Source organism: Pseudomonas sp. 910_21 (assembly GCF_052850735.1).
This window is the reverse complement of record NZ_VXCY01000003.1, coordinates 1-227,105: the sequence shown is the minus strand read 5'-3', so window position 1 is coordinate 227,105 and position 227,105 is coordinate 1. Positions and strand designations below refer to the sequence as shown.

199 protein-coding genes, 1 tRNA gene and 1 riboswitch (1 of these 201 running past the window's edge) are annotated in these 227,105 nt (G+C 62.1%); of the genes, 101 read left to right on the top strand and 99 right to left on the bottom strand.

The genetic code is table 11. The annotated features are described in order from the left end of the window. Together madL and madM are read left to right on the top strand one after the other, a co-directional pair. On the top strand, positions 1-382 hold the 3' portion of the coding sequence (gene madL / locus FW796_RS10995) for a malonate transporter subunit MadL (RefSeq protein ID WP_123726637.1). Its footprint begins 35 nt before the window's first position; the window shows 382 of its 417 coding nt (coding positions 36-417); the start codon falls outside the window, past its left edge; it ends in the stop codon at positions 380-382. Position 383: 1 nt separating this feature from the next. Further along, positions 384-1,148 carry a malonate transporter subunit MadM gene (gene madM / locus FW796_RS10990; RefSeq protein WP_123726636.1) on the top strand — a complete coding sequence of 255 codons (765 nt, stop codon included), beginning with the start codon at positions 384-386 and terminating at the stop codon, positions 1,146-1,148. Positions 1,149-1,248: 100 nt separating this feature from the next. On the opposite strand, the gene FW796_RS10985 is transcribed toward madM, so the two are convergent. Beyond that, the gene (locus tag FW796_RS10985) at positions 1,249-2,169 is read right to left on the bottom strand and encodes a LysR family transcriptional regulator (RefSeq protein WP_346633218.1); all 921 of its coding nucleotides are present in this window, start codon (positions 2,167-2,169) and stop codon (positions 1,249-1,251) included. Positions 2,170-2,324: 155 nt separating this feature from the next. Between FW796_RS10985 and trhA the strand changes: the two genes are divergently transcribed. Continuing rightward, positions 2,325-2,942 (top strand): PAQR family membrane homeostasis protein TrhA, encoded by a 618-nt coding sequence (trhA, locus tag FW796_RS10980; RefSeq protein ID WP_346633217.1) that lies wholly within the window; start codon positions 2,325-2,327, stop codon positions 2,940-2,942. A 91-nt stretch (positions 2,943-3,033) separates the two neighbouring features. On the opposite strand, the gene FW796_RS10975 is transcribed toward trhA, so the two are convergent. Next, positions 3,034-3,939, bottom strand: coding sequence for a LysR family transcriptional regulator (locus FW796_RS10975; RefSeq protein ID WP_346633216.1), 906 nt, complete (start codon positions 3,937-3,939; stop codon positions 3,034-3,036). A 106-nt stretch (positions 3,940-4,045) separates the two neighbouring features. Between FW796_RS10975 and FW796_RS10970 the strand changes: the two genes are divergently transcribed. Genes FW796_RS10970 through FW796_RS10960 form a run of 3 tightly spaced genes read left to right on the top strand, consistent with a single transcriptional unit; the run spans position 4,046 to position 6,591 of the window. Further along, positions 4,046-5,287 carry a D-amino acid dehydrogenase gene (locus FW796_RS10970; protein ID WP_404937838.1) on the top strand — a complete coding sequence of 414 codons (1,242 nt, stop codon included), beginning with the start codon at positions 4,046-4,048 and terminating at the stop codon, positions 5,285-5,287. A gap of 21 nt (positions 5,288-5,308) precedes the next feature. Further along, positions 5,309-5,659 (top strand): RidA family protein, encoded by a 351-nt coding sequence (locus tag FW796_RS10965; protein ID WP_015637347.1) that lies wholly within the window; start codon positions 5,309-5,311, stop codon positions 5,657-5,659. A gap of 29 nt (positions 5,660-5,688) precedes the next feature. Next, the gene (locus tag FW796_RS10960; RefSeq protein WP_446439357.1) at positions 5,689-6,591 is read left to right on the top strand and encodes a transporter substrate-binding domain-containing protein; all 903 of its coding nucleotides are present in this window, start codon (positions 5,689-5,691) and stop codon (positions 6,589-6,591) included. An 87-nt stretch (positions 6,592-6,678) separates the two neighbouring features. Here the strand turns inward: FW796_RS10960 and FW796_RS10955 are convergent, their stop codons facing one another. Together FW796_RS10955 and FW796_RS10950 are read right to left on the bottom strand one after the other, a co-directional pair. Continuing rightward, positions 6,679-7,398: a 16S rRNA (uracil(1498)-N(3))-methyltransferase gene (locus FW796_RS10955; RefSeq protein ID WP_346633213.1), complete on the bottom strand. Its 720-nt coding sequence runs from the start codon at positions 7,396-7,398 to the stop codon at positions 6,679-6,681. An 83-nt stretch (positions 7,399-7,481) separates the two neighbouring features. Next, positions 7,482-8,888 carry an adenosylmethionine--8-amino-7-oxononanoate transaminase gene (locus FW796_RS10950; RefSeq protein ID WP_446439356.1) on the bottom strand — a complete coding sequence of 469 codons (1,407 nt, stop codon included), beginning with the start codon at positions 8,886-8,888 and terminating at the stop codon, positions 7,482-7,484. Between the two features lie 298 nt (positions 8,889-9,186). Between FW796_RS10950 and FW796_RS10945 the strand changes: the two genes are divergently transcribed. Next, the gene (locus FW796_RS10945; protein WP_404937837.1) at positions 9,187-9,738 is read left to right on the top strand and encodes a cytochrome b; all 552 of its coding nucleotides are present in this window, start codon (positions 9,187-9,189) and stop codon (positions 9,736-9,738) included. A gap of 32 nt (positions 9,739-9,770) precedes the next feature. Next, positions 9,771-10,367 (top strand): YceI family protein, encoded by a 597-nt coding sequence (locus FW796_RS10940; RefSeq protein ID WP_011063976.1) that lies wholly within the window; start codon positions 9,771-9,773, stop codon positions 10,365-10,367. A 159-nt stretch (positions 10,368-10,526) separates the two neighbouring features. Here the strand turns inward: FW796_RS10940 and FW796_RS10935 are convergent, their stop codons facing one another. From FW796_RS10935 to ahcY, 4 genes are all read right to left on the bottom strand, one after another. Beyond that, the gene (locus FW796_RS10935) at positions 10,527-12,413 is read right to left on the bottom strand and encodes a DEAD/DEAH box helicase (RefSeq protein ID WP_346633210.1); all 1,887 of its coding nucleotides are present in this window, start codon (positions 12,411-12,413) and stop codon (positions 10,527-10,529) included. Between the two features lie 223 nt (positions 12,414-12,636). After that, positions 12,637-13,452 (bottom strand): substrate-binding periplasmic protein, encoded by an 816-nt coding sequence (locus tag FW796_RS10930; RefSeq protein WP_346633209.1) that lies wholly within the window; start codon positions 13,450-13,452, stop codon positions 12,637-12,639. Positions 13,453-13,572: 120 nt separating this feature from the next. After that, the gene (gene metF, locus FW796_RS10925; protein WP_346633208.1) at positions 13,573-14,418 is read right to left on the bottom strand and encodes a methylenetetrahydrofolate reductase [NAD(P)H]; all 846 of its coding nucleotides are present in this window, start codon (positions 14,416-14,418) and stop codon (positions 13,573-13,575) included. Between the two features lie 189 nt (positions 14,419-14,607). Then, complete coding sequence (ahcY, locus tag FW796_RS10920) at positions 14,608-16,017, bottom strand: adenosylhomocysteinase (protein ID WP_123726624.1); 1,410 nt, start codon at positions 16,015-16,017, stop codon at positions 14,608-14,610. 21 nt (positions 16,018-16,038) lie between these two features. Continuing rightward, positions 16,039-16,145, bottom strand: a riboswitch (S-adenosyl-L-homocysteine riboswitch). A 199-nt stretch (positions 16,146-16,344) separates the two neighbouring features. On the opposite strand from ahcY, the gene FW796_RS10915 reads away from it, so the two are divergent. Next, positions 16,345-16,740 carry an acyl-CoA thioesterase gene (locus FW796_RS10915; RefSeq protein ID WP_060841501.1) on the top strand — a complete coding sequence of 132 codons (396 nt, stop codon included), beginning with the start codon at positions 16,345-16,347 and terminating at the stop codon, positions 16,738-16,740. A 104-nt stretch (positions 16,741-16,844) separates the two neighbouring features. Next, positions 16,845-17,732: a formate/nitrite transporter family protein gene (locus FW796_RS10910; protein WP_346633207.1), complete on the top strand. Its 888-nt coding sequence runs from the start codon at positions 16,845-16,847 to the stop codon at positions 17,730-17,732. On the opposite strand, the gene FW796_RS10905 is transcribed toward FW796_RS10910, so the two are convergent. Continuing rightward, positions 17,733-18,992, bottom strand: a complete 1,260-nt coding sequence (locus FW796_RS10905; RefSeq protein WP_446439355.1) for a cation:proton antiporter — start codon at positions 18,990-18,992, stop codon at positions 17,733-17,735. It lies immediately after the preceding gene. A 364-nt stretch (positions 18,993-19,356) separates the two neighbouring features. Here FW796_RS10905 and FW796_RS10900 point away from each other — a divergent pair, with 364 nt between their 5' ends. Further along, the gene (locus tag FW796_RS10900; protein WP_346633205.1) at positions 19,357-20,190 is read left to right on the top strand and encodes an EamA family transporter; all 834 of its coding nucleotides are present in this window, start codon (positions 19,357-19,359) and stop codon (positions 20,188-20,190) included. Between the two features lie 34 nt (positions 20,191-20,224). Then, entirely contained in the window at positions 20,225-20,608 is a 384-nt protein-coding gene (locus FW796_RS10895; RefSeq protein ID WP_102862043.1) for an MAPEG family protein, read from the top strand. Between the two features lie 80 nt (positions 20,609-20,688). Here FW796_RS10895 and mltA read toward each other — a convergent pair whose 3' ends face one another. After that, positions 20,689-21,864, bottom strand: coding sequence for a murein transglycosylase A (gene mltA / locus FW796_RS10890; protein WP_346633204.1), 1,176 nt, complete (start codon positions 21,862-21,864; stop codon positions 20,689-20,691). 132 nt (positions 21,865-21,996) lie between these two features. On the opposite strand from mltA, the gene FW796_RS10885 reads away from it, so the two are divergent. Further along, positions 21,997-22,446: a c-type cytochrome gene (locus FW796_RS10885; protein ID WP_025131121.1), complete on the top strand. Its 450-nt coding sequence runs from the start codon at positions 21,997-21,999 to the stop codon at positions 22,444-22,446. 67 nt (positions 22,447-22,513) lie between these two features. Here the strand turns inward: FW796_RS10885 and FW796_RS10880 are convergent, their stop codons facing one another. From FW796_RS10880 to FW796_RS10865, 4 genes are all read right to left on the bottom strand, one after another. Beyond that, positions 22,514-22,909 (bottom strand): DUF1090 domain-containing protein, encoded by a 396-nt coding sequence (locus tag FW796_RS10880; RefSeq protein WP_346633203.1) that lies wholly within the window; start codon positions 22,907-22,909, stop codon positions 22,514-22,516. Positions 22,910-23,033: 124 nt separating this feature from the next. Then, entirely contained in the window at positions 23,034-24,716 is a 1,683-nt protein-coding gene (gene ligB, locus FW796_RS10875) for an NAD-dependent DNA ligase LigB (protein ID WP_346633202.1), read from the bottom strand. 216 nt (positions 24,717-24,932) lie between these two features. Beyond that, a complete protein-coding gene (gene metK, locus FW796_RS10870) occupies positions 24,933-26,123 on the bottom strand; it encodes a methionine adenosyltransferase (protein ID WP_110594377.1) in 1,191 nt (396 codons plus the stop codon). 19 nt (positions 26,124-26,142) lie between these two features. Then, positions 26,143-27,138, bottom strand: a complete 996-nt coding sequence (locus FW796_RS10865; RefSeq protein WP_346633200.1) for an ArsR/SmtB family transcription factor — start codon at positions 27,136-27,138, stop codon at positions 26,143-26,145. A gap of 259 nt (positions 27,139-27,397) precedes the next feature. Between FW796_RS10865 and tkt the strand changes: the two genes are divergently transcribed. The 6 genes from tkt (at position 27,398) to fba (ending at position 33,732) form a co-directional block, all read left to right on the top strand. Further along, a complete protein-coding gene (gene tkt / locus FW796_RS10860; RefSeq protein ID WP_446439354.1) occupies positions 27,398-29,395 on the top strand; it encodes a transketolase in 1,998 nt (665 codons plus the stop codon). 157 nt (positions 29,396-29,552) lie between these two features. Further along, complete coding sequence (gene epd, locus FW796_RS10855) at positions 29,553-30,632, top strand: erythrose-4-phosphate dehydrogenase (RefSeq protein WP_346633198.1); 1,080 nt, start codon at positions 29,553-29,555, stop codon at positions 30,630-30,632. Between the two features lie 17 nt (positions 30,633-30,649). Then, entirely contained in the window at positions 30,650-31,813 is a 1,164-nt protein-coding gene (locus FW796_RS10850; RefSeq protein WP_265577614.1) for a phosphoglycerate kinase, read from the top strand. A 32-nt stretch (positions 31,814-31,845) separates the two neighbouring features. Continuing rightward, the gene (locus tag FW796_RS10845; RefSeq protein ID WP_346633196.1) at positions 31,846-32,067 is read left to right on the top strand and encodes a hypothetical protein; all 222 of its coding nucleotides are present in this window, start codon (positions 31,846-31,848) and stop codon (positions 32,065-32,067) included. A gap of 60 nt (positions 32,068-32,127) precedes the next feature. Continuing rightward, positions 32,128-32,457, top strand: coding sequence for an MliC family protein (locus FW796_RS10840; protein ID WP_011063956.1), 330 nt, complete (start codon positions 32,128-32,130; stop codon positions 32,455-32,457). Positions 32,458-32,667: 210 nt separating this feature from the next. Next, positions 32,668-33,732 (top strand): class II fructose-bisphosphate aldolase, encoded by a 1,065-nt coding sequence (fba, locus tag FW796_RS10835; RefSeq protein ID WP_003229012.1) that lies wholly within the window; start codon positions 32,668-32,670, stop codon positions 33,730-33,732. 286 nt (positions 33,733-34,018) lie between these two features. Here the strand turns inward: fba and FW796_RS10830 are convergent, their stop codons facing one another. Continuing rightward, on the bottom strand, positions 34,019-34,690 hold the full coding sequence (locus tag FW796_RS10830) for a polysaccharide lyase family 7 protein (RefSeq protein WP_346633195.1): 672 nt from the start codon (positions 34,688-34,690) through the stop codon (positions 34,019-34,021). 318 nt (positions 34,691-35,008) lie between these two features. Here FW796_RS10830 and FW796_RS10825 point away from each other — a divergent pair, with 318 nt between their 5' ends. Genes FW796_RS10825 through FW796_RS10815 form a run of 3 tightly spaced genes read left to right on the top strand, consistent with a single transcriptional unit; the run spans position 35,009 to position 38,007 of the window. Beyond that, positions 35,009-37,132, top strand: coding sequence for a putative bifunctional diguanylate cyclase/phosphodiesterase (locus FW796_RS10825; RefSeq protein ID WP_346633194.1), 2,124 nt, complete (start codon positions 35,009-35,011; stop codon positions 37,130-37,132). Positions 37,133-37,174: 42 nt separating this feature from the next. Beyond that, entirely contained in the window at positions 37,175-37,687 is a 513-nt protein-coding gene (locus FW796_RS10820) for a M48 family metallopeptidase (protein ID WP_346633193.1), read from the top strand. 23 nt (positions 37,688-37,710) lie between these two features. Beyond that, a complete protein-coding gene (locus FW796_RS10815; RefSeq protein ID WP_102862029.1) occupies positions 37,711-38,007 on the top strand; it encodes a winged helix-turn-helix domain-containing protein in 297 nt (98 codons plus the stop codon). Positions 38,008-38,010: 3 nt separating this feature from the next. Here FW796_RS10815 and FW796_RS10810 read toward each other — a convergent pair whose 3' ends face one another. Next, positions 38,011-38,463, bottom strand: coding sequence for a GNAT family N-acetyltransferase (locus tag FW796_RS10810; RefSeq protein WP_102862028.1), 453 nt, complete (start codon positions 38,461-38,463; stop codon positions 38,011-38,013). A gap of 277 nt (positions 38,464-38,740) precedes the next feature. Between FW796_RS10810 and FW796_RS10805 the strand changes: the two genes are divergently transcribed. Then, positions 38,741-39,478 carry a substrate-binding periplasmic protein gene (locus FW796_RS10805; protein WP_346633192.1) on the top strand — a complete coding sequence of 246 codons (738 nt, stop codon included), beginning with the start codon at positions 38,741-38,743 and terminating at the stop codon, positions 39,476-39,478. Between the two features lie 96 nt (positions 39,479-39,574). Here the strand turns inward: FW796_RS10805 and yccS are convergent, their stop codons facing one another. The 9 genes from yccS to betI form a co-directional block, all read right to left on the bottom strand. Beyond that, positions 39,575-41,767, bottom strand: coding sequence for a YccS family putative transporter (gene yccS / locus FW796_RS10800; protein ID WP_346633191.1), 2,193 nt, complete (start codon positions 41,765-41,767; stop codon positions 39,575-39,577). A gap of 152 nt (positions 41,768-41,919) precedes the next feature. After that, complete coding sequence (locus tag FW796_RS10795; protein WP_346633190.1) at positions 41,920-43,098, bottom strand: NAD(P)/FAD-dependent oxidoreductase; 1,179 nt, start codon at positions 43,096-43,098, stop codon at positions 41,920-41,922. A gap of 91 nt (positions 43,099-43,189) precedes the next feature. After that, entirely contained in the window at positions 43,190-44,527 is a 1,338-nt protein-coding gene (gene dbpA / locus FW796_RS10790; RefSeq protein ID WP_346633430.1) for an ATP-dependent RNA helicase DbpA, read from the bottom strand. A gap of 233 nt (positions 44,528-44,760) precedes the next feature. Continuing rightward, positions 44,761-46,191, bottom strand: coding sequence for a multidrug transporter subunit MdtD (gene mdtD, locus FW796_RS10785; RefSeq protein ID WP_404937833.1), 1,431 nt, complete (start codon positions 46,189-46,191; stop codon positions 44,761-44,763). Between the two features lie 118 nt (positions 46,192-46,309). Beyond that, positions 46,310-47,647 (bottom strand): TldD/PmbA family protein, encoded by a 1,338-nt coding sequence (locus FW796_RS10780; protein WP_446439353.1) that lies wholly within the window; start codon positions 47,645-47,647, stop codon positions 46,310-46,312. Then, complete coding sequence (locus FW796_RS10775; protein WP_404937831.1) at positions 47,647-49,089, bottom strand: TldD/PmbA family protein; 1,443 nt, start codon at positions 49,087-49,089, stop codon at positions 47,647-47,649. Before FW796_RS10775 ends, FW796_RS10780 begins: the two co-directional genes overlap by 1 nt. 215 nt (positions 49,090-49,304) lie before the next feature. Then, entirely contained in the window at positions 49,305-51,008 is a 1,704-nt protein-coding gene (gene betA / locus FW796_RS10770) for a choline dehydrogenase (RefSeq protein WP_346633186.1), read from the bottom strand. A 136-nt stretch (positions 51,009-51,144) separates the two neighbouring features. After that, positions 51,145-52,617 carry a betaine-aldehyde dehydrogenase gene (betB, locus tag FW796_RS10765; RefSeq protein ID WP_446439352.1) on the bottom strand — a complete coding sequence of 491 codons (1,473 nt, stop codon included), beginning with the start codon at positions 52,615-52,617 and terminating at the stop codon, positions 51,145-51,147. Between the two features lie 108 nt (positions 52,618-52,725). Continuing rightward, positions 52,726-53,319, bottom strand: a complete 594-nt coding sequence (betI, locus tag FW796_RS10760; RefSeq protein WP_123726597.1) for a transcriptional regulator BetI — start codon at positions 53,317-53,319, stop codon at positions 52,726-52,728. 486 nt (positions 53,320-53,805) lie between these two features. Between betI and FW796_RS10755 the strand changes: the two genes are divergently transcribed. After that, on the top strand, positions 53,806-55,758 hold the full coding sequence (locus FW796_RS10755; protein WP_346633429.1) for a BCCT family transporter: 1,953 nt from the start codon (positions 53,806-53,808) through the stop codon (positions 55,756-55,758). 188 nt (positions 55,759-55,946) lie between these two features. Here the strand turns inward: FW796_RS10755 and choV are convergent, their stop codons facing one another. The 3 genes from choV to FW796_RS10740 form a co-directional block, all read right to left on the bottom strand. Beyond that, the gene (gene choV, locus FW796_RS10750) at positions 55,947-57,125 is read right to left on the bottom strand and encodes a choline ABC transporter ATP-binding protein (protein ID WP_346633185.1); all 1,179 of its coding nucleotides are present in this window, start codon (positions 57,123-57,125) and stop codon (positions 55,947-55,949) included. Then, on the bottom strand, positions 57,122-57,967 hold the full coding sequence (gene choW / locus FW796_RS10745; RefSeq protein WP_060841472.1) for a choline ABC transporter permease subunit: 846 nt from the start codon (positions 57,965-57,967) through the stop codon (positions 57,122-57,124). Before choW ends, choV begins: the two co-directional genes overlap by 4 nt. 70 nt (positions 57,968-58,037) lie before the next feature. Beyond that, positions 58,038-58,994 carry a choline ABC transporter substrate-binding protein gene (locus FW796_RS10740; RefSeq protein ID WP_346633184.1) on the bottom strand — a complete coding sequence of 319 codons (957 nt, stop codon included), beginning with the start codon at positions 58,992-58,994 and terminating at the stop codon, positions 58,038-58,040. Between the two features lie 427 nt (positions 58,995-59,421). Here FW796_RS10740 and FW796_RS10735 point away from each other — a divergent pair, with 427 nt between their 5' ends. Both FW796_RS10735 and gbdR read left to right on the top strand, forming a co-directional pair. Further along, the gene (locus tag FW796_RS10735) at positions 59,422-60,798 is read left to right on the top strand and encodes an L-serine ammonia-lyase (protein WP_404937829.1); all 1,377 of its coding nucleotides are present in this window, start codon (positions 59,422-59,424) and stop codon (positions 60,796-60,798) included. A 447-nt stretch (positions 60,799-61,245) separates the two neighbouring features. Beyond that, complete coding sequence (gene gbdR, locus FW796_RS10730) at positions 61,246-62,349, top strand: choline metabolism transcriptional regulator GbdR (RefSeq protein ID WP_011063935.1); 1,104 nt, start codon at positions 61,246-61,248, stop codon at positions 62,347-62,349. On the opposite strand, the gene aac(6') is transcribed toward gbdR, so the two are convergent. Beyond that, positions 62,350-62,796, bottom strand: coding sequence for an aminoglycoside 6'-N-acetyltransferase (aac(6'), locus tag FW796_RS10725; RefSeq protein WP_346633182.1), 447 nt, complete (start codon positions 62,794-62,796; stop codon positions 62,350-62,352). It lies immediately after the preceding gene. Between the two features lie 65 nt (positions 62,797-62,861). Then, entirely contained in the window at positions 62,862-63,125 is a 264-nt protein-coding gene (locus FW796_RS10720; RefSeq protein ID WP_025131152.1) for a hypothetical protein, read from the bottom strand. A 311-nt stretch (positions 63,126-63,436) separates the two neighbouring features. On the opposite strand from FW796_RS10720, the gene FW796_RS10715 reads away from it, so the two are divergent. Further along, complete coding sequence (locus FW796_RS10715; protein ID WP_346633181.1) at positions 63,437-63,865, top strand: DUF4952 domain-containing protein; 429 nt, start codon at positions 63,437-63,439, stop codon at positions 63,863-63,865. Between the two features lie 238 nt (positions 63,866-64,103). On the opposite strand, the gene FW796_RS10710 is transcribed toward FW796_RS10715, so the two are convergent. From FW796_RS10710 to FW796_RS10690, 5 genes are all read right to left on the bottom strand, one after another. After that, positions 64,104-65,264 (bottom strand): gamma-butyrobetaine dioxygenase, encoded by a 1,161-nt coding sequence (locus FW796_RS10710; protein ID WP_446439351.1) that lies wholly within the window; start codon positions 65,262-65,264, stop codon positions 64,104-64,106. A 25-nt stretch (positions 65,265-65,289) separates the two neighbouring features. Continuing rightward, complete coding sequence (locus tag FW796_RS10705; protein WP_446439350.1) at positions 65,290-65,766, bottom strand: thioesterase family protein; 477 nt, start codon at positions 65,764-65,766, stop codon at positions 65,290-65,292. 110 nt (positions 65,767-65,876) lie between these two features. After that, positions 65,877-66,842: an L-carnitine dehydrogenase gene (locus FW796_RS10700; protein WP_346633178.1), complete on the bottom strand. Its 966-nt coding sequence runs from the start codon at positions 66,840-66,842 to the stop codon at positions 65,877-65,879. Positions 66,843-67,001: 159 nt separating this feature from the next. Next, positions 67,002-67,889 (bottom strand): 3-keto-5-aminohexanoate cleavage protein, encoded by an 888-nt coding sequence (locus tag FW796_RS10695; RefSeq protein ID WP_346633177.1) that lies wholly within the window; start codon positions 67,887-67,889, stop codon positions 67,002-67,004. Between the two features lie 87 nt (positions 67,890-67,976). After that, entirely contained in the window at positions 67,977-68,921 is a 945-nt protein-coding gene (locus FW796_RS10690; RefSeq protein WP_402892548.1) for a choline ABC transporter substrate-binding protein, read from the bottom strand. A gap of 194 nt (positions 68,922-69,115) precedes the next feature. Here FW796_RS10690 and FW796_RS10685 point away from each other — a divergent pair, with 194 nt between their 5' ends. Beyond that, positions 69,116-70,075, top strand: a complete 960-nt coding sequence (locus FW796_RS10685; RefSeq protein WP_404937825.1) for a GlxA family transcriptional regulator — start codon at positions 69,116-69,118, stop codon at positions 70,073-70,075. A gap of 68 nt (positions 70,076-70,143) precedes the next feature. Continuing rightward, positions 70,144-71,319 carry an AAA family ATPase gene (locus FW796_RS10680; protein WP_446439349.1) on the top strand — a complete coding sequence of 392 codons (1,176 nt, stop codon included), beginning with the start codon at positions 70,144-70,146 and terminating at the stop codon, positions 71,317-71,319. Positions 71,320-71,352: 33 nt separating this feature from the next. On the opposite strand, the gene FW796_RS10675 is transcribed toward FW796_RS10680, so the two are convergent. Then, positions 71,353-71,769 carry a DUF3010 family protein gene (locus tag FW796_RS10675; protein ID WP_446439348.1) on the bottom strand — a complete coding sequence of 139 codons (417 nt, stop codon included), beginning with the start codon at positions 71,767-71,769 and terminating at the stop codon, positions 71,353-71,355. Positions 71,770-71,916: 147 nt separating this feature from the next. Continuing rightward, on the bottom strand, positions 71,917-72,831 hold the full coding sequence (locus tag FW796_RS10670; protein ID WP_446439347.1) for a LysR family transcriptional regulator: 915 nt from the start codon (positions 72,829-72,831) through the stop codon (positions 71,917-71,919). 181 nt (positions 72,832-73,012) lie between these two features. Between FW796_RS10670 and FW796_RS10665 the strand changes: the two genes are divergently transcribed. From FW796_RS10665 to FW796_RS10655, 3 genes are read left to right on the top strand one after another with little or no spacing between them, the layout of a single operon-like run. Next, positions 73,013-74,350 (top strand): nucleobase:cation symporter-2 family protein, encoded by a 1,338-nt coding sequence (locus tag FW796_RS10665; RefSeq protein ID WP_346633171.1) that lies wholly within the window; start codon positions 73,013-73,015, stop codon positions 74,348-74,350. A 58-nt stretch (positions 74,351-74,408) separates the two neighbouring features. Then, on the top strand, positions 74,409-74,918 hold the full coding sequence (locus FW796_RS10660; protein ID WP_346633170.1) for a nucleoside deaminase: 510 nt from the start codon (positions 74,409-74,411) through the stop codon (positions 74,916-74,918). Positions 74,919-74,926: 8 nt separating this feature from the next. After that, positions 74,927-75,265, top strand: coding sequence for a hydroxyisourate hydrolase (locus tag FW796_RS10655; RefSeq protein ID WP_346633169.1), 339 nt, complete (start codon positions 74,927-74,929; stop codon positions 75,263-75,265). A 107-nt stretch (positions 75,266-75,372) separates the two neighbouring features. On the opposite strand, the gene FW796_RS10650 is transcribed toward FW796_RS10655, so the two are convergent. Then, positions 75,373-75,774: a lysozyme inhibitor LprI family protein gene (locus FW796_RS10650; RefSeq protein ID WP_346633168.1), complete on the bottom strand. Its 402-nt coding sequence runs from the start codon at positions 75,772-75,774 to the stop codon at positions 75,373-75,375. A 236-nt stretch (positions 75,775-76,010) separates the two neighbouring features. Between FW796_RS10650 and FW796_RS10645 the strand changes: the two genes are divergently transcribed. From FW796_RS10645 to FW796_RS10605, 9 genes are all read left to right on the top strand, one after another. Continuing rightward, positions 76,011-76,988 (top strand): dipeptidase, encoded by a 978-nt coding sequence (locus tag FW796_RS10645; RefSeq protein ID WP_123726579.1) that lies wholly within the window; start codon positions 76,011-76,013, stop codon positions 76,986-76,988. Positions 76,989-77,066: 78 nt separating this feature from the next. Further along, positions 77,067-77,597 (top strand): DUF5943 domain-containing protein, encoded by a 531-nt coding sequence (locus FW796_RS10640; RefSeq protein ID WP_346633167.1) that lies wholly within the window; start codon positions 77,067-77,069, stop codon positions 77,595-77,597. A gap of 15 nt (positions 77,598-77,612) precedes the next feature. Further along, on the top strand, positions 77,613-79,673 hold the full coding sequence (gene dgcA, locus FW796_RS10635; protein WP_346633166.1) for a dimethylglycine demethylation protein DgcA: 2,061 nt from the start codon (positions 77,613-77,615) through the stop codon (positions 79,671-79,673). 114 nt (positions 79,674-79,787) lie between these two features. Further along, on the top strand, positions 79,788-81,752 hold the full coding sequence (gene dgcB, locus FW796_RS10630; RefSeq protein ID WP_346633165.1) for a dimethylglycine demethylation protein DgcB: 1,965 nt from the start codon (positions 79,788-79,790) through the stop codon (positions 81,750-81,752). Continuing rightward, positions 81,752-82,972: an electron transfer flavoprotein subunit alpha gene (etfA, locus tag FW796_RS10625; RefSeq protein ID WP_346633164.1), complete on the top strand. Its 1,221-nt coding sequence runs from the start codon at positions 81,752-81,754 to the stop codon at positions 82,970-82,972. The genes dgcB and etfA overlap by 1 nt, the downstream gene beginning before the upstream one ends. 9 nt (positions 82,973-82,981) lie before the next feature. Beyond that, positions 82,982-83,752 (top strand): electron transfer flavoprotein subunit beta, encoded by a 771-nt coding sequence (gene etfB, locus FW796_RS10620; protein WP_346633163.1) that lies wholly within the window; start codon positions 82,982-82,984, stop codon positions 83,750-83,752. A gap of 1,403 nt (positions 83,753-85,155) precedes the next feature. After that, positions 85,156-88,608 (top strand): GMC oxidoreductase, encoded by a 3,453-nt coding sequence (locus FW796_RS10615; RefSeq protein ID WP_446439346.1) that lies wholly within the window; start codon positions 85,156-85,158, stop codon positions 88,606-88,608. 125 nt (positions 88,609-88,733) lie between these two features. Continuing rightward, positions 88,734-90,602, top strand: a complete 1,869-nt coding sequence (locus FW796_RS10610) for a c-type cytochrome (protein WP_446439345.1) — start codon at positions 88,734-88,736, stop codon at positions 90,600-90,602. Between the two features lie 47 nt (positions 90,603-90,649). Then, positions 90,650-91,906, top strand: a complete 1,257-nt coding sequence (locus FW796_RS10605; RefSeq protein WP_446439344.1) for a metallophosphoesterase family protein — start codon at positions 90,650-90,652, stop codon at positions 91,904-91,906. A gap of 93 nt (positions 91,907-91,999) precedes the next feature. Here FW796_RS10605 and gbcA read toward each other — a convergent pair whose 3' ends face one another. After that, positions 92,000-93,295: a glycine-betaine demethylase subunit GbcA gene (gene gbcA / locus FW796_RS10600; protein WP_346633159.1), complete on the bottom strand. Its 1,296-nt coding sequence runs from the start codon at positions 93,293-93,295 to the stop codon at positions 92,000-92,002. A 290-nt stretch (positions 93,296-93,585) separates the two neighbouring features. Between gbcA and gbcB the strand changes: the two genes are divergently transcribed. After that, a complete protein-coding gene (gene gbcB / locus FW796_RS10595; RefSeq protein WP_346633158.1) occupies positions 93,586-94,686 on the top strand; it encodes a glycine-betaine demethylase subunit GbcB in 1,101 nt (366 codons plus the stop codon). 70 nt (positions 94,687-94,756) lie between these two features. On the opposite strand, the gene FW796_RS10590 is transcribed toward gbcB, so the two are convergent. The 3 genes from FW796_RS10590 to FW796_RS10580 all read right to left on the bottom strand — a co-directional run bounded on the left by FW796_RS10590 (position 94,757) and on the right by FW796_RS10580 (position 98,437). Then, complete coding sequence (locus FW796_RS10590; protein ID WP_346633157.1) at positions 94,757-95,584, bottom strand: nitrilase-related carbon-nitrogen hydrolase; 828 nt, start codon at positions 95,582-95,584, stop codon at positions 94,757-94,759. Further along, on the bottom strand, positions 95,581-97,026 hold the full coding sequence (locus tag FW796_RS10585) for a purine-cytosine permease family protein (RefSeq protein WP_446439343.1): 1,446 nt from the start codon (positions 97,024-97,026) through the stop codon (positions 95,581-95,583). The genes FW796_RS10590 and FW796_RS10585 overlap by 4 nt, the downstream gene beginning before the upstream one ends. A gap of 370 nt (positions 97,027-97,396) precedes the next feature. Continuing rightward, positions 97,397-98,437: a threonine aldolase family protein gene (locus FW796_RS10580; RefSeq protein WP_346633155.1), complete on the bottom strand. Its 1,041-nt coding sequence runs from the start codon at positions 98,435-98,437 to the stop codon at positions 97,397-97,399. Positions 98,438-98,537: 100 nt separating this feature from the next. On the opposite strand from FW796_RS10580, the gene FW796_RS10575 reads away from it, so the two are divergent. From FW796_RS10575 to fdhA, 8 genes are all read left to right on the top strand, one after another. Continuing rightward, positions 98,538-99,278: a TraX family protein gene (locus FW796_RS10575; RefSeq protein WP_446439342.1), complete on the top strand. Its 741-nt coding sequence runs from the start codon at positions 98,538-98,540 to the stop codon at positions 99,276-99,278. A 415-nt stretch (positions 99,279-99,693) separates the two neighbouring features. Continuing rightward, entirely contained in the window at positions 99,694-100,947 is a 1,254-nt protein-coding gene (locus FW796_RS10570) for a serine hydroxymethyltransferase (RefSeq protein WP_346633153.1), read from the top strand. Between the two features lie 23 nt (positions 100,948-100,970). Next, positions 100,971-102,221, top strand: a complete 1,251-nt coding sequence (locus tag FW796_RS10565) for a sarcosine oxidase subunit beta family protein (protein ID WP_011063903.1) — start codon at positions 100,971-100,973, stop codon at positions 102,219-102,221. 14 nt (positions 102,222-102,235) lie between these two features. After that, positions 102,236-102,538 (top strand): sarcosine oxidase subunit delta, encoded by a 303-nt coding sequence (locus FW796_RS10560; protein ID WP_011063902.1) that lies wholly within the window; start codon positions 102,236-102,238, stop codon positions 102,536-102,538. After that, positions 102,535-105,552 carry a sarcosine oxidase subunit alpha gene (locus FW796_RS10555; RefSeq protein ID WP_346633152.1) on the top strand — a complete coding sequence of 1,006 codons (3,018 nt, stop codon included), beginning with the start codon at positions 102,535-102,537 and terminating at the stop codon, positions 105,550-105,552. The genes FW796_RS10560 and FW796_RS10555 overlap by 4 nt, the downstream gene beginning before the upstream one ends. 136 nt (positions 105,553-105,688) lie before the next feature. Continuing rightward, positions 105,689-106,321 carry a sarcosine oxidase subunit gamma gene (locus tag FW796_RS10550; protein ID WP_446439341.1) on the top strand — a complete coding sequence of 211 codons (633 nt, stop codon included), beginning with the start codon at positions 105,689-105,691 and terminating at the stop codon, positions 106,319-106,321. A 156-nt stretch (positions 106,322-106,477) separates the two neighbouring features. Next, the gene (purU, locus tag FW796_RS10545; RefSeq protein ID WP_041752650.1) at positions 106,478-107,335 is read left to right on the top strand and encodes a formyltetrahydrofolate deformylase; all 858 of its coding nucleotides are present in this window, start codon (positions 106,478-106,480) and stop codon (positions 107,333-107,335) included. 170 nt (positions 107,336-107,505) lie between these two features. Further along, complete coding sequence (gene fdhA, locus FW796_RS10540) at positions 107,506-108,705, top strand: formaldehyde dehydrogenase, glutathione-independent (RefSeq protein WP_015637296.1); 1,200 nt, start codon at positions 107,506-107,508, stop codon at positions 108,703-108,705. A 225-nt stretch (positions 108,706-108,930) separates the two neighbouring features. On the opposite strand, the gene FW796_RS10535 is transcribed toward fdhA, so the two are convergent. The 3 genes from FW796_RS10535 to FW796_RS10525 all read right to left on the bottom strand — a co-directional run bounded on the left by FW796_RS10535 (position 108,931) and on the right by FW796_RS10525 (position 110,960). Further along, positions 108,931-109,494, bottom strand: coding sequence for a hypothetical protein (locus FW796_RS10535; protein WP_446439340.1), 564 nt, complete (start codon positions 109,492-109,494; stop codon positions 108,931-108,933). A 150-nt stretch (positions 109,495-109,644) separates the two neighbouring features. Then, positions 109,645-110,319, bottom strand: a complete 675-nt coding sequence (locus FW796_RS10530) for an anti-sigma factor (protein WP_446439339.1) — start codon at positions 110,317-110,319, stop codon at positions 109,645-109,647. Then, complete coding sequence (locus FW796_RS10525) at positions 110,316-110,960, bottom strand: sigma-70 family RNA polymerase sigma factor (RefSeq protein ID WP_446439338.1); 645 nt, start codon at positions 110,958-110,960, stop codon at positions 110,316-110,318. Before FW796_RS10525 ends, FW796_RS10530 begins: the two co-directional genes overlap by 4 nt. A 184-nt stretch (positions 110,961-111,144) precedes the next feature. Between FW796_RS10525 and FW796_RS10520 the strand changes: the two genes are divergently transcribed. The 4 genes from FW796_RS10520 (at position 111,145) to FW796_RS10505 (ending at position 114,177) form a co-directional block, all read left to right on the top strand. Beyond that, the gene (locus FW796_RS10520; RefSeq protein ID WP_123726552.1) at positions 111,145-111,708 is read left to right on the top strand and encodes a DUF2780 domain-containing protein; all 564 of its coding nucleotides are present in this window, start codon (positions 111,145-111,147) and stop codon (positions 111,706-111,708) included. Between the two features lie 138 nt (positions 111,709-111,846). Further along, entirely contained in the window at positions 111,847-112,275 is a 429-nt protein-coding gene (locus FW796_RS10515) for a DUF350 domain-containing protein (protein ID WP_446439337.1), read from the top strand. Between the two features lie 10 nt (positions 112,276-112,285). Next, a complete protein-coding gene (locus FW796_RS10510; RefSeq protein WP_446439336.1) occupies positions 112,286-113,023 on the top strand; it encodes a DUF1190 domain-containing protein in 738 nt (245 codons plus the stop codon). Continuing rightward, complete coding sequence (locus tag FW796_RS10505) at positions 113,020-114,177, top strand: glutathionylspermidine synthase family protein (RefSeq protein ID WP_346633146.1); 1,158 nt, start codon at positions 113,020-113,022, stop codon at positions 114,175-114,177. The genes FW796_RS10510 and FW796_RS10505 overlap by 4 nt, the downstream gene beginning before the upstream one ends. Here the strand turns inward: FW796_RS10505 and FW796_RS10500 are convergent, their stop codons facing one another. Continuing rightward, positions 114,178-115,065: an acyltransferase gene (locus tag FW796_RS10500; protein WP_446439335.1), complete on the bottom strand. Its 888-nt coding sequence runs from the start codon at positions 115,063-115,065 to the stop codon at positions 114,178-114,180. Positions 115,066-115,284: 219 nt separating this feature from the next. On the opposite strand from FW796_RS10500, the gene rloA2 reads away from it, so the two are divergent. From rloA2 to FW796_RS10475, 5 genes are all read left to right on the top strand, one after another. Then, the gene (gene rloA2, locus FW796_RS10495) at positions 115,285-115,785 is read left to right on the top strand and encodes a retropepsin-like aspartic peptidase RloA2 (protein ID WP_346633144.1); all 501 of its coding nucleotides are present in this window, start codon (positions 115,285-115,287) and stop codon (positions 115,783-115,785) included. A gap of 59 nt (positions 115,786-115,844) precedes the next feature. Continuing rightward, the gene (gene creB / locus FW796_RS10490) at positions 115,845-116,525 is read left to right on the top strand and encodes a two-component system response regulator CreB (protein WP_446439334.1); all 681 of its coding nucleotides are present in this window, start codon (positions 115,845-115,847) and stop codon (positions 116,523-116,525) included. After that, positions 116,525-117,943: a two-component system sensor histidine kinase CreC gene (creC, locus tag FW796_RS10485; RefSeq protein ID WP_446439333.1), complete on the top strand. Its 1,419-nt coding sequence runs from the start codon at positions 116,525-116,527 to the stop codon at positions 117,941-117,943. Before creB ends, creC begins: the two co-directional genes overlap by 1 nt. A 149-nt stretch (positions 117,944-118,092) precedes the next feature. Continuing rightward, positions 118,093-119,469 (top strand): cell envelope integrity protein CreD, encoded by a 1,377-nt coding sequence (gene creD / locus FW796_RS10480; RefSeq protein WP_346633141.1) that lies wholly within the window; start codon positions 118,093-118,095, stop codon positions 119,467-119,469. Further along, a complete protein-coding gene (locus FW796_RS10475; RefSeq protein WP_404937805.1) occupies positions 119,462-119,632 on the top strand; it encodes a hypothetical protein in 171 nt (56 codons plus the stop codon). The genes creD and FW796_RS10475 overlap by 8 nt, the downstream gene beginning before the upstream one ends. Here the strand turns inward: FW796_RS10475 and FW796_RS10470 are convergent. After that, complete coding sequence (locus FW796_RS10470; RefSeq protein WP_404937804.1) at positions 119,629-120,258, bottom strand: glutathione S-transferase; 630 nt, start codon at positions 120,256-120,258, stop codon at positions 119,629-119,631. The two genes, FW796_RS10475 and FW796_RS10470, sit on opposite strands and share 4 nt — an antisense overlap. 110 nt (positions 120,259-120,368) lie before the next feature. Here FW796_RS10470 and FW796_RS10465 point away from each other — a divergent pair, with 110 nt between their 5' ends. Next, positions 120,369-120,791 carry a hypothetical protein gene (locus tag FW796_RS10465; RefSeq protein ID WP_346633138.1) on the top strand — a complete coding sequence of 141 codons (423 nt, stop codon included), beginning with the start codon at positions 120,369-120,371 and terminating at the stop codon, positions 120,789-120,791. Here FW796_RS10465 and FW796_RS10460 read toward each other — a convergent pair. The 7 genes from FW796_RS10460 to FW796_RS10430 all read right to left on the bottom strand — a co-directional run bounded on the left by FW796_RS10460 (position 120,769) and on the right by FW796_RS10430 (position 129,098). Beyond that, entirely contained in the window at positions 120,769-120,957 is a 189-nt protein-coding gene (locus FW796_RS10460; protein WP_346633137.1) for a hypothetical protein, read from the bottom strand. The two genes, FW796_RS10465 and FW796_RS10460, sit on opposite strands and share 23 nt — an antisense overlap. Next, positions 120,954-122,075, bottom strand: coding sequence for a PepSY-associated TM helix domain-containing protein (locus FW796_RS10455; RefSeq protein WP_446439332.1), 1,122 nt, complete (start codon positions 122,073-122,075; stop codon positions 120,954-120,956). Before FW796_RS10455 ends, FW796_RS10460 begins: the two co-directional genes overlap by 4 nt. A 62-nt stretch (positions 122,076-122,137) precedes the next feature. Next, positions 122,138-124,597 (bottom strand): TonB-dependent siderophore receptor, encoded by a 2,460-nt coding sequence (locus FW796_RS10450; protein WP_350403795.1) that lies wholly within the window; start codon positions 124,595-124,597, stop codon positions 122,138-122,140. A gap of 179 nt (positions 124,598-124,776) precedes the next feature. Beyond that, positions 124,777-125,754 carry a FecR family protein gene (locus FW796_RS10445; RefSeq protein WP_346633134.1) on the bottom strand — a complete coding sequence of 326 codons (978 nt, stop codon included), beginning with the start codon at positions 125,752-125,754 and terminating at the stop codon, positions 124,777-124,779. Next, positions 125,751-126,269 carry an RNA polymerase sigma factor gene (locus tag FW796_RS10440; RefSeq protein ID WP_346633133.1) on the bottom strand — a complete coding sequence of 173 codons (519 nt, stop codon included), beginning with the start codon at positions 126,267-126,269 and terminating at the stop codon, positions 125,751-125,753. Before FW796_RS10440 ends, FW796_RS10445 begins: the two co-directional genes overlap by 4 nt. A gap of 176 nt (positions 126,270-126,445) precedes the next feature. Further along, the gene (locus FW796_RS10435; RefSeq protein ID WP_346633132.1) at positions 126,446-127,153 is read right to left on the bottom strand and encodes a 3'-5' exonuclease; all 708 of its coding nucleotides are present in this window, start codon (positions 127,151-127,153) and stop codon (positions 126,446-126,448) included. A 10-nt stretch (positions 127,154-127,163) separates the two neighbouring features. Next, positions 127,164-129,098, bottom strand: a complete 1,935-nt coding sequence (locus FW796_RS10430) for a putative nucleotidyltransferase substrate binding domain-containing protein (RefSeq protein ID WP_446439331.1) — start codon at positions 129,096-129,098, stop codon at positions 127,164-127,166. 258 nt (positions 129,099-129,356) lie between these two features. Between FW796_RS10430 and FW796_RS10425 the strand changes: the two genes are divergently transcribed. After that, entirely contained in the window at positions 129,357-129,803 is a 447-nt protein-coding gene (locus FW796_RS10425; RefSeq protein WP_346633130.1) for a response regulator, read from the top strand. Positions 129,804-129,879: 76 nt separating this feature from the next. Here the strand turns inward: FW796_RS10425 and FW796_RS10420 are convergent, their stop codons facing one another. Then, a complete protein-coding gene (locus FW796_RS10420) occupies positions 129,880-132,057 on the bottom strand; it encodes a malate synthase G (protein WP_346633129.1) in 2,178 nt (725 codons plus the stop codon). Positions 132,058-132,611: 554 nt separating this feature from the next. Between FW796_RS10420 and FW796_RS10415 the strand changes: the two genes are divergently transcribed. After that, positions 132,612-133,130 (top strand): glycine cleavage system protein R, encoded by a 519-nt coding sequence (locus FW796_RS10415; RefSeq protein ID WP_060841413.1) that lies wholly within the window; start codon positions 132,612-132,614, stop codon positions 133,128-133,130. 225 nt (positions 133,131-133,355) lie between these two features. Here FW796_RS10415 and rarD read toward each other — a convergent pair whose 3' ends face one another. The 5 genes from rarD to FW796_RS10390 form a co-directional block, all read right to left on the bottom strand. Further along, positions 133,356-134,243 carry an EamA family transporter RarD gene (rarD, locus tag FW796_RS10410; protein ID WP_346633128.1) on the bottom strand — a complete coding sequence of 296 codons (888 nt, stop codon included), beginning with the start codon at positions 134,241-134,243 and terminating at the stop codon, positions 133,356-133,358. A gap of 250 nt (positions 134,244-134,493) precedes the next feature. Then, positions 134,494-135,468, bottom strand: a complete 975-nt coding sequence (locus FW796_RS10405) for a serine/threonine protein kinase (protein ID WP_346633127.1) — start codon at positions 135,466-135,468, stop codon at positions 134,494-134,496. Positions 135,469-135,627: 159 nt separating this feature from the next. Further along, complete coding sequence (locus FW796_RS10400; protein WP_346633126.1) at positions 135,628-137,529, bottom strand: PhoX family protein; 1,902 nt, start codon at positions 137,527-137,529, stop codon at positions 135,628-135,630. A gap of 83 nt (positions 137,530-137,612) precedes the next feature. Beyond that, a complete protein-coding gene (locus tag FW796_RS10395; protein ID WP_446439330.1) occupies positions 137,613-138,377 on the bottom strand; it encodes a TOBE domain-containing protein in 765 nt (254 codons plus the stop codon). Positions 138,378-138,441: 64 nt separating this feature from the next. Then, positions 138,442-139,182, bottom strand: a complete 741-nt coding sequence (locus FW796_RS10390) for a double zinc ribbon domain-containing protein (protein ID WP_446439329.1) — start codon at positions 139,180-139,182, stop codon at positions 138,442-138,444. A gap of 91 nt (positions 139,183-139,273) precedes the next feature. On the opposite strand from FW796_RS10390, the gene bioB reads away from it, so the two are divergent. From bioB to FW796_RS10340, 10 genes are all read left to right on the top strand, one after another. After that, complete coding sequence (bioB, locus tag FW796_RS10385) at positions 139,274-140,329, top strand: biotin synthase BioB (RefSeq protein ID WP_346633123.1); 1,056 nt, start codon at positions 139,274-139,276, stop codon at positions 140,327-140,329. Positions 140,330-140,461: 132 nt separating this feature from the next. Continuing rightward, positions 140,462-141,640 (top strand): 8-amino-7-oxononanoate synthase, encoded by a 1,179-nt coding sequence (bioF, locus tag FW796_RS10380; protein ID WP_346633122.1) that lies wholly within the window; start codon positions 140,462-140,464, stop codon positions 141,638-141,640. Then, positions 141,633-142,364, top strand: coding sequence for an alpha/beta fold hydrolase (locus tag FW796_RS10375; protein WP_346633121.1), 732 nt, complete (start codon positions 141,633-141,635; stop codon positions 142,362-142,364). The genes bioF and FW796_RS10375 overlap by 8 nt, the downstream gene beginning before the upstream one ends. Continuing rightward, positions 142,357-143,169 carry a malonyl-ACP O-methyltransferase BioC gene (gene bioC / locus FW796_RS10370; protein ID WP_446439328.1) on the top strand — a complete coding sequence of 271 codons (813 nt, stop codon included), beginning with the start codon at positions 142,357-142,359 and terminating at the stop codon, positions 143,167-143,169. Before FW796_RS10375 ends, bioC begins: the two co-directional genes overlap by 8 nt. Beyond that, positions 143,166-143,846, top strand: coding sequence for a dethiobiotin synthase (gene bioD / locus FW796_RS10365; RefSeq protein ID WP_346633119.1), 681 nt, complete (start codon positions 143,166-143,168; stop codon positions 143,844-143,846). The genes bioC and bioD overlap by 4 nt, the downstream gene beginning before the upstream one ends. Positions 143,847-143,953: 107 nt before the next feature. Continuing rightward, on the top strand, positions 143,954-144,250 hold the full coding sequence (locus FW796_RS10360; protein ID WP_346633118.1) for a pyrroloquinoline quinone biosynthesis protein PqqE: 297 nt from the start codon (positions 143,954-143,956) through the stop codon (positions 144,248-144,250). 295 nt (positions 144,251-144,545) lie between these two features. Further along, positions 144,546-146,351, top strand: coding sequence for a phenylacyl-CoA dehydrogenase (locus FW796_RS10355; protein ID WP_446439327.1), 1,806 nt, complete (start codon positions 144,546-144,548; stop codon positions 146,349-146,351). Positions 146,352-146,571: 220 nt separating this feature from the next. Then, the gene (locus FW796_RS10350) at positions 146,572-147,864 is read left to right on the top strand and encodes a GGDEF domain-containing protein (RefSeq protein ID WP_102861949.1); all 1,293 of its coding nucleotides are present in this window, start codon (positions 146,572-146,574) and stop codon (positions 147,862-147,864) included. A gap of 91 nt (positions 147,865-147,955) precedes the next feature. Further along, complete coding sequence (locus FW796_RS10345; protein ID WP_446439326.1) at positions 147,956-149,752, top strand: acyl-CoA dehydrogenase C-terminal domain-containing protein; 1,797 nt, start codon at positions 147,956-147,958, stop codon at positions 149,750-149,752. Between the two features lie 187 nt (positions 149,753-149,939). Further along, complete coding sequence (locus tag FW796_RS10340; protein WP_446439325.1) at positions 149,940-151,718, top strand: acyl-CoA dehydrogenase C-terminal domain-containing protein; 1,779 nt, start codon at positions 149,940-149,942, stop codon at positions 151,716-151,718. 237 nt (positions 151,719-151,955) lie between these two features. On the opposite strand, the gene FW796_RS10335 is transcribed toward FW796_RS10340, so the two are convergent. Next, complete coding sequence (locus tag FW796_RS10335; protein WP_346633114.1) at positions 151,956-152,885, bottom strand: LysR family transcriptional regulator; 930 nt, start codon at positions 152,883-152,885, stop codon at positions 151,956-151,958. Positions 152,886-152,987: 102 nt separating this feature from the next. On the opposite strand from FW796_RS10335, the gene FW796_RS10330 reads away from it, so the two are divergent. From FW796_RS10330 to FW796_RS10320, 3 genes are all read left to right on the top strand, one after another. Further along, complete coding sequence (locus FW796_RS10330) at positions 152,988-153,686, top strand: MOSC domain-containing protein (protein ID WP_446439324.1); 699 nt, start codon at positions 152,988-152,990, stop codon at positions 153,684-153,686. Then, a complete protein-coding gene (locus FW796_RS10325; RefSeq protein WP_346633112.1) occupies positions 153,683-154,966 on the top strand; it encodes an aspartate aminotransferase family protein in 1,284 nt (427 codons plus the stop codon). Before FW796_RS10330 ends, FW796_RS10325 begins: the two co-directional genes overlap by 4 nt. Before the next feature lie 243 nt (positions 154,967-155,209). Then, positions 155,210-155,368, top strand: a complete 159-nt coding sequence (locus tag FW796_RS10320; RefSeq protein ID WP_011063854.1) for a YqaE/Pmp3 family membrane protein — start codon at positions 155,210-155,212, stop codon at positions 155,366-155,368. A gap of 41 nt (positions 155,369-155,409) precedes the next feature. On the opposite strand, the gene FW796_RS10315 is transcribed toward FW796_RS10320, so the two are convergent. From FW796_RS10315 to FW796_RS10270, 10 genes are all read right to left on the bottom strand, one after another. Beyond that, entirely contained in the window at positions 155,410-157,242 is a 1,833-nt protein-coding gene (locus FW796_RS10315) for a S9 family peptidase (protein ID WP_446439323.1), read from the bottom strand. After that, positions 157,208-158,377: a pyrroloquinoline quinone biosynthesis protein PqqE gene (gene pqqE, locus FW796_RS10310; RefSeq protein ID WP_404937794.1), complete on the bottom strand. Its 1,170-nt coding sequence runs from the start codon at positions 158,375-158,377 to the stop codon at positions 157,208-157,210. Before pqqE ends, FW796_RS10315 begins: the two co-directional genes overlap by 35 nt. Then, on the bottom strand, positions 158,349-158,624 hold the full coding sequence (gene pqqD / locus FW796_RS10305) for a pyrroloquinoline quinone biosynthesis peptide chaperone PqqD (protein WP_346633109.1): 276 nt from the start codon (positions 158,622-158,624) through the stop codon (positions 158,349-158,351). The genes pqqE and pqqD overlap by 29 nt, the downstream gene beginning before the upstream one ends. After that, positions 158,621-159,373 carry a pyrroloquinoline-quinone synthase PqqC gene (gene pqqC, locus FW796_RS10300; RefSeq protein WP_404937793.1) on the bottom strand — a complete coding sequence of 251 codons (753 nt, stop codon included), beginning with the start codon at positions 159,371-159,373 and terminating at the stop codon, positions 158,621-158,623. Before pqqC ends, pqqD begins: the two co-directional genes overlap by 4 nt. Before the next feature lie 92 nt (positions 159,374-159,465). Continuing rightward, positions 159,466-160,377, bottom strand: coding sequence for a pyrroloquinoline quinone biosynthesis protein PqqB (gene pqqB, locus FW796_RS10295; protein WP_102881051.1), 912 nt, complete (start codon positions 160,375-160,377; stop codon positions 159,466-159,468). A gap of 104 nt (positions 160,378-160,481) precedes the next feature. Continuing rightward, entirely contained in the window at positions 160,482-160,556 is a 75-nt protein-coding gene (pqqA, locus tag FW796_RS10290) for a pyrroloquinoline quinone precursor peptide PqqA (RefSeq protein WP_003194766.1), read from the bottom strand. 156 nt (positions 160,557-160,712) lie between these two features. Then, entirely contained in the window at positions 160,713-163,175 is a 2,463-nt protein-coding gene (pqqF, locus tag FW796_RS10285; protein ID WP_446439322.1) for a pyrroloquinoline quinone biosynthesis protein PqqF, read from the bottom strand. A gap of 48 nt (positions 163,176-163,223) precedes the next feature. Next, complete coding sequence (locus FW796_RS10280; protein ID WP_346633105.1) at positions 163,224-164,018, bottom strand: carbon-nitrogen hydrolase family protein; 795 nt, start codon at positions 164,016-164,018, stop codon at positions 163,224-163,226. Between the two features lie 125 nt (positions 164,019-164,143). Continuing rightward, complete coding sequence (locus FW796_RS10275) at positions 164,144-165,826, bottom strand: flavin monoamine oxidase family protein (protein ID WP_346633104.1); 1,683 nt, start codon at positions 165,824-165,826, stop codon at positions 164,144-164,146. A gap of 176 nt (positions 165,827-166,002) precedes the next feature. Continuing rightward, a complete protein-coding gene (locus tag FW796_RS10270) occupies positions 166,003-166,464 on the bottom strand; it encodes an Lrp/AsnC family transcriptional regulator (protein ID WP_446439321.1) in 462 nt (153 codons plus the stop codon). Positions 166,465-166,668: 204 nt separating this feature from the next. Here FW796_RS10270 and FW796_RS10265 point away from each other — a divergent pair, with 204 nt between their 5' ends. Next, complete coding sequence (locus tag FW796_RS10265; RefSeq protein ID WP_446439320.1) at positions 166,669-169,035, top strand: glucose/quinate/shikimate family membrane-bound PQQ-dependent dehydrogenase; 2,367 nt, start codon at positions 166,669-166,671, stop codon at positions 169,033-169,035. Positions 169,036-169,104: 69 nt separating this feature from the next. Here the strand turns inward: FW796_RS10265 and ptaA are convergent, their stop codons facing one another. Then, a complete protein-coding gene (ptaA, locus tag FW796_RS10260) occupies positions 169,105-170,205 on the bottom strand; it encodes a pyoverdine biosynthesis transaminase PtaA (RefSeq protein ID WP_346633101.1) in 1,101 nt (366 codons plus the stop codon). A gap of 269 nt (positions 170,206-170,474) precedes the next feature. Between ptaA and FW796_RS10255 the strand changes: the two genes are divergently transcribed. Then, positions 170,475-170,762, top strand: a complete 288-nt coding sequence (locus FW796_RS10255; RefSeq protein ID WP_446439319.1) for a hypothetical protein — start codon at positions 170,475-170,477, stop codon at positions 170,760-170,762. Between the two features lie 61 nt (positions 170,763-170,823). Here the strand turns inward: FW796_RS10255 and FW796_RS10250 are convergent. From FW796_RS10250 to rpsU, 5 genes are all read right to left on the bottom strand, one after another. Then, positions 170,824-170,900 (bottom strand) — tRNA-Ile (locus tag FW796_RS10250). Positions 170,901-170,915: 15 nt separating this feature from the next. Next, positions 170,916-174,659 carry a bifunctional diguanylate cyclase/phosphodiesterase gene (locus tag FW796_RS10245; RefSeq protein ID WP_404937789.1) on the bottom strand — a complete coding sequence of 1,248 codons (3,744 nt, stop codon included), beginning with the start codon at positions 174,657-174,659 and terminating at the stop codon, positions 170,916-170,918. Positions 174,660-174,768: 109 nt separating this feature from the next. Next, entirely contained in the window at positions 174,769-176,616 is a 1,848-nt protein-coding gene (gene rpoD, locus FW796_RS10240) for an RNA polymerase sigma factor RpoD (RefSeq protein ID WP_123726509.1), read from the bottom strand. 67 nt (positions 176,617-176,683) lie between these two features. Then, a complete protein-coding gene (dnaG, locus tag FW796_RS10235) occupies positions 176,684-178,657 on the bottom strand; it encodes a DNA primase (RefSeq protein WP_346633099.1) in 1,974 nt (657 codons plus the stop codon). Positions 178,658-179,137: 480 nt separating this feature from the next. Then, positions 179,138-179,353, bottom strand: coding sequence for a 30S ribosomal protein S21 (gene rpsU, locus FW796_RS10230; RefSeq protein ID WP_002551877.1), 216 nt, complete (start codon positions 179,351-179,353; stop codon positions 179,138-179,140). A gap of 200 nt (positions 179,354-179,553) precedes the next feature. Here rpsU and tsaD point away from each other — a divergent pair, with 200 nt between their 5' ends. After that, positions 179,554-180,579 (top strand): tRNA (adenosine(37)-N6)-threonylcarbamoyltransferase complex transferase subunit TsaD, encoded by a 1,026-nt coding sequence (gene tsaD, locus FW796_RS10225; protein ID WP_404937787.1) that lies wholly within the window; start codon positions 179,554-179,556, stop codon positions 180,577-180,579. 47 nt (positions 180,580-180,626) lie between these two features. On the opposite strand, the gene plsY is transcribed toward tsaD, so the two are convergent. Continuing rightward, positions 180,627-181,196, bottom strand: a complete 570-nt coding sequence (gene plsY, locus FW796_RS10220; protein ID WP_346633097.1) for a glycerol-3-phosphate 1-O-acyltransferase PlsY — start codon at positions 181,194-181,196, stop codon at positions 180,627-180,629. A 74-nt stretch (positions 181,197-181,270) separates the two neighbouring features. Between plsY and folB the strand changes: the two genes are divergently transcribed. Then, positions 181,271-181,624, top strand: coding sequence for a dihydroneopterin aldolase (gene folB / locus FW796_RS10215; RefSeq protein ID WP_123726505.1), 354 nt, complete (start codon positions 181,271-181,273; stop codon positions 181,622-181,624). Further along, entirely contained in the window at positions 181,615-182,130 is a 516-nt protein-coding gene (folK, locus tag FW796_RS10210) for a 2-amino-4-hydroxy-6-hydroxymethyldihydropteridine diphosphokinase (protein WP_346633096.1), read from the top strand. The genes folB and folK overlap by 10 nt, the downstream gene beginning before the upstream one ends. 51 nt (positions 182,131-182,181) lie before the next feature. On the opposite strand, the gene FW796_RS10205 is transcribed toward folK, so the two are convergent. From FW796_RS10205 to FW796_RS10155, 11 genes are all read right to left on the bottom strand, one after another. Then, the gene (locus FW796_RS10205; RefSeq protein WP_346633095.1) at positions 182,182-183,411 is read right to left on the bottom strand and encodes a multifunctional CCA addition/repair protein; all 1,230 of its coding nucleotides are present in this window, start codon (positions 183,409-183,411) and stop codon (positions 182,182-182,184) included. Positions 183,412-183,476: 65 nt separating this feature from the next. Then, the gene (locus FW796_RS10200; RefSeq protein ID WP_346633094.1) at positions 183,477-185,039 is read right to left on the bottom strand and encodes a SpoVR family protein; all 1,563 of its coding nucleotides are present in this window, start codon (positions 185,037-185,039) and stop codon (positions 183,477-183,479) included. Next, positions 185,036-186,310 (bottom strand): YeaH/YhbH family protein, encoded by a 1,275-nt coding sequence (locus FW796_RS10195; protein ID WP_446439318.1) that lies wholly within the window; start codon positions 186,308-186,310, stop codon positions 185,036-185,038. Before FW796_RS10195 ends, FW796_RS10200 begins: the two co-directional genes overlap by 4 nt. A 118-nt stretch (positions 186,311-186,428) precedes the next feature. After that, a complete protein-coding gene (locus FW796_RS10190) occupies positions 186,429-188,351 on the bottom strand; it encodes a PrkA family serine protein kinase (protein ID WP_011063831.1) in 1,923 nt (640 codons plus the stop codon). 299 nt (positions 188,352-188,650) lie between these two features. Continuing rightward, positions 188,651-188,980 (bottom strand): thiosulfate sulfurtransferase GlpE, encoded by a 330-nt coding sequence (gene glpE / locus FW796_RS10185; protein ID WP_102861924.1) that lies wholly within the window; start codon positions 188,978-188,980, stop codon positions 188,651-188,653. A gap of 33 nt (positions 188,981-189,013) precedes the next feature. Beyond that, positions 189,014-189,883, bottom strand: a complete 870-nt coding sequence (locus FW796_RS10180; RefSeq protein WP_346633092.1) for a symmetrical bis(5'-nucleosyl)-tetraphosphatase — start codon at positions 189,881-189,883, stop codon at positions 189,014-189,016. Further along, positions 189,883-190,263, bottom strand: a complete 381-nt coding sequence (apaG, locus tag FW796_RS10175) for a Co2+/Mg2+ efflux protein ApaG (RefSeq protein WP_025131262.1) — start codon at positions 190,261-190,263, stop codon at positions 189,883-189,885. The genes FW796_RS10180 and apaG overlap by 1 nt, the downstream gene beginning before the upstream one ends. 126 nt (positions 190,264-190,389) lie before the next feature. Then, positions 190,390-191,202, bottom strand: a complete 813-nt coding sequence (rsmA, locus tag FW796_RS10170) for a 16S rRNA (adenine(1518)-N(6)/adenine(1519)-N(6))-dimethyltransferase RsmA (protein WP_346633091.1) — start codon at positions 191,200-191,202, stop codon at positions 190,390-190,392. Further along, positions 191,199-192,188 carry a 4-hydroxythreonine-4-phosphate dehydrogenase PdxA gene (gene pdxA / locus FW796_RS10165; RefSeq protein ID WP_346633090.1) on the bottom strand — a complete coding sequence of 330 codons (990 nt, stop codon included), beginning with the start codon at positions 192,186-192,188 and terminating at the stop codon, positions 191,199-191,201. Before pdxA ends, rsmA begins: the two co-directional genes overlap by 4 nt. Further along, a complete protein-coding gene (gene surA / locus FW796_RS10160) occupies positions 192,185-193,501 on the bottom strand; it encodes a peptidylprolyl isomerase SurA (protein WP_148059765.1) in 1,317 nt (438 codons plus the stop codon). Before surA ends, pdxA begins: the two co-directional genes overlap by 4 nt. Continuing rightward, positions 193,482-196,307 carry an LPS-assembly protein LptD gene (locus FW796_RS10155; protein WP_346633089.1) on the bottom strand — a complete coding sequence of 942 codons (2,826 nt, stop codon included), beginning with the start codon at positions 196,305-196,307 and terminating at the stop codon, positions 193,482-193,484. Before FW796_RS10155 ends, surA begins: the two co-directional genes overlap by 20 nt. Before the next feature lie 130 nt (positions 196,308-196,437). On the opposite strand from FW796_RS10155, the gene FW796_RS10150 reads away from it, so the two are divergent. Genes FW796_RS10150 through FW796_RS10140 form a run of 3 tightly spaced genes read left to right on the top strand, consistent with a single transcriptional unit; the run spans position 196,438 to position 198,903 of the window. Then, positions 196,438-197,463, top strand: a complete 1,026-nt coding sequence (locus FW796_RS10150) for an aminoglycoside phosphotransferase family protein (RefSeq protein WP_446439317.1) — start codon at positions 196,438-196,440, stop codon at positions 197,461-197,463. Further along, a complete protein-coding gene (gene murU, locus FW796_RS10145; RefSeq protein ID WP_404937785.1) occupies positions 197,460-198,134 on the top strand; it encodes an N-acetylmuramate alpha-1-phosphate uridylyltransferase MurU in 675 nt (224 codons plus the stop codon). Before FW796_RS10150 ends, murU begins: the two co-directional genes overlap by 4 nt. Before the next feature lies 1 nt (position 198,135). Continuing rightward, positions 198,136-198,903, top strand: a complete 768-nt coding sequence (locus FW796_RS10140; RefSeq protein ID WP_404937784.1) for a TerB family tellurite resistance protein — start codon at positions 198,136-198,138, stop codon at positions 198,901-198,903. 49 nt (positions 198,904-198,952) lie between these two features. On the opposite strand, the gene FW796_RS10135 is transcribed toward FW796_RS10140, so the two are convergent. After that, positions 198,953-199,942, bottom strand: a complete 990-nt coding sequence (locus FW796_RS10135; protein WP_346633085.1) for an alpha/beta hydrolase family protein — start codon at positions 199,940-199,942, stop codon at positions 198,953-198,955. Between the two features lie 74 nt (positions 199,943-200,016). On the opposite strand from FW796_RS10135, the gene FW796_RS10130 reads away from it, so the two are divergent. The 14 genes from FW796_RS10130 to FW796_RS10065 all read left to right on the top strand — a co-directional run bounded on the left by FW796_RS10130 (position 200,017) and on the right by FW796_RS10065 (position 215,454). Beyond that, positions 200,017-202,416, top strand: coding sequence for a PAS domain-containing sensor histidine kinase (locus FW796_RS10130; RefSeq protein ID WP_446439316.1), 2,400 nt, complete (start codon positions 200,017-200,019; stop codon positions 202,414-202,416). A 13-nt stretch (positions 202,417-202,429) separates the two neighbouring features. Then, positions 202,430-203,059 (top strand): response regulator transcription factor, encoded by a 630-nt coding sequence (locus tag FW796_RS10125; protein WP_346633083.1) that lies wholly within the window; start codon positions 202,430-202,432, stop codon positions 203,057-203,059. A gap of 248 nt (positions 203,060-203,307) precedes the next feature. Next, on the top strand, positions 203,308-204,432 hold the full coding sequence (locus FW796_RS10120; RefSeq protein WP_346633082.1) for an ABC transporter ATP-binding protein: 1,125 nt from the start codon (positions 203,308-203,310) through the stop codon (positions 204,430-204,432). Positions 204,433-204,475: 43 nt separating this feature from the next. After that, complete coding sequence (locus FW796_RS10115; RefSeq protein ID WP_346633081.1) at positions 204,476-205,537, top strand: ABC transporter substrate-binding protein; 1,062 nt, start codon at positions 204,476-204,478, stop codon at positions 205,535-205,537. Between the two features lie 145 nt (positions 205,538-205,682). Further along, positions 205,683-206,930: an ABC transporter permease gene (locus tag FW796_RS10110; protein WP_346633080.1), complete on the top strand. Its 1,248-nt coding sequence runs from the start codon at positions 205,683-205,685 to the stop codon at positions 206,928-206,930. 13 nt (positions 206,931-206,943) lie between these two features. Then, entirely contained in the window at positions 206,944-207,768 is an 825-nt protein-coding gene (locus FW796_RS10105) for an ABC transporter permease (protein ID WP_016963813.1), read from the top strand. A gap of 141 nt (positions 207,769-207,909) precedes the next feature. After that, a complete protein-coding gene (locus FW796_RS10100; protein ID WP_346633079.1) occupies positions 207,910-209,058 on the top strand; it encodes an iron-containing alcohol dehydrogenase in 1,149 nt (382 codons plus the stop codon). An 80-nt stretch (positions 209,059-209,138) separates the two neighbouring features. Further along, positions 209,139-209,813 (top strand): ribulose-phosphate 3-epimerase, encoded by a 675-nt coding sequence (rpe, locus tag FW796_RS10095; RefSeq protein WP_123726489.1) that lies wholly within the window; start codon positions 209,139-209,141, stop codon positions 209,811-209,813. Then, positions 209,810-210,628 carry a phosphoglycolate phosphatase gene (locus FW796_RS10090; protein WP_123726488.1) on the top strand — a complete coding sequence of 273 codons (819 nt, stop codon included), beginning with the start codon at positions 209,810-209,812 and terminating at the stop codon, positions 210,626-210,628. Before rpe ends, FW796_RS10090 begins: the two co-directional genes overlap by 4 nt. A 71-nt stretch (positions 210,629-210,699) precedes the next feature. Continuing rightward, positions 210,700-212,187, top strand: coding sequence for an anthranilate synthase component I (gene trpE, locus FW796_RS10085; protein WP_346633078.1), 1,488 nt, complete (start codon positions 210,700-210,702; stop codon positions 212,185-212,187). 12 nt (positions 212,188-212,199) lie between these two features. Beyond that, entirely contained in the window at positions 212,200-212,793 is a 594-nt protein-coding gene (locus FW796_RS10080) for an aminodeoxychorismate/anthranilate synthase component II (RefSeq protein WP_446439315.1), read from the top strand. 9 nt (positions 212,794-212,802) lie between these two features. Next, positions 212,803-213,852, top strand: coding sequence for an anthranilate phosphoribosyltransferase (gene trpD / locus FW796_RS10075; RefSeq protein WP_346633076.1), 1,050 nt, complete (start codon positions 212,803-212,805; stop codon positions 213,850-213,852). Continuing rightward, positions 213,849-214,685 carry an indole-3-glycerol phosphate synthase TrpC gene (gene trpC / locus FW796_RS10070; protein WP_346633075.1) on the top strand — a complete coding sequence of 279 codons (837 nt, stop codon included), beginning with the start codon at positions 213,849-213,851 and terminating at the stop codon, positions 214,683-214,685. The genes trpD and trpC overlap by 4 nt, the downstream gene beginning before the upstream one ends. 67 nt (positions 214,686-214,752) lie before the next feature. Next, a complete protein-coding gene (locus tag FW796_RS10065) occupies positions 214,753-215,454 on the top strand; it encodes a lipoate--protein ligase family protein (RefSeq protein ID WP_346633074.1) in 702 nt (233 codons plus the stop codon). On the opposite strand, the gene crp is transcribed toward FW796_RS10065, so the two are convergent. Beyond that, positions 215,451-216,095 (bottom strand): cAMP-activated global transcriptional regulator CRP, encoded by a 645-nt coding sequence (gene crp / locus FW796_RS10060; RefSeq protein ID WP_123389764.1) that lies wholly within the window; start codon positions 216,093-216,095, stop codon positions 215,451-215,453. The two genes, FW796_RS10065 and crp, sit on opposite strands and share 4 nt — an antisense overlap. Before the next feature lie 234 nt (positions 216,096-216,329). On the opposite strand from crp, the gene FW796_RS10055 reads away from it, so the two are divergent. Beyond that, entirely contained in the window at positions 216,330-216,752 is a 423-nt protein-coding gene (locus FW796_RS10055) for an OsmC family protein (protein WP_009045862.1), read from the top strand. Between the two features lie 75 nt (positions 216,753-216,827). Here FW796_RS10055 and coq7 read toward each other — a convergent pair whose 3' ends face one another. The 6 genes from coq7 to hemJ form a co-directional block, all read right to left on the bottom strand. Next, positions 216,828-217,475, bottom strand: coding sequence for a 2-polyprenyl-3-methyl-6-methoxy-1,4-benzoquinone monooxygenase (gene coq7, locus FW796_RS10050; RefSeq protein ID WP_011063796.1), 648 nt, complete (start codon positions 217,473-217,475; stop codon positions 216,828-216,830). 127 nt (positions 217,476-217,602) lie between these two features. Further along, positions 217,603-217,941, bottom strand: a complete 339-nt coding sequence (locus FW796_RS10045; RefSeq protein ID WP_011063795.1) for a histidine triad nucleotide-binding protein — start codon at positions 217,939-217,941, stop codon at positions 217,603-217,605. 69 nt (positions 217,942-218,010) lie between these two features. Next, entirely contained in the window at positions 218,011-218,799 is a 789-nt protein-coding gene (locus tag FW796_RS10040; protein WP_346633073.1) for an SDR family NAD(P)-dependent oxidoreductase, read from the bottom strand. Between the two features lie 61 nt (positions 218,800-218,860). Further along, the gene (locus FW796_RS10035; protein WP_346633072.1) at positions 218,861-219,778 is read right to left on the bottom strand and encodes a DUF805 domain-containing protein; all 918 of its coding nucleotides are present in this window, start codon (positions 219,776-219,778) and stop codon (positions 218,861-218,863) included. A gap of 95 nt (positions 219,779-219,873) precedes the next feature. After that, positions 219,874-220,842 carry an NAD(P)H-dependent flavin oxidoreductase gene (locus FW796_RS10030; protein ID WP_404937780.1) on the bottom strand — a complete coding sequence of 323 codons (969 nt, stop codon included), beginning with the start codon at positions 220,840-220,842 and terminating at the stop codon, positions 219,874-219,876. 33 nt (positions 220,843-220,875) lie between these two features. Then, positions 220,876-221,307: a protoporphyrinogen oxidase HemJ gene (hemJ, locus tag FW796_RS10025; protein ID WP_011063791.1), complete on the bottom strand. Its 432-nt coding sequence runs from the start codon at positions 221,305-221,307 to the stop codon at positions 220,876-220,878. A gap of 135 nt (positions 221,308-221,442) precedes the next feature. Here hemJ and argC point away from each other — a divergent pair, with 135 nt between their 5' ends. Both argC and erpA read left to right on the top strand, forming a co-directional pair. After that, the gene (gene argC / locus FW796_RS10020) at positions 221,443-222,477 is read left to right on the top strand and encodes an N-acetyl-gamma-glutamyl-phosphate reductase (RefSeq protein ID WP_346633070.1); all 1,035 of its coding nucleotides are present in this window, start codon (positions 221,443-221,445) and stop codon (positions 222,475-222,477) included. Between the two features lie 169 nt (positions 222,478-222,646). Further along, on the top strand, positions 222,647-222,997 hold the full coding sequence (gene erpA, locus FW796_RS10015) for an iron-sulfur cluster insertion protein ErpA (RefSeq protein ID WP_011063789.1): 351 nt from the start codon (positions 222,647-222,649) through the stop codon (positions 222,995-222,997). Positions 222,998-223,067: 70 nt separating this feature from the next. On the opposite strand, the gene FW796_RS10010 is transcribed toward erpA, so the two are convergent. Together FW796_RS10010 and FW796_RS10005 are read right to left on the bottom strand one after the other, a co-directional pair. Further along, on the bottom strand, positions 223,068-224,159 hold the full coding sequence (locus tag FW796_RS10010) for an anhydro-N-acetylmuramic acid kinase (protein WP_446439314.1): 1,092 nt from the start codon (positions 224,157-224,159) through the stop codon (positions 223,068-223,070). Between the two features lie 3 nt (positions 224,160-224,162). Then, complete coding sequence (locus FW796_RS10005; protein ID WP_404940114.1) at positions 224,163-225,584, bottom strand: peptidoglycan DD-metalloendopeptidase family protein; 1,422 nt, start codon at positions 225,582-225,584, stop codon at positions 224,163-224,165. A 209-nt stretch (positions 225,585-225,793) separates the two neighbouring features. Here FW796_RS10005 and tyrS point away from each other — a divergent pair, with 209 nt between their 5' ends. Beyond that, positions 225,794-226,993 carry a tyrosine--tRNA ligase gene (gene tyrS / locus FW796_RS10000; RefSeq protein WP_404937778.1) on the top strand — a complete coding sequence of 400 codons (1,200 nt, stop codon included), beginning with the start codon at positions 225,794-225,796 and terminating at the stop codon, positions 226,991-226,993. Positions 226,994-227,105: the final 112 nt, after the last annotated feature.

Sequence of the window (227,105 nt, the reverse complement as noted above, 5' to 3'; positions counted from 1 at the left end):
TACGCTGGCGGGCGTGATTATCGGTGACATGCTCGGCGTGTTGCTGGGAGTGAAGTCCAACGTCGGTGGGGTCGGTATCGCCATGATCCTGCTGATCTGCGCGCGCCTGTGGATGCAAAAGCGCGGCGGCATGACCAAGGATTGTGAGATGGGCGTCGGCTTCTGGGGTGCCATGTACATCCCGGTGGTGGTGGCCATGGCCGCCCAGCAGAACGTGGTCACCGCGTTGCACGGCGGGCCCGTCGCCGTGTTGGCCGCCATAGGTTCGGTGGTGCTCTGCGGTTGCACCATTGCCTTGATCAGCCGGACCCACAAAGGCGAGCCATTGCCGGCCGAGCCGTTGGAGCCGGGCGCTGACGCCGCTCCGGCAGGGGGGCGCTGACATGTGGGATCTGATCGAGAAAGGCCTGGAACACAATGGTCTGGTCACGGCCTTCGCTTTCGTCGGGGTGATCATGTGGATCTCGGTGCTGCTGTCCAAGCGCCTGACATTCGGCCGCATTCACGGCTCGGCGATCGCCATTGTCATCGGCCTGGTGCTGGCCTGGGTCGGCGGCACCGTGACCGGTGGACAGAAGGGCCTGGCGGATCTGGCATTGTTCTCCGGTATCGGCCTGATGGGCGGGGCTATGCTGCGGGACTTTGCCATCGTCGCCACGGCCTTTGAGGTGCAGGCCACCGAGGCTCGCAAGGCTGGGATGATCGGTGCAGTGGCGCTGCTCCTGGGCACGGTGCTGCCGTTCATTGTCGGTGCGAGCATTGCCTGGGCTTTCGGTTACCGTGATGCGGTGAGCATGACCACCATCGGCGCGGGGGCCGTGACCTACATCGTCGGCCCGGTGACTGGCGCGGCCATTGGTGCCAGCTCCGATGTGGTGGCTTTGTCGATTGCCACGGGCCTGATCAAGGCCATCCTGGTGATGGTGGGCACGCCGATGGCGGCGCGCTGGATGGGCCTGGACAATCCACGTTCGGCGATGGTCTTTGGCGGTCTGGCCGGCACGGTCAGCGGGGTGACAGCGGGGCTTGCGGCAACCGACCGGCGGCTGGTGCCTTACGGCGCCTTGACGGCAACCTTCCACACCGGCCTGGGTTGCCTGCTGGGGCCGTCGCTGCTGTTCTTCATCGTCCGCGGCCTGGTGGGATAACCCCCTGTAGGAGCCGGCTTGCCGGCGAACAGGCCCCTGAGACGTGCGCCGCTCTTGCGGACGCCTTCGCTGGCAAGCCAGCTCCTACGGGCGCGCGGTGTCAGGACGGGGCTTGGCGGTTGGCGTACATCCGGCATTCGGCCAGCAGTGCCAGCAGGTTCGGGTCGCGTTCCTTGGCCTTGAGAAACACCACGCCGATATGTTGCTGCAGGCGGTAGCGCGCCTGCAGCGGTATCAGTTTCACGCGGTTCTCGTAGACGGCCGCGATCCTCCCCGGCAGCAAGGCGTAACCCACCCCTGAGCTGACCATGCTCAGCAAGGTGAAGATGTCGTTGACCTGCATCGCTACCTTGGGTTCGAACCCCGCCTGCTTGAACACCCGCACCCCGTCCTGGTGGGTGGCAAAGCCCTGGGTCAGGGTGATGAAGGTGGCATCCCGTACGTCCGCCAGGTCCACTTCGTGCTGCTGGGCGAAGGGCGAATCGGCGGGGGTGGCAAGGAAAATATCGTCGGAAAACAGCGGCAGTTGTTCGCAGTCCGGGTCGTTGACGCTGTCGTCCAGGGAAATCAGGATGGCGTCCACTTCCATGTTCTTGAGCTTGTACAGCAGGTCGATGTTGGAGCCCAGGATCAGGTCGATGTTCAGTTCGCTGCGGCGCAGCTTCAGGCCCATGATCAACTGCGGCACGGTTTTCACCGTCAACGAGTAAAGCGCGCCGAGCTTGAAACGTTCTGCCGAGAAGCCCGCTGCTTCACGGGTCAGGCGCACGCTCTCGACCACGTCCTGGACCAGTTTCTGGGCCCGCTCTTCCAGTACGAAGGCGCTTTCCAGCGGCGTCAGATTGCGCCCCTCGTGCTTGAACAGCGGGCAGCGCAGAGCGCTTTCCAGGGAGTGGATGGCCCGGTGCACGCTGACATTGCTGGTCTGCAACTCGGCGGCGGCGCGGGCCAGATTGCCGGTGCGCATGAAGGCCAGAAACACTTCGAGCTTTTTCAGGGTCAACTCTTCGTCGATGAGCATGGTCCGGACTCTGATGATGAGGGGCTGATGATGCCCGATGAGTCAGGGCGTGGCCGCTGGTTTTTTATTGGCCGCGCCCCAATAGACATATTGCGCTTTCAAGCTGCAGGCCTGAGCCTTGCGTGTTTTTTCAATGTTTCAAGGGTGAGCGACAGATGTATCACGGAGAAAGATTCAACGCCTGGACCCACTTGCTGGGAGCGATCGCCGCATTCGTCGGCGGGATCTGGCTGGTGGTGATGGCCAGTCTCGATGGCGACCCGTGGAAGATCGTCGGTGTGGCGATCTATTCCTTCACCTTGCTGGTGCTCTACAGCGTGTCCACGGTCTACCACAGCGTGCGTGGGCGGGCCAAAGGCATCATGCAGAAGGTCGATCACTTTTCCATCTACCTGCTGATTGCCGGCAGTTACACGCCGTTCTGTCTGGTGACCCTGCGAGGGGTCTGGGGCTGGACCCTGTTCGGGATTGTCTGGGGGCTGGCGCTGATCGGCATCCTCCAGGAGATCAAGCCGCGTTCCGAGGCGCGGATTCTGTCCATCGTGATCTACGCGGTCATGGGCTGGATCGTGCTGGTGGCGGTCAAGCCGCTGCTGGCGGCTTTGGGCCTCGCCGGTTTTGCCTGGCTGGCCTCGGGTGGGGTGCTGTACACCGTGGGCATCATCTTCTTTGCCCTGGATAGCCGACTGCGCCATGCCCACGGGATCTGGCACCTGTTTGTGATCGCCGGCAGCCTGCTGCACTTCATCGCCATCCTGTTCTACGTCCTGTAGGAGCCGGGCGGTTGTAGGGGCCGGCTTGCCGGCGAAGGGGCCTTCGGGATTTGCGCCGGGCTTGTGGGCGCTTTCGCTGGCAAGCCAGCTCCTACAAGGGACGGTCGAGTTGGGCTTGGGCCTGGCGGGAGAATATCTCCAGCAGGCTGGCCAGGGTGTGGGGCGGCGGTTCGGCGGCGCGGGTCACGGCGTACAGGGTGATGGGCAGGGGCGGGCTCAGGGGACGGATGGCGGTGCTGGCCGGTGAAGCGCCCAGGGCGGTGAAGGGGTCGATCAAGGCCAGCCCGGCACCGGACTCCACCATGGCCCGGGCCAGGGAGTAGGTCTGTACGGCAATGCTCACCCGAGGCGGCGGTTCCACGGTCTTGAGGTAGCTGTCGAGCCGGGCCGACAGCGGATCGGTGCTGCTCAGGCCAATCAGCGGTGCATCCGCCAATTCCATCAGGGCCAGTGGCTGGCCCCGGGTTGGCTCAGGCCAGTAGTCCAGCGGTGCCAGGGCCACCAGTACGCCCTGGGCCAGGGCCTGCCCGTTCAAGCCGGGGTGATCCGGCCGCTGCAGGGTCAGGGCCACATCGATTTCCCGCATTAGCAGGTTCTGCACCAGTTCGCGACTATGGGCACTGGACAGTTCGCACAGGCTGTCCGGGTAGCGGCGGGTCCATTCGCTGATGGCCGGTGGCAGCAGCGCCAGGGCCAGGGCCGGGGTGGCGCCGATGCGCAGGCTCAGGCCCGGTGTCCGGCGCAGGTTCTGCGCCAGCCGCCGTACCCCTTGCAGGCTTTCGCTGACCTTGTCCACTTCCCGCTCCAGCTCCAGGGCTTCGGGCGTGGGCTGCAACTTGCCTCGTACCCGCAGGAACAACGGAAAACCCAGTTGCAGTTCGGCGTGCTGCAGGACCTTGCTCACTGCCGGCTGGGAGACGTGCAGCAGCTGCGCGGCGCCGCTGATGGAGCCGGTCTGGCGAATGGCCTGGAAGATTTCGATGTGACGCAGTCGCATGGGCAGTCCATAACCTTTGTTTATGGGTGGTCCATCTTTATTCATTGTTCGGCGCCTGTCACCTGCCCCTAACCTTGCGTCATTCAACAAGCGGTCGGGGACGGTCATGAGTCAGCGGGTTTGCATCATCGGCGGTGGAGTCATTGGCCTGGCCAGCGCCTATGCCCTGGTTCGTCAAGGCCTGGAAGTGACGCTGGTGGAAGCCCAGGACGCCCTCGGCAGCCAGACCAGCTTCGCCAATGGCGGACAGTTGTCCTATCGCTATGTCGCGCCCCTGGCTGATGCCGGTGTGCCTTGGCAGGCACTGGGCTGGATGCTCAAGGGCGACTCGCCGCTCAAGCTGCGCCCGCGCCTGGACCCGGCGCAATGGCGTTGGTTGGCGGGGTTTCTCGGTGCCTGCCGGCACTCGGTGAACCAGCGCAATGGCGCCCACCTGCTGCGTTTGGCATTGCTCAGCCAGAGCACCCTGCAACGCTGGCGCGAAGAGGATGGCCTGCAGGGCTTCGACTGGCGGCGCAACGGCAAGCTGGTGACCTTTCGTGAGCCCGGCAGCTTCGAGCATGCTCGGCACAACCTGGCGGACAGCCGCCAGCAGCAGGTGTTGTCCGCCGCCGAATGTTCCGCGCTGGAGCCGACGTTGGGCGACAGGTCTTTTGTGGGCGGCATCTACACCCCCGACGAGGAAGTGGCCGACTGTCACGCGTTCTGCCAGCAACTGGCGGCGCGGCTGCGGGCTTCCGGGCGTTGCGAGATGCTCCTGGGCCAGCGAGTCCGGGCCATTCATCACCAGGGCGACCGGGTTCAGGCCATCGATCTGGGCGACCGGCACTTACCTGTGGAGCACTTGGTGCTGGCGGCCGGTCACCGCAGCGCCGAGCTGCGCCTGCCCGGGCTCAAGCTGCCGCTGTATCCGCTCAAGGGCTACAGCCTCAGCGTGCCCATCGGCCCGCAGCACCGGGCGCCGGATATCAGCATCACCGACTACAACCGCAAGATCGTCTACGCCAGGATCGGCCAGCAATTGCGGGTGGCGGCCATGGTCGACATCGTCGGCTTCGACCCGTCCCCGGACCCGGCTCGGCTGGCCTTGATGCGGCGTCAGGCCGAGCAGACCTTCGCCGCCGCCGGTGATTATGCGGCAGCCATCGAATGGGCCGGTATGCGTCCCGCCACTCCCAGCGGCGTGCCGCTGATCGGAGCCACCGCCTATCGCAATCTGTGGCTCAACCTTGGCCACGGCGCGCTGGGATTTACCCTGGCCTGCGGCAGTGGCCAGCTGCTTGGCGAACTGATCGGCCAGCGTTCCACCAGCATCGACATGCAGGGCCTGGCGCCCCGCGTCGCCTGAATGTTCAACAGGAGTCTTCAGATGAGTATCCAGCGTATCCACAGCAACAATCGCCTCAGCGGCGCCGTCACCTTTGCCGAACTGGTGTTCCTTTCCGGCCAGGTGCCGGGCTCTAGCAGCGACATCGGCGGTCAGACCCGGGAGGTCCTGGAGAAGATCGACGCCTTGCTGGTCGAAGCCGGCAGTGACAAGGATCATCTGCTCAGCGCAACGCTCTACCTCAAGGACATCCAGGCGGACTTCGCGGCCATGAACGTGGTCTGGTCGGCCTGGCTGTCTCCGGGCCAGGCACCGGCTCGCACTACCTTGCAGGCGGCCCTGGCACGTCCGGAGATCCTCATCGAAATCAGCGTCATCGCTGTTCGCCGCTGAATCACTTCTACCCACAACGGAGAATAACAATGCATAAGATCACGTTGCTCGGCTGCACCCTGGGACTGTTGTTCAGCGCCATTTCCAACGCCAGCGAAGTGCCCCTGGACGGCACCCTGGCCAAGATCGCCAATAGCTCCACCATTACCTTGGGTTATCGCGATGCATCGGTGCCGTTCTCCTATGTCGGCGACAACAGTGGCCAGCCCATGGGGTATTCGGTGGAACTGGCGGGCAAGGTGGTGGAGCGCATCCAGCAACAGTTGCACCTGCCCAAACTCGCAGTGAAGTACAACCTGGTGACCTCCCAGACGCGCATTCCCCTGGTGCAGAACGGCACCGTGGACCTGGAGTGCGGTTCCACCGGCGTGACGGCCGAGCGGCAGAAGCAGGTGGCGTTTTCCTATGGCTTCATCTACGTCAAAGGTCAGTTGCTGACGGCCAAGGACAGCGGAATCAAAAGCTTCGCCGACCTGCGGGGCAAGAACGTGGTGACTACGGCGGGAACCACCAACGAGCGTTTTCTCAAGAGTTACAACGTCGAGCACAAGATCGACATGTTCGTGATCAGCGCCAAGGACCACGGCGAGGCGTTCCAGATGCTGCAGTCGGGGCGTGCGGCGGCGTTCTATATGGATGATGCGCTGCTTTACGGCGAGCGGGCCAAGGCGCGGGACCCACACAACTGGGTCGTGGTGGGGGAGGAGCAGTCGCGGGAGATCTACAGCTGCATGGTGCGCAAGGATGACCCGCAGTTCCTGGCCCTGGTCAACGGCGTCCTGGCGGATCTGTATCGCAGTGGAGAGATCAACGGCATCTATCAGCGCTGGTTCCAGCAGCCGATTCCGCCCAAGGGCCTGAATCTGGAGTTCCCCATGACTGCCGAGCTGAAGGCGATCATTGCCCAGCCCACCAGTGACCCGGTGCAATAACCGGCGAAGGTGACTTTGAGACGTGTACAGGACTGATGGGCGCCTTCGCTGGCAAGCCAGCTCCTACCCAAACCGGCCTTGCTGGGCTCAGAAATCGCCCCACAGTTGCTGGGCCACGGCCAGGGCGACCACGGGGGCGGTTTCGGTGCGCAGCACGCGAGGGCCAAGGCGGGCGGGCAGGAAGCCTGCGCCGTGGGCCTGCTCCACTTCGGCATCGGACAGGCCGCCTTCCGGACCAATCAGGAAGGCCAGGGTCTGCGGTTTGGCATGGCTTTCCAGGGGTTGGGCCACCGGATGCAGGACCAGTTTCAGGTCCGCCTGAGTCTGCTTGACCCAGTCCGCCAGCAATACCGGTGGATGAATCAGCGGAACGCGGGAACGACCGCATTGCTCACAGGCGCTGATGGCCACCTGGCGCCAATGCAGCAGGCGTTTGTCTGCGCGTTCGTCCTTGAGCCGTACTTCACAACGCTCACTGAAGATCGGGGTGATTTCACTGACCCCAAGCTCGGTGGCTTTCTGGATCGCCCAGTCCATGCGCTCGCCCCGGGACAGGCCCTGGCCCAGGTGAATCTGCAGTGGTGATTCGTCCTGGCCGGCAAAGCTTTCATCCAGCTGGACCCGTACCCGCTTCTTGCCCACTTCCACCAGCGTGCCGCGAAACTCCATGCCCGAGCCGTCGAACACCTGTAGCGCATCACCTTCGGCCATGCGCAGCACGCGTCCGATGTAATGGGCCTGGGCTTCCGGCAGTTCATGTTCGCCGAGGCTCAAGGGGGCATCGATAAAGAAGCGGGACAATCTCATCTGGTTTCTCTGTTGAATGTGAATCGGTAAACAGCATTCTATGGCGAGGGAGCTTGCTCCCTCGCCACAGTCAATGAACCGCTCTAGCCCGGATCGCGAAAGCCCGGGTGGAAGTCCTTGGGCACGGCCACGCTGACGGTGTCGCGGGTGGCGATGTCGATGCCTTCGCTGGCGACTTCGGTGAGGAAGTCGATCTGCTCCGGGGTGATCACGTAGGGCGGCAGGAAATACACCACGTTGCCCAGGGGGCGCAACAGGGCGCCGCGTTCCAGAGCGTGCTGGAAAACCTTCAAGCCGCGACGTTCCTGCCACGGGTAGGCGCTCTTGCTGGCCTTGTCCTGGACCATCTCGATGGCCAGGACCATGCCGGTCTGGCGCACTTCGGCCACGTGGGGGTGATCCACCAGATGCGCTGTGGCGCTGGCCATGCGCTGGGACAGGGCCCGGTTGTTCTCGATGACGTTGTCCTGTTCGAAGATGTCCAGGGTCGCCAGCGCCGCCGCACAGGCCAGCGGGTTGCCGGTGTAGCTGTGGGAGTGGAGGAAGGCGCGCAGGGTTGGATAGTCATCGTAGAAGGCGCTGTAGACCTCGTCGGTGGTCATGCATGCGGCCAGGGGCAGGTAGCCACCGGTCAGGGCCTTGGACAGGCACAGGAAATCCGGACGGATGCCGGCCTGTTCGCAGGCGAACATGCTCCCGGTACGGCCGAAGCCCACAGCGATCTCATCATGGATCAGGTGCACGCCGTAGCGGTCGCAGGCTTCGCGCAATAGCTTGAGGTACACCGGGTGGTACATGCGCATGCCGCCGGCGCCCTGGATCAATGGCTCGACGATGACCGCGGCTACCGTGTCGTGGTGTTCGGCCAGGGTCTGTTCCATGGCGGCGAACATGTTTCGCGAATGCTCTTCCCAGCTCATGCCTTCGGGACGCAGGTAGCAGTCCGGGCTGGGCACCTTGAGGGTGTCCAGCAGCAGGGCCTTGTAGGTCTCGGTGAACAGCGGTACGTCGCCCACCGACATGGCGGCGATGGTCTCGCCGTGGTAGCTGTTGCTCAGGGTGACGAAGCGCTTCTTGGCTGGCTGACCGCGGTTGAGCCAGTAGTGGAAGCTCATTTTCATCGCCACTTCGATGCACGACGAACCGTTGTCGGCGTAGAAGCAGCGGGTCAGGCCTTCGGGGGTGATCTTCACCAGGCGCTCGGACAGCTCGATCACCGGCTGGTGGCTGAAACCGGCGAGGATCACGTGCTCCAGCTGGTCCACCTGATCCTTGATGCGTTGGTTGATGCGCGGATTGGCGTGGCCAAACACATTGACCCACCAGGAGCTGACCGCGTCCAGGTAACGTTTGCCTTCGAAGTCTTCCAGCCAGACGCCTTCACCGCGCTTGATGGGGATCAAAGGCAGTTGTTCGTGGTCTTTCATCTGGGTGCAGGGATGCCACAGCACCGCGAGATCGCGTTGCATCCACTGATTATTCAGGCCCATGTAGAGTCTCCTGGAGGCGGAATCGGGCAAGCCTATGCAATGCATGGCCGCGGGACAACCTATTGTGTGGTGCGGCGGTCAGACAGCCGCACTCTGTACGCAAAGACGTGTCTGAGAGCTGCCAGGGCACCCGCCCTTGGTTATCCCTGATTCTTCTGAAAATCCCCTTAATCTTTTCTTAACGAGCCCAGTCCAGACTATCGATCGTATTTCTCGATATTTCAAAGCAAAAATTTCCGCTTTAATTCGATAGGTAAATCGCTAGTCTTGGTCAGCGTTTCTTACAGGATGCAACTAGATGCAGTTACGTAATTCTTCTTCGCGCTACGGCTGGGTAAGCATTGTTCTGCACTGGGGGGTGGCACTGGCAGTCTTCGGATTGTTCGCTCTGGGCCTGTGGATGGTCGGTCTCGACTACTACAGCACCTGGCGCAAGGACGCCCCGGACCTGCACAAGAGTATTGGCCTGACGCTGTTTGCGATCATGCTGCTGCGGGTGTTGTGGCGTTTTATCAGCCCACCACCACCGGCACCGGCCAATCATGGACGTCTGACCCGCCTGGGGGCCAAGTTGGGACATGGGTTCCTGTACCTTGGCCTGTTCGCGGTCATGATGGCCGGTTACCTGATCTCCACCGCAGACGGCGTCGGTATCCCGGTGTTTGGCTTGTTTGAAGTTCCTGCCCTGGTTTCCGGACTGCCGGACCAGGCAGATGTAGCAGGTGTGGTGCATTTGTACCTGGCCTGGGCGCTGGTGATCTTTGCCGGTATCCATGGCCTGGCTGCCTTGAAGCACCACTTTATCGATCGTGATGCGACCCTCACCCGAATGCTGGGTCGCAAAGCCTGATGTTCAACCTTGACTCAAAAGGAATAGAAAGCATGTTGAAAAAGACTCTCGCCGCTCTGGCAATCGGATCTGCTGTATTGGCGGCCGGTCAAGTGATGGCAGCGGACTACGTGATCGACAAGGAAGGCCAGCACGCCTTCGTCGACTTCAAGATCAGCCACCTGGGCTACAGCTTCATCACCGGTACCTTCAAGGACCTGGACGGCAAGTTCAGCTTCGACGCGGCCAAGCCTGAAGACGCCAAGATTGAAGTCAACGTGCGCACCGCCAGCGTGTTCACCAACCACGCCGAACGTGACAAGCACATCACCAGCAAGGACTTCCTCGACGCTGGCAAGTTTGCCGATGCCAAGTTTGTCTCCACCAGCGTCAAGCCTACCGGCAAGAATGCCGACGGTAAGCTGACCGCTGACGTGGCTGGCGACCTGACTCTGCACGGCGTGACCAAGCCGGTCGTGGTCAAGGCCACCTTCCTGGGTGAAGGCAAGGACCCATGGGGCGGCTACCGTGCCGGCTTCGAAGGCACCACCAGCATCAATCGCCAGGATTTCGGCAAGATGATGGACCTGGGCCCGGCGTCCAACAACGTCGACCTGTACATCAGCTTCGAAGGTGTGAAAGCGAAGTAAATCTCGCTGGTAGTCACGAAACGCCGACCTTGTGTCGGCGTTTTGCTTTGCTGGCGAAAGCGGCGCTGAGCGTTAGCGAGTGTTCGCCGGCAAGCTGGCCCCTACGAAAAACGCCCCGGGTCTTGCGACCCGGGGCGTTTTTCATTTCAACCTGCGGACTCAGCGATTGCGGGTCAGCAGTGCCGGCTTCTCGCCCCGTGGGCGGCTTGGCAACTGGTCCAGTTGCTCAGGCGTCGGGAAGCGATCGGCCTTAGACTCCTTGTGCATGATCTTTGGCTGATTGCCCCGAGGATTCTGCACTGCCGGTTCCTGGCGTGGCTGTTCGTCACGGTTCGGGCGACGATTGCGCGATTCGTCGCGACGGCCCTGGCTGTCACGAGGGGCGCCGTTGCGTGGGCCGCCGCTGCGCTTGGCCGGCGCGGTGCCAGTGGTGCTGCCGTTGCTGTTGCGTGGGTTGCCGGAACGACCCTGGCCACCACCAGCGCCACCACCAGCACCGCCGCGTGGCGGATTGCCGGCACCGGCGCCTGCGCCCTGGGCCGGAGCCCCTGGACGGCGACCACGGCCCTGGTTGTTCTTGTTCTGGTACGGGCTGACGTAGTCAGCGCGGTTACCGAAGTTATCCACGTCGTCGTCGAGGAACTCATCCGGTGCCCGGTCGGCACGTGGAGTCGGCTGGCGCTGTTCGCGGGCCGGAGTGCCTTCACGAGGTTTCTGCTCGCGGGCTGGGCGCTCGCCACGGGCCGGCTTGTCTTTGCCGCCCTTGTCCTTGCCCTTGTCCTTGCGACCACCGCCGCCACCGCCACCGTTCGGGCCATCGCCACGAGGGCCGCGGGAGTTGCGCGGGTTGCGCACATCCGGACGCTCGCGCACTTCCGGCTTCTCGGCTTCCACAGCGCTGGCATCGAAGCCCATCAGGTCGCCGTCGGCGATCTTCTGCTTGGTCATGCGCTCGATGCTTTTCAGCAGTTTTTCTTCGTCAGGGGCTACCAGGGAGATGGCCTCCCCCGAGCGGCCGGCGCGGCCGGTACGACCGATACGGTGCACGTAGTCTTCGTCGACGTTAGGCAGTTCGAAGTTGACCACGTGGGGCAGTTGGTCGATATCCAGGCCGCGGGCGGCGATATCGGTGGCGACCAGGATGCGTACGTCGCCGGCCTTGAAATCGGCCAGGGCCTTGGTACGGGCGTTCTGGCTCTTGTTACCGTGGATCGCCACAGCGCTCAGGCCGTGCTTGTCCAGGTACTCGGCCAAGCGGTTGGCGCCGTGCTTGGTACGGGTAAACACCAGCACCTGTTCCCAGGCACCGGCGGTGATCAGGTGCGCCAGCAGCGAGCGCTTGTGGCTGGCAGGCAGGCGGAACACCCGCTGCTCGATACGCTCCACCGTGGTGTTCGGCGGGGTGACTTCGATGCGCTCGGGGTTGTGCAGCAGCTTGCCGGCCAGGTCCGTGATGTCCTTGGAGAAGGTCGCGGAGAACAGCAGGTTCTGACGCTTGGCAGGCAGGCGGGCGAGGACCTTCTTGACGTCATGGACGAAGCCCATGTCGAGCATGCGGTCGGCTTCGTCGAGCACGAGGATTTCCACGTGGGACAGATCGACGCTGCCTTGGCCGGCCAGGTCCAGCAGACGGCCGGGGCATGCCACCAGCACATCGACGCCACGGGCCATGGCCTGGACCTGCGGGTTCATGCCGACGCCGCCGAAGATGCAGGCGCTGACGAACTTAAGGTCGCGGGCGTACAGCTTGAAGCTGTCATGCACTTGCGCGGCCAGTTCGCGAGTCGGGGTCAGGACCAATACGCGCGGTTGGCGCGGGCCGTGACGCTGGGATTTGTCCGGGTGACCGTTGGGAAACAACCGCTCCAGGATCGGAAGGGCGAAACCGCCGGTTTTACCAGTACCTGTCTGTGCCGCGACCATCAGATCGCGACCTTGCAACACGGCGGGAATGGCCCGCTGTTGCACCGGAGTAGGCTGGGTGTAGCCGGCGGCTTCAATGGCACCGACTAAAGCCTCGGAGAGACCGAGGGAAGCAAAGGACATGAGTAATCCTGTTTTAGTGAGGGCTTGGCCCAAAGGGATAATCTTGCCGAGCGTGAATCGCGTTTAAGAGGACGCAATCCCGTCCGGTCCTGCTGGCCTGAAGACTCATCCATCGCAGGCTCGCGCGGGCCGGTTGGCTGCGCCGTAGCGGGGTGGAGATGCCTTGAACAGGGTCCAGCGTCCGGGCGTAAGCCTGGCGGGAGGCCGGAGTATAACAGAGCAATCAGTGTGCGCTGCTTTCCTGCTGCTCAACGGTTTTTTCTGACTCCCGGGTGGAGGAGGACCTGACAGGGGGCAGCACAGGTTCTGCTCCGTACTTGGCGCTCAACTCGGCGTAAGCCGGTTCGCGCTTGAAGCGCTTGAGTTCGGCGCCGAAGCGTTGCACCAATAGGTCCATCCCGGCGTTGCGGCGTACCGCCAGGTACTGGCTTTGGCGGCTGATGACCGCGGGGTTCTGGCTGACCTGATCGCGAATGCCCAGGCTGTCCAGCAGATGCTGACCCACTCGCTTATCGGTAATCAGCAGGTCGATCCGCCCCAGTAGCAGCTTGCCGAAGTTGGCTTCATGGGTCGGTGCCGGCTCGCGGTTGAACAGGGTCGAGTTGCTGAAATCATCGCTATACAGATAGCCGGGAGAGGTACCGATGGTCAGCCCCTTGAGTTCATCCAGGTGCTTGAACGGATGGGGACGCTGCTTGGCGTAGAACATCACGAATTCCACGTCCGAGAGAGGCTCGCTGGGGTAGAGCAGGGTGCTGTCGCGCTGGTCGCTATGAAAGATATCCAGGGCTCCGTCGGCCTGGCCGGTTTCCAGCATGGCCAGGCAGCGTTTCCACGGCAGGAACTGCCACTCCACTTCTATCCCCAGGCGCTGAAAGACAATGGCCGTGGTTTCGTAGTCCAGCCCCCGGGCCTTGCCGTTTTCCTCATAGACATAAGGTGCCCAGGGTTCGGTGACAACGCGCAGCTTCTCGCCATGGGCGGCGAGGCTCAGGCAAGTGCAGAGAAGGGCTGTCAGCAGCTGGGCAATGACGGACATTGCTGGAGATTACGACGAGAGAACATGCAATTGCTAGGGGCAGTTCCAGCCGCTCTAGATCAAGGCTGAGGCAAATAAAAAGGCCCCGGTTTACGCCGGGGCCTGGTGAAGCGTTGCCGATCAGCGCGGCAGCTTCAGGTTGTTCCAGATTGCCAGGCTCGGGTCGGCCTGGTTCAGGGTGTAGAAGTGCAGTCCTGGTGCGCCGCCCTGCAGCAGGCGCTCGCACATCTCGCTGATGACCTGCTCGCCAAAAGCCTGGATGCTGGCGCTGTCGTCACCGTAGGCCTCCAGCTGCTTGCGGATCCAGCGAGGGATCTCGGCGCCGCAGGCGTCGGAGAAGCGCGCCAGCTTGCTGTAGTTGGTGATCGGCATGATGCCCGGCACGATCGGGATGTTCACACCCATCTTCTGCACGCGCTCGACGAAGTAGAAGTAGCTGTCGGCATTGAAGAAGTACTGGGTGATCGCACTGTCGGCACCGGCATTGGCCTTGCGTACGAAATGGGTGAGATCGTCTTCGAAGTTGCGTGCTTGCGGGTGCATCTCCGGGTAGGCGGCGACTTCTATATGGAAGTGGCTGCCGGTTTCTTCACGAATGAAGCTCACCAGATCATTGGCGTGGCGCAGCTCGCCGCTGGCCATGCCCATGCCCGAAGGCAGGTCGCCGCGCAGGGCTACGATGCGCTTGATGCCGGCTGCCTGGTATTGCTGCAGCAGGTCGCGCAGGTCGTCCTTGCTGTCGCCAACGCAAGACAGGTGCGGAGCGGCAGGGACTTTTACTTCGCTCTCCAGTTGCAGCACGGTGTTGACCGTACGATCACGGGTCGAGCCGCCGGCACCGTAGGTGCAGGAGAAGAAGTCGGGGTTGTAGCCAGCCAGCTGACGGGCAGTGGCGAGCAGTTTTTCATGCCCAGCATCGGTCTTGGTCGGAAAGAACTCGAAGCTGTAGCGACGATCTTGGGACATGGAAGCAACCTCCAGCTACAAGTCACAAGCTGCAAACGCCAAGAGAAGCGTGGGTGCGCTCATCTCCTGATTCTGGAGCCTGTTGCCTGACGCTGTTTAAGCAAATAGGGGCAAAGCTTGAGGCTTTGTGCGGCAAGCCTGGCTTGTGGCCCTGGCTTGCCGCTTGAAGCTCAACGCTTGCAACTGCTCTTAGTAGCGATAAGCGTCTGGCTTGAACGGACCTTCAACGGTCACGCCGATGTAGTCAGCCTGTTGCTTGGTCAGTTGAGTGACCACGCCGCCGAAGCCGCGCACCATTTCCAGGGCCACTTCTTCGTCGAGTTTCTTCGGCAGTACTTCAACGGTCAGGCGCTCGGCTTTCTGGGCCGGCGACAGGTCGGCGTACTTCTGGCCGAACAGGAAGATCTGCGCCAGAACCTGGTTGGCGAACGAACCGTCCATGATGCGGCTTGGGTGACCGGTGGCGTTGCCCAGGTTTACCAGGCGGCCTTCGGCCAGCAGGATCAGGTAGTCGTCGTTCTGTGGGTCGAAATCGCCATGGCCGGTACGGTGGATCTTGTGTACCTGTGGCTTCACTTCTTCCCATGCCCAGTGCTTGCGCATGAAAGCGGTGTCGATTTCGTTGTCGAAGTGGCCGATGTTGCAGACCACGGCGCGCTTTTTCAGAGCCTTGAGCATGTTTGCGTCGCAAACATTGACGTTACCGGTGGTGGTCACGATCAGGTCGATCTTGCCCAGCAGGGCCTTGTCGATGCTGGCTTCGGTGCCGTGGTTGATACCGTCGATGAACGGCGAAACCAGTTCGAAACCGTCCATGCAGGCTTGCATGGCGCAGATCGGGTCGACTTCCGAAACCTTGACGATCATGCCTTCCTGGCGCAGGGACTGGGCCGAGCCCTTGCCCACGTCACCGTAGCCGATGACCAGCGCTTGCTTGCCGGACAGCAGGTGGTCGGTGCCGCGCTTGATGGCGTCGTTGAGGCTGTGACGGCAGCCGTACTTGTTGTCGTTCTTGCTCTTGGTCACCGAGTCGTTGACGTTGATCGCAGGAACCTTCAGCTCACCCTTGGCCAGCATGTCCAGCAGGCGGTGTACGCCAGTGGTGGTTTCTTCGGTCACGCCGTGAACGCGCTCCAGCACCTGTGGATACTTGTCGTGCAGCAGTTGGGTCAGGTCGCCGCCGTCGTCGAGGATCATGTTGGCGTCCCAAGGCTGGCCATCCTTGAGGATGGTCTGCTCCAGGCACCACTCGTACTCTTGCTCGGTCTCACCTTTCCAGGCGAACACAGGGATGCCGGCGGCGGCGATGGAGGCGGCGGCCTGGTCCTGAGTCGAGAAGATGTTGCAGGACGACCAGCGAACTTCGGCACCCAGGGCAACCAGGGTTTCGATCAGCACGGCGGTCTGAATGGTCATGTGGATGCAACCGAGGATTTTCGCGCCCTTGAGCGGCTGTTCGGTCAGGTACTTGCGGCGCAGACCCATCAGGGCCGGCATTTCCGACTCGGCGATGATGGTTTCGCGGCGGCCCCAGGCGGCCAGGGAAATGTCGGCGACTTTGTAATCGGTAAAATCTGCAGGCGTGTTTACAGCGCTCATGAAGAGCCTCCATTCGTAATGTGCGAATGGGCGCCGTTGTGCGTTTAGTGTCCGTACAGGGAAGCCTGTACCGACAACGCCCCATCCGAGCCTGACAGGTCATGCCTGCTGCAGCGCCCCTCGGACAGGTGGCGGGAAAACGGTATCAAGTGCAGATGACCGTTTTGAAACGGTGGCGATTATAGCCGCCTGGGCCAGACTTCCAAAAGTGTTTCTGTTGCCTGGATGAAGATCGTTAATCGCGACCATAGTCGATGTTGCATAGAGCATGACTGCCCGGTCTGCCATTATGCCGGGCATCAATTGGCAGGACGGTCAGGAGTGCATATGAATTTCCACACCCGCAAGTGGGTAAAACCCGAAGACCTCAACCCCAACGGCACGCTGTTCGGCGGCAGCCTGTTGCGCTGGATCGACGAAGAAGCGGCGATCTACGCCATTGTCCAGCTGGGCAACCAGCGAGTGGTTACCAAGTACATCTCGGAAATCAACTTCGTCAGTGCCTCACGCCAGGGCGACATCATTGAGCTGGGCATCACCGCCACCGAGTTCGGTCGTACGTCTATTACCCTGACTTGCGAAGTGCGCAACAAGATCACCCGCAAATCCATTCTCACCGTAGAGAAGATGGTCTTCGTCAACCTCGGTGAAGATGGCCTGCCGGCGCCCCATGGCCGCACCGAGATCAAGTACGTCAAGGATCAGTTCAAGGACGAAGCCTGAAACCACTCGCCGGCGAGGGCCTTGGTCCCATTCGCCAGGCAGGACGGAACAGCCCTGAACCCCGCATGTCGTAATTCATACGGCCCACTTGGTTCAGGACTCTCATGGACACTCGAAACGACGGTAAAACCCCCGGTCTTTCGGCCGCGGAGCAGCAGGACGTCGACCGCAACCAGCCGCCCCGCGCGGCGGTCCTGCACGAAATCATCCGCACCCAGGGCGATCAGGAGCTGGAGCGTAGCGTCGCCGCCCTGTGGTGGTCGGCTCTGGCGGCCGGCCTGACCATGGGCCTGTCCCTGATGGGCATGGGCCTGCTCAACTCCCGTCTGCCGGATGGCGAAGCCTTCAAGGTGATCGCCAGCTTCGGCTACTGCGCGGGCTTTCTGGCGGTGATTCTCGCGCGCCAGCAACTGTTCACGGAAAACACCCTGACCGCGGTACTGCCGGTGATGAGCAAGCCGAGCCTGAGTAACTTCGGGCGGTTGCTGCGCTTATGGGGCGTGGTGCTGGTGGGTAATCTGTGCGGCACCCTGCTGGTGGCTTACGTCATGCTGCATCTGCCAATCTTCGACAGCCGGACCGACCAGGCCTTTCTGGAAATCGGCCGCAAGGTGATGGAGAACGACAGCTCGCAGATGTTCGCCAAGGGCATCATCTCCGGCTGGATGATCGCCACCATGGTCTGGATGATTCCGTCCATGGAGAGCGCCAAGATGTGGATCATCATCCTCATCACCTACCTGATGGCGCTGGGGGATTTCACCCACATCGTGGTGGGATCGGCCGAGGTCTCTTATCTGGTGTTTGCCGGCGAGCTGGGGTGGCGGGATTTCTGGCAGGTTTTCGCCGGGCCGACCCTGGCGGGGAACATCATCGGTGGCAGTTTCATCTTCGCCCTGATCAGCCATGCCCAGGTGCGCAGCGAGAGCGGCACAGCGAACAAAAACGCGGATCGGGCAGCGGCGCCCGATCCGCGACAGATCAAGAAGTGATCAGTGGACCTCGGTCTTGGCTGCCGGGGCATCCTGGGTAACGTGACGCACCAGCTTGCCGATGCTCAGGCCCTGCAGCAGGATCGAGGACAGCACCACGATGTAGGTGATGCTCAGTACCAGGTCGCGCTCCGGCCCCAGGGGCAGAGCCAGCGCCAACGCCACCGAGACGCCACCGCGCAGGCCGCCCCAGGTCAGTACGCGAATGGTGCCCCGGGGCACGCTGCGCCAGCGGCGCAGCAGGAGGATTGCCGGGGCCACGGTGAGCAGGCGCGACAGCAAGATGGCCATGGCCAGCAGGCTGGCGGCCGCCAGGTGCAGCCAGTTGAACGGCAGTAGCAACAGTTCCAGGCCGATCAGGGCGAACAACAGGGCGTTGAGCATGTCGTCCAGCAGCTCCCAGAAACCATCCAGGTAACGCCGGGTCATGTCGTTCATCGCCAGGTTGCGCCCCAGATTGCCGATGATCAGGCCGGCTACCACCATGGCGATCGGCGCCGATACGTGGATCTCGCTGGCCATGGCCGAACCGCCGATCACCAGAGCCAGGGTCAGCATCACTTCGATCTGGTGCTGCTCGATGCTCTTGATCATCAGGTACACCAGGTAGCCGATCAGGCCGCCGAACACTACGCCGCCAATGGCTTCATGCACGAACAGCCAGGCAGTGGCGCCCACCGTCGGGGTCTCACCCAGTTGGGCGATGCCCAGCAGTACAGTGAACACCACTACCGCTGTGCCGTCGTTGAACAGCGACTCGCCGACGATAGTGGTCTTCAGCGGCTTGGAGGCGTTGGCAGTCCGCAGTACGCCCAGCACTGCGATGGGGTCGGTGGGGGAGATCAGTGCGCCGAACAGCAGGCAGTAGAGGAAGCTCACATGCCAGCCGAACAGACCGAAGATCCAGTAGGCCAGGCTGCCGATGACGAAGGTGGCGATCAGCACGCCGACGGTGGCCAACAGGCCGATGGGCCAGCGGTAACTGCGCAGATCGTTGAGGTTGACGTGCAGGGCGCCAGCGAACAGCAGGAACGACAGCATCCAGTTCATCAGCAGGTCGCCGAAGTCGATCTTGCCGATCAGTTCCTCGACATGTTCCTCCAGGCCGGGGAAGCCGAGGTAGCTCAATCCCTGCAGCAGCAAGGAGAAGAGCAGGGCGGTGACCATCACGCCGATGGTCGGCGGCAGGCCGATAAAGCGGAAATTGACGTAGGTGAGCAGGGTGGTCAGGCAGATAAAGGCAGCGACAAGTTCAAGCATCCGGACTCCTTTGGATGATCACAGGAAAAGCAGCCTGAACTCTTTCAGGCCAAAGGTTTGATGTGCCGGCGGCGGGACGGGACACAGTTTGTTATGGCGCGGGCGTCTGCTCCCTTGCCATGGCAGTGCTATTCAGTCGCACCCATTGACCGCAGCGCGGGGGTGACGTTGCAGGTCTATCGGAAAAAAGCCCCGGGCAGGCCCATGCTGCCGAATTCGCTGCCGCCACTGCCAAAAATGCCGGCGGCCAGTGCAAGCCGGGCAGCTGCCATGCGAGGATTCCCCCTCTGTGGTTGGGCGCTCTGGCCAGGCATGGCTGTACCGCACGAGATTCGATGACCTTCAGGCAAACAGGGAGTGCGAGGTGCTAGCGACAAGTCTGGTTCTGGTGGCGGCGCTGCTGCATGCGGCATGGAACACCTTGATCAAGTTCAGCGGTGAACGATTGCTGGTGGTGGCCTGCATGGACAGCGTGGCGCTGCTGTTTGTGGCAATCATGCTGTTTTTCCTGCAATGGCCGCCGCTGGAAATCTGGCCCTGGATCATTGCCTCGGCGGCCTTCGAGCTCTTGTACCGCTATTTGCTGATCCAGGCGTATCGGGTAGGCGACCTGGGACTGGTCTATCCACTGATGCGCGGCTTGTCGCCCCTGGTGGTGCTGGCCCTGACCCTGATCTTTGCCGGCGAGGCCCTGAGCACTCAGCAAATCCTCGGTATCCTGCTGATTCCCTTCGGCATGCTTTGCCTGCTCTGGCAGGGCGGAGGTGGCGCGCGCCTGCCCTGGAGCATGCTGCCGGTGGTGGCGATGATCGGCCTGTGCATCGGTTGCTACACCTTTATCGATGGCCAGGCCCTGCGCCGCTGGTCGCACCCGCTGGACTACCTGACCTGGGTCACGCTGCTCAGCGCCTGGCCTTTTCCCCTGGTGGCCGTGGTGTGGAAACGGCCCGCGTTTGTGCAGTTCTGGCGTGAACAATGGCGCCTGGGGCTGAGCGTCGGCTTCTGTGTACTGTTCAGCTACGCTCTGGTGCTTTGGGCCATGCAGTTGGGCTCGATTGCAGAAGCGGCGGCGCTGCGTGAAATCAGTGTGATTCTGGTGGTGCTGTTCGGTATGCGCTACCTGAAAGAACCTTTCGGCCGGCCACGGCTCTTAGCCTGTGGATTAGTGCTGATTGGCATGTTGGTGATGAAGTTCTGAACACTCCCTAAAATTCTAAAAAAGGATTTGCTCCATGACTGTCGCTTTCTGGTGTGTGTTGATCGCAATTGTTCTGCCCTATCTGTGTACCGCCATCGCCAAGGGCGCCGGCAAATATGGGCTCCGCTACAACCATGACCCACGGGCGTTCCTGAGTACCCTGGAGGGTCTGCCCAAGCGTGCGCACAATGCGCAGCTCAACGGCTTCGAGGTGACCCCGGCATTCGCTGCGGCGGTGATCATCGCCCATGTGGCGGGTAACGCCGAACTTGTGACTATCAACGTGCTGGCGGTGTTGTTTGTCACCAGCCGCCTGCTGTACATGATCTGCTATCTGGCGGACTGGGCGATCCTGCGCTCCCTGGTGTGGTTCGTGGGCATGGGCCTGATCGCCAGTTTCTTCTTCGTTTCAGTCTGACCCTTGCCTTCGTAGGAGCCGGCTGCGGGCAGAGGCGCCCGCAAGATCGTCTTCGCCGGCAAGCCGGCTCCTACACGGGGTTAAGGGGTATTGGGAACTTCCGGCACTTTGGGCAGCGCCGCCCCCTTGGGCCAGAGCATCCAGATCTGGCCGGACTGCTTCATGTCGCCGGCCAGTTGTCCGGCGGCGTCGCCAGTGCCCCAGAACAGGTCGGCGCGCACTTCGCCGGTGATAGCGCCGCCCGTGTCCTGGGCGGCCACGGGACGTACCAGGCTGCTGCCGTCGGGACGGGTGGTGGACAGCCACAACAGGCTGCCCAGGGGGATGACCTTGCGATCCACTGCGACGCTGTAGCCAGAGGTCAGCGGTACGTTCAGCGAGCCCCTGGGGCCTTCGTTGCTGTCCGGGTTGCGATTGAAGAACACGTAGCTCGGATTGCTGCCCAGCAGTTCGGGAATCCGCGTCGGATGGGCCTTGGCCCAGGCGGCGATGGTGCCCATGGTCACGTCTTCTTTTTTCAGTTCCCCCTGCTCCACCAGCCAGCGGCCGATGGGCCGGTAGGGATGGCCGTTCTGGTCGGCATAGCCGATCCGCAGTTGGCGTCCGTCATCCAGCTGGATCCTTCCCGAGCCCTGGATCTGCAGGAATTGCAGGTCCATTGGATCGGTCAGCCAGGCCAGCACCGGAGCCTTCACCCCCTTGGTCTCGATGGTCGCGGCATCGTCATAGGGCTTGAGGACCCGGCCTTCGAGACGGCCCCTCAGGCGTTTGCCCTTGAGTTCCGGATAGATGCTGTCCAGAGCGACGATGATCATGTCGTCCGGCACGCCGTACACCGGCACATTGGCCGTCTGGGTCTGGGTCAGGCTGCCGGGATACACCGGTTCGTAATAGCCGGTGATCAAGCCGGTGCTGCTGCCGCTGCCCGAGCGCAGCCCATAGACCTCCAGGTGCTCCTTGAGAAAATCGCGGATAGCGGCCGGGGTCTGTGGCACGTTGGCCGCTGCAGCGCAGGTGGCGCCCCACACCGGGTCGGCTTTGAGGCGGGTGCAGGCGCTGCGCCAGGAGCCGAAACCGGCCAGCAGGTCGTTATCGGCAACACTGGGCAGAGAGTCCCACGGTGCACTGTTGTAGGTGGCCAAGGCGTGAGTTGGCGCAGGCTTGCCGTTGTCGCCGCCGTTGCAGCCGGCGAGCAGTGCCAGGGCCGGCAGGGTCCAGAGCAGGTGGCGACGCCAGCGGGGGAAGCTCGGGTTCATGCTGTATTTCCTTTAAGAGTTATCCACAGACTGCGTGGCTGCGAACAACCCCTATTATTAATAGGGCTATTGGTGTTTGCCGGGGAGGCGAGGATACTGGCCGCCGTTTCCGTGACCTGACCTGAAGCCACCATGACGCTAAAAAGACTTTCTGTTGTATTGCTGGCCTGCCTGACGCTTTCCGCCTGTGGCGGTGTCGACCCCAACTCTCCCCTGGGTCAGCGCAAGGCGATCTTCAAACAGATGCTCAAGACCGGCGAGGACCTGGGAGGCATGCTGCGTGGGCGGATTCCTTTCGACGGTGCACGTTTTGCCGAAGGTGCGGTCAAGCTCGACAGCCTGTCCCATGAACCCTGGAAGCACTTCCCTGAGGTCAAGGAAGAGGATCACACCAGCGCCACCGATGACGTCTGGCGCAAACAGGCGCGATTCCAGGAGCTGGCGCGCAACCTCGAGGCGGCCACCGGCGAACTGGTGACCATCAGCCAGGTTCAGCCTTACAAGGCCAGTAACCTGGGGCCGGCAGTGCAGAAGGTTGAAGACGTCTGCAGTGCGTGCCACAAAGAATTCCGCAATCACTGAGTGGCGCTTCTGACAAGCTGGTTTGCGCTGGCGAGGGAGCAAGTTCCCTCGCCACGACAAGCGCCGCTTACTTGTCCAGTTCGTCCAGGGCTTGCTGCAGTTCCTTGCGGGACTCGGCGAGCTTGTCCTTGCGCTTGTTGATCTTCTCCGAGTCGCCTTTTTTCATGGCCTTTTCCAGGTCGGCCTGGCGCCGGCTGACTTCGTGCTTGGCTTCCAGCACCTTGTTTTCCCGATCCTTCTTCAGCGAGGCATCAGTGCAGTGGGCGGTGACTTCGCTCAGGGCGCGCTCCAGGCCGGCTTGCTGATTGCTGTTGCCATGGGCCTTGGCCTGTTCGATCTGGGTCATGATGGCTTGGCGCTTGGCGGCGCAACCGGTCAGTTGCGGGGCTTGCTCGGCGGCCAGCAGGGGCGCGCTCATCAGGCTGCACAGGGTCAGGGCAGCGAGGGATGGAAACAGTTTCATGGAAGGCTCCAGGTGAAAAAAAGATCAAAAAATAACCAATTTAAATATTGACGCTGGTATCGGGAGTGGGTTGTTGGAACCCAATCGCGCCTGGGTGGTTCAACCTGCGCCCCAGGATGACGGATTAAAAACCATCGATACCCGCTTCACTCAAGGTGGCACGCAGGGCCAGTACCTGTGAATCACGAAAGAATGCCGTCAGTTGCGCAGCACGTTCCGCTCCTATTCCTGCTTCGTCCTGCCAGTCCTGGCTGCTTTTGCGCGCCAGGGTTTGCCATGGCCCGCTCAGGTCAGCTGAGCCACTGGGTGGCAATCCGAGGGATTTCAGCCAGCGAGGGAAGGGTTGCTGCCTTGCCCGGTGCAGGCTCTCGAGCAAACGAGAGCTGCTGCGTTTGCCGAAGCCGGCAATGTTAGCAAGCTCTGCCTGATCCAGGGTCAGCCAATCCAACAGGCCTTTGATACGTCCTGTTTCAACCAGCCTGGTCCAGGTTTGCTCGCCGATATTCTGCAGGTCCAGGCCCTGCCTGCTGCTGAGCCAGGTCAGTCGCGCGAGAAACTGACTCTCGCAACCGGGAGATGGCTGCCAGCAGCTCAAACCATGAAAGTCCTCCTGGGTCGGAGCCTGGATGGCCTGGCGTTGTGGGCTCCTGAGTACCACACCCTCCAGGCGCGGAATGGTCAGTCCGGCAAGGCTGATGGCCACTTGATCGCCGGGCACTATATCCAGTGCTCGCCAGCGTTGTAGCGAGCCGACGCTGACGCGACGGATCTGTCGGTCATCGAGGGTGACAGGCTCGACATCCAGCAAGGGGGTGATCCGTCCGGTGCGGCCGATCCGGAATCGCACCTGGCGCACATGGGCCAGGGCCTGGGCGTAGGGATATTTCCACGCGGCAATCCAATGCGGGGCTTTGGCCTGCCAGCGCTCGGCGGCCGGGCGCTGGCTCTGTCGCAGAATGATGCCGTCGCTGGCAAAGGGCAGGGGCGAACGGTACCAGTGCTCCCGCCATTGCCGGGCCTCGCTGAACCCGTTGATGGGCCGGCTGTATTCGCGGCCTTCGGCAAAGCCTAGTTGCGCCAGTTGCTCCAGGCGTTCACTCAAGTTAGCGGGGCCTTGGGGCCAGTCCCAGACAAACAGGCCGATCTGCTCTGCCTCCGCCATCGACAGGTGTTTGCGCGCCAGCCATCCGGCGACCCGGCTGCGAGCATTGAGACTGCCTGCGCGGGCCTGGATGTGTTGATCCAGTCGTTGATACAGCTCCCCTTGCAGCAGCAGATCCACGGGTTGTGGCAATTGTTTGGGAATGGCCGGGATCTGTCGGGCATTGGCGCTCCAGTCATGGCCCAGCACCCCGTCACCTCGGCTTAATGCCTGGCGGAAGCGGCCCTGGCGGTAGATCAGGGTCACGGCCACGCCGTCGATCTTGGGCTGCGCCCAAATACCTTCGCGGCCTTTTAGCCAGAGCTGTACGGCGTTGTCGTCGGGGAGTTTTTCCACTCCGGTGTGAGCAATGGGGTGAGGGATGCTGCCCCGGGCGTCAAGCAACGGCCGGTCAGCAGTCACGGGTATCTGTGGGAAGCAGCGCTGCAAGTTGGCCAGGCGCTGACGGGACTGGTCGTAGAGTTCGTCGGCTACAGGCGATTGGCCGTGCCGGTGGTAGCGGGTGTCCCAGTTCTTGAGCTGTTGTTGCAGGGCGCTGATTTCCAGGTCGGCCTGGGACGTTGGCCATTTGGGACATTGGGCCAGGGCGGGTAGGCCTGCGAGGGCCAGAAGCAGCAGGAAGAGTCTTGGCAGCATGGGGAGCATCCTTGCTCTGATGGGCATGCGCTAAAGGCTAGAGGGGATTGGCGGCGGGCTTGGACGAAGGTGTTTGCTGGGTGTTTCATCGGGCGCCAACACTCGTCGTCAATGGCCCGGAGCCCTGTATCGACGGTTGTCGGCTGGCTTTGGAAGGAAACCTTCAGCCACAAAAAAGCCCCGCCGGGCGAGCCGGGCGGGGCTTTGGATGTTGCCAGGTGAAGCTTACAGGCCGGCAGCAGCGCGCAAGGCGTCGGCGCGGTCGGTTTTTTCCCAAGTGAAGGTGGTGAAGGTGTCCTCACCCACGGTCTTGGTTTGTGGCGCACGGCCGAAGTGACCGTAGGCCGCGGTTTCCTGGTACATCGGGTGCAGCAGGTCGAGCATGGTGGTGATCGCGTAAGGACGCAGGTCGAAGTGCTCGCGGACCAGTTTGACGATCTTGTCGTCGCTGATCTTGCCGGTGCCGAAGGTGTTCAGCGAGATCGAAGTCGGTTGCGCCACGCCGATGGCGTAGGACACCTGGATCTCGCAACGCTCGGCCAAGCCAGCGGCGACGATATTCTTGGCGACATAGCGGCCGGCGTAGGCTGCCGAACGGTCGACCTTGGATGGATCCTTGCCGGAGAACGCGCCGCCGCCGTGACGGGCCATGCCGCCGTAGCTGTCGACGATGATCTTGCGGCCGGTCAGACCGCAGTCGCCCACTGGGCCACCGATGATGAACTGGCCGGTCGGGTTGATGTGGAATTGGGTGTCTTTGTGCAGCAGTTCAGCAGGCAGCACGTGCTTGACGATCAGTTCCATCACGCCTTCGCGCAGGTCGTTGTAGGACACTTCCGGGTTGTGCTGGGTCGACAGCACTACCGCGTCGATGCCGACCACGATGCCGTTTTCATAGCGGCAGGTGACCTGTGACTTGGCGTCCGGGCGCAGCCACGGCAGCAGACCCGATTTGCGCGCTTCAGCCTGGCGATGTACCAGCTGGTGCGAGAACGCGATCGGAGCCGGCATCAGCGCTGCGGTTTCGTTGCTGGCGTAGCCGAACATCAGACCCTGGTCGCCGGCGCCCTGATCTTCAGGCTTGGCACGGTCGACACCCTGGTTGATGTCAGGGGACTGCTTGCCGATGATGTTCATCACGCCGCAGGTCGCGCCATCGAAGCCGACGTCGGAGCTGGTGTAGCCGATGTCGCAGATCACGTCGCGGACGATCTGTTCCAGGTCGACCCAGGCGCTGGTGGTGACTTCGCCGGCGACGATGGCAACACCGGTCTTGACCAGGGTTTCCACCGCTACGCGGGCGTGCTTGTCCTGGGCAATGATGGCGTCCAGCACCGCATCGGAAATCTGGTCAGCGATTTTATCCGGATGCCCTTCAGACACGGACTCGGAGGTGAAAAGGGAGTATTCGCTCATCTCGACGGTTTCCTAAAATTTACCGATGGTGAGTGTCGCCAGCCGGTCGCTGAAAATGGCGGACCTGGATCTGGAAACCATTACGTAAGCCTACATAGAGACTTTCCCCGGGAGTCAGTCCCGCAGCGGTGGCCCAACGAGCCAAATCATCTTGTTCGAACCCTAGCCAGAGATCGCCGCAAGCCTCTTTGGCCCAACTCTGGTTGTGGCTGCACAAGTCTGTTACCAACAGGCTACCGCCTGGTTGCAGCAATTGGGCCATCTGCTTGAGGGCTTCGGCCGGTGCGGCGAAATGGTGCAGGACCATGTTCAGCACTACGCAATCGGCCGTCAGCTGTACGCCATCCAATGCATCGGCCAGTTGCAGGCTGACGTTAGCCAATGTTTCGCGCTCACACAGCTGGCGCGCCAGTTCAAGCATTGCCGGACTGTTGTCCAGCGCGGTTACCCGGGCAAAGCGTCGGGCCAGTTCAGGGAGAAATCCACCGTCACCGGGACCCACTTCAATGGCAGTGGCCATTGGGTTGAAACTCAGCTTGTCCAGCAGCGCGAGAACACTGTCGCGGTACTGGGGCAGTCCTGCGATCAGGTCCTGCTGGGCGCGGAATTTCTCCGCCACCCGGGAAAAGAAGTCTTGGCTGGCCGCGGCCCGTTGCCGGTGCACCAGGCCGATCCGGCCCTGGACATCCACCGGCAGCCGTACCTGGTCGACTTCGTCCAGCAGGGCTGCGTGGAGCTTGCCCCCCAGAAGTTCGGTATGGGGCAGGGCACGGCGATAGAAAATCGCATTGCCTTCACGGCGGGTCGCCACCAGGCCGGCCTGGGCCAGGACCTTCAAGTGGTGACTCATGCCGGACTGGCCGATCGCAAAGATCTGAGCCAGTTCCAGTACGCCGAACGAGTCGTTGCTCAGTGCGCGCAAGACATTGAGCCGTAGAGGATCGCCGCCGGCCTTGCACAGGGCTGCCAGTTCGTCGCAATCGTCATGCTCAATGGAGGGTGCGTGCAGGTTCATAGGGGCGCAGTCTAGAGGTGCCTGCAAAGGCCTGCAACACCAATATCAAAAAGTTTTGATATTGGTGTTGCAGGGGCCTTTGCCAGAGCTGTTCGTTGCCTTGTCAACGAACGGCAAGCGGGTTTCTCCAGTGGATTGAGTGCTTATCCATGGGAAAAACATGCCTGAGTGACTATCTGTCATTGCCCCCGCCAGACGCCTGAGGGAAAATGCAGGCCTTTTTTCCGTTTCGTTTTATTCAATCCTCAGGAGATCAGCGATGCCCAGCCGTCGTGAGCGTGCCAACGCCATTCGTGCCCTCAGCATGGATGCCGTGCAAAAAGCCAACAGCGGCCATCCAGGTGCCCCTATGGGTATGGCGGATATCGCCGAAGTACTTTGGCGTGACTACCTGAAGCACAACCCGAGCAATCCATCCTTCGCCGACCGTGACCGCTTCGTGCTGTCCAACGGTCACGGCTCGATGCTGATCTACTCGCTGCTGCACCTGACCGGCTACGACCTGTCGATCGATGACCTGAAAAGCTTCCGCCAACTGCACAGCCGCACTCCGGGTCACCCGGAATTCGGCTACACCCCAGGTGTGGAAACCACCACTGGCCCACTGGGCCAGGGCCTGGCCAATGCCGTGGGCTTCGCCCTGGCGGAAAAAGTCCTGGCGGCGCAGTTCAACCGTCCAGGGCACAACATCGTCGATCACCACACCTACGTGTTCCTGGGTGATGGCTGCATGATGGAAGGCATTTCCCATGAAGTCGCTTCCCTGGCCGGTACCCTGGACCTGGGCAAGCTGATCGCTTTCTACGATGACAACGGCATTTCCATCGACGGCGAAGTCGAAGGCTGGTTCACCGACGACACGCCGAAGCGTTTCGAAGCCTACAACTGGCAGGTGATCCGCAATGTCGACGGCCACGATCCGGAAGAGATCAAGACCGCCATCGACACCGCGCGCAAGAGCCCGCTGCCAACCCTGATCTGCTGCAAGACCACCATCGGTTTCGGTTCGCCGAACAAGCAAGGCAAGGAAGACTGCCACGGCGCGCCACTGGGTGCCGAGGAAATCGCCCTGACCCGCGCTGCGCTGAAGTGGAACCATGGCCCGTTCGAAATCCCGGCTGATATCTACGCCGAGTGGGACGCCAAGGAAGCCGGTCGCGCCGTGGAAGCCGAGTGGGATCAGCGCTTCGCTGCCTACTCTGCGGCCTTCCCAACCGAAGCCAATGAACTGGTACGTCGCCTTGCGGGTGACCTGCCGGCGGACTTCGCCGAGAAGGCCGACGCCTATATCGCTGAAGTCGCGGCCAAGGGCGAAACCATCGCCAGCCGTAAAGCCAGCCAGAACACCCTGAACGCCTTCGGCCCGCTGCTGCCTGAATTCCTCGGCGGTTCGGCTGACCTGGCCGGTTCCAACCTGACCCTGTGGAAAGGCTGCAAGGGCGTCAGCGCTGAAGACGCCAGCGGCAACTACATGTACTACGGCGTGCGCGAGTTCGGCATGACCGCCATCATGAACGGCGTTGCCCTGCACGGTGGCCTGGTGCCTTACGGCGCGACCTTCCTGATGTTCATGGAATACGCACGCAACGCAGTGCGCATGTCGGCGCTGATGAAGCAGCGAGTGATCCACGTCTACACCCACGACTCCATCGGTCTGGGCGAAGACGGCCCGACTCACCAGCCGATCGAGCAACTGACCAGCCTGCGCACCACCCCGAACCTCGACACCTGGCGTCCAGCCGATGCCGTGGAATCGGCGGTGTCCTGGAAGTACGCCCTGGAGCGCAAGGACGGCCCATCGGCGCTGATCTTCTCCCGCCAGAACCTGCAGCACCAAACCCGTGATGCCGGGCAGATCGCCGACATCAGCCGTGGTGGCTATGTGTTGAAAGACTGCGCAGGCGAGCCTGAGCTGATCCTGATCGCCACCGGTTCGGAAGTGGGCCTGGCGGTCCAGGCTTTCGACAAGCTGACTGAGCAAGGCCGCAAGGTGCGCGTGGTTTCCATGCCGTGCACCAGCGTGTTCGATGCCCAGGATGCGGGCTACAAGCAATCGGTTCTGCCGTTGCAGGTCAGCGCGCGGATCGCCATCGAAGCTGCTCACGCCGACTTCTGGTACAAGTACGTCGGTCTGGAAGGCCGTGTGATCGGCATGACCACCTACGGCGAGTCGGCGCCAGCGCCGGCCTTGTTCGAAGAGTTCGGCTTCACCCTGGACAACATCCTGGGCCAGGCTGAAGAGCTGCTGGAAGACTAAAAAAGCACGCGGTGGCCCAGCCACCGCGATCCCTTTGTAGGAGCTGGCTTGCCAGCGATTCGCGGTCTGCCTGGCACACCGCTGATCGCTGGCAAGCCAGCTCCTACGATGGGGTGCGTATAACAAGTTCGTCTGCCTGTGCCTGATCGAGAACCCCATGCCTCAACCGCGTCCCTATAAAGTTGCACTCAACGGCTACGGCCGGATTGGTCGTTGCGTCTTGCGTGCTCTGTTCGAGCGGGGGGCTGCGGCCGGATTCGAGATCGTTGCAATCAACGATCTGGCCGACATGGCCAGTGTCGAATACCTGACACGCTTCGACTCCACCCACGGCCGGTTTCCCGGCGAGGTGAAGGTCGATGGCGACTGTCTGCATATCAATGGCAACTGCGTGAAAGTGCTGCGCAGTGCCACCCCTGAAGGCATCGATTGGGCGTCCCTGGACGTCGATCTGGTGCTGGAATGCTCCGGCGCCTACCACACCCGTGAAGACGGCCAGCGTTTTCTCGACGCCGGCGCGCCGCGGGTGCTGTTCTCCCAGCCGATGGCCAGCGAGGCGGATGTCGACGCCACCATCGTTTATGGGGTGAATCAGGAGTGCCTGACCGGCGCCGAGCTGCTGGTTTCAAACGCCTCCTGCACTACCAACTGCGGTGTGCCGCTGTTGCGCCTGCTGGATCAGGCCATCGGCCTGGAATACGTGTCGATCACCACCATTCACTCGGCGATGAACGACCAGCCGGTGATCGATGCCTATCACCACGAGGACCTGCGCCGTACCCGTTCGGCGTTCCAGTCGGTGATCCCGGTGTCCACTGGTCTGGCGCGTGGTATCGAGCGCCTGTTGCCGGAACTTGCCGGGCGAATTCAGGCCAAAGCTGTGCGAGTGCCGACGGTCAACGTGTCCTGCCTGGATATCACCATGCAGACCGTGAGCGATACCGACGCCACCGAGGTCAACCGGATCCTTCGCGAGGCCGCCACCAGCGGTCCGCTCAAGGGCCTGCTGGCGTATACCGAGCTGCCTCACGCCAGCTGTGATTTCAATCATGATCCCCATTCGGCGATCGTCGATGCCAGTCAGACCCGCGTTTCCGGCCCCCGGCTGGTGAACATCCTGGCGTGGTTCGACAACGAATGGGGTTTTGCCAACCGGATGCTGGATGTTGCTGGGCACTACCTGCAGACAGCCACTCCACGCTCTGACTCTAAACTCTCTGTTTCTGAAGAACAGTAACCCAGGAATTGCGACCCATGACCGTGTTGAAGATGACCGACCTCGATCTGCAAGGTAAGCGCGTGCTGATCCGCGAAGACCTCAACGTCCCAGTCAAGGACGGTGTTGTCACCAGCGATGCGCGGATCCTGGCTTCGCTGCCGACCATCAAGCTGGCCCTGGAAAAAGGCGCGGCAGTGATGGTCTGCTCGCACCTGGGCCGCCCGACCGAAGGCGAGTTCTCCGCCGAGAACAGCCTCAAGCCGGTAGCTGACTACCTGAGCCGTGCCCTGGGCCGTGAAGTGCCGCTGGTGGCCGACTACCTGGGTGGTGTCGAGGTCAAGGCCGGCGACATCGTGCTGTTCGAGAACGTGCGCTTCAACAAGGGCGAGAAAAAGAACGCCGACGAGCTGGCTCAGCAATACGCTGCCCTGTGCGACGTGTTCGTGATGGACGCTTTCGGCACCGCGCACCGCGCCGAGGGTTCGACCCATGGCGTGGCCAAGTTCGCCAAAGTGGCCGCTGCAGGTCCCCTGCTGGCTGCTGAGCTGGACGCACTGGGCAAGGCCCTGGGCAACCCGGCCAAGCCGATGGCGGCCATCGTTGCCGGTTCCAAGGTGTCCACCAAGCTGGATGTGCTCAATAGCTTGAGCCAGATCTGCGACCAGTTGATCGTCGGCGGCGGCATTGCCAACACCTTCCTGGCCGCTGCCGGGCATCCGGTTGGCAAGTCGCTGTACGAGCCGGACCTGCTGGACACCGCCCGCGCCATCGCCGCCAAGGTCAGCGTACCGCTGCCGGTGGACGTGGTCGTGGCCAAGGAGTTCGCCGACAGCGCCGAAGCTACCGTCAAGCTGATTGCCGACGTGGCCGCTGACGACATGATCCTGGACATCGGCCCGCAAACCGCGGCCCAGTTCGCCGAACTGCTGAAAACCTCCAAGACCATCCTCTGGAACGGTCCTGTAGGTGTGTTCGAATTCGACCAGTTCGGCAACGGCACCAAGGTACTGGCCCAGGCCATCGCCGACAGCGCCGCGTTCTCCATTGCCGGCGGTGGCGACACTCTGGCGGCCATCGACAAGTATGGCGTTGCCCAGCAGATCTCCTACATTTCTACCGGTGGCGGCGCCTTCCTCGAGTTCGTCGAGGGCAAGGTGCTGCCGGCGGTTGAAGTCCTGGAAGCCCGGGCCAAGGCCTGAGATTCCCGTTGGCCGGGCAAAGGAGTGTTCTGATGGTCAAGACATTGCCACTGTTGATCGCCGTGGCTTTGCTGGCGGGGTGCTCCGGCACTCCACAGGCAAAGTCGGCCGATGAGGCCGGCGAGCCGGACAAGGGCTGCTACCAGGCCGATTGGCAGGCCGAGACGGCACCGGTGATTAACAAGCGCCTGGGCCCTGAGGGTCTGGAGAAGTACGAGACACCGTCAAAGACCAGGGAACAGGGTTGCCCTTGACGGGTCGGATTGGATAACGCAACGCGCTGGGGCCTGTGGGCTGCCGGCCGAGGAACATCGATGAAAGGTTTGATCGCCGTGGCGATGCTGGGCTTGCTGGCAGGTTGCGCCAACCTGAACCTGCTCAAGTCGCCGACCACTGACAACTGGACGACCTGGACCTGTGACAGCCAGGCCCAGGTGCTCTGGCGCTACACCGACGATAGCCGCAAGGCGGTCGATGTGCGCCTGGGGGGCGACGATCAGGTTCGGCGCCTGAAGCTTGAGCCCAGTGGTTCGGGTTCGCTGTACAGCGATGACATGCTGGCGTTTCACGTCAAGGGCGAGGAGGGCCTGGTCTACTGGGTCGCCACCAACGACCTGATCGGCCGCGGCTGCAAGGCCATGTAGGTGCTGGCTTGCCAGCGAAGGCGGCCTCCAGACCTGTGCAAGGTTCAAGGCCCCTTTCGCCGGCGAGCCGGCTCCTACAGGGCTGTAGAGATTTGGTTTTAACGGATAGAGCAGGGCGGGCTGACCCCCGATCTGCAATCACTTGAATAGCAGTCGCCGCTACGGCAGGCTTGCACGATTAACGACCCTCGACCGGGAGAGACACACACAATGGCACTCATCAGCATGCGCCAGATGCTGGACCACGCAGCCGAGTTCGGCTACGGCGTTCCAGCCTTCAACGTCAACAACCTTGAGCAGATGCGCGCCATCATGGAAGCCGCTGACAAGACTGACTCCCCGGTGATCGTTCAGGCGTCGGCCGGTGCGCGCAAGTACGCCGGTGCGCCGTTCCTGCGTCACCTGATCCTGGCGGCGATCGAAGAATTCCCGCATATCCCGGTGTGCATGCACCAGGACCACGGCACCAGCCCTGACGTCTGCCAGCGCTCGATCCAGCTGGGCTTCTCCTCGGTCATGATGGACGGCTCCCTGGGCGAAGACGGCAAGACCCCGACCGACTACGAATACAACGTGCGCGTCACCCAGCAGACCGTGGCCATGGCCCACGCCTGCGGCGTGTCAGTAGAAGGCGAGCTGGGCTGCCTGGGTTCCCTGGAAACCGGCATGGCCGGTGAAGAAGACGGCATCGGCGCCGAAGGCGTGCTGGATCACAGCCAGATGCTGACCGACCCGGAAGAGGCTGCGGACTTCGTCAAGAAGACCCAGGTCGACGCCCTGGCCATCGCCATCGGTACCAGCCACGGTGCCTACAAGTTCACCAAGCCGCCTACCGGCGACGTGCTGGCCATCGACCGCATCAAGGAAATCCACAAGCGCATCCCCAATACCCACTTGGTGATGCACGGTTCTTCGTCGGTTCCGCAAGAGTGGCTGGCGATCATCAACCAGTACGGCGGCGACATCAAAGAAACCTACGGCGTGCCGGTTGAAGAAATCGTCGAAGGCATCAAGTACGGCGTGCGCAAGGTCAACATCGACACCGACCTGCGCCTGGCGTCCACCGGTGCCATGCGTCGTCTGATGGCCACCAACCCGAGCGAGTTCGACCCGCGCAAGTTCTTCGGTGCCACCGTAACCGCCATGCGCGACGTGTGCATCGCGCGTTACGAAGCCTTCGGTACTGCCGGCAACGCTTCGAAGATCAAGCCGATCTCCCTGGAAGCGATGTTCCAGCGTTACCTCAAGGGTGAGCTGAACGCCAAGGTCAACTAAGCCTTAGCGTCATCCGGAAAGCCCGCAGCGATGCGGGCTTTTTTGTGCCCGCAATTCCCGCCTCCTACAGGTGGCCGAGGTGTTTTTTTGTAGGAGCTGGCTCGCCAGCGAAGAGGACCTTTGGGATTGCGCTGTGTTCAAGGGCGCCTTCGCCGGCAAGCCGGCTCCGACAGGTGGTCGAGGTGTTTTTTTGTAGGAGCTGGCTTGCCAGCGAAGAGGGCCTTTGGGCATGCGCTGGGCTCAAGGGCGCTTTCGCCGGCAAGCCGGCTCCTGCAGGAGAAGGGGGTCAGATTTTGTTGTGGTCGATATCCAGCTTGGAGAAGGTCACTTTGCCGCCCTCGCTGGTGTAGCCGCTGTTGTCCTGGACATAAACCCCTGCCTTGAAATACAGCGGCTTGTCGCGCCAGGTGGCGCTCAGCTGGCCATCCCATTGATAGCCTGCCGCACTGATCCCCAGGGCGCCACCGGGACTCAGATGAATCAGGTAGGAAAATTCACGATCCAACGGCACGTTCTTGGCGAGGGTAATGACCCGGCCTTCGTCGTCATCCGGACGCATGCGCACCTTGGCCACGATATTGCCGCTGCCTTTGCTGGCCTTGTACTGGTACTCCACTTTCACCAGGGGCTTGGTGCTGTTGTAGGCATGGATCTGGCCAACGACGATCTTGCCCGTCGAGGGCACCTGTTTCACCGCCAGGGTGGCGTACAGCAGGTTGTCGGCTTCGGGATAGGTCCAGTTGCGCAGGTTGCCGTTGGAATAGGTTTCCCGCAGCTCGGTGCGTGGGTAAATGGCGTTCTCGGTTTTCGAGCCGGTGACCGGTGACCAGAAGAACAGGGTGCCGCTGTCGGAGTGGAAGTACTGGTCCTTGAAGCCTTTGACCAGGGTTGGGGTGTCAATGGTTGCCGGTGGGCTGCCGACGGGAACGCTGAGGTTCCAGGTTGCCAGATCGATCATGGTGAGGGGTCCGCAAGGATAGGTCTGGAGCAGGTCGCCGAGGGCTTTAGCCTGCGCTTCTTCGGGCGTCTTTATAGCGCAGAACTGATGCCGGGCGAGGTCCGTACGGCGGATATATGACGTCAGCAAAATGTCGAAATGCCATCTTTCCCGGTTTTTATGAGGCAAAACTGTGACCGTTAGTCGGGAGCCGGTGCCATTGGTGGAGTGATGGCGTGATGGCAGCTTCTGCTTTTGAAGAACCGGGTCTAGAGTGAGTCCACAGTTTTAGTCAGGTTTTCTCACCCGTTCAGTCTTATTACAGACAAGAGAAGCAGCATGGAATGCGTGCACCCGGAGGTAGCCGAAGGCCACTCCACTCTCCTGATCGTTGATGACTATCCTGAAAATCTCCTAAGCATGCGCGCGTTGTTGCAGCGTCAGGACTGGCAGGTGATGACCGCTGCCTCCGGTGTCGAGGCCCTGGGCCTGTTGCTCGAGCATGAAGTGGATCTGGTGCTGCTGGATGTGCAGATGCCCGGGATGGATGGTTTTGAGGTGGCTCGCCTGATGCGCGGCAGCCAGCGTACCCGGCTGACACCAATCATCTTTCTCACCGCGAACGAACAGTCCCAGGACGCCGTGATCAAGGGCTATGCCAGTGGCGCGGTGGACTACCTGTTCAAACCCTTCGATCCGCAGATCCTCAAGCCCAAGGTCCAGGCCCTGCTGGAGCACCAGCGCAATCGCCGGGCCCTGCAGCACCTCAGCCATGACCTGGAGGTGGCGCGAGCGTTCAATGCCTCGGTGTTGGATAACGCCGCCGAAGGCATCCTGGTGGTGGACGAGGGCGGCCATGTGCGCTTCGCCAATCCAGCGGTTTCGCGCTTGCTCAATGCCCAGGTGAAAGATCTGGAAGGCTCGCCCTTCCTCGACTATCTGCAAAAGCCCCACGTCCCCGACTGGAACGAATCCGAACTCTATGCCTGCTACCGCCGGGGCGAGACCTATCGTCTGCATGATGCCCTGTTGCGTACCGTCCCCGGTCAGCAGCTCAGCGTGGCCCTGTCCTGCGCGCCCCTGCCCAGCGAGCAGAAGGCCATGGTGGTGACCTTGCTGGACATGTCCGAGGTACGACACCTGCATCAACAGCTGGAGTACCAGGCCGTTACCGATCCGCTGACGGGCCTGCTCAACCGGCGCGGTTTCTATCAGACGGTGGAGAACATCCTATTGCGCAGCGATCGCTCGGGAAAGTCTCTGGTCCTGCTCTATCTGGACCTGGATGGCTTCAAGCGGGTCAACGACTCCCTGGGGCACGATGCCGGCGACCGGGTGCTGCGCTGGGTCTCCGAACAGTTGAAGGAATGCCTGCATTCGTTCGACATTCTCGGGCGCATGGGCGGCGACGAGTTCACGGCCTTGCTGGAGCTAAGTTTCCCGGAGCAAGCGGCAAAGATCGCCGAGAAGCTGATCGAGCGCCTGTCCATCAGCCAGCAGATCGATGGCATGGAGGTGGTGCTGGGAGCCAGCATTGGCATCGCCATCTACCCTGACTGCGGTTCCAATCTGGAAGGCCTGTTGCGGGCAGCGGATATCGCCATGTACGAGGCCAAGCGTGCCGGCCGTCAGCAATACCGCTACTACGATCATGAAATGAACGGCCGTGCCCGTTCCCGGCTGATGCTTGAAGAAAGCGTGCGCAGCGCGGTGGAACGCAAGGAGTTCACCCTGGTGTATCAACCCCAGGTGGCCATTGCCGATGGCCGCTTGCGGGGATTCGAGGCGTTGCTGCGCTGGCGGCACCCGAGTGTCGGCGATGTACCGCCGGGGCTGTTTCTACCGTTGCTGGAAGAGGCGCGGTTGATCAGCCGCCTGGGCAGCTGGATCTATCAACAGGGGGCCGCTCAGCGCAAGGATTGGGAGCAGGTGTTCAGCCCGGACCTGGTGCTGGGGGTCAGCCTCAGCGCTACTCAGTTCGGCATGCCCAACCTGGTTACCGAACTGCGCCAAGTGCTGTTGCGCCATGGCCTGCAGCCTCGTCAGCTGGAGGTGGAGGTTACCGAGGCGGCACTGACCCAGAACCTGGACGAGACCCGCAAACAGTTGCAACAGCTGCATGAACTGGGGGTGCGGGTCGCCCTGGACGATTTCGGTTCAGGCAGTTGCTGTTTGGCGTACCTGCGCGACCTGCAGTTGGACACCCTTAAGCTTGACCGGCACCTGATCGCTCGCCTGCTCACTTCGCCGCGAGATGCCGCCATCGCCCGCAGCGTAATCGACCTGTGCAAACAGTTCGGCCTGCTGGTGATTGCCGAAGGCGTGGAAACCCTCGAACAATACGAGTGGCTCAAGGCCAACGGTTGTGAATACGTGCAGGGTTTCCTGGTGGCTCGCCCCCTGACTGCCAACAGTGCCAGCCAATTTGCCCAGCCTTTTGACTGGAGCGCGTTGCCGGCCTGAATTCGCTACACTGGCGCTCTTTGCACCTTGCGTTGCCCCTTCATGACTGCACTCAAATACCTCCAGGCCTACCCCGTCGCCCTGCAACAGCAGGTGCGCCAGCTGATCGACGAAGATCGCCTGGGGGACTACCTGAGTCGGCGTTATCCGAACAAGCACGCGGTGCAGAGCGACAAGGCGTTGTACAGCTACGCTCTGGAGCTGAAGCAGGAGTACCTGCGCAACGCCCCGGCCATCGACAAGGTGCTGTTCGATAACCGCCTGGACCTGACCCACCGCGCCCTGGGCCTGCACACCACGGTGTCCCGGGTGCAGGGCGGCAAGCTCAAGGCCAAGAAGGAGATCCGCATCGCCTCCCTGTTCAAGGAGGCGGCGCCGGAGTTCCTGCGGATGATCGTGGTGCACGAGCTGGCGCACTTCAAGGAGTCGGACCACAACAAGGCGTTCTACAAGCTCTGCGAGCATATGCTGCCGGGCTATCACCAGCTGGAGTTCGACCTGCGGGTCTACCTGACCTGGCGCGACCTGCATGCCAAGGCGGGAGCGGCGGATTAGTGCTTAGTGAAAGGGAGTAGGCGATGGATGTAAGCAAGACCAAGAGCAGTTTCTACCGCCGCCTGTATGTGGCGTATCTGATCGACAGCGGCCTGGCCAGCAGTGTGCCGGCGCTGACCGAAGTCACGGGCATGCCTCGACGCACGGCCCAGGACACCATCGCCGCCCTGGCGGACCTGGATATCCTCTGCGAGTTCGAGCAGCAGGACGGCGCCCGCAATCATGCCGGGCGCTACCGGATCCATAGTTGGGGTGCCATCGACAAGGGCTGGATCGAGCCCAATCTGCGGCAAATCAAGACGGTGCTGGGTTATCCCTGAGTCTCAGGCCCGGCGCATGCCGATATGGGGAATGCCGTCTTCCAGGTACTCCTCGCCCGCGACGATGAAGCCGTAGCGTCCGTAGTAATCCTGTAGATGGGCCTGGGCCGAGAGGTAGATCGGGGTTTCTGGCCAGTGTCGTTGTGCCTGTTTCAGCGCCTGCTCCATTAGGGCATGGCCCAGGCCCTGGCCACGGGCCTGTTCGGCGATCACTACGCGGCCGATCACTACGTCGCCGCCCTGGGAGATCGGGTCCAACAGGCGCAGATAGGCCAGCAGGCGGTCGTCGTCCCAGGCCATCAAGTGGCAGGTATCGCCTTCAAGATCGCGGCCGTCCACTTCCTGGTAGGGGCATTTCTGTTCCACAACAAAGACTTCGGTGCGCAGTTGCAGGATGGCGTACAACTGTTCCTTGCCCAGATCGGTGTGATGCTTGCAGACCCATTCGATGGTCATCTTCATATCCTGTAGAAAGTGCTGCGCGAAATACTAAGCACATCGCCGCGGGATGTCTTGTCGAGCATTACCAAGAGGCTGTTTCTGTGAGTTAGGTCAAAATGCCACCATTGTTGTTACTGGCATTTGTCTTCTTTGTGTAATCTGTTTTCAAGTCCTGTACAGCGGTATTGATGAGCTAATGTTAGGAGCTGGGCTGCCCTATCGAATACCGGTAGGGGCCCTCGAGTGTCGGCTGGAACGCGCTGGGCCCTGGGCCCGCTAAGGATCTTTTAGCATGCTGCGATTGCATCGAGCTTTGGCTTTGATCGGATTGCTGTTGCTGGGCCAGAGCGCTTCTGCAGAGAAGCTGCGACTGGTCGCTGACGCCTGGCCCCCCTTTACTGACGCGACCCTGGTCAACGGCGGGGTGGCCACCGATATCGTCAGCACTGCCCTGTCCCGTGCCGGCTATGCCAGCGAGTTCGAACAGGTGCCCTGGGCCCGAGCCCTGCTGGGTATTGGCGAGGGGCGCTACGACGTGCTGGTCAATGCCTGGTACAACGAAGAGCGCACCCAATTGGGGCAGTTCTCCTCGGAGTACATGCTCAACCGGGTGCGCTTCATCAAGCGCAAGGACGCTCCGCTGGAATACAGCAACCTCAAGCAACTGCATGAGTACCCGGTGGCGGTGGTACGTGGCTACGCCTACTCCCCTGAATTCGACAATGACCCGGACCTGCAGAAGGTGCCGGTGCACAACTTCGCCATGGCGGTGCGCATGCTGGCGGCGGATCGGGTCAAGCTGACCCTGGAAGATGAATACGTGGCGCGTTACTACCTGGCTCGGGAATCACCGCGGGTGCGCAATGCCGTGGAGTTCCTGCCCAAGCCTCTGAGCGAGAACAGCCTGCATATTCTGGTCAGCCTGAAGAACCCCGAGCACGCGCAGATCGTGGCCCGGTTCGACCAGGAAATCGCCGCCATGAAGGCCGACGGCAGCTACGACCGCCTGCTACGCCAGCACGGTATGTAACCGAACAGGGGCTGGCTTGCAGGAGCTGGCTTGCCAGCGAACGCGGCCCTGAATGTGGGGTAAGTCCTCAGGCCTCTTTCGCCGGCAAGCCGGCTCCTACGCTTCTGCGGTGTCGCTGGTGTCTTTGATCAGGTGTGCCGCCAGGGTCCGTAACGGGCCTAGCTGGCGGCAGATCAGCGCCAGCTGGGTCTGCACCAGGCGCTGGCCTTCGTCGATTTCATCCGGCATCTGCTCCAGTTCATTGGCCAGTGCTTCCTCTGCATCGCTCTGGATGGCGATCGGGGTCTTGTCGGCCAGGCCCTGGGCAATCTCGTCGATGCTCGCCGCCAGGCTGACCCCAGCACCGTTGATCAGGTGCTCGCGGACTTCCCCCGGCAGTTGGGTTTCCCGGTGCGCGCCCAATCCCGACAGGTAGCTGAGCAGGGTGTGGGACAGCACCAGGAAGCGGAACCCCACGTCTGCCTCCTTACGGAAGTGCCCCGGCTCCATGAGCATGTTGGCCAGGGTGGTGGACAGCGCCGCATCGGCGTTGTGGGCGTTGCGCCGGGCCAGGCGATAGGCCAGGTCGTCGCTCTTGCCGGCGGCGTACTGCTGCATGATCTGCCGCAGGTAGATGCTGTTGCAGGTCAGGGTATTGGCCAGCACCTTGTTCAGGCGCCGGCCCTGCCAGTCCGGCAGGAACAGGAACACCGCCAGCCCGGCGATCAGACTGCCCAGCAGGGTATCGAACAGCCGCGGCAGGAACAGCCCGTAGCCGTCGCCCACCTGGTTGAAGCAGAACAGCACCATCAGGGTGATGGCGGCCGTGGCCAGGGTGTAGCGGGTGGTGCGGTTGGTGAAGAACACCACCCCGGCGGCGATGGCGAACAGCGACTGCACCAAGGGGCTCGGGAACAGGTCGAACAGCGCCCAGGCGATGGTCAGGCCGATGGCGGTGCCGATGATCCGCTGCCCCAGCTTGCGCCGGGTGGCGCCGTAGTTGGGCTGGCAGACGAACAGCGTGGTGAGGATGATCCAGTAGCCCTGGGAAGGGTGGATCAGATGCACCATGCCGTAGCCGATACTCAGCGCCAGGGGCAGGCGCAGTGCATGGCGGAACAGCAGCGAGGTCGGCGTCAGCTGGGTGCGCAGCCGAGTCCAGACATCCTTGAGGTTGCGCGGCGAGCGGTCCAGCAGGCTGCTGTCGGTGGCATCGGCCAGGGCGTCGGGGTTGCTGGCGTCGCTGAGCAGTCGGTCGAGGGTGCCGAGGTTGGCCGCCAGGGCGCGTAGCGAGCGCAGCAGCCCGCGCCAGGCCGGATTGCTCTGGATGCGCAGGTGTTCCAGGGAGGCGTGCAGGTCACCCAGGGCTTGGGCAAAGCTGGCGTCATAGACGAACGGCTGGCGCAGCTGGATGGATTCCGCCAGGGCGCGGCAGGCCTTGCCCTGCTGGCGCAACAGGCGCTGGCAGCGGAACAGCACGTCGCTGTGGAAGAAGGCGTCGGTCAGGGCGTTATAGGGGTAGTGGGACGAACTGGCACGCTCGTGGATGTCCTGGGCAAGGAAGTACAGCTTCAGGTAGCGGCTGACTTTCGACCCCGGCCGGCCATTGCCCACCCGGTGCAGGATGATTTCCTTGGCGGCGTTGAGGGCGGCCACGACCTTGCCATTTTGCTGGGCCAGCTCCAGGCGCCGGGCTTCCACATCCAGCTGGCGGATCGGCTCGAACAGGGATGACTTGAGCTTGAGGTAGAAACCCAGCTCACGGAACAGCCGGGCCAGGCTCTGCTGCACCGGCTGGTTGGAGAACAGCGCTTGCCACAGCACCGAGAGCAGGCCATACCAGGCCGCGCCGGCTACCAGCAGCAGCGGCTCGTGCCAGAAGTCGAGCACCGCGCCACCGCGCTGGTCGACGCCGATCATGGTGTAGACCGAGAGAATCAGGGTCGCCGAGGCGATGGCGCCGTAGCGCTCCCCCAAGGCCCCGAGCATGGTCAGGCCGAAGCTGGCCAGGGCCAGGGCAATGGCAAAGATCCAGGGATAGGGGAACAGCAGTTCCACCGACAGCGCGGCGATGCTGAAGCACACCAGGGTCACGGCCAGGGCGTTGAGCCGGCCTTGCCAGCTGTCGTCGGTTTCCGCCAGGGCGCTGGCGATGATGCCGAGGAACAGCGGAATCAGCAGGCCCATTTCATCCTGGTACCAGCACAGCGCCATGCTGCCGGTCAGGGCGATGAACACCCGCACGCTGTAGCTGAATTTATCCAGCGCCCAGAGACGGCGCAGGGACTGACGAAAAGAGGTCGATGACATGGAGTGGGACAGGCCTTCCGGGGCGATGCAGCTAAATTGAGCCAGTATTGACGACGGCGCAATGCCGCCGTCACATCCGATAGCAAATTCTGTTCCCACCCAGAAACTGGAGAAGCGAGGACGCGCCCCTCGCTCCTACGTGCGCATCAGGCTCAGACGTACTGGGCCGCCGCGTAGCCCGAGGCCCAGGCCCACTGGAAATTGAAGCCGCCCAGGTGGCCGGTGACGTCCAGCACTTCACCGATGAAATACAGCCCCGGGCTTTTCAGGGACTCCATGGTCTTGGACGAGACCTCACGGGTGTCGACGCCGCCCAGGGTCACTTCCGCGGTGCGGTAGCCCTCGGTGCCCGCCGGTACCAACTGCCAGCTGCCGAGTTTTTGCGCTACGTCCGCCAGCTCGGCCGGGGTGTACTGCTTCATCGGTTTGGAGACGAACCAGTGATCGGCCAGCAGGCCCGCCATCTTCTTGGTGAAGATTTCCCCCAGGAGTGTCTTGAGCTCGCTGTTGGGGCGCTCGGCCTGCTGTTGTTGCAGCCAGCCCAGGGCGTCGTGGTCTGGCAGCAGGTTGATCTCGACGCTGTCGCCGGGCTGCCAGTAGGAGGAGATCTGCAGGATCGCCGGGCCGCTGAGGCCGCGGTGAGTGAACAGGATGTTCTCGCGGAAACTCTGGTCGTTGCAGCTCACCAGACAATCCACCGAAGTGCCCGACAGCTCGCCGCACAGCTCCTTGAGCTGGTCGGTGATGGTGAAGGGCACCAGGCCGGCGCGGGTCGGCAACAGTTCATGGCCGAACTGCCTGGCGACCTGATAACCGAAACCGGTGGCGCCCAGGGTCGGGATCGACAGGCCTCCGGTGGCGATCACCAGGGACTGGCACTGCACCTGGCCCAGGGTGGTCTGCAGCAGATAGCCCGACTCCAGCTTCTCGATCTGCTGGATCGAGGTGTCCAGGCGCAGGTCCACGCCCACTTGATCGCATTCATCGAGCAGCATGCCGAGGATGTCGCTGGACTTGTTATCGCAGAACAGCTGGCCGAGTTTCTTCTCGTGGTAGGGCACGCCGTGCTTGGCCACCAGGCCGATGAAATCCCACTGGGTGTAGCGAGCCAGGGCCGACTTGCAGAAGTGCGGGTTCTGCGAGAGGAAGTTGGCCGGTTCGGTGTACATGTTGGTGAAATTGCAGCGGCCACCGCCGGACATCAGGATCTTCTTGCCGGCCTTGTTGGCGTGGTCCAGCAACAGCACCTGGCGTCCGCGGCCGGCCGCGGTCAGCGCGCACATCAAGCCTGCGGCGCCAGCGCCAATGATCACGACTTCGGTAGAACGCAAAACGGTGTCCTCTTGGTGGGGCGCGACAAAACAAACTGTGGGAGCGAGCCGGCTCGCTCCCACAGGGGATCTCCTTTGGATGGAAGATCAGTTACAAAACACGCACGCGCAGCGAACGGCCCTTGATCTTGCCGTTGTTCAAACGCTGCAGCGCCTGCATGACCACGGTGCGCTCAACCGCCACATACGACTGGAAGTCGAAGATCGCAATCTTGCCGACCTGGGCGCCCGGGATGCCGGCGTCGCCAGTCAGTGCACCGAGAATATCGCCCGGACGCACTTTGTCCTTGCGCCCGCCAGCGATGCACAGTGTGCTCATCGGTGGCTGCAGCGGGGCGCCGCCCTGGGACTTGAGGTTGTCGACCTGATCCCAGTTCAGCGGGGCTTTCTGCAGCTGTTCGATGGCTTGCGCGCGATGGGCTTCGGACGGTGCGACGAGGCTGACCGCGATACCTTTTTCGCCAGCGCGACCGGTACGGCCAACGCGGTGAATGTGGATTTCCGAATCGCGGGCCAGCTCGACGTTGATCACCATGTCCAGCGCATCGATGTCCAGGCCACGGGCGGCCACGTCGGTGGCGACCAGTACCGAAGTACTGCGGTTGGCGAACATCGCCAGCACCTGATCGCGGTCACGCTGTTCCAGATCGCCGTGCAGGCCGACGGCGGAAATGCCTTTGGAGGTCAGGTGATCGACGGTTTCCTGCACTTGCTGCTTGGTGAAGCAGAAAGCGACGCAGGAAGCCGGGCGGAAGTGGTGCAGGACTTTGGTCACTGCGCTCATGCGTTCTTCCGGGGAGATCTCGTAGAAACGCTGTTCGATCTGCGTGTCGTCGTGGAACGCTTCGGCTTTCACCGTCTGCGGATCACGCATGAATTTCGACGCCAGTTGCTTGATGCCCACCGGGTACGTGGCGGAGAACAGCAGGGTCTGCCGGCGCGACGGGGTCTTCTCGATGATGTCTTCGATAGCGTCGTAGAAACCCATGTCGAGCATGCGGTCGGCTTCGTCGAGGATCAGCGTGTTCAGGCCATCAAGCACCAGCGAACCCTTGCGCAGGTGTTGCTGGATACGCCCCGGGGTGCCGACGATGATGTGCGCGCCGTGTTCCAGGGAAGCGATCTGCGGGCCGAAGGACACGCCGCCGCACAGGGTCAGGACCTTGATGTTGTCTTCGGCCCGGGCCAGGCGCCGGATTTCCTTGGCCACCTGATCGGCCAGCTCGCGAGTCGGACAGATCACCAGGGCCTGGCAGCCGAAGTAGCGCGGGTTGATCGGGTTCAGCAGGCCGATGCCGAAGGCGGCGGTCTTGCCGCTGCCGGTCTTGGCCTGGGCAATCAGGTCCATGCCCTTGAGGATCACCGGCAAGCTCTGCGCCTGGATCGGCGTCATCTGGGCATAACCGAGGGAGTCGAGGTTAGCCAGCATGGCGGCGGACAGGGGCAAAGTATTAAAAGCGGTGGCGATGGTGGTCACGGGACTGGCCTGCAAAACAAAATGTCGCGCAGTGTATCAGTCTCGCTCCCACAACCTGCAAATTCTGGACGAGCAACCGCGCAGGGGCGGTTCTGGGTAGGAGCTGGCTTACCAGCGAAGGCGGACGCAAGGCTCAAGGGCCTCTTCGCCGGCAAGCCGGCTCCTACGGGGAGAGGTGTGTGGGTTCAGTGTTCGATGTGCTGCTCCTGGACCTTGCGCGCTCGGCGGCCATCGGTGGGCGACAGCTGGAGGAAGATCGCCGCCGCCAGCATCGCCATGATTCCTACCGTGAGGAAGGTCAGCTGGAAGGCGCCGAGTACGGTGTCGACTCCGTCATTGCCCACTTCAGCAGTAAAACCGCCCAGCAGTGCCCCGGCACACGCCACTCCCAGGCTCAGGGACAGTTGCGCCACCACCGACAGCAGGCTGTTGCCGCTGCTGGCCGCGGCATCGTCGAGGTCGATCAGGGTCACGGTGTTCATCGCGGTGAACTGCAATGAGTTGATCGCCCCCAGCACCGCCAGCATGCCCAGCAGCAGCGGATAAGGCGTGTGCTCGCTGACCAGCCCCATGCTGGCCAGCATCAGCCCCAGGGCCAGGGTGTTGCCGGTGAGCACGATGCGGTAGCCCAGGCGCTCGATCAATGGCCGGGCAATGGACTTGGCCAGCATCGCCGCGGCCGCCAGGGGCAGCATGCTCATCCCGGCCTGGGAGGGGGAATAACCCAGGGCCACTTGCAACAGCAGGGGCACCAGAAAGGGCAGGGCACCGCTGCCCAGGCGGGCGAACAGGTTGCCGAGGATGCCCACGGCAAAGGTCCGCACTTTAAACAGCGAAGGGGCGAACAGCGGGTTGTCGATATGCCCGGCTCGCAGCCAGTAGGCCGCCAGGCAGGCCAGGCCGCCAAACAGCAGCAACATCACCCGCAGGTGCGGCAGGTGCAGTTCACCCAGGCCTTCCATGGCGATGGTGATCAGCACCATCGCCGCGCCGAACAGCACAAAGCCCAGGCCATCGAAACGGGTGCGCTCGCTGCCCCGCAGATCGGGAATGAAACGCCACACCGCGTAGCAACCCACCGCACCCACTGGCAGGTTGATCAGGAAGATCCAGTGCCAGGTCAGGTACTGCACCATCCAGCCGCCCATGGTCGGGCCGATCAGCGGGCCCAGCAGCCCGGGAATGGTGATGAAGCCCATGATCCGCACCAGCTCGGAGCGCGGGTACGCCCGCAACACCACCAGCCGCCCCACCGGCAGCATCAGCGCACCCCCCAGGCCCTGGATCACTCGGGCGCCGATCAGTTGGGACAGGGTGTTGGACATCGCGCACAGCAGGGAACCGATGCTGAACAGCAAGATGGCGCCGAAGAAAATCTTCTTGGTGCCAAAGCGGTCGGCGATCCAGCCAGACGCCGGGATCAGCAGGGCCACGGTGAGCATGTAGGCGATGATCACCCCCTGCATGCGCAGCGGGTCTTCCGCCAGGTCCTGGGCCATGGCCGGCAGCGCCGTGTTGAGGATGGTGCCGTCCAGGGATTGCATGAAGAAGGCGATGGCCACTACCCAGGGCACCCAGCGGGCGGTGGTAGCGTCGAGAGGCGGGCGTTCGGGCATGGGACCTCGATGTGAGTTCAGGTAGGAGCCGGCTTGCCGGCGAAGGGCGCGCTGCATTCGGGCCGGGGCGTCGCGTCGTTCGCTGGCAAGTCAGCTCCTACAGCGTTGCGGGCAGTTCCTATAGGGTCAGGGTCAGGCGGCTGACCAGTGCTCCTGGCAAATGCATCGAGGCGGTCTGGCGCTGGCCATAGGTGCTGGCCGAAAGCAGCAGTTCCCGTTGCTCGGTCAGGGCCTCCAATTGCGAACCCAGCAGGCTGTAGACGCTGTCGTCGAAACGCATGGTGCTCACCGGGGCCTGGATCTCGCCGTTCTCCACCCAGAAGGTGGCGAAGCGGGTCATGCCGGTCAGGCGCGCCGCCGGCAGGTCCGAGTAGTTCAGGTACCACAGGTTGCTGATGTACAGGCCGGTGCCCAGTTGCTTGAGGATTTCCTGCTGGGACAGCTGGCCCGCCGCCATGTTCAGTGCGCTGGGGTATTCGCCGCTGCCGGCGCCATTGCTGCTCAGGTCGTACTCGGCGGCGCTGCGGGAGTTGATCAACTGGGCATTGGCACTGCCCGCGGCAATCAGCGACAGGTCGCTGCGCGGGTAGCCCTCATCGGAAAACGCCGGGCTCAGGGAGCCGCTGACCTGTTCGTCCAGGGACACCAGGGAACTCAGGGTGGCATCGCCCGCGTAGAGTTTCTGCAGAGGGCTGTGTTTGCTGGCAATGGACTGGGCCGAGAACCCGCCCCAGGCCAGCATGCCCATGATCTCCTCCAGGGCCGCCGGCGCCAGGTAGGCGCGGTACTGCCCCGGCGCCAGGGTGCGCAGCGGTCGACCGAGGAACTCCAGTTGCTGGCGGGCCTGGTCGAAGCGCTGGGCGAAGGCTTCGTCGTCCCAGGCGTGTCCCGCGTAGCTGGCCTTCACCGCTTCGCCGTTTTCGTGGAACAGGCTGAAGTCGAAGTTGAAGCTGTTGGCCTGATGCCAGCCGAACGCTCCGCCGGAGCTGGCAAAACCTCGGCTGATGGGGCCGGCGGCATAGATGCCCACCAGATCCAGGCCGGCCCCGGCGCGGCCGATTTGTGCCACCACCTGCTCGCTGCTGGGCAGCGGATGGTCCTGCACGTGATGGGATTGCCATTGGGCATGATTGAGCATCAGGTACGGGTCCGCCGGCAGCAGCGGCAGGGTTTCCCGCAGCTGTTGCAGGGCTTCGACCAGGCGCTGACGGTCGACCTCGGGGTCGTTGCTCAAGGTGATGCTCAAGTCGGCGTGGCGTCCGTCGTCGATCAGCTTGAAATGCAGGCTGGCCTGCTGCACCTGCCCGGCCTGACGCACTTTGGCGTGGTTGAAGCGGATGAACTCCGAAGACTCCGCAGCGTAGCTCAGGGTGAACTGTTCCGATTCCCTGATCGCGTCCTGCAGCCACTGCGCCCATGCCTTGAACTGCTCGGCCTGATTCATCGTCCTGCTCATCAGGCATCTCCTCCAAATACGTCAATCTTGCTGAACACGCAGGCCGGCGAAGCGTGGCCGACGCGGATCACCTGGTTGGGCTCGCCCTTGCCGCAGTTGGGCGTGCCCAGGACCTGGAAGGTGCTGCGGTCGCCGACGGCGCTGAGGTTGCGCCAGAACTGTGCGGAAATACCCCGGTAGTTGGGGTTCTTGACCACGCCCTTGAGCTCGCCGTTTTCGATCAGCTGGCCCCATTCGCAGCCGAACTGGAACTTGTTGCGGGCGTCGTCGATGGACCATGAGCGGTTGGTGGACATCAGGATGCCGTGTTCGATCTGGCCGATCAGGCGTTCCAGTGGCTGGTCGCCGGGCTCGACGTTGAGGTTGGCCATGCGGTCGATGGGCGCGCGGTTCCAGCTGCTGGCGCGGCTGTTGGCAACGCCGTCGAGGCCGCTGCGGTACTGCGACAGGGCGCTGCCCAGGGGGCGCACCAGCAGTCCCTCGCGGATCAGGAACTGCTTGCTGGCGGCGCTGCCATCGTCGTCATGTCCGTAGCTGGCCAGCTCCTCGGGAATCTCCGGGTCGAAGGTCACGTTGAGCAGGGACGAGCCGTATTGCAGGCGGCCGAAGTCTTCCTGTTTGACGAAGCTGGTGCCGGCGTAGTTGCGCTCGTCGCCGAGGATGCGGTCCAGCTCCAGGGGATGGCCGATCGACTCGTGGATCTGCAGCATCATTTGGTCCGGCATCAGCAGCAGGTCCCGCTGGCCCTGCGGGGTGTTCGGCGCCAGCAGCAGTTGCAACGCCTGGTCGGCCACCCGTGGCGCCGCTCCCAGCAGGCCGCAACGGCTGATCACATCGCCAGCGCCCTGCTGGCCGAAATTCTCCCGGCCCAGGCTGCGGGTCTGACTGTCGCTACCGTCGTAGGCGGTGACATCCAGGCCCGGGTAGACGAAACGCTGAGCCTGGCGCAGCTCGGCGCCGGCACTGTTGAGGTAGATCTGCTCGACCTGGGTCACGCCGATGCCCACTTGCCAGTTCACCAGGCGCTCGTCCTTGGGCACCGAAGCCGATTCATCGCCCAGCAGCTGGTAGCAGTCGCTGAGGGACGGGAAGGGCTGGTCCAGGTTGGGCGAAAGGTAGTCCGCACGGTGGCTGGATACCGGTTGCTCGCGCAGGTCCAGCAGGGCGTGGGCGGCAATCACCCGAGCCTGTTGTTCGGCACGGTCGAGGGCGGCTTGCAGGCCGCCTTGCGAGAGGTCGTTGGTGGCGGCGTAGGCTTCCACACCGCGCACCCGTACGGTCAGCATCGCCCCTTCGTCACGGCCCAGGCTCGGTGGTTCGGCAATGTTCTTGCGCACTGACAGGTACTGGTCCGACTCGCGCACGTAGCGCAGGGAAAAGAATTCGGCGCCCGTGCGCAAGGCAGCAAAGCGCTGCTTGAGCTGGGGGTGAAAGTCGAACATGGAGGACCTCCTTGTGAGGCGCGATAGCGGGCCGGCGCGTTTCGCCAGCAAGCTGGCTCCTACAGGTTATAGGTGCTGATGGGCTCGGGGACGAAAGGGGATGTGCAAGTTGCAGAACTGTAGCCGCTGCCGAAGGCTGCGATCAAGGATGGAGTTCTGGGGGATACGGGGAACAGAGAAAGGGCGCCGACCGTTGCGGTCGGCGCCCGTGCTGCTTACTGCGCGGTTGGAGTGATATCGCGCATTGGCTTGCCACGCACCGGGGCGTCGCCCGCGACGTAGTAGTCGGCCTTGCTGCGAGGCAGCGGCTGACGGCCACGGATCTTGTCTGCGATTTTCTCGGCCATCATGATGGTCGGCGCGTTGAGGTTGCCGGTGGTGATGATCGGCATGATCGAGGCATCCACCACGCGGAGGCCTTGCATGCCGTGCACGCGACCCTGGCCATCCACTACTGCCATGTCGTCGGTGCCCATCTTGCACGAGCAGGATGGGTGGAAGGCGGTCTCGGCGTGCTCGCGGACAAACTTGTCCAATTGCTCGTCGGTCTGCACCTCGATGCCCGGGCTGATTTCGCGACCGCGGAAGGGGTCCAGGGCCGGCTGTTGCATGATTTCACGGGTCAGGCGGATGCCGTCGCGGAATTCCTGCCAGTCCTGATCGGTGGCCATGTAGTTGAAGAGGATGCTCGGGTGCTGGCGTGGGTCCTTGGACTTGAGCTGCACGCGACCACGGCTCGGCGAGCGCATGGAGCCCATATGAGCCTGGAAGCCATGCTCTTTCACACCGTTGCTGCCGTTGTAGTTAATCGCTACCGGCAGGAAGTGGTACTGGATGTTCGGCCATTCGAACTCTTCACGCGTACGGATGAAACCGCCGGCTTCGAACTGGTTGCTGGCGCCGATGCCGGTGCCGTTGAACAGCCACTCGGCACCGATGGCCGGCTGGTTCCACCACAGCAGCGATGGGTACAGGGACACGGGCTGGGTGCAGGCGTACTGCAGGTACAGCTCCAGGTGGTCCTGCAGGTTTTCACCAACGCCCGGCAGGTCGTGGACCACCGGGATGTCCAGGCTTTCCAGGAGGGCGCGGGGGCCGACGCCGGAGCGTTGCAGCAGTTGCGGCGAGGCGATGGCGCCGGAGCTGACGATGACTTCCTTGCGGGCGCGGGCTTCCACGCGCTCTTCGGTGCTGCCTTGCAGGTAACTCACGCCGATGGCGCGCTTGCCGTCAAACAGGATCTTGTCGGTCAGGGCGTGAGTGACGATGGTCAGGGTCGAGCGCTTTTTAGCGGTGTCCAGATAACCGCGCGCGGTGCTGGCGCGACGACCTTTAGGGGTGACGGTACGGTCCATCGGACCGAAGCCTTCCTGCTGGTAGCCGTTCAAGTCTTCGGTACGCGGGTAACCGGCTTGCACGCCGGCTTCGACCATGGCGTGGAACAGCGGGTTGTTGCCGGCTTTGGGCGTGGTCACGCTGACCGGGCCTTCGCCGCCGTGGTAGTCGTTGGGGCCGATGTCACGGGTCTCCGCCTTGCGGAAATACGGCAGGCAGTCCAGGTAGGTCCAGTCTTCCAGGCCTGGCAGCTTGGCCCAGCCGTCGTAGTCCATGGCGTTGCCGCGGATGTAGCACATGCCGTTGATCAGCGACGAGCCGCCCAGGCCCTTGCCGCGACCGCACTCCATGCGACGACCGTTCATGTGTGGCTCTGGATCGGTCTCGTAGGCCCAGTTGTAGCGACGGCCTTGCAGTGGAAAGGCCAGTGCCGCCGGCATCTGGGTACGGAAGTCGAAACGATAGTCCGGGCCGCCGGCTTCCAGCAGCAGGACGGTGACGCCTTCGTCTTCAGTCAGACGGGTCGCCAGGGTGTTACCGGCTGAGCCGGCACCGATGATGATGTAATCGAATTCTTGGGCCATTGGAGCCTCCGTGGAGAGCTGCAAGCCTCAAGCTTCAAGCTGCAAGAGAAGGCAGCGAAGCGGGCTTGGCATTGAATGAGGAGCAGGCGGCAAGCCAGGCTGTTGCCTTGGCTTGCCGCTTGTAGCTGGCTGCTGCTTAGAACACCGAGGCGTAGTCGCCCAGCTCGACCTGTACCGATTTGATGCGAGTGAAGTTGTTCAGCGAGCTGATGCCGTTCTCACGGCCAACACCCGATTGCTTGTAGCCGCCAACCGGCATCTTGGCGTCGGATTCGCCCCAGGCGTTGATCCAGCAGATACCGGCTTCGAGCTGGTGAATCACGCGGTGAGCGCGGTTCAGATCCTTGGTGACCAGGCCGGCAGCCAGACCGAAGTCGGTGTCGTTGGCGCGGCGGATCACTTCTTCTTCGGTCTCGTAAGTCAGGATCGCCATCACTGGGCCGAAGATTTCTTCACGGACGATGGTCATGTCGTCGGTGCAGTCGGTGAACACGGTCGGGGCAACGAAAGCACCCTTGGCGAATTCGCCGTCGGTCAGGCGCTCACCGCCGCACAGTACGCGGGCACCTTCTGCTTTGCCCTTGGCGATGTAGCCCAGCACGCTTTCCATGTGCGGGAAGCTCACCAGCGGACCGAAGTTGGTGTTTTCGTCTTCCGGGTTGCCGATGCGGATGCGCGCAACACGCTCGGCGATCTTGGCTTCGAAAGCGGCTTTCAGGTGGCTCGGTACGAACACGCGAGTACCGTTGGTGCAGACCTGACCGGAGCTGTAGAAGTTGGCCATCATCGCGGTGTCGGCGGCGCGATCCAGGTCGGCGTCGTCGAAGATGATCAGCGGCGACTTGCCACCCAGTTCCATGGTCACGTCTTTGAGCGAAGAGCTAGAAGCGCTGGCCATGACCTTCTTGCCGGTGTCGGTGCCGCCGGTGAAGGAGACTTTCTCGATGCGCGGGTGCTCGGTCAGCCAGGTGCCGACTTCACGGCCGCTGCCGGTCAGGACGTTGAACACGCCGTCCGGCAGGCCGGCTTCGGTGTAGATCTCGGCCAGTTTCAGGGTGGTCAGCGAGGTGACTTCGCTCGGCTTGAAGATCATCGCGTTACCGGCTGCCAGGGCTGGTGCGGATTTCCACAGGGCGATCTGGATCGGGTAGTTCCAGGCGCCGATGCCGGCGACCACGCCCAGGGGCTCGCGACGGGTGTAGACGAAGGAAGTGGTGCGCAGCGGAATCTGCTCGCCTTCGATGGCCGGTACCAGGCCAGCGTAGTATTCCAGCACGTCGGCGCCGGTGACGATGTCGACATACTTGGTTTCGGAGAACGCCTTGCCGGTGTCCAGGGTTTCCAGAGCGGCCAGTTCGTCATTGCGCTCGCGGAGGATTTCCACAGCGCGACGCAGGATGCGCGAACGCTCCATGGCGGTCATGGCGGCCCAGATCTTCTGGCCTTTTTCGGCGCTGACCACGGCGCGTTCCACGTCTTCCTTGGTCGCACGTTGCACTTGTGCGAGAACTTCACCGTTGGCCGGGTTGATGGCATCGAAAGTGGCATCGCTGCCGGCATCGGTGTAGCCGCCGTCGATGTAGAGTTTTTGCAGTTCGAAACGGGCCATAGTGTCCTCGCAAGTGCATTAAGTAGTGGGCTTGACCACCGGGCGTGTCCTGAAGTTCAGGGCACGTTGATCAGTGGCGGGTCAGGGGCCGAGCGTCTCTTTTGTGCTCTAGCGCTCCTGCTTAGCCAGTTGTAGATCCATGTATTCGTAAGCGATCCGTATCGCCTGGTCGGTGTCGAATTCATCACCCGACAAGGCACCACGCAGCCACAAACCGTCGATCAAAGCCGCCAGGCCGCGTGCTGCCTTGCGCGCATGGTAGAGCGGCAGGGCACGGCGGAACTGGCAACACAGGTTGGAATACAAGCGGTGGTCGTTGATCCGCTGCAACCTGTGCAAATCGGGCTGGTGCATGCTGGAAGCCCAGAAGGCCAACCAGGTTTTCATTGCCGGGCCGTTCACCTGGCTGGCATCGAAGTTGCCCTCGATGATCACTTTCAGGTGAGCGCGCGGGCTGTCGTCCGTCAGGGCCTGGCGGCGTGCTCTGACGCCTTCGTTGAGCATGCTCATGATGTAACCCATCGTCGCTGCGATCAGGCCGTTCTTGTCCCGAAAGTAGTGACTGATGATGCCGTTTGAAACACCGGCCAAACGGGCGATCAGCGCAATGCTGGCGTCCCCCATTCCGACCTGATCGACCGCCTGTAGCGTGGCTTCGATCAATTGCTGGCGGCGTATGGGTTGCATACCGACCTTGGGCATCTGATACCTCTCCTTAGGCCTGTCGACAGGCGTATTACGCCGGTCGACTTGTGGGCCAGTCTATTTTGTTTTGATTGAACGTTCAATCAACAAAGAATAAGATCTGCGACAAATCGTCGCTGCCTGAGGAGTTTCTCCTACTCGCAGATGGCGGAAAAACGACCTCCGAAAATGCCCGAAACTTACATGCGGCATGGCGTGGACCGGCAAGAGAACAAACGTGTTGAAGGGGCAGGACGCTCCGGGATTCAGGCGATGAACTGCAGGTTCATCACCGGCCCCGGATGCGGTTGCGCAACGCGGCTTTTGCGGTTTCGGGTGTTTTCGGGGTGTCTTTATATCACCCGACGATCGGCTGCCAACTAACCGATTGATCGGGTGCCGTGTTGCCTTGTGTCCTTCTCTCGCACTGCCCGGAGCATCTGCGCAATGAGTTCTGCCTCTCTTATAAAGACCCCACCGGAGAAGGTGCGGGTCAACGGTTGGGTGTTCTACACCTCCACCGCGTTGATCCTGTTGTTGACCGCGATTCTGATCATCGCCCCGCAAGAGGCCGGCCGACTGCTGGGCATTGCCCAGGCCTGGTTGTCTCGCAGCTTCGGCTGGTACTACATGGTGGTGATCGCCGCCTACCTGGTGTTCGTGGTGGGCCTGGCGTTCTCCTCCTACGGCAAGCTCAAGCTGGGGACCAAGCAAGACACCCCGGACTTCAGCTACGGTGCCTGGGCCGGGATGCTGTTCTCTTCCGGTATCGGTATCTCGCTTTTGTACTTCGGTGCTTCCGAGCCCCTGGATCACTACTTCAACCCGCCTGAAGGCGTACCCGGCAGCAACCTGGCCGCACGCCAGGCGCTGCAGCTGACCTTCCTGCACTGGGGTCTGCATGGCTGGGCGATCTATGCCCTGGTGGGCCTGGCGGTGGCGTACTTCGCCTATCGCCATAACCAGCCGCTGGCCCTGCGCTCGGCGTTGTATCCGCTGGTGGGCGAGCGCTGGGTCAAGGGTGCGGCCGGCCATGCGGTGGACGGTTTCGGCATGTTCGTGACCCTGCTGGGCCTGGTGACCAACCTCGGGATTGGTTCGATGCAGGTGTCTTCCGGCCTGGAAAACCTGTTCGGCATGGAGCACAGCAACACCAACCTGCTGATCGTGATCATCGTCATGAGCACGGTAGCCACCATCGCCGCGGTGTCCGGTGTGGAAAACGGCATCCGCCGCCTGTCCAACCTGAACATCGTGCTGTTCAGCGGCCTGTTGATTTTCGTCCTGCTGTTCGGCCCGACCCTGCACCTGCTCAACGGCTTCGTGCAGAACATCGGCGACTACCTCAACGGTGTGGTGCTCAAGACCTTCGATCTCTACGTGTATGAAGGCGACAGTGCCAAGTCCGATCGCTGGCTGGGCCTGTGGACCCTGTTCTACTGGGCCTGGTGGATTTCCTGGGCGCCATTCGTGGGCATGTTCATTGCGCGTATTTCCCGTGGTCGCACCGTGCGTGAACTGGTGGCCGGCGTGCTGCTGATTCCCCTGGGCTTCACCCTGGCCTGGCTGTCGATCTTCGGCAACTCGGCCCTGGACCTGGTGGTCAACCAGGGCGCGGTGGAGCTGGGCAAGACGGCGCTGGAACAGCCGTCCATGGCGATCTACCAGCTGCTTGAGCACTACCCGGCCTCGAAGATTGTCATCGGTGTATCGATCTTCGTCGGTTTCGTGCTGTTCCTGACCCCTGCCGACTCCGGCGCGGTGATGATGGCCAACCTGTCGTGCAAGGGCGGCAACGTCGACGAAGACGCCCCGCACTGGTTGCGGATCTTCTGGTCGGCGGTGATCACCCTGGTGACTATCGGCCTGTTGTTCGCCGGCAACTTCGAAGCCATGCAGACCATGGTGGTGCTGGCCGGCCTGCCGTTCTCGGTGGTGCTGATCTTCTTCATGTTCGGCTTGCACAAGGCCATGCGCCAGGACGTGCAGATCGAGCAGGAGCAGGCGCAACTGGCTGAGCGCGGTCGTCGTGGTTTCAGCGAGCGCCTGACCCAGCTGGACCTGCAACCGACCCAATCGGTGGTGCAGCGCTACATGGACAAGCACGTCAGTCCGGCCCTGCAGGAAGCGGCGGTGCAACTGCGCAACCTGAGCCTGGAAGTGCAGACCAACCTGGGCAAGTCGAAGAACCTGCTGGGCCTGCGCGTGGAAATGGATGAAGGCAATCCCTTCGTCTATGAAGTGAGCCTGGACGGCTACCTGGCGACGCCGAGCGAATCGACTCAGCCGGAAGGGGCGGACAGTGAAGTGCGCAGTCGTTTCTACCGCGCCGAGGTGTACCTGCACAACGGCAGCCAGGAATACGACTTGATGGGCTTTACCCAGGAGCAGATCACCCGTGATGTGCTCGATCAGTTCGAAAGCCATCGGCAGCTCCTTGGCCGTGTCTATAGCTGAGTGAAGTCAGGGGCCGCTCCCGAGGGGGCGGTTCCAGCCGCTGTAGGAAGCCGGCTTGCCGGCGAAGGCGTCCTCAAGGGCGCTGCAAGGCTTCAGGGCCTGTTCGCTGGCAAGCCAGCTCCTACAGAAGGTGGTGGGTGGTTAAAGCAAAACGCCGCGATTGCTCGCGGCGTTTTTGTGTCTGCGGCTTAACCCAGGTTCTTGCCGAGCAGGGCGTGGTAGAGCTCGCTGTCGCCGAGAATCCCCACCACCTGCTGGTTGTCGTGGAGCACCAGTTTGTTGCCGGTCTGGTAGCGGATCTGCAGGGCGTCGCGCATACCGATGTTGGAGTCCACCAGGGTCGGGCGCCGGCCCAGTTCTTCCACCGCTTGCCCCGGAACCCAGTTCTGCAGGTCCATCTGCGAGCCGTTGCGTCGGGCGCCCTTGATGGTGTTGCCCTCGGCCAGGTCGAGCCAGGAATCGCCGCCCGGGTCCAGGCACACCGAGCCGTTGACGCGTTTGCAGTTGTCCAGGCTGCGCATCAGGCTGCGACCGCAGAGCACGTTCAGCGGGTTGGTGTGGGCGACGAAGGTGCGCACATAGTCGTCCGCAGGATTGAGCACGATCTCTTCCGGCTTGCTGTACTGGATGATCCGCCCGTCTTTCATGATGGCGATGCGGCTACCCAGTTTCAGGGCTTCGTCCAGGTCGTGGCTGACGAAGACGATGGTCTTGCTCAGCTTGCGTTGCAGTTCCAGCAGTTCGTCCTGCAGGCCCTGACGGATCAGCGGGTCGAGGGCCGAGAAGGGTTCGTCCATCAGCAGGATATCGGCGTCCATGGCCAGGGCGCGGGCCAGGCCCACCCGCTGCTGCATGCCGCCGGACAGCTCGTCGGGCTTCTTGTTGCGCCACTGGGTCAGGCCCACCAGCTCAAGTTTCTCGTCCACCAGCTTGCGCCGCTCCTTCTCGGGGCGACCCTGCATCTCCAGGCCGAAGCTGATGTTTTCCCGCACCGTCAGCCAGGGCATCAGGGCGAATTTCTGGAACACCATGGCGATGCGCTGGGTGCGCATCATCTTCAGTTCGGCGGGGGTGCAGGAGGCAATGTCGATCTGCTTGCCTTCGTGTTCGACGAACAGCTTGCCGCGGCTCACGGTGTTGAGGCCATTGATGCAGCGCAACAGGCTGGATTTGCCGGAGCCGGAGAGGCCCATCAGCACGCAGATCTCGCCTTTCTGCACGTCCAGGCTGGCTTTTTCCACGCCCACGATCTGCCCGGTCTTCTTCAGGATTTCGTTGCGGGTCATGCCCTGGTCCAGCAGCTTGAGCGCCTCCCGTGGGTCCTTGGAGAAGATAACGTCGACGTTATCGAAGCGGATTATGCTCATGCGTCACCCCCTACTTTGGCTTCAGGTTGTTTGCAGATGCGGTCGAGCATGATCGCCAGCAGCACGATCGCCAGGCCAGCTTCGAAGCCCAGGGCAATGTCGGCGGTGTTGAGTGCGTTGACCACGGGTTTGCCCAGGCCGTCGGCGCCGACCAGGGCGGCGATCACCACCATCGACAGCGACAGCATGATGCATTGGGTAATACCGGCGGCGATGCTCGGCATGGCGTGGGGCAGCTCAATGCGCGACAACAACTGACGGCGCGAACAGCCAAAGGCCTTGCCTGCGTCCATCAACTCTTGTGGAACATCGCGAATGCCCAGGTAGGTCAGGCGGATCGGTGCGGCAATGGCGAACACCACCGTGGAGATCAGGCCGGGCACCACCCCGAGGCCGAACAGGGTCAGGGTCGGGATCAGGTAGACGAATGTGGGAACGGTCTGCATCAGGTCGAGGACCGGACGCATCATGGTGTAGAACAGCGGCTTGTGCGCGGCGACGATTCCCAGGGGCACGCCGATCAGCACGCAGACCAGGGTGGCGAACAGCACCTGGGCCAGGGTTTCCATGGTTTCCTGCCAGTACCCCAGATTGAGGATCAGCAGGAAGGACAGCACGACAAATACAGTCAGGCCCCATTTGCGCTGGATCAGGTGCGCCAGCAGGGCGATCAGGCCGATCAGGGCCAGGGGATTGAACCAGGTCAGCGCGAACGTCACGCCGTGGATCATGGTTTCCAGGGTGGTAGCGATCGCATCGAAGGTGCTGGCACCGTGTTTCGTCAACCACTCTACGAAAGCCGCGATGTACTGGCCCAGGGGGATTTTCTGATCAGTGAGCATGGTATTGAACGTCCGCATGCAAGGAAAAAACAGCCCGGGCAGGCGAACCCGCCCGGCGTAAGCGAGTTACTTAATTCGAAGCTTGTTCAAGCTTGGCTTTCACGGCTTCCAGGCCAGGTTTACCGTCAATGGTGGTGACGCCAGCGAGCCAGGTATCGAGCACCTGTGGATTCTTCTTCAGCCAGGCCTTGGCGGCCGCGTCAGGCTTCATCTTGTCGTCCAGAACGTTGCCCATCAGGGTGCTTTCCATGTTCAGGGTGAACGACAGGTTCTTCAGCAACTGGCCAACGTTGCTGCATTCGGTGGTATAGCCCTTGCGAGTGTTGGTGTAGATGGTGGCCTGGCCGAAGTTGGGACCGAAGAAGTCGTCGCCACCGGTCAGGTACTTCATCTTGAAGCGCGTGTTCATCGGGTGCGGTTCCCAGCCCAGGAACACCACCGCAGTGTCGCGACGCTGCGCGCGCTCGACCTGGGACAGCATGCCCGCCTCGCTGGACTCCACCACCTTGAACCCTGCGTCCTTGAGGCCAAAGGCGTTCTTGTCGATCATCGTCTGGATGGTGCGGTTGCCGTCGTTGCCTGGCTCGATGCCGTAGATCTTGCCGTCCAGCTCCTTCTTGAACTTGACGATGTCGGCGAAGTCTTTCAGGCCCTTGTCATACAGCGACTCGGGTACTGCCAGGGTGTACTTGGCGTTTTCCAAGTTGGCGCGCACGGTTTCCACGGTGCCGGCATCACGGTAGGGCTTGATGTCGTTTTCCATGGTGGGCATCCAGTTGCCGAGGAACACGTCCATGTTCTTGCCGTCGGCCAGGGACTTGTAGGTCACCGGCACGGAAATCATCGTGGTCTTGGTCTTGTAGCCCAGGGCGTTGAGCACGACGCTGGTGGTGGCGGTGGTCACGGTGATATCGGTCCAGCCGACATCGGAGAAGTTTACGGTGCTGCATTGCGCCGGTTCTGCGGCTTGTGCCAGAAGCGGCAGACTCAGCATGGCGGCCAACAACAACGACGGGGAACCTTTCATAGGGGAGACTCCTGGATGTTTTTTTGGCGGCGTATGGACCGCGCTTATAAGTGTGGCGGTTGGTGTGCCGGGGACAGCTCTACCACCGTGCCTTGCAATCGAGTCGAGACTGATCATGTACCAGTGAAAAACTGTCGCCTACAGGGTGCGTCGTATCCAGTACAGGGAGGGTCGCATCCAGTGTCGGTGAGGTCGCTTACAGTGTTTTTGGGCATTTTTTCCTGCATCTGAGCCGCAAAAAACGCCCAGAACCCGAGCCTCGCGCCAGGCGGCGTTGGTGGACATGAGTGAGTCGGTGTCAGACGTCGCGAGTCGCTGTAAAAGCCTGATGATGCGCCCTTCTCGGCGGATTGCAGCTTGAGCGTAGCAGCTCCGTCAGTGGGCGTTTTCAGCGCCTGGACTGTGCTCATCGAGGAGTTACGCAGTAATGGCTATCAGTGTTTTCGACTTGTTCAAGATCGGCATCGGGCCTTCCAGTTCCCACACCGTCGGGCCCATGCGCGCCGCGGCGTTATTCGTCCAGGTATTGAAGGAACGCCATCTGCTGGAGTCGGTGCGGCGGATCGAGGTGCAACTGTTCGGCTCGCTGTCAGCCACCGGCATTGGCCATGGCAGCGACAACGCCGTGATCATGGGCTTGATGGGAGAGTGGCCGGATGCAATCGATCCGTCGTTGATCGGCCCGCGCATCGAACAGCTCAGGGAAACTCAGACCCTGTTGCTGGACGGACGGCTGCCTGTGCCTTTCATCTGGTCCCGGGACATGCGCCTGCTGGACGAGAACCTGCCCTTTCACCCCAATGCCATGACCCTGGTGGCTGAAGGTGAAGGCGGGGAGTTGTTGCGCGATACCTACTATTCGGTGGGTGGCGGTTTTGTCGTCGACCAGGCCCAGGCCAGCAGCGGCGTGGCAGACCTGGACCGTAGCGAGCTGCCTTACGATTTCTCCAGTGCGGTGGAACTGCTCAGCCTGTGCCAGCAGCACAACCTGCGGGTCGCCGAACTGATGCTGGCCAACGAGAAGGTCTGGCGTTCGGAGGCAGAAATCCGCAGCGGGCTGATGGTGCTCTGGCGGGCCATGCAGGATTGTGTGGAGCAGGGGCTCAAGCACGAAGGCATCCTGCCCGGTGGGCTCAATGTGCGCCGTCGCGCGGCCAAGTTGCATCGCAGCCTGCAGGAGCTCAACAAACCCAATGTGATCGGCTCGACCTTGAGCGCCATGGAGTGGGTCAACCTGTTCGCCCTGGCGGTGAACGAGGAGAACGCCGCCGGTGGACGCATGGTCACCGCCCCCACCAATGGCGCAGCGGGGATCATTCCGGCGGTGCTGCACTACTTTATGAAGTTCAGCGAGGACGTGACCGACGCCAACGTGGTGGACTTCTTTCTGGGCGCGGCGGCCATCGGCATCCTGTGCAAGAAGAACGCCTCGATCTCCGGCGCCGAAGTCGGCTGCCAGGGCGAAGTCGGTTCGGCCTGTGCCATGGCTGCGGCGGGGTTGGCGGAGATTCTCGGGGCCACGCCCGAGCAGTTGTGCAACGCCGCGGAAATCGGCCTGGAGCATAACCTCGGCCTGACCTGCGATCCGGTGGGCGGTTTGGTGCAGGTGCCCTGCATCGAGCGCAACGCGATTGCCGCGGTGAAGGCGATCAATGCCGCGCAGATGGCCTTGCGCGGCGATGGCCAGCACTTCATCTCCCTGGATCGGGTGATTCGCACCATGCGTGATACCGGGGCGGACATGCATGACAAATATAAAGAGACCTCTCGCGGCGGGCTGGCGGTGAGTGCAGTGGAGTGTTGAGCCCGCATGCAGCGGTACGCCGGCGGCTGCACAGGGCTGGCGGCGCGCCCAAATTGCTCATCAGGGGAGGGGCGCGCCACCTTTTAGCGCGTCGTGAATAGACAAGTGGCCAACCGGGCTGATGGACCTCTGCGTCCGTCGGCCGGTTGTGCTTTGAGTGACACTCGCCAGTCCTGGCCCGACGCATCGGTCGCGCAAGTGCTACCTAACTGCTCACCGCTCTGGCGCCCGCCTTCTGCGCGGTGATTCCGGCGCTTCTTATCCGCACATTGACAAGGGCTATGTAGACACGTCGCGACGTCGTTTTCAGGAGTTATTGAATGCCCATTCAACTTTAGGCATGGCAATTGCTCTGTGAATTTCAAGCCCGCCTCTCTTGAGCAGCAGGGCACATAAAAAGAGCCTCCGCCTGAGGCCATCACCCGCTTTGTGTGAGGAGATACCGCGATGACGTCGTTCAACTCCGGGGCCCAACCCCAGAACCGTGCGCCTCAATCCATCGGCTTTCTGCTGCTGGACAATTTCACGCTGATTTCCCTGGCCTCCGCAGTCGAACCCCTGCGCATGGCCAATCAACTGTCCGGCCGCGAGCTGTATCGCTGGACCACCCTCAGCGTCGATGGCGGTCAGGTCTGGGCCAGTGATGGCCTGCAAATCACCCCCGACGCGGCCATGCACAAAGCCCCCAGCCTCGATACCGTGATCGTCTGCGGTGGCATCGGCATCCAGCGCACCGTGACCCGTGAACATGTGTCCTGGTTGCAAAGCCAGGCCCGCCAGTCGCGCCGCCTCGGCGCGGTGTGCACCGGCAGTTGGGCCCTGGCCTGCGCCGGCCTGCTGGACGGCTTCGATTGCAGCGTGCACTGGGAATGCCTGGCGTCGATGCAGGAAGCCTTCCCCCGGGTCGCCATGAGCACCCGCCTGTTCACCCTCGACCGAAACCGCTTCACCAGCTCCGGTGGCACCGCGCCGCTGGACATGATGCTGCACCTGATCAGCCGCGATCATGGCCGTGAGTTGTCGGCAGCGATCTCGGAGATGTTCGTCTACGAACGCATCCGTAATGAACAGGATCACCAGCGCGTGCCGCTCAAGCACATGCTCGGCACCAACCAGCCCAAGCTCCAGGAAATCGTAGCGCTGATGGAGGCCAACCTCGAAGAGCCGATCGATCTGGACGAACTGGCGGTTTACGTGGCCGTCTCCCGGCGACAATTGGAGCGGCTGTTCCAGAAGTACCTGCATTGTTCGCCGTCGCGCTACTACCTCAAGCTGCGCTTGATCCGTGCCCGGCAACTGCTCAAGCAGACGCCGATGTCGATCATCGAAGTGGCTTCAGTCTGTGGCTTCGTCTCTACGCCGCACTTCTCCAAGTGCTACCGCGAGTACTTTGGCATTCCGCCTCGTGACGAGCGCATCGGCTCCAACACCACCCAGCAGGTGGCAATGATGCCGCTGCCGCAAGCCATGGTCCTGGCGCCGCTGTCCGGCCCGCTGTCGGCCTTGAGCCAGGCGCGCAACGAGTCGACCTTCGCCAGCGTGCGTCTGTAGTCACAGACGCTTCTTGAAGTACACCACGCGTTCGGTTTCCTCGAAGCCCAGCGCGTGGTGCAGTGTCTGGCTGACCAGATTGTCCAGGCTGGTGTCAGATGCGATCTCCACGCACCCGGCCTGGCGTCCCCACTGGCTGACCTGTTCGATCAGTTGCTGGGCAACGCCCCGGCGACGGTGCTCGGGAGCCACATAGATCCCTTCGAGAAACACCACCGGCGAACTCTCGGTGCCGTTGACGTAGTCGTGGCGCAACGCCGCCTCGGCCAGGCCGATGGCTTCACCGTTCTCGGCAAAGGCCAGCCAGCAGCCATAGCGCTGGGGGGCGTTCAGCATCTGGCGGATTTCGGCCTGGTGCTCGTCGGGCGCACAGTCAGGCCACAGGCCCAGGCGCAATTGCAGCCAGCCGGGCGCGTCGGCGGATGAGCCGGGTTGTATCGCTATCATGAGTGCTTGCCTGTTTTCGCCAGAGGGACGCGCACTCTAGCAATCCGCTCAGGGCACAGGGAGACTCAGGCGCGTTTTTGCTGCAGGTACTCGGCCAGGGCCGGCAGCAACTGGCGATCGATGGCCTGGCGGACCGCGGGAAGAATGGTCGCATTGCCGGTAAGCATCTGCTCCACCATGCCCTTGAGCGCCTTGGCCCGCGCATCGCTCAAACCCCGCACCGCACACTCACAGGCCTGCTCGGCGCTGGCGCCTGCGGGCATCTCGAAACCCAGGGCCCGGAGTTGTCCCAGCAGGTCGTCCTGATCAATCAAATCCGCATGCATCATGACGCTCATCCTTATTCAGGTAACGTGGTCGTCAGTCGATTCTGGTAGGCCGTCCGGGTGACGGCAAGGGCAGATGGTCGCGATGGCCCGATTACCTATGAACAGGTCGTTTTCGGCTAACTCGATGGTCATGGCCGGTTGCAACAGCGCCTGGAAAAGGCGGTCGATCAAGTCTCGCGGCGCTTGCGTGTGATGGCCCGGGCTTGCATAAGGGTGGATATTGAGCCGTGCTGCCGCTCAAGCTCGCCAGCTGCAAGCGGTGGGGGTGGGCAGGATGGCCGTTGGGGCAAAAGAATAGGGAGCTGTAGTGGATGAAAGTGCTGTTCAACCTGGGTTTGGCCTGTTTGTTGTGGATGGTTTGCAGCGTGGCTGCGGCAGCCACCGCGTGTGGCGATTTTTTGCGGGCCATGAGCGATCCGCCGAAGTCCCTGGAGTTTTTCCAATGTGAGTCGCAGCCGCAGGATCAGGGCGCACCGCTGACCGCCAGGTATCGGGTCAAGGGTCAGGATGCCCATGAGGTAGAGCGTTATCTGCAACGGGAGTTGGGGTTGCAGGAGGGGCTTAGGTTTGTCTGCTGTGGCTGGGAAACGAAGGGGTTCATGTCCTATAGGGATAAAAGGACCGGGCGTAATTATCAGGTCGGCATGGGCTCGGAAGAGACGCCCTACAACCAGCGCCGGGATTGGCACAAGATCGGCTATTTCTACGTGACGGTGGTGTTCTATACCGAGGACATCTGAACGCTTGTAGTGGCCCTAATACCTATGAGCAGGTCGCTCTCGGCTAACTCGTGGGCAGGCAGAGTGGGCAGACTGAAACCAGCTGGCGTCGTGATGGTTTGGTCACCTTCTCACTGCAGCTCCTCAGAAGTAGTCCCTGCCTCGATCCTGTCACGGCTTGATCGGGGCTTTTTTTTGCCCGGGGAACGTTGCACCGCTGCCCGGCTCCTGTGCGGGAGCCGGGCAGCAGGTAGGGCGATCAGCGCTGTAGCACCAGGATTCTGGATAACAGCTCGTCGCGATCGATGTAGCAACCCTGGAAATGCCGGGCGCCGCTGGACGGGTCGAAGGCGTTGCGGGCATGCAGGGTACGACGGTTGTCGAAGCACCAGAGCTGGCCCGGGTCGAGGCGGCGGATTACCCGGAACCGCACCTCCCGGGTCATGGCGATAAATCGGCGGTAGGCGCGGTACAGCCGGGGCATCTGTTGCTCCGAGGTGTCGAAGGGCCCCCGCAGGAAGTTGGCCATGCGGATCTCCGCCACCCGGCCCAGGGCATCCAGGGCAATGATCGGCGCCAGGCAGCGGTAGTCGCTGTGGCGGTCCTTGTTGCGAAACTCCACGGGTGTTTCACACAAGGTCAGGAAGGCCTCGGGGTCTTCAAGGCGCAAGGCATCGGCGATGGCGAAGCCGTCGACGAAGATGCTTTCGCCGCCCACGGCGTCATTGACCAGGCAATGCAGGAACTGCAGCCCCGGTTGCAGTTCGCGGGTAGGCAGGTCGCTGTGCAGCGGCAGGTTGAAAGCGGTGTAGGCGTTGCTGTCGGCGTCGGCCTTGGATTGCACGTTGAACAGCACGCCGAAGTTGCTCTCGCGGATAAACGAGATACGTCGGGCGATCAGCGCCAGCGAACCCGGCTCGGTGGGGGCGCCCCGGACCTGGGTCAGGCCGGTGTCGCGCAGGGCCAGCAGCCATTGCAGCAGAGCCTCGGGATCGTCCATCAGGGCCTGATAGTCGAATACCGGCAACTGCAGGGTGCTGTCCCACAACCGGCTGTGCGCCGCATGGGCGCGGCGCTCCTTGCGGGATTGCTCGTCATAGGCGTGGGCCCGCAGCCAGCCGGGATCGAAGCGGCTGTGGTGGCCGTTCGACCAGTCGAGGCACAGGCAGCCCTGGCTATCGATGTGCGCCCCGTGGCAACCGAGGTCCTCGGCGACATCGACGATTTCCAGCACCTGTTCGCGGGTCACGCTATAGACGCATTCCGGGCAGGGGCAGTTGTCCCGCAGCCATTGATGATGAAAGGGGCTGAGGCGGCCATCGGCCCAGTGCACCTGGACCCGGTCCGGCAGGATCTGGACGCTGCTCAACGGGCTGATCAGCGGATAACGGCGATAGTCGGCAAGGGCGGCGATGTTCACGGCGATCTCCTGTTCGGGCTGGTTGTCATTTTTCCGTAGGCAGGCCAATCACCCGGCCGATGTAGGTGGGGCGCGGCAGGTCGGCCTGCTCGGCTGTCATGGCTTGCAGGCGCTGCAATACCGGCGCACTGAACGGCGCGGAACGGGGGCCGGCGAGGTCGACGTGGAGCAGCATCTGTTCGTTGCCGGCCAGTTCCTGGGGATCACCGACCTTGTGCAGGCTGTGATACAGGTGCAGGCGCTTGCGGTCGTGGCCGATGATCCGGGTATGGACTTCGACCTCGGTGTCGAGCTTTACCTCGTGCAGGTAGTTCAGGTGCAGTTCCAGGGTGAACAGCGAGTGGCCGCTGGCTTCGCGATTGTCGCTGTCGAGCCCCAGGCGATCCATCAGGGCATCGGTGGCATAGCTGAAGATCAGCAGATAGAAGGCATCGCGCAGATGGCCGTTGTAGTCGACCCAGTCGCGGATGATGCGGGTGCTGTAGGTGGTCAAGGCAGGCATAGGATCACCGGATGAATGTAGGAGCCGGCTTGCCGGCGAAGGCGTCCGTTGGGTGTGCGCCTGGCTTGAGGGCCTATTCGCTGGCAAGCCAGCTCCTACAGTGATTGGGGTTAGTCGTGAAAGTGCATGCCGTGCTTGGCCTTGGTGGTTTTCACCGCCTCCAGCACTGCCAGCAGGCAGTCATCACGATAGCGCTCCAGGGCCGCAATGCTGTGCGTGCCCAGTTGCTCGGCGGTGCCCTCGACTACGTCATCGATCAGTTTGTCGGTCAGCTCCGGGGCCGGCAGGTAGGTCCAGGGCAGTTGCAGCGCTGGGCCGAACTGGGCCATGAAGTGGCGCATGCCGGCGTCGCCTCCCGCCAGGGTGTAGGTGAGGAAGGTGCCCATGAACGACCAGCGCAGGCCGGCGCCAAAGCGGATCGCGTCGTCGATTTCCCCGGTGGTCGCCACCCCGTCATTGACCAGGTGCAAGGCTTCGCGCCACAGGGCTTCGAGCAGGCGGTCGGCGATGAATCCCGGGACTTCCTTGCGCACGTGCAGTGGACGCATGCCCAAGGATTCATAGACCTGGATCGCCGCCTGTATCGCCTCGGGTGCGGTGTGCTTGCCGCCCACCACTTCCACCAGTGGCAGCAGGTATACCGGGTTGAACGGGTGACCCACCACGCAGCGTTCCGGGTGGGTCGAGCCTTCGTAGAATTCGCTAGGCAGCAGGCCCGAGGTGCTGGAGCCGATTAGGGCGTTTGGCTTGGCCGCGGCGCTGATCTTGCTGTGCAGTTGCAGCTTGAGTTCCAGGCGCTCGGGAGCGCTTTCCTGGATGAAGTCGGCATCTTTCACGCATTCTTCGATGGTGGCGACAAAGCGCAGGCGCTGTTGTGAGGCGCCGGGTGCCAGGCCCTGTTGTTCCAGGGCGCCCCAGGCGTTGGCGACCCGCTTGCGCAGGGCCGCTTCAGCGCCGGGGGCCGGGTCCCAGGCCACTACGTCCAGGCCGTGGGCCAGGGCACGGGCTACCCAGCCGCTGCCGATCACGCCGCTGCCCAGAGCGGCGAAGGTTTTGATGTTGGTGATAAAAGTCATCGCGTCTTCCTGAAAAAAGAGTCGGTAGAAGCGGGCTTGCCAGCGAAGCGGTTGGCGGCCTTGCGGGCCTCTTCGCCGGCAAGCCGGCTGCTACGAGCTCGGATGTGACGGCCTCTTCGCGAGCAAGCTCGCTCCTACGGGGGGAGAGGTGGATTAGGGTCAGCCGCGTTGCTTCAGGCCCATTTTCTGGCGGCCTTCGGCCGGGGTCAGGACCCGGGCGCCGAGGCGGCTGAGGATCTCTGTGGCCCGTTCCACCAGTTGGCCGTTGGTGGCGAGCACGCCGCGATCCAGCCACAGGTTGTCCTCCAGGCCGACCCGCACGTTGCCCCCCAGCAGCACCGCTTGCGCGGCCATGGGCATCTGCATGCGCCCGATACCGAAACCGGCCCAGACCGCCTCCGCCGGCAGGTTGTCCACCATGGCCTTCATGGTGGTGGTGTCCGCGGGGGCGCCCCAGGGAATGCCCAGGCACAGTTGGAACAGCGGGTTGTCCAGCAGGCCTTCCTTGATCATCTGCTTGGCGAACCACAGGTGCCCGGTGTCGAAGATCTCCAGCTCGGCTTTCACCCCCAACTCCTGGATGCGCTTGGCACCGGCCCGTAGTTGGGCCGGGGTGGACACGTAGATGGTGTCGCCGTCACCGAAGTTGAGCGTGCCGCAGTCCAGGGTGCAGATCTCCGGCAGCAGTTCCTCGACATGGGCCAGGCGGGTCAGCGGCCCGACCAGATCGGTGTTGGGCCCGAACTCCATGGGATGCTCGCCGGCGCCGATCTCCAGGTCGCCGCCCATGCCGGCGGTGAGGTTGACGATGATGTCGACCTCGGCCTCGCGAATGCGCTCCATGACTTCGCGGTACAGCGCGACATCACGGCTGAACTTGCCGGTCGCAGGGTCCCGGACGTGGCAGTGAACCACCGTGGCGCCGGCCTTGGCGGCTTCTACCGCGGCGGCGGCAATCTGTTTTGGGGTGACCGGCACATGGGGGCTCTTGGCGGTCGTGTCGCCAGCACCGGTGAGTGCGCAGGTGATGATGACGTCGTGGTTCATGGGGCGATTCCTTACAGGCATGTTTGCTGGGGGCATGAGGTGGCCGTGCGCAGCCCTGGGCGGGCTGCGGGGCGCTGGTGGCGGTGCTTACTTGTTGGTCAGTTGCAGGTGTTCGGCGGCCGGTTTGCCATCGAAGGTGGTCACCCCGTCAAGCCAGCGCTGCTGGTCCTGAGGGTGATCCTTGAGCCACTGCCTGGCAGATTCCAGGGCGTCCTTGTGATCCAGCAGCGGCTGCATCATCCGGCTCTCGTCTTCGGCGCTGAAGGTCAGGTTGGTCAGCAGCCGGTGCACGTTCGGGCACTGCTCGGCATAGGTCGGTGCGGTGACGGTCCAGACCGTGGCCTGGCCCTCGTTGGGCCCCAGGGCGTTTTCACTGCCGCTGAGGTAGGTCATCTTGATGTTGACGTTCATCGGGTGCGGCGCCCAGCCGAAGAACACGATGGCTTCGTTGCGTTTCACCGCTCGGGCCACCGCCGACAACATGCCCGCCTCGCTGGACTCCACCAGCTGGAACTTGCCGAGGCCGAACTGGTTCTTGGCGATCATGTCCTTGATCTGGGTATTGGCCCCCGAGCCGGGCTCGATGCCGTAGATCTTGCCCCCCAGCTCCTTCTGGAACCTGGCGATGTCGGCGAAGGTCTTCAGGCCCTTGTCGGCCAGGTAGGAGGGGACGGCCAGGGTGGCGCGGGCGTCCTTGAGGCTGGGCTCGGCCAGGACCTTGACCTGATTGGCGTCGACGAACGGCGTGATGGTCTGGGTCATCAGCGGGTTCCAGTAGCCGAGGAACAGATCCAGGCGCTGGTCACGGATGCCGGCGAAGATGATCTGCTGCGAGGCGCTGGTCTGCTTGGTCTTGTAGCCGAGACCGTCGAGCAGGACCTGGGTCATGGCGCTGGTGGCGATCACGTCGGTCCAGTTGACCACCCCAAGGCGCACATTCTGGCAACTGGCGGCGTCGGCGGCCATGGCCCCTGAACTCAGAAAAACGCTACCACTTAGCGCAAGCACACAATGGCTGATCAGTCGTTTCATGGTGGTTCCCTCGGCAGGTCGTTATTGTCGGTCCCGGCGTCTTTGTGCGTCGGTGATGCCAAGGTACGGAGGCGTCGCAGGCGGCAAGCGCACAGCGGCGACCGACTCTTGCACTGCAGCGACCTGACCTCTTGTGGCTGTGGGGCATTTGGCGTATCACAGGGCCCACGCTGGCCGTCACCGGAGTGCGTTGCATGTCCCTGGATTGCTACTTCCTGCTGATGCCGGGGTTCTCCGCCATCGGTTTCATTTCCGCCATCGAGCCGCTGCGGGTGGCCAATCGTTTTCGTGGCGAGCTGTATCGCTGGCAGGTGCTCAGCGCCGATGGCGGCGCGGTGCTGGCCAGCAACGGGATGTCGGTGAATGTCGATGCGGCCCTGGAGCCGCTGAAGAAGGGCGCAACCTTGTGGGTGGTGGCCGGTTTCGAGCCGTTGAAGTTCCTGAGTCCTGCTCTGGAACACTGGCTGCGGCGCCTGGATGTGGAGGGCGTGACCCTCGGCGGTATCGATACCGGCAGCGTGATTCTCGCGGAGTCCGGGTTGCTGGAAGGGCACCGGGTAACCCTGCACTGGGAAGCCATCGAGGCCTTCAAGGAGTCTTATCCACAGCTGAGCGTGACCCAGGAGCTGTTCGAGATCGATCGGCGGCGCATCACCTGTGCCGGCGGCACCGCGTCCATCGACATGATGCTCGACCTGATCGCCCAGGCCCACGGTCCGGAACTGGCGATCCAGGTCAGCGAACAATTCGTGCTCGGGCGCATCCGCCCGCGCAAGGATCACCAGCGCATGGAAGTCGCCAGCCGCTACGGCATCAGCAACAAGAAACTGGTGCAGGTGATCGGCGAGATGGAGCAGCACAGCGAGCCGCCCCTGAGCACCCTGGCCCTGGCGGAGTCGATCAAGGTGACCCGGCGCCAGCTGGAGCGGCTGTTCCGCCTGCACTTGAACGACACCCCGAGCAACTTCTATCTGGGCCTGCGCCTGGAGAAGGCCCGACAGCTGCTGCGCCAGACCGACATGAGCGTGCTGGAGGTGAGCATCGCCTGTGGGTTTGAGTCGCCGTCCTACTTCACCCGCAGTTACCGCGCGCGTTTCGTGCACTGCCCCCGTGAAGACCGACGCCTGCAAGGGAGCGGCCGGGAGTCGGTTTGACAGGGGTTTATAGTCAATTATACTCGCGACTATAAATTATAGTCCTGGCAATAATTGAGTATAAAACCATGTCGAAAAACACCGGTTTCGTGTTTCGTCGTCCTGCACTGGCGCTCAATATTGCCGATGGCCTGGTGGGCTCGGGGATTCAGGATTACAGCTCGGGGCTGTTCCTGGCGGCGCCTCGGCGCACCGGGAAAAGCACCTTTCTGCGAGAGGACCTGCTGCCCGAGTGCCAGAGCCGTGGCTGGCTGGCGGTTTATGTCGACCTTTGGGCCAATCGCGAAAAAGACCCTGCCGAGCTGATCGCCGCGGCCATTGCCGGGGCGCTGGTGCCTTTCGAGAAAGGCATTCGCAAACTGGCCAAGTCCCTTGGGGTGGAGAAGCTCAGCTTTTTGCGCACCCTGTCCTGGGACTTCAGCAAGTCCCAGTTGCCCGAAGGCGCGACCCTGACCCAGGCCCTGGAATTGCTCCACAGCGCCGCGGGCAAGACGGTGGTCCTGGTGATCGACGAGGCCCAGCATGCCTTGAGCTCGGAGTCTGGGTTGAATGCCATGTTCGCTCTCAAGGCGGCCCGGGATCAGCTCAATCAGGGACGGGACATGGACACCAGTGGCCTGCGCCTGGTGTTCACCGGGTCCAATCGCGACAAGCTGGCCCATCTGGTGCTCAACCGTAACCAGCCATTCTTCGGTTCGAGCATCACCCCGTTCCCGCTGTTGGGACGGGATTTCACCAAGGCCTACACCGCCCATCTGAACGCTCATCTGGCGCCCACCAATCAGTTCAATGCCGATGATCTGGACCAGGCCTTCGAATGGGTTGGCCGGCGTCCGGAAATGCTTCGCAGCATCATTGGCCAGGTGGCCCTGGAACTGGGGGAGGCGAGCCAGCTCAACGAGTTGTTGCGCAGCAGTGCCGAGGTTCTGCGAGCCGGGGTCTGGAGCGAATTCGAAAGCGCCTGGAACGGTCTGACCCTGTCCCAGCGGGCGGTGCTGGAAGTGATGGTGGAGCGTTCGCGCAACAACCTGCCGTTCGCGCCCTTTACCGACGACACCCTGGCGGCGGTGGCCAAGGCGTTGCAGGCCATGGGCAGCGATACGCAACCGGGCACCCAGACGGTGCAAGCCTGTATCGATGCCCTGCGGGAAAAGGAGCTGGTGTGGAAGTCCAGCCGGGGCGCCTATGCCCTGGAAGACAATTCATTCGCCGACTGGCTGCAGCATTATCGGCGTAGCGTATAGCGGCCTCTGCGCCGGCAAGCCGGCGGCTACCGGTTATTTTTTCAGCAAGGCGGCGCAGGCGCTTTTGTAGGCCTCGTGCTGGTATTTGTTGAGGCTCGCCGGCAGGCTGAAGTCGTGCTTCTTGTACTGGGCGTTGATGGTCTGTGGCGACAGCAGGGTCACTTCGCAGTGTTCCAGCAGCTGCAGCACGCCTTCGATCTTGAAGGTAGTAGGGCCGCCGGCGAATTCGCCTTTCTTGCTGCGTTTCTTGATGGCGATGCGGGTAATCCCGTGCTCACGGACAAAGGCGCCGATCTGGACGGCGAAGGCCCGGACGTTGCCCGCTTCATCGTCGTCTTCCAGAGCGATTTTCTTGATGGCCAGCGCCTGGTGTTGCGGTGCGCCGTCTTGCAGGGAAGCGAGGGCGAAGATGGCTTCGCTGCCCTTGATCTCGATACCGCAGATGCTCATGAGTAACCCTTTCAATCGTTGAGTGGGGCGCAGCTTACAGCTCCAGCTGGTCGGCGCGTATAGCGAAGACGGCGGCAATTTTTTCCGGGTGCTCTTGCGGGGTCGGGCCAAGCTCGGAACCTTGTCCCTTTGTTGCCCGTGCCGCCGTTACCAGGTCGTGGACTGCCCGCGCCGGTCCACTTCGTACACCTTGTGTCGTAACAGGCGTTCCTTGAGCCAGCGTTCGGCCTTGCCCATCACTCGTTGTCGGGCCCAGAGCAGGTCCACGCCCACCAGCCAGTCGGTGTGGGGATAGGCGCCCAGTTGCAGTTCCACCAGTTCGCCCTGGGCCAGTTCACGCTGGATCAGTTGCCGGGGCAGGGTGGCCCAGCCCAGGCCGGCGCGGACCATCTCCAGCAGCGCCAGGTAGTTTTCCGCTTGCCACAATTGGTTGCAGCGCAGGTACTCGCTGCTGGGCAGCTTGTCGGCATGGGCGCTGAAGGCCAGGCGCCGGTGCCCACGCAGGTCGTCGAAGGTCACGTTGTCCAGACGGGCCAGGGGATGATCCGGGTGGCAGACGTGCAACATGATCAGCTTGCCCATCTGCTGGAACTCCAGCTCCTGGGGATAACCCGGTTGCGAAAAGGCGATCCCCAGCACCGCATCGCCACGGGCCACCAGCTCGCTGGCATCTCCGGACAGCGGGTGACGGATCAGCAGGTCGACATAGGGGAAGGCCTGCTCGAACTCGCGCAAGGCCGGCATCAACGGGCCGTACGGGGTTTCGATCACGATGGACAACTGCGGCTCCAGCGCCTGCGACAGACCGTCGGCATTGGCCTGCAGGGTCAGGCAGCGCTCCAGTACCGCCTCAGCCTGCAGCAGCATTTTCTGTCCTCTGGCGGTCAGCACCGGGCTGCGGCTGCTGCGGTCGAACAACTCCACCCCCAGATCGGCCTCCAGGTTGGCAATGGCCACGCTGACCGTGGACTGGGTCTTGCCCAGCTTGCGTGCAGCGGCCGAGAACGAGCCGGTTTGTGCGGCCTGAACGAACATCTGCAGTTGTTCCAGTGAAAAGCGCATCGCGTCTCCCGACCCCAGGACAGGGTTGTCCAATCCATCGTTAAAAACGATGGCTGCTCATTTGTTTCATCGTATTCAAGCACAGATCATGGGCGCCGACGTTCGTACATCCTGCCGGGGCATTGCTCCCGGATGCCTGCCAGAACAACAACAAGAGCTGCACTTTCAGGAGATCTGCGACATGAACATTCCCCGGGTTCACCCAGTGGACGAGGTCCTGCCCGTCCGCCAGTTGTTCACCTTCGGCTTGCAGCATGTGCTGGTGATGTATGCCGGTGCGGTGGCGGTGCCATTGATTCTAGGCAATGCCCTGGGCCTGACTGCGGCCCAGGTGGTGTTACTGATCAATGCCAACCTGCTGACGTCCGGCATTGCCACCCTGATCCAGACCCTGGGTTTCTGGCGGTTCGGCGCACGCTTGCCGTTGATCCAGGGCTGCTCCTTCATCGCCCTGGCGCCGATGATCATGATCGGCAAGCAGTTCGGCCTGGCCGAGGTGTTCGGCGCGGTGATCGCTGCCGGGTTTCTCACCATCGCCATGGCTCCACTGTTCAGCCGTCTGCTGAGGTTCTTTCCCCCGGTGGTGATCGGCAGTCTGATTACCATCATCGGCATTTCCCTGATGCCGGCGGCGGCCGTCTGGCTGGGGGGCGGCAACCCCGCCGCCGAGGATTTCGGCGCACCGGCCAACCTGTTGCTGGGGCTGGCCACGGTGGCGGTGACCCTGGTGATCTACGGCAAGTTCTCGGGCTTTATCGGCAACCTCAGTGTGCTGATCGGGCTGCTGGTGGGCAGCCTGATCGCTGCGGCCTTCGGCATGACGCACTTTGCCCAGGTGGGTGAAGCGGCCTGGTTCGAGCTGAGCCCGCCCATGGCCTTCGGAGCTCCGCAATTCTCCCTGATGCCGATCCTGATCATGACCCTGGCGATGCTGGTGATCATGGCCGAGACCACCGGCAACTGCCTGGCCATTGGCAAGCTCACCGGCAAGCCCATGACCCAGCGCACCCTGGGTAACGCCTTTCGCGCCGACGGTCTGTCCACCATGCTCGGCGGCCTGTTCAACAGCTTCCCTTACAACGCCTTTACCCAGAACACCGGACTGATCGCGCTTTCCAAGATCAAGAGCCGCTTCGTGGTGGCGGCAGCCGGCGCAATCATGGTGCTCATGGGGCTGTTTCCCAAGCTCGGGGCGCTGGTGGCTGCGGTGCCGACCCCGGTACTGGGCGGCTGCGCCATCGTCATGTTCGGCATGACCACCGTGGCCGGCATCCAGGAGCTGTCACGGGTGAAGTTCGAGGGGACGCGCAACGGCATCATCGTTGCGGTGTCGGTCAGTGTCGGCGTGCTGCCGATGTCCTTTCCAGCGTTGTTCGCCCATGCCCACGGCCCTCTCAAGCTGCTGCTGGAAAGCGGCATCTTCCTCGGCGCCATCACCGCCATCGTGCTCAACCTGTTGCTCAATCCCCGCACGTCTGCCGCCGAAGAACTGGCAGCTCATGCCGGGCTTGGCGATTGAAGACGGCTATCAGCCCCGTCTTTTTCGGCGGGTTTCTGTCCATGAAAAGGAGGTCAAGATGACCCAGATTCTCTCCCCTATCCCTGCCGGTGTCAGCGAACTGGACCTGCAACTGCTGCGTCAGAGCATTGCGCTGGCCGAAGAGGCCAAGGCCCGTGGCCGCCACCCGTTCGCCGCCCTGGTGGCGGACCGCAACGGCAAGATCGTTGCCAGTGCCGGCAACAACTCCATGCCCCCCGAAGGCGACCCGACCCAGCACGCCGAACTCGCCGCTGCCGCCAAGGCCGCCAGGCTCCTGGGCCCCGAGGAGCTGGCCCAGTGCACCCTGTACACCAGCGCCGAGCCTTGCTGCATGTGCGCCGGGGCCATTTACTGGACCGGCATTGGCCGGGTGGTCTACGCCTTGTCCGAGCATGCCTTGCTGGCACTGACCGGCGATCACCCGGAAAACCCGACCTTCTCCCTGCCATGCCGTGAAGTCTTTGCCCGGGGGCAGCGGCAGATCCCGGTGTTGGGGCCGATGCTGGAAAACGAAGCGGCCCAGGCCCATGTGGGGTTCTGGAAATGAATGGCGGAGTGTCCATCCACGTGGTGGATGTCGCCAGCGGCAAGGTGGCCGCGGGCATGCAGGTTCGGGTGCGCCGCCTGGGCGAGGAGTGGCTCTGTGAAGGACAGATTGCCGACAACGGCCTGCTGGCCCCGCTGAGCGAGCTGGCGGCCCGCTTCGACCGGGGCGTCTACGAGGTGGAGCTGGACGTGGCGGCGTTCTATCGAGCCCAGGGCCAGGTCTCGGGGCAAGTGCCGTTTCTCGATGTGCTGGTGTATCGCTTCGGCCTGGATGACCCGCGCCAGCACTACCACCTGCCGTTCAAGCTGACGGCCTGGGGCGTCTCGTGCTTTCGCGGCGGCGCCTGACTCCGTGACCTGCGTAGGAGCGAGCTTGCTCGCGAAGCTTTTCCCGCCGCGACATGGGGCGGGGTCGGGCATGCTTCGCGGGCAAGCCCGCTCCTACAGGGGGCGGATCATTCCTGGGCGATGGACTCGATGAACTCCGAGCGCTCGTCGCTCATCCGCGCCAGGCAATCATTGGTGGCGATGGTGTAGGCCTTGGTTCCGGACTTGGCCGGGAAGGACTCCACCGCACAGTCGGCATCGCGCTGCTTCTGCCACAACTGCTGGGCGTTCTTGACCTTGGCGCTGATGTCGCTCAGTTGCGCCTTGTCGTTGCCGTACAAGGTACCGAGGCGTTCCAGCAGGCTCTGCACGTTGTCAGCCAGCAACTGCTCGGCAGTGGTCCGGTTGTAGGTGGCGCATTCCAGGGTCTGCACGTCGTTTTCCACGCCGTCGCAGGGAGAACTGTCGGTTTCTTCGGCCGCCTGCACGCCAGTCGCCATCAGAACCAAGGCCAGGAAGATCGGTTTCATTGCAGCGCTGCCTCTAATCCAGTGAAGCTTTCGTTGGAACGGCGAATTCTGGCGCAAGCCCCAGGCAAAGAACAGAGGGCGCCACACCCCCACATCCGGCCCTTTGTCGGGTCTTGACGCTTTCGGCAATTCCCCTGTCGTTTTTGCACCGGGGCGCCCTGGTCCTCAAGCATATGCTGACCCCAAAGCGCCGGCAGACGATTCGGCGCATGAATCGCCAATAAGGGGACAGCCTGATGAGCCCAGCCGAATTACACGCCGACAGCATCGTTATCGACGGGCTGATCATTGCCAAGTGGAACCGCGAGCTGTTCGAAGACATGCGCAAGGGCGGCCTGACCGCAGCCAACTGCACCGTGTCGGTCTGGGAAGGGTTTCAGGCCACGGTCAACAACATTGCCTCCAGCCAGAAACTGATCCGCGAAAACAGCGACCTGGTAATGCCGGTGCGCACCACTGCGGATATCCGCAAGGCCAAGGAGGTGGGCAAGACCGGTATCCTCTTCGGCTTCCAGAATGCCCACGCTTTCGAAGACCAGATCGGCTACGTCGAGGTGTTCAAGCAGCTGGGCGTGGGCATCGTGCAGATGTGCTACAACACCCAGAATCTGGTGGGCACCGGCTGCTACGAGCGTGATGGCGGGCTCTCCGGGTTCGGCCGCGAGATCGTCGCCGAGATGAACCGCGTCGGGGTCATGTGCGACCTGTCCCACGTCGGTTCCAAGACCAGCGAGGAAGTGATCCTCGAATCCAAGAAGCCCGTCTGCTACTCCCACTGCCTGCCGTCGGGGCTCAAGGAGCACCCGCGCAACAAGTCCGATGCAGAACTGAAGTTCATCGCCGACCATGGCGGCTTCGTTGGCGTGACCATGTTCGCGCCGTTCCTGGCCAAGGGCATCGACTCCACCATCGACGACTACGCCGAAGCCATCGAATACACCATGAACATCGTCGGTGAGGATTCCATCGGCATCGGCACCGACTTCACCCAGGGCCATGGCCAGGACTTCTTCGAGTACCTGACCCACGACAAGGGCTACGCCCGCCGCCTGACCAACTTCGGCAAGATCATCAACCCCCTGGGCATCCGCACCGTGGGCGAGTTCCCCAACCTCACCGAGACCCTGCTCAAACGCGGCCACAGCGAGCGCGTGGTGCGCAAGATCATGGGCGAGAACTGGGTCAACGTCCTCAAGGACGTCTGGGGCGAGTAAACCTCTCCAGCCCCCTTATCCGATTTCCCCCTGCCGTTCGCGCAGGGGCATTCACTGAATTTCTGGAGTCACGTTTCCATGGCCAAGATCGCCCCGCAATTGCCTATCGAAGTCGACAGCGAAACCGGTGTCTGGACCTCCGACGCCCTGCCGATGCTCTACGTGCCACGGCATTTCTTCGTCAACAACCACATGGGCATCGAGGAAGTCCTGGGCAGCGATGCCTACGCCGAGATTCTCTACAAGGCCGGCTACAAGTCCGCCTGGCACTGGTGCGAAAAAGAAGCCGAATGCCACGGCCTGGAAGGCGTCGCGGTGTTCGAGCACTACATGAAGCGTCTGTCCCAGCGCGGCTGGGGCCTGTTCAAGATCCAGGACATCGACCTGGATCAAGGCACCGCCAGCGTCAAGCTCGAGCACTCGGCGTTCGTCTACGTGTACGGCAAGGTCGGGCGCAAGGTGGACTACATGTTCACCGGCTGGTTCGCCGGTGCCATGGACCAGATCCTGGAAGCCCGTGGCAGCAAGATCCGCACCGTGGCAGAGCAGGTTTACGGTGGTTCCGAAGAAGGCCACGACGATGGCCTGTTCGTCGTCAAACCGTTGTAAGCGGAGTTAAGAAAAATGGCTTTCGAAGCGATGTTCCAGCCGATCCAGATCGGCAAACTGACCATCCGCAACCGTGTGCTGAGCACCGCGCACGCTGAGGTCTACGCGACTGACGGCGGCATGACGACCGAACGGTATGTGAAGTACTACGAAGAAAAGGCCAAGGGCGGCATCGGCCTGGCCATCTGCGGTGGTTCCTCGGTGGTGGCCATCGACAGCCCCCAGGAATGGTGGAGCTCGGTGAACCTGTCCACCGACCGCATCATTCCGCACTTCCAGAACCTCGCCGACGCCATGCACAAGCATGGCGCCAAGATCATGATCCAGATTACCCACATGGGCCGGCGCTCCCGTTGGGACGGCTTCAACTGGCCGACCCTGATGTCGCCGTCCGGCGTACGTGAGCCGGTGCACCGCGCCACTTGCAAGACCATCGAGCCGGAAGAGATCTGGCGGGTGATCGGCAACTACGCTCAGGCTGCGCGCCGGGCCAAGGCCGGCGGTCTGGACGGCGTCGAACTGTCGGCGGTGCACCAGCACATGATCGACCAGTTCTGGAGCCCACGGGTCAACAAGCGCACCGACGAATGGGGTGGCACCTTCGAGAAGCGCATGCGCTTTGGTTTGGAAGTGCTCAAGGCCGTGCGCGCCGAAGTCGGTGATGATTTCTGCGTCGGCATGCGCATCTGTGGCGACGAATTCCACCCGGACGGCCTGTCCCACGAGGACATGAAACAGATCGCCAAGTACTACGACGACACCGGCATGCTGGATTTTCTCGGTGTGGTCGGCTCGGGCTGCGACACCCACAACACCCTGGCCAACGTGATCCCCAACATGAGCTTCCCGCCTGAGCCGTTCCTGCACCTGGCGGCGGGCATCAAGGAAGTGGTCAAGGTCCCGGTGCTGCACGCACAGAACATCAAGGACCCCAACCAGGCCACGCGGATTCTCGAAGGCGGTTACGTCGACATGGTGGGCATGACCCGCGCCCACATGGCCGACCCGCACCTGATCGCCAAGATCAAGATGGGCCAGATCGACCAGATCAAGCAGTGCGTCGGCGCCAACTACTGCATCGACCGCCAGTACCAGGGCCTGGACGTGCTGTGCATCCAGAACGCCGCCACGTCCCGTGAATACATGGGCGTGCCGCATATCATCGAGAAGACCACCGGCATCAAGCGCAAGGTGGTAGTGGTCGGTGCCGGTCCTGCCGGTATGGAAGCCGCCCGTGTCGCCGCCGAACGTGGCCACGACGTGACCCTGTTCGAGAAAAAAGAAGCCATTGGCGGGCAGATCACTACTGCCTCCAAGGCCCCGCAACGGGACCAGATCGCCGGTATCACCCGCTGGTATCAGCTGGAGCTGGCGCGACTGAAAGTCGACCTGCGCCTGGGCACCGCGGCGGACACCGCGACCATCCTCGACCTGCGCCCCGACGTGGTGGTGCTGGCGGTGGGCGGCCATCCGTTCATCGAGCAGAACGAGCACTGGGGCGCCGACCAAGGGTTGGTGGTCAGCAGTTGGGACATCCTCGACGGCAAGGTGGCGCCGGGCAAGAACGTGCTGGTCTACGACACCATCTGTGAGTTCACCGGCATGTCGGTCACCGACTTCATCGCCGACAAAGGCTCGCAAGTGGAGATCGTCACCGACGACATCAAGCCGGGTATCGCCGTGGGCGGCACCTCGTTCCCCACCTACTACCGCAGCCTGTACCCCAAGGAAGTGATCATGACCGGGGACCTGACCCTGGAGAAGGTCTACCGCGAGGGCGACAAGCTGGTGGCGGTGCTGGAGAACGAATACACCGGCGCCCGCGAAGAGCGAGTGGTGGACCAGGTGGTGGTGGAGAACGGTGTGCGTCCTGACGAAGAGCTCTACTACGGGCTCAAGGAAGGATCGCGCAACAAGGGCCAGATGGACGTCGAGGCGCTGTTCGCGATCAAGCCGCAGCCGTGCCTGAGCGAGACCGGGGAGGGCTACCTGTTGTTCCGCATCGGCGACTGCGTATCCCAGCGCAATACCCATGCCGCGATCTACGACGCACTGCGCCTGTGCAAGGATTTCTAAGCCATTTCCTGTAGGAGCCGGCTTGCCGGCGATTGGCACTGGCGAGATACCGCGAGCTGCCTGATCGCTGGCAAGCCAGCTCCTACAAGGCCCCAGGTCTTTGGGAGCTCCACCATGTTGAACACCCTTCTTCCCATTCTGTTGTTCGCCGCCGTCGGCCTTGCGGTCCTCGGCGCGCTGCGACGCGTGGCCATGTGGCGCCGGGGGCGAGCCTCCAAGGTCGATCTGCTCGGCGGCCTGCTGGCCATGCCCAAGCGCTACATGGTGGATCTGCACCATGTGGTGGCTCGGGACAAATACATGGCCAATACCCACGTGGCCACGGCGGGCGGCTTCGTCCTGGCGGCGGTGCTGGCGATCCTGGTTCATGGTTTTGGTCTGCATAACCGCATCCTCGGCTACGCCTTGCTGCTGGCCACCACGCTGATGTTCGTCGGCGCGCTGTTCGTCGCCAAGCGTCGGCGCAATCCACCGGCACGCCTGTCCAAGGGCCCGTGGATGCGCCTGCCGAAAAGCCTGCTGGCGTTCTCGGTGAGTTTCTTCCTGGTGACTTTGCCGGTGGCGGGCATCCTTCCGGAACATTTCGGAGGCTGGCTGCTGGCGACGATTCTGGCGGTCGGTGTGCTGTGGGGCGTGTCCGAGCTGTTTTTCGGCATGACCTGGGGCGGGCCGATGAAGCACGCTTTCGCTGGCGCCTTGCACCTGGCCTGGCACCGGCGCGCGGAACGCTTTGGTGGCGGACGCTCCACTGGCCTCAAGCCGTTGGACCTGGAAGACCCAAGCGCGCCTTTGGGGGTGGAAAAGCCCAAGGATTTCACCTGGAACCAACTGCTGGGCTTCGACGCCTGCGTGCAGTGCGGCAAGTGCGAGGCGGCATGTCCGGCCTTCGCCGCCGGCCAGCCGCTGAACCCGAAGAAACTGATCCAGGACATGGTGGTCGGCCTGGCCGGCGGCACCGACGCACAGTTCGCCGGCAGCCCGTACCCATCCCTTGACGGCAGTGGCAAAGCCATTGGCGAACATGGCGGCAACCCGCACCAGCCTATCGTCAACGGCCTGGTGGACGCCGAGACCCTGTGGTCCTGCACCACCTGCCGCGCCTGTGTCGAGGAGTGCCCGATGATGATCGAGCACGTCGACGCTATCGTCGACATGCGTCGCCACCTGACCCTGGAGAAAGGCGCGACCCCGAACAAGGGCGCCGAGGTTCTGGAGAACCTCATCGCCACCGACAACCCCGGCGGCTTCAACCCCGGTGGGCGGATGAACTGGGCGGCGGACCTGAACCTGACCCTGCTTAGCGAAAAACCAAGCACCGACGTGCTGTTCTGGGTCGGCGACGGCGCCTTCGACATGCGCAACCAGCGCACCCTGCGCGCCTTCGTCAAAGTGCTCAAGGCGGCCAAGGTGGACTTCGCCGTGCTCGGCCTGGAAGAACGCGACAGCGGCGACGTGGCCCGACGCCTGGGGGACGAAGCCACTTTCCAGCTGTTGGCCAAACGCAATATCCAGACCCTGGCCAAGTACCGCTTCAAGCGCATCGTTACCTGCGATCCCCACAGTTTCCATGTGCTGAAAAACGAGTACGGCGCCTTCAACGGCAACTACCTCGTGCAGCACCACAGCACCTACCTGGCCGAGTTGATTGGTGCCGGTGCGCTGAACCTGGGCCAGCACAAGGGCAGCAGCGTGACCTATCACGATCCTTGCTACCTGGGCCGCTACAACGGCGAGTACGAAGCTCCTCGGGACGTATTGCGGGCCCTGGGCATCGAGATCAAGGAAATGCAGCGCTCGGGCTTCCGTTCCCGTTGCTGCGGCGGTGGCGGCGGGGCGCCGATCACCGACATTCCGGGCAAGCAACGCATACCCGACATGCGCATGGAAGACATCCGCGAGACCGGCGCCGAGTTGGTAGCCGTGGGTTGTCCACAGTGCACCGCCATGCTCGAAGGGGTGGTGGAGCCGCGGCCGATGATCAAGGACATTGCCGAACTGGTGGCCGATGCCTTGCTCGAAGACGCTGCTCCGGGCAAAGCGCCGGCGTCGGTGAAACCTGAACCTGCGGAGGTGCACTGATGAGCGACATTATCCGCCGCGATCCCCGGGCCGAATGGATTGCCCGCAACCGCCTGCACCCGCTGCACGCGGCCATGCAGCCGGCGCAACACAGCTGGATGGGGCCCAATGGCCTGATCCGCAAGAATCCCCATGGCATCGGTTTCATCGGCCCCAACGGCCTCAAACGCATCGACCGCAGTGGCGCCCAGCAGGGCGGCAGTGCCAAGCGCACGGCGGCGGCCGAGGTGCAGTTGCCGCTGCATCAAGTGGCGCAGCCGGCGTTCTACATCAGCGTGGTGCCGGACATGGTTGGCGGCCGCCTGAGCAGTCACGACCGCGATCTGCTGGGCCTGGCCCATCAGTTGGCGGGCGAGGACGGCGCGGTGCTGGCGGTGGTGTTTGGCGAGCACAAGGAGTCGGCCTTTGCCACGGCGGGTGTCGACCGCCTGCTGGTGCTGCAAGGCAGCGAGTTCGACGGTTATGCACCGGAACAACGGGTACAGGGCCTGCGGGCTGTGGATAACCAGTTCAGCCCGCGCCATTGGCTGCTGCCTGACAGCCGCACCGGGGGTGGCGAACTGGGCCGGCGCTTTGCCGCGGCCCTGGGCGAACGCCCGGCGACCCGGGTCTGGCAGGTCAAGGACGGCCAGTGCATCGGCCGTGCCGGTGCCGGTCTACAGGACCTGGCGCGGCCAGTGGCACGGTTGATCCTGGCCGCGGCCGAATGTGCCGAGCCGGTCAGCGAAACCCGCCACGAAGCCTTGCCGGTGGAGTTATCCACAAGCGTGGCCCGCAGCCTGGCGCGGATCGAGGATTTGGGCGCGGTGGCGGTGGACCCGGCGGCGATTCCCATGGCCGAGGCCGAGTTCATCTTTTCCGGGGGCAACGGGGTCAAGGACTGGCCACTGTTTCACCAGACCGCCGCGGCCCTGGGCGCCACCGAAGGCGCCTCGCGGGTGGCGGTGGACGACGGCTTCATGGCCCGGGACCGGCAAGTGGGGGCCAGCGGCATCTGGGTCACCGCGCGGGTCTACGTGGCGGTGGGGATTTCCGGGGCGATCCAGCACCTGCAGGGCATTGGTGCTTGCGACAAGGTGGTGGCGATCAACCTCGACCCGGGCTGCGACATGATCAAACGCGCCGACCTGTCGGTGATTGGCGACAGCGCGGAAATTCTCAAGGCCTTGATCGCGGCGGTGGCGGCCTACCGCAACGACGCCAAGCGCGATGCGGCTTAAGGGGACGTTATGAACAGCAATGTGATCAGCCTGGTATCGATTGGTGCGCACCCGACCTCCGGTCGCCCGCGGCGTGCCGAACAGGACGCCCGGGCGGTGGAACTGGGCCTGCAACTGGCTGGGGACAAGCTGCAAGTGCTGCATGCCGGCGACGTCGCCGAGCCGGCTCTGCGGGCTTACCTGGGCATGGGGCTGGAGCAGTTGCATGTGCTGGAACAGCCGGCAGGCGCCGATGCCCTGCCGATCCTGACCCAGTACCTGCGCGACGCGGGCGTTCAGGTGGTGCTCACCGGCAGCCAGGCGGAAACCGGCGAAGGCTCCGGCATGCTGCCATTCCTGCTGGCGGAGAGCCTGGGCTGGCCGCTGGTGGTGGGACTGGCGCACGTCGAATCCCTGACCGATGGCGTGGCCCACGTCCTGCAAGCTTTGCCCCGTGGCCAGCGGCGGCGACTCAAGGTGCGCCTGCCATTCCTCGCCACTGTGGATAACGCCGCGCCGAAACCGCGCCAGAGCGCCTATGGCCCGGCGCGCCGTGGTCTGTTGCAGGCCGATCAGGTCGTGGTGGTGGAAGACGAGTTACTCACAGTCTCCAGTCTGCAACCGGCCAAACCCCGGCCCAAGCGCCTGAAAGTGATCAAGGCCAAGAGCGGCGCGGATCGCATGAAGGCCGCCACCGCCAAGGCCAGCGGCGGCACCGGGCAAGTGCTCAAGGGCGTCAGCCCGGAAGCCGGCGCCGAAGCGATTCTCAAATTGCTCATCGAAGAAGGCGTGGTCCGCTGAGCTCAGGTTTATGCACAACCCCACCTCTGGACACCGCCGTTCGCTGGCAAGCCATCTCCTATAAGGGAAATCGCGCCTGCACCCACCGTAGGAGCCGGCTTGCCGGCGAAGGGGGCGTCATGTTTTTGCACATCTCTGGGCAGCGCCATTCGCTGGCAAGCCAGCTCCTACAGGGGAAATCGCGCCTGTACCCACCGTAGGAGCCGGCTTGCCGGCGAAGGGGGCGTCATGTTTTTGCACATCTCTGGGCATCGCCATTCGCTGGCAAGCCAGCGCCTACAGGGGAAATCGCGCCTGTACCCACCGTAGGAGCCGGCTTGCCGGCGAAGAGGCCGTCATGGTTTTGCACATTTCTGGGCAGCGCCATTCGCTGGCAAGCCAGCGCCTACAAGAGTCGCGATGGGTTACTCACAATCCCTGTGTGCGTACCTGTGGATAAGGTGTTCGCGCCTTGCTCAAGCCCATGTGGAACAAGCCCTGTAGCCATCTGTACGAAATTTGACCAGCCTAAGCTGGCGATTTTTATGGCTTTTTTTCCAGGGCAGGGAATTATCCGAAGAGACTTTTGCACAGCACTTGCCCCCAAAGTCTGTTGGCGCTTCTGTGGATAAGATGTTCGCTTACCGCTGCAGGCCCCGCAGAACCTGGCTTTGAATGGGTTGATCGAAAAACATCCAAATACGCTGTTCAGGCTCGATTATTCGGGTAAAGCCCCGATATTTCGCGGCTTCCAGGGGTTTTCCACAGTCGCTGGCGCCTCTGGCCCCAGTTGCCCCCAAAGTCTGTTGGCCGTTCTGTGGATAAGGTGTTCGCCTTCCGCTACAGGCCTTTGAATACGGGGGTTTCAGAGGTTTGTTCAATAATTGATCAAACGCTGGAGAAACCGCTGTTTTCCCATAAGTCACGGATTTTCTTGGCATTGCCCACTGAAATATCCCCAATGCCCGCTCACTTGCCCACAGTTGCTGTGGGCCAAGGTGTGGATAACATGTTCGCGGAAGGCTGTACCCCTTGTAATCCATAGCGTGTGCGGCAATAGATCAAATTTCATACAGTTCTAATGGCTTTCTTGACAGTGACAAGTGGCCTGTCTTCACTGATGGCACAAGGACTTAGCAGCTACTTATCCACATACGGTTGGGGGAGCGCAGGCAATGGATTGTCGTTTATCGCAGGTTTCCCCGATCCGGACTTCCCTACCTCGACGTACCCGTCGCCGCGCCGCCAATCAGCGCGCTCGTCTATAGCCTTGCCCGCGAGCTAACGGCTCCGACTCCATCACTGATTCCACTGTTTGTGTTTCTGGCGCCAAGGCCTGCCCGTTCGGCTGCCTGCTGCGCGATCGGTTTTACCCATTAGAGGCGACCACAGAGTTGCCCCATCTGCCTGAGAGGAACCCCGCCATGACTCGGATCGCGACCCCCATCAGCGAGATCCAGGAACACTACGACGTTATTGTCATCGGCTCCGGCTACGGGGGGGGCATCGCCGCTTCCCGATTGTCCCGGGCTGGTCGGCGGGTCTGTCTGCTGGAACGAGGGCGGGAGATCCAGCCTGGCGAGTACCCCAACACCCTGGCCACGGCCACTGAGGAGTTGCAGGTGCATGATCCCGACGGCCATATCGGCTCGCGTACCGGGCTCTTCGATCTGCACGTCAATGCCCAGCAGAACGTGGTGGTGGGTTGCGGCCTGGGCGGTACATCGCTGATCAATGCCAACGTCGCCCTTGAGCCCGAGCCCGGGGTCTTCGACGATCCGCGCTGGCCCCGGGCGGTACGCGAGCATCGCGATACCCTGCTCAAGGAGGGGTATGCCCGGGCCCGGGAGATGCTCAAGCCCACTCCCTATCCCGACTCGGCGCCCACCTTGCCCAAGCTCCAGGCCAACCAGAAGTCCGCGGAGTTTCTCAAGCAGGGCGCGCACTTCTACAAGCCGCCGATCAACGTGACCTTCGCCAAGCTGCCCAACAACCTCAACCATGTCGGGGTCGAGCAACTGCCCTGCAACCACTGTGGCGACTGTGTCTCGGGCTGTAACAACAAGGCCAAGAACACCACCTTGATGAATTACCTGCCGGATGCCAGCAATCATGGCGCCGAGATTTTCTGCCAGGCCGAGGTGCGTTACCTGGAGCAGGAGGGGGATGGCTGGATCGTGCACTTCCAATACCTGGACAGCGGACGCGAGAAGTTCTCGGCGCCGACCTTGTTCGTCAAGGCCGACATCGTCGTGCTCAGTGCCGGCACTCTGGGTTCCACGGAAATCCTCCTGCGCTCCAAGGCCAAGGGCCTGTCCACCTCGGACCAGTTGGGTGAGCACATGAGCGGCAACGGCGACATCCTCGGGTTCGGCCATAACTGTGAGCAAACCATCAACGGCATCGGTTTCGGCACCCATTCGGCCAGTGAGCTCAAACCCGTGGGGCCGTGTATCACCTCCATCATTGACATGCGCACCGAAGGCGACTGGCGCAGCCGCATGGTCATCGAGGAGGGGTCGATTCCCGGCGCCTTGGGCCGGGCCATGGTGCCCAGCATGGCGCTGTTCGCCAGCACCCTGGGCAAGGCCACCGACCAGAGCCTCAGCGGCCAGTTGGGCTACAAGGCGCGGGAGGCCGAAAGCTTTCTGCGGGGGCCTTACTACGGCGCGCTGCACAACATGCAGACCTACCTGATCATGAGTCATGACAATGGGCGCGGCCGCATGCTGCTGGACGCCAAGGATCAGTTGCGGATCGACTGGCCCGGGGTTGGCCAGCAACCCAATGTGATTCTCGGCAACGAGCGCCTGTACCAGAGCACCAAGGCGCTGGGCGGAGTCTGGGTGGAGAACCCGATCTGGACCAAGCTGCTCAAGCACAGCATCGTTTCGGTGCACCCGTTGGGCGGCTGCGTCATGGGCGAAGACGCCGGCCAGGGGGTGGTCAACCACAAGGGCCAGGTGTTCAGCGGCGTCAGCGGCAGCCAGGTCTATCCCGGGCTGTATGTGGCGGACGGCGCGGTGATTCCCACCTCGCTGGCGGTCAATCCGTTGCTGACCATTTCGGCGGTCAGTGAGCGCAACATGCGCCTGCTGGCCGAAGATCGCGGCTGGAAGATCGACTACAGCCTGCCCTCGGCCCCGAGCAAGGCGGTGCCGGCGCCGACCCTGGGCGTGCAGTTCACCGAGACCATGAAGGGCTATTTCTCCACCGCCTTCACCCAGCCCCAGGGCACCGATCTGGCGCTCTACCAGGAGGCGGCCAAGCGCGGCGAGGCGCAGAACTCCCCCATCGAGTTCACCCTGACCATCACGGCCAACGACCTCAACCGGATGATCAAGGAGCCTGAGCACGCCGCCACCCTGGTGGGCACCCTGGAGGCTCCGGCGCTGTCGGCACAGCCCCTGGTGGCCAGCCACGGGGTGTTCAACCTGTTCGAGGAATTCCAGCAGCAAGTAGGCGTGCGCCACATGAACTACGACATGCGCCTGACCGCCGAGGACGGTAACGAGTACTACTTCAGTGCCTTCAAGACCGTGCCCGAGGATCACGGCGTGCTGAACATCTGGCCCGACACCAGCACCCTGTATGTGACCCTGTACCGCGGCCAGAACAAGAGCGGCCCGGTGCTCGGCTCCGGGGTGATGCACATTCTGCCGGCGGACTTCGCCAAGCAGATGACCACCATGAAAGTGCTCAATGCGCGTAACGAGCGTGAGCGCATCGAGGCCCTGGCGCGCTTCGGCAAGTTCTTCGCCGGGATTCTCTGGGAAAGCTACGGCGGCGTATTCGCCGGGGACATCTACTTCAATCCCGACGCGCCGCCGCGGATCAAGCGGCCCCTGGATGCGCCGGTGCCGACGGTGCAGTTCTTCGAAACCGAAGACCGGGTGCAGCTGCGCCTGACCCGCTACCAGGCCGGCAGCAAAGGCCCAGTCATGTTGGTACACGGCCTGGGCGTGGGCTCCAACATCTTCTCCACCGACACCATCCAGACCAACCTGCTGGAGTACCTGTGCAAGCACGACTATGACGTCTGGCTCCTGGATTTCCGGGTCAGCATCCTACTGCCGGCGAGCAAGCAGGAATGCAATGGCGACCAGATCGCGGCCTATGATTTCAAGGCCGCCATCGGCCAGATCAAGCAGGCGACCGGGGCCCGTGACGTGCAATGCGTGGTGCATTGCTACGGCGCCACGACCTTCTTCATGTCGTTGCTGGCGGGCCTGCAGGACGTGCGTTCGGTGGTCTGCTCGCAGATTGCCGCCGACACCGTGGTGGCCACCGCTACCGGGATCAAGGCCGGATTGCACCTGCCGGGCATGCTCGACGCCATCGGCATCAGGTCGCTGACGGCCTACGCCGACAGCAAGGAAAGCCTGTTCAACCGGCTCTACGATACGGCGCTCAACGGTTATGCGCGGATCGAGGCCCAGGGCTACTGCACCAATCCGGTGTGCCACCGCATCACCTTCATGTACGCCTCCCTGTACCGCCACGACACCCTCAACCAGACCTTGCACGACAACCTGCACGAGCTGTTCGGCGCCTCCAATATCGAGACCTTCGAGCATCTGGCACTGATCTGTCGCAAGGGGCACCTGGTGGACTTCAAGGGGCGTGACGTCTACATGCCGCATTTCGACCGGCTGAAGTTGCCGATCTGCTTTATCAGCGGCGCCGACAACCAGTGCTACCTGCCGTTAAGCACCCAGAAGACCTATGAGCGCCTGTGCCAGCTGCATGGCCCCGAGCTGTTCAGCCGCCACGTGGTGCCGGGTTACGGACACATCGACTGCATCTTCGGCAAGAACGCCGTGGTGGATGTGTACCCGCTGATGCTGGCGCACCTGGAGAAGACCGCCCTGGGCTGACGACGACCGGCTCGCGGCCTGCGGTGCGCCCGTGCCGCAACCGGGCTTGGCGATAGGTACCGCAGGACAGGCTCCTGGAGCCTGCCCTGCGGCAGCGGCTACACATGGATGCAGGGAAGGTTCAGATGAACGCTTATATCCGCTGGTTCCAACGCTTTATCTGGCTGGGCATCGCCATGAACATGGTGTTCGCCCTGCCGGCGCTGTTTGCCCCGGCGCTGCTGACCGCGGTGGTCGGCTTGCCGCCGGTGCTGTCCGACCCCTGGCTGGAAAACACCGGCATGCTGCTGGTGGGCATCAGCCTGTTCTACATGCCTTCGGGCTGCAACGCGCCGCGCTTTGTGGTGCATTCCTGGCTGTGCGTGCTGTCGCGGCTGATCGCCGTGGCGTTCTGGATCTACCTGATCGACACCAGCAACCAGGCCCAGGTGTTCGTGCCCATGCTGATGGGCGACCTCAGCATGTTCCTGATCCTCGGCATCCTGCTGTACCTGGGCAGTGCCCCGGCCAACCGGCCCTGGGCCTTGCTCTGTGCCGGGCTGCACGACTGGCGCCAGTACTGGGCCGCCTGCTGGAAGCGCCACAGCTTTCGCGTGGGCAGCCTGGTCCTGCTGTTGGTCCTGGGGGTGGTCGGTTATGCCACCTGGGTCAACATGATTCGCGAGGTGCCCCAGCCGCTGGAAGCCTCCGATGAGGATCACTTCAAGTACGCCGCCATCGGCCTGGGGATCGAGGCGCGGATTCCTTACTACCTGTTCGCCGTGCTGCCGCAACTGTGCCCGGAGAAACTGCCCCGGCCCGGTGGCTACGAGGTCTTCGGCTTTCTCTACGAGAACGGCCGGGACCTGCCGGTGGGCATGGCCAAACGGCAGTTGGGCTACCCGACGGTGGAACCCAACTGTGCCCTGTGCCACACCGGTGCCTACCGGGCCAGCGCCAGCGATGTGTCCCAGGTGGTGCCCACTGCACCGGCCAACCTGATGCAGCTCCAGGCCTTCCAGTGGTTCGCCTACGACTGTGCCAGCGATCCGAAATTCACCGTGGATGCGGTGATGAACGCGATCAACGCCAAGTTCCAGCTGGGCTTTGTCGAGCGCTTGTACAACCGCTACCTGATCATCCCCATGGCCAAGAGCGCGCTGCTCAAGCAGAAGCAGGCCTATGCCTGGCAGAAGCTGCGGCCGCAGCAAGGCCCGGGGCGCACCGACACCTTCAACCCGACCAAGATGGTGGTGTTCGGCTTCCCCGACGATTCCACCATCGGCACCGTGGACCTGCCGCAGATCTGGAACCAGAAGCCCCGGGAATCGATGTACCTGCACTGGGACGGCAACAACAACCAGATTCGCGAGCGCAACTACGCGGCGGCGATGGCGGTGGGTGCGACCCCGGAATCGGTGCTGCCGCAGAGTTTCAACCGGGTCACCAACTGGCTGCTGGGGCACAAACCGCCGACCTGGCCGTTTGCCATCGATCAGGCCAAGGCCGCTCAGGGCAAGCCGCTGTGGGAGGCCAACTGCGCCGGTTGTCATGACTTCGGCAAGGCCGATACCGGGCAGGTCACCACCAGTATCCAGACGTTGGGCACCGATCCCCACCGCTTGGACTCCTTCACCACCGGCCTGGTGCAAGCCTTCCATGGCTTCAAGAAGCCGCCTTTCGACTTCGGTGCCTATCGCAAGACCCAGAGCTACAGCAACACCCCCACCGACGGTGTCTGGCTGCGGGCGCCGTACCTGCACAACGGCTCGGTGCCGAGCCTCTGGGACCTGTTGCAGGCACCGGAGCTAAGGCCCCAGGTGTTCTACACCGGCTCGGATGTGTATGACCCGCAGAAGGTCGGTTTCATCACCAGCGGTGCGACGGTGCAGGGGCCGGGCCACTTCAAGTACGACACCCACCTGGAGGGCAACAGCAACAGCGGCCATCTGTACGGCACGCAGCTTTCCGCAGAGCAGAAATGGCAGTTGATCGAATACATGAAGACCCTGTGACGCCCGTCCGGCGTTTGTGCAAAGGGACCATCAAGAGGGATGCCAGCATGTCATTTGTGAGCAATCTGGAACATGAATACGAACAGGTGAAAGCCCGGGTCGACGGGCTGCTGGCCAGGCTCGACCTGGCCTGGAAAAACCTCCGTAGCCAGCTCGAGCCGGCGGAACTGCAGGCGATCGTGCAACTGTTGCAGCGCGCCCATGACCAGGCGCAGTACGCCCTGATCCACGGCGACTTGCCCCCCGGTCAGGCGCCGGTGCCCTGGGAACTGGCCCACGGTCTGTCGGTCCTGCACTTGGGGAACGCCTCGCCCTTGCCGCAAACGGTGGACGAGCTGAAGACCCAGGTGATGAAGGACGGCACCCTGCTGGGCTGTCGCCAATGGGAGCTGCTGGACCTGCGCTGGAGCGAGGCCTTGCTCAACTGGATCGAGAACCTGCGCAAGCACGCGGCCTTCGGCACCACCCCGGCGCTGATCGAGATGGCCGACAACGTGCTGCTGGACATGGCCGGGGATTGGGGCACCGGATATTTCCAGCCCGATTCGGCAGCGCAGCGCGTGGCGGACCTGATCACCCAGGACAAGCCGGACTTCACCATCCACCTGGGAGATGTGTATTACGCCGGTACCGGCAGCGAGGAGGACGCCGACCTCACGGACTGGCCCATGGGCAGCCAGGCGTCCTTCAGCCTCAACTCCAACCACGAAATGTACAGCGGTGCCCATGGCTACTTCGCCGAGATCCAGGCGCTGTTCCCCAAGCAGCAAGGCACCAGCTACTTTGCCCTGTTCAATAGCCACTGGCTGATCGTCGGTCTGGACAGCGCCTATGCCGCCGACGAAATGAACCTGTACATGGACGGCAACCTCAATGCCCCGCAGCAGCAATGGCTCAAGGACCTGGTGGCCAGCAAGGGGCAGGGGCGCAGGATCATCGTGCTCAGTCATCACCAGGGGCTGGACATCAGCGGTCAGCAGCAGACCACGCTGTACAAACAGGTGGTCGCGGCCCTGGGGCGGGTGCCGGACTACTGGTATTGGGGGCACCTGCACAATGGCATCTGCTACGCGCCCAGTAACGGCATGTACGGACGCTGCATCGGTCACGGCGCGATCCCCTATGGCCCCACCAGCGAGCTGAAGGGCAACCCTCAGGTGCAATGGTCGGAAACCTTGTCGGCAGATGATCCGAACTATCCGCTGCGGGTGCGCAACGGTTACGTGAGGGTGAAGTTGCAGGGCGAGACGATCACCGAGGCGTTTGTTGGCGAGAACGGCGCCATCAGTTGGCCGCTTGCTTGAAACGACCGGCTGTAACGGCAGCACCCGGGGGTGGGCGCACCCCGCCCCCGGGCTCTTGTCTGAGCGTTTATTGCTGATTGCGCGCGGCGGGGTTTATCCGTGGACCGGCACGCCCTTGAGGTAAGGCGCCGGTTCCGCACCGAGGTTGCTCAGCATGCGCTCGCTGTACCAGTCGACGAAGTTGACCACGCCGAACTCGTAGGTCTTGGAGTACGGACCCGGCTGGTAGGCGGTGGAGTTGATGCCACGCTGGTTTTCTTCCGCCAGGCGCCGGTCCTGGGCGTTGGTGGCGTCCCACACCTGGCGCATGCGCTCGACGTCGTAGTCCACGCCTTCCACCGCGTCCTTGTGCACGATCCACTTGGTGGTGACGATGGTTTCCTGGGCGCTGATGGGCCACACGGTGAACACGATTATATGGTCGCCCATGCAGTGGTTCCACGAGTGCGGCAGGTGCAGGATGCGCATCGAGCCCAGGTCCGGGTTCTTGATCCGTCCCATCAGCTTGGCGCAGCCCTGCTTGCCGTCCATGGTCATGGACACGGTGCCCTTGAGCAGGGGCATGCGCACGATGCGATTGCGCAGGCCGAAGCTGGCGTGGGCGTAAGGGATCTTTTCGGCTTCCCAGGCGGCGGCGGAAGCGGCCACGTGGTCCTTGAACGCCTGGTCGGCCCGGGGGTCGGTGACGTCGTCCCATTCCAGCAGAGTTTTCAGCAATTCAGGGTGCGAGCCGCCGCAGTGGTAGCACTCGCGGTTGTTCTCCAGCACCAGTTTCCAGTTGGCCTTTTCGTGCAAGGTGGTCTGCACCGCCACCTTGGTGTTCTCCATGTCGTAGGGCTCCATGTAATGGGCCAGCGTGGAGAGGAAGTCGTCGATGGCCGGCGGATTCTCTGCCAGGGAGATGAAGATGTAGCCGCCGGCGGTCTTCACGTTCACCGGTTTCAGGCCGTATTGCTTCATGTCGAAGTCGGCGCCCATCTCGGTACCGGCGAACAGCAGGCGCCCGTCCAGCTCGTAGGTCCACTGGTGGTAGTGGCAGACCAGTTTGGCCACTTTGCCCTTGTCGCTGGTGCACAGCCGTGAACCGCGGTGGCGGCAGACGTTGTGGAAGGCGTGGACCACGCCGTCGGCGCCACGGATGACGATGATCGGGTTCTTGCCGATCTGCAGGGTGATGTAGTTGCCCTTGGTGGGGATCTCGCAGGTCATGCCGGCGATCAGCCATTCCTTCTGGAAGATCTCCTGCATGTCGATATCGAACAGCCTTTCATCGCAGTAGAAGGGCTGCGGCAGGGAGAAGGTCCGCTCGCGCTCCTGCAGCATCTGTGCAGTGGCCTTGCGTGCGGGTTCCAGTGGATCGCCCAAGCTCAGGGTTGCGGTGACGTCCATCGTTCAAGTCCTCATGGCCGTTCGGTGCGGCCGGCGAATTAAATAGTGGCTACGGTGGGTGCTACGCAAGTCACGAAAAATCGGCTGTCGTGTTTGAGGCGAGTGTGGGTCCGCAGGCGCCTTGAACCTTATCCATGGGCGACATGGCCCAATCTGTTCCCGACGGGGGAGCCCCTGTAACTGGGGGCTGGTCGCGATAAGCATGTGAATGTCGCAGATAGGTAAATGGGCGCGAGAAGCCTTACGCAGAATCGCTGACAAGACGCCGACAGTCGGCCGTGGAGAACAGCATGTCCAACACCTTCCTCAACCCGGTAACCACCCAGACCTGGGCCAATGGCCGTCACATCGTCCGTTGCGTCAAAGTCATCCAGGAAACCTGGGATGTGCGGACCTTCTGCTTCATGGCCGACCAGCCGATCATGTTCTTCTTCAAACCGGGGCAATTCGTCACCCTGGAGCTGGAAATCGAAGGCCAGCCGGTGATGCGCTCCTACACCATTTCCAGCTCGCCGTCGGTGCCCTACAGCTTCTCGGTGACCATCAAGCGCGTGCCCGGGGGCAAGGTTTCAAACTGGCTCCACGACACCCTGCACGAAGGCCAGGAACTGGCGGTGCACGGGCCGGTGGGGTTGTTCAACGCTATCGATTTCCCCAGCCCGAAAGTGCTTTATCTCAGCGGTGGCGTCGGCATCACCCCGGTGATGTCCATGGCGCGCTGGTTCTACGACACCAACGGCAACGTCGACATGGTGTTCATCCACAGCGCCCGCTCACCCAAAGACATCATTTACCACCGCGAGCTGGAACACATGGCGTCGCGGATCGACAACTTCAGCCTGCACCTGATCTGCGAGAAACACGGTCTGGGCGAGCCCTGGGCCGGTTATCGCGGTTACCTGAACCACAAGATGCTGGAGTTGATGGCCCCGGACTTCCTTGAGCGGGAAGTGTTCTGCTGCGGGCCGACGCCCTACATGAGTGCGGTCAAGCGCCTGCTGGAAGCCGCCGGTTTCGACATGGCGCGTTACCACGAGGAATCCTTCGGTGCGACCCCGGCCGAAGCCCGGGCTGACGCCGTGGAGCATGCCGAACAAGCCGCCGAAGCGCCGGAAGTGGATATTGCCGACCTGCATCAAGTGGAGTTCACCGCTTCCGGCAAGAGCATCCGCGTGGCCCCGGGAGAAACCGTGCACGCGGCGGCGGCCAAGCTTGGTCTGATGATTCCCAAGGCCTGCGGCATGGGCATCTGCGGCACCTGCAAGGTGCTCAAGCTGGGCGGCGAAGTGGAGATGGAACACAACGGCGGGATCACCGAGGAGGACGAAGCCGAAGGCTACATCCTGTCCTGCTGCAGCGTGCCCAAGGGCGACGTGCGTGTGGAGTTCTGATCGCCGGCAAGCCGGCTCCTACACCCGTTTCCTGTAGGAGCTGGCTTGCCAGCGAACAAGGGCAACCCGGTTACTGATACAACGCCGGACGCCGATCCAGGTGCACGTGGTTATGTTCACTGATGGACTTGTGCCAGGCCTGGGCCAGGTCCAGATCCGCCAGCAGCAGTTGCTCCCGGCTCTCCCGATCCTTGCCCGCCAACGGATAGCCATCGGCATCGACTATGGTCGAGCCGCCCACCCAGTTCACTCCGCGCTCCTCGCCACAGCGATCGCAAGCGGCAACGAACATCCGATTGACCGCCGCATTGGCCTGTACCCGAACCATCTCCGCCGGCCGTTCGCTCACCGGGCGCGGGCCGTCCGGCCAGTTCACCGGCGCGCACAGCAGCGCCGCCCCGGCCAGGGCGGGCAGGCGCACCCACTCGGGGAACTCCAGGTCGTAGCAGATCATCATGGCAATCGGCCCGAAGCGCGTGGCCACCACCGGCGGCGGCTCGTCACCCGGGGTGAAGATCAGGTTCTCCTGATCCCACAGGTGGGCCTTGCGGTACACCGTCAGCGTTCCTTCCGGCTCGATCAGGGCGGCGCTGTTGGCCACCCGATCATCGTCCAGGCGCTCGCAGAAGCCGCCAACAATCACCACCTGCAGCTCTTGGGCGAGACTTTTCCACAGGCTGAGGGTCGGTCCGTCGAGGCGTTCGGACAGCGCCAGGGCTTCGGCCAGACCGCTGAACACGTAGCCGCTTTGCACCAGTTCCGGCAGCACCACCACCTGGGCGCCGCGGGCGGCGGCCTGGCGGATGGCCTCGGCGCTGAGGGTGCGGTTGTAGTCCAGGTCGCCGATCCGTGGTGCCAGCTGCTGGCAGGCCACTTTCAGGGATGTCTGGGGGATCATTGCGCGCCTCCTTCCAGTTGCTGTTCGCTGGCCTGGATGGCCAGGCGTTCCGCTTCCAGGTCCAGGTTGCGGGTCAGGGCCCAGTAGACCAGCCCGGCCACCGCCAGGCCAATCACGAAGGCGATGTCGGCGCCGCCCAGGGCCTGGGACAGCGGGCCCTGGTAGAAGCTCAGGGACATGAACGGCACCATCGCCAGCAGGCCGAGGAAGTAGGCCAGCAACCCGGCGCTGGACCAGCGGCCATAGATTCCGGCGGGATTGAAGATGTGGCTGATGGCGTAGCGGCCTTTGCGCACCAGGTAGAAGTCCGCGAGGTTGACCGCGGTCCAGGGCACCAGGAAATACAGCATCAGCAGGACAAAGGTGTTGAAGCTGCCCAGGTAGCTTTCGGGAATGTTCATGGCGATCAGGAAGATCACCACCGCCACCAGCAGGATGCCGGTCACCCGGCTCTTGAGGTTGGGCTTGATCGACTTGAAGCCGTCGACGGCGCTGATACCAGTGAGCATGGCGCCGTAGCAGTTGACCGCCATGATGCCCACCAGTGCCGGCACCGCGATCAGTACCGTGAAAGTACCGAAGCCGGGAATCAGGCGGTTGCCCACTTCGCGCACGCTGGCGATGGCATCGGGGGAGGGCAGGGCCGAGGCCAGGAAGGCCCCCAGAGACATCAGCCACAGGGCCGAGCCGGCGGCGCCTAGGTAGGTCCAGAAGATCACCTGGCGCGATGGCGTCTGGTGCGGCAGGTAGCGCGAATAGTCGGACACGTACACCGAATAGCTGATCTGGTAACCGGCGGCGGCCGACAGTTGGATCAGGAATGCCGACCAGGAAAAGTGCGGGTCGGCCAGGGCCGAGTCGGCCTGCAGGGTCAGCAGAGCGCTGACGGTGAGCACCGCGAATACGCTGATCATCACGTAGGTCAGCCAGCGTTGCACGGTGTGCAGCAGGTCATGGCCAACCACCGCGATCAGCACCGCCAGGGCGATCATCAGGGTGTACCAGGGCGCCCGGGCGCCGGGGATCACTGTATTGATGGCGTCGGTGGCGAGGATCACGTTGAACACGTTGAAGCCGATGTAGACGAACACCACCGCAGTGAATGGCACGATGGCGCCCCGCAGGCCGAACTGGGCGCGGGATTGGATCATCTGCGGCAGGCCCATGCGCGGGCCCTGGTTGGCGTGGAAGGCCATGCAGAAGGTGCCCAGGCACACGCCGATGACGATTGCCAGGATGGCGTAGTGCAGACTCAGGCCCAGGGCCGCGCCGGTGAAGCCGGTGACCATGGTGGTGAGTACGAAGTTGCCGGTGAACCAGAAGGGCCCTTGATGCCAGACCTTGCCGTGGCGTTCATGGCGCGGCACGTAGTCGATGGAACGGGTTTCGATGGCAAGGCCCGGAGGATGGGCTTTCTCGGTGACGCAAGAAGAGGTCGTCATGGGCTACAGCCTTGTTTTTATAGGTCGACCCCGGAGTCTCGGACAAACGCAGCGGTTGTTGAATCAGTGGCGGCAAATAATCAGTTCAGGAATTTGTGAACTGATGAGGGGGACTTGCTGGCAAAGGCGTCGGCGAGATCGGCACCCGGGTTGCGGGCCTCTTCGCTGGCAAGCCAGCTCCTACGGGAGCGGAGAGGGCGCGGGCCCTTGTAGGAGCCGGCTGCCGGCGAAGGCGTCGGCGGGATCGGCACCCGGGTTGCGGGCCTCTTTGCTGGCAAGCCAGCTCCTACGGGAGTGGAGAGGGCGCGGGCCCTTGTAGGAGCCGGCTTGCCGGCGAAGGCGTCGGCGGGATCGACGCCTGGCTTGTGGGTCAGGCGCTCATCACGGTGCGGATGTCGGCTGCCAGTTCGCGCACGCGCTCTTCTTCGGTGTCCCAGGAGCACATGAAGCGCGCGCCGCCCTTGCCGATGAAGGTGTAGAAGCGCCAGCCCTTGGCGGTCAGCGCGGCAATCGCCGGTTCCGAGAGCTGCAGGAACACGCCGTTGGCCTGCACCGGGAACATCAGCTCAACACCGGGAATGTCCTCCACCAGCTTGGCGAGCAGTTGCGCGCAGTGGTTGGCGTGGCGGGCGTGCTTGAGCCAGGCGTCGTGTTCCAGCAGGCCGACCCAGGGCGCTGAGAGAAAGCGCATTTTCGAGGCCAGTTGGCCGGCCTGCTTGCAGCGGTAGTCGAAGTCTTCCGCCAGCTTGTGGTTGAAGAACAGGATCGCTTCACCCACGGCCATGCCGTTTTTCGTGCCGCCAAAGCACAGCACGTCCACCCCGGCCTTCCAGGTCAGATCCGCCGGGGTGCAGCCGAGGAAGGCACAGGCGTTGGAGAAGCGTGCGCCGTCCATGTGCAGGTTCAGCCCCAGTTCCTTGCAGGTGGCGCTGATGGCACGGACTTCTTCCGGGGTGTAGACGCTGCCTACTTCAGTGGCCTGGGTCAGGGTCACCACTCGCGGCTTGGGGTAGTGGATGTCCTGGCGCTTGAGGGCGATCTCGCGGATCGATTCCGGGGTCAGCTTGCCGTTCTGGGTGCCGGCGATCAGCAGCTTGGAACCGTTGGAGAAGAACTCCGGTGCACCGCATTCGTCGGTTTCGACGTGGGCGGTTTCCGAGCAGATCACGCTGTGGTAACTCTGGCACAGCGACGACAGGGCCAGGGAGTTGGCGGCGGTGCCGTTGAAGGCGAAGAACACTTCGCAGTCGGTTTCGAACAATCTGCGGAAATGATCCGAGGCGCGAGCGGTCCACTGATCGTCGCCGTAAGCGCGCTCGTGGCCGTGGTTGGCCTGCTCCATGGCGGCCCAGGCTTCAGGGCAGATGCCGGAGTAGTTGTCGCTGGCGAATTGTTGGCTCTTGTCGGTCATGGCCGGCTCCGTGGTCGATGATGGTGCGCACTTTACCCAAGAATAATGGCCCAGCACACGCTCTGTTTATGCCGGAATAATGCATGGCCCATAAGGATTTATGCGTGAAGCGATGCTGAAAACCGACAACGGCCGGCGCGATGGGGCGCTGGATGCGCTGAAGTGGCTGGCGCTGCTGAGCATGGTTCTCGATCACCTGCGTTATGTAGGCCTGAGCCTGGACTGGCTGTATGTGCCTGGGCGCCTGGCATTTCCCTGGTTCTGCCTGGCAATGGCGGTGAATCTGATGCGCCTGGGCGAGCGCGAAGGGCGCCCGTCCGGGCAATGGCGCTACCTGGGCTGGTTGCTGCTGTTCAGCGGGCTCAGTGAGATTCCCTATCGCCTGTTCGTTCCTGATCCCGACACCTTGAATGTATTGCCGACCCTGGCCCTGGGGCTGCTGGTGGCCCGGGGCTGGCAGCGGCCCAGGGGGCTGGCGTTGGCGCTTGGCTTGGCGGCCCTGCTGTTGGCGCTGGGGTTTTCCCGCTGGCTGATGTTTGGTGCGTTCGGGGTGTTGCTGCCGTTGGCCCTGGTGCTGGTGCTGCGTCGGTCCTGGTATTTCAGCCTGTTGCCGGGGGCCTTGTGTCTGGCGGCCAACCAATGGGAAACCTTGTTCCCGGCGGCGCGCCTGGGCAATTGGGTGGCGACCTGCGGTATCGCCGCTTGTCTGTTGGCGCCATTGTTGGGGCTGATGCTGCTGCGGGTCTTGCGCGGTTGCCCGGCGCCGGCGATGCGGCGTTGGGCGTATGGGCTGTATCCCCTGCATTTTCTTCTTCTGCTGGCCCTGCGCGCCTCCTTGTAGGAGCCGGCTTGCCGGCGAAGGCGTCCGTCGGATTTGTGTCTGGCTTGAGGGCCTGTTCGCTGGCAAGCCAGCTCCTACGGAGAGGTGTGCGCCGTTTTTGTAGGACCCGGCTTGCCGGCGAAGGCGTCCGTCGGATTTGTGCCTGGCTTGGCGGGCTGTTCGCTGGCAAGCCAGCTCTTGCGGGGGAGGGGCGTGGCGGGGCGGGGGAGGGACAGGCCCGATCCAGAGCCGTTGGCGGGTGGCGCGGGCAGGCATTTGTCCGTGGGCGCCAGGGCATGTCGTAAACGCACCTTTGTGTGGCGTCCATAGGCATTTGAGTTCCCCTTGCCGGTCATACCATCGCATCCAAAGGGCACAGCTTTAAGGCTGGCCTCACCGAGACGAAAGGCGCACCGCCGCCGCTGGGAGAGACGTGATGTTCAGCAAGCAAGACCAGATCCAGGGTTACGACGATGCACTGCTGGCGGCGATCAATGCCGAGGAACAACGCCAGGAAGATCACATCGAGCTGATCGCGTCGGAGAACTACACCAGCAAGCGGGTGATGCAGGCGCAAGGCAGCGGGCTGACCAACAAGTACGCCGAAGGCTATCCGGGCAAGCGCTACTACGGTGGCTGCGAGCATGTGGACAAGGTCGAGGCCCTGGCCATCGAGCGTGCCAAGCAGCTGTTCGGTGCCGACTACGCCAACGTCCAGCCGCATTCCGGTTCTTCGGCCAACAGCGAGGTGTACCTGGCCCTGCTGCAGGCCGGCGACACCATCCTCGGTATGAGCCTGGCCCATGGCGGCCACCTGACCCACGGCGCCAAGGTGTCGTCCTCGGGCAAGCTGTACAACGCCGTGCAGTACGGTATCGATACCCGCACCGGGCTGATCGACTACGACGAGGTCGAGCGCCTGGCCGTTGAACACAAGCCGAAGATGATCGTCGCCGGCTTCTCGGCCTACTCCAAGACCCTGGATTTCCCGCGCTTCCGGCAGATCGCCGACAAGGTCGGGGCACTGCTGTTCGTCGACATGGCCCACGTCGCCGGGTTGGTCGCCGCTGGTCTGTATCCCAACCCGCTGCCCTATGCCGATGTGGTCACCACCACCACCCACAAGACCCTGCGCGGTCCCCGTGGCGGCCTGATCCTGGCCAAGGCCAACGAAGAGATCGAGAAGAAACTCAACGCTGCGGTGTTCCCGGGTGCCCAGGGCGGTCCGTTGATGCACGTGATCGCCGCCAAGGCGGTGTGCTTCAAGGAAGCGTCGGAGCCGGGCTTCAAGGCCTATCAGCAGCAAGTGATCGACAACGCCCAGGCCATGGCCGGCGTATTTATCAAACGTGGCTACGATGTAGTGTCCGGCGGCACCGACAACCACCTGTTCCTGGTCAGCCTGATTCGTCAGGGCCTGACCGGCAAAGATGCTGATGCCGCCCTGGGCCGTGCCCACATCACCGTGAACAAGAACGCCGTGCCCAACGACCCGCAGTCGCCGTTTGTGACGTCCGGCCTGCGCATCGGCACCCCGGCGGTCACCACCCGCGGATTCAAGGTCACCCAGTGCATTGAACTGGCTGGCTGGATCTGCGACATCCTCGACCACCTCGGCGATGCCGACGTCGAGGCCAATGTCGCTCGCCAGGTGGCGACCCTGTGCGCTGATTTCCCGGTTTACCGCTGAGAGCCGCAACTGGAGCAATGACTATGCAACGCTATTCGGGCTTCGGCCTCTTCAAGCACTCTCTCAGCCACCATGAAAACTGGCAGCGCATGTGGCGCACGCCGACCCCGAAGAAAGTCTATGACGTGGTCATAGTCGGCGGTGGCGGGCACGGCCTGGCGACCGCCTACTACCTGGCCAAGGAACACGGCATCACCAACGTCGCGGTGGTGGAAAAAGGCTGGCTGGGCGGCGGCAACACCGCGCGCAACACCACCATCGTGCGTTCCAACTACCTGTGGGACGAGTCGGCGCAGCTTTACGAGCACGCCATGAAATTGTGGGAAGGCCTGTCCCAGGACCTCAACTACAACGTGATGTTCTCCCAGCGCGGGGTCTACAACCTGTGCCACACGCTGCAGGACATCCGTGATTCCGAGCGTCGGGTGAGCGCCAACCGCCTCAACGGCATCGACGGCGAGCTGCTCAACACCCAGCAGGTGGCGGACGAGATCCCTTACCTGGACTGCTCGAAGAACACCCGCTACCCGGTGCTTGGCGCCACGGTCCAGCGCCGTGGCGGCGTGGCCCGTCACGATGCCGTGGCCTGGGGTTTCGCCCGGGCCGCCGACGCCCTGGGCGTGGACCTGATCCAGCAGACTGAAGTCATTGGCTTTCGCAAGGAAAACGGCGTGTGCATCGGCGTCGAGACCAACAAGGGCTTTATCGGCGCCAAGCGCGTCGGAGTGGTCACGGCCGGTAACTCCGGGCACATGGCCAAGCTCGCGGGCTTCCGTTTGCCGATCGAATCCCACCCGCTGCAAGCGCTGGTGTCGGAGCCGATCAAACCGATCATCGACAGCGTGATCATGTCCAACGCGGTGCACGGCTATATCAGTCAGTCGGACAAGGGCGATCTGGTGATCGGTGCCGGTATCGACGGCTGGGTCGGCTACGGCCAGCGCGGCTCCTACCCGGTGATCGAGCACACCATCCAGGCCATCGTCGAGATGTTCCCGGTTCTCTCCCGAGTGCGCATGAACCGGCAGTGGGGCGGCATCGTCGACACCAGCCCGGACGCCTGCCCGATCATCTCCAAGACGCCGGTGCCGAACATGTTCTTCAACTGCGGTTGGGGCACTGGTGGCTTCAAGGCCACCCCGGGCTCGGGCAACGTGTTTGCCGCCAGTCTGGCCAAGGGCGAGATGCATCCTCTGGCCGCTCCTTTCTCCATCGACCGTTTCCACAACGGTGCGCTGATCGACGAACACGGCGCTGCTGCGGTCGCCCACTAAAAGGACAAATACCTATGTTGCATATCTTCTGTCCTCACTGCGGCGAACTGCGCTCCGAAGAGGAATTCCACTCGTCCGGCCAGGCGCACATTCCACGGCCCCTGGACCCCAACGCCTGCACCGACGAGGAGTGGGGCGACTACATGTTCTTCCGCGACAACCCCCGCGGCCTGCACCACGAGTTGTGGATTCACGCCGCCGGGTGCCGCCAGTACTTCAACGCCACCCGCGACACCGTCACCTACGAAATTCTTGAAACCTACAAGATTGGCACCAAACCGCAGTTCACCGCCAAGGCTGCTGGAGAGAAGGTATGAGCCAGACCAATCGCCTGTCCAACGGCGGACGCATCGACCGCAACAAAGTCCTCACCTTCACCTTCAACGGTCAGACCTACAAAGGCTTCGAGGGCGACACCCTGGCCTCGGCCCTGCTGGCCAACGGTGTGGACATCATCGGTCGCAGCTTCAAGTATTCCCGGCCCCGGGGCATCTTCGCCGCGGGCTGTGAAGAGCCCAACGCGGTGCTGCAGATCGGCGCCACCGAAGCCACCCAGATCCCCAACGTGCGCGCTACCCAACAGGCGCTGTACCAGGGCCTGGTGGCCACCAGCACCAACGGCTGGCCCAGCGTCAACAACGACATGATGGGGATTCTCGGCAAGGTCGGCGGCAAGCTGATGCCACCGGGCTTCTACTACAAAACCTTCATGTACCCGCAATCGTTCTGGATGACCTACGAGAAGTACATCCGCAAGGCCGCGGGCCTGGGCCGTTCGCCCACCGAGAACGATGCGGACACCTACGACAACATGAACCAGCACTGCGACGTGCTGATTGTCGGTGGCGGCCCCGCCGGTCTCGCGGCAGCCCTGGCCGCTGCCCGCAGTGGCGCCCGGGTGATCCTGGCCGACGAGCAGGAAGAGTTCGGCGGCACCCTGCTGGACAGTCGCGAAAGCCTGGACGGCAAGCCGGCGGTGGAGTGGGTGGCCAGCGTGGTCGCCGAACTCAAGTCGCTGCCGGATGTGTTGTTGCTGCCACGGGCCACGGTCAACGGCTACCACGACCATAACTTCCTGACCATTCACGAGCGTCTCACCGATCACCTCGGCGACCGTGCGCCGATCGGCCAGGTGCGCCAGCGTATCCACCGGGTTCGCGCCAAGCGTGTGGTGCTGGCCACCGGCGCCCACGAGCGGCCGCTGGTCTACGGCAACAACGATGTGCCGGGCAACATGCTGGCCGGTGCCGTGTCCACCTACGTGCGCCGCTACGGCGTGGCCCCGGGCAAGAAGCTGGTGCTGTCCACCAACAACGACCATGCCTACCGCGTGGCCCTGGACTGGCTCGACGCCAGCCTGCAAGTGGTGGCCATCGCCGATGCGCGGCACAACCCCCGCGGCGCTCTGGTGGAAGAAGCCCGGGCCAAGGGCATCCGCATCCTCACTTCCAGTGCGGTGATCGAAGCCCGTGGCAGCAAACACGTGACCGGCGCGCGCATAGCGGCCATCGACGTCAAGGCGCACAAGGTCACCAGCCCTGGCGAATGGCTCGATTGCGACCTGATCGCCAGCTCCGGCGGCTACAGCCCGGTGGTGCACCTGGCTTCGCACCTGGGCGGCAAGCCGGTGTGGCGTGAAGACATCCTCGGTTTTGTGCCCGGTGAAGCGCCGCAGAAACGCGTGTGCGTCGGTGGCATCAACGGCGTCTACAGCCTCGGCGACACCCTGGCCGATGGTTTCGAGGGCGGTGTACGCGCCGCCAGCGAAGCTGGCTTCCAGAGCGTGGAGGGCGTGCTGCCCAAAGCCCTGGCCCGCCTTGAAGAACCGACCCTGGCGCTGTTCCAGGTGCCCCATGAAAAAGGCACTGCCCGGGCGCCGAAGCAATTCGTCGACCTGCAGAACGACGTCACCGCCGCCGCCATCGAACTGGCGACCCGCGAGGGCTTCGAGTCGGTGGAACACGTCAAGCGCTACACCGCCCTGGGCTTCGGTACCGATCAGGGCAAGCTGGGCAACGTCAACGGCCTGGCCATTGCTGCCCGCTCGCTGAACGTCAGCATCCCGCAGATGGGCACCACCATGTTCCGTCCGAACTACACCCCGGTGACCTTCGGCGCCGTGGCCGGTCGTCACTGTGGGCACATCTTCGAGCCGGTGCGTTTCACCGCGCTGCATGCCTGGCACGTGAAGAACGGCGCCGAGTTCGAAGACGTCGGCCAGTGGAAGCGCCCTTGGTACTTCCCGAAAAACGGCGAAGACCTGCACGCCGCGGTCAAGCGTGAATGCCTGGCCGTGCGTGACAGCGTTGGCCTGCTGGACGCCTCGACCCTGGGCAAGATCGACATCCAGGGCCCGGACGCCCGTGAATTCCTCAACCGCATCTACACCAACGCCTGGACCAAGCTCGACGTGGGCAAGGCCCGCTACGGCCTGATGTGCAAGGAAGACGGCATGGTCTTCGACGACGGCGTCACTGCCTGTCTGGCCGACAACCACTTCTTGATGACCACCACCACCGGCGGCGCGGCTCGCGTGCTGCAGTGGCTGGAGATCTACCAGCAGACCGAATGGCCGGACCTCAAGGTGTACTTCACCTCGGTCACCGACCACTGGGCCACCATGACCCTGTCGGGCCCCAACAGCCGCAAGCTGTTGAGCGAAGTCACCGACATCGACCTGGACAAGGACGGCTTCCCGTTCATGACCTGGAAGGAAGGCCTGGTGGGCGGCGTGCCGGCGCGGGTGTTCCGCATCTCCTTCACCGGCGAGCTGTCCTACGAGGTCAACGTCCAGGCCGACTACGCCATGGGCGTGCTGGAGCAGATCGTCGAGGCCGGCAAGAAGTACAACCTGACCCCCTATGGCACCGAGACCATGCACGTGCTGCGGGCCGAGAAGGGTTTCATCATCGTTGGCCAGGACACCGACGGTTCCATGACCCCGGACGACCTGAACATGGGCTGGTGCGTGGGCCGGACCAAGCCGTTCTCGTGGATCGGCTGGCGCGGGATGAACCGTGAAGACTGCGTGCGTGAGCAACGCAAGCAACTGGTGGGGCTCAAGCCGATCGACCCGACCCAGTGGCTGCCGGAAGGCGCGCAACTGGTGTTCAACCCCAAGCAGGCGATTCCCATGAGCATGGTCGGTCACGTGACCTCCAGCTACGCCCACAACTCCCTGGGTTATTCCTTCGCCCTGGGCGTGGTCAAGGGCGGCCTCAAGCGCTTGGGCGAGCGGGTCTTCGCGCCCCTGGCCGATGGCCGGGTGATCGAGGCGGAAATCGTTTCCTCGGTGTTCTTCGACCCCAAAGGCGATCGTCAGAACATCTAAGGCACAACACGGTTCACGTAGGAGCCGGCTTGCCGGCGAAGGCGGCCTCAGGGCCGGCACAAGGCCCAAGCGCCTCTTCGCCGACAGCCGCCCCCACAGGGCTGGCGTTATCAACAGAATTCAGGACAGGTGCTCTATGACCGCAGTCAACGTTTACCAACAGCGCCCTACCAGCGGGGCCAAGGCCGAGTCGTCCTTGCACCACGCCGACCTGCCGAGCCTGGTGGGCAAGGGCCGCAAGAACGCCGGAGTGATCCTGCGCGAGAAAAAACTCCTCGGCCACCTGACGATCCGTGGCGACGGCCACGATCCGGCCTTCGCTGCCGGCGTGCACAAGGCCCTGGGTATCGAATTGCCGGGCGCCCTGAGCGTGGTGGTCAACGGCGACAGCAGCCTGCAATGGCTGGGCCCGGATGAGTGGTTGCTGATCGTGCCCAGCGGCGAAGAATTCGCCGCCGAGCAGAACCTGCGCGCAGCCCTGGGCGACCTGCATATCCAGATCGTCAACGTCAGCGGTGGCCAGCAGATCCTCGAACTGTCCGGCCCCAACGTGCGTCAGGTGCTGATGAAGTCCACCAGCTACGACGTGCACCCGAACAACTTTCCGGTGGGCAAGGCGGTGGGCACGGTGTTCGCCAAGTCGCAGCTGGTGATTCGCCGTACAGGCGAAGACACCTGGGAACTGCTGGTACGCCGCAGCTTCTCCGATTACTGGTGGATGTGGCTGCAGGATGCCGCGGCCGAATATGGCCTTAGCGTGCAGGCCTGAACCCCGCTTGGCCTGGTAGGAGCGAGCTGGCTCGCGAACTCGCGAAGGATGGATTTCCCGGAAGACCACAGCGCCCTTGGATTTTTCGCGAGCAAGCTCGCTCCTACAGAGAATCGACCGCGCTGCGGTTGCCCCAACGAACAGGAGTTACTCCCCATGAGCCGAGCCCCTGATACATGGATTCTCACCGCCGATTGCCCCAGCGTGCTCGGCACGGTGGACGCGGTGACCCGCTTTCTGTTCGAGCAGGGCTGCTACGTCACCGAGCACCATTCCTTCGATGACCGGCTCTCGGGCCGTTTCTTCATTCGCGTGGAATTTCGCCAGCCCGACGGCCTCGACGAACAGGGCTTTCGCGATGGCCTGGCGCAGCGAGCCAAGGCCTTCGAGATGAACTTCGAACTGACCGCGCCACACTACCGGCCGAAGGTGGTGATCATGGTCTCCAAGGCCGACCACTGCCTCAACGACTTGCTCTATCGCCAGCGCATCGGCCAGTTGCCCATGGACGTGGTGGCGGTGGTGTCCAACCACCCGGACCTCAAACCCCTGGCCGACTGGCACCAGATTCCCTACCACCACTTCCCCCTCGACCCCAACGACAAGCCGTCCCAGGAGCGTCAGGTGTGGCAGGTGATCGAGGACTCCGGTGCCGAACTGGTGATTCTTGCCCGCTACATGCAGGTGCTGTCGCCGGAGCTGTGCCGCAAGCTCGATGGCAAGGCGATCAATATCCACCACTCCCTGCTGCCGGGTTTCAAGGGCGCCAAGCCTTATCACCAGGCCTACAACAAGGGCGTGAAACTGGTGGGCGCCACCGCGCACTACATCAACAACGACCTGGACGAAGGCCCGATCATCGCCCAGGGCGTGGAAGTGGTGGACCACAGTTACTACCCCGAAGACCTGATTGCCAAGGGCCGGGACATCGAAGGCCTGACCCTGGCCCGGGCGGTGGGTTATCACATCGAACGGCGGGTGTTCTTGAACGGCAACCGCACGGTGGTGCTCTGATGATTCTTGGGGCTGCTGCGCAGCCCTTCGCGAGCAAGCTCGCTCCTACAGGCGTTGCGCCTGTTCGCGTGAAAGCGATTTTGAAAACGAAACAGCATCTGTACCCGAGCAATCCACGTGTTTCCCCTGTGGGTAACGCGGTTCCATAACAACAACAGCGAGGTGAAAGCATGTCTGGTAATCGTGGTGTCGTGTATCTCGGCAGCGGCAAGGTCGAAGTACGGAAAATCGACTATCCAAAAATGCAGGACCCGCGTGGCAGGAAGATTGAGCACGGCGTCATCCTGCGCGTGGTCTCCACCAACATCTGCGGTTCGGACCAACACATGGTCCGTGGCCGTACCACCGCCCAGGTCGGCCTGGTCCTGGGCCACGAAATCACCGGCGAAGTCATCGAGAAGGGCAGTGACGTCGAGAACCTGAAGATCGGCGATCTGGTTTCGGTGCCGTTCAACGTGGCGTGCGGGCGCTGCCGTTCCTGCAAGGAGCAACACACCGGGGTCTGCCTGACCGTCAACCCGGCCCGCGCCGGTGGTGCCTACGGTTACGTCGACATGGGCGACTGGACCGGTGGCCAGGCCGAGTACGTGCTGGTGCCTTACGCCGACTTCAACTTGCTGAAACTGCCGAATCGCGACAAGGCCATGGAGAAGATCCGCGACCTGACTTGCCTCTCCGACATCCTGCCCACCGGTTATCACGGCGCCGTCACCGCTGGCGTTGGCCCGGGCAGCACCGTTTATGTGGCCGGTGCCGGTCCGGTCGGTCTGGCGGCCGCCGCTTCTGCGCGCTTGCTGGGGGCGGCGGTGGTGATTGTCGGCGACGTCAACCCGGTGCGCCTGGCCCACGCCAAGGCCCAGGGTTTTGAAATTGCCGACCTGTCCAAGGACACCCCGCTGCACGAACAGATCGCCGATTTGCTCGGTGAGCCGGAAGTCGACTGCGCAGTGGACGCCGTGGGCTTCGAAGCCCGTGGTCACGGCCATGCCGGTGCCCAGCACGAAGCCCCGGCCACCGTGCTCAACTCGCTGATGGGCGTGGTGCGGGTGGCGGGCAAGATCGGCATTCCCGGCCTGTACGTCACCGAAGACCCGGGAGCCGTGGACGCTGCAGCGAAGATGGGCAGCCTGAGCATCCGCTTCGGTCTGGGCTGGGCCAAGTCCCACAGCTTCCACACTGGCCAGACCCCGGTGATGAAATACAACCGCCAACTGATGCAGGCCATCATGTGGGACCGCATCAACATTGCCGACGTGGTGGGGGTTGAAGTCATCAGCCTCGACGACGCCCCGCGCGGCTATGGCGAGTTCGACGCCGGCGTGCCGAAGAAATTCGTCATCGACCCGCACAAGCTGTTCAGCGCTGCCTGAGGACCGTCAGCCTTTGGGTTGAAGCCTGTCAGTCACTTAAAACGCCGCGTTCTCTTGCCGAGAACGCGGCGTTTTTTCTTCTGGGGGGAGGCACTTTCAATCAGGCGATCAGTGTGGCGCACAAGCGCCGTCCCAGCACATCCATCAGGTCGCAGCCATCGGTTGATGTCTTGCAGGAATTGTCGGTTGTTCGGCGAGTGCTCGGTAACGGTTGCGGATGGTGAGTCAATAGCCTCTGCCCGGGTAGTCGAACCAGTGTTCGCCACTCAGGATTTCCTTTATGTCGGTCTCGGCCAGGATGCCTGGCGCATCCCGCTGGAAGCGCGAGCGCCACTGGGGCAGCCACCAGTAGTTCAGCGCCGTGCCTCTTGGTATCAGCACCAGGGTCAGGACGGGGCGGTCCATGGCGCCGCGCTGGTACAGCTGGTGGCTGCGGTCCATGAGGTCCAGGTAGTAGTCGAGGGGCAGGGACAGCATCAGGGCCGTGGTGTGCACCTTTTCTGTCTGGGTTCGCTCTGGGTCCTGCAGCAGGTTCAGGGCTTCGCAGTAGTAACGCTCGGGTTGGCGGGCGAACGCCTGGGCCTCGGCAACGCCAAGAATGCCCAAGGCACTGCCGTCGTCGCGCCAGTCGGCTCCCTGGCGATCGCTGAAGTGCTGGCGGATGAAGCCGGTCAGGGGGCCCGGGGCCGCGTCGGTGCATTGGCTGCTATCGACCGGGGTGCTGATTCGCCAGAGGAACAGGGCCGTTGCCAGGGCCAGCAGGATGCAGCTGTATAGCGCAGCTCTCATAAGAGTCCGTTCGGTTGATGGCGCCAGGTGGCGCGGGGTCTTCCATGGCAGGCAGGGGGGCTGTCTGCAAAGGCGTGGGTGGGGCCTGGGCGCGGAGTTTACCTTGAGGGCGTTCGCGGGCAAGCCCGCTCCTACGCCAGCGGGTGCCGGTTACAGCACTGTAAGTTGTCCCTGGTACAGCACCGGCCCGGTGGGTTGCCCGGTAGGCGAGCCGCCGTGGGGTTCGAGGCTCACCGCCAGGGCGATCGGGGTGCCCAGCAGCTCGCGCTGGGCCGGGCTCAGGTTGATCTTGCCTTTGCCCCCCACCGGCACCACGCCGAGGGAAATCGGTTTGCCGTCGGCAGGAATCGCCCAGAGTTCCAGGCTGCGGTCCAGGCCAACAGCCGCCAGGGTCAGGGGTTCGACTTGCAGGTACTGGGCGTGGGCCTTGATCCGCAGCGCCGGTTGCTGGTCGGCGCTGAGCAGGGTGGCGCTGTAGCGCACCTGATCGCTTTGCTGGATAAAGCCGATGTACAGGGTCGCCACGACTGCGCAGGCGGCAATCGCCAGGCGCAGGCGCATCCACAGTGGATTTTTCTTCGGTACATGCAGGACCTGGGGTTCGATGCGTGCCTGGATACCCTCCCAGACCCGCTCCGGCACCACCTCTTCAGGCAAGGCGTCGGTCAAAGGGGCCAGGCTTTCCTGCCACTGCGCCAGTTCTTCACGCAGGGCGGTGTCATCCAGCAAGAGCATTTCAAAGCGCCGGCGTGCGGCGCCCTGCATCAGGCCGATGGCGTAGTCGGCGGCCAGGGCGCGGCGTCGTTCAGGGGTTTGATAGTTCATGCTTCAAGGCACCGGCGCAGGCGTTCCATGCCCCGGCGAATCCAGGATTTCACCGAGCCCAGGGGCGCCGCCAAGTGTTCGGCCAGCTCCGAGCAGGACAGGCCCTGGAAGTAGGCCACGGTGATGGATTGGCGTTGCATGCCGTCGAGGTTTTCCAGACAGCGGTTCAGGGCCTGGGCTTGGCGCGCGCTGTCCAGTTGTTCGTGGGCTGAAGGGCCTTGATCCTCCAGCTGTTGTTCTTCGAACTCGCCCAACGGCCGTTCGCGGTGTTTGCGCAACTGGTCGATGGCCTGGTTGCGGGTGATGTTGATCATCCAGGTCAGGGGCGCGGACAGGTGCGGCTGGTAGCGCACGGCGTTGTTCCAGATGCGCACGAAGCTTTCCTGCAGCACCTCTTCGGCCAGATCGCGGCGGCCCATGAAGCGCAGGGCGACGCCGTGCAGGCGTGGCGCAACACTGCGATAGAGGGTTTCGAAGGCCCGGCGATCGCCCAGTGAACACTGGGCCAGCAGGTGCCGCAGCTGATCGGTGTCGAGGGTCGAGATAGCGGTTCTCCTGGCAGGAACTGGGGCAAGGGGCAACGACAGACGCCGACTGACGCAGCCAAAGATTAGTCCAGGGGGGGCGGTTGTTCCATTCACGTCCTGTTGCCTCGTGCCGGGGCTGGGATAGGCGCTTGTGAACGATATACGTAGCAGCAGCGGGCCTGGATGCAGCCGCCGGACGGCAGGGTGGGTGTCGGAACATTCGCCGTCGGCCTCAGTCAAAACACTGTTTTCCCGCTGCCCGAATCCGGGTGGTTTCTCGCCCCATGAGGTTGTTTCGATGAATATTCCACGCGGTTTCGCCCTGGCTACCCTGATGACCCTGGCAGCCGGTTCGGCTTTGGCCGGCGGTTTCAGCCTGAACGATGCGGCCAATGCCATTGCCGGCATGCAGGGCGGCGACAAGGCCGCTGCTGCCGCACCGACCTCCCAGACCGCCGGTCTGCTGGGCACCCTGTCGCAACTCAATGTCACCCCTGAGCAAGCCGTCGGCGGCACCGGCGCCATGCTCGGCCTGGCGAAGAATCAACTGAGCAGTTCGGACTATTCACAACTGAGCAAAAGCGTACCGGGCCTGGACCAGCTCTCGGGCAGCAACGCCCTGGGCAGTTTGGGCGCCTTGGGCGGCCTGCTCGGTCAGTCTTCCGGTAAAACCGCCGGCCTGGACAGCGCCCTGGGCAACGTCAAGGACACCAATGACTTGAACAACGCCTTTGGTGCCCTGGGCATGGACAGCGGCATGATCGGCCAGTTTGCCCCGTTGATCCTGCAGTACCTGGGCCAGCAGGGCGTCGGCGGTTCTCTGCTGCAAAGCCTGAGCGGCATCTGGGGCGTGGCCAAGTAACGCCCTGCAGCCTCGGCGCCGGGCGCGTCGGGGCTTTTCCTGATTGTTGATGCACTCGTCTTTACCTTTCCTGGAGTTTTCGTCGAATCGGGCCTGTGCTATATCTCGCGCCCCGTTTTCCAAGGAAGCTTGAACGCGATGTTCATGGATGCACTGAAGATGTCTCTGCCCGCCGATGCGGTGCTCGGTTTCATGCTCTACATGCTGGGCGCTGCCCTGGTCTTTGCCCTCTACGCGTTCATCTACACGCGCCTGACGCCTTATAACGAATTCGCCCTGATCCGCCAGGGCAACAGTGCCGCGTCGATCGCCCTGTCCGGTGCCTTGCTGGGCTTTGCGATTCCGGTGGCCAGCGCAATTTCCCATTCCATTTCGATCATCGATTTCCTGCTCTGGGCCGGCGTCGCCGCGGTGGTGCAATTGCTCACGTTCCTGGTGGTCAGCCTGATCCTCAAGGGGCTGTCCCAGCGCATCGCCAACCAGGAAAACGCCGCAGCGATCCTGGTGGCTTCGGTCTCTGTCGGTGTCGGCCTGCTGAATGCGGCCTGCATGACCCCATCGGTCTGAGGGCGTCGGCATGAAGCGCAGTAGAAGTGTGCGCCTGGTGCTGCTGGGCAGCGTGCCGTTCGCCCTGGCCGCCTGTGACGGTCAGCCCCAGGCGACCCGGGAAGTGCGCCAAACCCAGAACTTCACCAGTCTGAGTGAATGCGAGCGAGCACAGATCCCGTTGGCGATCTGCCAGGCGGCTCGGGCTGATGCCAGCGAGCGTGGAGAGAGCGTGGCCCCGCGTTACCTGGATCTGCAACGCTGTGAGGAGGAGTTCTTCACGGGCAAGTGCATGGTCTCCCGGGACAACCGCGCCTACGTGCCGCTTTCCAGCGGCTTTGCCCTGACCACTCAGCGCACGGTGCCGGTCGAGCCCGAGGAAGAACAGCAACAGAGCAGCTCCAGCAGCAGTTCAGGTAGCAGTGGTGGTGGTGGTGGTGGTGGTGGTGGTGGTGGCCGTAGCAGCAACGCCTCCAGCACCGGTTCCAGCTTCTGGCGCTGGATCGGCCTGGACTCGACCCCGGAGCCGCGCTATTTCAGCGAGCCCCTGTATCAGGAGCGCGACGGTCGCGGCGGTACGCGACTGAGCACCCTCAGCCAGCAGGTGGAGGCCGGCAAGACCTTCTCCGGCGCCAACGGTGGACGCTTCGGTATTTCCAGCCCGGAACACTTCACCAGCGCCGGCAACTCCCTGGCCGGTGCCCATGAAGTGGTCAGCCGCAGCGGCTTCGGTTCCTCCAGCCACAGCAGTTGGAGCTTCGGTTCTTGAAACGCATCCCCAGCACCCCGCGGGCGGACTGGCAGGCCACGGCGGAACAACTGGGCTTCGCTTTCCACACCTTCGACGGCGAGCCTTACTGGGACGAGTCGGCCTATTACCGCTTCAACCTGCGACAGATCGAGGACGACCTGGAAGACCCGACCCAGGAACTGCACGAGCTGTGCATGGCCCTGGTGGCCGAGGTGGTGGACAGCGAAGAGTTGCTGGAGCGCCTGGCCATCCCCGAGGCCTTCCATGAGTTGATCCGCCAGTCCTGGAAGCAGGGCGAGCCCCATCTCTATGGGCGCATGGACCTGTGCTACGACGGCGCAGGTCCGGCCAAGCTCCTGGAAACCAACTACGACACGCCGACCTCGCTGTATGAGGCGAGCTTCTTCCAGTACGTCTGGCTCGAACAGCAGATGCAGCGCGGACAACTGCCGGCGGGCTGCGATCAGTTCAACAGCATCGAGGACAAGCTGCTCCAGGCCTTCGTCCAGGGTGGCTTCAAGTCGCCGATGCACTTCGCCTCGGTCAGGGACTCGCTTGAGGATCGCGGCACCGTCGAATACCTGCGGGACATCGCCCGTCAGGCCGGCCTGGGTACGCGGCTGATCGATATCGAGGCGATTGGCCTGAATGCCGGCGGGCGTTTTGTCGACCTGCTGGGCACGCCCATTGAAAGCCTGTTCAAGCTCTATCCCTGGGAGCATTTGTTCAACGAAGCCTTTGGCCCGGCGATTGCCGGCAGCGGCACGCAGTTTGTCGAGCCGCCGTGGAAGGCGATCCTGTCCAACAAGGGCGCCATGGCCCTGCTCTGGGAGCGGCACGCGGGGCACCCGAACCTGCTGCCGTCGTTCATCGACGACGCCCCCTGCGCCAGCCTGAATGCGGGCTGGGTGCGCAAGCCGTTCTTTTCCCGTGAAGGGGCCAATGTGGAAATCTGCACCGCGGGTGGCGAGCGTTTGATCGAAGCCGGGCCCTACGGTGGTGGCCCCTGTATCCGCCAGCAGTTTCAGCCGCTGCCGACCTTTGCCGGTAATCACACAGTGATCGGCAGTTGGGTGATCGGCGATCAGCCGGCGGGGATTGGCATTCGTGAGGACAACTCGCCGATCACCAAGGACAGCAGCCGCTTCCTGCCCCACGTGATCATCGATTGATCAGCGGTTTTCGCTCAGCAGTTCGCTGATGCGCTGGTCCTTGTCGGTCCATAGCCGGTTGACCCAGTCCTGCACTTGCTGGCGGAACGCCGGGTCGTTTTCGTAATCGCCGTGCCACAGCGACGGGTCCAGCTCGCGGGTACGGATGTCGATGATCACCTTGGGCACGCTGCCGCAGATCAGGTCCCAAAAACCGGGGGTGCGTGCTTGTGGATAGACCACAGTCACATCCAGCACCGCGTCCAGTTGTTCACCCAGGGCTGCGAGAACGAAGGCCACGCCGCCAGCCTTGGGCTTGAGCAGGTGCTGGAAGGGGGAGTTCTGCTGCTGGCGCTTGGCTGGGGTGAAACGGGTGCCCTCCAGGTAGTTGACCACGGTCACTGGCTGGCGCTTGAACAGCTCGCAGGCAGCCCTGGTGATTTCCAGGTCCTTGCCTTGCAGTTCCGGGTGCTTGGCCAGGAACGCCTTGCTGTAGCGCTTCATGAAGGGGTAGTCCAGGGCCCACCAGGCCAGACCGAGGAAGGGCACCCAGATCAGTTCCTTCTTGAGGAAAAACTTGAAGAACGGCGTGCGCCGGTTGAGGGTCTGGATCAGCGCCGGGATGTCGACCCAGGATTGGTGGTTGCTCACCACCAGGTAGGAGGTGTCTTCACGCAGGCCTTCGCCGCCGCGGATGTCCCAGCGGGTAGGGATGCACAGGGCAAAGATCAGCTTGTCGATTTCGGCCCAGGTTTCGGCGATCCACATCACCGCCGCGGAAGCGTAGTCCCGCAGGCGCCCCGGGAGGACCAGCTTGAGCAGGGCAAACACCATCAGCGGGCCGAACAGCACCAGGGTGTTGAGCAGCAGGAGCAGGGTGACGAAACAGCCGGTGAGCAGGCGGCGCATAAGGCACTCTTTACAATCTTTTGGGCGCGCCATGATAAGCAGCTTCGCCGGACAGGCCAAATGCTAGTGTGCTGACGAATGTTTCACTTGGGGACGGGTAGGGTGTTGGGCAGGCTGGGCCTCTTCGCCGGCAAGCCGGCTCCTGCAGGGCAGGGGTAGAACCAATTCGTTGGCAGCGGTCTAAAATCCCGCTGCCCCTCTCACAAGGAATCCACTGTCGTGAAATCTGTCCTTGCTCTTGTTTCTCTGTTGGCGCTGCCGGTGATGGCCGCCGAGCCGACGCTGTATGGCCGTTACGAATACATCCGCCTGCCGGAAATCGGTGAAACCCTGCAGGCCAAGATGGACACCGGAGCCCTGACCGCTTCGCTGTCGGCCAAGGATATCCAGACCTTTACCCGCGACGGCGAGGACTGGGTGCGTTTCCGCCTGGCCACCAAGGATGCCGGGAGCAAGGTCTATGAACACAAGGTGGCGCGGATCAGCAAGATCAAGAGCCGTTCCGACGAAGGCGATGAGGTTGAAGAACCGCAGTCGGCCAAGCGCCCGGTGGTGGAACTGGAAATGTGCCTGGGCAACGTCAAGCGCACGGTGGAGGTCAACCTCACCGACCGCAGCAGCTTCAACTACCCGCTGCTGATCGGCGCCAAGGCTCTGCGTGAATTCGGCGCGGCGGTGAACCCGGCGCGGCGTTATACCGCAGACAAGCCCGACTGCTGATTGACGGCTTACCGGGCATCCGGCACCGTTCGCCCACTGAATTTGCGTGCTTGGATGCCATGCCCCATATCCTGATTGTCGAAGACGAAGCGGCGATTGCCGACACCCTGATCTTTGCCCTGCAAGGCGAAGGTTTCACCACCACTTGGCTGAGCCTGGGCCGCGGGGCCCTGGACTATCAGCGGGCCACCCCGGCGGACCTGATCATCCTCGATATCGGTCTGCCGGATATCAGCGGCTTTGAAACCTGCAAGGAGCTGCGCCGCTTTAGCGAGGTGCCGGTGATGTTCCTCAGCGCCCGGGACGGTGAGATCGACCGGGTGGTGGGGCTGGAGATCGGTGCCGACGACTATGTGGTCAAGCCTTTCAGCCCGCGGGAAGTGGCGGCGCGGGTCAAGGCGATCCTCAAGCGCATGACCCCGCGAGCCGCCCCCGAACCGGCGACGGCCTTGTTTGTTATCGACGCGGAACGGGTGCAGATCAGTTATCGGGCCCAGCCCCTGAGCCTGACCCGGCATGAATTCCGTCTGTTGCAATGTCTGCTGGAGCAGCCCGAGCGAGTCTTCAGCCGCGAGCAACTGCTGGACGCCCTCGGGGTGGTGGCGGATGTGGGCTACGAGCGCAATATCGACAGCCACATCAAAAGCCTGCGGGCCAAGTTGCGCCTGGTGGCGGCCCAGGCCGAGCCGATCCAGACCCATCGCGGCCTGGGCTACAGCTACAGCCCGAGTCACGCCTGATGACTCTGGGCATCCGCATCTTCCTGGTCTATCTGCTGTTCATCAGCCTGACTGGCTATTTCGTGCTGAGCACGGTGATGAAGGAGATCCGCCCCGGCGTGCGCCAGTCCACCGAGGAAACCCTGGTGGACACCGCCAACCTGCTGGCGGAGATCCTGCGGGACGATTTCAAGGCCGGCACCCTCAGCGAAAACCGCTGGCCGCAGCTGCTGCGCGCTTACGGCGAGCGGCAACCGGCAGCGACCATCTGGGGCCTGCCGAAGAATCAGGTCAACCACCGTATCTACGTCACCGACGCCAAGGGCATCGTGGTCCTGGACTCCAGCGGCCTGGCGGTGGGCCAGGATTATTCGCGCTGGAATGACGTGTACCTGACCCTGCGTGGCCAGTACGGCGCCCGTTCGTCGCGCTCGCTGGCCGACGATCCCAACTCCTCGGTGATGCACGTGGGCGCGCCGATCCGTGACAACGGCCAGATCATCGGCGTGGTCACCGTGGCCAAGCCCAACAGTTCCCTGCAGCCCTATGTCGACCGCACCGAACGCCGCCTGCTGTGGTACGGCGCCGGGCTGATCGCCATGGGCCTGCTGTTTGGTGCCTTGCTGTCCTGGTGGCTGAGCGCAGCGCTGCGACGCATGACCGCTTACGCCCTGGCGGTCAGCGAAGGCCGTCGCGCCGAGCTACCGCACTATCGCGGCGGCGAGCTGGAGCAACTGGCGACGGCGGTGGAACACATGCGCACCCAGCTCGAAGGCAAGGCCTATGTGGAGCGCTACGTGCACACCCTGACCCACGAGCTCAAGAGCCCCCTGGCGGCGATTCGCGGCGCGGCGGAGCTGCTGCAAAGCGAGATGCCCCTGGAGCAGCGCCAGCGCTTCGTCGGCAATATCGACAGCGAAAGCGCACGCATGCAGCAGCTGATCGAGCGCCTGTTGAACCTGGCGCAAGTGGAACAGCGCCAGGGCCTGGAAGAGCGGATCAGCGTGCCCCTGGCGCCCTTGTGCAAGGAACTGCTCGACAGCCAGCACGGGCGTATCGAAGGCAAACAGCTTCAGGTGGAATTGACGGTGGCGGCGGACCTGGCCTGGTCCGGCGAGCCGTTCCTGCTACGCCAGGCCCTGGGCAATCTGCTGACCAACGCCCTGGACTTCAGTCCCGTGGGCGGCCTGCTGCGTTGCAGCGCGCAACGGGTGGAGCAGGGCGTGGAACTGGTCCTGTTCAACCAGGGCGAGCCGATTCCGGACTACGCCCTGCCGCGCCTGTGCGAGCGTTTCTATTCCCTGCCGCGCCCGGACAGCGGGCGCAAGAGTACGGGCCTGGGGCTGAACTTCGTCGAGGAAGTGGTGCAACTACATGGCGGCCAGATGCACATTGCCAACGTCCCAGGCGGGGTACAGGTGAGCGTGCGCCTGCCCTGATCAAGCGGACTTGAAGGGGGGATGTGACGAGGGAGCAAGCGCCCTCGCCACACAGGCCCTGGGGATTCTCCACAGAGTCTCCACATTGTCCCCATAAAACCCCCATGGCCGCGTCCCAGACTCTCCCCCATTCGAACCGGGAGAGCCTCATGAACCGTAACTTGACCTTTAAACTCGGGGCCATCGGCCTGCTGATCCTGCTGTTGCTGATCCCGCTCTTGATGATCAGTGGCCTGATCGGCGAGCGGCAGTCCCTGCGCGACGGCGTGCTCGACGATATCGCCCGCAGCTCCAGCACCCAGCAGCAGATCAGCGGCCCGGTGATGGTGGTGGATTACCGCCAGACCGTGCGCACCTGGAAGACCGACGAAAAAACCAAGAAACGCTACCAGGAAACCAGCGAGGAGCAAGGGCGGCTGTTCTTCCTGCCGGAGCATTTCGAGCTGGACGGCAAGGCCCAGACCGAGCTGCGGGCCCGGGGCATCTATGAGGCGCGGCTGTTCCATGCCGACAACCACATCAGTGGCCACTTTGTGGTTCCCGAGCAGTACGGCATCAAGGAAAACTTCGCCGACTACCAGTTCGACCAGCCATTCCTGGCGGTGGGTATCAGTGATATCCGCGGTATCGAAAACGCCCTGCAACTGCAGCTCAATGGCCAGACCCTGGACTTCGCCCCGGGCACCTTCGTCAGTTGGCTGGATGAAGGCGTGCACGTGATGCTGCCGCCCCTGGACCTGAAGAAAGGCACCCGCCTGGACTTCGCCTTCGACCTGCGCCTGCAGGGCACCGGGCAGTTGCAGGTGCTGCCGGTGGGCAAGACCAGCAAGGTGCTGCTGACGGCCAACTGGCCTCACCCAAGCTTTGTCGGCAACTACCTGCCGGTGCAGCGGGAGGTCACCGAGCAGGGCTTTTCGGCGCTTTGGCAGACCTCGTTCTTCTCCACCAACCTGCAGCAGGCTCTGGATCGTTGCGTGATCACCAGTGAGTGTCGCGACTTTAATGGCCGCAGTTTTGGCGTGAGCTTCATCGACCCGGTGGACCAGTACCTGAAAAGCGATCGGGCGATCAAATATGCGTTGCTGTTCATCGGCCTGACCTTTGCCGGGTTCTTCCTCTTCGAGGTGCTCAAGAGCCTGTCGGTCCATCCGATCCAATACGGCCTGGTGGGCGTGGCCCTGGCGTTCTTCTACCTGTTGCTGCTGTCGCTGTCCGAGCACTTGGGCTTCGAGCTGGCGTATGGCCTGTCGGCGGCGGCCTGTGTCGGCCTGATCGGTTTCTATGTCAGCCATGTGCTGCACAGCTGGCGCAATGGTGCGGCCTTTGCGGCGGGGCTGGCGGCTTTGTATGGCTTGCTCTACGGCCTGCTCAGCGCCGAGGACTACGCGCTGCTGATGGGTTCGCTGCTGCTGTTTGGTCTGCTGGGCGTGTTCATGGTGCTGACTCGCAAGCTGGACTGGTATGGCATTGGCTTGCGCAAGGAGCCGGCACCCTTGCAGTTCGATCTGGAGGTGGTGCGTGAGTAGGTCGTTGGGGTTGCGCGAGGATCAGCGTCTGCGGGAAAGCCTGACGCTGCGCATTGGCGAGTTGTTTCCGCTGGAGGCGTGGTGGCTGGTGCGCCAGCAAGCCACGCCCCGTGCTGTAGGAGTCGGCTTGCCGGCGAAAAGGCCCGATCGCCTGACCGATTAGAGCGGCGGTCGGGTCTCGAGCATCGAAGGCCGCTGACTGACCTCGAAGTACCAGGCAGCGAGGCCGGGCTGTTGCTGGCGCCACTCCAGGTCCGGATGGCGGAAGTCCAGGTAAGCCAAGGCACAGGCGACGCTGATGGCGGCCACGTCGAAGTGGCTGGTCAGCTCGGCCAGCGCCTCGGCCTCAAGCACTGCCAGGGCTCGCCGGATCTTGTCACGCTGGCCTTCGAGCCACGGCGCCCAGTGGTGTTCCGGTGGCCGCAGGGTCAGCTCGTAACGCACCAGCACGGCGGCCTCCATGATCCCGTCGGCCAGGGCCGCCAGGGTCAGGCGCCGCCAGCGGGCCGAACCCTCTCGGGGAATCAGTGGGTTGCCGACATGTTGCTGGTCCAGGTACTCGAGGATCACCCGACTGTCGTAGAGCACTTGGCCGTTGGCCAGGCGCAGGGCAGGAATCTTGCCCAGGGGGTTGTCCTGGTTCAGCGCGCTGTCCGGGTTTACCGGGGTCAGTTGGCAGGCTTGCAGGGCCACACGGTTGAGCTGCCCGGTTTCGTGCAGCAGCACCATGATTTTGCGTACGTAAGGTGATGCCCGGTTGTGGAACAGCGTCATGCTTGGGGTAGACATGAATATTCCTCGCGGTTGGGAGCGGAGCACAGGCTCGCGGCCCGAGGATCTTAGCGCAGCCTGTGGCACTGGCCACAGGGGCGGCATAAGGGACAGACAAGGAGTGATGAATGCGCAGGTCCTATCTTTTGCACGGGCTGTACAGTCTGGCCCTGACCCTGTTGGGTGGGCTGGCGGTGTACCTGGCCCTGCAATACGAGTTTCGTCGCCATGGCGAGGGTGAGCCCGAGTTGATCATGGCGTTTGCCTATATGGCCTGGTACTGGGCGCTGCCGGCGTTGGCCCTGCCGGCTCTGGTGTGCGGGCTGCTGGGCCTGCGTGGCCCCGAGCCGGTGACCCGGCCCTGGCGTTGGAGCCTGGCGGCGAGCTATGTGCCACTGCTGGGGCTGGCGCTGTTTTGCGTACTGGTCGCGGCTGAGGCGCTGCTGGAAAACCGCGTGTTCATTCCGGTGCTGCTGATCAGCCTGGGGCTGTCGGTGTATCTGTGGCGCGGTTTTCCCTCGGCTGCCGTCAAGCCGCTCGCCCGCGCCTGAACAAGCCCCGAAGGGCGATCAGCGCCGGCAGGCCGAGGCCGAGCCAACTCAGGCTGTCCCAGAACCCATCCCCCAGCAGCGCGGCGAACAGGCCACCGGCGCTGAGCAGGGCCAGGGCCAGCGGCACCCTGAAGACTTTCCAGAAGTTCGATGGCCGAGGCTTCATGGGCGCACCTGCGCAACCGACTTCGCAGCACGCCGGCGGACTGTCCACAGGTACAGGCCACTGCCCAGGACAATGATGGTCAGCCCATCCAGGGTCGCCCACAGCACCTTCATCGGCATGCCGCCGTAGTCACCGAAGTGCAGCGGCTGGGACATGCCCATGGCATCCATGTACCAGGGGCGCGTGCCCACGGCAGTGACCTGCAGGGTGCCGGCGTCGATCAGCACCGGGGTCAGCAGGTGCGAAGTCAGGTGGCTGCTGCCCTTGAGGAACACCGCGTAGTGGTGCTCGCTGGAGAAGCGCGTACCGGGGAAGGCGATGAAGTCCGGCTGCATGCCCGGAGCCGCGTCCCGGGCGATATCCAGCAGGCGGCTGGCCGGTGCCAGTGCGGCCAGCGGCGGGGCGTCGCGGTAGGGTGCGACCATGGCGCTGAGGCTGTCGTTGCGCCAGGCGGCGATGATCAGGTCGGCGCAGGCGCTGATGACCCCGGTCACCCCCACCACCAATGCCCAGGTCAAGGTCACCACGCCAATCAGGTTGTGCAGGTCGAGCCAGCGCAGGCGGGTGGATTTGTCCTGGCGCACGCTGGCGAATTTCAAGCGACGCATGAACGGCAGGTAGAGCACCGTGCCGGAGATGATCGCCAGCACAAACAGCAGGCCCATGAAGGCCAGCAGCAGCTTGCCCGGCAGCCCGGCGAACATGTCCACATGCAGGCGCAGCATGACCATCATCAACCCGCCATTGGCCGAAGGCATGGCCACGGCTTCGCCGGTGCGGGCGTCGAGCATGAAGGTGTGGGAGGAATTGGGCTCGGTGCCGGCGGTCTTGGCCATGATCGCCATCACGCCGTTGGGCTCGTCTTCGTCCCAGCCGAAGTACTGCATGACTTCGCCGGGGCGGTGGGCTTCGGCGGCCTTGACCAGCTGTTGCAGGTCCAGGTGCGGGGTGGCGGCGGGCATTTGCCGCAGCTCGGGGGAGTCCCCCAGCAGGTGGTCGATCTCGTGGTGAAAGATCAGCGGCAGGCCGGTAAGCGCCAGCATCAGCAGGAACACCGTGCAAATCAGGCTGGTCCAGGTGTGGATAAAGGACCAGCGGCGGATTGTCTTGCTTTTCATCAAGGCTCCAACAGGCAAAAGGGCCGCGGTTCAGGCGGCCCTTGGGTGAGGGATTTCCCTTCTTAGAATTTGTAATTCACGCTGGCCATGACGTTGCGGCGGTCGCCGTAGTAGCAATAGGTACCGTCGCAGGTCGACATGTATTCCTTGTCGAATACGTTGTTGGCGTTGAGGGCTACGCTGGCGCCCTTGAGCGAGTTGTCCAGGCGGCCGAGGTCGTAATGCACCGCAGCGTCATAGACGGTATAAGCCGCGGTATCGCCGTCGGATTTGCGGGCTACATAGGCCAGGTTGCCTGCCGGAACGTTGTTGGTCTCGCCGATGTAGCGGGCTCCGAAGCCTACGCCGAAACCGTCCAGCAGCCCGTTGTGCCAGGTGTAGTCGGCCCAGATCGAGGCCTGGTTTTCCGGGGTCAATGGCAGCGGACGGTTCTTGTCCTGAGGGTCGCCGACCTTGGTCATCTTGCTGTTGGCGTAGGTATAGGCGGCCGTCAGCTTGAGGTTCTCATTGACGTTGCCCACCGCTTCCAGCTCGAAGCCGCGGACCTTGGCCTCACCCAGTGGGCGGCTGACGCCCAGGCTGTCGGTAAGGACGATGTTCTGCCGGGTCAGGTCGTATACCGCGGCAGTGAACAGCATCTCGCTGCCCGGAGGCTGGTACTTGAGGCCCAGTTCGTACTGCTTGCCAGTGCTGGGTTCGAAGGCCTGGCCTTTGGCGTTGCCGCCGGGCTCGGCCTGGAAGGATTCGGCATAGGAAATGTAGGGGGTGAAGCCGGAGTCGAAGACGTAGCTGAGGGCTGCGTTGCCGGTGAAGGCGTGATCGTCTCGCTCGTCGTGGGGCTTGTTAGTGATGTTGTAGAACCTGGAGTCGGTGTGCAGCCAGTCCTGGCGTCCGCCCAGGGTCAGGCGCCAGTTGTCCAGGGCCATCTGGTCCTGGACATAGAGCCCGGTGCCCTGGCGCTTCTGGTTGTAATCGTTGTAGGCAAAGTAGGCGACTTTGCTGAAGTCCTGGCCGTAGATCGGGTTGATGATGTTGCTGGTGGGCGCTTCACCGTACAGCCACTTGTAGTTGGTGTTGACGCGCTGGTGATCCAGGCCCAGCAACAGGGTGTGCTTGAGCTCACCAGTGTTGAAGTCGGCCTGGAAGTTGTTGTCCACGGCGAACTGGCTGATGTCCTCGTTGACGATGTTGGCGCCACGGCGCACGGTGCCGTCGGCACTCACTGCCTGGTCGGGCTTGTTGGGCCAGAAGCTGCCACCGGCGGTGATGCCCTGGAACGACAGGTCGCTCTTGGTGTAGCGCAGGTTCTGGCGGAACTGCCAGACGTCATCCAGGCGATGCTCGAACGCGTAACCCAGTGCGTAGTAAGTCTTGTCGTAGTATTCCCAGCTCGGGTCGCCAAGGTTCTTGTGGTACTTGATCTCGCCTGCCGGGCTCGCCAGCTTGGTGCCCTGCAACGGCAGGAACTGGCTGGTGATGCCGGTATCGTCGCGGTTGAACTGGCTGAGGAAGGTCAGCTTGGTGTCTTCGTCGATGTTCCAGGTCAGGCTGGGGGCCAGGTTGTAGCGCTTGTCCTGGTTGTGTTCGATGGCAGTGTTGCTGTCGCGGACCACGCCGCTGACGCGATACAGGAAGCGTCCCTGGTCATCGATGGGGCCGGTGCTGTCGAAGCTGATCTGCTTGCGCTGGTAGCTGCCGATCTGCAGTTGCACTTCGTGGCTGCTGCTGTCCTCCGGACGGCGGCTGACCATGTCCAGCAGTCCCCCGGGCGGTGTCTGGCCGTAGACCGAAGACGCCGGGCCACGAAGCAGGGCCACGCGCTCCAGGTCCCAGGTTTCCAGCTTGGGCATGGTGTAGGTGCCTTTGGGCAGGGGCAGGCCATCGAGGAACTGGGTAGGTTCGAAGCCCCGCACTTTCAGCCATTCGGCACGGCTGTCGCTGCCGTAGCTGCTGGCGGTGACGCCGGGCATGTAGCGCACGGCATCGTCGAGGTTCTGCACCGCGCGGTCGCTCATCTGCTCACGGGTAGCCACTGAGATGGAGCGGGGCACTTCGCGCAGTTCGGTATCGGTCTTGGTGCCGACGGCCGTGCGTTTGGCCATGTAACCCTCAACCGGCCCCCAGGCCGTTTCATAACTGCCCTGGCCAGTGATATTGGTTTCCGGCAAGGCCACCACGCCGTCGGGGATGGTCACCAGGCTGTAGCTGCCGGCATCGCTGTGTTCAAGCTGCAGGCCGGTGCCGCGCAGGGCTTCACGCAAGGCGCCCGGGGCATCGAACTGGCCCTTGACCGGGGCCGAGGTCTTGCCCGCCGCCAGGGACGGATTCAGGCTCAGGGCCAGGCCGGCCTGGCTGGCGATCTGGTTCAGGGTGCTGGCCAGGGGCGCGGCCGGCAGGTTGTAGGCGCGCACGCTGGAAGATTGTTCGGCAGCCATCAGCGCCGGGCTGGCCAGGGGGGCGCTGAGGGCGATGGCAACGGCCAAGAGACTGGGGCGCAACAGGGTGTCTAGCGGGCGGGGCATACGGCGGCTCCTGAATGGAAATGTTTCGCAATTGCCTAGGTGCCGGACGAGATTGGAAAAGTGATAGGGCGAATTGAAAATAATTTAGATTTAGATCGGTCGGGGTGGTTCGCTGGCAAGCCTGCTCCTACGGGATCGATGTAGGAGCCAGCTTGCTGGCGAAGGCTGCGACACCAACCTCAGGGCTTGGCGTCGGCCTTGGCCACCACCGTCACCCACCAGGCAGTGTGCCGCTCGATCTTCACGGGTAGGGTCGGCAGCAGGGCATTGAGCGCCAGGTCGGTGTCCTGCAAGGGGAAGCTGCCGGTGATGCGCAGGTCGGCCACTTCCGGGGCCACTCCCAGGTGACCACGGCGATAACGGCCCAGCTCATCAATCAGGTCACCGAGTCGGGCGTTGTCCACCACCAGCATGCCCCGGGTCCAGGCGTCGGCCCCCAGGTTCAGCGCCTGCAGCGGCTCGAGACCGTCCCGGCGCATCAGCACTTGCTGGCCTTCCTTGAACACCTGTTCGTCCTGGCCGGCTTGCGCTCGTGCCGCCACCGCCGATTGCAGTACACCGAGGCGGGTGCCCTGGTCTTCACGCTTGACCAGGAAGCGCGTACCCAAGGCACGCATCCGGCCGTCGCGGGTTTCGACGATGAAGGGGCGGCTGTCGTTGTGCCCGGTCTCGATGAGAATTTCGCCTTCCTGGAGAACGATCCGCCGCTGCTGCTCATCGAAGCGCACATCCAGCGCACTGTGGGTATTGAGATTGATCACCGTGCCGTCCGTGAGGCGCAGGGTACGTTGCTCGCCGGTGGCGGTGCGCTGATCGGCCAACCAGTAGTCCACAGGCAGGTAGCGCTCGGAGGCAAACAGCGCCAGCCCTGCCACCAGCACCACGCTGGCGACCCCGCGTCCAAGCTTGCGCACGCGCCGGCGCAGGCTTTCGCGAGATTGCACCAAGGCATTGCGGGCCGGGCCGACCGCTACGCTGAAACGCTGGTCGAGCATGCCCAACTGGCGCCAGGCGCGGGCGTGTTCTTCATGGGCAGCATGCCATTTGGCGAACTCTTCGCGCTCCAGCGCACTGCCGCCGCCGTCCAGGGATAGTTGCCAGGCAATGGCGGCATCCAGCACCTGGGCGGACACCGGCTTGGAGCTGATAGGGGTCATACCGGCTCCCCGTACAGGGCGATGTAGCACTGGCGGATGCCCTGGGCCAGGTACTGACGTACCCGTGGCACCGAGACTCCAAGACGCTCGGCGATCTGGGCATGGCTCAGGCCGTCGAGGCGGTTATAGAGGAAGGCCGCCCGAGCCTTGCTCGACAGCTTGCCCAGCAGGCGGTCGATGGCCTTGAGGTCTTCGAGGATCATCTGCTGTTGCTCCGGCGAAGGCTGCTCGCCCTCGGGAATCAGCATCAGTTCGCTGAGGTAGGCCTGTTCCAGGGCGGCGCGGCGGAAGTAGTCGTACAGCAGGCCTTTGGCGATGGCCACCAGGAAGGCCCTGGGTTCCCGTGGAGCCTTGAGTTCGTCGCGGCCCAGCAGGCGCACGAAGGTGTCCTGGCTCAGGTCCTCCGCCCGTTGGGCGCAGGCAACGTTGCGCCGCAGCCAAGCCAATAGCCAACTGCGATGGTCGCGATACAGCGCACCAACCAGCTCATTGTGGGGGCTTTGGACTGACGACAACGGGGCTCACCAATCGAGAAGTTTAAAATAACGAGAATTATTCGCGATTGTGGCAGAGGCGAAACAGTGGCGCAATTGACGCTGGTCGGCTGCCTTGTTGCTGAAGCGGGCCGGTGCCGAAGACTTGCGTCTGCAGAGGGCGCCCTCGCCACAGTGATCTGTACTGTCGTGGTGGATCAGAACGAGGGCGCTTGCTGCCGGCGTTTCCATTGGCCGAGACGTTGTTGCAGGTTCAGCGGGCTGTGGATCTGCTGCTGGCGGGCGCGGCTGAACAGGATCAGCGCCAACTCTGCCGTGGCCAGGGCATCGGCCGCTGCGTGGTGACGCTCGGCCACTTGCAGCTTGAACCCGTTGATCCAGTCATCCAGACCAGCCTCACGGACAGCGGCCTGGGGACAGAGCATGGGGGCCATGTCCGCCACATCGAGGAAGCCATGCTGCAGGCGATAGCCCAGGCTGTCCTTGAGTGCCCGACCGAGCATGTGCTGGTCGAAAGGGGCATGAAACGCCAGAAGCGGGCTGTCGCCGACGAACTCCATGAAGTCCAGCAGGGCCTCCACCGGATCGCAGCCGGCGGCGATGGCGCTGGGCCCCAGGCCATGGATCAGCACGCTGGGGCTGAGCTTGTGGCCTTCGCGCTGTAGGGTGCGCTCGAACTGCTGGCTGAAGTCGATGGCGCCGTCCTCGATCACCACCGCGCCGATGGATAGCACCTGATCGCGGTTGAGGTTGAGGCCGGTGGTTTCCACGTCCACCACCACCCAGCGTTGCTCCCGCAGGCTGCACTCGCCCAGCTCGGTGAAAGCGGGCAGGCGGTCGCGACGTTGTTGCTGCTCGGCAGTCAGGACGCTGACGGCGGGACGGAACCAGGCAAACAGGCTCATAGCTGATAACTCATAGCTGGTACCGCAGGGCCAGACTGCTTTGCAGGCGCTGGGCCTGGCGCAGGGACTCACGCAGGATGCGTCGGTCCAGGTGATTGAGGCTGTCCGGGTCGACCCGATTGGAGTAGGGCTGGTTCTCCCGGGTCTGGCGTTGATGCTGCTGCATGCGGGTCTGCTGGATGAAGTGATAGGCCTCTTCGTACGCTGCGCCGTCCAGGGGTTCTATGACTTGCCTGGACACCAGTTGGCGCAAGCGCTCCAGGGTATTGATCGCACCGATGCCATTGGCCAGGGCCAGCAGCCGGGCGCCGTCGACGAAGGGGGTGAGGCCCTGGACCTTGAGGTCGAGGGTGGCTTTTTCACCGTTCTTTTTGGCCAGGACGAATTCGCGGAAGCGTCCCACCGGTGGCCGCTGACGCAGGGCGTTTTCCGCCAGCATGCGCTGGAACAGGCGGTTGTCGCCGACTTGGTCGAGGATCCCCCGGCGCAGTTGCTCGGCGCCTTGTTCATCGCCCCAGACCACCCGCAGGTCGAAGTAGATGCTCGAACCCAACAGGTTTTCCGGCGTCGCCTCGCGGATGAAGGCGGCAAAGCGTCGGGCCCATTCGGCGCGGGACAGGCACAGCTCGGGATTGCCGGCCATGATGTTGCCCTTGCACAGGGTGAAGCCGCACAGGGCCAGGCTCTGGTTGATCTGCTGGGCAATGGGCAGCAGCTTGCCGCGAATCTCTGCGGCGTGGGCCGCGTCCCGGGCCTCGAATAGAATGCCGTTGTCCTGGTCGGTGTGCAGAGTCTGTTCGCGCCGGCCTTCGCTGCCGAAGCACAACCAGCTGAAGGCCACGCCCGGGTCGCCCTTGTCCGCCAGGGTCAACTCGATCACCCGGCATACGGTGTGATCGTTGAGCAGGGTGATGATGTGGGTGATCTGGGTCGACGACGCACCGTGGGCCAGCATGCGCTCCACCAACTGGCCGATCTCGCCTCGCAGCGCCACCAGGTGTTCCACCCGGGGAGCATTGCGGATGGTGCGCGCCAGGTGCACCAGATCGACCCGTTGCAGGGAAAACAGGTCACGCTCGGAGACAACGCCGCACAGGCGCTGGTCTTTCACCAGGCAGACGTGGGCGATATGGCGCTCGGTCATGGCGATGGCGGCGTCGAAGGCACTGTGGTCCGGGCTGAGAAAAAAAGGGGCCTGGGTCATGTGCCGTTCGATGGGCTGGTTGAGGTCCTGGGTGCAGTCGGCAACTACTTGGCGCAGGTCCCTCAGGGTGAAGATCCCCAGGGGCGCCTTGCGCTCGTCCACGACCACGATGCTGCCCACCTGTTGCTCGTGCATCAGGGCCACGGCCTCACGCAGGGGCATCTGTGGGGAGCAGGCGACGGGATGACGCATGGCCAGATCGCCCAGGCGGGTGTTCAGCGAGTATTGGGTGCCGAGGGTTTCCACGGCCTTTTGCTTGACCTGCTGATTGACCTGATCCAGCAGGCTGCTGACTCCGCGCAGGGCGAAGTCGCGGAACTCGGCGGACAAGGCGAAGAGCTTGATGAAGGCGCTCTTGTTCAGTTGCAGGCAGAAGGTGTCTTCGGCGGCCCGGTGTTCGGTGCGGGTGGCGCGTTCGCCCAGCAACGCGGCCAGGGGGAAGCATTCGCCAGCGGTGATCTCGAAGGTGGTTTCGGTGCTGCCTTTGGCGGCGTGGGTGCGCTCGCCCACCACGCGGCCCTGCTTGACGATATAGAAGTGCTCAACCGGGCCGTCGGCAGGCTTGATGATGCTGTCGCCGGGGCCGTAGAAACGCAGCTGGCATTGTTCCACCAGATAGGCCAGGTGGAGGTTTTCCATCTGGTTGAAGGGCGGGAACCGCTGCAGGAACTGCACGGTCCCCTGGATGTTCTGCAACACCGCGGTCTTTCCTGCCTGGATGAAGGCGTCCGCTTTAGTCATAACGATTACCGCAGTCTTTTTGGATTTGTTGTGGTCGGATCACGGCAATGGTCGGACTCCCAGCGCGAGGTGCCCATTGGACGTAAGTCTAGGTAGCGGTCGCAGCCCGGACATTTGGCTTTGAGCGGCGTGTAATCGATGCGAAAAAGCTCTGATCAAGGCTCTTGGCAATTTTTCCGACGAAGTGCACATTGGAGGCCTGCTTAGCGATGTCTGACCACTGTGCTAGGGGATTGATCTGTTCATGTAGAGAAATGTATGCCCGACCACGATATTTTGAGTGACGCCGAGCGCGAGGCGCTGAGTGCGGTCATGCTGGAGCCGGATCTGCCGGCCCAGCGGGTGTTGATCGCCGATGACGACAAGGATGCACGGGAACTGCTCGCGGAAATTCTTGGCCTGGATGGTATTCGTTGCCTTACCGCTGCCAGCGGCAAGGCCGCCCTCGAATTGCTCGAATCGAACAAGTCCATCGGCCTGCTGATCACCGATCTGCGCATGGCCCCCTGCAGTGGCCTTGACCTGATCCGCCAGGTGCGGGAATCGGAGCGGGCGGCGCTGCCGATCATCATCATTTCCGGTGACGCCGATGTGCGCGACGCCATTGCTGCCATGCACTTGAGCGTGGTGGACTTCCTGCTCAAGCCCATCGACACCAGCAAGTTGCTGGCCCTGGTCAAGCATGAGCTGGGCGTGGTGTTGTAGCCGGCCCTCGGCACACGGCACAAAAAAAGCCCCGGTTGTTAGACCGGGGCTTTTTCATTGGCGCTGCTGCGAGGTGTTACAGGCCGTTCTTGGCCTTGAACTCGCGACGACGACGGTGCAGGACCGGCTCGGTGTAGCCGTTGGGCTGCTTGGTGCCTTCAATCACCAGCTCCAGGGCGGCCTGGAAGGCGATGTTGCTGTCGAAGTCCGGAGCCAGCGGGCGGTACAGCGGGTCACTGGCGTTCTGCCGGTCAACCACCGGGGCCATGCGCTTGAGGCTTTCCAGCACCTGTTCCTGGGTCACCACACCGTGGCGCAGCCAGTTGGCGATGTGCTGGCTGGAGATGCGCAGGGTGGCGCGGTCTTCCATCAGGCCGACGTCGTTGATGTCCGGCACTTTCGAGCAACCCACGCCCTGGTCGATCCAGCGCACCACGTAACCGAGAATGCCCTGGGCGTTGTTGTCCAGTTCGTTCTTGATCTGCTCGGCCGACCAGTTGGTGTCGCTGGCCAGAGGGATGGTCAGGATGTCGTCCACCGAAGCGCGGGCGCGCTTGGCCAGTTCGGCCTGACGGGCGAACACGTCGACCTTGTGGTAGTGCAGCACGTGCAGGGCGGCGGCGGTCGGTGACGGCACCCAGGCGGTGTTGGCACCGGCCAGCGGGTGGGCGATCTTCTGCTCGAGCATGGCGGCCATCAGGTCCGGCATGGCCCACATGCCCTTGCCGATCTGCGCGCGGCCTTGCAGGCCGGTGGACAGACCGATATCGACGTTCCAGTTCTCGTAGGCGCCGATCCATTTCTCGGCCTTCATGTCGGCCTTGCGCACCATGGCGCCGGCTTCCATGGAGGTGTGGATCTCGTCGCCGGTGCGGTCGAGGAAGCCGGTGTTGATGAACACCACGCGCTCGCTGGCCGCCTTGATGCAGGCCTTGAGGTTGACCGTGGTGCGGCGCTCCTCGTCCATGATCCCGACTTTCAGGGTGTTGCGCGGCAGGTTCAGCACGTCTTCGATGCGGCCGAACAGTTCGTTGGTGAACGCCGCTTCTTCAGGGCCGTGCATCTTCGGTTTGACGATGTACATCGAACCGGTGCGGCTGTTCTTGCGCGAGGTATTGCCGTTGAGGTTGTGGATCGCCGCGAGGCTGGTGACCAGGCCGTCAAGGATGCCTTCCGGCACTTCGTTGCCATCCTTGTCGAGGATCGCATCGATGGTCATCAGATGGCCGACGTTACGCACGAACAGCAGCGAACGGCCGTGCAGTTTCACCGGCTCACCGTTGACGCCGGTGTATTCGCGGTCGGCGTTCATGGTGCGGGTGAAGGACTTGCCGCCCTTGGCCACTTCTTCTGCCAGGTCGCCTTTCATCAGGCCGAGCCAGTTGCGGTAGATCACCACCTTGTCGTCGGCGTCGACGGCAGCGACCGAATCTTCGCAGTCCATGATGGTGGTCAGGGCCGCTTCCATCAGCAGGTCCTTGACCCCGGCGGCGTCGGTCTGGCCGACCGGGCTGGTGGCGTCGATCTGGATCTCGAAGTGCAGGCCGTTGTGCTTGAGCAGGATCGCGGTGGGGGCTGCGGCATCGCCCTGATAGCCGATCAGTTGGGCATCGTTGCGCAGGCCGCTGTTGCTGCCGCCCTTGAGGCCCACCACCAGCTTGCCGCCGACGATCTTGTAGCTCACGGAGTCCACGTGGGAGCCGGCAGTCAGTGGGGCCGACTCATCGAGGAAGGCGCGGGCGAAGGCGATGACCTTATCGCCGCGAACCTTGTTGTAGCCTTTGCCTTTCTCCGCGCCATCGGCTTCGCTGATGGCGTCGGTGCCGTACAGGGCGTCGTACAGCGAACCCCAACGGGCGTTGGAAGCGTTGAGGGCGAAGCGCGCGTTCATCACCGGCACTACCAGCTGCGGGCCGGCCATGTGAGCGATTTCTTCATCGACGTTCTGGGTGGTGGCCTGGAAATCCGCCGCTTCTGGCAGCAGGTAGCCGATGTCTTGCAGGAAGGCTTTGTAGGCCACGGCATCGTGGGCCTGGCCGGCACGGGACTGGTGCCAGGCATCGATCCGCGCCTGGAAATCATCGCGCTTGGCGAGTAGGGCTTTGTTCTTCGGCGCCAGGTCGTGAATGACCTTGTCGGCACCGGCCCAGAATGCGTCGGCGGTGAGGCCGGTACCGGGAATGGCTTCGTTGTTCACGAAGTCGAACAGGACTCTGGCGACCTGCAGGCCACCGACTTGAACGTGTTCAGTCATTGCTTGCCTCACTCTGCTCAGCTATTTCGCTTTTCAGCTCTTCAAATTAACAATGAAGCCGGCGGCCATTTAAAGCACAACCCTGTTCACCAGTACATGCCATTGCTGGCGGCTGGGTGCTTCCAATCAACGGCAGAGCCTTGCTGACGGGCGGTTGCGAGGGTTGCGATCAGGCTTTGGCAGACATCGTTCCAACGTTATGTAGTGCGCGCTGCGGCATACTACATGATGAATTGCGGTTGTGAAAATTAGACTAAATACGTCGTTCCGCGACTTAAGAATGCAGTGCGGTCACGCTGGGGAACGTGATGTTCTCAAAAAACCGGTGGATTGTTCCATATAAATACAAAAAGTTGTACACGATTTGTGTTTTGCCCTATGCACCCTCGTAGGAGCCGGATTGCCGGCGAAAGGGCCTTCGGGGTTTGCGTCGGCCTTGCGGACGCTTTCGCTGGCAAGCCAGCTCCTACACAAGCTGCTGCGATGTGGGCTGGAAGGCGCGGGGAGTGAGGCTGCCTATAATTGCTCTTTCATCATGAAAAGAGGGCTGCGCCATGGACCATCTCGTTCTCACGGTATTCGCCCCGGACAAGGCCGGACAGGTCGAGCGGATTGCCCAGTGCATCGCCGAGCACGGGGGCAACTGGCTGGAAAGCCGTCTGTCGCGCATGGCTGGGCAGTTTGCCGGCATCTTGCGGGTCGGGGTCCCGGCCGAGGCCTACGATGAGTTGGTGGATGCCTTGCAGGGGCTCTCGGCCCAGGGCATCCGGGTATTGATCGCCGAAAGCGGTATCGAGCAGTCCTGCACCTGGAAGCCCATCGCCATGGAACTGGTGGGCAATGATCGCCCGGGAATCGTCCGGGATATCACGCGCTTGCTGGCGGAGCAGGGGGTCAACCTCGAACGGCTGGTGACCGAGGTGCGCCCGGCGCCCATGAGCAGCGAGCCGCTGTTTCATGCCGAGGCGATTCTGGCGGTGCCCCTGACCTTGTCCCTGGATGTGTTGCAGTCGCGCCTGGAAACCCTGGCCGACGATCTGATGGTGGAGTTGGTGCTGCGCAGCGAGGTCTGAACCCCGTCCCGCAGGTTATCCCAGTAATCCGTGCATGCGCCTGTGGATAACCTGTAGAGACCCGTCGCCAGCCCAGTACCGCCGCGGCGTTCCGTATTCTGATCAAAAAATCAGCAGTTTCAATGGCTTGTGCACAAACGGCGGGGATCAGGTTGTGGATAACCTTGGGAAGAACCGCTGCAGGCCACGAATGGCATGGCCTGCAGGGATTTGTACATTTATTGATCAGCGGCGCCCGCGAAGGCTGAACCAGGCATCGACGCTGTACACCGCCAGGCCGGCCCAGATGAACATGAACGCCAGCAAGGTGCTGGAGGACAGATGTTCGCCAAACAACAGCACCGCTTGCAGCAGCACCAGGGTTGGCGCCAGGTACTGGAGGAAGCCCAGGGTGGTGTAGGGCAGGTCCCGGGCGGCGGCGTTGAAACAGACCAACGGGATCAGCGTGACCGGGCCGGCGGCTACCAGCCACCAGGCCTGGGAACTGCTCCAGAATTCGGCATGGGCACTGCTGGCATCGGGATGCAGCAGTAGCCAGCCCAGGGCGATGGGCACCAGCATCCAGGTTTCCACCACCAGGCCGGGCAGGGCCTTGACCGGCGCCTGCTTGCGGATCAGCCCATAGAAACCGAAGCTCAGCGCCAGCATCAGCGAGACCCAGGGCAGGCTGCCTACCTGCCACACTTGTTGGGCCACGCCCACCGCCGCCAGGATCACCGCCAGCCACTGCATGCGCCGCAGGCGCTCGCCAAGAATCAGCATGCCCAGCAGCACGTTGACCAGTGGGTTGATGTAGTAGCCGAGGCTGGCTTCGAGCATGCGCCCGTTGTTCACCGACCAGACGTAGGTCAGCCAGTTGGCGGCGATCAGAGTGCCGCTCAGGGCCAGGATGGCCAGGCGCCTGGGGTTTTCCCGCAGTTCGCGCCACCAGCCGGGATGTTTCCACACCATCAGCAACAGAGCGCCGAACAGCGCCGACCAGAGTACCCGGTGGACGATGATTTCCACGGCAGGGACGCTGGCGATGGCTTTGAAGTAGAGCGGAAACAGACCCCAGATAATGTAGGCGGTCAGGCCCAGGATGTACCCGCGACGCGGGTTGGCGGCTTGCATGCAGAGTCCTTGCTTAGGCAGCTAACAAAGACCGGATTGTAAGGACAATTGTCTAGACCTGTCCTGACTTTTGCGCTGCCGGTTTCTGTGGGGGAGGGCTTGTGGGCAATGCGACCTTACGGGCCTCTTCGCTGGCAAGCCAGCTCCTACAGTTAGCGTTGTATCGAGGCGGATTCTTGTAGGAGCCGGCTTGCCGGCGAAGGCGAGCGCATGGGGCCCTTCGCTGGCAAGCCAGTTCCTGCAGGCAGGGTCAGAACAGCTTGAGCGGTTCTTCGTTGAGGGCCGCCAACTGTTCGCGCAGGGCCAGTACCTGTTCACCCCAGTAACGTTCGCTGCCAAACCAGGGGAAGCTGTGGGGAAAGGCCGGATCGTCCCAGCGTCGTGCCAGCCAGGCGCTGTAGTGCATCAGGCGCAGGGCTCGCAGCGGTTCGATCAGGGCCAATTCCCGCGGGTCGAAATCATGAAACTCGCTGTAGCCGTCCATCAGCTCGGAGAGCTGGCTGAGGCACTCCTGGCGGTCGCCGGCCAGCATCATCCACAGGTCCTGCACCGCCGGGCCCATGCGGCAGTCATCCAGGTCGACGATATGGAACATTTCATCGCGGCACATCATGTTGCCGGGGTGGCAATCGCCGTGCATGCGGATGTTCTGGTGCGGGGTGGCCTGGTAGACCTCTTCCACCCGCTTGAGCAGGTCCCGGGCCACGGACTCGTAGGCCGGCAGCAGGCTCTTGGGAATGAAGTTGCCTTGCAGCAGGGTCGCCAGTGAGTCATGACCGAAGTTTTTCACGGCCAGGGCTTCGCGGTGCTCGAAGGGGCGGGTGGCGCCCACGGCGTGCAGGCGACCGAGCAATTGCCCGAGGCGATAGAGTTGATCCAGGTTGCCCGGTTCAGGTGCGCGTCCGCCACGCCGGGGAAACAGGGCAAAGCGAAAGCCCGCGTGCTCGAACAGGCTGGCGCCGTCGTGGATGATCGGCGCGACCACCGGCACATCGCACTCGGCGAGTTCGAAGGTGAAGCGGTGTTCTTCCAGGATCGCTTCGTTGGTCCAGCGCTGGGGGCGGTAGAACTTGGCGATCAGCGGTTCGCCTTCGTCGATGCCGACTTGATAGACGCGATTTTCGTAGCTGTTGAGCGCCAACACGCGGGCGTCGCTGAGAAAACCGATGCTTTCAACGGCGTCGAGAACCAGGTCGGGGGTCAGTGTTTCAAACGGGTGCGACATGCTTACTCCTGCGCGCAGCAGGCTGCCGCGTCCGGCCAAGCATGGTAACGCAGACGGGGAGCCAGTGGGGGGAGGGTTTGCGGGTGGTTCGGCTGGGCGCCGGGTTCGCCAGCGAGCCGGCTCCTACGGGCGTAGGGGCCGGTTTGGCGAGGGGCGGGTTCAGGCGCCGATGATGCCGCCATCTTCCCGGGTGATAGCCATCACCGAGGAACGTGGCTTGCCGTTGGGCAGGTGCTCGGGGAAGGTCGAGCCACCGGTTTCTCCCGGGTGCTGGATGCCGACGAACAAGGTCTTCTGGTCCGGGGCGAAGGCGATCCCGGTGACTTCGCAGCCCACCGGTCCGACCATGAAACGGCGGATTTCACCGCTGTCCGGGTCGGCGCAGAGCATCTGGTTATTGCCCATGCCGGCAAAATCGCCGCTGTTGCTGTAGTCGCCGTCGGTGAGAATCCACAGGCGTCCGGCCTTGTCGAAACCCAGGCCGTCGGGGCTGTTGAACATGTTCTGCGGGGTGATGTTGGACGAGCCGCCCTTGGGCTGGCCGGCATGCACGCCGGGATTGCCGGCCACCACGAACAGGTCCCAGGAAAAGCTCATCGCGCCATGATCGTCGCCGCCGGTGCGCCAGCGCAGGATCTGTCCGTAGACATTCTTCTCCCGGGGGTTGGGGCCGCCCACCGGCTGACCGTCTTCGCCACGTTTGGCGTTGTTGGTCAGGGTGCAATAGACCTGGCCGTCCTTGGGGCTGACCACGATCCATTCCGGGCGGTCCATGCGCGTGGCCTGGACCACGCTGGCGGCCAGTCGAGCCTGGATCAGTACCTGGGCCTGGTCGGCGAAGCCGCTGCTGGCGTCGATGCCGTTCTTGCCGTGAGTCAACTCGATCCACTGACCCTGGCCCTTGGGACGGTCCGGGTTGCCGTCGCCGGCATCGAAGCGCGCCACGTACAAGGTGCCGTGGTCCAGCAGGTCGCGGTTGGCCTTGGGGTTGCGGTGGTTGATCTTGTCGCGGCTGATGAACTTGTAGATGAATTCCCCGCGCTCATCGTCGCCCATGTAGACCACGGCGCGGCCGTCGCGTGTTTGTGCCAGGGCGGCGTTTTCATGTTTGAAGCGGCCCAGGGCGGTGCGTTTGACCGGTGTCGATTGCGGGTCGAAGGGATCGATTTCCACTACCCAGCCGTGACGGTTGAGCTCGTTGGGGTTCTTTGCCAGGTCGAAACGCGGGTCGTGGGGGTGCCAGTTGATGTCCTTGCTGGTCACCACCGCGCCGTAGCGTTTCTGCGCCGCGTCGAACTTCTGCTCAGCGTTACTGCTGCCGAAGCAGTCGGTGAAGTTCTCTTCGCAGGTCAGATAAGTGCCCCAGGGCGTCTTGCCGTTGGCGCAGTTCTGGAAGGTGCCGAGGACTTTCTTGCCCTTGGGGTCGGCGCTGGTCTTGAGCAGGTCGTGGCCGGCGGCGGGGCCGCTGAGCCGGATCGGCGTGTTGCCGTGGATGCGTCGGTTGTAGCGTGAACCCTGGACGAACTGCCACTGGCCGTTCTTGCGCTGCACTTCGATGACCGAAACCCCTTCGCTGGCCTGGGCCTTGCGCACGTCCTCGGCGGATTGCGGCTGGCCGCCGTGGGGATAGAGGTAGCGGTAGTTGGTGTATTCGTTGTTGATCGCCATCAGCGCCCGGTGCTTGTCGTCCGGGAAGGCGAACAGGCTCATGCCGTCGTTGTTGTCGCCGAACTGCACTTCCTGAGCCCGGGCGGTACCGTTGCCGCTGGGGTCGAAGGCCGGTCCGTTCTTGGCCAGCGGTTGGCCCCAACTGATCAGCACCGAGGATGTGTAGCCCGCAGGCAGGGTGATCTTGTCGCTGGTGGCGGCCGCAATGCCGGCAAAGCCCAGCAGTTGGCTATTGCCGGCGCTGACACTGGCGGCCAGGGCGCTGCGGCTCAACAGTCCGCCACCGAGAAACAGGGCGGCGCCACATAGGGCGCCGGCGCCGATGAAACCCCGGCGGCTGAGGCCGACCATCTGTTCCAGGTCGGTGGGTTGGTGTTCTTCTAACAGGCTCATATCAGGCTCCCTGCGGGTTTTTGCAGCCACCTTAATGAGCGCCTATGACGAATATGTTGCAGCCAGAAGTCGTTGCGCTCTGGTTACAACGGGGTGCCGAGCAGGACATGGGAGGCAGAGAACTGCACCTGGACCGGTTTGCCTTCGGTCATTTCCAGCGTCTTGAGCCGGTGCGGCTCGGCCAGGGCGCAGAGGGTCTGGCCGTTGGGCAGGCTGATGCGCACCTCGCAGGGGCCATCTTCGGCGTCGAGAATCTGCTCGATGATTCCGCTCAGGCAATTGTGTCCAGTTGTTACCGGAGCGTCGGCAGGATGCAGGTCCAGCCAGCCGGCCTTGATCAAGGCCACCACTTCGGTGCCGGGGGCCAGCTCCAGGCGCTGGGTGCTGTCGTGGGTGATCTGCGCCTTGAGGATCAGGCCTTCTGGCAGTTCCAGGCTGATCAGGTCATTGCAGCCTTGAGGCTCGATCCCGCGGATCTTGCCGTGCAGCTGGTTGCGGGCACTGGTGCGCAGCATCAGGCGCCCCAGCAGATCGAGATCGCTGGCATCTTCTGCGGCTTCCAGCACTTGGGCCTGCAGTGCTTGCAGGCGTTGGTAAAGGCGCAGCACGCGTTCGCCCTCGGCGGAGAGCTTGGCCCCGCCACCGCCCTTGCCGCCGACGCTGCGTTCTACCAGCGGACTCTGGGCCAGGTTGTTCAGCTCATCGATGGCATCCCAGGCGGCCTTGTAGCTCAGGCCGGCGCTTTTGGCCGCGCGGGTGATGGAGCCCTGTTCGGCAATGTGTTGCAGCAGGGCGATGCGTTGCGGGCGGCGGACGATGTGCTGGGTCAACAGAGTGGGCAAGGACATGGCAAGGACGCTTTGGGCACCGAAGATGGACAGGGAGTTTGCGGCTTGAGCGATGAGAGTCAAGTCAGTCGGGGGTGTCGGGTCTTGCGGTCCGGGCCAGGCAATAGACATCCACTTGACGAGCGCCGGCGTTGATCAGCAGCCGGGCCAGGGCCTGGGCGGTGGCACCGGTGGTGAGGACGTCGTCCACCAGGGCCAGGTGCCGGCCGACCACAGGCGCGTCGGCGGTGAGGGCGAAGGCCTGGTTCAGGTTGCGATGACGGGCACGGGCACCCAGGCCTTGTTGCGCCGGGGTGTCCTGGGTACGTAGCAGCAGATGGGGTTCCACCGCCAGTTGCAGTTGCTCTCCCAGCCACTGGGCCAGCATGCCGGCCTGGTTGAAGCCCCGCTGGCGCAGGCGTCGGCGGGACAGCGGCACCGGCAGCAGGCAGTCTGGCCGGGGCAGGCCTTCATCGTAGCGATAGTGAAGGTATTGGCTGAGAAGCTCGGCCATCAGACGGCCAAAAGGCCACTTTTCATGGTGTTTGAAACGGCTGATCAGGCTGTCCACCGGAAAATCGTAACGCCAGGGGGCGATGACCCGTCGAAATGCGGGGAGACGTTGCAGGCACTGGCCACAGGTCAGGTCGGCGGCGGGCAGGGGCAGGGCGCAGACCGAGCATTGGGCGCCGAGCCAGGGCAGTTCGTCCTGACATGAACTGCACAGGGCCAGGGCTGAATCGCTGGGTTCATCGCATAGCAAACAGATCTGTTTGTTTTTTGACCAGATGTAAACCGGTCCTTTGTATTCGGGTTGACAGTGCATGGCTCTTCCTTAAATATGCCGAACATCCGTGTTGCGGCTGTGGACTTTCCCTGTCCCGCGCCGCTTGCCAAGCATAATCAAGGAATCGCCCATGAGCGCCAGCACCACCGCTACCCTGCGTCATGACTGGACTTTGGCTGAAGTCAAAGCCCTGTTCGTCCAGCCGTTCAATGACTTGCTGTTCCAGGCGCAGACGGTGCACCGCGCGCATTTCGATGCCAATCGGGTCCAGGTTTCCACCTTGCTGTCGATCAAGACCGGCGCCTGCCCGGAAGATTGCAAATATTGTCCGCAGTCCGGCCACTACAACACCGGTCTGGAAAAGGAAAAGCTCCTGGAAGTGCAGAAGGTGCTGGAGGAGGCCGCTCGGGCCAAGGCCATCGGCTCTACGCGTTTCTGCATGGGCGCCGCCTGGAAGCACCCTTCGGCCAAGGACATGCCCTATGTGCTGGAGATGGTCAAAGGCGTGAAAGCCATGGGCCTGGAAACCTGCATGACCCTGGGCCGTCTCGATCAGGACCAGACCGAGGCCCTGGCCAAGGCTGGCCTGGACTACTACAACCACAACCTCGACACCTCGCCGGAGTTCTACGGCAACATCATCACCACCCGCACCTACAGCGAGCGTCTGCAAACCCTGGCCTACGTGCGTGACGCCGGGATGAAGATCTGTTCCGGCGGCATTCTCGGCATGGGCGAGTCCCTGGACGACCGTGCCGGCCTGCTGATCCAGCTGGCCAATCTGCCGGAGCACCCGGAGTCGGTGCCTATCAACATGCTGGTGAAGGTGGCCGGTACGCCGCTGGAAAACGCTGAGGACGTGGACCCGTTCGACTTTATCCGCATGCTCGCCGTGGCACGGATCCTCATGCCGCAATCCCACGTGCGCCTGTCCGCCGGCCGCGAAGCGATGAACGAGCAGATGCAGGCCCTGGCATTCTTCGCCGGTGCCAATTCGATTTTCTACGGCGACAAGCTGCTGACCACCGCCAACCCGCAGGCCGACAAGGACATGCAGTTGTTCGCGCGCCTGGGCATCCAGCCCGAAGCCCGGGAAGAACATGCCGACGAAGTGCACCAGGCGGCCATCGAGCAGGCCCTGGTGGAGCAGAAGAGCAGCGAGCAGTTCTACAACGCTGCCGTCTGATCTCCTGTGGTAGGAGCCGGCTTGCCGGCGAATCCCGCGAACTGCGTAAGTCCAACGGGTTTCGCGTCGGCGGTTTCGCTGGCAAGCCAGCTCCTACGGGTAATGTGTCTGTGAGCCAATATCGAGGCCAGCATGTCTTTTGATCTCGCAGCACGGCTTGCAGCCCGTCGTGCTGAACATCTCTATCGCCAGCGTCCGCTGCTTGAAAGCCCTCAGGGGCCGCAAGTGGTGGTGGACGGCCAGCCATTGCTGGCTTTCTGCAACAACGACTACCTGGGCCTGGCCAATCACCCGCAGGTGATCGAAGCCTGGCGCGCCGGTGCCAGCCGCTGGGGCGTGGGCGGCGGTGCTTCTCATCTAGTGATCGGTCATAGCGCTCCCCATCACGCTTTGGAAGAAGCCCTGGCCGAACTCACGGGGCGTCCGCGGGCGTTGCTGTTTACCACGGGCTACATGGCCAATCTCGGTGCGGTCACGGCGTTGGTGGGGCAGGGCGACACGGTGCTGGAAGACCGTCTCAACCATGCTTCCCTGCTGGATGCCGGCCTGCTCTCCGGTGCGCGCTTCAATCGCTATCTACACAACGATGCAGAGAGCCTGGCCAAACGTCTGGAGAAGGCCACCGGCAATACCCTGGTGGTCACCGATGGGGTGTTCAGCATGGACGGCGATGTCGCCGACCTGCCGGCCCTGGCTCGGGAAACCAAGGCCCGCGGTGCCTGGTTGATGGTGGACGATGCCCATGGCTTTGGCCCGCTGGGGGCCAACGGTGCCGGGCTGGTGGAACACTTCGGCCTGGGGCTGGATGAGGTGCCGGTGCTGGTCGGCACCCTGGGCAAGGCCTTCGGTACCGCCGGCGCCTTTGTCGCCGGCAGTGAAGAGCTGATCGAAAGCCTGATCCAGTTCGCCCGGCCCTATATCTACACCACCAGCCAGCCACCGGCGCTGGCCTGCGCCACCCTGAAAAGCCTGGAGTTGCTGCGCAGCGAACACTGGCGGCGTGAGCACCTGGCGAACCTGATCCGTCAGTTCCGTCAGGGCGCCGAGCAGATCGGCCTGGAGCTGATGGACAGCTTTACGCCGATCCAGCCGATCATGGTGGGCGACAGTGCCCGGGCCGTGGAGTTGTCACGGATGCTCCGTTCGCGGGGAATCATGGTCACGGCCATCCGTCCGCCGACTGTACCGGCCGGCAGTGCGCGGCTGCGGGTGACCTTGTCCGCAGCCCACAGCGAGGCGCAGGTCCAGCTATTGTTAAGCGCGTTGGCGGATTGTTTCAGTGAACTGCAAACGGGGCCGAGCCATGCGTGATCGACTGATTCTGTTGCCGGGCTGGGGGCTGGGTGTGTCGCCTCTGCAACCCTTGGCGGCAGCGTTGCAGGGACTGGACGAACACTTGCGGGTAGAGATCGAGCCGCTGCCGGAACTGACCTCCAGTGATCTGCAGGAATGGCTGGACGAACTCGATGACGCGATACCGGACAATGCCTGGCTGGGGGGCTGGTCTCTGGGCGGCATGCTCGCTTCGGAGTTGGCGGCTCGTCGCGGCGAGCGCTGCTGCGGCCTGCTGACCCTGGCCAGCAACCCCAGTTTCGTCGCGCATGAGCAGTGGTCCAGTGCCATGGCTGCGCAAACCTTCGACGGTTTCCTGGCCGGCTGCGCCGCTGATCCGCGAACGACCCTCAAGCGCTTTTCTCTGCTCTGTGCCCAAGGTGCTGCCGACCCACGAGGTTTGTCGCGGTTGCTCCTGGGCGGCGCCCCGACGACCCCAGGGCCGGTGTTGATGGCGGGCCTGGAGTTGCTGGCGCAGCTGGATAGTCGAGCGGCGTTGCAGGAGTTTGGCGGGCCGCAGTTGCACCTGTTCGCCGGGCTTGATGGCTTGGTGCCCGCCGAGGCGGCCAGCGAGCTGCTGGCGTTGTTGCCGGATGTAGAAGTTGGTCTGATTGAGCAGGCCAGCCACGGTTTTCTTCTGGAGGATCCCCACGGAGTGGCGGGGGCAATCCAGGCTTTCTTGCATGAGTCCGGTGATGACTGATTTGTCTGTTCCTGTCTTGCCCGCAGGCCTGCCTGACAAGCGTCAGGTGGCGGCTTCGTTTTCCCGCGCCGCAGCCAGTTACGACAGCGTTGCCGAGTTGCAGCGCACGGTCGGCCAGCAATTGCTGAGCCGTTTGCCTGAAGACTGGACGCCTGCGCGCTGGCTGGATTTGGGCTGCGGTACGGGCCATTTCAGTCGAGTGCTGGGGGCACGCTTCGCCGGCAGTCAGGGTCTGGCTCTGGATATTGCCGAGGGCATGCTCAAGCACGCGCGGCCTCTGGGTGGCGCCGAGCACTTCTTGGCCGGAGATGCTGAGCGCCTGCCGTTGCAGAGCAGCAGCTGCGAGCTGATTTTCTCCAGCCTGGCGGTGCAATGGTGCGCGGATTTTGCGGCAGTGCTCAGTGAAGTCCGGCGGGTGCTGAAACCGGGAGGCGTGCTGGCGTTCGCCAGTCTGTGTGTCGGCACCTTGCAGGAGCTGCGTGAGAGCTGGGGGCGGGTCGATGGGCAGGTCCACGTCAATCGCTTTCGTGAGTTCGCACGCTATCGCCACTTGTGCGATGCCAGTGGTTTGCAGGTACGTAGCCTGGAGAGTGTTCCCCATGTCCTGCATTACTCGGATGTGCGTAGTCTGACCCATGAGTTGAAAGCCTTGGGGGCACACAATCTGAATCCCGGTCGTCCCGGCGGCCTCACCGGACGGGCGCGTATCGCCGGGTTGATCGAGGCTTACGAGGGTTTTCGTCAGTCCCAGGGACTGCCGGCGACCTATCAGGTGGTGTATGCCGTGTTGGAGAAACCGTTATGAGTGCTGCCTATTTCATTACCGGCACCGACACCGATGTGGGTAAAACCACCATTGCCGCGGGGTTGCTGCATGCAGCGCGGCTGGCCGGGTTGAGTACCGCGGCAGGCAAACCTGTGGCCTCCGGATGCGAGTTGAGCGCCAAGGGCCTGCGCAACGCCGATGCTCTGGCGTTGCTGGCACAGTCGTCGTTGCCATTGAGCTATGAAGAGGTCAATCCGATCGCTTTCGAGCCGCCCATCGCACCGCACCTGGCGGCGCGAGAAGCCGGGGTAGCGCTGACAGTGCAGTCATTGCTGACGCCCATGCGTCACCTTCTGGCCAAGGGCGCGGACTTCACCCTGATCGAAGGCGCGGGTGGCTGGCGAGTGCCTCTGGCGGATCAGGACAATCTGTCGGATCTGGCCATGGCGCTGGGCTTGCCGGTGATTCTGGTGGTGGGTGTGCGTCTGGGTTGCATCAACCATGCATTGTTGACCGCCGAGGCCATTGCCCAGGACGGTCTGCAACTGGCGGGCTGGGTAGCCAATATCATCGATCCGAAGACCTCTCGTCTGGAAGAAAACCTCGCGACTTTGGCCGAGCGCTTGCCCGCGCCGTGCCTGGGTCGGGTGCCGCGACTCAAGCCAGCCAGTGCCGAGGCGGTGGCCGAGCATCTGCAGTTGGATCTGCTGGACTAGATTTTGCCTATGGCAAGGCACATTGCCATTAGTGTTTTTGACGGGTGTTTTTTTGACGGGTCTGCTTCAATAACATCCGTCATTCATTTTCAAGGTCGAGTTCTCCTATGGAAATTTCCGGGAACAGCGCTTTCTACGCCGGACTGAACGCGATTCAGACTGGGCAGAATCGTGTCGATCAAGGTTCCAGCCAGATCGCCAGCAGCGCCGTTGAGCGCTCTGCCGACAGTCAGGCGTCGGTGGATTCGGTCAATCGTCTGCGTGGCGTGGATCGCAGCCAGGATTCGGACCTGGCCAGCAGCATGGTCGATATGTCCATGGGCAAGATCCAGGTGGAACTGGGCGTGAAGGTCGCCAAGGCCTCTGATGAAGTCCTCGGTACGCTGATCGATACCTACGCTTGATACTCCTCTGCTAAAGCCTGCTTTCCATTGAAGGCAGGCTTGTCTTCATGCCTTTCCTTTCTGTAACACGTTTTATTCCTCTGCATCGCTGATCGTCGGCAAGCCGGCTCCTACAATTTCATGGCCGGTGCCGTGGGTGTTCGCCTGGGCGTTGATTTTGTGCTGGTGACGAAAGGCATTTGCGCGACGCTTGACAAGATTTAGGCGTAAACGTATGTTTCAAACAACTGTTTGACCGCCATAAAAATTCGATGCGGTTGTTCATTCCCGGTTACATCAGCAGAGGTTTATCGCTATGCCTGACTACAAGGCCCCCTTGCGTGATATTCGCTTCGTTCGTGACGAGCTGCTCGGCTATGAGGCGCACTATCAGAGCCTCCCGGCTTGCCAGGACGCCACTCCGGACATGGTTAACGCCATTCTCGAGGAAGGTGCGAAGTTTTGTGAGCAGGTACTGGCGCCGCTGAACCGTGTAGGCGACCTGGAAGGTTGTACTTGGAGTGAATCCGGCGTTAAGACCCCGACTGGCTTCAAAGAAGCCTACAAGCAATTCGTCGAAGGCGGCTGGCCTAGCCTGGCCCACGACGTTGAGCACGGTGGTCAGGGCCTGCCTGAATCCCTGGGCCTGGCAGTCAGCGAAATGGTCGGTGAATCCAACTGGTCGTGGGGCATGTACCCAGGCCTGTCCCATGGCGCGATGAACACCATTTCCGAGCACGGGACTCCTGAGCAGCAAGAGGCTTACCTGACCAAACTGGTGTCCGGCGAGTGGACCGGTACCATGTGCCTGACCGAGCCGCACTGTGGCACCGACCTGGGCATGCTGCGCACCAAGGCCGAACCTCAGGCTGATGGTTCCTACAAAGTCACCGGTACCAAGATCTTCATCTCCGCCGGTGAGCACGACATGGCCGACAACATCGTCCATATCGTTCTGGCCCGCCTGCCGGATGCACCGGCCGGCACCAAAGGCATTTCGCTGTTCATCGTGCCCAAATTCCTGCCCAACGCTGATGGCAGCGTCGGTCAGCGCAACGCCGTGAGCTGTGGTTCCCTGGAACACAAGATGGGTATCCATGGCAACGCCACTTGTGTAATGAACTTCGACGCGGCCACCGGTTTCCTCATCGGCCCGGCGAACAAAGGCCTGAACTGCATGTTCACCTTTATGAACACCGCTCGTCTGGGTACTGCTCTGCAAGGCCTGGCCCATGCCGAGATCGGCTTCCAGGGCGGTCTGAAATACGCTCGCGATCGTTTGCAAATGCGCTCCCTGACTGGCCCGAAAGCGCCGGACAAGGCTGCTGATCCGATCATCGTGCACCCTGACGTACGTCGCATGCTGCTGACCATGAAAGCCTTCGCCGAGGGTAACCGGGCGATGGTGTACTTCACCGCCAAGCAGGTCGACATCGTCAAATACGGTGTGGATGAAGAAGAGAAGAAGAAAGCTGATGCACTGCTGGCGTTCATGACTCCAATCGCCAAGGCGTTCATGACTGAAGTTGGCTTCGAGTCCGCCAACCACGGTGTGCAGATCTACGGTGGCCACGGCTTCATCGCTGAGTGGGGCATGGAGCAGAACGTTCGCGACAGCCGTATCTCGATGTTGTACGAAGGCACCACCGGCATCCAGGCCCTGGACCTGCTGGGCCGCAAGGTTCTGATGACGCAAGGCGAAGCCCTCAAGGGGTTCACTAAAATCGTCCACAAGTTCTGCCAGAACAACGAAGGCAATGAGTCCGTGAAGGAGTTCGTTGCACCGCTGGCAGCGCTGAACAAGGAGTGGGGCGAGCTGACCATGAAAGTGGGCATGGCCGCGATGAAGGACCGTGAAGAAGTGGGTGCTGCCTCGGTGGACTACCTGATGTACTCCGGTTATGCCTGCCTGGCCTACTTCTGGGCCGACATGGCCCGTCTGGCGGCTGAAAAGCTGGCAGCCGGCACTACCGAAGAGGCTTTCTACACCGCCAAGCTGCAGACTGCGCGCTTCTACTTCCAGCGCATCCTGCCGCGTACCCGCACTCACGTTGCAACCATGTTGTCGGGTGCCAACAACCTGATGGACATGAAGGAAGAGGACTTCGGCCTGGCCTACTAAGCCTCACCGAACTTTTTCAGAAAGCCGCTCTCCCTTCGGGTCGGGCGGCTTTTTTGTGCCTGCAGAATCTTCATGAAAATTCCCGACTAAATCGCTAAGCAGATGCGATTTCCTGCCGTTAAAGAGATGGCAATGTGATGTCTGTCACACCACGTGTGCTTAACTTCAGCAAATGAAGGCACAATGCCATCTATTGATCAGCCGGGTCGGAGTTTTACCCTTGCCGCGTTCTTCCGCTGTACGTTTCAGTCACTTTCTACCGTCTTTGCTGCTTCTGCTTGCGGGGCTGGCGGCCGCCTACGTCAAAGACCTCAACGTCTTCTTCACTTCGCTGTTCAATGTGCTGCCAACACTGGTGCTATTGCTTGGCGGAGCCTATTGCGCTGTGTACCGACGCCAGCGCGAACTGTTTTTGATGGTCACGGTGTACATCGCCTACTTTCTGCTGGATACCCAGACCGATTTCTACCGGGATAACGGCAGGGTCCGCGAAGATGCCGCGGTGGTATTCCACCTCTGCTGCCTGTTGCTACCCTTGTTATTTGGCCTGTTTGCGGCCTGGCAGGAACGCACCCACCTGTTTCAGGACATGGTGGCGCGTTTTGCCGTGTTATTGGCGTTTGGCAGCGTCGCTCTGGGCCTGGAGCAGAGTTACCCACAGGCGTTGCTGAACTGGTTGGCAGAGATCCGTTGGCCGGCGTTGCATGGCAGTTGGATGAGCCTGATCCAGTTGTCGTATCCAGTATTTTTCGCGGCATTCCTGCTGCTGGCGATCCAGTACTGGCGCAGTCCGCGCCCACTGCACGCAGCGCAGTTGGTGGGCTTGCTGGGTTTGTTCTGGATGCTGCCCAAGACGTTCATCCTGCCATTCACTCTGAACATCATGTGCAGTCAAGTCATGCTGATGATCGCCGCGGCGGTGGCCCATGAGGCTTATCAGATGGCGTTCCGTGACGAGTTGACCGGCTTGCCGGGGCGTCGGGCGCTTAATGAGCGTATGCAGCGTCTGGGACGCAATTATGTGCTGGCCATGACTGACGTCGATCACTTCAAGAAATTCAACGACACCCACGGTCACGATGTCGGGGATCAGGTGCTGCGCCTGGTGGCCAGCAAACTGTCAAAAGTCACTGGCGGTGGGCGTGCCTATCGTTACGGCGGGGAAGAGTTTGCCGTGGTATTTGCCGGCAAGACCCTGGACGAGTGCATGCCGCACCTGGAGATGATTCGCGAGATCATCGCTACCTACAACATTCAGTTGCGCAACCAGGACAATCGCCCCCAGGACGACCAGCAAGGCCGCCAACGCCGTGGCGTTGCGGCGGCTTCCAGTGTTTCGGTGACCATCAGTATCGGTGTCGCCGAGCGGCTGATGGAGCACCGGACTCCCGAGGAAGTGCTCAAGTCCGCCGACCAGGCGCTCTACAGCGCCAAGGGCGCGGGGCGTAACTGCGTCATGGCATTCGGGCAGAATCGCCGTGGTGCAGTGCGCATGGATACGGCTGCGGGTTGAGTGATGATGGCGCATTCAGCGACTGGAGCGTCATTGGCAGGCTGAGGGCGGCGGCAGTAGGTTGGAGAAACCTGCTGCCGGAGAAATCACCATGCCCGAGTATCAAGCTCCCCTGCGCGACATGCGCTTCCTGATCGATCATGTCTTCGACTTTCATGGCGGTTACGCCGCACTGGGAGCCAGCGACGCCAGCCCGGACATGGTCCGCGCGATCCTCGAGGAAGGGGCGAAGTTCTGCGAGAACGTCCTGGCGCCGCTGAACCGCTCCGGTGACGAGGAAGGCTGCCATTTCGACAATGGCGTCGTAACCACCCCCAAAGGTTTCAAACAGGCTTTCGCCCAATACGTCGAAGGCGGCTGGCATGGCTTGGCCGCCGATCCTGCCTATGGTGGCCAGGGTCTGCCCCATTCCCTGGGGCTGGTGATCAGCGAGATGGTGGGTTCCAGCAACACCTCCTGGGGCATGTACCCGGGGCTGACCCATGGTGCGATGTCGGCGATTCATGCCCATGGCACCGCCGAACAGAAGCAGCTGTACCTGAACAAGCTCACCGCAGGGCAGTGGACCGGCACCATGTGCCTGACCGAGGCCCATTGCGGTACCGACCTGGGCATCATCAAGACCCGCGCGGTGCCACAGGCCGATGGCAGTTATGCGTTATCGGGGAGCAAGATTTTCATCTCTGCCGGCGAGCACGACCTGAGTGAAAACATTATTCACCTGGTGCTGGCGAAACTGCCGGACGCCCCGGCCGGGACCAAAGGCATTTCCCTGTTCATCGTGCCAAAGTTCCTGCCGGACGCAGCAGGTGAAGTCGGTGAGCGCAATGGTGTGAGTTGCGGCTCCATCGAGCACAAGATGGGAATCAAGGCCTCGGCCACCTGTGTACTGAACTTCGACGGCGCCAAGGGCTTCCTGATCGGCGAGGCCAACAAAGGCCTGAACTGCATGTTCACCATGATGAATCACGCGCGCCTGGGCACCGGAATGCAGGGGCTGTGCCTGGGGGAGGCCAGCTTTCAGGGAGCGATCAAGTACGCCAACGATCGTTTGCAGATGCGCTCTTTGTCCGGGCCCAAGGCGCCGGACAAGGCGGCTGACCCGATCATCGTCCACCCCGACGTGCGGCGCATGCTGCTGACCATGAAGGCGTTCAATGAGGGCAACCGGGCTTTGGCCTATTTCACCGCCCAATTGCTGGATGTGGCTCATCTGAGTCGCGACCAGGCGCAGCGTCAGCAGGCAGAGGACCTCCTGGCGTTCCTCACCCCGATCTGCAAGGCCTTCATGACCGAGACCGGGCTGGAGGTGACCAATCACGGCATGCAGGTGTTTGGCGGCCATGGCTACATTCGTGAGTGGGGCATGGAACAGCTGGTGCGTGACTGTCGCATCGCGCCAATCTATGAGGGCACCAACGGTATCCAGGCCCTGGACCTGCTGGGCCGCAAGGTGCTGGGTAGCCAGGGCAAGCTGTTGCTGGGTTTCACCAGGATCGTGCACAAGTTCTGCGTGGCCAATGCCGAGCATCCGCAGTTGAAGGCCCACGTTGCGCAGCTCGATGGTCTGAATCGTCAATGGGGCGAGTTGACCACCCAGGTGGGCATGGCCGCCATGAAGAACCCGGAGGAAGTGGGTGCCGCAGCCCTGGATTACTTGATGTACAGCGGTTACATCGTCCTGGGCTATCTCTGGCTGCGTATGGCCCTGGTGGCTCAGCAACAACTCGATGCGGGTAAAAGCGACGGCGATTTCGCCACCGCCAAGCTGGCCACCTGTGCGTTTTACTTCAAGCGCCTGCTGCCACGTACCGGCGCCCATCTGGCGGCAATCGAAGCAGGCAGTGATTGCCTGATGAGCCTGCCGGCGGAGATGTTCGCCTTGTAAGTACGCTGATGTGCCCTGGACAAGGCCCGCTTCTCGCGGGCTTTTTCTTGCGAGGATCTGGTCGTGACTAAAATTAACAATAAAGTCATGAGTTGACCCTATGTGTCGCAAAAGTTGTTCGGGTACACTCGGCTTTTCGTAAATGGGCCCGTTGTGGCCCGCTTGTTTAGATCTTGCGAGGTTTGCCATGGCTGACTACAAAGCGCCCCTGCGCGATATGCGCTTCGTCCTCAATGAAGTCTTCGAGGTCGCCAAACTCTGGGCTCAACTGCCAGCTCTGGCCGAAACTGTGGACGCCGAGACGGTTGAGGCGATTCTGGAGGAAGCGGGCAAAGTCACTGCCAGAAGCATCGCTCCGCTGAGCCGTAGCGCCGATGAGGAAGGTTGTCACTGGAAGGACACGGCAGTGACCACTCCGGAAGGTTTTCCACAGGCCTACCAGACGTACGCCGAAGGCGGCTGGGTCGGTGTGGGCGGTGATCCGGAGTTCGGTGGCATGGGGATGCCCAAGGCGGTATCGGCCCAGGTCGAAGAAATGGTCAACTCCGCGAGCCTGGCCTTCGGCCTGTATCCCATGCTGACCGCCGGGGCTTGCCTGTCGATTAACGCCCACGCCAGCGAAGAGCTGAAAACCACCTACCTGCCGAACATGTACGCTGGTGTCTGGGCCGGTTCCATGTGCCTGACCGAGCCCCATGCCGGTACCGACCTGGGGATTATTCGCACCAAGGCCGAGCCTCAGGCTGACGGTTCCTATGCCATCAGCGGGACCAAGATCTTCATTACCGGTGGTGAGCACGACCTGACGGAAAACATCATTCACCTGGTGCTGGCCAAGCTGCCGGATGCGCCGGCCGGGCCCAAGGGGATCTCCCTGTTTCTGGTGCCCAAGTTCATGGTCAACGTCGATGGCAGCCTGGGTGAGCGCAACCCGGTGAGCTGCGGTTCGATCGAACACAAGATGGGTATCCAGGCCTCGGCCACCTGTGTGATGAACTTCGATCAAGCCATAGGTTATCTGGTGGGCGAGCCGAACAAGGGCTTGGCAGCAATGTTCACCATGATGAACTACGAGCGCCTGGGTGTGGGTATCCAGGGGCTGGCCACCGGTGAGCGCTCCTATCAGAACGCTGTGGAATATGCCCGTGACCGCCTGCAGAGCCGTTCGCCGACCGGGCCACAAGCCAAGGACAAGGTCGCCGACCCGATCATCGTGCACCCGGACGTGCGGCGCATGCTGCTGACCATGAAGGCTGCCAACGAAGGTGGCCGGGCATTCTCCACCTATGTGGCGATGCAGCTGGATACCGCCAAGTTCAGCGAAAATGCCGAGACCCGCAAGCGCGCGGAAAGCCTGGTGGCCTTGCTGACTCCCGTGGCCAAGGCGTTCCTTACTGACCTTGGCCTGGAGACCACGGTTCATGGCCAGCAGATCTTCGGCGGCCACGGCTACATCCGTGAGTGGGGCCAGGAGCAGTTGGTGCGCGACGTGCGGATCACCCAGATCTATGAAGGCACCAACGGCATTCAGGCGCTGGACCTGGTGGGGCGCAAGATCGTCGGCAGCGGCGGCGCGTTCTACAGCCTGTTCGCCGATGAAATTCGCCATTTCACCGCCACCGCCGATGGGAAACTGGGCGAATTCACTCGGCCTTTGAATGAGGCTCTGGATAATCTGGATGAGCTGACAGCCTGGCTGTTGGATCGGGCCATCAGTAACCCCAACGAGATCGGAGCGGCTTCGGTGGAGTACCTGCAGGTCTTTGGCTACACCGCCTACGCCTACATGTGGGCCCTGATGGCCAAGGCGGCGCTGGGCAAGGAGCAGGAAGAGGACTTCTATGCCAGCAAACTGGGGACTGCGCGGTTCTATTTTGCCCGTCTGCTGCCGCGTATTCACTCGCTGACCGCCTCGGTGAAAGCGGGTAGTGAATCGCTGTTCCTGTTAGAGGCTGAGCAGTTTTAATTGAGGAGAGCGTTTGTAAGTCATCTCTTACATAACGTGCTGCTGATCGTCCATATCGGTAGATGACGGCTGAGGCTAATCTACTTCACATGGACGTCGCGCAGGAAGCGCAAAGCAACAACATGGACACGTAGGATTCTGCCAGGATGGCGGAGTGAAAAGGATGTCAGGGAAACAGTCTGCAAAGCCCCGCTTCGGCGGGGTTTTCTTTTGTCCGGGTTTTTTATTTTCGCGACTTCAACCCAGGATTTCTGGCACCGCAGTGCCGCCCAAGCGCCCATCTTGGGTATTCATCGAATCCTCCAATAACGTCCTTAGCAGTTCCAGCGTTCCTTGTTGACGCTGCAGATCCCGACAGACCAATCCGACTTTCAATGGCACCCTCGGCTCGCTCAGAGGCTTCCACAGCAGTTCCTTGTTGCCGTGCTGTTGTTGTGAGCGCCCCGGAAGTACGGTGGCCAGTCGTGTATGGGGCAGGCTGTCGAGAATACCGGCCATATTGTTCAGCTCCGCCTGCACCTGGGGGCGCCGCCCCAGATTGGCCAGCTGCGCTTGCCAGATCTGGCGGATCTGAAACTCCTCGCCCAACAGCAGCATCGGCAACTCTGCAGCCTGGCTCATGGAGACCTTCTTGAACTCGCGCAGTGGATGCTGCTCGGGTATGACCAGTGTCAGCTCATCTTCATACAGCGGGACACCATGCAAACCTGGTTGGCGTGGCGGCAGGTAGCTGATGCCGATGTCCAGCGAGCCATTGAGCAAGCGTCGTTCGATCTCCAGGCCGGTCAATTCGTAGATCTGCACCACCAGGTGGGGCTGGGCCTTGCGCACTCGTTCGAGCATCTGCGGCACCAGGCTGCTATGCACCGTCTGCAGTACGCCGATGGCCAGGGTGCGCAGGGCCTGGCCCTTGAAGTTGCGCAGGGCCTCACGGGCTTGTTGCAGGCCGTCGAGCAAAGGCAGGGCGTGGTTGTACAGCGTATGGGCGGCCAGGGTCGGCAACAGGCGCTTGCTGCTGCGTTCAAACAGGCTGACGTCGAGGTTCTGCTCCAATTGACGGATCTGCTGGGAGAGTGCCGGTTGTGAGATCGACAGGCGCTCCGCTGCACGGCCCACGTGGCCTTCTTCATACACCGCGACGAAATAACGCAGTTGCTTGAAATCCATAAGTATTTCTTATCGAAAAAGCTTAAAAAACGAAATGGCCCGAAGCCCGCAAGACGCCTAGTCTAGCGCCTATTCACAGGGCTTACAGGGCCAAGACGCGCGATGAATACCGTTTACGTCGATGGTGTTTACATAGGCAAGGCAAAAAATCTCGGCCAGGGTCTGGTCATAGACACCGACAAGCACCCGGTTGCAAACCGTCTCTGGTTATGGCCACAAGGCCTGGGCAGCGATGAACAGGGTGATCCGCGCTTCCATACGGGCCCTGAGCGAGCTCTGCACCACTATCCCGCTGAGCATTACGCCCACTGGCGCAAACGTTATCCACAGTTCGATTGGACGGCTCCGGCCTTTGGGGAAAATCTCTCGACACGTGGCCTGACCGAAGATCAGGTGTGCCTGGGGGACATGTTCCGTTGGGGCGGTGCGCTGTTGCAGATCAGCCAGCCCCGTTCCCCTTGCTACCGTCTGAGCCAGCGTTGGGGCCTGGTCAATCTGCCCCAGCAAGCCCAGGACAACGGACGCTGCGGCTGGTTCTACCGGGTACTCAAACCCGGCTTTGTCCAGGCGGACGAACCCTTCGAACTGATCCAGCGCAGTTATCCCGGCTTGACCGTGGCCTGGGCCCTGCGCTGTTTTTTCCAGGAGCCTCTGGAGCACACAGGCCTGAAAACCCTGATTGATTGTCCGGCGCTGTCCTCGCGCTGGCGCGATATCGCCATCAAGCGTCTGCGCACCGGCTGTGTCGAGGATTGGTCCTCACGCCTGCAGGGCCTGCCGTTGGAGGGGCTGCGGGCATGAATCTGTTCAATCTGCGCCGTACTCCGCCAAGCCTGGACGATCTGGTTATCGAGCCCTGTGCGAGCGCCTCGGACGATGCCTGCGCCAGTGAGTGCCTGATGCCCAGCGTGCAGCGCCCGCAACCGGTGTTCGTCCGTGGCCAGGGCTCCTGGCTGTGGGACAGCAATGATCGCACCTACCTGGACTTCACTCAGGCCGGGGCCGCCAACAGCCTGGGCCACAGCCCTTCGGTACTGGTCAACGCCATCGCCGCTCAGGCCCAGTCGCTGATCAATCCCGGCTCGGGCTTCTACAACCGCGGCATGCTCAAGCTCGCCGACCGGCTGTGCCGTAGCACTGGTAGCGACCAGGCCTATCTGCTGAGCAGTGGCAGCGAAGCCTGTGAGGCGGCGATCAAGCTGGCACGCAAGTGGGGCCAGCTGCATCGTGGCGGCGCGGCGGGCATCATCACTGCCAGCCGCAGTTGTCATGGCCGTGGTTTTGCCGCGCTATCGGCTGCGGGCAATGGCTCTGCGGGCAATCGTTTCGAACCTCAGCTGCCAGGCTTCAGCCAGGTGCCCTTCAATGATCTGCCTGCTTTGCACGCGGCGGTGGATGCTCAGACCGTGGCCATCATGCTGGAGCCGATCCAGGGTGAAGCGGGGGTCATTCCGGCGACAGAACACTACCTCAAAGGGGTGGAGCGCCTGTGTCGTGAGCTGGGCATTCTGTTGATCCTCGATGAAGTCCAGACCGGCATCGGCCGTTGCGGCACCCTCTTGGCCGAGCAATTGTATGGCGTGCGCGCTGACATCATCACCTTGGGCAAGGGCCTCGGCGGCGGGGTGCCCCTGGCGGCGTTGCTGGCACGGGGCAAGGCCTGTTGTTTCGAACAGGGCGAGCTGGACGGCACCCACCACGGCAATGCATTGATGACCTCCGCCGGCCTGGCCGTGTTGGACAGTCTGCAGGAGCATGGTTTTCTGCAGCAAGTGCGCAGCAACGGTCAGTACCTGGGACAGCAGTTGACCCAACTGGCGGGCCGTTATGCCCAGGGCGAGGTACGAGGGCATGGATTGTTCTGGGGTATGAGCCTGGCGGACGACTCAGCGCAGGAGGTACTCAAGGCAGCGTTGCACGAGGGCCTGTTGCTCAGTGCTGCGCAATCGGACTGTTTGCGTTTCACCCCGGCCCTGAGTGTCAGCAAGGGCAATATCGACGAAATGCTCCTGCGCCTGACCCGGGCCTTTTCCCGCGTGCGGACCGCGCAGTTGCAATGCCGCAAGGGAGTAGCTGTCTGAAATCTGTGCTGATCCTGAAGCATTCTCTGACGATCGGTGCCGAGCACATCCGACTTTACGTTGACTGAACTCCTGAACCGTCTCGCGGTATAACGCGTCGCCCCGTGTCCGATTTTTCGCACGGGGCGTTTTTTTGTCTCCGGGCTGTTCAGGAGGGCAAGATTTGCGGTGAACCCTGGCACGCGGCCAGGGTCGATTGCTGGTGAGGCTCAGCCGAGCCCGACTTCTATCAGGAGCTGCCCTATGGACTTGATTCGCATCATCTTCGCCATTCTCTTGCCGCCCTTGGGGGTCTTTCTGCAAGTGGGCTTTGGCGGCGCTTTCTGGCTGAACATCCTGCTGACCCTGTGCGGATACATCCCCGGTATCGTGCACGCGGTGTATATCATCGCTAAACGCTGATTATCCAAGCTGCCCGTTCCAACGGAACGGGCAGCACCCGCTCAGCATTGCGCTTGCAGCACCTTCTGATAAAACCGCCATTCCTGTTCCAGCGCATGAGCCTGATTGTCCGCCTTGCGAAAGCCGTGGCGCTCATCCGGGTAGTAATGGGCCTCGGCGGCGATGCCCTGGTCCTGGAGCGCCTTGAGCATGTCGCGGGTTTGCTGGGGCACCACCACGGCGTCCAACTCACCCTGAAAAAACACCACGGGCACGCTGATGTTGCTGGCGTACAGCAGTGGCGTGCGCGCCAGATAGCGCTCGTTATCCTGCTCTGGATCGCCAATCAGCCAGTCCAGATAATCCCCCTCGAACTTGTGCGTGGAGCGGGTCAGGGCAATGGGATCGCTGACCCCGTATAGGCTGGCGCCGGCACAGAAGACCTTGGCGAAGGCCAGGGCGCAAAGGGTGGTGTAGCCCCCGGCGCTGCCGCCACGGATGAACGCCAGCTTTGGGTCGATCAGCCCTTGTTGGTCCAGATAGGACACCACCGCACAGGCATCTTCCACGTCCACTTCGCCCCAGCGCAGATGCAGGGCCTGGCGATAGGCCCGGCCATAACCGCTGCTGCCCCGGTAGTTTAGGTCGGCCACGGCAAAACCGCGCTGGGTCCAGAACTGGATGCGCGGGTCCAGGATCGGATAGCAGGCAGAGGTCGGGCCGCCGTGAATGAACACCACCAGAGGTGGTCTGTTGACGCCATTCATGGCCGGGTAGAAGAAACCGTGGGCCTGTCCTTCGCCGCTGGGATAGCACAGGGGTTGCGGTCGGCTGATGCGCTCCTTCGGCAGTGGCGCGACACCGCCGGCCAACACATGCACCTGCCGGGTTTCACGTTCGATGGCGATGATGGCCGAAGGACTGACAGGGGACGCCGCGATGCAATACAGGTAGCGCTTATCCAGCGCCAGGCCGCGAAAGCGGCTGTAGTTGCCGCTGAAGTCCTGTTGCGAACCGTCGGCGTGACTCAGTCCGAGACGGCCAAACCCTTCCTCGGTCCAACTGCCGAACCAGGAGTCCCCGCCAAGGGGCATCCAGGTGCGACACCCCAACTGCCAGGGGGCAGGGGCATGATCAGCTGCGGCACAGGGCAGCGGCCGCAAGCCGCTGGCCGATTCGGCCCAGGGTTGCCAGAAACCCTGGCGATCCGTGAGGCAATAGAGTTGGTTGTGCTGATCGAAGCGCGGTTGTTGCAGGGACTCTTCCTGGCCATCACCGGCCATGCAACGGGGATCACCCCAAGTGCTATCGGCCAGGCGTTCGACGAGCATCAGGCGAGTGCTGGTCCAGGGCTGATGGGGGCGATCCCATTCGATCCAGGCCAGGCGTTGGCCATTGGGGCTCAAGGTCGGAGCGGCATAGAAGTCGGCTCCGGCGGCGAGCAGGCGGCGCTGGCCGCTGTGGATGTCGATGGCCACCAGCCGGTGCTCGTTGGCGCACTCTTCCACGGCCAGTACTTGATCGGCGTGAGCATGCAGGTCCCCGTAGCGCCAGTCGCCCTGGGTCAGGGCCACTGGCGCGCCGTCTGTCAGTGGCTGCCGATACAGTTGCTGGTCCGCTTCATTGACGAACAGCAGGAAGTCGCCGCTGAGGCAGAAGGCGCCCCCGCCGTATTCATAGACGCGGCTGCGGACGCTGAACCCCGGCGGCGTCAGGCAGCGGGCCTGGCCTTGCTGCCAATGCCAGATCCGGCAGCTGGCGTCCGCAGGACGGTATTCATTCCAGAACACGCCATCGGGTGTCAGTTGCAGCTCGGCAAAATCGATCCCGGCGGTGGTGGCCTGGTTGGCGCTGAAGGGCTCAACCCTTGGCGATGAGGCGTGAGTTTCGTTCATTGCGAAAGGCCAGTTGTTCAATGGTTTGGGTGGCCGTTTCGGATTCTTCGCGGGCCTTGAGAATCATCCCGTGGTGTTCCGATTTACTGCACACCGGGTCGGCATTGCTGGCGTCCCCCGTGAGCATGAAGGCTTGGCAGCGGCAGCCGCCGAAGTCCTTTTCTTTCTCGTCGCAGGAGCGGCATGGCTCCGGCATCCAATCGTAACCGCGAAAGCGGTTGAAGCCGAAGGAGTCGTACCAGATGTGCTGCATGCTGTGGTCGCGCACATTGGGGAACTTCACCGCCATTTGCCGCGCACCGTGGCAGGGCAGGGCGGTGCCGTCCGGGGTGACGGTGAGGAAGATGCTGCCCCAGCCGTTCATGCAGGCCTTGGGACGCTCCTCGTAGTAGTCCGGGGTGACGAAAATCAGCTTGCAGGGGTGCCCCTGGGCTTCCAGCTTGGCGCGGTATTCGTTAGTGATGCGTTCCGCGCGCACCAGTTGCTCCCGGGTGGGCAGCAGGCCGACGCGGTTGAGCTGGGCCCAGCCGTAGAACTGGCAGGTGGCGAGTTCGACGAAGTCGGCTTCCAGGGCAATGCACAGCTCGATGATGCGGTCGATCTTGTCGATGTTGTGCCGGTGGGTGACGAAATTCAGCACCATCGGATAGCCGTGAGCCTTGACCGCACGGGCCATCTCCAGCTTCTGGGCGAAGGCTTTCCTGGAACCGGCCAGCAGGTTGTTCACTTGCTCGTCGCTGGCCTGGAAGCTGATCTGGATATGGTCCAGGCCGGCTTTCTTGAAGTCGCTGATCTTCTGCTCGGTCAGGCCGATGCCGGAGGTGATCAAGTTGGTATAGAAGCCCAGCTTGCGCGCCTCGCCGATCAGTTCGGCGAGGTCCTGGCGCACCAACGGCTCGCCCCCAGAGAAGCCCAACTGCGCCGCGCCCATCTCCCGCGCTTCACGGAACACCTTGATCCACTGTTCGGTGCTCAGCTCCTTGCCCTGCTCGGCAAAGTCCAGCGGATTGGAACAGTAGGGGCATTGCAGTGGGCAGCGATAGGTCAGCTCGGCCAGCAGCCACAGTGGCAGGCCGACTTCCGGTTTGTCGGGCAGCAGCACCGACTCAGCCGAGTTCGATCCAGTGCTGGGCACGGGCGACCTCCATGAACTGCTCGATGTCGTCACCGAGCTCGGCCACGCCTGGGAACTGCAGCTGAAGTTCCTTGATGATCGCCGCCACGTCGCGCTCGCCGTCGATCAGGCCGCCAATCAGCGCGGCGCTGTCATTGAGCTTGATCATGCCTTCCGGGTAGAGCAATACATGGCCCTTTTGTGCCGGCTCGTACTGGAAGCGGTAGCCGGGACGCCAGCGTGGGGTTTTGCTGCGGTCGAAACTCATAGGGTGATCCCCTTATGCCAGACCCGCTGATCGGTGACGCTGTGATAGGGCGGGCGGTTCAATTCATAGGCCATGCTCATGGCGTCGAGCATGCTCCAAAGGATGTCCAGTTTGAACTGGAGAATTTCCAGCATGCGTTCCTGACCGGCACGGGTGGTGTAGTGCTGCAGGGTGATCGCCAGGCCGTGCTCGACATCGCGACGGGCCTGGCCCAGACGGGTGCGGAAGTACTCGTAGCCGGTCGGGTCGATCCACGGGTAATGCTGGGGCCAGCTGTCCAGGCGCGACTGGTGGATCTGCGGGGCGAAGAGCTCGGTCAGCGAACTGCTGGCGGCTTCCTGCCAGCTGGCGCGGCGGGCGAAGTTGACGTAGGCGTCCACGGCAAAACGTACGCCGGGCAGCACCAGCTCCTGGGAGCGCAGCTGGTCCGGGTCCAGGCCCACGGCCTGGCCCAGACGCAGCCAGGCTTCGATGCCACCGTCTTCACCCGGGGCGCCGTCATGGTCCAGCAGGCGCTGGATCCACTCGCGGCGAATTTCCCGGTCCGGGCAGTTGGCGAGGATCGCCGCATCCTTCATGGGGATGTTCACCTGGTAGTAGAAGCGGTTGGCGACCCAGCCCTGGATCTGTTCGCGGCTCGCCCGGCCTTCATACATCGCCACGTGATAGGGGTGATGGATGTGGTAGTAGGCGCCCTTGGCGCGCAGTGCCTGCTCGAATTCGGCGGGGGACAGCGAGGTGTCGGTCATGTGTGTTCTCCGGGGGGCTGCCCTTTCGTGGGCAAGCCCGCCCCTACGCAAAGGGGCCAAGGCTCTTGGGTCGAGCTTGTGGGCGATACGGCCTACAGCTCAATACTCATTCCGTCGTAAGCCACTTCCACCTTTCGGCGTACCAGTTCGGCACGTTCGGCGGAGTCTTCGTCGAGGATCGGGTTGGTGTTGTTGATGTGGATCAGCACCTTGCGCTGGCGGGGCAGCTGTTCCAGCACTTCTAGCATGCCGCCGGGGCCGTTCTGGGCCAGGTGGCCCATTTCCCGGCCGGTGCGGGTACCGACGCCACGGCGCTGCATTTCATCGTCTTCCCACAGGGTGCCGTCCAGCAGCAGGCAATCGCTGGCGGACATGATCTCCAGCAGCGGCGCGTCCACCTTGCCCAGGCCCGGCGCGTAGAAGAGCTTACCGCCGCTGCGCAGGTCTTCGACGATCAGGCCGATGTTGTCTCCTGGGTGCGGGTCGAAACGATGGGGCGAATAGGGCGGTGCGGCACTGCGCAGGGGCAGGGGGGTGAAGCGCAGGTTGGGGCAGGCCGGAACCGTGAAACTCTGGTCGAGCTCGATGCGGTTCCAGTTCAGGCCGCCGTTCCAGTGGCTGAGCATCTTGAACAGGGGGAAACCGGTGCTCAGGTCTTCGTGGACCATGTCGGTGCACCAGACTTGATGCGGGCAGCCTTCGCGCAGGCTGAGCAGGCCGGTGGTGTGATCGATCTGGCTGTCCATGAGGATGATGGCGCTGATCCCGCTGTCCCGCAGTGCGCGGCCCGGTTGCATGGGGGCAAAACCCTGCAGTTGGGCGCGGATGTCCGGGGAGGCATTGCACAGTACCCAGTTCACCCCGTCATCGGAAATTGCGATGGACGATTGGGTGCGAGCCTGGGCCCGCAGGCTGCCGTCGCGAAACCCTGCGCAGTTCACGCAGTTGCAGTTCCACTGCGGAAAACCACCGCCGGCGGCGGAACCTAGAATCTGGACAAACATGGACGCTCCCTGGGATGAAGGCATGAAAAAGACGGAGAACTGAAAATAAAAACGCCCCGGACGGGCCGAGGCGTTGCGCTGCGTTTTCTGGCCAGAGACAGAAATCAGCGGCTGGCGAAGTACATGGTGACTTCGAAGCCGATACGCAGGTCGGTGTAAGCAGGTTTGGACCAGGTCATAAAAATGCTCCTTTGAGGTGGGTGGGACGGGTATTGCCTATACATATAGTCCACCTCCGGCGGGAGATGTTCAGATGCTTAGGGGGCTATCTTACTAAATTCCCGCAAAAGGTTGCCCGCAATTCTGAAGAAAGCTCGTTGCAGTACCCGTAATGATCATTCTGCCGCTTGCCAGGGCGCTCCCGGACAAGGTCCGTTCGCCAGCACTGTCCAGCCTCCTGTCGCCGAATGCAGGGCCGTGGCGGCCTGGGTCACGGCTAAGGGCGTGAGGGCCAGGATGCTGTCGTGCAGCCGCTCCAGATAATCCGACGGATGGCCGGCTAGTTTCGCCTGCCACAGCAGTTCAGCGGCTTGCTCCAGGGGCAGGAGCGAGGCTTGGAACTGTTGAGCCAGAGCCTGTCGCTGCTCGTTCAAGAGCTGCTCGCTGAGCGCCTGGAGCTGTTCCGGCAACTGCTGGAGGAACTGTTCCAGGTGCTGAAGTATTTCCGTGAGCGTCGCCTTGGGGGATTGCACGCCGAACAGCAGGCCGGTCTGGCCATTGCGTTGGCGGATGCCGCTGAACACCGCATAGCCCAACTGCAATTCCACCCGCAGGCGCTGATAGAACGGCGTCTGGCAGAGTTGGCCCAGCAGGCGCCAGGCCGCCTCATCGGCCAGGCGGGTGCCGGGCGTCGGGCAAAACAGCAGCAGGGCCTGTTCGCTGGATGTCCCGGGGTTCGTCTGCCAACGATAGGCGGCGTCTGGCGGTGAGGGTTGGCACAGGGTCGTCTCTGCTGTTCCCGGCATCTTTTGCAGCGCTTGGCCAAGGGCTTCCTGAGTGCCGGCTGACAGCGCCAGGGCCAGGCCATCCCATCGAGCCCCGGCCCACAGCGCTTGCAGGGTTTGGGGTTGTGCAACTGTCGGCTCGCCGGGTTGTGGCTGCTCGCTGAAGGCCTTGAGCAACTGACGGATCGGCATCAAGGGGGCATCGTCTGTCGTAGCTGCGCGCTCCAGCCAGAACGATTCGGCGGGCTGGTTCAGTTGTTTCAGCGCCTGTTGCAGCACCGCGGGCATGGGTTGCTGCAGGCCACTGAGTCTGAGCAACCAATCAGCGCCACTGTTGGAGAAACTCAGGGCTACTCCGGCCTGGCCGGCGTCGTCGCGCAAGGGTGCCAGGCTGCGCAGCAGGCGTTCGTGCAAGCCGGTCGGAGCGGGTGAAGCCAGGCGCCAGCGCAGAATCAAGGCCCCTTCGCGGTTATCCGCAGGCAGCGCCTGGCTGAGGTTCAACGCCGAGCTCTCTCGCCGGCTTCGCGAGCGATCCTGGGCGAAGGTGCGTAGTCCCCGGTGTGCGCTGGTCTGCCCGCGAATCAGTCCTGCCCGCGGTGCCTCGGCGGTGCTGCGCAGGAAAGGATTACCCGGTGGCAGGCGCCACTCGCTGCTGAAGTTATCCACAACCTGCGGCTGCAACTGCGCCAGCAGCACCTTGAGGGCCTTGAGTCCTTGCACATCCAGCTCGCCGACGGTCTGCCGGCTGTCCCGTTGGGCCAACTCCAGGGCGCTGCCGACTTGCAGCTGGCGTTGTTGCAGCAAGGCATATTCTGTTCGCAGCGCTGGCCAATCGTCCTGGGCGCTGAAGAAACCCAGCCAATCCGCTAGCTGTTCGCGGACCTGGGCCGGGGCCGTCGCCTCTGTTGTGCTCAGGTTCAACTGCAGATGCAGCAGGGCTTGCCCGGCAAACTCGTACAGCGTCTGCGCCTTCAGGCTTTGGGCCAGTTGGCGTTGCTGGAGTCCGGCAAGCAGCCCGCCCGGCTTGGCGGACTGCAGCCAGGTGCAGAGAAAGTCCAGTGCGGGCGTTGCGCCCTCGGGCAGCTGTTCAAGGGTGAACAGCAGGTCCAGACGGTGAGCATCGAGCTGTTGATAAGTGCCGATGCCGGTAGTGGACAGTGCAGGAGGCACGCTCTGCTCAAGACGCTGGCCTTCCGGTAGATCTGCGCCATAGCGTGTGGCCAGGGCGCGGAGTTCTTCCAGAGACTGTGGCCCGGCGAGGCTCAGGGTCATTTGCCTGGCCTGGTAAAAGTCTCGGTGAAATTGCTGCAGCGCTTGCTGAAAAGCCTGGCTGGGCAGATTGAGGCTGTAGCGGTTGCCAGCATGGAAGGCCCGCAGCGGGTGAGCGGCGGACAGGCCGTCGAACAGTGCGAACTGACGTTGCGCCGCCCCATCCCGGGACCAGGCGATAAATTCCGCATGCAGCACTTCTCGCTCCCGGCGCTGGTCCTCAAGGCTCATCCGCGGTCGGACGAGCATGTCGCACAGACGCTCCAGGCCGCCGGCCAGGGCGCTGACCGGCAGCTCGAAAAAGAACTCGGTCGCGCGCTCACAGGTCTTGGCGTTCAGTTGTCCTCCCTGGCCCCGCACATAGGCCATCAATCCCTGTTCGACGGGGAAGCGCTCGGTGCCGAGAAACAGCAGGTGTTCCAGGAAGTGCGCCAGCCCGGGCCAGGCCGATGGTACATCGTGGCTGCCGGCAGATACCCGCAGTGCAGCGGCGCAACGTTTCAAATGAGGGGCATGACGCAAGGACACCCGCAGGCCATTGGCCAGGGTTTCCACGTGAGGCAGAGGGTGGTTCAACGCGGGCATGAGCACTTCCAGAACAGAGAAGCGCCCATGCTAGCGGATATCCCCGGATCAGCGCTTGCTCAGGTCGTCGTATAGCTCGGGACGGCGATCGGCAAGATAGCGGTTCAGTGCCCGTGATTCGTGCATCAGCTGACGGTCCAGGGTGCCGATGATCAGGGCCTCGTCCAGTCCGGCCAGGGCGATCCGGCTACCGTCGGGGGCGGCGATGCTGCTTTGGCCGCAATAGCGGATCTGATCTTCCCGGCCGCAGTAGTTGGCGTAGGCCACGTAACATTGGTTTTCGAATGCCCGTGCGCGAATGGTCACATCGGCGACGAAGTCGTAGGGAATCATGTTCGCTGTCGGCACCAGGATCAGCTCGGCACCGGCCAGGGCCAGACGCCGGGCGTTCTCCGGGAACTCGATGTCGTAGCAGATCAGGAAACCGAGCTTCCAGCCGTTGAGCTCCACCAGGGGGAAGTCATCCGCGCCGGCGCTGAACATCGAGTGATCAAGGTCGCCGAACAGATGGGTCTTGCGGTAGTTGCACAGGCGCTGGCCGTGGGCGTCGATCAGTTGCACGGCGTTGTAGATCTGCCCGTCGGCGCTGCGTTCCGGATAGCCGTAGAGAATGGCCGTACCCGCCGCCTGGGCGATGGCGGCAATGCGCTGGGCCGAGGGGCCGTCCTGGGCCTCGGCCAGGGCGCCGACCGCTTCCACGCCGATGTTGTAGCCGCTGAGGAACATTTCCGGCAGCACCAGCAGATCGGCATCGGTGGCCTCCATGGCCACCTGATGCAAGCGTTGCAGATTGGCCGCCACGTCCAACGGCAATGGCGGGCACTGATACAGGGCGACACGCATGGTCCTCACTCCTCTGACTGGCTGACCGGGCACTGTAGCCGATGTCTCGGTCTTGGCGTACGGTCCGGCGCCAAGCCCCGCAAGGGCTTCTCGTCGTTATCCGATGCAGCCGTGATCAGTATTGTTCAATCCGCCAGGGCAATAGGCCCGATCTCATGGAACACATCCCCTGGTCCCGGGTTCTCGGCATGGGTGGCACCGCCGAAGTGTTTCATGATCCCCCACACCGCGTTGAGCGACGTTTGCACCGCGCCCTCGACCCAGGCCGGGGTCCAGGACACATCGTCACCCGCAATGAAGATGCCGCGCTGTTCGGCAGGCATGTCGTCCTGCATGAAGTGCGCGTACATCCGCTGGTTGTAGCGGTAGTGGCCCGGCAGTGCGCCCTTGAAGGCGCCGAGGAAGTGCGGGTCGGCTTCCCAGGACACGGTGATCGGATCGCCGATGATGCGGCTGGCGATGTCCACTTTGGGGTAGATCTTCTTCAGTGCGTCCAGGGCCAGCTTCACGCGTTTTTCCACGGGCTGCGGGAGCATCTTCAGGGCATCGCTCATCCACGAGTAGGACAGGCAGATCACCCCCGGCTTGTCGTCGCCGTTGTCGAACAGGTAGGTGCCGCGGGTCAGGCGATCGGTGAGGGTCATGCTCATCAGGTCGCGGCCGGTTTCCGGGTCCTTGTCCTTCCAGAACGGCCGGTCGACCATGACGAAAGTCTTCGACGACTGCATGTAGCGGGTGCGGTCCAGGGCCATCCACATCTTCTGCGAGAACAGCGACTCTTCGCATTCGATCTGGGTGGTCAGCAGCCAGCTCTGACAGGTGGTCAGTACCGCCGCGTATTCCCGTGTGTCGCCCCAGTTGTCGGTGACGCTGAAGCGCCCGTCGGCGGCCCGGGCAATGCGCTTGACCCCGGTGCGTGGCGCACCGTTGTGCAGCGAACTGAGGCTGGTACCGGCCGGCCAGTGGGCACAACGCTCCGGCACGTGGCGCCAGATGCCCAGGGGCACCTGCTCGACGCCACCCACCACCAGATGCTGGTGGTCGTCGCAGTTGGTCATCACCACGCGGAAGATTTCCAGCATCGAGTTGGGGAAATCCGAGTCCCAGCCGCCGGTGCCGAAGCCCACCTGGCCGAACACTTCACGGTGGTGGAACGACAGCTTGGCGAAGGCCTTGGAGGTGGCGACGAAGTCGTAGAACGTGCGGTCGTCCCACAGCGGCACCAGGGTGTTCCACAGCTCCTTGAGGCGCGGCACATCGCGATCGCGGATGGCTTGCTGGATCTCGCTGAAGCGCGAGCCGTCCTCCAGGGCGTCGGCCCAGGCGTCGGCGACTTCCTGGAACAAGGCCGGCAGGTCGGCCAATTTCTGTGCGTAGTGGGTCTGCCCTTCCAGATCGATGACGGTGCTGCCCGAAGCCGGGGTCAGCGGGTTGGGAAAGGGCTTGGTCTGCAGGCCGAGCTTGTCGACATAGTGATAGAAGGCCGTGGACGATACCGGGAAGCGCATGCCGCCCAGCTCGGCGATGATCCCTTCGGCGCCTTCGAAGGCCTGGGAGCGCAGGCGGCCGCCCATCTTCGACGCTTCATAGACCACCGGCTTGAGGCCCAGCTTCATCAGTTCGTAGGCGGCTACCAGTCCGGCGATACCGGCGCCGACAATCGCCACTTCGGTGCCGTGCTGGGCTTGGGGAATGCTGCCCAGGCCGGCGGGATGCTCGATCCAGTCGTCGAAGGCGAAAGGGAAGTCCGGGCCGAAAATGGTGATCGGCTTTTTACCGTCTGCAGGATGGCGATTGTTCTTGTTCATGGCTGACCTTGGCGGGCGGCTCAGCAGAGTGCTGAGTATAGGAAAAGATGGCAGCCATTCTAGGGAGGATGAAACACGTAAATAAGACGCAAACTGTCGTCGTTATGCGTTGTTATTTATCAGTATGACGAATTTATGAGGCAGATTGACGAGGTGGCATTATCAGGCCATGCGCCTCATAGCGCATGCCCGCGATCGATCTTGCTGCTGAGGATGATCGAAGTCGTGGTCTTTTCCACGCCATCGACGCTGCCGATCTGGTCCAGCAGTTGGTCCAGCTGTTCCGGCGAGTCGGTGCGCAGCCAGGCCACGTAATCGAACTCGCCACTGACTGCGCACAGTTGCTGGACCTGAGCCATGCCGCTCAGGCGACGCAGCACTTCCTTGCCGGAGCGCGGCTGGACCTTGATGCCCACATAAGCCTGCAAACCGCCGTCGACCACCCGTTGGCCCAGGCGCACGCCATAGCCGGTAATGACCCGGGTCTTTTCCAGGCGCGCCAGGCGCGAGGTCACGGTGGTGCGGGCGATACCCAACTGCCGGGCCAGCATTGCCACGCTTTCGCGGGCGTTGATCTGCAGGGCGGCGATCAACTGACGGTCGACTTCGTCAAGAACGGGAGGGCGGCTATCGAACAAGATGGGCTCCAGCACGGCTATCGAGGGAGCGCACATGTTACAGCCTCGCGCCAACCCTGGCTGCTGGTCCCGGCGCTTGTCTGGATCGGGTCTACGCTCACGCGGTCAGAAGTTTTTTGAAACAAATGACCTGCGACAAGTTGTCATAAGTAACTGGTTAGTACATTCTCGCGACCTGGTTTTAAAGATGGCTGAGGTTTGACGATGAAAAACACAGGGGCTGCCCCAGGCAGCAAATGGCTGCTCGGGGGACTGGGCATTCTCATTGCCTTGATCGGGTTGGGTCTGGCCGGCGGCGGGGGTTACCTCCTCAGCCTGGGAGGCAGTGCCTATTTTCTGCTGATGGGCCTGGCGATGGTGGCTTCCGGCGTAATGATCGCCCGGCGTAACCCCCGTGGCGCCTGGCTGTACGCGGTGGCCTTGGTGCTGACTGCGATCTGGGCGGTCTGGGATGCGGGCCTGGAGTACTGGCCCCTGGTTTCACGGGTGCTGACCTTCGCCGTGATCGGCCTGGTGGTGGCGTTGATCTACCCGAGCCTGGTGCGGGCTTCCGGTGCTCGTGCCGGACGTGGCGCCTATGGGCTGGCGGGGCTTTTGGGGGTTGGCGTGGTGGCTACCCTGGCCTACATGTTCGTGCCGACCCATGTGGTCAAGGCGAGCAGCGTGCCGGCTATCCAGCCAGTGGCGCCAGGTACTGAACAGAAGGATTGGGCGCATTGGGGCAATACCCCGGCGGGCAACCGCTTTGCGGCCCTGGACCAGATCAACAAGGGCAATGTCGATCAACTGCAGGTGGCCTGGACCTTTCGCACCGGCGATCTGCCTGAAAGCAACGGCGCAGGTGCCGAAGACCAGAACACGCCTTTGCAGATCGGCGATACCGTCTACACCTGTACCGCCTATGGCAAGGTGTTCGCCCTGGACGCCGACAGCGGCACCGAGCGCTGGAAGTTCGATCCTCAAGGCTTTGCGCCGAACTGGCAGCGTTGCCGCGGCCTGGGTTACTTCGATGCCTCCGCGACCCCCGCGAGTGCACCAGCCACCGCACCGGCCGCTTGCACCAAGCGCCTGTTCCTGCCCACCGGCGATGCGCGCTTGATCGCCGTCAACGCCGAAACCGGCAAGCCCTGTGAAGACTTTGGCGACCGGGGCACTGTCGACCTGAAAACCGACATGGGCGAAATCAAGCCGGGTTACTACCAGCAGACTTCCACTCCGCTGGTAGCCGGGTCCGTCGTGATCGTGGGCGGCCGGGTGGCGGACAACTTCTCCACTGGGGAACCGCCGGGCGTGGTACGTGCCTTCGATGTGCGCAGTGGCGAGCTGATGTGGGCCTGGGACCCCGGTAATCCCAACACCACCAAGCGCCCGCCTGCGGGTGAAACCTATACCCGTGGCACCCCGAACGTCTGGTCGGCGATGTCCTATGACGCCAAGCTGGGCCTGGTGTACCTGCCTACCGGTAATGCCACCCCGGACTTCTTCGGTGGCCAACGCACCGAGTTCGATGACCAGTGGAACTCCTCCATCGTCGCCCTCGATGTGAAGACCGGCCAGGTGCGCTGGCACTTCCAGACCACCCACCACGACCTCTGGGATTTCGACCTGCCGGCGCAGCCGCTGCTGTACGACATCCCGGACGACAAGGGCGGTGTACAGCCGGCGCTGGCGCAAGTCACCAAGCAGGGCGAGATCTTCGTGCTCAATCGCGAGACCGGCAAGCCCATTGCTCGGGTGGAAGAGCGGCCGGTGCCCCAGGGCAATGTGCCGGGCGAGCGTTATTCGCCGACCCAGCCGTTCTCGGTGGAAATGCCGTCCATTGGCAACCAGACCCTGACCGAATCCGATATGTGGGGCGCTACTCCCTTCGATCAACTGATGTGCCGCATTCAGTTCAAAGGCATGCGCCATGAAGGTGTGTACACCCCGCCAGGGTTGGATCACGCACTGCAGTTCCCAGGCTCCCTGGGGGGCATGAACTGGGGCAGCGTGTCGGTGGACCCCACCAGCAACTACATGTTCGTCAACGACATGCGTTTGGGCCTGGCCAACTACATGATCCCCCGGGATCAGATCGCTGCCGGTGCCAGTGGCATCGAAATGGGCGTGGTGCCCCAGGAAGGCACGCCGTTCGGCGCCATGCGCCAGCGTTTCCTCTCGGCTGCCGGCATTCCTTGCCAGAAGCCGCCGTTCGGCACTATGTCGGCCATTGACCTGAAGACCAGGAAGTTGGTGTGGCAGGTGCCAGTAGGCACTGTGCAGGACACAGGTCCTCTGGGGATTCGTATGCACTTGCCGATTCCTATCGGCATGCCGACCCTGGGCGCTTCCCTGGCGACCCAGTCCGGCCTGTTGTTCTTCGCCGGCACCCAGGACTTCTACCTGCGGGCCTTCGATACCGGCAATGGCAACGAAATCTGGAAGGCACGCTTGCCGGTAGGTAGCCAGTCGGGGCCGATGACTTACGTTTCGCCCAAGACCGGCCGCCAGTACATCCTGCTCACGGCAGGCGGTGCTCGTCAGTCGACGGACCGTGGCGACTATGTAATTGCCTACGCGCTGCCGAAATAGACACCGCGTCACGGCACTCTAAAAAAGCCGCGCCCTGCGCGGCTTTTTCATGGGTGAAGACAAGACGCGTCAGCTTAGGGTGACCTTGGCGAAGGCTGTACGGAAACGCTGCATGTCCTGCTCCGAACCGACACTGACCCGGGCCCAGTTCGGCCAGTTGTCCCAGACCCGACCAATCTTCACGTGCTGCGCGGCCAGGGCATCGACGAGTTCCTGGGCCGGCCGCCTGACATCGATCATGAAGCAGTTGGCCTGTGAGGCGGTGCAACGGAACCCGCGGTTTTTCAGCCAGGCGATGGTCTGGTCACGCAACTGGTTGTTGAGTCGCTTGCGTTCGGCCAGTAGCCCTGGCTCCTCCAGGCTGGCGATGCCGCCGAGCAAGGTCGAAGCGGCCGGGACGTTGTAGCCGCCAAAGATTTCCAGGCGTTCCAGCAGTGCTGGCTGGCCGACGGCGAAACCCAGTCGCGCCCCGGCCATGCCGTAGATCTTGGAAAACGTCCGCAGTACCAGCAGTTCCGGGTGCTCCTTGACCAGGGGAATGCAGGTGCTGGCGTCGGAAAAATCGATATAGGCTTCGTCGATCACCAGCACTGTGCCTTTGGCTTTGCGGGCCAGGGCCTGTTCGATGTCTTGCCGTGGCGTCAGGGTGCCAGTGGGGTTGTTGGGGTTGCACAGATAGATCAGTCCGGGACTGCGGTCGATGGCGAGCATCGCCGGCAGGTCGTGGCGGTGATCGGCCCCGAGAGGGACTTCGTGCACCATGACCTGACGGCTTTCGGCAGCTTCCCTGGGGGCCTCGTATGAGGGACTGGCCATCACCAGACTGCCGCTCTGGGTGAAGGCCATGACCGCATGCTGCAACGCGCTCTTGGAACCACAGAAACTCTGGACATGATCCTCTGCAATGCCTTGTTGCCGGGCGAAGAGCGCGTTGAGCCGGTACTGGATCTTGTAGGGATAGCGACCGCTGAGGGCGATGCCCTGTTGCATGGCCTGGCGGGCGGCGGGAGAAGGGCCCCAGGGGCTTTCGTTGAAGTTGATCAAAACATCGTCGGAGGGAGAGGGGATAGGCGGTGGAGCGGGTTCGGCCGCCTGACTCCAGCCAGGCAATGAAAGTAGCGGCAGGGCTGTCGCGAGCCCCACCAATGATCGGCGCGTGATCTCAACCATCGATAAATCCTTTTCTTATCGAGAAAGACGCCCAGGCGTCTTTTGTCCGGTTGGACAGGGTTATGACGGTGAGTGGTGAGCGGGATTTACGGTGGCGGTTTAGTAGCAGGTGCTGACTTGCGTGGGGCATGAATAGGACCAGGCCGTGAAGCTCTTGGCTTTCAGTTAACTGTAAATAAGAAAGCTCCTACATATAAATAGTCTGTGCCTTGTTAGAAGACAGCCTTATCTAGTGCAAAACCGCGGACATGATTAAGGACCCCATTCTGATGCCATACGTTTTATCTCTTTCAGATCAAGAAGGCTCAGATCGACATTTTCAGTCCGTGACTGATGCGATGGCGTTTTATGAAGCTCTTCAATTCCATGAAGGTGGGTCACGTCTGAACGGTAGTGAAGAGTTGAGATGCCCTGAAAGGAATACCTTTGTCACTTTATTTCCGGGACTCAGCGTACAGACTGTAACGAGTGAGCTGGAAAGCGTGTGGGAATGGGCACCGGAAGATCGTCTGAAAATCCGCCCTATTCTTAAAGAACGCTATAGGGTCAAAACTTGATGGAGGCTATTGCTTCAAGTGACAGATACGAAAAAGCCGCGCATTGCGCGGCTTTCTGGTTTGGTGGGCCCACACGGACTTGAACCGTGGACCAAAGGATTATGAGTCCTCTGCTCTAACCAACTGAGCTATAGGCCCTCAGTAGGCGGCGGATTATAACGATGGTTTCTCAGCTGTGCTATCCGAAAAGTCGGAAACCCGGATCTGCAGGAAGGTTGCGCAGAACTCCTCGGCTTCCAGGGGCAGGCTGACGATGTAGCCCTGGATCTGCTCGCAGCCTTCGAGAGTGAGGAAGGTCTGCTGGGCCTGGTTTTCAACACCTTCGGCAATGACCGTGAATTGCATGCTGCGCCCCAGGGCGATGATCGCGCGAACTATCGCCACATCGTGAGGGTCGTCCGGCAAGCCGCGGACGAATGACTGGTCGATCTTGAGAAAATCCAGAGGCAGACGCTTGAGATAGCTCAAGGACGAGTAGCCGGTACCGAAGTCGTCGATGGCCAGTTGCATCCCCAGGCGTTTGAGCTGATGCAGCACCTCCAGGGCTTCTTCGGCCTGGCTCATGATGAAGTTCTCGGTGATTTCCAACTGCAGCAACCCAGGCTGCAGGTCATAGTCGCGCAGCAGTTGTTCGATGCGGCCCAGCAGGTTGGGTTGGCGCAACTGGGCCCCTGCGAGGTTCACTGACAGTGGCCCGAAATTTTCGTAGCGCTGACCCCAGGTATGGAGTTGCTGGCAGGCCCGTTCCAGTACCCAGTCCCCGATCAGCAGGATCATGCCGTTCTCTTCCGCCAGCGGAATGAAGTGCTCGGGGGGAACGTCGCCGAAGTTGGGGTGGTGCCAGCGAATCAGGGCTTCGGCCCCCACCAGTTCGTGGTTGCTGAGGCTGATCTTGGGCTGGAAATAAAGAGACAGCTCCCCGCGTTCGATGGCTCGTCGCAGTTCGTGCTCCAGGGCGACACGTTCGCTGGCCTGGGCGGTCAGGTCGCGGGTGTAGCGCTCGACCCGGTTGCGCCCCTTGGCCTTGGAGCGATACATGGCGGCGTCGGCGTTCTTGATCAGCGTGGCAACGTCGCAGCCGTCCTTGGGGTACAGGCTGGTGCCGATGCTGGCGCTGATGAAGAACTCGTGCTCGCCGGCCTGGAAGGGGGCGGTGAAGCAGTTCAGCAGCTTGGTGGCGATATGGTCGGCGTCGCTGGCCTGATGCAGGCCCGGGAGCAAGATGATGAACTCGTCCCCGCCCAGGCGGGCGACAGTATCGATGTCTCGCAACTGCTCCTTGAGACGCACCGCGATGCCTTTGAGCAGCAGGTCGCCCACCGGGTGGCCAAGGCTGTCGTTGATGTGCTTGAAGCGGTCCAGGTCGAGAAACAGCACTGCGCCCTGGCTGCCGTTTTCCTCTTGGCTGTTGAGCGCGGTCAGTAAGCGGCTTTCGAACAGGGTGCGGTTCGGCAGTCCGGTGAGAGGGTCGTGGTGGGCCTGGTAGTCGAGGCGTGCCTGGGCATGCTTGAGGCTGGATATGTCGGCGAATACCGCAACGAAATGGGTGATCTGCCGATCCTTGTTGCGCACTGCGTTGATCGTCAGCCAGTTGGGGTAGAGCTCGCCGTTCTTGCGACGGTTGGAAATCTCGCCCTGCCAGTGGCCTTCCAGGGTCAGTTGGTGCCACATCGCCGCATAGAAGGCGCTGTCATGCAGGCCAGAGGCCAACAGGCGCGGTGTATGCCCCAAAGTTTCACTTTCGCTGTAACCGGTGATCTCGCTGAAGGCTCGATTGACGGCGCTGATACGCTGCTGGGTATCGGTGATCATTACACCTTCGGCGGTGCTCTCAAACACCGTGGCGGCCTGCTGCAGTTTTTCCTGCATTAACTGGCGGTCGGTGATGTCCCGGGCAATGGTCAGCATGCAGTCGTCGTCGCCAATGGGCAGCGGTCGGCTCGACAGCTCACAGAGACGGATCTGGCCATCGTTGCGTCGGATATGGCAGCTGAAATCACGGACAAAACCGTCCCGCTGCAACAGGTCGAGCATCTGCTTGCGTTCGTTGAGGTTGACCCAGATCCCCAGGTCCAGAGTCGAACGATCCAGGGACATGGCACTGTTGAAGCCGGTGATTCGGCTGAAGCCCTCGTTGACCTCGATCAGCAGTCCGTCCCGCTGTCGTGTCAGCAGTAGCCCATCTGGCGAGGCATGGAAGGCTTTGGCGAACTTCTCCTCGGAGGTCTGCAACTGTTGCTGGGTTTCCTTGAGCTGGCTGATGTCTCGGACCACCACCACCAGCGCCGGGGTGGTGTCGAGGTCGAAGGGTTCGGCGGAGATCAGGCCGGTGAAGAGCTGGCCATTGTGACGGCGGAATGGCATTTCCAGGTTGCGGATGCTGCCGGCCTGCAAGCGTTGCAAGAGGCTCGGGCCGACGCCCGGGATGCCCCAGATATTCAGCTCGGTGGCGGTCTGGCCCACCACGGTTTCGGCGCTCAGGCCGATCTGCTCCTCGAAGGCCTTGTTGACCTCCAGCAGGCAGCCGTCGGACAGGCGCGCTATGACCAGAATGTCCGGGCACTGCTGGAACACCGAGGCGAACTTCTGCTCGGAAAGGCGCAGGGCTTCTTCAGTGTGTTTTGTCTCGCTGATATCGATCATCAGGCCGCGCATCACCGGTTCGTGGCCGTGTTCGATCAGGCTGACGATATCGCGTACCCAGAGGCATCGGCCGTCGGCGGCGATCACTCGATAGTCGAGGCTGTGGTCGCGTCCGGCCTGTACTTCGTGGTCGCAGAAGGCCTGGGCGCGAGTCAGGTCGGCGGGGTGGATGATGTTGCGCCAGAACCCCGGAATCAGCCAGTGGGCCAGGGGGTAGCCCAGCAGGGCCTCGGCATGGGGGGAGACATAGCTGTAGGTGAAGTCGCTGACACGCGCCTCCCAGGCGATGGCCGAGAGGCTCTCCACCAGGCTGCGGTAATGGTATTCACTGCTGCGCAACTCTTGTTCCAGCGCCACTCTGCGGGAGATCTCCGAGCTCAGGCGCCGATTGATGCGGATCACCACTGCCAGCACTGTGACCAATAGCAGGAGGCCGGGTAGGCCGTAGATCAGGACATCCGACCAGAACGTCCGATGGTCGAGGACGCTGCCGACCCAATGCTGTTGAATCGCGCTGATTTCCTCGGGACTGAGGTCCGCCAGGACCTTGTCGAGTATGCCCACCAGGATCTTGCTGTCCCGTGGGACGCCCATGGCCAACTGGTAGCGATATGGGGTTTCACCGCTGACGTAGAGGCCCTCAAGCTTGAGCTGGCGCAGGCTCCAGACACTGGAGGCCAGATCGCCCACCACGGCGTCCACCTCGTCGGTGGCCAGCGCTTGCAGGGCTGAGCTGATGTTGGGCAGGGCCACCAGGTTCAGGTCTGGGTGGTGGGTGCGCAGTAACTCGTGGGGAGCGTAGTTCTCCACCACCGCCACCTTGAGACCGTAGAGGTCCTTGAGGTTGCGGGGTTGTGCGCCACCTGCATGGGCGAGGATGACGATGGGAAAGTCGAGATAGGGGCGGGTGAAAGCCATGTAACTCTGGCGTTCCGGGGTCGACATGATGCCGGGCAGCAGGTCCAGCTTGCCTTGCTTGGCATCTTCGAGCACGGCGGTCCAACTGGCCGGTTCGACGGGCGTCAGGGTGACTGACAGGCGTTCCTGGATCAGGTGGATGTAGTCCGCTGCCAAGCCCTGGTAACGGCCTTCCTCGTCTCGATACTCAAAGGGCGGCCAGGACGCATCCACACCCAGGCGCAGTTGCGGGTGGGTCTTGAGCCAGCCACGTTCTTCATCGGTGAGAGTCAACGCGCCAGCCGTTGCGGTCCAGGTAAGCAGTGCCAGCAGGAGCATGGCCGACAGTCTGGGCATAACCGTCTCGTTATGGCACGGGGAATGTTTCGAGTGTAGACGGGCTATGGGGCGGGAGAGGGGGGATCTGCAAAAAGCAAAACCCCCAGCAGGGCTGGGGGTTTTGGGCTTACTCGTCGAGGAAGGAGCGCAGATGCTCGCTTCGCGTCGGGTGGCGCAGCTTGCGCAGCGCCTTGGCTTCGATCTGACGAATCCGTTCACGGGTCACGTCGAACTGCTTACCAACCTCCTCAAGGGTGTGGTCGGTATTCATGTCGATGCCGAAGCGCATGCGCAGAACCTTGGCTTCACGGGCAGTGAGGCCGGAGAGTACTTCGCGAGTCGCTTCTTTCAGGCTCTCAACGGTGGCTACATCGATTGGCGACTGCATGGTCGAGTCTTCGATGAAGTCGCCCAGATGGGAGTCTTCGTCATCACCGATCGGGGTTTCCATGGAGATCGGCTCTTTAGCGATCTTCAATACCTTGCGGATCTTGTCCTCAGGCATTTCCATGCGTTCGCCCAGCTCTTCCGGAGTCGGTTCACGACCCATTTCCTGCAGCATCTGCCGGGAAATACGGTTGAGCTTGTTGATTGTCTCGATCATGTGCACCGGAATACGGATGGTGCGGGCCTGGTCGGCGATCGAGCGAGTGATCGCCTGACGGATCCACCAGGTGGCATAGGTCGAGAACTTGTAGCCGCGACGGTATTCGAACTTGTCCACCGCTTTCATCAAGCCGATGTTGCCTTCCTGGATCAGATCGAGGAACTGCAGGCCACGGTTGGTGTACTTCTTGGCGATGGAGATCACCAGGCGCAAGTTGGCTTCAACCATCTCTTTCTTCGCGCGGCGGGCCTTGGCCTCACCGATCGACATGCGACGGTTGATGTCCTTGATCTCGGCAATCTTCAAGCCGGTTTCGACTTCAAGAGCGGTCAGCTTCTGCTGGCAACGGATGATATCCGGCTGCAGACGGGCAATGGCTTCGGCGTACTTGCTCTTGCCTTTGGCCAGGGCGTCGGTCCAGCTTTCATCTACTTCGTTGCCCGGGAACTGGCGCAGGAAGTCGGCACGCGGCATGCGGGCATCACGCACACAGAGCTGCATGATGGCGCGTTCTTGCTGACGCAGACGATCCAGGGCGCTGCGTACACGTTCAACCAGGCCTTCGAATTGCTTCGGAACCAGTTTGATCGGCATGAACAGTTCGGCCAGGGCCAACATCTCGGCGATGGCTTGCTTGTTCTCGCGGCCGTGCTTCTTCAGCGCCTTGCGGGTGATTTCCATCTGGTCGGAGACGGCGCCAAAGCGCTGTGCAGCGACGACCGGATCCGGACCGCTTTCGGCTTCTTCTTCGTCTTCGGTCGCTTCAGCTTCTTCGTCATCGCTGTCGTCATCCGCTTTCGCGGTTTTGGTGTCGACAGGAGGCGGTACTTCGGCGGCAGGCGGCGTAATGCCGTCGTCCGGGTCGATGTACCCGCTGAGAACGTCAGACAGGCGGCCACCTTCGGTGGTGACGCGAGTGTATTCGGAGAGGATGTGATCAACCGTGCCAGGGAAGTGCGCGATTGCGCCCATCACTTCACGGATGCCCTCTTCGATACGCTTGGCGATTTCGATTTCGCCTTCACGTGTGAGCAGCTCTACCGTACCCATTTCGCGCATGTACATGCGCACTGGGTCGGTAGTGCGACCAATGTCGGTTTCCACAGCCGCCAACGCTGCGGCGGCTTCTTCAGCTGCTGCTTCGTCGGTGTCGGCTTCGGCCAACAAAAGGGCATCCGCATCCGGAGCACTCTCGAATACGTTGATCCCCATGTCGTTGATCATGCGGATGATGTCTTCCACCTGTTCCGGATCTGAAATATCCTCCGGCAGGTGGTCGTTGACCTCCGCGTAAGTCAGGTAACCCTGCTCACGTCCACGGCTGATCAACTCTTTGAGGCGAGACTGCTGTTGCGCTTTTCCGGACATAACACCCTATCCACTGAAGGTCTTGGCGGGCAAAAAACAAGCCGAGGATTATACCCGAGCTATGACCTCACGCGCCAGTTGAGGTCGGGTTTGATGCGGGAACATTGCGTTTTAGAAGCTCAACCAGCTGTATTTTCTCTTCGCTGCTGAGCTCGCTTTGACGCGATTTCCTGAGAAGTTGTTCTAAAACACGCTCGCGTTGGCGAGCGGACAAGCTATTAATGGTGTCGAAAAACTGTTGTTCAAGGTTATCTCCGTCGATCAGCCACTCTTTTTCTGCCAGTGCGGTAAGCAGGTGCCCCTGTTGAGTGCCGTGCCAGCGCGCCATCAGTTGATGAATAGAGCGTAGCTTAGGATTTTTCTGTACGGCTTCGATCAGGGCCACCAGCAACTGAGTGTTGGTGTTGTCGTCATCGGCAAAGTGCCCGGCGTCTTCAACTTTTTCTGCCAGTTGCGGGTGATGCAGCAGGGTGCGCAAGGCTGCCAGCGTAGGAGGCTCCACCGCCGCCGGGACGCGAGGGCCGCGAGGCTGGTCCCGATCGCCCTGGCGCTTGCCTTTGCCGTTCTTGTCCCAGGGCTTGTTTTCCCATTTCTTGCCGCCGCCGCTTTTCTTCGGCGTCCACTCTTGTTGAGGGGCGTACGCTTCCTGATGGGGCTCATGGTAGTCGGCATAATCCGGCATGGCATCGTAGTCGATGCCGGCGTCATAGATCGGGGGGGCTTCCGGTGGGGCGCTGTGAGCTAGCTGATTCACCGTTTCATTGGTCAGGCCGGTGATTTCAGTCAGGCGCTGGCGCATCAGGGTGCGCAGGTTGGCCCCTGGGATTTTCTCGATCAGCGGTGCTGCCAGGGTCGCCAGGTGAGCCTTGCCTTCCAGCGAGCGGGGGTCGGCTTCGTCGATCAGTTGTTGAAAGAAGTAGTCCGCCAACGGTTGGGCGTGCTGGTTGATTCGGGCGCGGAAGGCGTCTGTGCCTTCGGAGCGGACCAGGGTGTCCGGGTCCTCCCCTTCAGGGAGAAACAGGAAGCGTGCGCGGCGTCCGTCCTGCAGGCAGGGCAGGGTGGCCTCAAGGGCGCGCCAGGCAGCCTTGCGTCCGGCTTGGTCGCCGTCAAAACAGAATAATACGTTGGGCACAATGCGGAACAGGCGCTTGAGGTGTTCCTCACTGGTGGCGGTGCCGAGGGTCGCGACGGCATTGCGCAGGCCTTGCTGGGCCAGGGCGATGACGTCCATATAGCCTTCGACGACGATGATCTCGTCGAGGTTGCGATTGTTCTTGCGGGCCTCGAACAGGCCGTAAAGCTCTTGGCCCTTATGGAATACCGGGGTTTCCGGAGAGTTCAGGTATTTGGGTTTGTCGTCCCCCAGAACCCGGCCACCGAAGGCAATGATCCGGCCGCGGGTATCGCGGATCGGGAACATCACGCGATCGCGAAAGCGGTCATAGCGCTTGCCGGTCTCGGCGTTCTCGATCAGCAGTCCGGCATCGATCATGGCCTTCTGCTGCAAAGTGTCGCTGCTCAGGTGCTTGAACAGGTTGTCCCAGCCGGGCGGCGCAAAACCCAGGCCGAAGTCCCGGGCAATTTCGCCGGTGAGGCCGCGCCCCTTGAGATAGTCGACTGCCGCCTTGCGTGCCGGGTGACTTTTCAGTGCCTGGCGATAGTAGTCGGCAGCGGCAGTGAGCAGTGGGTAGAGCGGTGAGTCGGTGGGCTGCCGGGGTTTGCGCTGGCCGCGATTGCTTTCCTCGCGGGGGATCTCCATGCCTGCAGCTTTCGCCAGTTCCTCGACGGCCTGGGGAAAGTCCAGGTTGTCGTGGTCCATGATGAAGCCGAGGGCATTGCCGCCTGCGCCGCAGCCGAAGCAGTAATAGAACTGCTTGTCGGGACTGACGCTGAAGGAGGGCGTCTTTTCCTTGTGGAATGGGCAGCAGGCGGTGTAGTTCTTGCCGGCTTTCTTGATCTGCAGGCGCGAGCTGACTACATCGACGATGTCGGTGCGGTTCAGAAGGTCGTCAATAAAGCTCTGGGGAATAAGCCCGGCCATTGCGTTCTCGTCATCACTGCGGGGAAAAATAGCCCTGGCGACGCTGTCGAAAGATCAGGTGAGGTGAGGCGTGAAGAGTGCGCGGCTCGACCTGGTTTTCGGTGTGATCGCAGTCGGGAAGTGTATCTGCCGAACGTCCACTGACGTTAATTTCAATCAGTATTCGACTATTTGAGGTGGTGCGCTGAGTCCGACAGTGGCTGTTGGAGGGCCTCGGATAGCTCATTTAGCGGGCGCTGCAGAAGGGCGCCTTGGGCTGATCGTCTGTAGGAATCAGTAAGGGTGTGCTCGTCAGTAGCCTTGGAAGGCTCGTCAGAAAAGACGTGCACCGCTGGCAAGAAGCCAGGTCTGACGTGGTGAAGCAGATTCGTCTGGGTCGCATGGGCGGCTTCGACGGTGAAGCATCAAGCGTATTCCGCAAATGCCATTAGCCCGGCTGAGGGCCGGGCTTGGCAGAAGCTTGCAGCGAACGTCTGTGTATTAGTACAGACGTACGGCGCGGCGCTGTTCGCGCTGAACTTTCTTAGCGTGACGCTTAACAGCAGCAGCTGCTTTGCGCTTACGCTCGGAAGTCGGCTTCTCGTAAAATTCGCGGCTACGAACTTCAGCCAGAACACCGGCTTTTTCGCAGGAGCGCTTGAAACGACGCAGAGCTACGTCGAAGGGTTCGTTCTCTTTAACTTTGACGGCTGGCATCCAGAGCTACCTTCATTCATTACCGGGGTCAACGTTCTCGTCGCAAAAATCGCGGCTGAGGTCGTCGGTTTTTAAGGGTTGCGGATGTTAACCCCTCAACGCTCGGAATGCAAAGCCTCTGATCGAAAACCGCTGGTCGGGCGCGGGAGTGGCGACTATTATGCGCGCCTTCGAATTCAGCCTCTACAAGGCGCAAACCCATGCTAGTACTGGGATTAGAAACTTCCTGCGACGAAACCGGCGTCGCGCTTTACGACAGTGAGCGTGGCCTGCTGGCCGACGCGCTGTTCAGTCAGATCGACTTGCATCGTGTCTACGGTGGCGTGGTGCCGGAGCTGGCTTCCCGTGACCACGTCAAGCGCATGCTGCCCCTGATCCGTCAGGTTCTGGCGCAAGCCGACTGTGTCACCACCGAGATTGATGCCATTGCCTACACTGCGGGTCCCGGCCTGGTGGGCGCCCTGCTGGTGGGGGCGTCCTGTGCCCAGGCACTGGCCTTTGCCTGGGGTATTCCAGCCCTGGGCGTGCATCACATGGAAGGTCACCTGCTGGCGCCGATGCTGGAAGAGCAGCCACCGGAATTTCCGTTCGTCGCTTTGTTGGTGTCGGGCGGTCATACCCAGTTGGTCCGAGTGGATGGCATCGGCCAATACCAGCTGTTGGGCGAGACCCTGGACGATGCGGCAGGCGAAGCATTCGACAAGACCGCGAAAATGATTGGCCTGAATTATCCCGGTGGTCCCGAGATCGCCCGCCTGGCAACCCAGGGCGTCCCCGGGCGCTTTGTCTTCCCGCGGCCAATGACTGATCGTCCGGGGCTGGACTTCAGCTTCAGCGGCTTGAAGACCTTCGCCCTGAACACCTGGCAGCAGTGCGTCAGTGCTGGAGACGACGGCGAGCAAACCCGTTGCGACATCTCTCTCGCGTTCCAGCAGGCGGTGGTAGAAACTTTGACCATCAAGTGCAAGCGCGCCTTGAAGCAGACTGGCCTCAAGCGTGTGGTCATTGCCGGGGGCGTGAGTGCCAACAAGGCCCTGCGCGCCTCTTTGGAAAAAATGCTCGCCGAGATGAACGGCAATGTGTTCTACGCTCGCCCCGAGTTCTGCACTGACAACGGCGCGATGATCGCCTATGCCGGCTGTCAGCGTTTGCAGGCCGGACAGCAGGAAAGCCTGGCGATCACTGTGCAGGCGCGCTGGCCGATGGAGCAGTTGTCAGCCCTCTGAGAGAGGCGCGCTAGCGCCTCAAACTGAAGTCTTTTCATCTGCCGGATTCAAAAATGCCGTTCGCGCCCGGCAAACAGGTCGCGTAAATTGCCGCGATGGCGCCAGACGATCAGCAGCGTGAGCACGCTCATCGGCAGTAGCGCCTCAGGCTCCTGCCAGGCCAGTAGCGGCAAAGTCAGGGGTGTGGCGATCAAGGCAGCCAGTGAGCTGGTGCGGGTGAGATAGAAGGTCAGCGCCCAGGCGGCGATAGCCAGGAGCGCCGCCGGCGGGTAGAGCCCCAGCAGCATGCCGGCAGCAGTGGCGACGCCTTTGCCGCCGCGAAAGCGGAAGTAGAGTGGGAACAGGTGGCCGAGTACGGCGTAGAGTCCGATCCACGCCTGTTGCTGCAACGAAAGCCCCGCAAGGTGGGCGATCAGCACGGGCACCAGGCCTTTGCACAGATCCCCCAGCAGGGTCAGGACAGCGAGTTTCTTACCGGCCAGGCGCAGCATGTTGGTGGCGCCGGCATTGCCCGACCCACTCATTCGCGGGTCGGGATTACCCGTGAGGCGGCTGAGCAAAATGGCAAAGGACAGAGAGCCAAGCAGGTAGGCGAGAATCGCCAGTAACCAAAACATGCTAACTATTCCGGGCGAGGACGCCCTGATTCTAACGGCGCATTGCGCCCTTGTCGTGCTGCGGAGAAGAGTGCTTGGACAGAGTGTTTATCGAAGGACTGGAAGTGGACACCGTAATTGGAGCCTACGACTGGGAGCGTGGCATCCGACAGTGTCTGCGTCTTGATCTGAGCTTTGCTTGGGATAATCGCCCGGCTGCCGCAGGGGACGATCTGACACTGGCGTTGGATTATGCCAGCGTCTCCGCGCGGATCCAGGCGTTTGCCGAGCAGGCCCAGTACCAGTTGGTGGAAACCTTTGCCGAGCGTCTTGCCGAAGTGTTGATGAGCGAGTTTCACATTCCTTGGCTGCATTTGAAGCTGACCAAGCCAGGCGCTGTTCCGGCTGCCACGGGTGTGGGTGTGGAGATCGAGCGCGGATGTCGCTGACTCAGGTGTTTCTGGGGCTCGGTAGCAACATCGAGCGTGAAGTTCATCTGCGGGCCGGGCTCGATGCCTTGGCCGGTTTCCTGGTGGACATGCGTTGCTCGGCGGTGTTTGAAAGCCAGCCGGTGGGAATCAAGAGCGGTCCGTTCTTCAATCTGGTGGTGTCGGGTTATACCGACTTGCCGTTGACCGAGCTGGACCGACGCTTGAAGTTCATCGAGGCGGACAACGGTCGTTATGCCCCGGACCGCAAAGGTTTGCCGCTGGACATCGATGTGTTGTTGTACGGTGATCTGACTGGCAATTTCGATGGCCTGATCCTGCCCCGTGCGGAGATTCTGAAGAATGCCTTTGTGCTTTGGCCGTTGTCGCTGATGGCGCCGGAGCGGCTACACCCATTGGCCGGCAAGAGTCTGGGGGCACTTTGGGATGAAGCACAGATTGATCAGGTTCTGGCGCCTGTGGCCTTCGAATGGCAGGGTAGGCAACTGACGCCTCCGGGCCTGTAGTTCCTCGAGCTCTCCTGGTGCGGACAAGGCTGGAGCCTCGTCCGCGGCTTCTCAATAGGCGTGCTGTTCCTTGTAGGCCTTGATTGCCTTCAGTCGCTCCAGCCTCAGCGCCTCGCCCAGTTGCGGGCCTTTGAAACCCTGCTCCAGCAAAGGTTGAACCGCAACTGAGCGCGCAGCATTGGCGGCACCGCGTAGGTAATCTGCTTGGGGGTAAGGTCGTGACTCCAGTCCCAGGCGGCCACGGGCGTCCATTTCGCAAGCGCCAATGAACTCCTCAAAGCGCTGCGGACGACGGAACACGTCGAAGCTTTGCAGTAGCTCAAGCAGTGTCGAAGCCTTCAGTTCCTGCGCCTTGTGGGCGTGGGTGTGATATTGGCCCACCAACAGCGCCAGCTCCTGGCATTCCCGTGGTGCCTTGAATCGCTCATTGACGGCCTTGATCAAGTCCAGCCCCTTGTGTTCGTGGCCGATGTGCCGTGGCCACTCTTCCTCGGGCGTCACGCCTTTGCCCAGGTCGTGGAGCAGGCAGGCCCAGCGTACCGAGAGGGGGTGCTGGTGCAGCGCCGCTTGCTGCAACACGCTGAGGGTGTGCAGGCCGGTGTCTATTTCAGGGTGGTGGGTCGGTGGCTGGGGAACGCCGAACAGAGCATCGACCTCAGGTATCAATACGGCCAGGGCGCCGCAGTCACGCAATACCTGGATAAAGACCTGGGGCTGATCTTCCATCAGGGCTCGAGACATCTCCTTCCAGCTGCGCTCGGCTGTCAGGGCCTGAAGCTCGCCTGACTCGCTGAGTTGACGCATCAGTTCAAGCGTCTCTGTGGCCACACTGAAGCCCAGGTCGGCGTAGCGCGCGGCAAAGCGTGCCACCCGCAGCACTCGAAGAGGATCTTCGGCGAATGCCGGTGAAACATGGCGTAATAGCCGGTTTTCAAGATCTTTTTTGCCGTTGTAGGGATCAGTTACCACACCTTGATCATCCTCGGCCATGGCGTTGATCGTCAGGTCGCGGCGAATCAGATCCTCTTCCAGGGTGACTTCCGGGCTGGCGTGGAAAGTGAAGCCGCCGTAACCCCGTCCGCTCTTGCGCTCGGTTCGAGCGAGGGCATATTCCTCGCCGCTCTTGGGGTGCAGAAACACCGGGAAATCGGCGCCCACCGGGCGAAAGCCCTTGGCGATCATGTCTTGCGCGCTGGCGCCCACCACGACCCAGTCGACGTCGGTGACTGGTCTACCCAGCAGGCGATCGCGTACAGCGCCGCCGACTTTATAAATCCGCATAAAAAACCTCCGTTAGCGCGACAGGATAACCCTTGTGCTGTGCTAACGGAGGCCTGTTGTTGGGCTCAGAGGTGGATGACTGCCAGGTCCAATCGCCCGTAGTCGTTTTCGTTGTGATCGCTTTTCGGCGGTACGTGATGGGTTTTCATCACCTGATCGCCCTGCAGGGTTTCCAGGTGAATATCGAAGCCCCAGAGGCGGTGCAGGTGCTTGAGCACCTCCTCGGTGGAGTCCCCCAGGGGTTTGCGATCGTGTTGCTGGTGGCGCAGGGTCAGCGAGCGATCGCCACGACGATCGATGCTCCAGATCTGCACATTGGGTTCACGGTTGCCCAGATTGTATTGCGCGGCCAGAGTTTCCCTGATGATCCGATAGCCGCTTTCGTCATGGATTGCCGGTACCAGCAGGTCATCCTTCTGGTCGTCATCCATGATGCTGAACAGCTTGAGGTCGCGGATCACCTTGGGCGACAGATACTGCAGGATGAAGCTCTCATCCTTGAAGCTGCTCATGGCGAACTTGATGCTCGACAGCCAATCGGTGCCGGCCAGTTCCGGGAACCAGCGACGATCTTCTTCGGTAGGGGCTTCGCATATGCGCCGGATGTCCCGATACATGGCAAAACCCAGAGCGTAGGGGTTGATGCCGTTGTAATAGGGGCTGTCGAATCCCGGCTGGTACACCACGCTGGTGTGGGAGGTGAGGAACTCCATCATGAAGCCATCGGTGACCAGCCCCTCGTCATACAGGTCGTTCATCAGCGTGTAGTGCCAGAAAGTGGCCCAACCTTCGTTCATCACCTGGGTTTGGCGCTGCGGGTAGAAGTACTGGGCGATCTTGCGCACGATGCGCACGATTTCCCGCTGCCAGGGCTCCAGCAATGGTGCATGTTTTTCGATGAAGTACAGGATGTTTTCCTGAGGCTCGGCGGGGAACCGCGCGTTGTCCTTGTCGCTGTACTTGTCCGCGCCTTTGGGAATCGTACGCCACAGGTCGTTGATCTGTTTCTGCAGGTGCTCCTCCCGGTCCTTCTGCCGACGCCGTTCTTCTTCCGCGGAGATCGGGTAAGGTCGTTTGTAGCGGTCGACGCCGTAGTTCATCAGTGCATGGCAGGAGTCCAGCAGATCTTCCACGGCATCGATGCCATGGCGTTCCTCGCATTGCATGATGTACTGCTTGGCGAACACCAGATAATCGATGATCGAGCTGGCATCGGTCCAGGTGCGGAACAGGTAGTTGCCCTTGAAGAAGCTGTTGTGGCCGTAGCAGGCATGGGCCACCACCAGCGCCTGCATGCAGATGGTGTTCTCCTCCATCAGATAGGCGATGCAAGGGTCTGAGTTGATCACGATTTCGTAGGCCAGCCCCATCTGACCGCGGCTGTAGGATTTTTCGGTGCTGAGAAAGTGTTTGCCGTAGGACCAATGGTGATAACCCAAAGGCATGCCCACCGAGGCATAGGCATCCATCATCTGCTCGGCGGTGATCACTTCGATCTGGTTGGGATAGGTATCCAGGGCATAGCGAGCGGCAATACGGCTGATTTCGCGGTCGTAGGCCTGGATCAGCTCGAAGGTCCATTCCGAGCCCGTGGAGATGGGTTGGCGCTTCTGCTCTCTGGCGGTCATGTCACTAACCTGCGCTGGAAGAGTTCACGGAAGACCGGATAGATATCTCCGGCCGAAACCAGTTGTTGCTGGGCGAAGGTGTCGGAGAAGGCCTCGGCGATACGTTCATACTCGAACCACAGGGCCTGGTGCTCCCGTGGAGTGATTTCCACGTAGGTGTAGTACTGCACGAAAGGCATGATCTGGTTGATCAGGATATCGCGGCAGATGGGGGAGTCATCGTTCCAGTTGTCGCCGTCGGAGGCTTGTGCGGCGTAGATGTTCCATTCGTTGCTCGGATAGCGCTCGGCCATGATCTCCTGCATCAGTTTCAAGGCGCTGGAGACGATGGTCCCGCCGGTTTCACGGGAATAGAAGAACTCTTCCTCATCCACTTCCCGGGCGCTGGTGTGGTGGCGGATGAAGACGACATCTATCTTGTCGTAGTTGCGCTTGAGGAACAGGTACAAAAGGATGAAGAAGCGTTTGGCGATGTCCTTGGTCGCCTGGGTCATGGAGCCGGAGACGTCCATCAGGCAGAACATCACCGCCTTGGAGCTGGGGTTGGGCTGTTTCACCAACAGGTTGTACTTGAGGTCGAAAGTGTCGAGAAAAGGCACGCGATGAATTCGAGCGCTCAGGCGTTCGATTTCCGCTTCCAGTTCCTGGATATCGCCGAAGTTATCCGGTTCTTCCCGCTTCAGGCGTGCCAGTTCCTCTTTGGCCTCCCGCAGTTTGGCTCGGCTGCTGCCGGACAGGGCAATGCGGCGGGCGTGGGCCGAGCGCAAGGTGCGGATGATGTTGATCCGCGACGGGTTGCCCTCGTTGCTGATCCCCGCTCGTACGGTCTTGAAGGTATCGGTGCCCGTCAGGTTGCGTTTGACCAGGTTGGGCAGCTCCAGGTCCTCGAACATGAATTCGAGGAATTCCTCCTGGGTAATCTGGAAGACGAACTCATCCATGCCCTCGCCGGAATTGCCCGCCTTGCCGCGGCCAGTTCCGCCTCCACCGCCGCCTTGAGGCCTGGCAATATGCTCGCCTGCAGTGAATTCCTTGTTGCCGGGATGGACCACGGTTTGCTTGCCGCCACGGCCGTGGTGCAGCACCGGTTCGTCGATGTCCCGTCCGGGAATGCTGATTTGTTCGCCATGCTCCATGTCGGTGATGGAGCGGCGGCTGACGGCCTCTTCGACGGCCTTTTTGATGTGGTCACGGTAGCGCCGCAGAAACCGCTGGCGGTTCACCGTGCTCTTGTTCTTGCCATTGAGACGTCGGTCGATCACATAGCTCATGGGCCCCTCCGGGGAGCTTCAAGACATAAGCCTCAAGCCGTAAGCAGCGCCGCAGCAGAGCCTGTGAGGGCTCTACGGCAACACGCTTGCAGCTTGTGGCTAGAAGCTTGCAGCTGCTTCACTGCGATTTTCTGACCCGCAGATACCATTCGGACAGCAGCCGTACCTGTTTGTCGGTGTAGCCGCGCTCGACCATTCGTGTGACGAAGTCGTTGTGTTTCTGCTGATCCTCCTTGCTGGCCTTGGCGTTGAAGCTGATGACCGGCAGCAGATCCTCGGTGTTGGAGAACATTTTCTTCTCGATGACCACCCGCAGCTTCTCGTAGCTGAGCCAAGTGGGGTTCTTGCCATTGTTGTTGGCTCGGGCCCGCAGGACGAAGTTGACGATTTCGTTGCGGAAGTCTTTCGGGTTGCTGATGCCCGCAGGTTTTTCGATCTTCTCCAGCTCTTCGTTGAGGGCGACGCGATTGAGGATCTCGCCGGTTTCCGGATCGCGGTATTCCTGATCCTGAATCCAGAAGTCTGCGTAGAGAACATAACGGTCGAAGATGTTCTGGCCGTACTCGCTGTAGGACTCTAGGTAGGCGGTCTGGATCTCCTTGCCGATGAACTCGATGTAGCGCGGTGCCAGGTACTCCTTGAGGAAGCGCAGGTAGCGCTCGCGGGTTTCTGCCTGGAACTGCTCCTGCTCGATCTGCTGTTCCAGCACATACAGCAGGTGCACTGGGTTAGCCGCCACTTCATGGGGATCGAAGTTGAAGACTTTTGACAGAATCTTGAAAGCGAATCGAGTCGACAGGCCATTCATGCCTTCATCGACGCCGGCACTGTCGCGGTATTCCTGGATCGACTTGGCCTTGGGATCGGTGTCCTTCAGGTTCTCGCCGTCATAAACCCGCATCTTCGAGTAGATATTGGAGTTTTCCGGCTCCTTGAGGCGCGATAGCACAGTGAACTGCGCGAGCATCTTCAGGGTGTCGGGGGCGCAATGGGCCTTGGCCAGGGAACTGTTGAACAGCAGTTTGTCGTAAATCTTCACCTCATCAGTGACCCGCAGGCAGTAAGGCACCTTGACGATGTAGATACGGTCAATGAAGGCTTCGTTGTTCTTGTTGTTGCGGAAGGTGTGCCACTCCGATTCGTTGGAGTGGGCCAGCAGGATGCCTGTGAAGGGAATCGCTCCCAGCCCTTCGGTACTGTTGTAGTTGCCTTCCTGGGTGGCGGTGAGCAAAGGGTGCAGCACCTTGATCGGTGCCTTGAACATTTCGACGAACTCCATCAGGCCCTGGTTGGCCCGGCACAGTGCTCCGGAGTAGCTGTAGGCGTCGGCATCGTTCTGCGGGAATTCTTCCAGTTTGCGGATATCCACCTTGCCCACTAGGGCGGAGATGTCCTGGTTGTTCTCATCGCCAGGTTCGGTCTTGGCCACGGCGATCTGGTTGAGAATCGATGGGTAAAGTTTCACTACCCGGAACTGGCTGATGTCACCACCGAATTCCGACAGGCGCTTGGTGGCCCACGGCGACATGATGGTGTTGAGGTAGCGCCGTGGGATGCCGAAGTCTTCTTCGAGAATGGCGCCATCTTCCGTGGCGTTGAACAGGCCCAGTGGCGACTCGAAGACCGGAGAGCCCTTGATGGCGTAGAAGGGCACTTTTTCGATCAGTTGTTTGAGCTTTTCGGCCAGGGAAGATTTACCACCCCCCACCGGTCCCAGGAGATAGAGGATCTGTTTCTTCTCTTCCAGGCCCTGAGCGGCATGGCGGAAATAGGAGACGATCTGGTCGATGCACTCTTCCATGCCATGGAAGTCTTCAAAGGCCGGATACCGCCTGATGACCTTGTTGGAGAAGATTCGCGACAGCCTCGAGTTGGTCGAGGTGTCCAGCAGCTCGGGTTCGCCGATGGCCAATAGCAAGCGCTCAGCGGCGGATGCATAGGCGCTTCGGTCCTTTTTGCACAGTTCCAGGTATTCCTGCAGCGAAAACTCTTCCTGGCGTGTGGATTCGAAGCGTTGTTGGAAGTGGCTAAAAATACTCATGACGTCACCTCGCTCGATACGTGGAGCCGGCGTCGGATCAGTCAGTCAAGTGCTGGCATGCAACTGAGTTTCCAGTTGCTGTTTACCCCCCAGAACACTTTCAAAGCTATCGACCTTGAAAGCTAGTACCGATGACCCGCTCGCCGGTGTACCGGCTCTCCCCTGATTTGGATGGCCTGAGGCTAAGGATAGTTCGTAATCCGGGAGGTCAAGGCGAGATGGGGAATTAGTTGCGCACTACCGTTCGTCCGGTGGCGCGTGAGCCCGCGTAGTACGCGGGCTAGAGCCGCTGAAAAAAATTATTCGGCGGTGCCTTGGGCGATTTCCGTCGGATAGGTGCTGCGCCATAGTTCGAAGCCGCCATCGAGGCTGTAAACGTCGGAAAAGCCCTGGCTCACCAGATACGCCGCAGCGCTCTGGCTGGAGTTGCCGTGATAGCAGACCACCACCAATGGGGCATCGAGATCGGCGCCGCGAATGAAGTCGGAAATGGAGTGATTATCCAGGTGTTGCGCGCCGCTGATATGGCTCAGTGCATAGGTTTGCGGGTCGCGGATATCCACGACCACTGCACCTTGTTCGCGCAGTGCCTGGGCCTGTTCTGGAGGGATGCGTTTGAATTCGCTCATGGCGGGCTCCTGGAGCTTGATAGTCAGCGCCGACTAGCGCTTTGCCGGGATGGGCAAGGGTTCGGGGGAAAGGGGCGCGGTATGCCCCTGGGCGTCGCAATCGCAGGTCAGGCGCACGCCTGTATCGACATTCAGCAAGGTCATGGCCCCGCCCCAGACGCAGCCGCTGTCCAGGGCGAAGATGCCGGGTTCGTTGCTATGGCCTTCCAGGGCCGCCCAGTGGCCGAAGATGATCTTCATGTCCCGGGTCTTGCGCTCCTTGTGACTGAACCAGGGGGCGTAGCCCGGTGGTGCGGTGTCCAGTCCTTCCTTGCTCTTGAGGTCGAGCTTGCCCTCGCTGGTGCAGAAACGCATGCGGGTGAAGTAGTTGGTGATGACGCGCAGGCGGGTCACGCCCTTGAGGTCGCTGTCCCATTTCGCTGGATCGTTGCCGTACATGCCGTCCAGGAAGGGCTCGAAGAGGTTGTCGTCGCGTAGCGCTTCCTCGACTTCGGCGGCGCACTTGAGGGCCTTCTTCAGGGACCATTGCGGGGCGATGCCGGCATGGACCAGGGCCACGTTGCGGGTTTCGTCGTAATGCATCAGTTTTTGCTGGCGCAACCACTGCAACAGTTCTTCGCAATCTGGGGCTTCAAGGATTTCCCGCAGTGTGTCGGACTTTTTCAGCCGTTCGATGTTGCGCCAGGCTGCCAGCAGGTGCAGGTCGTGATTGCCCAGCACGCAGACCAGCGAATCGCGAATGGAATAAAGGTAGCGCAGGGTTTCCAGTGACTGTGGACCGCGATTGACCAGGTCGCCCACCAGCCACAGGCGGTCCCGGGCAGGGTCGAAGGCGACTTGTTCAAGCAGGCACTGCAGCGGCTCCAGGCAGCCTTGCAGGTCGCCGACGGCGTAGGTCGCCATCAGTGCAGGGCTCCAGGGACTGCCAGGCGGAAGGGGGCAATGATGGCGTCGAACTGTTTGCCGTCCTCGGCCAGCATCTGGTAACTGCCCTGCATGTTGCCGACTCGGGTGGTCATCACCGTGCCGCTGCTGTAGGTGTGGCTCTTGCCGGCGGCAATCAATGGCTGCTGGCCAACCACGCCAGCGCCGCGAACTTCTTCTACATGGCCGTCACCGTCAGTGATCACCCAGTGCCGGGACAGCAGCTTGGCTGGGAGTGATCCGTTGTTCTGAACGGTAATGGTGTAGGCGAAAGCGAAGCGGTTCTGCTCGGGTTGCGATTGGTCTGCCAGAAAGCGGGTGACGACGCTGACGTCGACCTGATAACGAGGATCGGACATGCAAAAGGCCTTTAAAGCAAAGCGGGGCGCGGGACAAAGCTGATGGAGGTCAGTCTAGGTCAAGTATCGGGTAGTAAACCAGACATCCTGTCCGGCGTCCTACCCGATCTCGGGCAAGGGCGTTTCTCAGTCGGCGGCTGGCTTGGGCTGGTCGGCCAACTGATCGGCCAGACGCACGAAGGCGGCCAGGTCCAACTGCTCGGGGCGCAGGCTGCCATCGACACCGGCGGCTTCGATTTCGGCGCTGCTGAGGAGGGCCTTGAGGGTATTGCGCAGGGTCTTGCGGCGCTGGTTGAAGGCTTCGCGGACGATGCGCTCCAGCAGGCGATGATCCTTGGCTGGATGTGGCAGCACCGCGTGAGGCACCAGGCGCACGATGGCCGAATCAACCTTCGGTGGAGGATTGAAGGCGCCGGGGCCGACGTTGAACAGGTGTTCCACGCGGCAGTGATACTGAACCATGATCGACAGGCGACCCCAGTCACCGCCACCAGGGCCGGCGGCCAAACGCTCGACCACTTCCTTTTGCAGCATGAAGTGCATGTCGCGGATCAGCCCGGCGTTCTGCAGCAGGTGGAAGATCAGCGGGGTGGAGATGTTGTAGGGCAGGTTACCGACCACCCGCAGGCTGCTGGGGGCGGCGCCGAGGGTGTTGAAGTCGAACTTCAGGGCATCGCCCTGGTGCAGGTTGAAGTTGCTCTTGCTGGCGAACTGCTGGTTGAGGATCGGGATCAGATCCTTGTCCAGTTCCACCACGTCCAACTGGGCCCCGCTGCTCAGCAAGCCTTCGGTCAGTGCGCCCTGGCCCGGGCCGATTTCCAGCATGCGGTCTTCGGGTTTGGCGTGGATAGCTCGCAGGATACGGTCGATAACGCCGGCGTCATGCAGGAAGTTCTGGCCGAAGCGCTTGCGCGCCCGGTGTTGGTATTGCTCGCTCATAAACGGTTCTCGGCCATCTGGTAGGCGGTTTCCAGGGCGACCTGCAGGCTGCCGGTGTCGATCTTGCCGCTGCCGGCCAGATCCAGGGCGGTGCCGTGGTCGACGGAGGTGCGGATAATCGGCAGGCCGAGCGTCACATTGACGGCCGCGCCGAAGCCTTTGTATTTCAGCACGGGCAAGCCTTGGTCGTGGTACATCGCCAGCACTGCATCGCAGTGCTCCAGATATTTGGGGGTAAACAGAGTGTCGGCAGGCAGTGGGCCGCGCAGGTCCATGCCTTCGTTGCGCAGACGCTCTAGGGTAGGTTCGATGATGTCGATTTCTTCACGGCCCAGATGCCCGCCTTCACCGGCATGGGGGTTGAGTCCGCAAACCAGGATCCGTGGTTGGGCAATACCGAACTTGTGTTGCAGGTCGGCATGCAGAATCCGCGTGACTCGCTCCAGGCGTTCTGCGGTGATGGCGTCGGCTATCTCCCGCAAGGGCAGGTGCGTGGTCACCAGTGCCACGCGCAAGCCACGGGTGGCCAGCATCATGACCACTTGTTGGGTGTGGGTCAGGTCCGCAAGGAATTCGGTGTGCCCGGAAAAGGCGATCCCGGAATCGTTGATCACGCCTTTATGTACAGGGGCGGTGATCATGCCGGCAAAGTGTCCGTCCAGGCAGCCTTGGCCGGCCCGGGTCAGGGTTTCCAGGACGAAGGCCGCATTGGCCTGGTCCAGTTGGCCGCTGACCACTGGCTTGGCCAGGGGCGTGTCCCAGACATACAGGCTGCCCGCCGGAGCGGCTTCAGTCGGCAGTTGGTCCAAGGTCACTGGCAGCAGATTGACTGCCACGCCCAGCTGCGCGGCCCGCTCAAGGAGCAGGTCGCGGCTGGTAATGGCAATCAGGGGATATGGCTGGGGTTGCGAGGCGAGCAGCAGGCACAGGTCAGGACCTATACCCGCTGGTTCGCCGGGTGTCAGAGCGAAACGTCTGGGTTTCACTGTGCCGCCTGTTCAGCGCCAGGCAGTTTGATCTCGACGTAGGCCTCATCACGGATCTGCCGCAACCAGGTCTGCAGCTCTTCGTCGTACTTGCGGTTACGCAGCACGGTCATGGCTTGTTGCTCGCGGGCCTGACTGGTGCTGTCGGTGGCTCGACGACCAAGGACTTCCAGTACATGCCAGCCATAAGGGCTCTTGAACGGTTTGGACAGCTGACCTTGTGGGGTCTTGGCCATCACTTCGCGGAACTCAGGCACCAGAGCGTTCGGGTCGATCCAGTTGAGGTCACCGCCGTTGAGCGCCGAACCCGGGTCTTCCGAGTAGCTTTTCGCCAGTTCGGCAAAGTCTTCGCCGGCTTCGATGCGATCGTAGAGTTTCTGCGCCAGACGCTTGGTCTCTTCTTCGCTGCGAATCTCGCTTGGCTTGATCAGGATGTGGCGTACATGTACTTCGTCACGCACCTGATTGCCGCCGCCGCGCTTGTCCAGCAGCTTGAGAATGATAAAGCCGCCTGGGGTGCGGGCTGGCTGGGTGATATCACCCACTGCCATGGCGCTCAGCTCACGGTCGAACGGAGGAGGCAATTGAGCGGCTTTACGCCAGCCCATGTCGCCGCCTTCCAGGGCGTTGTCGCTGCCGGAGCGGGCAATCGCCAATTGCGCGAAGTCTGCACCTTGCTTGAGCTGCTGATACACGTCCATGGCCTGGCGAGCAGCACTCTGAATAGCTTCGGAGTTGGCGCTTTCCGGGGTCGGAATCAGGATGTTGGCCAGGTGCAGCTCTTCGGAGAGCTGCATCTTGCCAAGGTCCGAGGCCAGGAAGTTCTTCACTTCCTGTTCCGACACCTGAATACGCTCGGCCACCCGGCGCTGGCGCACGCGGCTGATGATCATTTCACGGCGCACTTGGTCACGAGCGTCTTCATAAGACAGACCGTCGTGGGCCAGGGCGGCACGGAACTGCTCGATGCTCATGCTGTTGCGCTGGGCAATGGTGCCAATGGCCTGGTTCAGTTCTTCATCGGTGATGCGGATGCCGGACCGTTCGCCAATCTGCAGTTGCAGGTTTTCAACGATCAGACGCTCCAGAACCTGCTGTTCCAGGACGCTGGTAGGCGGTACGCCACCGCCCCGCTTGGCGATGGTTTGCTGAACTTCGTGAACCCGCTGGTCCAACTGGCTCTGCATGACCACGTCGTTGTCGACGATGGCCACGACCTTGTCGATGGACTGCACTGCGGCGCTGGCCGCAGTGCTCAGGAACAGCGCGCCCAGCATCAGCGGGCGCAGACAATCAGAAAGCTTGGTCTTCACGTTCACGATAACCTTGGATGCCTTTGTCGAGGAAGCTCTCTACTTTGGTGCCCATGACGCCACCGAGACCCTTCAGAACAATTTGGAGGAAGATGCCGCGGTCGCCTTTCTCGTTTTCCGGAGCGTTCTGACTGAACTCGTCATACTTGACCCAGTAACGGCTGATCAGGCGCAGTTTCCAGCAGCAGTTGTCGTATTCGAAACCACCAAAGGCCTCGAGCGTGCGGTTACGGTTGTAGTCGTACTGCCAACGGCTGATGGCGTTCCATTGCGGCACGATCGGCCAGATCACCGAGAAGTCATGCTGCTGGATCTTGTAGTAGTCCTTCACGTAACCAGGCGTGCCCGGAGTACCGTAGTCGCCGCCCATTTTCCAGGTACCGCTGTTCTGGTCGTAGCGGATCTGGTCGTTGCGGTAGCGATAGCCGGCGTTGACCACCTTGTTCGGGTTGTCTTCAGGCTGGTAGTGGAACATCGCACTGCCGGAACGTGGGCTGTGGCTGTCCGGATCCCAGTTGTACTCTGCGTTGGCGCGCCAGTCGCGGTTGAAACGGTATTCGTATTCAAGAGCGTAAGGCGAGACGTTGGACGTTGCATCGTCACGAGTGCGGTAGTCGATACCCGGCAGTTGGACGGTGCGATCCTTGAGGTACAGAGCCTGGCCAACGCTGACGCGCTGACGCTGGAAACCGTTGTCTTCAATCCAGCGGCTGGTCACACCCAGCGACAGCTTGTTCTCGTCGCCGACGCGGTCCGAACCGGAAAAGCGGTTGTCGCGGAACAGCGAAGCGTAGTTGAAGGTCGATTCACCTGTATCGAATACCGGGATGTCCTTTTGGTCTTCCTCAGGTACATAGAGGTAGAACGCGCGCGGTTCCAGGGTCTGGCGGTAGTTTTTGCCAAACCATTGGGTATCGCGGTCGAAATACAGGCCACCGTCCACACTGGCGATTGGAACGCCGCGGTTTTGTGAGCTCTTGTACGACTCACCCAAGGCAGCAGCTCTATTCCTGTTGGTGACCAAGTCGTTTTTGCCTTGGCCATCGAGATCAAGATTGTACTGGGTGTACATGTACTTCAGGGATGGAGTCAGATAGCCATAGCTCCAGTTCAGCGGCAGGCTGACACCGGGCTTGAGGTTCAAGCGATCACCATTGGCGCGGGCCAGGCCCGCTACGTTAGTGTCCAGGCGCGGATTGCCTACCAACCCGGTGATAGGGTCAATCGGTCCGCCATCTTTATCTGTGTAATTACCCTTGAGCAGATCCCGCTCAAACCGAACCAGCTCGGTTTCATAGGTGAAATCCAGACCCTGCGGATGGTACGGCAGTGCGCCATTGAAGGTGATCTGCGGCAAGCGGTTGTAAGGCGTGATGTTGGCCACGCTCGCCAGCTCATACGCCTGCACGTTGAGGCGTGCGGTGTAATCGTCGCCACGGTAGGTTACGGCGCCTTGCTGGTTGACGTAGTCAGTGGACTTCACGCCGATCTGATCGGTCTGCAGATCCTGGAAGTAGTACGGATCGCTGATCTTGGTGTAGTCGACCTCGGTCATCACCCGCGAATCAAGCCCGCCCTTGTGCTGCCAGTTGAGCATGTAGCGGGTTTTTTCGTAGTCGGTCTGCTTCTTGCGATCAGTGTCGTCGTCGTTGAGGTACGCGGCGCCGAACTGACCTTCGCTGCTCTTGGTCAGGTAACGGAACTCGCCTTCCATCAACAGGCCGCGCTTGGACATGTAACGCGGGTACAACGTGGCATCGTAGTTCGGTGCCAGGTTGAAGTAGTACGGCGTGACCAGCATGAAACCGGTATCGCTGCCGGTGCCGATGCTCGGCGGCAGGAAGCCTGATTGACGACGGTCATCGATCGGGAAGTAGATATACGGGGTGTAGAGCACCGGAATATCTTTGACCCGCAAGGTCACGTTGGTCGCGGTACCGAAGCCGGTGGCCGGGTTCAAGGTGATGTTGTTGCCCTTGAGCTGCCAGGCGTTGCTGTTCGGTTCGCACGTGGTGTACGTACCATCCTTGAGGCGGATGATGGCGTTTTCGGCACGCTTGGCGTACAGCGCACTGCCGCGAACCCGCGACTTGTGCATCACGTATTCGGCGTTATCGACCTTGGCTTCGCCAGTGTCGAGCTGCACGTCGGCGTGGTCGCCGACCATCAGCGTGCCGTTATCGCGGATGCGTACGTTGCCGCTCAACTCGCCACGGTTCTCGGCCTGATACAGGTTGGCCTCGTCGGCCTCGACCTGCATGCTGCCCTGGCGCATGACCACGTCACCGGCCAGGGTCGCCACCTGTTCTTCCTGCTGATAACGCGAGGCCTTGGCACCGATAAAGGTGGGGGCGTCACTTTTATTCGTCTTGTCATTCATGCCAGGACGAATCGGTTCGATATAGGAACCAGAGCAGTAAGGACCGGTTTCGGCCAATTGAGCGGCGGTGAGCTTCTCGCGCGGTACCCAGTCGAGGTGGCTGTAGTCCGCACTGCGTGACTTCAGACCCCGGCCTTTGGCCTCGGTGACCAGCACCGGCTTGTCGCCGGCAGCTTGTTCTGCGGCGCCGCTGTCGGTTGCGGTGGCACCGTTGGAACTGACCGAGCTGGCATCGTGAACCGGCCGTGGAGGCAGTGGCGCTGCTGCGGTTTTCGGCGCACAGGCCCAGCCACCCGAAGCAGAGACTGAGCAGTCATACTGTTCCGCGGCGACCACGAAGGAAGTGGCTAGAGGTTGCAGGGCCAGCAAACCGCCGGTAACCAGCAACGGAAATTTTTTACGAAACGCGGGGGATTTCAATGCCATCTTATTAGTCCGGGCTTCCTGCGTGCCATCTGCCCGCGGTGTGGGCCGCACGCCTCTCGATGGTCTGAAAAAGATGCTGGATAATAAAGCATGACCCGCTTGACGGCTAGCGCCGTCGGAGACCCTTGTAATGCCTGACCAAGATGTACGCTTGCAACACCTGAAAGTTTGGCTCGATGAGCAGTTGGCGATTGTTTATGCAGCACAAGGCTGGGGCGAAGTACCCCCGGCAACATTGACCGCGGCCAGCAGTGACGCGAGTTTCCGCCGTTATTTCCGTTGGCAAGGTGCAGGCCGCAGCTTCGTGGTCATGGATGCTCCGCCACCCCAGGAAAACTGCAAACCCTTCGTGGATATCGCCCAATTGTTGGCGACTTCCGGTATCAACGTGCCGAAAATTTATGCCCAGGACTTGGTCCGGGGCTTTTTATTGCTCAACGACCTGGGCAACAAGACCTATCTCGATGTGATCGACGAAAGCAATGCCGATGCACTTTTCGAGGATGCACTGCAGGCCCTGCTGGCGTTTCAACAGCTACCGATGGATGCGCCACTGCCCAGCTACGATGTCGCTCTGCTGCGCCGTGAACTGGAGTTGTTTCCTGAGTGGTACGTCGGACATGAACTGGGTGTCACGTTCAGCGCGCAGCAGCGCGAACAGTGGCAGCGGGTCAGTGACCTGCTAATCGACAGCGCCCTGGCGCAACCCAAGGTGCTGGTGCATCGCGACTATATGCCACGCAACCTGATGCTTAGCGAACCGAATCCTGGGGTGCTGGACTTTCAGGATGCGGTCTACGGCCCAGTGACCTACGACGTGACCTGCCTGTTCAAGGATGCCTTCCTCAGTTGGCCGCAGCCCCGGGTGCGTGGCTGGCTGGAGGGTTATTGGCACCAGGCTCGAGCGCAGGGGATCCCCGTCCAGGAAGACTTCGAGGAGTTCCTTCGGGCCAGTGACCTGATGGGCGTACAGCGTCACCTCAAGGTGATCGGCATCTTCTCGCGGATATGCCACCGCGACGGCAAGCCTCGTTACCTGGCCGACGTGCCACGGTTCTTTGCCTATATAGAAGCAGTGCTGGCCCGTCGCCCCGAATTGGCCGAGCTTTCGCAACTGCTGCTCAGCCTGCGCCAGCCAGCAGGAGCCGATGCATGAAGGCGATGATTCTGGCCGCTGGCAAGGGCGAGCGCATGCGCCCCCTGACCCTGACCACCCCCAAGCCGCTGTTGCCTGTAGCCGGCATGCCCCTGATCGAATACCACCTGCTGGCGCTGGCCAAGGCGGGCTTTTGCGACATCGTGATCAACCATGCCTGGCTTGGTCAGCAGATCGAAGAAGCCCTTGGCAACGGTCAACGCTGGGGCCTGAACATCCAGTACTCGGCGGAAAGCGAGCCTCTGGAGACCGCCGGCGGCATTTTCAAAGCCTTGCCCTTGTTGGGGGATGAGCCGTTTTTGGTGGTCAATGGCGATATCTGGACCGACTACGACTTCGCCTCTCTGCGTCGGCCCCTGGCTGGACTGGCTCACTTGGTGATGGTGGATAACCCGGCGCACCATCCCAGTGGTGGCGATTTCTGCCTGCAGGACGGGATGTTGCACGATGCCCAGCCCGGATCTGAAGCCCTGACCTTCAGTGGTATTTCGGTGCTGCATCCAGGTTTGTTCCAGCACTGTGTCCCGGGCCCATTCAAACTGGCGCCGCTATTGCGCGAGGCCATGGCCCGGGGCCAGGTCAGCGGCGAGCATATGCAGGGGCAATGGATCGACGTGGGTACGGTCGAGCGCCTGGCGCAGGTTGAAGCCCTGCTGCAAGCGAGGCGCTGATATGTGGTGGCCAGGGACTCTGATCGGAGCCGGAGCGGGTTTTGCAATTGCCAGCATTCCGGGGGCCATGCTTGGTGCGTTGTTGGGACAGGCTCTGGACCGACGTCTGCAACTGCACAGCTGGGCGCATGTACGTGAGCGTCTGGGCGGTCGCCCGGCGTTGCGCAACGATGAACTGCTGTTCGTGTTGCTGGGACGCTTGGCTAAAAGTGATGGCAGGGTGGTGGATGGACATATCCAGCAGGCGCGTCAGGAAATGCGTTCGCTGGACATGAACGACTCAGCCCAACGCCGAGCGATTGCAGCCTTCAATCGAGGCAAGTCGGGCAATGACCGTCTACGTGGTTATCTACGGCGCCTGAGTGCCCAGCCCTATGCCGCGGAAGGTGTACTGCGCGCCTGCTGGCGAATGGTCTGGGCCGATGGCCGGGTGGGCCCGACGGAGCGCGAACTGATCCAACTCTGGGGCAAATGGCTGGGCTGGACCACGGAACAGATCCAGGCGCTGGCGCAGGAATATGGCCCGGCGCGCAGGTCGCTGACCGAGGGAGCTCTCACCTATCAGGAAGCGCTGCGCTTGTTGGGGGTTGCCGCCACCGCTGAGCCGGCGCAGATCAAGCGCGCCTATCGCCGCCTGCTTAGCCGTCATCACCCGGACAAGATCGCCGGTAGTGGTGCCAGTGCCGCCCAGGTGCGGGAGGCGACGGAAACGACCCGTGAATTGCACAGCGCCTATGCCCTGATACGCGAGCGCCGGGATTTCCGCTGAGGCCTGGTCGGGCCGCCGTTACCAGTCAGGCAGCGGCGGCTCAAGCTCTTCAGCTGTCGGGGTTCTGCGGGTTCAACCAGCCACGTACCCGGCGGAACAGTTGCTCTTGCTGGGCCGCATGATTGCCAGGCAAGGCTTTCAGGGGGATCTGGCTGAAGTTTGAATGCTTCAGGCGCTTACTGGCTTGCAGTCGTTCCAGTGCCGCTTTCTGCGCGGCGCTCTTGTCGACATAGAAGAAGTCTGCGGTTGCCAGCTTCAAGGTCGGTGTCAACTCTGCCAGTTGTGGCTTGCCATTGGTGGGGGTCTGGGCGGCCACCATCACCAGTTTCTGTACCTGGGACGGCTGTTTTTCGCTCAGGTAGCGTGCGGCCCAGTAGGCGCCAGTGCCATGGCCCAGGAGCACAATGCTGCGGGCATTCTGCTGTTCGGCGAAGGCCAGGGCTGCATCAATCCGGGTGAAGATGCGCTCGGCATCGGCCTTGACCTGCTCCTCGGTGCTTTCTGCGACCGCGCGGTCCGCCACGTCGGCTTCGCCACCGGCGGCTTGCTCGATGGGCTTGGCCTCGGCGCTGGCGTCCTTAGCGGTATTGCTGGTGTCCGCTGGTGGCGGTGCGGCCTCGACGATCCGCGGTTGTGCCGCGTCGCTGAGCATGTCCGGCAGGGTCAGGCTCAGACTGCCCCAATCGGTGTCCGGCAGTTTATTGCGCAGTGGGGCCACGGCTTGTGGCCAGTCGGCGCTTTCACCGGCTCCCGGGAGGATAATCACCACGCCCTTGGGTTCGCTGGTGTTGGCCGGTTTCCACAGGGCCAGGAAGGTATCGCCACCGGCTTGCAACTGCTGTTGCTCCTGGACAGGCAACTGACGCTCCAGGGCGCTGGCATCTTCCTGGCTGCGTTCAGGCAGGGTTTGGCGTTGCGCCGGTTGTTCCTCGGGGCTCTTGGTTTCCGGGGCCGGGTCGGCGGCTTCCACAGAAAAGGTCCAAGGCAGGATCAGCGACAGGCACAATGCAGGCAGTGCCGAGCGGTGGACAAGGGGCATCGGATATTCCAGGCCAGAAGTAATTCCGGCAGCCTAATGGGTTGGTCAGTATTTGTCAGGGTGTGAGACTTCAGATGATGCTTTTTCGCTGCCTTCTGCTTATCGGCTGTCTGTGCCTTCCCTTGATAGGCAGGGCGGCGCCGCCGTCCCACGTGCCCACCGCGCCTTTGAGCCATGAACAGCGCCAGTGGCTTGAACGGCACCCGGAGTTGCGGGTGGGGCTGGTACTGCAGGCACCGTTCGCCCAATACGACCGGCGCCTGCAACGTCTGTCCGGGGCAAACGTCGAACTGATGCAGGCCTTGGCCCAGGCCCTGAAGATCGAACTCAGCTGGCGCAACTTTCCCGATCAGGCACAGCTGGAAAGAGCCCTGCGCGACGGTGAAGTGGACATGGCCCCCGGCCTGACCCAGACCCCCGCGGGCCTGAGGTTGTGGCTGTTCAGTGACCCTTATATGCGTGTGCCGCAGTTGGTAGTGGGGGAGCGCAAGGGCGCGGGGGTGGTGGAGCTGGAGAAGCTCGACAGCCAGGCCCGAGTCGCGGTGCGCATGCCCAGCGCGGTGGCCGACTACCTGCGCCTGACCTACCCCAACCTGAATCTGCAAGGGGTTCCCCTGGAGCGCCAGGCTCTGCAACTGCTGCTGAGCCAGCAAGCCCGCTATGCGGTAGTGGATGAAGCCCAGCTCAGTCGCCTGTCGGCGGAAGCAGAGTTTTCCGGGTTGGCGGTGGTGGGGGATATCGGCCTGCCGCAGTTGTTACGGGTAGCGACCCGTCGCGACTGGCCGGAGCTGGCCAGTATCGTAGAAACAGCCCTGCACGCGATCCCGGCCAAGGAGCTGGAACAACTGCACAGTCGTTGGCTGCAGCCCAAGTACCCGCGCCTGGGAGAGTCTCCCGGTGTTTGGCAGAACCTCGCCTTGCTGCTGATGATCCTGTTGCTGGCCAGCTTGGCGATTGTCTTCTGGCAGCGTCGTCAGCAACGCAGTCTGGAACAGCGGTTATTGGCGGCGCGGGAGGATATCGCCCTGCGCGCCGCCAGCGAAGAAGCCCTGCGCCTGACCCAGTTTTCCATTGATCAGAGCACCGTGGGCATTCTCTGGGTCAACTGGGACAGCCATGTTCGTTATGCCAACCGAGCCGCTGAAGAGATGCTCGGTTACCCGGCAGGCGGAGTGATCGACCGCCCGCTGATCGATTTCGAGCCCAACCTGCACATGGATCGGTGGCTCAACCTGTGGAAGCGTGCCCGGGCCAGTGAGGAGGGCGCGCAGAGTTTCGAGACCCAGTGCGTGCGTGCCGACGGCAGCATCCTGCCGGCGGACGTGTCCTTGAGCTTCCTGCGTTTTCGCGACAGTGAATACCTGGTGGTCTACCTCAATGACGTCACCGAGCGACGCCGGGCGCTGGCGGCCCTGCGGGAAAGCGAGGCACGCCTGCAGGGCATCGCCGCCAACGTCCCGGGTCTGGTGTTCCGCCTGGAGCGGGCGCCGGTCACCGGGCAGATCGATTTCGCCTATATCAGTGAAGGCAGTGAAACCCTGGTGGGCTACTCGCCGGCGACACTTGCCCACCGGGACACGGGCCTGCGCAGCCTAGTGCACCCCGATGACAAGGCCAGCTATCACCAGACCCAGGATCAAGCGCTGGACACCGATAGCGACTGGTCCTGGCAAGGTCGCATCCTGACCCGTCAGGGCCAGCAGCGCTGGGCCGAAATCAAGGCCATCACCCGACGCCTGGATGACGGCGCTTTTGTCTGGGACGGCATTGTCTGGGACATCAGCGAAAGCAAGCGCATCGAGCTGGAGCTGGCCAGCTCCCGTGAACAACTGCGGGAATTGTCAGCGCATCTGGAAAGTGTGCGCGAAGAAGAAAAGGCCCGCATTGCCCGGGAAGTCCATGACGAACTGGGGCAGATGCTCACCGTGCTCAAGCTGGAAACCTCCATGTGCGAACTGGCCTATGCCCAACTCGACCCGGGCCTGCACGAACGGCTCAACAGCATGAAGCGCCTGATCGCCCAACTGTTCCAACTGGTGCGCGATGTGGCCACGGCCCTGCGGCCGCCGATCCTCGATGCGGGCATCGCGTCGGCCATCGAATGGCAGGCCCGACGGTTTGAGGCACGCACCCAGATTCCCTGTCTGGTTCAAGTACCGGAAAACCTGCCGCGGCTGAGCGACGCCAAGGCCGTCGGCCTGTTCCGTATCCTCCAGGAGGCCCTGACCAATGTCATGCGCCATGCCCAGGCGCATACTGTGGAACTCACCCTGGCCCTGGAAGAGGGCGAGTTGTGCATGACCATCAGCGATGACGGTCTTGGTTTCGATACCGCCTCTGCACGCCCGACGTCCTTTGGCCTGGTGGGCATGCGCGAGCGGGTGCTGATCATGGGCGGCAGCCTGTCGCTGCACAGTGAAGAGGGAGAGGGCACCATCCTGAGTGTCCGGGTGCCCCTGGACCGAGAACAATAACGAGGAGACGCGCGTGATCCGTGTACTGGTAGCCGAAGACCACACCATTGTCCGCGAAGGCATCAAGCAGTTGATCGGTCTGGCCAAGGACCTGATCGTGGTGGGCGAGGCGAGCAACGGTGAACAGCTGTTGGAAACCCTGCGCCAGGTGCCCTGTGAAGTGGTGCTGCTGGATATCTCCATGCCCGGGGTAAATGGTCTGGAAGCCATTCCACGAATTCGGGCCCTGAACAATCCGCCGGCAATCCTGGTGCTGTCGATGCATGACGAGGCGCAGATGGCTGCGCGGGCGCTGAAGATCGGCGCTGCCGGCTACGCCACCAAGGACAGTGATCCGTCGTTGTTGCTGACGGCAATCCGCAAGGTTGCGTCCGGCGGGCGCTATATCGACCCGGACCTGGCGGACCGCATGGTCTTCGAGGTCGGCCTGACCGATGCCCGGCCCTTGCATTCGCTGCTTTCCGAGCGCGAGTTCTCGGTCTTCGAACGCCTGGCCCAGGGCGCCAACGTCAATGACATTGCCCAGCAACTGGCCCTGAGCAGCAAGACCATCAGCACCCACAAGGCACGGCTGATGCAGAAGCTCAATATCACCTCCCTGGCGGAGCTGGTGAAATACGCCATGGAGCACAAGCTGCTCTGAGGAGAATCGGGCCGCGGGGAGGAGCACGTATCCATTTGCGACATCCCCACCCCCAGGCTTTTGCCGGTTCTTGCAGCTTGTCGCTTGAACGTTGCGGCTGCCCTTATCCAATCCCGCCATCCTTGTAGGGCAATCCCTACACGCAACCTTCCAGGCGGCTGAGGCGAATCTCTCCTGCGCCCCGATTTGCGCGGCCTGCGGCCTCCACTAGGCTTGTTCCACAGCCGTCTAAAACAAAAGGTGTGGGTATGAGCGAGGTCGATTCAAGCGCTGGGGCCAACGATGTTCTGGTCAGCTTTCGTGGTGTGCAGAAAAGCTACGACGGTGAAAACCTGATCGTCAAAGACCTCAACCTGGATATTCGCAAAGGCGAGTTCCTCACCCTGCTGGGGCCGTCCGGGTCCGGCAAGACCACCAGCCTGATGATGCTGGCCGGTTTCGAGACCCCAACCGCGGGCGAGATCCAACTGGCCGGGCGCTCCATCAACAATGTACCGCCGCACAAGCGCGACATCGGCATGGTGTTCCAGAACTACGCGCTGTTCCCGCACATGACCGTGGCCGAGAACCTGGGCTTTCCGCTGTCGGTGCGTGGCCTCAGCAAGACCGACATCAGTGAACGGGTCAAGCGGGTGCTGAGCATGGTCCAGCTCGATGCCTTCGCCCAGCGCTACCCGGCGCAATTGTCCGGTGGCCAGCAGCAGCGTGTGGCCCTGGCCCGTGCCCTGGTGTTCGAGCCGCAGTTGGTGCTGATGGACGAACCCCTCGGTGCCCTCGACAAGCAACTGCGTGAACACATGCAGATGGAGATCAAACACCTGCATCAGCGCCTGGGTGTGACTGTGGTCTACGTGACTCACGACCAGGGTGAGGCCCTGACCATGTCCGATCGGGTGGCGGTGTTCCATCAGGGCGAAATCCAACAGATTGCCCCGCCGCGAACCCTCTACGAAGAGCCCAAAAACACCTTCGTCGCCAACTTCATTGGCGAGAACAACCGTCTTAACGGTCGCCTCCACAGCCATGCCGGCGAGCGTTGTGTGGTGGAGCTGGGGCGTGGCGAAAAAGTCGAGGCGTTGGCGGTGAATGTCGGCCAGATCGGCGGGCCAGTGACCCTTTCCATCCGTCCGGAGCGCGTGAGTCTTAACGGCTCCAGCGAACGCTGCGTCAACCGCTTCTCCGGGAGGGTGGCGGAATTCATCTATCTGGGCGACCACGTCCGGGTGCGCCTGGAGGTCTGCGGCAAGAGCGACTTCTTCGTGAAACAGCCGATTGCCGAGCTCGATCCTGCGCTGGCGGTGGGCGACGTGGTGCCGCTTGGCTGGCAAGTCGAGCACGTTCGCGCGCTTGACCCGCTTCTAGAGGCGAATTGATCGCCCCCCTGCAACACCAACCTGCACGTGGAGAACACAATAAATGTTGAGATCCCTGAAATTCACCGCCCCCCTCAGCGCTATCGCTGTGGCACTGGGCATGCTGGGTGCGGCGCACGCCATGGCGGCGGGACCGGACCTGACCGTGGTGTCCTTTGGCGGGGCGAACAAGGCGGCTCAGGTCAAAGCCTTCTACGCACCCTGGGAAGCGGCGGGCCATGGCAAGATCGTCGCTGGCGAGTACAACGGCGAGATGGCCAAGATCAAGGCCATGGTCGACACCAAGAGCGTGTCCTGGGACCTGGTAGAGGTCGAATCCCCTGAACTGTCCCGCGGTTGCGACGAGGATATGTTCGAGCAACTGGACCCGGCCCTGTTCGGCAAGAGCGAAGACTACGTCAAGGGTGCCATCCAGCCTTGCGGCGTGGGCTTCTTCGTCTGGTCCACGGTGCTGGCCTACAACGCCGACAAGCTGAAAGCACCACCAGGCAGTTGGGCCGATTTCTGGGACACCAAGCAGTTCCCGGGCAAGCGCGGTCTGCGCAAGGGCGCCAAGTACACCCTGGAGTTCGCTTTGATGGCCGACGGCGTCGCGCCCAAGGATGTCTATAAAGTCCTGGCAGGCAAGGACGGCCAGGATCGCGCCTTCAAGAAACTCGATGAGCTCAAGCCTTACATTCAGTGGTGGGAAGCCGGCGCCCAGCCGCCGCAGTACCTGGCTTCCGGCGACGTGGTCATGAGCTCGGCCTACAACGGCCGGATCGCCGCGGTGCAGAAGGAAAGCAACCTGAAAGTGGTGTGGAACGGCGGTATCTACGATTTCGATGCCTGGGCCATTCCAAAGGGCCTGGACAAGGCTCGCGCTGAAGCCGCGAAGAAATTCATCGCCTACTCGGTGCAGCCGCAGCAGCAGAAAACCTATTCGGAAAACATTGCCTACGGTCCAGCCAACATCCAGGCCGTGCCGCTGCTGGCCAAGGACATTCTCAAGGACATGCCCACCACCCCGGAAAACATCGCCAATCAGGTGCAGATCGACGTCAGCTTCTGGGCTGACAACGGCGAGCAACTGGAACAGCGCTTTAACGCCTGGGCAGCCAAGTAACCACCCCCAGCTGTTGTAGGAGCGAGCTTGCTCGCGAAGGCGTGATCAGCGGCACCACTGGTGTTGCCTGATGCGCCTTGTTCGCGGGCAGCCCGCTCCTGCCTCCGGTGGTTTGTATTCGAAAGTTCGATTCACGGAGTTTGTCATGACCATCACCGTTCCCTTGAACGCGGTCACCGGCCCGACCTTGAAGCAGCGGCTGGCCCGTGCCGAGCGGGTCAACCGCTGGAAGGCACAGGCCTTGATCGCGCCCCTGGTGCTGTTTCTGCTGCTGGTGTTCCTGGTACCGATTGTGGCGCTGCTGTACAAGAGCGTCGGCAACCCGGAAGTGGTCGGGGGCATGCCGCGCACTGTCGCGGCCGTGAGTGCCTGGGATGGTCGTGGGCTGCCCGCCGAAGCGGCCTACAAAGCCTTGAGCGAAGACCTGTTCGAAGCCCGCAAGAATCAAACCCTGGGCGACTTGTCCAAGCGCCTGAACATGGAGTTGGCCGGCTATCGCAGCCTGCTGACCAAAACCGCCCGTGCCTTGCCGTTCAAGGCCGAGCCCGAATCCTATAAAGAAGCCATGGAGAGTCTGGACGAGCGCTGGGGCGATCCGGCCTACTGGCAGGCGATCCGTCGCAACACCAGCAGCCTGACGCCCTATTACCTGCTGGCGGCGGTGGACCATCGCATCGATGACCTGGGAGAGCTGGCCCCGGCCACCCCGGATCAGTCCATCTACCTGGATATCTTTGCCCGGACCTTCTGGATGGGCCTGGTGATCACCGCTATCTGCCTGGCCCTGGCTTATCCGCTGGCGTACCTGCTGGCCAACCTGCCGGCGCGTAAAAGCAATCTGTTGATGATCCTGGTGCTGCTGCCGTTCTGGACTTCGATCCTGGTGCGGGTAGCGGCGTGGATCGTGCTGCTGCAGTCCGGCGGCCTGATCAACAGTGCGCTGCTGGCCATGGGGGTGATCGATAAGCCTCTGGAATTGGTGTTCAACCGCACCGGGGTCTACATCTCCATGGTGCATATCCTGCTGCCGTTCATGATCCTGCCGATCTACAGCGTAATGAAGGGCATCTCACCCACTTACATGCGCGCAGCGATCTCCCTGGGCTGCCATCCATTCGCCAGCTTCTGGCGCGTGTATTTCCCGCAGACCTACGCCGGGGTCGGCGCCGGCTGTCTGCTGGTGTTCATCCTGGCCATCGGCTACTACATCACCCCGGCGCTGCTGGGCAGCCCGAACGATCAGATGGTCAGCTACTTCGTCGCTTTCTACACCAACACCAGTATCAACTGGGGCATGGCTACGGCCCTGGGCGGCCTGTTGTTGCTGGCGACCATCGTGCTCTATCTGATTTACAGCTGGCTGGTGGGCGCCAGTCGCCTGCGCCTGAGCTAAGGAGAGAATCGAAATGCTGAGCCCCTACATGTCGCCCGTCGAACGGGTCTGGTTCTACAGCTTGCGGATTCTCTGCGGCTTGATCCTGTTGTTCCTGGTATTGCCGGTGCTGGTGATCATCCCGCTGTCGTTCAACTCCGGGAGCTTTCTGGTGTACCCACTGCAGGGCTTCTCGCTGCACTGGTACCAGGACTTCTTCGCCTCCGCCGAATGGATGCGAGCGCTGAAGAACAGCATCATCGTCGCCCCGGCCGCGACCTTGCTGGCGATGGTCTTCGGCACCCTGGCGGCCATCGGCCTGACCCGTGGCGATTTCCCCGGCAAGGCGCTGGTGATGGCCCTGGTGATTTCGCCGATGGTGGTGCCGGTGGTGATCATCGGTGTTGCCAGCTATCTGTTCTTTGCCCCGCTGGGCATGGGCAACAGTTTCTTCTCGCTGATCATCGTGCACGCGGTGCTGGGGGTGCCCTTCGTGATCATCACCGTGTCGGCGACCCTGCAAGGCTTCAACCACAACCTGGTGCGGGCTGCAGCCAGCCTCGGCGCTTCGCCGTTGACCACCTTTCGCCGGGTGACCTTGCCCCTGATTGCCCCCGGAGTCATCAGTGGTGCGCTGTTCGCCTTCGCCACCTCGTTCGACGAAGTGGTGGTGACCCTGTTCCTCGCCGGCCCCGAGCAAGCGACGTTGCCACGGCAGATGTTCAGCGGTATCCGCGAAAACCTCAGCCCGACCATCGCCGCTGCGGCCACGCTGCTGATCGCCTTCTCGGTGATTCTGCTGCTGACCCTGGAGTGGCTGCGCGGGCGCAGTGAGAAGTTGCGCACCGCCCAGGTGTGAAGTCCTTGGCCTTCCTGACGGGTGTTGCCAGGCGCGACATCGGTCAGGAAGAGAAGGGAATTCGTCTGCTGAATAGGCGACAATCGACAATCCGCGACTACGCTTGTGCCGGCTCCCACCTTTATATAAGAGGCTGCGCACATGAGTATTTCCTCTTTCAAGATCGCCCATAAACTGCTCACCGGCAGTACCGCCATCGAGCAGTTGGCCGCCGAGTTGACCCGCCTGGATGTGGATAACCCGCTGATTGTCACCGATGCCGCGTTGCTCAAGTCGGGCACGGTGGAGCTGGCGCTGGCACATCTGGGTGAGCGCAGTTACGAGATTTTCGACCGGGTGCAGCCCGACCCGGAGATCGCCATCGTCGAAGACTGCATGCAGGTCTACCGCGAGGGCGGGCATGACGGCCTGATCGGCCTCGGGGGCGGCAGCGCCATTGATATCGCCAAGAGTGTCGCGGCTTACGCGGGCTACCATGGCGCCCTGGAGGATCTGTTCGGCGTTGATCAGGTGCCTCGCAAGGGACCACCGTTGATCGCTATTCCCACCACGGCCGGCACCGGCTCGGAAGTGACCAACGTGGCCATCCTTTCGGACAAGGCTGCGCAGTTGAAAAAAGGCATTGTCAGTGATTACCTGCTGCCGGACGTGGCCCTGGTCAGTCCGCAGATGACCTTGACCTGCCCCCGCAGCGTAACGGCCGCCAGTGGCGTCGATGCCCTGGTACACGCTGTCGAGTCCTATCTGTCCCTCAACGCCTCATCCATTACCGACTCCCTGGCCATTGGCGCGATCAAACTGATCGTCAAGGCGTTGCCCAAGGCTTATGCCAATCCCGCCAACCTGCAGGCCAGGGAGGATATGGCCACCGCCAGCCTGATGGCCGGCATGGCTTTCGGTAATGCCGGGGTCGGGGCGGTACATGCCCTGGCCTATCCGCTGGGTGGGCGTTTTCATGTGTCCCATGGCGTCAGCAATGCCTTGCTGCTGCCCTATGTCATGACCTGGAACAAGATGGCCTGCGTCGAGCGTATGCAGGATATCGCCGAAGCCATGGGGGTCCAGACGGCGCACTTGAGTGCCAGCGAGGCCGCTGATCGGGCCGTGGAGGCGATGACGGCGTTGTGCGCTGCGGTGGAAATTCCCAGCGGCTTGCGCAGTTTTGGCGTGCCGGAGGAGGCCATCCCCGCCATGGCGGTCGAGGCCGCGGGTATCGAGCGCCTGATGCGCAATAATCCGCGCAAACTGAGTCCTGCCGATATCGAGAAGATCTATCGTGCGGCTTACTGAACATCGCGGTTACGGTGTGCGCTCCAAAGCATGAGGTATACAATGCGCGCCATCGTGATTCTGCTCAAAAAAGGTGCGTCATGCAGCCCTTCGCTATTGCTCCATCGATTCTCTCCGCCGACTTCGCCCGTCTGGGCGAGGAAGTGGACAATGTCCTGGCCGCCGGTGCCGACATCGTCCACTTCGATGTCATGGACAACCACTATGTGCCGAACCTGACCATCGGCCCGATGGTCTGTTCTGCGCTGCGCAAGTATGGGATCACCGCGCCGATCGATGCGCACCTGATGGTGACCCCGGTGGATCGCATCATTGGTGACTTCATCGAGGCAGGCGCGACCTATATCACCTTTCACCCGGAAGCCACGCTGCATGTGGACCGTTCCCTGCAGATGATCCGCGAGGGCGGCTGCAAGGCTGGCCTGGTGTTCAATCCGGCGACCCCGTTGGACGTGCTCAAGTACGTGATGGACAAGGTCGACATGGTCTTGCTGATGAGCGTCAACCCGGGCTTTGGCGGGCAGAAGTTCATTCCCGGCACTCTCGACAAGCTGCGTGAGGCGCGGGCCCTGATCGACGCTTCCGGTCGCGACATCCGCCTGGAGATCGACGGTGGGGTGAACGTCAACAATATTCGTGAAATCGCCGCTGCGGGCGCCGATACCTTTGTGGCCGGCTCGGCGATCTTCAATGCGCCGAACTATCAGGAAGTGATTGAGAAAATGCGCGCCGAACTGGCGCTGGCTCGGTCATGAGCGCATTTGAGCAGCTGTTCCCGGGGCGTCTGCCGCGGCTGGTGATGTTCGACCTGGATGGCACCCTGGTCGATTCGGTACCGGACCTCGCTGCCGCTGTGGACCAAATGCTGCTCAAGCTGGGGCGCAAGCCCGCAGGTATCGAGGCGGTGCGCGAGTGGGTCGGCAACGGTGCGCCGATGCTGGTGCGCCGGGCCCTGGCCAATAGCCTGGATGCCCAGGGCGTCGACGATGTCGAGGCTGAGCACGCTCTTGAGTTGTTCAACACCGCGTACGAGGATAGCCACGAACTGACTGTGGTCTATCCCGGTGTCCGCGAGACGCTCAAGTGGCTGCACAAGCAGGGCGTGGAAATGGCCCTGATCACCAACAAGCCCGAGCGTTTTGTCGCACCACTGCTGGATCAGATGAAGATCGGCCGGTATTTCCGCTGGATCATCGGCGGCGACACCCTGCCGCAGAAGAAGCCCGACCCGGCGGCACTGTTCTTCGTGATGAAGATGGCCAGCGTACCAGCGTCGCAATCACTGTTCGTCGGCGACTCGCGCAGCGATGTGCTGGCGGCCAAGGCGGCGGGGGTCAAGTGCGTGGCCCTGAGCTACGGCTATAACCATGGCCGGCCGATTGCCGAGGAGTCGCCGGCGCTGGTGATCGACAACCTGCGGGCGCTGATCCCCGGTTGCTTAGAACCTGCCGCTGAGATAACGTTGCCCGACGCTGTTCCATCCCCTTCTGGAAACTCCATCGTGGTGGTCACTCGCAAACTCTGGATGAAAGTCATCAAGGCCTTGGCCCGTTGGCGTTGGCGCGCCTGATTTTTGTCTGGCCGGCCCTGCCGGCACGTTTGCATACCTGACTGTTAGACCCTCAAGCCACGAGGCACCCCATGATTCGCGAAGAATTCCTGCGTTTGGCCGCAGCCGGTTACAACCGTATCCCGCTGGCCTGCGAAACCCTTGCCGACTTCGACACGCCGCTGTCGATCTACCTGAAACTGGCCGATCAGCCCAACTCCTACTTGCTGGAGTCGGTGCAAGGCGGTGAGAAGTGGGGGCGTTATTCGATCATCGGCCTGCCGTGCCGCACCGTATTGCGTGTGCACGGGCATCAGGTCAGCGTGACCCATGACGGCGTCGAGATCGAAAGCCATGAAGTGGCTGATCCACTGGCCTTCGTCGAGGAATTCAAAGCCCGTTACAACGTGCCGACCATCGCCGGTCTGCCACGCTTCAACGGTGGCTTGGTGGGGTATTTCGGCTATGACTGCGTGCGTTATGTCGAGCCGCGTCTGGGCCAGTGCCCGAATCCGGACCCGATCGGCGTGCCGGATATCCTGCTGATGGTCTCCGATGCGGTGGTGGTGTTCGACAACCTGGCGGGCAAGATGCACGCCATCGTGCTGGCCGACCCCAGCCAGGACAACGCCTTTGAGGCCGGGCAGGCGCGTTTGCAGGAGTTGCTTGCGCAACTGCGTCAGCCGATCACTCCGCGTCCCGGGCTGGACTTCAGCAAGCAGCAGGCGGCCGATCCGGTATTCCGCTCCAGCTTCACCCAGGCGGACTACGAGCGGGCCGTGGACACCATCAAGGAATACATCCTGGCCGGTGACTGCATGCAGGTGGTGCCGTCCCAGCGCATGTCCATTGATTTCAAGGCTGCGCCCATCGATCTGTACCGGGCGCTGCGCTGCTTCAACCCGACTCCCTATATGTACTTCTTCAACTTCGGCGACTTCCATGTAGTGGGCAGCTCGCCGGAGGTGCTGGTGCGGGTTGAGGACAATCTGATCACCGTGCGGCCAATCGCCGGCACTCGTCCGCGGGGCGCCACCGAGGAAGCCGACCTGGCCCTGGAGCAGGACCTGCTGTCGGACGCCAAGGAGATCGCCGAACACCTGATGCTGATCGACCTGGGGCGCAACGACACCGGTCGCGTATCCGAAATTGGCAGCGTGAAACTCACCGAGAAGATGGTGATCGAGCGTTATTCCAACGTGATGCACATCGTCTCCAACGTCACCGGTCAACTGAAAGCCGGGCTGACGGCGATGGACGCTCTGCGGGCGATCCTGCCGGCAGGGACCTTGTCCGGGGCGCCGAAGATCCGCGCCATGGAAATCATCGACGAGCTGGAGCCGGTCAAGCGCGGGGTCTACGGCGGCGCCGTGGGTTACTTCGCCTGGAACGGCAACATGGATACCGCCATTGCCATTCGCACGGCGGTGATCAAGAACGGTGAGCTGCATGTACAGGCCGGTGGCGGGATTGTCGCCGACTCAGTGCCGACCCTGGAGTGGGAAGAGACGCTGAACAAGCGTCGCGCAATGTTCCGTGCCGTGGCACTGGCAGAACAAACCCCCGCATCCAAGGTTTGAGGAGTTTCCATAATGTTGCTGATGATCGATAACTACGACTCCTTCACCTATAACGTCGTCCAGTACCTGGGCGAGTTGGGTGCCGAAGTGAAAGTGGTACGCAATGACGAGCTGAGCGTGGCTGAAATCGAAGCCCTCAAGCCCGAGCGTATCGTGGTCTCGCCTGGCCCTTGCACGCCGACCGAAGCCGGTATCTCCATCGAGGCGATCAAGCATTTCGCCGGCAAACTGCCGATTCTGGGTGTATGCCTGGGCCACCAGTCCATCGGCCAGGCCTTTGGTGGCCAAGTGGTGCGAGCCCGGCAAGTGATGCACGGCAAGACCAGCCCGGTGTATCACCGTGACCTGGGCGTGTTCAGCGGTTTGAACATGCCGCTGACCGTGACCCGTTACCACTCACTGGTGGTCAAGCACGAGAGCCTGCCCGAGTGCCTCGAAGTCACGGCCTGGACCCAGCTGGAAGACGGCTCCGTTGACGAAATCATGGGGCTGCGCCACAAGACGCTGAATATCGAGGGTGTGCAATTTCACCCCGAGTCTATCCTCACCGAGCAGGGCCACGAGCTGTTCGCCAACTTTCTCAAACAGAGCGGCGGCACGCGCTAAGGACTTTTCATGGATATCAAGACTGCCCTGAGCCGTATTGTCGGCCATCTGGACCTGAGCACCGATGAGATGCGCTCGGTGATGCGTGAAATCATGACCGGCCAATGCACCGATGCGCAGATTGGCGCCTTCATGATGGCCATGCGCATGAAAAGCGAAAGTATCGACGAGATCGTCGGCGCGGTATCGGTGATGCGCGAACTGGCGGACAAGGTCGAACTGAAAACCCTCGACGGCGTGGTGGATGTGGTCGGTACCGGCGGTGACGGTGCGAACATTTTCAACGTTTCCACAGCGTCTTCCTTTGTCGTTGCCGCTGCCGGCTGCACTGTCGCCAAGCATGGTAACCGGGCGGTATCCGGCAAGAGCGGCAGCGCCGATCTGTTGGAAGCGGCCGGGATCTACCTGAACCTGACGCCGGTCCAGGTGGCGCGCTGCATCGACAACGTCGGCATCGGTTTCATGTTTGCCCAGTCTCACCACGGTGCCATGAAATATGCCGCCGGCCCGCGCCGTGACCTCGGCCTACGCACCCTGTTCAACATGCTTGGCCCGCTTACGAATCCGGCCGGCGTGAAACATCAGGTGGTGGGAGTATTCACTCAAGCCTTGTGCCGGCCATTGGCTGAAGTCTTGCAACGTCTGGGCAGCAAGCACGTCTTGGTGGTGCATTCCCAGGATGGCCTGGACGAGTTCAGCCTGGCGGCGCCGACCTATGTCGCCGAGCTGAAGAACGATCAGATCACTGAGTACTGGGTACAGCCCGAGGACTTGGGCATGAAGAGCCAGAGTCTGTTTGGCCTGGTGGTCGAGAGCCCGGCGGCTTCCCTTGAGCTGATCCGCGATGCCTTGGGGCGTCGCAAGACCGAGCACGGTCAGAAGGCTGCCGAGATGATTGTGCTCAATGCCGGTGCGGCGCTGTATGCCGCGGATCATGCCAGCAGCTTGAAAGAGGGCGTGGCACTGGCGCACGATGCCTTGCACACCGGCCTGGCCCGGGAAAAGCTCGAAGAACTGGGCGCCTTTACCGCGGTGTTCAAGCAGGAGAATGAAGGATGAGTGTGCCGACAGTTCTGGAAAATATCCTTGCCCGCAAGGTTGAGGAAGTGGCTGAGCGCAGTGCTCGCGTCAGTCTGGCCGAGCTGGAGAGCCTGGCGCGGGCAGCCGATGCGCCGCGGGGCTTCGCCAGGGCGTTGCAGGAGCAGGTCAAGCTCAAGCAGCCAGCGGTGATTGCCGAGATCAAGAAAGCTTCTCCGAGCAAAGGTGTGATCCGCGAAAACTTCGTGCCGGCAGATATCGCCAAGAGTTACGAGAAGGGCGGTGCCACTTGCCTGTCGGTGTTGACTGACGTCGATTACTTCCAGGGGGCCGATGCCTACCTGCAGCAGGCTCGCGCGGCCTGCAAACTGCCGGTGATCCGCAAGGATTTCATGATCGATCCCTATCAGATCGTCGAAGCCCGTGCGCTTGGGGCTGACTGTGTGCTGCTGATTGTCGCCGCGCTGGACGACAAGCGGATGGCCGAGTTGGCTGCGGTGGCCAAGGGCGTCGGTCTGGATGTGCTGGTGGAAGTGCACGACGGCGACGAGTTGGAGCGGGCGCTGAAGACCCTTGATACACCGTTGGTGGGGGTCAACAACCGTAATTTGCATACCTTCGAAGTCGACCTGGAAACCACTCTCGACCTACTGCCGCGGATTCCTCGCGATCGCCTGGTGATTACCGAGAGTGGCATTCTCAACCGTGCCGATGTCGAGCTGATGGAAATCAGCGATGTCTATTCGTTCCTGGTGGGCGAGGCATTCATGCGCGCGGAGAGCCCGGGCAGCGAGTTGCAACGCCTGTTCTTCCCCGAGCGCGGCGTACCGGTCAGCGGCTCGACTCTGGACTGAACCTGAAACAATGAATAAGCCGGCGATGCCGGCTTTTTCATATCTATCGCAAAGGATTTCCACTGTCATGACCCAACCCCTTGCCTTGACTGTCGAAGCTGGCCTGCAGGCCGAACAGGATCTGTTGGCGCTGGTGTGCGCTGGCGAGCAGGAGTTTGGGCTGCTGTTCTGGCAGCCCAGCGACCGGGCGCTGGTGATGCCTCGGCGCTTGAGTCGCCTGCCGGGGTTCGAGCAGGCCTGTCAGGCGTCGGCGGCCAACGGCTGGCCGGTGCTGCTGCGGGAAACCGGCGGTGAGCCGGTCCCGCAATCGGCCGCCACGGTGAATATCGCGCTGGTCTATGCGCCACCGCGCAGCGAGGGGGATCAGGGGCGGATCGAAACAGCCTATCGGCGTCTGTGCCAGCCGATTTGCGATCTGCTCAGTGAACTGGGAGGCAGTCCGTCGCTGGGGGAGGTGGACGGAGCCTTTTGCGATGGGCGTTTCAACGTCAATCTGGAGGGGCGCAAGATGGTCGGTACAGCCCAGCGCTGGCGCCAGAGCAAAGGCGGACAGCGCCCTGTGGGGCTGGTACACGGTGCCCTGCTGCTGGATAACGAGCGTGATTCGATGGTGGGGGCGGTCAATACCTTCAATCAGGCTTGCGGCCTGGAGCAGCGTTGCCGGGCCGAAAGCCATATTGCCCTGCATGAGGCGTTTACCGCAGCAGATGCCATGGCCCGGCTGGACAGTCTGTACCGGCAGATGCTCAAGAGCTTTCTGCCGGATTAGCGGGTGCCGAACACCACCATGGTCTTGCCTTTGACGTGAACCAGGTTGCGCTCCTCAAGATCCTTGAGGACGCGGCCGACCATCTCTCGGGAGCAGCCGACAATCCGGCCAATCTCCTGGCGAGTGATCTTGATCTGCATGCCGTCGGGATGGGTCATGGCATCCGGTTGCTTGCACAGCTCCAGCAGGCAGCGGGCAACCCGTCCGGTCACGTCGAAGAACGCCAGGTCGCCGACCTTGCGCGTGGTATTGCGCAGGCGCTGGGCAATCTGCCCGCTGAGGACGTACAGAATGTCCGGGTCGTTCTGCGACAGTTCGCGAAACTTGGCGTAGCTGATCTCGGCGACTTCGCATTCCACCTTGGTCCGTACCCAGGCGCTGCGCTGCTGTTCGTGACCGGCCTCTTCGAAAAGTCCCAGTTCACCGAAGAAATCCCCGGCGTTGAGGTAGGCGATGATCATCTCCCGGCCATCGTCGTCCTCGATGAGGATGGTCACCGAGCCCTTGATGATGAAGTACAGGCTGTCGGATGCATCACCGGCGCAGATGATGTTGCTCTTGGCCTGATACCGGCGGCGTTGACAGTGCATCAGCAACTTGTCGAGATTTTTGATCCTGGGGGTGGGGGCAATAGCAACCATGGTTGTATCCCGAGAAGACTGCACGGTATGAGGTGATTTTTTATGGGCGTAAAACGAGGACGTTGAACGCTGGCTAAACGCCAGTCATTTGGCGTCAGCTTAACAGACACATCCTTGGTGGATTTAAGATTTTTCTTAGTGAGGATCGGTGATCAGCCGTGAACGTGCAAAGCGCGGCCCGTGCAAAACCCTGTGCTAAGCTGGCGACCCTTTTTTTACAGTGGAGTCTTGGCGATGAAGGCACGCATCCAATGGGCTGGCGAAGCCATGTTCCTCGGTGAGTCGGGCAGTGGCCACGTTGTGGTGATGGACGGGCCGCCAGAAGCCGGTGGACGCAACCTGGGTGTTCGCCCCATGGAGATGCTCCTGCTCGGTGTGGGCGGTTGCAGCAATTTCGACGTGGTCAGCATCCTGAAGAAGTCGCGTCAGGCGGTTGAAAGCTGTGAGGCCTTCCTTGACGCCGAGCGTGCTACTGAAGACCCGAAGGTCTTCACCAAGATACACATGCATTTCGTGGTCAAGGGGCGTGGGCTGAAGGAAGCTCAGGTCAAGCGGGCCATCGAACTGTCCGCCGAGAAGTATTGCTCGGCTTCGATCATGCTTGGCGCTGCCGGCGTGGCCATTACCCACGATTACGAAATCGTCGAGTTGGGTTGAGTCGGGGCGCAGTTCATCGGCAAAAGAAAAGGGCGCCTCAAGAGCGCCCTTTCTTGTGCCCGGTACTGGCCGGGATCAGATCCGATAGGTGCTCTTGGTCATGACCTTGGCCAACAGGCTCATACCGAACTTCACCGGTGCCGGGAAACGGAAGCCGCCCGCTTCGAGTGCTGTCTCGGCGTGGTGCTCTTCGTCGATGCGCATCTGCTCCAGAATGGCCCGGGACTTTTCGTCTTCTGCCGGCAGTTGTTCCAGATGCTCGTTCAGGTGCTTGCAGACCTGGTCTTCGGTGGCGGCGACGAACCCCAGGCTGACTTTGTCGCTGATCAGGCCAGCGGCAGCGCCGATGCCGAATGACAAGCCATAGAACAACGGGTTGAGAACGCTGGGGTGGCTGCCCAGTTGGCGGATGCGCTGTTCGCACCAGGCCAGGTGGTCGATTTCCTCTTCGGCAGCATGCTCCATGGCCTGGCGTACCTGGGGCAGCTTGGCAGTCAGGGCCTGGCCCTGATAGAGCGCCTGGGCGCAGACTTCCCCGGTGTGATTGATGCGCATCAGGCCGGCGACGTGCCGGGTATCCTCGTCACTCATCTGCGCTTCCGGCTGCACGATGGCCGGTGACGGGCGATAAGGTTGGCCGCTGAAAGGCAGCAGCGTACGCATTGCCATGTCGGCTTGCAGCAGCAGACGGTCAATCGGCGAGTAGTGACGTTGGGTAGTCATGCTTATCTCCGGGAAGAATCACGGCGGCCAGTTTACTCCAATCGATAGGGTGAAAACTGCGCTGGATCAGCGCACCCTCGCCTGGGAGTGGGCGAGAGGGCGCGGCACACGAGTGTCAGCGAGGCAATCAGCCCGGAGGCCAGTTCATCTGACGCTGACCCAGCACGTGCATATGAATGTGGTAGACGGTCTGACCGCCCAGCTCATTGCAGTTCATCACAACCCGGAAGCCGTCTTCACAACCTTGTTCCTTGGCCAGGCGCTGGGCGGTGAACAGGATGTGTCCGGCTAGGGTCTTGTCGTCCTCGGTGAGGTCGTTGAGGGTGCGAATGGGCTTCTTCGGAATGACCAGGAAGTGCACCGGCGCTTGCGGAGCAATATCGTGGAAGGCCAGAACCTGGTCGTCCTCGTAGATAATCTTCGCGGGTATTTCTCTGTTGATGATCTTGGTGAACAGAGTATCCACAGCTGTTTCTCCATTGGGTTGGTCCGGGGGAGTGTACTCAGGCTCACAATGTGCGCCCAGCCCGAACATCTAACGTGGGCAATAGGCCCGATTGAAGTAACCGACGATCTTGCGGGTCAGCCAGCGAGAGCCCAGACGGCTGCTGAAGGCCATCCAGCGGTTCAAGCGGCCGGGGATGATGATGGCGCGGTTCTTTTCCAGGGCTCGGACTGCGTACAGGGCGACTTCCTCTGGGCTCATGAGCAACTTGCTGTCGTTGAGCTTCTGGGTGTCCATCTGCGCGGTGCGGAAGAACGCGGTGCGTGTGGGGCCGGGGCAGAGCACCGAGACCTTGACCGCGCATTTTTTCAGTTCTTCCCGAAGCCCTTCGGAAAAGTGCAGGACATAGGCCTTGCTGGCGTAGTAGGTACTCATCCAGGGGCCGGGATAGAAGGCCGCTACCGAGGCGACGTTGAGAATCTGTCCGCCACCCAGCAGAGCCATGCTGTTGCCCAAGGCATGGCAAAGGCGGGTGAGGGCGAGGATGTTGACCTCGATCAGGTCTTGTTCGGTCATCCAGTCCTGGGCCAGGAATGGGCCGCTGGTGCCGATACCGGCGCAGTTGACCAGCAGGTCGATCTGGCGGTCGCCTTCCTCAAGTTCCAGCAGGAAGCCGGACAGTCGCAGAGGCTCTCCCAGATCGCAGGCCCGGAACAATACTTCGACACCGAAGCGTTGGGTCAGCTCCAGGGCGATGCTTTCCAGCTGATCACGCTGACGGGCCACCAGAATCAGGTTGCGGCCACGCCGGGCCAGTGCTTCGGCCAGGGCCAGGCCTATGCCGCTGGAAGCACCGGTGATCAGAGCGTAACGGGTCATGCATTTCTCCATCGCAACGGCCGGCTGCCTGCGACAGGAAAGGTCGCAGGCTCGGGCGCGTTTATTCTTGCTCGGATTCTACAGAGGGTGCGGCACTATCGGCTGGTTCAGCGTCCTCATCGGCGCTGGTGGAGTCGATGGTTTCGCTGTAGCTGGTTTCGCTGTAGCGGTCTTCGAGGGAGCTCAGACCTCCGGCTACCATGCCGACGATGAGGAGGACGATCAGTACCACCCACATCCAGGACAGGACCTTGACCGCTGTGGTGTTGGGCGGTGGCGGGGCGCCGTAGCGGTTGGCGACGTTGCTGCCGGGGCTGACCATGAGGACCAGAGGGAAGATGCTGCCGACGATAGGCACGAAGTTCAGCAGCCAGAGCCAGCCGGACCAGCCCAGGTCATGCAGGCGCTGTACGCTGATCTGGATGCTGACGACGAGGAAACCGATGAATGCCACGACACCACCGATGATCCCCAGCCCGGTGAGGAGCGTGGAGTTGAGTACCGCTGCGGTAAGAATACCGAAGAAGGCGCCTACCCCGACCACCGCCAGCATGGCTACCGTCAGGACCAGGGTCCAGGCCAGATAGCGCAGGCGACCGATACGGCCTTCGAAGCTGAATACATTGAGATTGGCGTATTGAGGCAGGGTTTCACCGACTGCCGCTCGCGGAGGGGCATAGGGCGACTCGCTGATACTGGCGGGGCTGGGGGCCTGGGTTATCGAGTCCAGGTTCAGATCCAGGCTTGGTTCAGCCTCGATGCGAGCATCGATCCCGGCATTTGTCAGGGCTTCCAGATACCGTTGGGCATCCGCCTGGGTCAGGTCGCGCTTGAGCTCCACCCGCTGGCCATTGAACAGGCGCTCTACTGCAGCTGTGTCACTTTTGAACAGTTCGGCCAGGTTCAGTTGGGCAGTGGATTTTTCGACACCGGGCAGCAATGTGCCGTCGAAAACAATCTTGTAGCGGGTCTCGCTCATGGGGGCATCCCTGTCACTTGAAAAGAAGGCTTACATAAAAGATGCATAGTTTAAGGCCAGCGCCACCCGGCTGGCCAAAAAACAATGAGAACTGGTTAGCGTGGCCAGCGTTTACTGAGTTGGGCCGAGCTTTCCTGAGCGGCTTGGTATTCGCTGTCCAGACGGGCAATCAGTTGATCGACGCTGGGCAGGTCGTCGATCTCACCGACGCCCTGTCCGGCTGACCATACGGTTTTCCAGGCTTTGGCTTCGTCGCTGATGGGCTTGAGCTTGGAGCCGAAGTTGACTTCGCCCTTGCCTTGCAGGGCTGCCAGGTCGAAACCGGCATTTTCCAGGCTCTGGCGCATGAAGCTGGCGGGGACTCCTGAGACGGCGGCGGTGTGCACGATATCCGCAGCGCGAGAACTGAGCAGCATCGCTTTATAGGCGTCCGGCGCATGGCTTTCGGTGGTGCCGATAAAACGGGTACCCAGGTAGGCCAGGTCGGCGCCAAGCAGCTGTGCGGCGAGAATCTCGTGACCGCGGTTCAGGCAGCCGGCCAGCAGCAGGGTCTTGTCGAAGAACTGGCGAATTTCGGCAATAAGGGAGAACGGGCTCCAGGTGCCGGCATGCCCGCCCGCCCCTGCCGCGACAGCGATCAGTCCGTCGACTCCGGCTTCTGCCGCCTTCTCCGCGTGTCGGCGAGTGGTCACGTCATGGAATACCAGGCCGCCATAGCTGTGTACGGCGTCTACCACTTCCTTGACCGCGCCCAGGCTGGTGATGACGATCGGCACCTTGTGTTCGATGCAGATCTGCAAATCTGCCTGCAGACGCGGGTTGCTGTTGTGCACGATCAGGTTGACTGCGTAGGGGGCAGGGTTCTCCAGCTTGGCCAGCCCTGCTTCGATCTCCTCGAGCCAGGCCTTGAAGCCACTGCTTTCGCGCTGGTTGAGGGCAGGGAAGCTGCCTACCACGCCATTGCGACAGCAGGCCAGGACCAGTTCAGGGTTGGAGATCAGGAACATCGGCGCCGCCACCAGAGGCAGGCGCAGGCGTTGTTCGAGCAGAGCGGGCAGTGACATTGGAGTACCCCCAGGGGAAGCGACTAGTAAGAGTTAGAACGGCCGTACAACGACCAAAATTACAATAGCCAGCAATATCAGAACCGGTACTTCATTGAACCAGCGATAAAAGACATGGCTGCGGGTGTTTTCGCCACGGGCGAAACGTTTCACTTGAGCGCCGCACATGTGGTGGTACCCGATCAGGATCACTACCAGGGTCAGTTTGGCGTGCATCCATCCACCCTGGCCGAAGTAGGCGCTGGGATTGAGGCTGATCAACCAGATGCCAAAGATCAACGCGGCGATCATTGCCGGGCCCATGATGAAGCGATACAGCTTGCGTTCCATCAGGCAGAAGCGCTCACGGCTGATGCTGTCTTCACTTTGGGCGTGATAGACGAACAGGCGTGGCAGGTAGAAAAGGCCGGCAAACCAGCAGACCACACTGACGATATGAAAGGCTTTGAGCCATAGATAGAGCATTTTTAGTTATTCCCAGGTTCACGGTGGCGAAGATAGTAGAGGGTAGAGCGGCCGCACGTCACCTTGACGGTTGTCGCAGGGGCGCGCCGCCCCTATTATCGGCAGCTTTCCAGTGGGTTCGTTGAGGGCAGGTTTATGGTCAAGGTCGGTATTGTCGGCGGCACGGGTTACACCGGTGTCGAACTGCTGCGTCTGTTGGCACAGCATCCGCAGGCGCGAGTGGAAGTCATCACTTCGCGATCCGAGGCGGGCCTGGCCGTAGCCGACATGTACCCGAACCTGCGCGGTCACTATGACGGCCTGGCCTTCAGCGTGCCGGACATCAAGACGCTGGGCGCCTGTGATGTGGTGTTCTTTGCGACACCTCACGGTGTGGCTCATGCCTTGGCCGGCGAATTGCTGGCGGCGGGGACCAAGGTCATCGATTTGTCGGCGGACTTCCGTCTGCAGGATGCTGATGAGTGGGCCAAATGGTACGGACAGCCCCATGGCGCTCCTGAGCTGCTGGATGAGGCGGTCTACGGGTTACCGGAAGTCAATCGCGAGCAAATCAAGAAGGCTCGTCTGATTGCTGTTCCCGGGTGCTATCCAACGGCTACCCAACTGGGCTTCCTGCCGTTGCTGGAGGCCGGTCTTGTCGACACCACGCGATTGATCGCTGATTGCAAGTCCGGTGTTAGTGGCGCAGGCCGTGGTGCCAGCGTCGGTTCGCTGTACTCGGAAACCTCCGAGAGCATGAAGGCCTATGCAGTCAAAGGGCATCGTCACTTGCCGGAAATCCGCCAGGGGCTGCGTCGGGCGGCAGGCAAGGACGTCGGTCTGACCTTTGTTCCGCATCTGACGCCAATGATTCGTGGTATTCACTCGACGCTCTACTCGACGGTGGTGGACCGCTCGGTTGATCTGCAAGCGCTGTTTGAGAAGCGTTATGCCAACGAGCCTTTCGTTGATGTGATGCCGGCGGGCAGTCATCCGGAGACTCGCAGTGTGCGGGGTGCCAACGTGTGCCGGATTGCCGTGCACCGGCCACAGGATGGTGATCTGGTGGTGGTACTGTCGGTTATCGACAATCTGGTCAAGGGGGCTTCAGGCCAGGCGGTGCAAAACCTCAACATCCTGTTTGGTCTGGACGAGCGCCTGGGGCTGTCCCACGCAGGCATGCTGCCTTAAGGTTGGTTTAGCGCTGAACAGAAAGGCCCGTCTGACGGGCCTTTCTGCGTTATACGGGCAGCGGTACGACTATTGATATACCGTAACAATAGTTGACCGCTTTTCTGGGAGAAGCGGATAATGCGCGTCATTACGCAGTATGGCGGCTTAACGCCGGGAGATAGTCAGCATGAGCGTTGAATCCTTCACCCCCACGGCTTTGCAATTCACTCAAGGTGCGGCGCACAAGGTGAAGACCCTGGTCGATGAAGAGGGTAATGATCGCTTGAAGCTGCGCGTGTTCGTTACGGGCGGCGGTTGTTCGGGGTTTCAGTACGGTTTCACTTTTGATGAGGAAGTGGCCGAGGACGACACCATTGTCGAGCGCGAAGGCGTGAGCCTGGTGGTCGACCCGATGAGTTTTCAGTACTTGGCCGGTGCTGAAGTGGACTACCAGGAAGGTCTGGAAGGCTCGCGGTTCGTGATCAAGAACCCCAACGCCACCACTACCTGTGGTTGCGGGTCGTCGTTCTCGATCTGATCCGTCGGCAAAAGCCATTCGCCTAGCGCCGCAGTGTCTAACGACTCTGCGGCGTTTTGCTGTCTGAGGTTCAAGCCGGGTAGATGGCGCCCAGTACACGCAGGCCGCGGGCGCCGGTAACGCTGGGGCGGTTGGCGGCGATACCTTCCAGGCAGCAATGGGCCAGCCAGGCGAAGGCCATGGCTTCTACCCAGTCGGGGTCCACACCATAAACGGCGGTACTGTTGACCTGTGTCCCGGGCAGCAGCGCGGTGAGACGCTGCATCAATGTGCCGTTATGGGCTCCGCCGCCACAAACCAAAAGCTCTTGGGTGTCGGCTTGTGCAGCTTGCAGCGAGTCGACGATGGTCAGTGCCGTCAGTTCCAGCAATGTGGCCTGTACATCTTCTGCGGGGATGGTGGGATGCTGGGCCAGATGTCGTATCAGCCACTGGAGGTTGAATACTTCGCGCCCCGTGCTCTTCGGGCCTTGAGTAGCGAAGAATGGGTCGCTGAGGAGGGTCTTCAGGAGAGCCTGGTCAAGCTGGCCGCTGGCCGCCCACTGGCCGTTGCGGTCGAAGGTTTCTGCTCGTTGAGTCTGTATCCATGCATCGAGCAGCACGTTGCCGGGGCCACAATCGAAGCCGGCGACCGGCTTGGCGGTTTCGATCAGGCTCAGGTTGCTGAAGCCACCGACGTTCAGAACGGCACGGTTCCCTGGGTGTTGCTCGAACAGAGCCTCATGAAAGGCTGGGACCAGGGGGGCGCCTTGGCCACCGGCAGCCACGTCGCGACTGCGGAAATCGCTGACGACGGTAATACCCGTGAGTTCTGTGAGTAATGCCGGGTTGCCGATCTGCACGGTAAATCCGCGGCTCGGCTCATGGCGCACGGTCTGCCCGTGACTGCCGATGGCGCGGATGTCTTGAGTCTGGAGTTGTTGTTGCTGCAGAAGGCGGTGGATGCCCTGGGCAGCCAGTTTGACCCAGTGTTGCTGGGCAATGGCGGAACGGGCTATCTCGTCAGGGCCGCTGGCGCACAAACTCAAGAGTTCGGCGCGCAGGGTTTCTGGCATGGGGATGTAGTGGGTGGCGATCAATCTGATCGCCGGGCTCTGCTCGATCAGGGCAATGTCCAGGCCGTCGAGGCTGGTCCCGGACATCACTCCTATATAGAGCGCCATGGCTCAGCGCTTGCTCGAGGCCAGCATGGTGGCCTTTTCCTGGTCCATCCGTGCCATCAGAGGTTGGCTCTGCTGCAGGAAGCGAGCCCGCTCTGCCTTGGCGATAGGGTCAGCCATCGGCAGTTTCTGGCCCAGTGGGTCCACGTGAACGCCGTTGACCTGGAACTCGTAGTGCAAGTGCGGGCCGGTAGACAGGCCTGTGGTGCCGATATACCCGATGACCTGGCCCTGTTTCACCGAGCCGCCGGTCTTGACGCCCTTGGCAAAGCCTTGCATGTGGCCATACAGGGTCCGGTAGGTGTTGCCGTGCTGGATGATCACGGTGTTGCCGTAACCACCGCGGCGACCTGCCAGCAAGACCTTGCCGTCACCGGCGGCCTTGATCGGCGTGCCTCGTGGTGCTGCGTAGTCGACGCCCTTGTGAGCGCGGATCTTGTTCAGAATCGGGTGTTTGCGACCCATGGAGAAGCGCGAACTGATACGGGCAAAGTCCACTGGCGTACGGATGAACGCCTTGCGCATGCTATTGCCGTCGGCGGTGTAGTAGCTGCTGGAGCCTTGTTTGTTGGTGTAACGCACGGCGGTGTAGGTTTTGCCGCGGTTGGTGAAGCGTGCGGAAAGGATATTGCCGGTACCGACTACTTTGCCGTTGGCTACTTTCTGTTCGTAGATGACGTCGAACTCGTCGCCCTGGCGAATATCCTGCGCGAAGTCGATGTCGTAGCCGAAAACGTTGGCCATATCCATGGTCAGGCTATGGGACAGGCCGGCACGTGCGGCGGACTGTGAGAGCGAACTATTGATGACGCCATGCACATAAGCCGAGCGGACTACTGGTTTAGTGATCACTCGGTTGAAGGTAAAGCCTTTGGGGCCTTTGGTCAGGGTGATAGTTTCCAGATCACTGACTTTACTGTGCAGATTGTTCAGTTGGCCGTCTTGAGTCAGTTCGAACTCAAGCTTTTGGCCGTGTTTCAGCTGGGAGAACTGCTTGGCTTGCTTGTCGCTTGCCAGGACTTCGTGAACGGATGTAGCTGGTAGGCCAACCTTCTCGAAGAGTGTCGACAAGGTATCGCCCTTGGCCACTATCACTTCTCTATGGCCTGGGGCTTTCTGCTCTTCCACGACAGCGGGTGCTGGTGCGGCTTCAGCAGTCTCCGGGGTGTCTTCGGCGGTGTTGTCGATCTGCGCGAAAGGAGAGGCAACGCTTTCACTTGTGGCTTGTTCGACGGAGGCGGCGTCTTGATCTTGTGTCAGTTGCTCGATCGGACTTTCCAGATCAAGGCTCAATGTCGTCTTTTTGGCTTCTACATCACTGGAAGGGAATACCAGTAGCGCCAGGCTTAGAAGGGCTGCGATGCCACTTGCGGCGAGCAGGTGGCTCTTCGGATAAAGCGGTGGCGCTTTAGACGGTTCGGTGGTCATAGGTAATTTGACTTTGAAAAGATGAAATGGAAAAGATGAATGACATGATGAAGATGAAATAACTGTATAAAATATAACCAAATCATCTGTGACGCAAGCTCGCGGACGCTCTGCTGCGTGAATGCGCCCGTACGCCGGGCAAAACTTGTAATTAGTCCGTGATCTTGTATGGTTGGTTCCCTTTTGAATCTGAGCCTTGCGGGTCTGTTATGAAGTCGGTTGAAGAGCAGCTAGCGCTGATCAAACGTGGTGCGGAAGAGTTGTTGGTCGAGTCCGAGTTGATCGAGAAGCTCAAGCGCGGCGAGCCGCTGCGTATTAAAGCTGGCTTCGATCCAACGGCTCCAGATCTGCATCTCGGTCATACCGTGCTTATTAATAAGCTGCGTCAGTTTCAGGATCTGGGGCACCAGGTGATCTTCCTGATTGGCGACTTCACCGGGATGATCGGTGATCCGAGTGGTAAAAGCGCTACTCGTCCGCCACTGACTCGCGAGCAGGTTCTGGATAATGCAGAGACCTACAAGAGTCAGGTTTTCAAGATTCTTGATCCTGCTAAGACTGAGGTCGCATTCAACTCTACTTGGATGGACAAGATGGGGCCGGCGGATTTCATTCGTCTGACGTCCCAATACACCGTTGCGCGCATGCTTGAGCGGGATGACTTCGACAAGCGCTATTCGACTAATCAGCCGATTGCCATTCATGAGTTCTTGTATCCGCTGGTGCAGGGGTATGACTCGGTGGCTCTGCGTGCCGATGTCGAGTTGGGTGGTACCGATCAGAAGTTCAACCTGTTGATGGGGCGTGAGCTGCAGCGTGGTTATGGTCAGGAGGCTCAGTGCATTTTGACTATGCCTCTGCTTGAGGGGTTGGATGGCGTTAAGAAAATGTCCAAATCCCTGGGTAACTATGTAGGCATTCAGGAAGCACCAGGGGTTATGTATGGCAAGCTGGTTTCTATTCCTGATGCGTTGATGTGGCGCTACTTCGAGCTGCTTAGCTTTCGCTCGATGGATGAGATCAATGCATTCAAGGCTGATGTCGAGGCGGGCGCCAATCCACGTGACATCAAGATCAAACTGGCAGAAGAGATTGTTGCGCGCTTCCATGGTGAAGAGGCGGCTGCAAATGCTCACCGCGCAGCAGGCAACCGCATGAAGGATGGTGAGCTGCCTGATGATCTGCCTGAGATCGAGCTGGTCGCCACGGAGGACATGCCAATTGCAGCTGTCCTTAATAAGGCAGGGCTGGTGAAGAACGCTGCAGTGGCACGGGATCTTCTGGGTTCGGGTGGTGTGCGGGTGGACGGTGAGGTTGTCGATCGTACCTATATATATGCAGTTGGTTCGACCCATGTGTGCCAGGCCGGCAAGAAGGCATTTGCACGTATTACGCTTAAATCCGAATAAAATCGGAAATAGGTATTGACGGCGAATTATATCTCTCTATAATTCGCCCCACTTCCGGCGCAGTCGAAACGGAAAACTCCTTGAGATTCAACGAGTTGCGCAGTTTTCGACG

What these genes read in the sequence shown, in the direction of transcription:
- madM (WP_123726636.1), top strand. Translation starts at nt 384, where the DNA reads ATGTGGGATCTGATCGAGAAAGGCCTGGAACACAATGGTCTGGTCACG.
- FW796_RS10985 (WP_346633218.1), bottom strand. Translation starts at nt 2,169, where the DNA reads ATGCTCATCGACGAAGAGTTGACCCTGAAAAAGCTCGAAGTGTTTCTG.
- trhA (WP_346633217.1), top strand. Translation starts at nt 2,325, where the DNA reads ATGTATCACGGAGAAAGATTCAACGCCTGGACCCACTTGCTGGGAGCG.
- FW796_RS10975 (WP_346633216.1), bottom strand. Translation starts at nt 3,939, where the DNA reads ATGCGACTGCGTCACATCGAAATCTTCCAGGCCATTCGCCAGACCGGC.
- FW796_RS10970 (WP_404937838.1), top strand. Translation starts at nt 4,046, where the DNA reads ATGAGTCAGCGGGTTTGCATCATCGGCGGTGGAGTCATTGGCCTGGCC.
- FW796_RS10965 (WP_015637347.1), top strand. Translation starts at nt 5,309, where the DNA reads ATGAGTATCCAGCGTATCCACAGCAACAATCGCCTCAGCGGCGCCGTC.
- FW796_RS10960 (WP_446439357.1), top strand. Translation starts at nt 5,689, where the DNA reads ATGCATAAGATCACGTTGCTCGGCTGCACCCTGGGACTGTTGTTCAGC.
- FW796_RS10955 (WP_346633213.1), bottom strand. Translation starts at nt 7,398, where the DNA reads ATGAGATTGTCCCGCTTCTTTATCGATGCCCCCTTGAGCCTCGGCGAA.
- FW796_RS10950 (WP_446439356.1), bottom strand. Translation starts at nt 8,888, where the DNA reads ATGGGCCTGAATAATCAGTGGATGCAACGCGATCTCGCGGTGCTGTGG.
- FW796_RS10945 (WP_404937837.1), top strand. Translation starts at nt 9,187, where the DNA reads ATGCAGTTACGTAATTCTTCTTCGCGCTACGGCTGGGTAAGCATTGTT.
- FW796_RS10940 (WP_011063976.1), top strand. Translation starts at nt 9,771, where the DNA reads ATGTTGAAAAAGACTCTCGCCGCTCTGGCAATCGGATCTGCTGTATTG.
- FW796_RS10935 (WP_346633210.1), bottom strand. Translation starts at nt 12,413, where the DNA reads ATGTCCTTTGCTTCCCTCGGTCTCTCCGAGGCTTTAGTCGGTGCCATT.
- FW796_RS10930 (WP_346633209.1), bottom strand. Translation starts at nt 13,452, where the DNA reads ATGTCCGTCATTGCCCAGCTGCTGACAGCCCTTCTCTGCACTTGCCTG.
- metF (WP_346633208.1), bottom strand. Translation starts at nt 14,418, where the DNA reads ATGTCCCAAGATCGTCGCTACAGCTTCGAGTTCTTTCCGACCAAGACC.
- ahcY (WP_123726624.1), bottom strand. Translation starts at nt 16,017, where the DNA reads ATGAGCGCTGTAAACACGCCTGCAGATTTTACCGATTACAAAGTCGCC.
- FW796_RS10915 (WP_060841501.1), top strand. Translation starts at nt 16,345, where the DNA reads ATGAATTTCCACACCCGCAAGTGGGTAAAACCCGAAGACCTCAACCCC.
- FW796_RS10910 (WP_346633207.1), top strand. Translation starts at nt 16,845, where the DNA reads ATGGACACTCGAAACGACGGTAAAACCCCCGGTCTTTCGGCCGCGGAG.
- FW796_RS10905 (WP_446439355.1), bottom strand. Translation starts at nt 18,992, where the DNA reads ATGCTTGAACTTGTCGCTGCCTTTATCTGCCTGACCACCCTGCTCACC.
- FW796_RS10895 (WP_102862043.1), top strand. Translation starts at nt 20,225, where the DNA reads ATGACTGTCGCTTTCTGGTGTGTGTTGATCGCAATTGTTCTGCCCTAT.
- mltA (WP_346633204.1), bottom strand. Translation starts at nt 21,864, where the DNA reads ATGAACCCGAGCTTCCCCCGCTGGCGTCGCCACCTGCTCTGGACCCTG.
- FW796_RS10885 (WP_025131121.1), top strand. Translation starts at nt 21,997, where the DNA reads ATGACGCTAAAAAGACTTTCTGTTGTATTGCTGGCCTGCCTGACGCTT.
- FW796_RS10880 (WP_346633203.1), bottom strand. Translation starts at nt 22,909, where the DNA reads ATGAAACTGTTTCCATCCCTCGCTGCCCTGACCCTGTGCAGCCTGATG.
- ligB (WP_346633202.1), bottom strand. Translation starts at nt 24,716, where the DNA reads ATGCTCCCCATGCTGCCAAGACTCTTCCTGCTGCTTCTGGCCCTCGCA.
- metK (WP_110594377.1), bottom strand. Translation starts at nt 26,123, where the DNA reads ATGAGCGAATACTCCCTTTTCACCTCCGAGTCCGTGTCTGAAGGGCAT.
- FW796_RS10865 (WP_346633200.1), bottom strand. Translation starts at nt 27,138, where the DNA reads ATGAACCTGCACGCACCCTCCATTGAGCATGACGATTGCGACGAACTG.
- tkt (WP_446439354.1), top strand. Translation starts at nt 27,398, where the DNA reads ATGCCCAGCCGTCGTGAGCGTGCCAACGCCATTCGTGCCCTCAGCATG.
- epd (WP_346633198.1), top strand. Translation starts at nt 29,553, where the DNA reads ATGCCTCAACCGCGTCCCTATAAAGTTGCACTCAACGGCTACGGCCGG.
- FW796_RS10850 (WP_265577614.1), top strand. Translation starts at nt 30,650, where the DNA reads ATGACCGTGTTGAAGATGACCGACCTCGATCTGCAAGGTAAGCGCGTG.
- FW796_RS10845 (WP_346633196.1), top strand. Translation starts at nt 31,846, where the DNA reads ATGGTCAAGACATTGCCACTGTTGATCGCCGTGGCTTTGCTGGCGGGG.
- FW796_RS10840 (WP_011063956.1), top strand. Translation starts at nt 32,128, where the DNA reads ATGAAAGGTTTGATCGCCGTGGCGATGCTGGGCTTGCTGGCAGGTTGC.
- fba (WP_003229012.1), top strand. Translation starts at nt 32,668, where the DNA reads ATGGCACTCATCAGCATGCGCCAGATGCTGGACCACGCAGCCGAGTTC.
- FW796_RS10830 (WP_346633195.1), bottom strand. Translation starts at nt 34,690, where the DNA reads ATGATCGATCTGGCAACCTGGAACCTCAGCGTTCCCGTCGGCAGCCCA.
- FW796_RS10825 (WP_346633194.1), top strand. Translation starts at nt 35,009, where the DNA reads ATGGAATGCGTGCACCCGGAGGTAGCCGAAGGCCACTCCACTCTCCTG.
- FW796_RS10820 (WP_346633193.1), top strand. Translation starts at nt 37,175, where the DNA reads ATGACTGCACTCAAATACCTCCAGGCCTACCCCGTCGCCCTGCAACAG.
- FW796_RS10815 (WP_102862029.1), top strand. Translation starts at nt 37,711, where the DNA reads ATGGATGTAAGCAAGACCAAGAGCAGTTTCTACCGCCGCCTGTATGTG.
- FW796_RS10810 (WP_102862028.1), bottom strand. Translation starts at nt 38,463, where the DNA reads ATGACCATCGAATGGGTCTGCAAGCATCACACCGATCTGGGCAAGGAA.
- FW796_RS10805 (WP_346633192.1), top strand. Translation starts at nt 38,741, where the DNA reads ATGCTGCGATTGCATCGAGCTTTGGCTTTGATCGGATTGCTGTTGCTG.
- yccS (WP_346633191.1), bottom strand. Translation starts at nt 41,767, where the DNA reads ATGTCATCGACCTCTTTTCGTCAGTCCCTGCGCCGTCTCTGGGCGCTG.
- dbpA (WP_346633430.1), bottom strand. Translation starts at nt 44,527, where the DNA reads ATGCTGGCTAACCTCGACTCCCTCGGTTATGCCCAGATGACGCCGATC.
- mdtD (WP_404937833.1), bottom strand. Translation starts at nt 46,191, where the DNA reads ATGCCCGAACGCCCGCCTCTCGACGCTACCACCGCCCGCTGGGTGCCC.
- FW796_RS10780 (WP_446439353.1), bottom strand. Translation starts at nt 47,647, where the DNA reads ATGAGCAGGACGATGAATCAGGCCGAGCAGTTCAAGGCATGGGCGCAG.
- FW796_RS10775 (WP_404937831.1), bottom strand. Translation starts at nt 49,089, where the DNA reads ATGTTCGACTTTCACCCCCAGCTCAAGCAGCGCTTTGCTGCCTTGCGC.
- betA (WP_346633186.1), bottom strand. Translation starts at nt 51,008, where the DNA reads ATGGCCCAAGAATTCGATTACATCATCATCGGTGCCGGCTCAGCCGGT.
- betB (WP_446439352.1), bottom strand. Translation starts at nt 52,617, where the DNA reads ATGGCCCGTTTCGAACTGCAAAAACTCTACATCGACGGCGGCTACACC.
- betI (WP_123726597.1), bottom strand. Translation starts at nt 53,319, where the DNA reads ATGCCCAAGGTCGGTATGCAACCCATACGCCGCCAGCAATTGATCGAA.
- choV (WP_346633185.1), bottom strand. Translation starts at nt 57,125, where the DNA reads ATGAGCATAATCCGCTTCGATAACGTCGACGTTATCTTCTCCAAGGAC.
- choW (WP_060841472.1), bottom strand. Translation starts at nt 57,967, where the DNA reads ATGCTCACTGATCAGAAAATCCCCCTGGGCCAGTACATCGCGGCTTTC.
- FW796_RS10740 (WP_346633184.1), bottom strand. Translation starts at nt 58,994, where the DNA reads ATGAAAGGTTCCCCGTCGTTGTTGTTGGCCGCCATGCTGAGTCTGCCG.
- FW796_RS10735 (WP_404937829.1), top strand. Translation starts at nt 59,422, where the DNA reads ATGGCTATCAGTGTTTTCGACTTGTTCAAGATCGGCATCGGGCCTTCC.
- gbdR (WP_011063935.1), top strand. Translation starts at nt 61,246, where the DNA reads ATGACGTCGTTCAACTCCGGGGCCCAACCCCAGAACCGTGCGCCTCAA.
- FW796_RS10720 (WP_025131152.1), bottom strand. Translation starts at nt 63,125, where the DNA reads ATGATGCATGCGGATTTGATTGATCAGGACGACCTGCTGGGACAACTC.
- FW796_RS10715 (WP_346633181.1), top strand. Translation starts at nt 63,437, where the DNA reads ATGAAAGTGCTGTTCAACCTGGGTTTGGCCTGTTTGTTGTGGATGGTT.
- FW796_RS10705 (WP_446439350.1), bottom strand. Translation starts at nt 65,766, where the DNA reads ATGCCTGCCTTGACCACCTACAGCACCCGCATCATCCGCGACTGGGTC.
- FW796_RS10700 (WP_346633178.1), bottom strand. Translation starts at nt 66,842, where the DNA reads ATGACTTTTATCACCAACATCAAAACCTTCGCCGCTCTGGGCAGCGGC.
- FW796_RS10695 (WP_346633177.1), bottom strand. Translation starts at nt 67,889, where the DNA reads ATGAACCACGACGTCATCATCACCTGCGCACTCACCGGTGCTGGCGAC.
- FW796_RS10690 (WP_402892548.1), bottom strand. Translation starts at nt 68,921, where the DNA reads ATGAAACGACTGATCAGCCATTGTGTGCTTGCGCTAAGTGGTAGCGTT.
- FW796_RS10685 (WP_404937825.1), top strand. Translation starts at nt 69,116, where the DNA reads ATGTCCCTGGATTGCTACTTCCTGCTGATGCCGGGGTTCTCCGCCATC.
- FW796_RS10680 (WP_446439349.1), top strand. Translation starts at nt 70,144, where the DNA reads ATGTCGAAAAACACCGGTTTCGTGTTTCGTCGTCCTGCACTGGCGCTC.
- FW796_RS10675 (WP_446439348.1), bottom strand. Translation starts at nt 71,769, where the DNA reads ATGAGCATCTGCGGTATCGAGATCAAGGGCAGCGAAGCCATCTTCGCC.
- FW796_RS10670 (WP_446439347.1), bottom strand. Translation starts at nt 72,831, where the DNA reads ATGCGCTTTTCACTGGAACAACTGCAGATGTTCGTTCAGGCCGCACAA.
- FW796_RS10665 (WP_346633171.1), top strand. Translation starts at nt 73,013, where the DNA reads ATGAACATTCCCCGGGTTCACCCAGTGGACGAGGTCCTGCCCGTCCGC.
- FW796_RS10660 (WP_346633170.1), top strand. Translation starts at nt 74,409, where the DNA reads ATGACCCAGATTCTCTCCCCTATCCCTGCCGGTGTCAGCGAACTGGAC.
- FW796_RS10650 (WP_346633168.1), bottom strand. Translation starts at nt 75,774, where the DNA reads ATGAAACCGATCTTCCTGGCCTTGGTTCTGATGGCGACTGGCGTGCAG.
- FW796_RS10645 (WP_123726579.1), top strand. Translation starts at nt 76,011, where the DNA reads ATGAGCCCAGCCGAATTACACGCCGACAGCATCGTTATCGACGGGCTG.
- FW796_RS10640 (WP_346633167.1), top strand. Translation starts at nt 77,067, where the DNA reads ATGGCCAAGATCGCCCCGCAATTGCCTATCGAAGTCGACAGCGAAACC.
- dgcA (WP_346633166.1), top strand. Translation starts at nt 77,613, where the DNA reads ATGGCTTTCGAAGCGATGTTCCAGCCGATCCAGATCGGCAAACTGACC.
- dgcB (WP_346633165.1), top strand. Translation starts at nt 79,788, where the DNA reads ATGTTGAACACCCTTCTTCCCATTCTGTTGTTCGCCGCCGTCGGCCTT.
- etfA (WP_346633164.1), top strand. Translation starts at nt 81,752, where the DNA reads ATGAGCGACATTATCCGCCGCGATCCCCGGGCCGAATGGATTGCCCGC.
- etfB (WP_346633163.1), top strand. Translation starts at nt 82,982, where the DNA reads ATGAACAGCAATGTGATCAGCCTGGTATCGATTGGTGCGCACCCGACC.
- FW796_RS10615 (WP_446439346.1), top strand. Translation starts at nt 85,156, where the DNA reads ATGACTCGGATCGCGACCCCCATCAGCGAGATCCAGGAACACTACGAC.
- FW796_RS10610 (WP_446439345.1), top strand. Translation starts at nt 88,734, where the DNA reads ATGAACGCTTATATCCGCTGGTTCCAACGCTTTATCTGGCTGGGCATC.
- FW796_RS10605 (WP_446439344.1), top strand. Translation starts at nt 90,650, where the DNA reads ATGTCATTTGTGAGCAATCTGGAACATGAATACGAACAGGTGAAAGCC.
- gbcA (WP_346633159.1), bottom strand. Translation starts at nt 93,295, where the DNA reads ATGGACGTCACCGCAACCCTGAGCTTGGGCGATCCACTGGAACCCGCA.
- gbcB (WP_346633158.1), top strand. Translation starts at nt 93,586, where the DNA reads ATGTCCAACACCTTCCTCAACCCGGTAACCACCCAGACCTGGGCCAAT.
- FW796_RS10590 (WP_346633157.1), bottom strand. Translation starts at nt 95,584, where the DNA reads ATGATCCCCCAGACATCCCTGAAAGTGGCCTGCCAGCAGCTGGCACCA.
- FW796_RS10585 (WP_446439343.1), bottom strand. Translation starts at nt 97,026, where the DNA reads ATGACGACCTCTTCTTGCGTCACCGAGAAAGCCCATCCTCCGGGCCTT.
- FW796_RS10580 (WP_346633155.1), bottom strand. Translation starts at nt 98,437, where the DNA reads ATGACCGACAAGAGCCAACAATTCGCCAGCGACAACTACTCCGGCATC.
- FW796_RS10575 (WP_446439342.1), top strand. Translation starts at nt 98,538, where the DNA reads ATGCGTGAAGCGATGCTGAAAACCGACAACGGCCGGCGCGATGGGGCG.
- FW796_RS10570 (WP_346633153.1), top strand. Translation starts at nt 99,694, where the DNA reads ATGTTCAGCAAGCAAGACCAGATCCAGGGTTACGACGATGCACTGCTG.
- FW796_RS10565 (WP_011063903.1), top strand. Translation starts at nt 100,971, where the DNA reads ATGCAACGCTATTCGGGCTTCGGCCTCTTCAAGCACTCTCTCAGCCAC.
- FW796_RS10560 (WP_011063902.1), top strand. Translation starts at nt 102,236, where the DNA reads ATGTTGCATATCTTCTGTCCTCACTGCGGCGAACTGCGCTCCGAAGAG.
- FW796_RS10555 (WP_346633152.1), top strand. Translation starts at nt 102,535, where the DNA reads ATGAGCCAGACCAATCGCCTGTCCAACGGCGGACGCATCGACCGCAAC.
- FW796_RS10550 (WP_446439341.1), top strand. Translation starts at nt 105,689, where the DNA reads ATGACCGCAGTCAACGTTTACCAACAGCGCCCTACCAGCGGGGCCAAG.
- purU (WP_041752650.1), top strand. Translation starts at nt 106,478, where the DNA reads ATGAGCCGAGCCCCTGATACATGGATTCTCACCGCCGATTGCCCCAGC.
- fdhA (WP_015637296.1), top strand. Translation starts at nt 107,506, where the DNA reads ATGTCTGGTAATCGTGGTGTCGTGTATCTCGGCAGCGGCAAGGTCGAA.
- FW796_RS10535 (WP_446439340.1), bottom strand. Translation starts at nt 109,494, where the DNA reads ATGAGAGCTGCGCTATACAGCTGCATCCTGCTGGCCCTGGCAACGGCC.
- FW796_RS10530 (WP_446439339.1), bottom strand. Translation starts at nt 110,319, where the DNA reads ATGAACTATCAAACCCCTGAACGACGCCGCGCCCTGGCCGCCGACTAC.
- FW796_RS10520 (WP_123726552.1), top strand. Translation starts at nt 111,145, where the DNA reads ATGAATATTCCACGCGGTTTCGCCCTGGCTACCCTGATGACCCTGGCA.
- FW796_RS10515 (WP_446439337.1), top strand. Translation starts at nt 111,847, where the DNA reads ATGTTCATGGATGCACTGAAGATGTCTCTGCCCGCCGATGCGGTGCTC.
- FW796_RS10510 (WP_446439336.1), top strand. Translation starts at nt 112,286, where the DNA reads ATGAAGCGCAGTAGAAGTGTGCGCCTGGTGCTGCTGGGCAGCGTGCCG.
- FW796_RS10500 (WP_446439335.1), bottom strand. Translation starts at nt 115,065, where the DNA reads ATGCGCCGCCTGCTCACCGGCTGTTTCGTCACCCTGCTCCTGCTGCTC.
- creB (WP_446439334.1), top strand. Translation starts at nt 115,845, where the DNA reads ATGCCCCATATCCTGATTGTCGAAGACGAAGCGGCGATTGCCGACACC.
- creC (WP_446439333.1), top strand. Translation starts at nt 116,525, where the DNA reads ATGACTCTGGGCATCCGCATCTTCCTGGTCTATCTGCTGTTCATCAGC.
- creD (WP_346633141.1), top strand. Translation starts at nt 118,093, where the DNA reads ATGAACCGTAACTTGACCTTTAAACTCGGGGCCATCGGCCTGCTGATC.
- FW796_RS10470 (WP_404937804.1), bottom strand. Translation starts at nt 120,258, where the DNA reads ATGTCTACCCCAAGCATGACGCTGTTCCACAACCGGGCATCACCTTAC.
- FW796_RS10465 (WP_346633138.1), top strand. Translation starts at nt 120,369, where the DNA reads ATGCGCAGGTCCTATCTTTTGCACGGGCTGTACAGTCTGGCCCTGACC.
- FW796_RS10460 (WP_346633137.1), bottom strand. Translation starts at nt 120,957, where the DNA reads ATGAAGCCTCGGCCATCGAACTTCTGGAAAGTCTTCAGGGTGCCGCTG.
- FW796_RS10455 (WP_446439332.1), bottom strand. Translation starts at nt 122,075, where the DNA reads ATGAAAAGCAAGACAATCCGCCGCTGGTCCTTTATCCACACCTGGACC.
- FW796_RS10450 (WP_350403795.1), bottom strand. Translation starts at nt 124,597, where the DNA reads ATGCCCCGCCCGCTAGACACCCTGTTGCGCCCCAGTCTCTTGGCCGTT.
- FW796_RS10445 (WP_346633134.1), bottom strand. Translation starts at nt 125,754, where the DNA reads ATGACCCCTATCAGCTCCAAGCCGGTGTCCGCCCAGGTGCTGGATGCC.
- FW796_RS10435 (WP_346633132.1), bottom strand. Translation starts at nt 127,153, where the DNA reads ATGAGCCTGTTTGCCTGGTTCCGTCCCGCCGTCAGCGTCCTGACTGCC.
- FW796_RS10430 (WP_446439331.1), bottom strand. Translation starts at nt 129,098, where the DNA reads ATGACTAAAGCGGACGCCTTCATCCAGGCAGGAAAGACCGCGGTGTTG.
- FW796_RS10425 (WP_346633130.1), top strand. Translation starts at nt 129,357, where the DNA reads ATGCCCGACCACGATATTTTGAGTGACGCCGAGCGCGAGGCGCTGAGT.
- FW796_RS10420 (WP_346633129.1), bottom strand. Translation starts at nt 132,057, where the DNA reads ATGACTGAACACGTTCAAGTCGGTGGCCTGCAGGTCGCCAGAGTCCTG.
- FW796_RS10415 (WP_060841413.1), top strand. Translation starts at nt 132,612, where the DNA reads ATGGACCATCTCGTTCTCACGGTATTCGCCCCGGACAAGGCCGGACAG.
- rarD (WP_346633128.1), bottom strand. Translation starts at nt 134,243, where the DNA reads ATGCAAGCCGCCAACCCGCGTCGCGGGTACATCCTGGGCCTGACCGCC.
- FW796_RS10405 (WP_346633127.1), bottom strand. Translation starts at nt 135,468, where the DNA reads ATGTCGCACCCGTTTGAAACACTGACCCCCGACCTGGTTCTCGACGCC.
- FW796_RS10400 (WP_346633126.1), bottom strand. Translation starts at nt 137,529, where the DNA reads ATGAGCCTGTTAGAAGAACACCAACCCACCGACCTGGAACAGATGGTC.
- FW796_RS10395 (WP_446439330.1), bottom strand. Translation starts at nt 138,377, where the DNA reads ATGTCCTTGCCCACTCTGTTGACCCAGCACATCGTCCGCCGCCCGCAA.
- FW796_RS10390 (WP_446439329.1), bottom strand. Translation starts at nt 139,182, where the DNA reads ATGCACTGTCAACCCGAATACAAAGGACCGGTTTACATCTGGTCAAAA.
- bioB (WP_346633123.1), top strand. Translation starts at nt 139,274, where the DNA reads ATGAGCGCCAGCACCACCGCTACCCTGCGTCATGACTGGACTTTGGCT.
- bioF (WP_346633122.1), top strand. Translation starts at nt 140,462, where the DNA reads ATGTCTTTTGATCTCGCAGCACGGCTTGCAGCCCGTCGTGCTGAACAT.
- FW796_RS10375 (WP_346633121.1), top strand. Translation starts at nt 141,633, where the DNA reads ATGCGTGATCGACTGATTCTGTTGCCGGGCTGGGGGCTGGGTGTGTCG.
- bioC (WP_446439328.1), top strand. Translation starts at nt 142,357, where the DNA reads ATGACTGATTTGTCTGTTCCTGTCTTGCCCGCAGGCCTGCCTGACAAG.
- bioD (WP_346633119.1), top strand. Translation starts at nt 143,166, where the DNA reads ATGAGTGCTGCCTATTTCATTACCGGCACCGACACCGATGTGGGTAAA.
- FW796_RS10360 (WP_346633118.1), top strand. Translation starts at nt 143,954, where the DNA reads ATGGAAATTTCCGGGAACAGCGCTTTCTACGCCGGACTGAACGCGATT.
- FW796_RS10355 (WP_446439327.1), top strand. Translation starts at nt 144,546, where the DNA reads ATGCCTGACTACAAGGCCCCCTTGCGTGATATTCGCTTCGTTCGTGAC.
- FW796_RS10345 (WP_446439326.1), top strand. Translation starts at nt 147,956, where the DNA reads ATGCCCGAGTATCAAGCTCCCCTGCGCGACATGCGCTTCCTGATCGAT.
- FW796_RS10340 (WP_446439325.1), top strand. Translation starts at nt 149,940, where the DNA reads ATGGCTGACTACAAAGCGCCCCTGCGCGATATGCGCTTCGTCCTCAAT.
- FW796_RS10335 (WP_346633114.1), bottom strand. Translation starts at nt 152,885, where the DNA reads ATGGATTTCAAGCAACTGCGTTATTTCGTCGCGGTGTATGAAGAAGGC.
- FW796_RS10330 (WP_446439324.1), top strand. Translation starts at nt 152,988, where the DNA reads ATGAATACCGTTTACGTCGATGGTGTTTACATAGGCAAGGCAAAAAAT.
- FW796_RS10325 (WP_346633112.1), top strand. Translation starts at nt 153,683, where the DNA reads ATGAATCTGTTCAATCTGCGCCGTACTCCGCCAAGCCTGGACGATCTG.
- FW796_RS10320 (WP_011063854.1), top strand. Translation starts at nt 155,210, where the DNA reads ATGGACTTGATTCGCATCATCTTCGCCATTCTCTTGCCGCCCTTGGGG.
- FW796_RS10315 (WP_446439323.1), bottom strand. Translation starts at nt 157,242, where the DNA reads ATGAACGAAACTCACGCCTCATCGCCAAGGGTTGAGCCCTTCAGCGCC.
- pqqD (WP_346633109.1), bottom strand. Translation starts at nt 158,624, where the DNA reads ATGAGTTTCGACCGCAGCAAAACCCCACGCTGGCGTCCCGGCTACCGC.
- pqqC (WP_404937793.1), bottom strand. Translation starts at nt 159,373, where the DNA reads ATGACCGACACCTCGCTGTCCCCCGCCGAATTCGAGCAGGCACTGCGC.
- pqqB (WP_102881051.1), bottom strand. Translation starts at nt 160,377, where the DNA reads ATGTTTGTCCAGATTCTAGGTTCCGCCGCCGGCGGTGGTTTTCCGCAG.
- pqqF (WP_446439322.1), bottom strand. Translation starts at nt 163,175, where the DNA reads ATGCCCGCGTTGAACCACCCTCTGCCTCACGTGGAAACCCTGGCCAAT.
- FW796_RS10280 (WP_346633105.1), bottom strand. Translation starts at nt 164,018, where the DNA reads ATGCGTGTCGCCCTGTATCAGTGCCCGCCATTGCCGTTGGACGTGGCG.
- FW796_RS10275 (WP_346633104.1), bottom strand. Translation starts at nt 165,826, where the DNA reads ATGAACAAGAACAATCGCCATCCTGCAGACGGTAAAAAGCCGATCACC.
- FW796_RS10265 (WP_446439320.1), top strand. Translation starts at nt 166,669, where the DNA reads ATGAAAAACACAGGGGCTGCCCCAGGCAGCAAATGGCTGCTCGGGGGA.
- ptaA (WP_346633101.1), bottom strand. Translation starts at nt 170,205, where the DNA reads ATGGTTGAGATCACGCGCCGATCATTGGTGGGGCTCGCGACAGCCCTG.
- FW796_RS10255 (WP_446439319.1), top strand. Translation starts at nt 170,475, where the DNA reads ATGCCATACGTTTTATCTCTTTCAGATCAAGAAGGCTCAGATCGACAT.
- FW796_RS10245 (WP_404937789.1), bottom strand. Translation starts at nt 174,659, where the DNA reads ATGCCCAGACTGTCGGCCATGCTCCTGCTGGCACTGCTTACCTGGACC.
- rpoD (WP_123726509.1), bottom strand. Translation starts at nt 176,616, where the DNA reads ATGTCCGGAAAAGCGCAACAGCAGTCTCGCCTCAAAGAGTTGATCAGC.
- dnaG (WP_346633099.1), bottom strand. Translation starts at nt 178,657, where the DNA reads ATGGCCGGGCTTATTCCCCAGAGCTTTATTGACGACCTTCTGAACCGC.
- rpsU (WP_002551877.1), bottom strand. Translation starts at nt 179,353, where the DNA reads ATGCCAGCCGTCAAAGTTAAAGAGAACGAACCCTTCGACGTAGCTCTG.
- tsaD (WP_404937787.1), top strand. Translation starts at nt 179,554, where the DNA reads ATGCTAGTACTGGGATTAGAAACTTCCTGCGACGAAACCGGCGTCGCG.
- plsY (WP_346633097.1), bottom strand. Translation starts at nt 181,196, where the DNA reads ATGTTTTGGTTACTGGCGATTCTCGCCTACCTGCTTGGCTCTCTGTCC.
- folK (WP_346633096.1), top strand. Translation starts at nt 181,615, where the DNA reads ATGTCGCTGACTCAGGTGTTTCTGGGGCTCGGTAGCAACATCGAGCGT.
- FW796_RS10205 (WP_346633095.1), bottom strand. Translation starts at nt 183,411, where the DNA reads ATGCGGATTTATAAAGTCGGCGGCGCTGTACGCGATCGCCTGCTGGGT.
- FW796_RS10200 (WP_346633094.1), bottom strand. Translation starts at nt 185,039, where the DNA reads ATGACCGCCAGAGAGCAGAAGCGCCAACCCATCTCCACGGGCTCGGAA.
- FW796_RS10195 (WP_446439318.1), bottom strand. Translation starts at nt 186,310, where the DNA reads ATGAGCTATGTGATCGACCGACGTCTCAATGGCAAGAACAAGAGCACG.
- FW796_RS10190 (WP_011063831.1), bottom strand. Translation starts at nt 188,351, where the DNA reads ATGAGTATTTTTAGCCACTTCCAACAACGCTTCGAATCCACACGCCAG.
- glpE (WP_102861924.1), bottom strand. Translation starts at nt 188,980, where the DNA reads ATGAGCGAATTCAAACGCATCCCTCCAGAACAGGCCCAGGCACTGCGC.
- FW796_RS10180 (WP_346633092.1), bottom strand. Translation starts at nt 189,883, where the DNA reads ATGGCGACCTACGCCGTCGGCGACCTGCAAGGCTGCCTGGAGCCGCTG.
- apaG (WP_025131262.1), bottom strand. Translation starts at nt 190,263, where the DNA reads ATGTCCGATCCTCGTTATCAGGTCGACGTCAGCGTCGTCACCCGCTTT.
- rsmA (WP_346633091.1), bottom strand. Translation starts at nt 191,202, where the DNA reads ATGAGCGAGCAATACCAACACCGGGCGCGCAAGCGCTTCGGCCAGAAC.
- FW796_RS10155 (WP_346633089.1), bottom strand. Translation starts at nt 196,307, where the DNA reads ATGGCATTGAAATCCCCCGCGTTTCGTAAAAAATTTCCGTTGCTGGTT.
- FW796_RS10150 (WP_446439317.1), top strand. Translation starts at nt 196,438, where the DNA reads ATGCCTGACCAAGATGTACGCTTGCAACACCTGAAAGTTTGGCTCGAT.
- murU (WP_404937785.1), top strand. Translation starts at nt 197,460, where the DNA reads ATGAAGGCGATGATTCTGGCCGCTGGCAAGGGCGAGCGCATGCGCCCC.
- FW796_RS10140 (WP_404937784.1), top strand. Translation starts at nt 198,136, where the DNA reads ATGTGGTGGCCAGGGACTCTGATCGGAGCCGGAGCGGGTTTTGCAATT.
- FW796_RS10135 (WP_346633085.1), bottom strand. Translation starts at nt 199,942, where the DNA reads ATGCCCCTTGTCCACCGCTCGGCACTGCCTGCATTGTGCCTGTCGCTG.
- FW796_RS10130 (WP_446439316.1), top strand. Translation starts at nt 200,017, where the DNA reads ATGATGCTTTTTCGCTGCCTTCTGCTTATCGGCTGTCTGTGCCTTCCC.
- FW796_RS10120 (WP_346633082.1), top strand. Translation starts at nt 203,308, where the DNA reads ATGAGCGAGGTCGATTCAAGCGCTGGGGCCAACGATGTTCTGGTCAGC.
- FW796_RS10115 (WP_346633081.1), top strand. Translation starts at nt 204,476, where the DNA reads ATGTTGAGATCCCTGAAATTCACCGCCCCCCTCAGCGCTATCGCTGTG.
- FW796_RS10110 (WP_346633080.1), top strand. Translation starts at nt 205,683, where the DNA reads ATGACCATCACCGTTCCCTTGAACGCGGTCACCGGCCCGACCTTGAAG.
- FW796_RS10105 (WP_016963813.1), top strand. Translation starts at nt 206,944, where the DNA reads ATGCTGAGCCCCTACATGTCGCCCGTCGAACGGGTCTGGTTCTACAGC.
- FW796_RS10100 (WP_346633079.1), top strand. Translation starts at nt 207,910, where the DNA reads ATGAGTATTTCCTCTTTCAAGATCGCCCATAAACTGCTCACCGGCAGT.
- rpe (WP_123726489.1), top strand. Translation starts at nt 209,139, where the DNA reads ATGCAGCCCTTCGCTATTGCTCCATCGATTCTCTCCGCCGACTTCGCC.
- FW796_RS10090 (WP_123726488.1), top strand. Translation starts at nt 209,810, where the DNA reads ATGAGCGCATTTGAGCAGCTGTTCCCGGGGCGTCTGCCGCGGCTGGTG.
- trpE (WP_346633078.1), top strand. Translation starts at nt 210,700, where the DNA reads ATGATTCGCGAAGAATTCCTGCGTTTGGCCGCAGCCGGTTACAACCGT.
- FW796_RS10080 (WP_446439315.1), top strand. Translation starts at nt 212,200, where the DNA reads ATGTTGCTGATGATCGATAACTACGACTCCTTCACCTATAACGTCGTC.
- trpD (WP_346633076.1), top strand. Translation starts at nt 212,803, where the DNA reads ATGGATATCAAGACTGCCCTGAGCCGTATTGTCGGCCATCTGGACCTG.
- trpC (WP_346633075.1), top strand. Translation starts at nt 213,849, where the DNA reads ATGAGTGTGCCGACAGTTCTGGAAAATATCCTTGCCCGCAAGGTTGAG.
- FW796_RS10065 (WP_346633074.1), top strand. Translation starts at nt 214,753, where the DNA reads ATGACCCAACCCCTTGCCTTGACTGTCGAAGCTGGCCTGCAGGCCGAA.
- crp (WP_123389764.1), bottom strand. Translation starts at nt 216,095, where the DNA reads ATGGTTGCTATTGCCCCCACCCCCAGGATCAAAAATCTCGACAAGTTG.
- FW796_RS10055 (WP_009045862.1), top strand. Translation starts at nt 216,330, where the DNA reads ATGAAGGCACGCATCCAATGGGCTGGCGAAGCCATGTTCCTCGGTGAG.
- coq7 (WP_011063796.1), bottom strand. Translation starts at nt 217,475, where the DNA reads ATGACTACCCAACGTCACTACTCGCCGATTGACCGTCTGCTGCTGCAA.
- FW796_RS10040 (WP_346633073.1), bottom strand. Translation starts at nt 218,799, where the DNA reads ATGACCCGTTACGCTCTGATCACCGGTGCTTCCAGCGGCATAGGCCTG.
- FW796_RS10035 (WP_346633072.1), bottom strand. Translation starts at nt 219,778, where the DNA reads ATGAGCGAGACCCGCTACAAGATTGTTTTCGACGGCACATTGCTGCCC.
- FW796_RS10030 (WP_404937780.1), bottom strand. Translation starts at nt 220,842, where the DNA reads ATGTCACTGCCCGCTCTGCTCGAACAACGCCTGCGCCTGCCTCTGGTG.
- hemJ (WP_011063791.1), bottom strand. Translation starts at nt 221,307, where the DNA reads ATGCTCTATCTATGGCTCAAAGCCTTTCATATCGTCAGTGTGGTCTGC.
- argC (WP_346633070.1), top strand. Translation starts at nt 221,443, where the DNA reads ATGGTCAAGGTCGGTATTGTCGGCGGCACGGGTTACACCGGTGTCGAA.
- erpA (WP_011063789.1), top strand. Translation starts at nt 222,647, where the DNA reads ATGAGCGTTGAATCCTTCACCCCCACGGCTTTGCAATTCACTCAAGGT.
- FW796_RS10010 (WP_446439314.1), bottom strand. Translation starts at nt 224,159, where the DNA reads ATGGCGCTCTATATAGGAGTGATGTCCGGGACCAGCCTCGACGGCCTG.
- FW796_RS10005 (WP_404940114.1), bottom strand. Translation starts at nt 225,584, where the DNA reads ATGACCACCGAACCGTCTAAAGCGCCACCGCTTTATCCGAAGAGCCAC.
- tyrS (WP_404937778.1), top strand. Translation starts at nt 225,794, where the DNA reads ATGAAGTCGGTTGAAGAGCAGCTAGCGCTGATCAAACGTGGTGCGGAA.